Source organism: Halomonas faecis (genome assembly GCF_010993975.1).
GTDB classification, from domain to species: domain Bacteria; phylum Pseudomonadota; class Gammaproteobacteria; order Pseudomonadales; family Halomonadaceae; genus Halomonas; species Halomonas faecis.
In genome coordinates this window covers 1-198,394 of sequence record NZ_JAACZO010000059.1, presented here as the reverse complement: position 1 = coordinate 198,394, position 198,394 = coordinate 1, and the positions used below count along the sequence as shown (strand labels likewise).

Genomic DNA, 198,394 nt, shown 5'->3' with positions numbered 1-198,394 from the left:
GCTCAAGGGTCAAACGTCTCGTTGACGAGTCGCTTGCCTTGATGATCAGTGACTGCTCACTGCCTCATCGACAAGCGCCCACATGAATTACCTGATCGATTGTTAAAGAGCGGCTCCGGGCTCTTGTGAAGAGGGGAGCGTCCCGCTGCTGCCGTCGGCCGTGCCGCCAGCGCCTAGCGAGGAAGGCGTATTCTACGTGATCGGCGCCGGCTGTCAAGAGCGATCGCCTCGCTCAGCGGCCTATCCACGTCAGTGACGAACGCCGCGCCATGCCGGCAAAAAACTCCGCCGCATCAAGCGCTTCCGTCACTCTCCACCGCTGGCAACGTGACCCGTCGCCGGCAGCGGATGCGTACTTTACGGCCTCGATGACGGCAACGCAAGGCCCTTTGTAAAATTCTTTCAGGCTAGGGCGTGCCTCAGCCTCGACCCACCTATCCACAGGCCAGGCGCGCTTCCCGCCTGTGGATACTCCAGCCGCTCTCATGGGTGCTGGAGCGGCTGGCTGGCCCGCTCTAGCAACGAAAGAATCGAGCGATAGGATATACCACCATGCTGGGTCAGCCCGATCTCGCAGGTTCGCGAATTGGAATAGCCGGCATCACAACCCGCCACCTGCTCGGCCAGACCATGGAGCGCCGAAGCGTTGAGTTCCGGCGTCACCAGCCCCTTGTCGCCCGCAAAGCCACAGCAGGAGATTTCCGCCGGCACCACCACGTCACGGGCGCAGGCACGAGCCAAAGCGACCATACGCTCGCCGAGCCCCATGTGGGTGCTGGAACAGGTGACGTGCACCGCTACGCGCTCATCCAGCGGCGTGATCCGGAGACGCGACAGCAAGTGGTCATGCGCGAAGCCGACCGGCTCCTGCACCGACAAGCGCTCATCCAGGCGCGACTGCAGGTGCAGCATGCAGGGACTGGTGTCGCTCACGATCGGGTAGCGACCGTTCTCGCTGGCCACCAGCAGCTCATGGTTGAGTTCGCCAGCCTTGCGCTTCGCCTCATCGAACTGCCCCTTGGAGTGGAAAGCCATGCCGCAGCACAGGCGGCTGACTTGTGCCGGCACGATGACATCGAAGCCGGCCCGCTCCAGTAGAGTCAGCGTGACCTCCATGATCGAGCGCGTCTCGCTGTCGCCATGGCTCGCTCCGAATACGCGCGTGGCACAGGAAGGCAAGTAGACGACCTTGTCCCGCGACTCACCTCGGGTTGGGAATGGGCGCTGCAGCACTCGCACCGGCGCTGCTTTGGGGACGCTAGGCACCCACTGCGGAACCCGTTGCCCACTGAGGCGCGTCGCCGTGCGGCTCACCCCGGCGAGCCCGCGCTCGCCCAACATGGCACGACCGACGCCGGCCAAGCGCAATACGCCCCGCGCAGAACGCGTGACGGCAGAGAAATGTCGCCCTACGCGAGCTGCCAGCCCGGCAGCATGAGCGAGCCGTTCATGGCGCATGTCGCGGATCAGTTCGCCGGTATTGATGCCGACCGGACATTGGGTCGCGCAAAGCCCGTCGACGGCACACGTCTCGTCACCCGCGTAGCGGTAACCCTTACGCAGCCGCTGGAGACGTTCGGCCTCTTCACTGTCGAGGCTTTCACCCAGCGCCTCGAGTCGAGCCATCTCGCGCGCGATGACGATGCGCTGGCGCGGTGTCAGGGTCAGGTCTTTCGAGGGACAGACGTGTTCGCAGAAACCGCACTCGATGCATTTGTCGACGATGGGATCGGCAGACGGCAGCGGCTTGAGGTTCTCCAGATGCAGCGTGGGGTTGCGGCTCAGGATCACCTCGGGATTGAGCAGGCTCTCCGGGTCGAAGAGTGTCTTGATCCGCCACATCAGAGCGTAGGCCTCGGGCCCCCACTCGAGCTCCACGTAGGGAGCCATGTTGCGTCCGGTACCGTGCTCGGCCTTGAGCGAGCCGCCGTACTCCACGCCCACCAGCCGGGCCACCTCATCCATCAATGCCTGGTAGCGCTCGACCTCACCAGGCTTCTCGAAACCCTGGGGGAAGACGAAGTGCAGATTGCCCTCCAAGGCGTGACCGAAGAGGATGGCGTCGTGGTAGCCGTGACGGTGAAAGATGTCGGTGAGCGCCAGCACGCCCTCGTCGAGTCGCTCAATGGGAAAGGCGACATCCTCGATGATCACCGTGGTACCGACCTCGCGCACCGCACCCACGGCGGGGAACAGCCCCTTGCGGATCTTCCAGTAGAGCGCGTAGGTGGCAGGGTCGCGAGTGAAGGCGACGGGCTCGAGGGTCTCGATGTCGGCCAGCGTCGTCTGCACCGCCTCGAGCCGGGCGGCGAGGTCGCCTTCGTCATTGCCGCGCACGTCGACGAGCAGTGCCGCCGCTCCGTCCGGCAGGGTGCCAAGCACCTCGGGCATGCCCGCCTCACCGGCTACCGAGCGCAGGGCGGCGCGGTCCATCAGCTCCACTGCCGATACCGGTGCCCGCTTGAGGGCAATAGTGGCGCGGCAGGTGGCCGCCATGTCGGGGAAGAAGGCCAGCGCCGCAGCCTTCTCCGGTTCATCGACCACGGTCTCGTAGGTGATGGTGCTGATGAAGCCCAGCGTGCCCTCGGAGCCGATCATCAGGTGTTTGAGAATCTCGATGCCATCATCGAAGTCCACCAGGCTGTTCAGCGCGTAGCCAGTAGTGTTCTTGAGCCGGTACTTGTGGCGAATCTTGTCGGCCAACGCCGCGTTGGCGCGAGTCTCGGCGGCGAGCTCCTCGAGCCCTTCGACGAGGTCGACATGGCTGCGGCGGAAGGCCTCGCGGCTCGACGGATCGGCGGTATCCAGCCGTGTGCCGTCGGCGAGAATCACGCGCATGTCGCGCACCGTGCGATAGCTGTTCTGGGCCGTGCCGCAGCACATGCCCGAGGCGTTGTTGGCGGCGATGCCACCCACCATGCAGCTATTGATCGATGCCGGATCGGGACCGATCTTGCGACCATGAGGCGCCAGAAGCTGGTTGGCGCGTGCGCCGATCACTCCGGGCTGCAGGCGGATGGCCCGGCCGCCGTCGAGGATCTCGTGACCGCGCCAGCCGCGCCCCAGTTGAATCAACACCGAGTCGGTCACCGCCTGGCCCGAGAGCGAGGTGCCTGCCGCACGGAAGGTAACCGGGAGGCGGCGATCTCGACACTCGGCGAGCACGCGAGACAGTTCGTCCTCATTGGCCGGGCGCACTACCAACTGGGGAATCAGCCGATAGAAGCTGGCATCGGTGCCATAAGCCAGGGTACGCAGGGGGTCGTCGATCAGCCGCTCGGCGGGGAGCGTGTCGCGCAACGTTTCGAGCAGTGCCTTGTAAGGAGCTTTCATGACGGCTCTCGGTCAGCGAAAGGATCAGAGCGGGCGTGGCCAGGCATTCAGTCGACGCCGTGGCTGGCGCCCGACACCAGCGAATCCGAGCCGAGGTCGGCAATGGTGCGCGCCCCGGTGAGCGTCATCGCCACCCGCATCTCCTTTTCGAATAGCTCGAGCAAATGGGAAACGCCCGCCTCCCCGGCAGTAGCGAGTGCGTAGATGAAAGCCCGCCCAAGCAATACGGTATCGGCACCCATGGCAATCATCCGCACCACATCGAGCCCGTTGCGCACGCCGGAATCGGCCAGAATGGCCAGATCGCCCTTGACCGCATCGGCGATGGCAGGCAAGGCATGTGCGGTAGAAGGAACACCATCGAGTTGTCGCCCGCCATGGTTGGAAACGACGATGCCATCCGCACCGAAGCGGACTGCATCACGGGCGTCTTCAGGGTCGAGTATCCCCTTGATGATCATCGGACCGTCCCAGAATTCGCGAATCCACTCCAGGTCCTTCCAGGAAATTGAGGGATCGAAGTTGTCGCCGAGCCAGGCGATGTAGTCCTCGAGCTCCGTCGGATGACCGCGATATTCCGAGACGTTGCCCAAGTCATGAGGGCGGCCATGAATGCCCACGTCCCAGGCCCAGAAAGGATGCGTCGCCGCCTGCAGCATACGCCGAATCCCGCCATGCTTGCCGCTCATGCCGGAGTGCGCATCGCGGTAACGCGCCCCCGGCACCGGCATGTCGACCGTGAAGACCAGCGTCTTGACGCCGGCGGCCTTGGCGCGTTCCAGGACATGCTTCATGAAGCCCCTATCCTTCAGCACGTAGAGCTGAAACCAGATGGGACGGTCGACCGCCGAGGCCACCTCGTCGATGGGGCATACCGACACCGTCGACAACGTGAACGGTATGCCTTTGCTGGTAGCTGCTCGTGCTGCCTGCACCTCACCGCGCCGGGCGTACATACCTGCCAACCCCACGGGTGCCAAGGCAACGGGCATGGCTAGAGACTCACCGAACAGCTCGGTCTCCAGCGATAACGTAGACATGTCCTTCAGCACGCGCTGACGCAACGCAATACCGGCAAGATCCTCGACATTACGCCGCAGCGTATGCTCGGCGTAGGCCCCACCGTCGGCGTAGTGAAAAAGGAAGGGAGGAATCCGGCGCTTGGCGGCTTGGCGGTAGTCCGTGGATGCTGAAATGATCATGGCGAGCCCTGTGCAGATGATGCGCTATGCATGAGTGGCCATCGAAGACATCATGTCGAGCGCTCAGAGGGGATTGACGGGATAGGCGAACGAAGGCGATCATTATTGTGGTAAATTGGTAAAACCAATTTACCTCCAAGAGTGAGTGAACCTTAGGGGGCGGCCCTCACCCTGTCAAACCAACTGCCACCTCCAACCCCTAGACTTTGGTATCAAGCCTGATTCAATAAGCGTCAGGCGTTTGACGTGCATCGGCTTTCCGCACCGCTTCCAGGATTGCATGCCCCCCGCCAATACAGGCACTATTGGTTTGACCAATTTGGCATACTTCGGGAATCGCGCATGACCTACCAAGCCCTCCGCCAGCCACGGCTGGCCGATGTCATTACCGAACGCCTCGAAGCCATGATCCTCGAAGGCAGTCTCAAGCCGGGGCAGCGCTTGCCCCCCGAGCGCGAGCTGGCGGAACGCTTCGGAGTCTCGCGCCCTTCGCTTCGCGAAGCGATTCAGAAACTCGCCGCCCGCGGCCTGCTGAGCAGCCGCCAGGGGGGCGGCACCTTCGTCACCCAGGAACTCAACAGCGGCTACAGCGACCCACTGCTGGACATGCTCTCGCGGCACCAGGAGTTTCACCTCGATCTGCTGGAATTCCGCGATGCCATGGAGGGCCTCTCCGCCTACTACGCTGCGTTGCGCTCCACCCCTGCCGACAAAGCGATGTTGATCAAGCGCTACGAGGAACTCGAAGCCAGCTTTGCCGGCCGCGACCCCGAACTCGAAGCCGGCGCCGACGCCGCCTTTCACCTGGCCATCGCCGAGGCGGCTCACAACGTGCTGCTGCTGCACACCATTCGCGGCATCTTCCATCTGCTCGAACGCAGCATCGTGGACAACCTAGCGCATCTGTTCGAGAAACCCCAGTCGCGCCCCCTGTTGATGAAACAGCACCGGGCACTGCTCGACGCCATTCTCGAAGGGCGCGCCGAAGACGCTCGTGCACGCTCCCACGAACACTTGGTGTTCGTGGAAGAAGGCCTGCTGGAGATGGAACGCGCCGAGACCCGTGCCCAGCGGGCACTGCGCCGCGCCCAGGCGCTGCCCGAGCAAGAACTCTAGGGTAGCGCCATGAACCGCGCTCCACACCGCCCGTCACGCATGCCGCGCACCTTGCGGCGCACCCTTCTGGTACTGCTGCCACTGGGACTGGCAGTCAGCGTCTGGCAGGCTGCGGAGATCGCCCGCGAGCAGGCTCTGGCGAGCCTGGCCCGTGAAGCCGAGAACGAGCTGCGCCTCTCAGCCACCGGCCTCGAAGGGCACCTCACCCGGCACGACTATCTGCCGCAGCTGCTCGCCTCACGCGAAATGGTCCAACGCTTTCTGGCCAAGCGTGGCCGTCAGGACCCCATGCCGCTCAACCTGCTGCTCGATCGTTTCCGCGCCACCGCGGACGTTTCCGACGTTTACCTGATCGACCGTAACGGCGACACCCTGGCGGCGAGCAACTGGCACCGCCCCAACACCTTCATCGGCCAGAACTACGCCTTTCGCAGCTACTTTCAGGATGCCATCGCCGGTCAACGCGGCCGTTTCTACGGCCTGGGCGTGCAGTCCATGGAGCGTGGCTATTACTTCTCCGCCCCGGTATGGCTGGACGAAACCGCCCCCAACGCCCGCCCCGACGGCGTCATGGTGATCAAGGTACTGCTCGACGATGTCGAAGCCAGCTGGGCTGACCAGGATGCCGAACTGCTGGTCACCGACCGCGACGACATCATCTTCATGGCCAGCCAACCGGAGTTGCGGCTGGCCGCCCTGCATCCACTCTCTGAAGACGAACGCCAGGCCCTGCTGGCCACCCGTCGCTATGCCGACGAGCCCCTCTCGCCCTCGGGTATCGAGGTGCTGGAAACGCGCGGCGATCGTAGCGAGCTGGTGCGTTTCGCCGACGGCCCACTCGAGGAAGGCAGCTACCTTCGCCTGTCGCGCGCCATGCCGGCCTTCGACTGGGAAATGCACATCCTCAAACCGCTGGCCCCGGTCCACCGCGCGCAGTGGCTGGCCGCCCTGCTGGCTGGCGGTCTCTACAGCGTGGTGGTCCTGGCCGGCGGCGTAGGCTGGCAGCGCCTGCGCCTGCGCCGTGAGCGCGAGCAGTTCGCCGAGCGCGAGCGGGACACGCTGGCCCATGCCCGCGACGAGCTGGAACGCAACGTCGAACGGCGCACCCGCGACCTGGTGGAGACCAACCGTCGGCTCTCCGGCGAGATCGAGGAGCGCCGTCGTGCCGAGGAGAATCTACGGCGCACCCAGGACGAACTGGTACAGGCCGCGAAGCTCGCCGTGCTTGGACAGCTGGCTGCCGGCATCAATCACGAGCTCAACCAGCCACTGGCAGCGATTCGTGCTTACACCGAGAATGCCCGCGCCTTCCTCGAGCGCCAGCGGCTCGAGGCCGCCGACGCCAACCTTGCCCAGGTCATCGAGCTCACCGGACGCATGGCCGAGATCAGTGCCCAGTTGCGTCAGTTCTCGCGCAAGAGCGGCGACAGCCTAACGGCCATCTCGGTACCTGCCTGCTTCGAGTATGCCCTGCGCCTCTACCAGGCTCGGCTGCGCAGCGCTCAGGTCGAGGTCGAGCGCCAGTGGCCGGTAGAGACGACGTGGGTAGTGGCCGACCTGGTGCGTCTCGAACAGGTTCTGGTCAACCTGATCGGCAACGCCCTGCAGGCCATGAGCGACACTCTCCAGCCTCGACTGATACTGAGCATCGAACCCGGTGAATCCGAGGTTGCCATCGGGGTGGCCGATACCGGCCCCGGCATCGCCGAAGAGCACCTCGGGCGCATCTTCGAACCCTTCTTCACCACCAAGGCGCCGGGCAGCGGTCTGGGGCTAGGCCTGTCGATCTCGTCGCGCATCGTCGACGACCTGGGCGGCCACCTCACTGCCGCCAACCGGCCTGGCGGCGGCGCCCACTTCACCGTGACCTTGCCTCGCGCCACCACCCCTACGAGCCCATCATCCACTCAGGAGCCGTCCACCCATGCATGACCCGGTCGACACGCCGGTGCTGGTCATCGACGACGAACCCCACCTACGCATCACTGCCGGCCAGACTCTGGAGCTCGCCGGCTACCGGCCCGAACCCTTCGACCGCGCGGAACGCGCCCTGGCCGCGCTCCCGACGGATTTTCCCGGCGTGATCGTCAGCGACATCCGCATGCCGGGCATGGATGGCATGGCGCTGCTGCGCGAAGTGAGAAACCGCGACCCCGACTTGCCGGTCATCCTGATTACCGGCCACGGTGACATTTCGACGGCCGTGGAGGCGATGCGCGAGGGAGCCTGGGACTTCCTGGAGAAGCCTTTCGCTGGAGAACGCCTGGTCGAGATGGTGCGTCGCGGCGTGGAAAAGCGGCGACTGAGCCTGGAGAACCGCCAGCTCAAGGCCGAGCTCGAGGCACAGCAGGCCGCCCCTGGACCACGCCTGGTCGGCCGTACCGCGGCGATCCAGCGTCTCGCCTCCATGGTCCAGCGCATCAGCCAGGTCGAGACTGACGTGCTGCTGTTCGGCGAGACCGGTACCGGCAAGGATCTGGTGGCACGAGCCATCCACGAGCGCAGCCCGCGCGGCGGCCACCCCTTCGTGGCCATCAACTGTGGCGCCGTGCCCGAAAGCATCATCGAGTCGGAACTGTTCGGCCACGAGAAGGGAGCCTTCACCGGCGCCCTCGATCGGCGCATCGGCAAGTTCGAACACGCCGATGGCGGCAGCGTGTTCCTCGACGAGATCGAATCGATGCCGCTGGCGCTGCAGGTCAAGCTGCTGCGGGTACTCCAGGAGCGCTGCGTGGAGCGCCTGGGCGCCAACGAGCCGGTGGGTCTCGACATTCGGGTGATCGCCGCCACCAAGATCGACCTCAAGGCCGCCGCCGAAGCGGGCCGCTTTCGTGAGGATCTCTACTACCGGCTCAACGTCGTCACCCTACCCATTCCGCCACTCCGCGAACGGCTCGAGGACATCCCGCTGCTCTTCCAGCACTTCGCCGTGGTCGCTGCCAACCGCAGCGGGCTGGAGGCACCGCCGCTCGACACCGGCGGCACCTCCGCGCTGATGGCTCATGATTGGCCAGGCAACGTGCGCGAGCTGCGCAATCTCGCCGAACGCTACGTGTTGCTCGGCTCGGCCTTCGACTACCGTCTCGATGCACTGCTCGAGGGTGTAGACACCGACACCACCGACGTTGCCCTGCCCCAGCAGGTGGAACTCTTCGAAAAGAGCCTGATCGCCCAGTCGCTGGCCAGTCACCACGGACGCATCTCGGAGGTATGCGAGCACCTGGGCCTGCCGCGCAAGACACTCTACGACAAGCTCAGGAAATACGGTCTCAAGGCCGAGGACTACCGTCACAATACTGCAAGCTGAGGAACGCACCTCAGGGGGCGGCCAGGTACTCATCCTTGAGCTTCACATAGTTGCCCGCGGTGTAGGGGAAAAAGGCGCGCTCGCTCTCCTTGAGTGGCCGCAGCGCCTTGGCCGGATTGCCCGCATAGACATGGCCGCTTTCCAGACGCTTGCCGGGCGGCACCACGGCGCCGGCCGCAATGATCACCTCATCCTCGACGACGGCGCCATCCATGACGATGGCCCCCATGCCCACCAGGATACGGCTGCCCAGGGTAGCCCCATGGAGAATCGCCTTGTGACCGATGGTGACGTCGTCGCCCACGGTGAGCGGAAAGCCCTCGGGGTTGAAGTCGCTGGCATGGGTGATATGCAGTACGCTGCCATCCTGCACGCTCACTCGCGCGCCGATGCGGATGCGGTGCATGTCTCCACGTACCACCGCCATGGGCCACACCGAGCAGTCGTCGCCCAGTTCCACGTCGCCCAGCACCACGCTGGCCGCATCCACGTAGACCCGCTTGCCCAGCCGAGGGGTGATGCCGCGCCAGGGACGCAGCGCCCCTGCACGGGCCGTCGCTCGTTCGTTCATGGCTCTCCTCCAGAGGTCAGATCAGGCCGGCACCCAATACTACCAGCGTCAGCGGAATCGACACCCAGCGCACCACGCCCTGCCACAGCCGGAAACCCGACTCGCCCACGCCCAGCGCTTCGTTAGCGGTGTCGTTCGCCATCACCCAGGCGGCAAATATCGCTATCGCCAGTCCGCCCAACGGCAGGAAGATTTCGGTGGGCACGCTGGTCACCAGATCGAAAAACGTCTTGCCCGCCACCGGATGCCACTCGGCCAGCGTCGAGAACGACAGTACCGAGAGCAATCCCACCAGCCACACCGCCACGCCGATGAGCGCTGCCGCCCGGCCGCGACGCACACCGAGCCCCTGAAGGGTAGCGACCATCGGCTCGGCCAGGTTGATCGACGAGGTCCAGGTGGCGAGCAACAGCAGCAGGAAGAACAGCGACAGCCATAGCGCCCCCCAGGGCAGTTCGGCGAAGGCGATGGGCAGGGTGACGAACATCAGCCCCGGACCTTCGGCGGGATCCATGCCCTGGGTGAACACCACCGAGAAGATGGCAATGCCGGCCAGCAGCGCCACCGTGACGTCGAGCGCCGCCACCGCGCCGGCCGCCCTCGGCAGGCTCTGCCGGTCGGGCATGTAGGCGCCGTACGCCATCAGCGCGCAGGCACCCACCGCCAGAGTGAAGAAGGCATGTCCCATGGCGTGCAGCACCACCAGCGGGGTGATGGCCGAGGGGTCGGGCTGGAACAACCAGGCCAGCGCCGGACCGAAGCCCGTGGTAGTGGCCGCGAAGCCGGCCAGCAGTACCAGCAGCAGGTAGAGAAGCGGCATCAGCAGGTTGTTGAGCCGCTCCAGACCCTTGGAGACCCCGGCGGCGACCACCGTCATGGTCAGCAACAGGAAGAGTGTGTGATTGAAGGTCATGCGCGCCGGGTCGGCGAGGAAGGCATCGAAGCCGGCGCCGATCTCCGCCGGGCCGGCGCCGACGAAGTCGCCGTTGATCGCGGTCACCAGGAATTCGATGGACCAGCCCGAAACCACCGAGTAGAAGGACAGGATGCAGAACACCGTGACGGCCCCGAACACCCCCAGCAGCCGCCAGTGACGACTGGCTCCCGCCTGCGCCGCCAGGTGGCCGAGCGAGGCCACCGGCGAGCGCCTGCCGGCCCGGCCAATGAGGATCTCGGCCATCATCACCGGCAGCCCCAGCAGCAACACGAAAGCCACGTAGAGCACCAGGAAGGCGGCTCCCCCATTCTCGCCGGTGATATAGGGAAAGCGCCAGATATTGCCCAGCCCCACGGCAGCCCCGGTCACCGCCAGGATAAAGGCGCGTCGGGAGCTCCAGCGCTCCAGGGTTGCCTGCATGCCAGTGCCCTCTCGTTGGAAAGGCGCAAAGCCTATCAGGCCGGCGCGATGCCACCAAACCCTTTGTCGGCGTTGAAACCCGGCCTCATCGGCCGCATCTAAGCCAGGCACGTTCTTTTCGTCCCCTTCACCGTCGCCGAGGTGCGCATGACCCGCAACCCCCTGCTCGAGTCCCATGAGCTGCCTCCCTTCGAGGCCATCCAGCCGGAACACGTGGTGCCCGCCATCGACACCCTGCTGGCCGAGAACCGCGCCGCCATCGACGACCTGGTCGCGCGCGCCGAGCGGGAACCCCCCACCTGGCAGAGCCTCGCTGCCCCGCTGGAGGCATTCAACGACCGCCTGTCGCGAGCCTGGTCGCCGGTTTCGCACCTCAACGGCACCATGAACAGCCCCGAACTGCGCGAGGCCTACCAGGCGTGCCTAGCCAAGCTCTCCGACTACAGCACCTGGCTCGGCCAGCACGAGGGACTGTTCCGCGCCTGGCGGGCCCTGAAGGAGGGGCCCGCCTGGGTCGGACTGGACGCAGCGCAGCGCCGCACGGTAGACAACACCCTGCGCGACTTCCGTCTGGCCGGCGTCGACCTGCCCGCCGAGCAGAAGCGCCGCTACGGCGAGATCAAGGCACGCCTCTCGGAGCTGGCCAACACCTTCTCCAACCAGCTGCTCGATGCCACCCAGGCATGGCACAAGGACATCGTCGACGACGCCCGGCTCGCCGGCCTACCGGAAAGCGCCCTAGCAACGCTCGCCGCCAATGCCGAAGCCAAGGGGGTGAAGGGCTACCGTATCACCCTGGACTTTCCCAGTTTCTATCCGGTGCTCACCTTCGCCGACGACCGCGAGCTGCGCCGCGAGATCTACACGGCCTTCATCACCCGTGCCTCCGACCAGGGCCCCAATGCCGGCGAGTACGACAACGCCCCGATCATCGAGGAAACCCTGCGCCTGCGCCACGAGCTCGCCGGGCTGCTGGGGTTTGCCAGCTATGCCGAGCTGTCGCTTCAGACCAAGATGGCCGAGTCGCCCTGCCAGGTGCTCGATTTCCTCGACGACCTGGCCCGGCGTGCCGTGCCGCAGGCGCGCGAGGAGTTTGCCGAACTCGCCGCCTACGCCCGCGATACGCTGGGCCTGGCCGACCTCGAGCCCTGGGACGTGGGCTATGCCAGCGAGAAGCTGCGGGAAGCGCGTCATGCCATCTCCCAGGAGCAGCTACGCCCTTACTTTCCTGCTCCTCAAGTGGTCGACGGGCTGTTCCGGGTGGTCGAGCGCCTCTACGGCGTCACCTTCGTAGAAGACGCGAACGCTCCGCGATACCATCCGGACGTGCGCTACTTCCGCATACTGGAAGGGGCAAAACCCATTGCCGGCTTCTATCTCGATCTCTATGCCCGCGAAGGCAAGCGGGGCGGCGCCTGGATGGACGAATGCCGGGTACGCCGCCAGGAGGGCGACACCCTACAATTGCCGGTTGCCTATCTGACCTGCAACTTCACCCGCCCGGTGGGCGACAAACCGGCGCTACTGACCCACGATGAGGTCACCACCCTATTCCACGAGTTCGGCCACGGCCTGCACCATATGCTGACCCGTCAGACGATCGCCGATATCTCGGGCATCAACGGCGTGGCCTGGGATGCCGTGGAGCTGCCCAGCCAGTTCATGGAGAATTTCTGCTGGGAACGCGAAGGACTCGATCTGATCGCCAGCCATGTCGACACCGGCGAACCGCTACCCGCCGAGCTGCTGGAGAAGTTGCAGGCGGCACGCAACTTCCAGTCGGCCATGGGCATGGTACGCCAACTCGAATTCTCGCTGTTCGACCTGCGTCTGCATCACGAACTCACGGCACCTTCGGCGGCGGAGGTCCAGTCTCTGCTCGACACGGTACGCAATGCCGTCTCGGTGGTGCCACGCGCCTCGTTCAATCGCTTCCAGAACGGCTTCGGTCATATCTTCGCCGGCGGCTACGCAGCGGGCTACTACAGCTACAAGTGGGCCGAAGTGTTGTCCGCCGACGCCTGGAGCGCCTTCGAGGAAGCGGGTATTTTTGATACCGAGACCGGCCGGCGCTTCCGCCGTGAGATTCTCGAGCCGGGCGGCTCGCGCGATGCTGCCGAGCTGTTTCGCGCCTTCCGCGGCCGCGAACCGAGCGTCGAGCCACTACTTCGCCACAGCGGCATTCGCGCCGCCTGACACCGACCATCGACCATCGCCGCCGGACGCATCCCGCCCCGGCGGCCATTCCGGGAGGCCCCATGGCCGTTCAGAAACGCTTCATCGCCGGTGCCATCTGCCCCCGCTGCGCCGCAATGGATCGCATCCGCACCTGGGAGCAGAACGGCGTGCGCTACCGCGACTGCATCAACTGCGACTTCTTCGAGCAGCTGCCCATCGAAGACGGCAACGCTGCGGAACTCGAGACCCGCGTGAACCGCCACCGAGAAGAGCGGCGTCAGGACGACTTGCAGCCGGTGAAGATCCTCGATCCCAGGAGCCGTTGAAGCCAGAACGCCAGAATTTGCCCACAATCCGTGCGGATATCCGCACACCAGAAATGGCGTGACGTGCGGATATCCAGCCCCATTCAAGCCAAGCATACTCGACCTTGGTCGCAATCAACTTCAACAACTATTTGATATAAAAAAATAAATATTAAACTGGCAGGTAACCTGCTTACTCTCCCATGAACATTGCTCACCATTGACAGGGTCAGGGCAGCAATGGCCCGTCTTTGCCATACTGCTTGGCGAAGTGCCTGTCACTCGTTCGCATGACACGTTCACCATGGGCGTGACATGCCGACGCACAACCACAATCGCAACAGGAGAGACGCCATGCGCATCACAATGAGCCAGGTCCTCACCGGCACCCTGACCGGCGCCCTGCTGGTCGCAGGTAGCGCCCAGGCCGACCGTTCCGACTGGCCGGACAACTTCACCGTGGGCACCGCCAGCCAGGGCGGCACCTACTTCGTCTACGGCTCCGGCTGGGCCAACCTGATCGCCGACGAGCTGGACGTTTCCGGCGGCGGCGAGGTCACCGGTGGTCCCAACCAGAACCTCGCGCTGGTGCATACCGGCGAGCTGGCCCTGGGCCTGACCACCATGGGCCCGGCCGCCGAGGCACTGGCCGGCGAGAGCCCGCTGGCTCCCGGCGTTCCGATGGACAACGTCTGCGCGCTGTTCCCGATGTACGAAACGCCCTTCTCGATCACTACCCTCGCAGACAGCGGCATCGAGTCGATCTCCGACATCCCTGATGGCGCGCGCATCGGCTTCGGCCCGGCGGCTTCCACCTCCGACACCTACTTCCCGGCCATGCTCGAGGAGCTGGGCGTCGACTTCGAGCGCCGCAACGGCGGCTGGACGGACCTGGGCGGCCAGCTGCAGGACGGTCTCATCGATGTCATCGCCTTCGCTGCCGGCATCCCGATTCCGGCCGTCAGCCAGCTCGAGGTGCAGACCGACGTCAACATCGTCGAGTTCAGCGAGGAGGAGCAAGCCCAAGTGCTCGAGGCGTTCCCCGTCTCACCCTTCCAGATTCCGGCCAGCACCTACGAAACCCTCGAAGAGGATGCTCGCGCCGTCTCCATGTGGAACTTCACCATCGCCGGCTGCGACGTATCGGAAGATTTCGTCTACGAAATCACCAAGCTGAGCATGGAAAACAACGACCGGATGCGTGATATCCACCGCAGCGCTGCCACCAGCGTTCCGGAGAACATCCAGTACAACACCGTGCTGCCCTTCCATCCGGGTGCCGTGCGCTGGTACGAGGAGAACGGCTACGAAATCCCCGAAGAGCGCAAGCTGAACTGAGGCAAGCCTCGCTCCCATGTGTCATGCCCCGCGCCGGCCCACGGCCGGGGCATGATTGGCATTCCACCGTCCCACACCCGAGGGTGACCTACCCATGAGTCATACACCCGACACCCATCCCGAGCGTGACAACGAGGCCCGCGACAACGGCCCCGACCACGTCGTCGAGGGCGTCGACGAGGAGGTTGTCGAGTCCAACCGACGCCTCTACAAGGGGTGGCAGCTGATCCTGTTCGCCGTCCTGGCCATCGTCTACTCCGCTTTCCACCTGGTGTCGCTGAACGTCTACCCGATGGAAACCTGGTCATTTCGTATCGTCCACATCGCCGGTGCGTTGATCCTCGGCTACGGCCTCTACGCCGGCACGCGTTTCGCCGACGACAGCCGAGGCCCCGCTTCCCCATGGCTGACCTGGGTCAGCTATGCTCTGCTGCTGCCTGCCCTGTACGCACTCGTGCAGGTCTTCCTGATGCAGCGCGACATCGCCGGCGGCGCCATGCGCATCGCCCCTCACGTCGAGGCCTGGCACTACGGCTACCCGCTGATCCTGGCCACCTCGGCCGCCATCATGCTCTCCTGGGGCTATCGCCAGGTGCGCCAGAAGCTGTCGCCGCCCGACCTGGTGCTGATGGCATGTACCGCCGCCGTGGCCGGCTATTTGCTGGTGATCTTCAACACGCCGCTGCGCGCCTCGACCGGCACCTCGTTCGCACCCATGGGCATCTCCTACGCCGCCATCGCCGGGTCGTTGCTGATCCTTGAGCTGACGCGTCGCGTTGCCGGTCTCGCTCTGGTGGTCATCTCGGTCGTGTTCCTGCTCTACGTCTTCGCCGGCCCCTACCTCCCCGGTTTTCTCGGCTACCCTGGGCTCTCGGTGGGTCGCTTCTTCAGCCAGGTCTACACCGATGCCGGCATTCTCGGGCCGACCACCGCCGTGTCGTCCACCTACATCATCCTGTTCATCATCTTCGCGGCCTTCCTGCAGGCCTCCAAGGTCGGCGACTACTTCGTCAACTTCGCTTTCGCCGCCGCTGGCCGCGCGCGTGGCGGCCCCGCCAAGGTGGCGATCTTCGCCTCCGGCCTGATGGGCATGATCAACGGCACCAGTGCCGGCAACGTCGTCTCCACCGGCTCGCTGACCATCCCGCTGATGAAGAAGGTGGGCTATCCCGGCCGCAGCGCCGGTGCCATCGAGGCCGCCGCCTCCACCGGCGGACAGATCATGCCGCCAATCATGGGCGCCGGGGCCTTCATCATGGCCGAAATCACCGGCATCCCCTATACCGAGATCGCCGTAGCGGCATTGATCCCGGCCATCCTCTACTTCGTGTCGATCTATTTCATGGTCGACCTGGAAGCGGCCCGCAAAGGCATGCGCGGCATGCGCAAGGAGGAGATTCCGCTCTTCTCCAAGCTGGCCAAGCAGGTGTATCTGTTTGCCCCGATCATCATCCTGATCGCCGCGCTCTTCATGGGCTACTCGGTGATCCGCGCCGGCACCCTGGCCACCGCCTCTGCCGCCGTGGTGAGCTGGATCTCGCCTCACAAGATGGGCATCCGCTCTATCCTGCGTGCCCTGCAGCTGGCCGGCACCATGTCGATTCAGATCATCGCCGTATGCGCCTGTGCCGGACTGATCGTCGGCGTCATCTCGTTGACCGGCGTCGGCGCACGCTTCTCGTCGCTGCTGCTGGGCCTGGCCGGCGTCAGCCAGCTGCTGGCGCTATTCTTTGCCATGTGCATCTCTATCCTGCTGGGAATGGGCATGCCCACCACGGCCGCCTATGCCGTGGCCGCCTCAGTGGTGGCACCCGGCCTGATCAACATCGGCATTCAGCCACTGGTGGCGCACTTCTTCGTGTTCTACTTCGCGGTGGTTTCGGCGATCACGCCGCCGGTGGCGCTGGCCTCCTACGCCGCCGCAGGCATCTCCGGCGACAACGCCATGGGCACCTCGGTCGCCTCCTTCAAGGTGGGCCTGGCCGCCTTCATCGTGCCCTTCATGTTCTTCTACAGCCCGGCCATGCTGCTGGAAGGATCCTGGATGCAAATCCTGCGCGTCGGCGTTACCGCCACGCTGGGCATCATCCTGCTCGCCTCCGCCGTGCAGGCCTGGTTCTTCGGGCCGGTGAAGGCGTGGATGCGCGTGCTGATGCTGGTCGGCGCCCTGTGCATGATCTACGGCGGCATCTACACCGACATCGCCGGCCTGGCGATCGGCGGGCTGCTGTTCCTGCTGCAGCGCGGCCGCCACGGCGGCGGTGCCCAGCCAGCTGCCTCTTCGGGCTGAACGCACCGTTGGGTCATCCCATCAGCACAAGGGCCCCGCCATGGCGGGGCCCTTTCTCGTTGTGGGTGACGACGCTATGCGACGCTCTTCGCGGCGGAGTCAGACGGTGATGTTATCGAGGATCGCCAGCGTCGGTTCGGCCTGATTCAACGTATAGAAGTGCAGTCCCGGCGCCCCGCCATCGAGCAGCCGCTGGCAGAGACGCGATACCACCTCCTCGCCGAAGGCGGCGATCGCCTCGCTGTCATCGCCATAGGCCTCGAGCTGCTTGCGGATCCAGCGCGGGATCTCGGCGCCGCAGGCATCGGAGAAACGCGCCAGCTTGGTGTAGTTGGTGATGGGCATGATGCCCGGCACGATGGGGGCTTCCACGCCCAGGGCACGAGCCCGCTCGACGAAGTGGAAGTAGGCCTCGGCGGTGAAGAAGTATTGGGTGATGGCGAGATTCGCACCTGCGTGCATCTTGCGTGCGAAGTTCTCGAGATCCCGCTCGAAACTCGGCGCCTGGGGATGCGACTCCGGGTAGGCGGCCACGGCGATCTCGAAGTGGTCGCCGGTTTCGGCACGGATGAACTCGACCAGTTCGTTGGCGTAGCGCAACTCGCCGACACCGCCCATCCCGGAAGGCAGGTCGCCACGCAGCGCCACCAGGCTGTCGATGCCTTCTTCACGGTATTGCTGCAGCAGATCACGCAACTGGGCCTTTTCACTGCCGATGCACGACAGATGCGGCGCTGTGGTGATCCCCGCTTCGCGCACCTGGCGTACCACCTGGCGAGTGCGCGCCTGGGTGGAACCCCCTGCACCATAGGTCACCGAGAAGAAACGCGGACAGCGCTCAGCCAGAGCATCGCGTGCCCGTATCAGCTTGTCGCGCCCCGCCTCGGTGCCCGGGGGAAAGAACTCGAAGCTGATCCCCAACGGGTGTGCCTGCGTACTCATCGATTCACCTCATGTCCCTTTCATCGTTGACGCCATTCTGCCCAGGCCCGGCCCGCACGGCCAATGAAAGTTCCGCAGCGCACTATCGATGCCGTTCATGATGGTGCCTGACAGCCGACCCATCGACAGGCATGATGGCGGTTTTGACAAGGATGAACGGTATCCGATGATCGATCCTGCGACCTTGATGGGCCCGCTATGGACGCTGCTGGTCTTCGTGGCCCTGGGCTGGCTGGCAGCTCGCCGCCTGGCAGTGGACCCACGCCCCATCGCCACCCTGCTGATCTACCTGATCGCACCGCTGACTTTCTTTCGCGGGCTGATCCTGGGAGGCCCCACTCCCGACTATCTGCTGCTCACCACCGCGTTGTTCGCCACCGCCAGCCTGCTCGCTCTGCTGGTGAACCGGCTAGCCCGCGGCCTGCTTCCGTCGATGGAGAGCGCCCTGCTGGCGTTTTCCGCCGGCACCGGCAACACTGGCTACTTCGGCCTGCCGGTGGCCATGGTCCTGCTGCCACCGGAGGGTGTGACGCTCTATCTGTTCTGCATTCTCGGCGTGACGCTCTACGAGTTCACGGTAGGCTTCTACCTGAGCGCCCGAGGCCAGTTTTCGGTACGTGACAGCCTCGTCAAGATCCTTCGCTTGCCGCTGATCTATGCGTTCCTGGCCGCCCTCCTGGTGAGTGGGCTAGGCGTCGACATGCCGGCACCGGTCATGGAAGGGCTCGAGGCCTTTCCGGCCACCTACACCTTGCTGGGCATGATGATCATCGGCATGACGCTGGGGCGAGTCTCGCTGCGCGAGTTCGATGCCCGTTTCATCGCGGCTTGCGTGGCGGTGCGTTTCATCCTCTGGCCACTGCTGTCGCTCGCCGTGGCGGTCGGCCTGCAACCGCTGCTGTCGGCGGACATGGCCATGGTCATTCTGCTGCTGGGAGTGGTGCCCATGGCCGCCAACGTGGTGGTGGTGGCCATGGAACTGGGCATTCGCCCGGAGAAAGGTGCCCTGGCGGTACTCATCACCACCCTGGCCGCGCCGCTGTTGATTCCGCTCTACCTCACGGGCATGGCGCACTTGGCCGGGCTAGGCTGACCCCCCATGGGTCTTGCACCCTAGCGTCGGCGAACTAGCCTGAAAGAATATCCCCCGGGAGACGTAAGCCATGCGACGGCGACTCTTTCTGCTGACACTCCTGCTCGGCACACTACTGCCCCTTGCCCCGGCGGCGGCGCATCACGGCTGGACCGGCGGCGAGACCATCGAGCTCACCGGCACCATCGCTGCGCTGCGGCTGGGCAACCCGCACGGCGAGCTGACCCTGGACGTCGAGGGCGAAAGCTGGACGGTGGAAGTCGGTCAGCCGTGGCGCAACGACCGTGCCGGCCTCGAGGAGGGCGACCTGGCCGAAGGCGTCGAGATCCGCGTCTCCGGCGAACGCTCCGGCGAGCGCCTGATGAAAGCCGAGCAGTTGTGGATCGGCGAGCGCCACTACGTGCTCTATTCCGACCGCATCTGAAACGGCCGATGGCTGAGCTGCTGGACTGGCTGGCCGCAACGCCGCTGGCAGAGTGGATGCGCCTATCGCGCTGGGGCTACGCGGCCGTCAACGCCCTGCACGTACTGGGTATCGCCCTGCTGGTGGGGGCCATCGCTGCCCTCGACTTGCGCCTGCTGGGCTGGCGCCGCCGGCTACCTCTGACGCAAGCCGCCCGGCTGCTGCAACCGATCGCCGCCACCGGGCTACTACTCGCCCTGGGCGCCGGCTGCCTGCTGTTCCTTGCCGATCCTGCCGACTACGCAGCCATGCCCCTTTTCCAAATCAAGCTATCGCTGATCGCCCTGGCGCTGGCCAATGCGCTCGCCCTCAATCTGAGGCCGGGCATCGCCAGCGCCACGCCCCGACGACTTCGGCTATCCGCAGCACTGTCGCTGCTACTGTGGCTGGCCATTCTGGTCAGCGGCCGTTTTCTCGCCTTCGTCTAGTAGCGGTAGCTATCGGGCTTGAAGGGGCCGTCGGCCGGCACGCCGGTATACTCGGCCTGAGCTTCGGTCATGCGGGTGATCACCCCGCCGAAGCCAGCCACCATGTAGCGTGCCACCTCCTCGTCGAGATGCCGGGGCAGCACCGTCACTGCCAGCGCCTCGCGCCGCTGCTCAGCTGGCAGCTCGGCGAAACACCGCTCGAAGAGGTGCATCTGAGCCAGCACCTGGTTGGCGAAGGAGCCGTCCATCACTCGCGAGGGGTGGCCGGTGGCGTTACCCAGGTTAACCAGGCGCCCCTCGGAAAGCAGGATGAGGTAGTCGCGGCTGTCGGGATCGAATTCGCCCGGCGTGCCGTCACGATGCACCTTGTGCACCTGCGGCTTGATCTCCTCCCAGTGCCAGTGACGGCGCATGTGGGCGGTGTCGATCTCGCTGTCGAAGTGGCCGATGTTGCACACCACCGCACCGGGCTTGAGCGCCTCGAGCATGGCGGCATCGCAGGCGTCGATGTTGCCGGTGGCGGTGACCACCAGGTCGATGCGTGCCAGCAGGTCGCGGTCGATGCTATCGGCACCGCGGTTGATGCCGTCGCGGTAAGGCGAGACGACCTCGAAGCCGTCCATGCACGCCTGCATGGCGCACAGCGGGTCGATCTCGGCCACCTTGACGATCATGCCTTCCTGACGCAACGAGGCGGCCGAGCCCTTGCCCACGTCGCCATAGCCCACCACCAGTGCCTGCTTGCCGGCCAGCAGGTGGTCGGTGGCACGCTTGATGGCATCGTTGAGCGAGTGTCGGCAGCCGTACTTGTTGTCGTTCTTCGACTTGGTCACGGCATCGTTGACGTTGATCGCCGGCACCTTGAGCGTGCCGTCGCGCAGCATCTCCTGCAGGCGATGCACGCCGGTGGTGGTCTCCTCGCTGATGCCGTGGACGGCGTCGAGCAGCTCGGGGCGCCGCTCATGGAGCAACGCCGTGAGGTCGCCGCCATCGTCGAGCACCATGTTGGGCGTCCAGCCACCGGGGCCCTCCACGGTCTGCTCGATGCACCACCAGAATTCCTCCTCCGTCTCGCCCTTCCAGGCGAACACCGGGATGCCGGCTGCCGCAATCGCGGCAGCGGCATGATCCTGGGTGGAAAAGATGTTGCACGACGACCAGCGTACCGAAGCTCCCAGATCGATCAGCGTCTCGATCAGCACCGCCGTCTGGATGGTCATGTGGATGCAGCCGGCAATGCGTGCCCCGGCCAGCGGTTGCTGGGCACGGTACTTGTCACGGATGGTCATCAGCGCCGGCATTTCCGTCTCGGCAATGCGGATCTCGCTGCGTCCCCAGTCGGCCAGGCCGATATCGGCGACCCGGTAATCCTGAGCATTCAGAGCGGACACGGCGGGTTCGTTCATGCGTTACCTCCTCCACGGATCGATCAATGCCTTCCACTATAGGCAGGGGAGGACGCGGCAAACAACCGCTGGCAACCTTCAAAAATCCACGATGCCTTCCGCGCGCAGACGACTGGCCAGTTTCTGCACTGCCTCGTGAGCAAAGAAGGCGTGAAGGTCGGCGGCACGCACCTCACCCACGCCCGGTCGGGCCTGCCAGCTTGCCTTGCTGCGACTCGCCAAGGTCGGCCAGTCGTCACCGGGAGCCGGCTCGACACCCGGCGGCACTCCCAGCGCAGCCAGCCAGGCGGCAAAAGGACGCTGACGTGCGGCACTGAAACGAGCCTGGAGAGCGTCGGCCCGCGCCTTGCCGATACCTGGCGCCGCGGCCAACTGGTCGGCATCCAGAAACAGCCAGTCGAGCAGACCGTTCAACAGCCCCGCCTCCAGCAGTGCTCGCCAGGTACCCGGCCCCACGCCGACGAGGTCGAGGCCCTGGTCTCCACCCAGCCATTCGAGCCGCGCCAGGAACTGCTCCTCGCAGCCGGCGACGGGGCGAAAGCAGCTCAGTGCATGATACTCGCTCTCGTCGGGTGGCGAGACGGCCGGTCGCTCACTGGCACGCCATACCACGCCCTCGAGACGCGGAATGGTCAGCCCGCCCAGGGCAACGGCAACCTGGTCGCCAGTGCGAACGTCCAGCGTCTGCCAGCGCGCGAGCGACCCCAGGCTGACCCGGCGTATGGTGCGTCCGTCGAGTTCGATTGGCCGCAGGTGCAATAGCGGCGTGATACGCCCGGTCCGGCCAATGCGAAATTCGACACCTCGCACTTCGGCCAACGCCTCGCGTGGTAGGTGCTTCCAGGCCGCCGCCCAGTCGGGCGGCTCCGCTCGCCAGGCCGTGCCGGGGGGCCGCCCCGCCTGACGCAGCACGATGCCGTCGGTAGCGAAAGGTAGCGCGCCGCGATACCAGCGATCGCGCCAGCGGGCGGCATCTTCGACCCCGGACACCGGGTGAGTCATGGCAGCGCTCTCGGTCAGGCCCAGCGCCGCCAGCCCCTCCAAGCGTGCCGCCAGCGTCGCCGGGCCGTTCGGCCAGTCCCAGACGAACAGGCCGATCCGTAAGCCGGTCGCGTCGTCCAGCCGCTCACGGGCCAGCAGCCCGGCCACACGACTGCGCGCCCCGGCGCCGCCCGCCTCGGCCTGAACATGATCGTCGAGGCGCAGATAGAGTTCGCCCTGCAGCACGGCGTCCAGGGGCTCGGTCAACCGCTCGGGCACCGCTGGCAGGCGGCGAACGCGCGTGGTCCAGTCCTGCCCGGTGCGCCCGTCGCCACGGCTGATCGCTCGCTCCAGGCGACCTTCGGCGTAGACCAGAGTCACCGCCACGCCATCGACCTTGGGCTGCACCCAGACGTCATCACGCCGTGCCAGCCAGGTACGCACGGCGGCTTTCCCGTCGAGCTTGACCAGCCCCGTCTGGGGCACCGGATGAACCACTTCACCGGCGGGCAGTGCCACTGCCTCGGCCGAACCTGCCGCCTCGGGAAAGCAGCGCCGCCACTCGGCAAGCCGCGCCCTAGCCTGATCGTAGATGGTATCGCTGACCGGCGACTGACCGCGCCGATGATAGGCGTCGTCCCACGCTGCCAAACGCTCCGTGAGTGCGGCCAGCTCGCGTTCGGCGCGTGCACCGCTCCAGTCGGGGCAGTCGACGGCAAAGACAGGACTGGCCAGCAGCAGAAAAACGAGGGCGGCGAATCGGGGCATGACGGATTCCCGGCGGACATGTCCGAGAATCCTAATAAAGCGCCCCGCGCGATTCTGCCGGCGGGGCGCTTCGTGTCATGTAAGCGATGGATTAAGAAGCGTTAGAGCCCGGCCGCCTGACGCAGCGCATGTGCCCGGTCGGTCTTCTCCCAGGGGAAGGCCAAAAAGCGCTCAGTGTGTTCCTGTCCCTGGTCGTCCTTCCAGGTGTAGCTGGTCTCGAAGGGCTCGCGACCGAAGTGACCGTAGGCCGCGGTGAGCTGATACATGGGATGCAGCAGGTCGAGCATGCGGGTGATGGCGTAGGGACGCAGGTCGAAATGCTCGCGGACCAGCTCGATGATGCGTGCATCGTCGATCTTGCCGGTACCGAAGGTGTTGATCGCCACCGAGGTCGGCTCGGCCACGCCGATGGCATACGAGACCTGAATCTCGCACTTGTCGGCCAGGCCGGCGGCGACGATGTTCTTGGCCACGTAGCGGCCGGCGTAGGCGGCGCTGCGGTCGACCTTGGAGGGATCCTTGCCGGAGAAGGCGCCGCCGCCGTGGCGCGCCATGCCGCCATAGGTATCGACGATGATCTTGCGCCCGGTCAGCCCGCAGTCGCCCACCGGGCCGCCGATCACGAACTTGCCGGTGGGATTGATGTGGTAACGGGTCGCGGCTGAGAGCCACGCCTCGGGAATCACCTCTGCGATGATCTCGCGGCGCACCATCTCGCGCAGCTCCTCCTGGTCGATGCCCGGGTCGTGCTGTGTGGACAGCACCACGGCTTCCACAGCACTGGGCTTACCGTCGGCGTCATAACGGAAAGTGACCTGACTCTTGGCATCGGGACGCAGCCAGGGCAACAGGCCATGGCGGCGCAGCTCGGCCTGGCGCTCCACCAGACGGTGGGCGTAGTGCACCGGCGCCGGCATGTAGGAGTCGGTCTCGTTGGTGGCATAGCCGAACATCAACCCCTGGTCGCCGGCGCCCTGGTCATCTGGCTTGGTGCGATCGACCCCTTGGGCGATGTCCACGCTCTGCTTGCCGATCAGGTTGAGTACGCCGCAGGTCTCGCCGTCGAAGCCCACTTCCGAGGAGGTATAGCCAATGCGCGTGATGACTTCGCGCACCAGCGCCTCGAGATCGACCCAGGCGGTGGTGCTGATCTCGCCCGCCACGATGGCCACGCCGGTCTTGACCAGCGTCTCGCAGGCTACGCGAGCCTGCTTGTCGCGAGCGATGATGGCATCCAGCACCGCATCGGATATTTGATCGGCGATCTTATCGGGGTGCCCCTCGGACACGGACTCGGAGGTAAACAGGGAGTATTCGCTCATGGCGTCCTCGACCCTTGGTGGTACGGCAAGGTGCTCAAGCGCAGCCCGGCTGGCCACGCGGCCTGCCGGCGCGGGTAGGCCCGATACGGGCCGGATACGCCAGCGACCGGTTCGAGAACCCGAGTTTACACGCTGGTCGGCACCCTGACATCCGTCATTTGATGCCGGCCATCAAGTCGGCGACAATAGCGACCGATTCTGGCCGCACTACCTGCGGCCTCCCCAGCCAGAAGGCAACGCCCGGCCGCCCCACCCGCGGCGCCGTCGGAACGCTGCCCCATTCTGCCGCAGGCGAGGAGCTCAACCCCATGCCGTCTCGATTCGAACTGGCCAACGCCATTCGTGCCCTATCAATGGATGCCGTCCAGAAGGCCAAGTCCGGCCACCCCGGTGCCCCCATGGGTATGGCCGACATTGCCGAGGTGCTGTGGAACGACCATCTGAAGCACAACCCCAACGATCCCCAGTGGCCCGACCGGGATCGTTTCGTGCTCTCCAACGGCCACGGCTCCATGCTGCTCTATTCCCTGCTGCACCTGACCGGCTACGAGCTGAGCCTGGAAGAGCTGCAGAACTTCCGCCAGCTGCACGCCAAGACCGCCGGCCACCCCGAGTACGGCTACGCGCCGGGCGTCGAGACCACCACTGGCCCGCTCGGTCAGGGGCTGGCCAATGCCGTGGGCATGGCGCTGGCCGAGAAGACGCTCGCCGCCCAGTTCAACCGCCCCGGCCACACCATCGTCGACCATCACACCTACTGCTTCGTCGGCGACGGCTGCCTGATGGAGGGCATCTCCCACGAGGTCGGCTCGCTGGCCGGTACCCAGCAGCTCGGCAAGCTGGTCGCCTTCTACGACGACAACGGCATTTCCATCGACGGCGAGGTGAAGGGCTGGTTCACCGACGACACCGCCAAGCGCTTCGAGGCCTATGGCTGGCACGTGGTACCCAAGGTCGACGGCCACCAGCCCGAGGAGGTTCAGGCCGCCATCGAGCTGGCCAAGAGCCACGACGACAAACCGAGCTTGATCATCTGCCAGACCATCATCGGTTTCGGCGCGCCCAACAAGCAGGGCAAGGAAGAGTGCCATGGCGCCGCCCTGGGGGAGGACGAGGTCGCCGCGGCACGCAAGCAGCTCGACTGGCCCCACGCTCCCTTCCATGTGCCGGAGCCGGTCTATCAGGGCTGGGATGCCCGCGAGGCGGGTCAGGCGCGCCAGGATGACTGGCAGGCGCGCTTTGCCCGCTACCAGGAAGCGTTCCCGGAGCTGGCCCGCGAATTCCAGCGCCGCGTGCAGTGCAAGCTGCCCACCGAGCTGACCAGCGAGGCCCAGATCCAGCGTGCCCAGGAGCGGGCGGAGTCCATTCCCTCGCGCAAGGCGTCGCTGGCCTGCCTCAACGAGCTCGGCCCGCAGCTGCCCGAGCTGCTCGGCGGCAGTGCCGATCTGGCGCCCTCCAACCTCACCTTCTGGGACGGTGCCAAGGCCATCACTCCCGACACCCCCGACGGCAACTACCTGCACTACGGGGTGCGCGAGTTCGGCATGGGCGCCATCGTCAACGGCATCGTGCTGCACGGCGGCTTCATTCCCTATGGCGCGACCTTCCTGATCTTCATGGAGTACATGCGCAACTCGCTGCGCATGGCGGCGCTGATGGGCAAGCGGGCGATCTACGTGTTCACCCACGACTCCATCGGCCTGGGCGAGGACGGCCCCACCCACCAGCCGGTGGAGCAGTTGACCAACCTGCGCACCACGCCCAACCTGGCCACCTGGCGCCCCTGCGATGCCGTGGAGACGGCGGCAGCCTGGGATGCCGCACTCAAGCGCAATGCTGGCCCCACGGCGCTAGTGCTGTCACGCCAGAACCTGCCCCACCAGGAGCGCACCAAGCAGCAGCTCGCCGAGATTCAGCGCGGCGGCTACATCCTCAAGGACAGCGACGGCACGCCCGAGCTGATCCTCATCGCCACCGGCTCCGAGGTCGGCCTGGCCATGGACGCCGCCGCCGAGCTCGAGGCACAGGGCCGCGCCGTGCGCGTGGTCTCCATGCCCTCGACCTATCGCTTCGACGGCCAGGAGGCCGAGTATCGCGAACGCGTGCTGCCCAGGGCCGTGACCCAGCGTCTCGCCATCGAGGCCGGCCATCCCGACTACTGGAGCAAGTACGTGGGGCTCGACGGCCGCGTGATCGGCATGCGCACCTTCGGCGAATCGGCCCCGGCGGGCGACCTGTTCAAGCACTTCGGCTTCACCGTCGACAACGTGGTGGGCCAGGCGCGCGAACTGCTCGACGCCTGATACCGACCGGGCAACCACGACGAAAAGGGCGCGGCCAGTCGGCCGCGCCCTTTTTGGTTCCACCTCCTCATGTCGCGAGACGCCATCGGCATCTGGCGCCCGTCCGGTGGCATACGTAGAATAGAGCGCGGCCATACATGGCCACTGTTCTCAGGGCGGGGTGAAAGTCCCCACCGGCGGTGATGGCACCCTTCCATTCAGTGAAAGAGAAGGCGCGCACAAGCCCGCGAGCGCCCGGCATCGGTACTACGGCCGGGGACAGCAGATTCGGTGAGATACCGAAGCCGACGGTGATAGTCCGGATGAAAGAGAACGGCACCTTAGACGGGCCGGACGTGCGCCCGCGGTTCATGCCGCCTGCCCCGGCTTGCCCGACGACGGGTCCCGCATGCCCTGATTCTGGTAACTTTATCGAGGAAGACCATGAATCAGTCGAATACCGATCACGCCCCCCGCATCGCCTTCATCCAGGCCAGTTGGCACAGCGACATCGTCGACCAGGCCCGAGAGGCATTCACCGCCACCCTCGCCGAGCAGCACGGCATCGAGCGCGAGCGCGTCGAGGTCTTCAGCGTTGCAGGCGCCTACGAGATCCCCTTGCAAGCCAAGCTGCTGGCCAGAAGCGGCCGCTACGCAGCCATCATCGGCGCCGGTTTCGTGGTCGATGGCGGCATCTATCGTCACGACTTCGTCGCCCAGGCGGTCATCGACGGCATGATGCGAGTGCAGTTGGACACCGAAGTCCCCGTTCTCTCGGTAGTGCTGACACCCCATCACTTCCACGAGCACGCCCCCCACACGGCGTTCTACCATGAGCATTTCTTGACCAAGGGCCGTGAAGCCGCGGACGCCTGCGCCCTGACCCTGGAGAACCTGAGTCAGGCACGCAAGCTGATCGAGGCCTGACAAGGCCCATCGTCAAAACGCCGCCAGGAAACCCTGGCGGCGCTTGAGGCTCGACATGCCGGAAGCGGATGCTCCGCCATGGCAATTGCCTGCATTACTGCTCGAGCACGAAGGGATCGGTGTACTGATCCAAGTTCTCGGCCGTGACCAGCATGCAGTCGAAGAGCTTCTTCTCGTCTTCGATGCCGGTCTCGCCGGTGCGAATGTACTCGTCTGCCATGCGCACCGCCTCTTCGGCGAAGATCGCTACTGGCTGCAGCACCGTGTAGGCCATCTCGCCGGCCCTGACCGCTTCCACGGCATCCGGCGAACCATCGAAGCCACCGACCACCACGTCGTCCAGCTTGCCGGCCTCCTTGAGTGCCGCGATAGCGCCCAGCGCCATTTCATCGTTGCCGCTGATCACGCCGTCGACATCGGGGTTGGCCTGCAGCATGCTCTGCATCTTGTTGTAGCCCTGAGTACGGTCCCAGTTGGCCACGTCCGAACCGACACGCTCAAGGCTCGGATACTGGCTGAGCACGGTTTCATAGCCGTTGGAACGGGTCGCGGCGTTGTTGTCGGAAGGGGCTCCCTTCAGCTCGACATACTCCGCCTCGTCACCAACGCTCTGCACCCATTGCTGGGCACCAAGTGCCGCCCCCTGGGCATTGTTGGACACCAGCTGTGCCTTGGCCAGGCCCTGCTGGTTGATCTCGGCGTTGACGATGAACACCGGAATGCCGGCATCGACCGCCTTGCGCACCGCACCGATCGAACCATCCGCATTGGCGGGATCGAGAATGATCGCCTCGGCCTGATTGGTGATTGCCGTGTCGACCTGGTTGCTTTCGGTATTGGTATCCCCCTTGTGGGAGCTGACGTTGGCTTCGTAACCGAGTTCCTCGGCGGTGGCCTCGGCGATCTTGCCTTCGGTGAACCAGTAGGGGTTCGACGTATCATTGACGATGATCGAGATGAGCCCCTTGTCCTGGGCCGCAGCGGCACTCGCCACGAGCGGGACCGTCACGGCGAGGGCTGCAATCAGCAGGCGTTTTCCTTTCATGAGCATAATGGTCACCCTTGGGTCTTATGATTGTGATGCCGGGTTCACGGCAGTACTTTCCGCGGCGGGCTCCGCCCCGCGGGACTTGACCTCTCGTTGCGGAGAGGAGACTTCGCCGCCGGAAGACGTCGAGCGCTGCTTCTTCCGACCGCTGTACTGAATGCTGTTGAGCAGCACGGCGAGAACGATGACGGCGCCGGTGAACACGGTCTGCCAGTAGGACGAGACGCCGATGATCACCAGGCCATCGGACAGAAAGCCGATCACGAAGGCCCCGAGCAGGGTGCCCCGCACATTGCCGCGCCCACCGGTCAGCGCCGCGCCGCCGATGACCACCCCGGCGATGGCGGTCAACTCATAGGTGGTCCCGGCCGTCGGCCCGGCGGAAGTCAGCTGCGACGACAGCACCAGGCCGGCGATGGCAGCGCAGATGCCCGACAGCACATAGACGGATACCTGTACACGCTTGACCGGGACCCCCGACAGTTCTGCCGCCCGGGCATTGCCACCGGTCGAGTAGACCCAGCGCCCGAACGGCGTCCGGGTCAGGGCCAGCAGGGCGACGATCGCCACGGCCGCCAGAACCAGCACGCCGATGGGAACGCCGAACAAGCGGTTGAAGCCCAGCCAGTCGAAGCCGGTATTACCGAGCTCCGGACTGCCACCGAGGTTGTTGTAGGTGAGGCCATCGGTCATCAACAGGGCAACGCCGCGGGCCACATAGAGCATGCCCAGGGTCGCGACGAAGGCCGGCACCTTGAAGTAGGCGATGAGCACGCCATTGATCGCCCCGACGAAGGCCCCCATGGCACAGGTCAGGACGACCACCGCCCACACTGGCGGATAGACCACCACGCCGAAGAGCTCGAACGACACTCCCTGCATCAGAAAGCCGGCGAAGACGCCCGCGAAGCCCAGCGTCGAGCCTACGGAGAGATCGATGCCACCCGTCAGAATGACCAGCAGCATGCCGATGGACAGCAGACCGAAGATCGCCACGTGGGACGACATGGTCAGGAAATTGTCCACCGAGAAGTAGACCGGCGACAGAATCGAGAAGATGATGATGATCGCAATCAGGGCGAAGAAGGCGCGGCCCTCGAGCAGCAGGCGCCCCAGGTCGAGTCCGCCATTGCGGGAACCGGCGGCTTGGCTGGTATCGGTCATTGTTGTGCACTCCGCTATTCGTATGATTCAGGCAGCCACGGCTTCGCCCGAAGCGGCCATGATCTCTTCTTTGCTGACGCCGGCACCGAACTCCGCCACGATCCGTCCCCGGCTCATCACCACGACCCGATGCGCGATGCTCAGGCACTCGCCGACCTCGGAAGTCGAAAAGACAACGGCGAGCCCCTGCCGGGCACCTTCACTGAGCAGCCCGAAGACCTCGGCCTTGGCGCCGATATCGATGCCTCTGCTGGGTTCGTCGAGCAGCACGACCCTGGGATGCGTGGCCAGCATCTTGCCGATGACGACCTTCTGCTGATTCCCACCCGACAGCGATCCGATGCCGGCCTCGCCGCCATCGGTCTTGATATGCACATTGCGGATGGACGACGTCACGACATCCTGCTCCCGCCGTCGCGAGGTGAAGAGACCGCGCGTAAAGGCACCGATGCTGGCCAGCGACAAGTTCTCGCCCACCGACATCGTCTGTACCAGACCGTCGCGCTGCCGATCCTCGGGCACCAGCACCAGGCCATGCTCGATGCGCTCGGCGATGCTCAGATGCGAGACATCATGGCCTTCGAGCACGACCTCGCCTTGCGCCGACGAGATGCGACCGGCGACGCTCTCGAGCAGTTCGGTGCGCCCCGCCCCCATCAAGCCGTAGATGCAGACGATCTCGCCCGCGCGCACATCGAGGGACAGGCGATCGACCGCCGAGCGCCCCGGCACCGTGGCATCCGGCACCGACATCTCACGCAGCGAAAGGGCGACTTCGCCCATCTCGTAACCCGTGGGAGGCGAGCCAAGGTCGAAGCCCTCGCCGACCATGTGGCGCACGATCCACTCCAGATCGATGTCCCGACGCGGGGCATAGGCCGTCATGACGCCATCACGCAGCACCACCGCATGATCGGTGATCGTGAGCGCTTCCTCGAGATGGTGGGAGATGTAGACGATGGAGACTCCGCGCTGCTTGAGGTCACGGATGACCCGGAACAGCACCTCAACCTCCGTGGCGGAGAGCGCCGAGGTCGGCTCGTCCATGATCAGGATGCGTGAATTCGCCGACAGCGCCCGAGCGATCTCGACGACCTGCTGCTGCCCCAGCCGCAGCTCCTCCACCGGTGTCAGCGGATCGATGGGCTCGTCGAGTTCCTCCATCAGCAAGCGAGTCTGGCGCTCCTCCTCGGCATAGTCGACACCGGTCGCTCCGCCCAGCTCGCGCCCCATGAAGATGTTGTCGCGCACGCTCAAGTTGGGCGCCAGGCTCAACTCCTGGTGAATGATCGAGATACCCAGCCGCTGTGCCTCGCTGGTCGAGGCGAAACTCACCGCCCGCCCCTCGAGCAGAATCTCGCCGGAGGTGGGACGGACCACGCCCGACAGGATCTTCATCAGCGTCGACTTGCCGGCGCCGTTCTCGCCGAACAGCGTCGTGACTTGTCCGCGATGTACATCGAAGTTCACCGCTTTCAGGGCGTGGACGTTGCCGAAGGACTTGGCGACATGACGCGCCGAGAGAATGACCTCGCCGGAAGCCTCCTCCGGGGACAGCTTATCGTTGTGGCTCATGGCAGGTTCGTCCGTCATGGATGGGCTCGCTCACTGCACGCGCAGGCTGACGGGCGTCACGAGCCAGTTGTTTGGATTGATCAACTTGAAGACGCCGGTGACAGCGATGGTCTCGCCGCTCAGGTCGTCGGTGTCGATCCCCGACAGCACCTGCTCCTTCATCCCGTCGTTGATCGCCGCGCCGGCGTTCTGGTATTCGATCTGGTTGGTGAACTGACCGAACTCGATGTCGCCAGTGGCGTCCCGAAGATCGGTACCATTGATGGCCGGGCCGGTCTGCACGCGAATCGTCAGATCCTCTGGAACGCCCTCGACGTCGACCGCATAGATGCCGGCCTTGCCCTCTCCGACCACACCGGAGAAAGTCACGGGGACCACCGGGCCGATGCCGGCCGCTACGCCATAGCGCTCCCCGGCCGCGGCCTTGTCCTCGGCGACGGCGGCCGCCAGTTCACTGGCCTCCACGGCACGCTTCTCGACGCTGTCGCGCACGATGGGAAAGTGTTCCGCGCCGTAGCGCTCGGCGGAAAACCCTTCTTCCTGCTGCGCACCGATCGGCACCACGGTGGTATCCAGTGCCATGGCCGCCAGCACGACGACCGCAACGGCCATGACCGCGACACGTCCTCGCCTCTTTCCGGCGCGAGACACCGGCCCGGCATCGACTCGTGAACTCATGATGAAACGACCTCTTGTTGTTCACTTTCGCCCCGACTCCATCGGCGCCAGGGAACGCGTCTCACCCGCCCGGGATCAGGACGACCTTGAGGGCCTGCTTGTCGTGTCTCATCAACTCGATGCCATCGTGGAAACGCGCCAGTGGCAGTGTGTGAGTCACCACACCCTGGGTCGGGCAATCGCCGCTCTCGATGCCTTCGATGACCAGCGGATAGCAGTAAGGCCCCAGGTGAGCCCCCAGCACATCGAGCTCCTTGCGGTCGCTGATGATGCTCCAGTCCACTGTCACCGGCTCCTTGAAGACGCTGAATTCCACGAACCGCCCGAGCTTGCGCAGCATCGACAGGCCCTGTTCCACCGATTTGGGCGCGCCGGTGGCCTCAATGTAGATGTCGCAGCCGTAGCCGCCGGTCATCTCCTTGACGATCGACACCACATCGTCCTCGGCGGGATTGAGCGCTACATCGGCCCCGAACCGTTTCGCCAGTTTCAGCCGCTCGGGATTCAGGTCCAGCACCACCAGCTTGGCGGGGCCGGACTTCTTGATCGGGCCGATCATGCCGAGCCCCAGGGTGCCGGCACCGGATAGCACGACGACGTCACCCAGTTCGATCTGGGCACGTTTGACGGCGTGCATGGAACAGGCATATGGCTCGGCGAGCACGGCTTTCTCCATGGGCAGGTCATCCGGGAGCCTATGATTGACTGCCTCGGCGGGGAACTTCATGTACTCGGCCATGCCGCCATTGACGTTGTGCTGGAAGCCATAGACATCATGCCGTTCGCACATCCAGTACTGGCCGCGGTTGCAGAAGCGGCAGTCCCAGCACGGCACGATCTGTTCGGAGATGATGCGATCACCGACCTCGAAGCCCTGGGCCCCGGGCCCCATCTTGACCACATGCCCGATGAACTCGTGCCCGGGAATCATCGGCGCCTTGATATAGGCCGGCTGCTCCGCGTCACCCCAGAAACTGGGCGCGCCTTCGAAGGCCTTGAGGTCGCCGGCGCAGATCCCGCAGGCCTCTACCTTGATCAGGATTTCCTTCTCGCCGATTTCCGGCACTGCCACCTGCTCCAGGCGATAGTCTCCCGGGGCATAGGCCACGATGGCATCCATGGTGTCGGGGATGGTGACATCCGCGGTCGCGGATTGGGTGAGGGTATCGTTCATGAGGGCCTCCACTGAGCTCGCGCTGGCTTATCATTTGATCTTGTATTGCTCAAATGAATTAACGCTTTTCAGTATAGCCGGGTCAATGAACTCGTTGGGATTTTTGCCTAATACTTTAGGATCAATTTATAATTAATTGTTTATAAAGAGGTTTTTATGACGCCCCATCACGGGAGTGCCAAAAGGGGTCAAGAGACGGCCAGGAATAGCACTGCTCACCGCGAAGCATCAATGAACATATGATCAGCCAGCTTCGGCGGCAGGCGTCGCCTCATCGAGGCGCAGGATGGTATGCGCGTTGGTGACGCTGGTCGCCAGAGTGTCGATCACGCCGGTTCGCAGCGCCCCGAGGATGCCGGCGGCCTTGGTGTTCTCGCTGGCAATGGCGACGACATCGGGAATTCGCGCCAGATCCCCAATGGTCAGGCCGATCACCCGCCCCTGCATCGGCGTCCGCGCAGGCTGCCCGTGCAGGTCGATGAAGTCATAGCCCATCATGTCGCCCACCGTGCCCGACAGCCGGGCCTCGGCGATTTCCTGGGGCGAGAACCACCCCATGCGCACCATGTTGCTGTCCTCGCTGAGATCCCCCACCCCAATCAGGGCAGTGTCGGCCCGCCGCGCACGATCCAGCGTCTGTCGCACGGTGGAATTCTCGTACATGGCATCGCGCAACTCGGGGTTCTGCACCAGGGCCGGCGCATAGAGCGTCTCGCTGTCGCCACCGAACTTCATTGCCAGGCGTCGACAGATATGGTCGGGGTTCATGTACTCGCCGGCGCGCAGCGAGCCGCCAATGGCACACACGAACGAGCACTTGCGCTCGCCCTGCTCGAAGACGTTGTCCGCCACAGCGCCGACATTGCGCCCCATTCCCACGGCGACGATAGAACCATCGTGCAGGGTGCGCGACAGATGATCGGCAACCAGGCTGGCCACACCGGAACGCTGCACATCCGGATCCGCATGGTCGAGCGCCACCAGGGCACGCTTGATGCCGAAGCGACGTATCAACTCCTGCTCGATCTCGGCACTCACCGAAGGGTGCTGACGCACCCGCACATCGACGATGCCTTCCGCATGCGCCCGCTTGAGCAGGCGTCCCGCCTTGACCCGAGAGATTCCCAGGCGATTGGCGATGACTTCCTGCGTCTCGCCCTCCACGTAATAGAGGGTGGCGATCTCGGTCATCAAGTCGATGTCGGCGTTCTCGACGCGCTCGCTCATGGAGGTGGCCTCATACGATCCGTGACTGGCGACCGGCACAAGATACCACAGCGATCAACCGAACCCTCAGTGATCAAGCGCTCGGCGAGCCGCGCGAAAACTCCTGCTCGTAATCGGCGATACGCGCCACCTTCTCGCTGGAGGCTCCACCACCGAAATCGGCGCCGAGAAAGGCGGTAACGATGCTCTTGGCCAGCTCCACTCCAACGACCCGAGCCCCCAGGGCCACTATCTGGGCATCATTGCTCGAGCGCGCCTTGATCGCCGAGTAGGTGTCATGTGCCTGAGCCGCACGAATGCCCGGCACCTTGTTGGCCGAGATCGCGACCCCGATGCCGGTACCGCACACCAGCACCCCGCGCTCGACCTCCCCCGCCGCGACGGCCCGCGCCACGCGCACCGCGATATCGGGATAGAGTACCGGCTCGGCATTGTAGGTACCGAAATCCACCGCCTCGAAGCCCAGGGACCGCACATGCTCGATCAATGCTTCCTTGAGCTCGAAGGCCGCCTCATCTCCTCCCAGGGCGATGCGAACTGCCGCTCGCGCGGCCATGGTTGAATCAGACATGGATAGCACTCCTGGTTACCGGCCATCGACCCTGCGCCAACGGCCTCGTGTTCAAAGTATCACCTATCGATCATTTGTAAACCCGGAATCCCACCTGAACACATCTCCGATGAACAAAGGAAGTGCTTTCGCGATTCCCGAAAAAACCGAGAATCACACTAAAAATCAAACAAGTATAGAGAATTTTGGGCGGAAGAAAGAAAAGGAAGCGACCAAAGTCTCACCTTCTCTCGGCATGACGGCCTTGACATGTCTCGACGGCAAGCCTAAACATTTGATCACATATCGAACATTTATGGCGCTGACCAGCCGTCACTCGGCTTCCGGCCAGGCCAATACGACGACGACAACCCACAACTTGAGGAACACGCCATGCAGCGCATCATCAACGACCCCGATAACGTGGTGGATGACGCGGTCCGCGGCTACCTGCGAGCGTCCCCCTCGCTCTACGCCGCCACCGACCACCCCCGGGTTCTCAAGTACGCCGGCGAGACACCCGACAAGGTCGGTGTGGTCACCGGCGGCGGTTCCGGGCACGAGCCCGCCTTCTTGGGCTATGTCGGCGAAGGGCTGTGCGATGCCGTGGCGATCGGCGAGATCTTCTCGTCGCCCACCGCGGATGCCTTCCTCGATGCCTTTCGGGCCGCCGATCGGGGGCGTGGCGTGGCCTGCCTGTACGGCAACTACGCCGGCGACAACATGAACGTGAAAATGGCGCGCCAGATGGCGGAGATGGAAGGCATCGACGTCAAGACGGTGATCGCCCGGGACGATGTCGCCTCCGCCCCGGCCGACCAGCGTGACCAGCGACGAGGCGTCGCCGGCGAGATCATGATGTGGAAGGTGGGCGGTGCCGCCGCTGCACGCGGCGACGACCTGTCCGAGGTGATCCGCCTGGCCCAGAAGGCCGTCGACGCCTGCTCGAGCATCGGCATCGGCTTGAGCAGTTGCACCATCCCCGCCAATGGCAAGCCCAACTTCTCGATCGAGCCCGGCCACATGGAGCTCGGCATCGGCCACCATGGCGAACCAGGAATCGAGGTGGCTCCCCTGACCGATGCCGCCTCGATGGCCAGATCGATGTGCGATCCGGTTCTCGCCGACCAGGATTTCACAGGCGGCGAGGTGGCGGTACTGGTCTCGGGGCTCGGCGCCACGCCGAACATGGAACTCAACCTGCTGTACGCCCACATCGCCGACCGCCTCGAGGCCGAGAGCATCACCGTGCACCGTGCCGATATCGGCAACTACTTCACGTCACTGGAGATGATGGGGGCGACCCTGACGGTGATGAAGCTCGACGATGAGCTCAAGCCCCTCATCGACGCGCCGGCCCGCTCGCTGGCCATCACCCGCTGACTGCCTTCACATTCGGGAGCCCCCATGCAATATCTGAACACCACTCACGGTACCGACATTCTCGAGGCGCTGGTCGATGTCATCGTCGAAAACCGCAACCACCTCAGCGAAGTCGACGGCGCTATCGGCGACGGCGACCACGGCATCAACATGGCCAAGGGGTTTCGCTTGTGCAGCGAGTCGATCCAGGGCCAGTCACTGGGCCTCTCCAAGGCGCTGGGCACTCTCGCCACGACCTTGATGGGCTCCATCGGCGGCTCCATGGGCCCACTCTACGGCAGCCTTTTTTTCGGCATGAGCAACGCCATCAAGCAATGCGAGACTCTCGATGCCAGGGCCTTCGGCGACATGCTGACCGGCGGCCTGAACGCTCTCCAGGGCATCAGCGACGCGCAGGTCGGCGACAAGTGCCTGCTCGACACCTTGGTGCCGGCAGTCGACCACTATCGTCGCGCGGCGGACAACGGAGAGGATTTTCCCGCCGCTCTGGACGCCCTTCGCCAGGGTGCCGAACGCGGCTGCGAATCGACCCGGGAGCTGGAAGCCCGTATCGGTCGCGCCGCCAGGCTGGGCGAACGCTCCAGAGGCCATCTCGACGCCGGCGCCGTCTCCTGCCGGCTGCTGCTGGTGACGCTCGCCGACAGCACCGAGCGTCACCTGGAGAAAGCTGCCGCCTGACGCGACGCGAGCGGCCTTCCAGATTCTTCGCCCGGATGGTGCTCGACACTGTCCGGGCCCCCTCGCCCATTGTTCCAGTGGAGATAGCCATGGCTTCACGACTCGATGCTCTCAAGCAACACTCCCTGGTGGTCGCCGACACCGGCGACCTGAACGCCATCCGGCGCTACCGCCCCCAGGACGCCACCACCAACCCCTCGCTGATCCTCAAGGCCTTCGAACTCCCCGATTACCAGCCGCTGATCGAACGGGAACTGGCCGCTCTCCCCGCCCAGGGTGACAAACAGGAGCGCGCCGCCCGGGCCGTCGATCACCTGGCCGTGGCCATGGGCAGCGAGATCGCCGGCGTGGTCCCCGGGCGCGTCTCCACCGAAGTGGCCGCCCGACTGTCCTTCGATACCCAGGCCAGCATCCGCAAGGCCCATGAGCTGATCGAGCTCTACGCACAGCGCGGCATCGGCCGCGACCGGGTATTGATCAAGCTGGCCTCGACCTGGGAGGGCATCCGTGCCGCCGAGGTACTGGAGAAGGAAGGCATCAACTGCAACCTGACGCTGCTGTTCAGCGATGCCCAGGCCCAGGCCTGCTTCGATGCCGGCGTCTTTCTGGTCTCGCCCTTCGTCGGCCGGGTCACCGACTGGTACAAGCAGGCGACCGGTCAGGACTTTGCCCCCGAGCACGACCCCGGCGTACAGTTCGTGCGCGGCGTCTGCCAGCGCGTCAGCCAGGGCGGCTATGACACCGTGGTCATGGGGGCCAGTTTCCGCACCGCCGACCAGGTCCTGGCACTCGCTGGCTGCCCGCGGCTGACCATCTCGCCGGCACTGCTCGAGGAGCTGGCCGCCGAACACGGAGAGGTGACGCCGGCCGTCTCGCTGCCCGATCCTCAGTCATCGCGTCCCGCCCCGCTCGACGAGCCCGGCTTCCGCTGGGAGCACAATCAGGATGCCATGGCCAACGACAAGCTGGCCGAAGGCATCCGTCGTTTCGACGAAGACCAGTCACGCCTCGAGCAACGCATCGCCGACCGCCTTTGATCCAGGAGTCCCCATGCCGACCCGTTTCGAACTGGCCAATGCCATTCGCGCCCTTTCCATGGATGCCGTCCAGAAGGCCAACTCCGGTCACCCCGGCGCCCCCATGGGCATGGCCGACATTGCCGAGGTCCTGTGGAACGATTTCCTCGTTCACAACCCCGTCGATCCGCACTGGCCCGACCGTGACCGCTTCGTGCTCTCCAATGGCCACGGCTCCATGCTCCTCTATTCCCTGTTGCATCTGACCGGCTACGAGCTGAGCCTGGAAGAGCTGCAGAACTTCCGTCAGTTGCACGCCAAGACTGCCGGCCATCCCGAGTACGGCTATGCACCGGGTATCGAGACCACCACCGGCCCGCTGGGCCAGGGCCTGGCCAACGCCGTCGGCATGGCCATCGCCGAGCGCACCTTGGCTGCCCAGTTCAACCGCCCCGGCCACACCATCGTCGATCATCACACCTACTGCTTCGTCGGCGACGGCTGCCTGATGGAAGGCATCTCCCATGAGGTCGCCTCCCTGGCCGGCACCCAGCAGCTCGGCAAGCTGGTCGCCTTCTACGACGACAACGGCATCTCCATCGACGGCGAGGTCGCCGGCTGGTTCACCGACGACACCGCCAAGCGCTTCGAGGCCTACGGCTGGCACGTGGTGCCCAACGTCGACGGTCACCAGCCCGAGCAGGTCAAGGCGGCCATCGAGCTGGCCCGCCAGCACAGCGACAAGCCCAGCCTGATCGTCTGCAAGACGGTGATCGGCTTCGGTGCGCCCAACAAGCAGGGCAAGGAATCCTGCCACGGCGCCGCCCTGGGCGAGGACGAGGTCACCGCCGCCCGCGAGCAGCTCGACTGGCCGCATGCGCCCTTCCATGTGCCGGAGGAGATCTACCAGGGCTGGGACGCCAGCGAGGCCGGCCGCACCCGCCAGGCCGACTGGCAGGCACGGTTCGAGCGCTACGCCGAGGCCTATCCCGAGCTGGCCCGCGAGTTCCTGCGCCGCCAGAAGGGCGAGCTGCCCGCCGAGTTGACCAGCGAAGCGCTGATCGAACAGGCCCAGGACAAGGCCGAGACCACCGCCTCGCGCAAGGCGTCGCTGGCTTGCCTCAACGAGCTCGGCCCGCAGCTGCCCGAGCTGCTCGGCGGCAGCGCCGACCTGGCGCCCTCCAACCTGACGGTCTGGAACGGTGCCCGGGTGATCGGCCCCGAGGGCTCGCCTGAGGGCGTTCCCGACGGCAACTACCTGCACTATGGCGTGCGCGAGTTCGGCATGGCTGCCATCGCCAACGGCATCGCCCTGCACGGCGGCTTCGTGCCCTATGGCGCGACCTTCCTGATCTTCATGGAGTACATGCGCAACGCCGTGCGCATGGCCGCGCTGATGGGACTGCGCAGTATCTACGTGTTCACCCACGACTCCATCGGCCTGGGCGAGGACGGCCCCACCCACCAGCCGGTGGAGCAGTTGACCAACCTGCGCTCGACGCCCAACCTCTCCACCTGGCGCCCCTGCGATGCCGTGGAGACCGCCGCGGCCTGGAACGCCGCCCTCAAGCGCCAGTCCGGCCCCACCGCCCTGGTGCTGTCGCGTCAGAACCTGCCGCATCAGGCCCGCGACAAGCAGCAGCTCGCCGAGATTCAGCGCGGCGGCTACATCCTCAAGGACAGCGACGGCACGCCCGAGCTGATCCTCATCGCCACCGGCTCCGAGGTCGGCCTGGCCATGGACGCCGCCGCCGAGCTCGAGGCACAGGGCCGCGCCGTGCGCGTGGTATCCATGCCCTCGACCTATCGCTTCGACGGCCAGGAGGCCGAGTATCGCGAACGCGTGCTGCCCAGGGCCGTGACCCAGCGTCTCGCCATCGAGGCCGGCCATCCCGACTACTGGAGCAAGTACGTGGGGCTCGACGGCCGCGTGATCGGCATGCGCACCTTCGGCGAATCGGCCCCGGCGGGCGACCTGTTCAAGCACTTCGGCTTCACCGTGGAGAACGTGGTCGAGCAGGCGCGCGAACTGCTCGACGCCTGATACCGACCGGGCAGCCACGACGAAAAAGGGCGCGGCCAGTCGGCCGCGCCCTTTCTCTGTTCGGCATGCCCATGCCGCCACTCACTGGCCGCAAGCCGTAACGCGCCGGATCGTGATCGACGCACAACCGGCGGCCCTTCAAGCGACGGTGACCGACTCGTCCAGGTAGACGTCCTGAATGGCATGGAGCAGCTCGATGCCCTCGCTGACCGGCTTCTGGAACGCCTTGCGCCCCGAGATCAAGCCCATGCCACCGGCACGCTTGTTGATCACCGCGGTGCGCACCGCCTCGCCGAGGTCGGAGTGTCCCTTGGCGCCACCGCCGGAGTTGATCAGCCCGGCCCGCCCCTGGTAGCAGCAGGCTACCTGGTAGCGCGCCAGGTCGATGGGGTGCTCGGAGGTCAGCTCGCCGTAGACCTTGGGGTGGGTATGGCCGAAGCCGATGTCCCGGTAGCCACCGTTGGTCTCCGGCAGCTTCTGCTTGACGATGTCGGCCTTGAGGGTCGCTGCCAGGTGGTTGGCCTGGCCGGAGAGATCGGCCGCCACGTGGTAGTCGGTGCCCTCCTGCTTGAAGGCCGGATTGCGCAGGTAGGCCCACAGTACCGTGGCCATGCCGAGCTGATGGGCGCGCTCGAAGGCCTCGCTGATCTCCATGATCTGGCGCCGACTCTCGGGCGACCCGAAGTAGATGGTCGCCCCCACGGCCACGCAGCCCATGGCATGGGCCTGCTCCACCTCGGCGAACAGGGTCTGATCGTACTGGACGGGCAGACTCAGCGTCTCGTTGTGGTTGAGCTTGAGAATCATGGGAATCTTGTGGGCGTAGCGCCTCGCCACTGCTGCGAGCACCCCGAGGGTGGAAGCGACGCCGTTGCAGCCGCCTTCGATGGCCAGTTCGACGATGTTGGCCGGATCGAAGTAGCGCGGATTGGGCGCGAACGATGCCCCCGCCGAATGCTCGACGCCCTGATCCACCGGCAGCAGGCTGAGATAGCCCGTACCGCCCAGCCGGCCGTGGTCGAACAACGCCTGTAGGCTGCGCAATACGGCGGGGCTGCGGTCGCTGTCTGCCACCACGCGGTCGACGAAATCCGCTCCCGGCAGGTGGAGTTGCTCGCGGGGAAAGCCGCGACAGCGGTGGTCGAGCAGGGATTCGGCCTCGTCCCCCAGGAGCTTGGCGATATCGGTCATGTCGTTCCTCTCCCTGGTGCTGGGTCAGATGCTGGGTTGGCACTTCCCAGCGTAGTGAATGACGGTAGCGAGCGAGCGGTGGTGTTGTAAATGACGACGCCCTCCCACCAGGGAGGGCGTCTGGCCGATCGGCGAGCGCTCAGGCCGCCTGGACCTCGATGCGCCGCGGCTTGAGCTCTTCGCGCTTGGGCAGGTGGATCTCCACCACGCCGTTGCGGCAGTGTGCCTCGGCACGATCGGCATCCAGACCATCGGGCAGCGCCACGGTGCGGATGAACTCGCCATTGCCGCGCTCGCGGCGAAAATGGGCTTGCTCGCCACTCTCGGCTTCGAATAGGGGCGTCGTCGCACTTTTCGAGCGGCCAGGACGCCCCGGCGAATCTGCGCTAGAATGGCCGGCTCCTGACAGCCCCACCGAGGAGATTCCGGCACCGCCATGGCCTTTCGCATCGCCATCAACGGTTACGGCCGCATCGGACAGTGCGTGCTGCGCGCCCTGGTCGAACGCCGCAGCGAGTTCACCGGACCGGACACGGCAGCGCCGCTCCTGGAAGTGGTGGCCATCAACGAGCTCTCCGACCTGGCCACCATCGCTTACCTGACCCGCTACGACACCACCCACGGCCGATTCCCCGGGACAGTGGTCGCGGACAACGATCGCCTGGTGATCGACGGCCACCCCATCCGCGTGCTCTCCGAGCCCGACCCGGCAAACCTGCCCTGGAGCGAACTGGACATCGACCTGGTGCTGGAGTGTTCGGGCAGTTTCAAGGATCGCGCCACCGCCGAGCGCCACCTGAGTGCCGGCGCCAATCGGCTGCTGTTCTCGCAACCCGCGGAGAGCGACGTGGACGCCACCATCGTCGCCGGCATCAACGACCGGGCACTGACCGCCGAGCATCGCATCGTCTCAGCCGCGTCGTGCACCACCAACTGCCTGGTGCCGATGCTCACCGTGCTCGACGAAGCGCTGGGCATCGAACACGGCGTCACCACCACCATCCACTCGGCGATGAACGACCAGCCGGTGATCGACGCCTACCACCAGACCGACCTGCGCCTCACCCGCTCGGCGATGCACTCCATCGTGCCGGTGGATACCGGGCTGGCCCGCGGCATCCACCGCCTGATGCCGCACCTGGCCGGGCGCTTCGAATGCCTGCACGTGCGCGTGCCCACCATCAACGTCTCGGCCATGGACCTGGCGATCACGGTGCGCCGCGACACCAGTGCCGCCGAAGTCAACGCGCTGCTGCGCCACGCCAGCGAACACCGCCTGAACGGCCTGCTCGGCTACACCGAGGAGGCGCTGGCCTCGGTCGACTTCAACCACGATCCGCGCTCGGGTATCGTGGACGCCACTCAGACCCGGGTGGCCGGCAGTCGCCTGATCAAGCTGCTGTGCTGGTTCGACAACGAGTGGGGCTTTGCCAACCGCATGCTCGACGTGAGCCGGCAGTTGGCTCGGCTCGGCCCCCTTCCTGCCACTCTTCGGCCTTCCCAAGAGGATGATCCTGCATGAACGTGCGCAAGATGACCGACCTCGACCTCCGCGGCCAGCGCGTGCTGGTCCGCGAAGATCTCAACGTGCCCGTCAAGCACGGCAAGGTGACCAGCGACGCGCGCCTGCGCGCCGCCCTGCCGACCATTCGGGCAGCCATGGACGCCGGTGGCAAGGTGATGCTGATGAGCCACCTCGGCCGTCCCACCGAGGGCGAACCCGCCGAGGAGTTCTCGCTCGCTCCGGTGGCCAACCGCCTGGGCGAGCTGCTGGGACGCCCGGTGCGCCTGATCGAGGAGTACCTGGGGGCCAGCCTGGACCTGGCCGACGGCGAGGTGGTGCTGCTCGAGAACGTGCGCTTCAACGCGGGAGAAAAGAAAGACGACGAGGCATTGGCGAGGCAGTACGCCGCCCTGTGCGACATCTACGTGATGGACGCCTTCGGCACCGCCCACCGCGCCCAGGCCTCCACTCACGGCGTGGCGCGCTTTGCCCCCGCCGCCTGCGCCGGGCCGCTGCTGGCCGCGGAGCTCGACGCCCTGGAGAAGGCCCTGGCCACACCCCAGCGCCCCATGGTCGCCATCGTCGGCGGCTCCAAGGTCTCCACCAAGCTCGAGGTGCTCAACGCCCTCTCCGACAAATGCGACCAGTTGATCGTCGGCGGCGGGATCGCCAACACCTTCATCGCCGCAGCGGGCCACAACGTCGGCAAGTCGCTCCATGAAGTCGACCGGGTCGCGGCGGCCAAGGCGCTAATGGAAAAGGTCGAGATCCCCCTGCCGACCGACGTGGTGGTGGCCACCGAGTTCTCCGAAGCCGCCCAGGCGGTGGTCAAGCCGGTCGACCAGGTGGCCGACGACGAGATGATCCTCGACATCGGTCCCGACACCGCGGGCCGGCTGGCCGGCCTGCTCGAGCACGCCGGCACCATCCTGTGGAACGGCCCGGTCGGCGTGTTCGAGATCGACCAGTTCGGTGAAGGCACCGCGGCGCTGGCCAAGGCGATCGCCGCGAGCGGCGGCTTCTCCATCGCCGGCGGCGGCGACACCCTGGCGGCCATCGACAAGTACGGCATCGCCGACCGGGTTTCCTACATCTCCACTGGGGGCGGCGCCTTCCTCGAATACGTGGAAGGCAAGACCCTACCGGCGGTGGCCGCCCTGGAGGCCGCCGCCACCCAGGCCTGATAGACTAGCGCGACCCAGTAACGACGACTATGCGGCGGCGACCTCGAAGCGCCGCCGCCATCACGATGACAGGTGACAACATGGCACTGATCAGCATGCGCCAGCTGCTGGACCACGCCGCCGAGCACGGTTACGGCGTGCCGGCCTTCAACGTCAACAACCTCGAGCAGATGCGCGCCATCATGGAAGCCGCCGACGCCACCGACTCCCCGGTGATCGTCCAGGCCTCCGCCGGTGCCCGCAAATACGCCGGTGCGCCCTTCCTGCGCCACCTGATCCTGGCCGCCGTCGAAGAGTTCCCGCACATTCCCGTGGTCATGCATCAGGATCATGGCACCAGCCCCGCCGTATGCCAGCGCTCCATCCAGCTCGGCTTTTCCTCGGTGATGATGGACGGCTCGCTGGGCGAGGACGGCAAGACCCCCACCAGCTACGACTACAACGTCGACGTGACCCGCCGCACCGTCGAGATGGCCCACGCTTGCGGCGTTTCGGTGGAGGGTGAGCTAGGCTGCCTGGGTAGCCTGGAGACCGGCATGGCCGGCGAGGAGGACGGCATTGGCGCCGAAGGCAAGCTGGACAGGGAGCAACTGCTCACTGACCCGGAGGAGGCGGCCGAGTTCGTCAAGGCCACCCAGGTCGACGCCCTGGCCATCGCCATCGGCACCAGCCATGGCGCCTACAAGTTCACCCAGCCGCCCACCGGCGACACCCTCTCCATCCAGCGCATCAAGGAGATTCACGCCCGCATCCCCGACACCCACCTGGTGATGCACGGCTCCTCTTCGGTGCCCCAGGAATGGCTCGCCATCATCAACGAGTTCGGCGGCGAGATTCCCGAAACCTACGGCGTGCCGGTGGAAGAGATCGTCGAGGGCATCAAGCACGGCGTGCGCAAGGTCAACGTCGACACCGACTTGCGCCTGGCCTCCACCGGTGCGGTACGCCGCTTCCTGGCCCAGAACCCCAGCGAGTTCGATCCGCGCAAGTTCCTCAAGGCCACCGTGGCGGCCATGAAGGAGATCTGCATCGCGCGCTACGAGGCCTTCGGCACCGCCGGCAATGCCAGCAAGATCCAGCCGATCAGCCTCGAGGCCATGGTCGGCCGCTACGACAGCGGCGAACTGGCGCCCAAGGTGCGCTGACGCCGACGCATACGAAACGATCGCCCTCGGCATTGCCGGGGGCGATCGAAGCGGTGGGAGAGCGGACCCACCTCAGGGAGAAACGTACGCTCGACGGTGCCGCCCGTCTCGGGCGGCACTACTGGCGATCACCAGGTATCCTCTTCGTCATCCTCCTCGGTCTCTTCCCACTCTTCCTCTTCATCTTCCTCCTCGTATTCGAACGACTCGGTCTCCTCTTCCTCGTTCTCGTACTCGGTCGTCTCGGCACCGTTGCCGGTCTCGCTGTTACCGCTGCTATCCGGCAGGGTCTGCTCCTCCTCCTGCGGCTCCTCTTCCTCATGGAAGTCGGCATAGGTCAGCGGGCTGGCCAGCAGGCCGAAAGCGACACCAAAAACGCCGAGCTTGTTGAGGGTTTCCTTGGACAACATATTCGCACCTCCATCAGGGTGTGGACTTGCGAGATCAATGGGAAGCCGAATGGCTTCGATTATCGGGTCGGCCGCGTTTGCCGAATCGGCGGTCAGCTCCGACCTCGATGCTCATCCTGAAGGAAGCAGGTAGCATGCCACTACTGGAAAGAATTCCTTAAAATCGTTATTGATCAACAAATTATTTAAATCCCCAATACCCCGTAAGGGCGCTAGGAGTCCCGCCAGCCCTGGTGATATCTGACACATGAGCCCTGAGCGCACAAAGGTCATCCGGGTACCCGCGCTGCCCGCGAAACGGGAAAACGCCACCCTCCCCTGGACCTCCGAACGTTCAGGAGCCGATAGGGGATCTCTCGACCCACTGCCGCCGGCTCGATTGCGTTGCGGGTGGCACTCTCGCTGCTGATGACGGCCATCCTGCTGGTGGGCATGCTCCACCGACAGCGCCAGGCGCCGGCGCACATCGGCTTCGAGAGCGTGGGCATCATCGGTTGCTACCCGACCGGGGCACTGGTGCTGCTGGTGGCCTCCTGAGCGGAAGGACGTTTGCCCGCGCTGAAGATTGGAACTAGAGTGGGAACGTTCCCATTTCGATTGCTCGGCCATGAACCAGAATCCCCAACGCTCCACCCTCGTCGAGGTCGCCCATGCCGCCGGCACTTCCAAGACCAGCGTGTCGCGTTTCTTCGGTGACGAACGCCAGCGCCTCTCGCAAGAGCTCCAGGAGCGCATCGCCACGGCTGCCAAGCGGTTGGGCTATCACCCCAATCAGATGGCGCGCGGCCTCAAGGGTGGGCGCTCGCGGCTGATCGGGATGCTGGTGGCCGACATTCGCAACCCCTACTCCGTCGCGGTGATGCACGGTATCGAAAGCGTCTGCCAGGCGCACGGCTACTCGCTCATGGTCGCCAACACCAACAACGACCCCGCCCAGGAGCGCCGCCACCTGGAACTTCTGACCGCCTACCGAGTGGAGGGGCTGGTGGTCAACGCTGCCGGCAGCCCCGACCGTGAGCTGGCCAGACTCGCCAAGCAAGGTACGCCGCTGGTGCTCGTCGACCGCGAGCTTGGCGAAGCCCCTGCCGACATGATCGGTCTCGACGATGCCCGCGCCATCGACCAGGCCCTGGATCACCTCCAGGCGGCGGGCTATGGCGAACTGCTCTATGTGAGCAAGCCGACGAGCCGGGTGAGCTCACGCCGTGTAAGGCTCGAACGCTTCCAGCATGGCATCGCCGAACGTGGCCTCGTCGGCGATGCGCACTGTCTCACGCTCGATGCCGACGCAGCCGAGCTCGATGACGCCATCGGGGCCTTCCTTGCCCGGCCGGGTACGGCGCCCAAAGCACTGCTGTGCGCCAACGGCCAGGTCACCCTGGCTGTCACTCGGGTGCTGCAGCAGCGCAACGTCACGCTCGGCAGCGTGGGCCTGATGGGCATCGACGAACTGGAGTGGTGTGCGCTGGTCGGCCCCGGCATCACCACCCTGGCCCAGCCCACCGATGCCATCGGCCGCGCCGCCGTCGAGAATCTGCTACAACGCCTGGACAGTTCCCAGCGTACGTCGCCGCCTCGCCGCACCCACTATCAAGCGCAGCTGATCCCTCGCGGGTCGACGCGCCTGCCATTCCATCACGCCCGCTCCCAGGAGTCGCCATGACTGCTCCCGACAGTGCCCCGACCCTTCTCACCTTCGGCGAAGCGATGACGATGTTCGTCGCCGCATCGAGCGGAGAACTCGCCGACGTCGCGCACTTCCAGCGCCGCATCGCCGGCGCCGACACCAACGTGGCCATCGGCCTGGCCCGCCTGGGCTTTCCCGTGGGCTGGATGAGCCGCGTGGGCCGCGACAGCTTCGGCACCTACCTTCGCCGCACCCTGGAGGCCGAAGGGCTGGACTGCCGCCATCTCGTCGACGACCCCGACCATCCCACCGGGCTGGTGTTCAAGGCGCGTGCCGAGGGCGGCGCCGACCCCCATGTCGAGTACTTCCGCCGCGGCAGCGCCGCCAGCCACCTCTCCCCCGCCGATGCCGCCGCTGTCGACTTCGCGGCGCTGCGCCACCTGCATGCCACCGGCATCCCCCCGGCGCTGTCGGCCAGCGCCCGTGCGCTCGCCGAGCACGTGCTGGAGCGAGCCCGCGACGCTGGCGCCAGCATCTCCTTCGATCCCAACCTGCGCCCCGGTCTATGGGCAAGCGAGCATGAGATGTGCACCACGATCAACGCCCTGGCGGCACGGGCCGACTGGGTGCTGCCGGGGCTCGCCGAGGGGCGCCGCCTGACCGGCCTCGACACGCCCCACGACATCGCCGATTTCTACCTCGAGCGTGGCGCCCAGGCGGTGTTCATCAAGCTCGGTCCGGAAGGCAGCTACTATCGGGGTAGCCTCGGCGGTCGCGAGGAGAGCTTCACCGTACCCGGCTTCGACGTCGCCGAGGTCGTCGATACCGTGGGCGCCGGCGACGGCTTCGCCGTGGGCGCGATCAGCGCCCTGCTCGACGGCCGCTCGCCGCGCGAGGCGGTGCGCCGCGGCAATCTTATCGGCGCCCAGGCGGTGCAGGTGATCGGCGACATGGAGGGCCTGCCCCACCGAACGCGCCTCGTGGAACTGGAAGCCAACCTAGCGTGAGGAGACGACAACCATGAAAAAACGCATTCTGGCCTACGGCCGCCTCAACGACGCCCAACTCGCCGAACTCTCGCGGGACTTCGAGGTGGAGGTCTTCCAGGGCCTGGAGTCCGGCGACGACCCGGCCTTCCGTGCTGCCCTGGCCGACGCCCACGGCCTGATCGGATCGAGCGTGTCAATCACCCCCGAACTGCTCGATGCCGCGCCGCAGCTCGAGGCCATCGCCACCATCTCGGTGGGCTACGACAACTACCCCGTGGACGAGCTGACCCGGCGCGGCATCCTGCTGTGCAACACCCCGGACGTGCTCACCGAGACCACCGCCGACACCGGCTTCGCACTGATCATGGCCACCTGCCGCCGGGTGGTGGAGCTCGCCGACTTCGTGAGACGCGGCGACTGGCAGGCAAGCATCGGCCCCGAACACTTCGGCACCGACGTGCACGGCAAGACGCTGGGCATGATCGGCCTCGGTCGCATCGGCGCCGCCGTGGCGAGGCGCGGGGCCCTCGGCTTCGGCATGCCGGTGCGCTACGCACTATCCTCCCCCAAGCCGGCACTGGAGGCCGAGCTGGGCGCCGAGCGCCGCGAGCTCGACGCACTGCTCGCCGAGGCCGACATCGTCTGCGTCACCGTGCCGCTCACCGCCGAGACCACCCACCTGATCGACGCCCATGCCTTCGCCCAGATGAAACCCTCGGCGATCTTCGTCAACATCGCCCGCGGCAAGGTGGTCGACGAGTCGGCGCTCATCGAGGCCCTGGAGATGGGCCGCATCCGCGCCGCCGGCCTCGACGTCTTCGAGCAGGAGCCGCTCTCGCCGGAGTCGCCGCTGCCGTACATGAGCAACGTGGTGGCGCTGCCGCACATCGGCTCGGCGACCTTTGAAACGCGCACCGCCATGGCCCAGCGGGCCGTGGACAACCTCACCCGTGCGCTGAACGGCGAGCGGCCCATCAGCCTGGTCAACGAGGCCGCCTGGACGGCACGGCACGGCTGAGCCACCCGCCGGCGCCCGCGACTAAGACGAAAGGAGAATAGGTCCGGATCGGAGACGTCTTCTACGATTTGGATCAATCCAAAAACAAAACGCCACCACAGCCGAGAACTCATGAGCCAGGATACGCCTCGCCCCGACAGCCGCGCCTCGCGCAGCACCAGCGTCACCCTGCAGGACATCGCCGCCCACGCCGGGGTGTCCCGCTCCACGGTGTCGCTGGTGCTGCGCGAGAGCCCACTGGTCGCCGAGGGCACCCGGCGCCGGGTGCAGCGCTCCATCAAGGTGCTGGGCTACGTCTACAATCGCGGCGCCGCGGCGCTACGCGGACAACGCACCGCCACCCTCGGGGTGGTGGTCTACGACATCGCCAACCCCTTCTTCGGGGCCATGGTGGCAGGTATCGACGCCGCTCTGAACCGCGAGGGCTATGTCTCCTTCCTGGCCAATAGCGAGGACTCGCCCGCGCGCCAGCAGCGCTTCCTCGAGCGCATGCGCGAGCATCGCGTCGACGGCATTCTGCTGTGCCCGGCGGAAGGCACCGCTCCCGACCTGATCGACACCCTCACCAGCTGGCAGATGCCGTGCGTACAGGTCCTGCGCCATGTCGGCGAGCCGCCCTTCGACTACGCCGGCACCGACTTTCGCCGTGGCGTGGGCCTGGCCATCGACCACCTGGTGGCGCAGGGCCATGAGCGCATCGCCTTTCTCGGCGGCCATATCGGTCACTCGGCCACTCGCGAACGCTGGCAGGGCTATCGTGAGGCACTGGCCCGCCACGGCCTCGCCTACCAACGCCTGCTGCGCTCGGACGTGACACGCCGCGCCGGCTTCGAGCTCATCCCGGCGCTGATGGCCGAGTCCCCGGCCCCCACCGCCGTGGTCTGCCACAATGATCTCGTGGCCTTCGGCGCCATGCTGGGCCTCAAGCGCCTGGGGCGGGTGCCGGGACGCGACTGTGCGGTGATCGGCACCGACGATCTCGAGGAGGCGGCGCTGGGCGACCCGGCGCTGACCAGCATCGCCACTCATCCCCATGCCGTGGGCGAGGAAGCCGCCCGCCTCGCCCTACGGCGCATCGGCAACCCCGACGGGGCGCGGGAACAGGTCGTGCTATCGCCCCGACTGCAGGTGCGCGACTCCTGCGGCGCCCTTTCCACGCCGCTCGAGAGTCCCGCCACGACAATCTGATGCGGCGCACCGCATCGACGCCAGCCGCCATGCCCGAAGGCATGGTGCCAACAACAACAGGTGCTTTTATGACTCGCCAATGGATCGATCCAACCCCGCTGACCCAACACCACGCCGGCGCCCGGCGCCTGATCGGCACCGCCGTGATGGCCGCGTCCCTGGGCCTGGCCGGCGCCGCTCAGGCCGTGGAGCTGCGCTTCGGCCACGGCGGCACCGAGGACACCGCTTATCACCTGGGCGCCCAGCACTTCCAGGAACTGATCGCCGAGAAGAGCGATGGCGGCATCAGCGTCGAGATCCTCGGCAACTCGGTTCTCGGCCACGAGACCGAGATGTTCGAGCAGCAGATGGCCGGTGCCCTGGACATCTCGATCATCAACCCCGGGCTGATCACCGACTTCTCGCCCACTGCCAACGTTTTCTCGATCCCCTTCCTGTACCGCGACGAGGACCATTGGCGCACCGTGCTCGACGGCGAGGTGGGACGCGAGATCGCCGATCAGATCACCGCGGAGACCGATGTCCGCGTACTCGCCTTCTACGGCGGCGGAAAACGCCAGATCGTCAGCAGCCAGCCACTGGAGAGCCTCGACGACCTGGAGGGCCTGAAGATCCGCACCAATCCCACACGGCCTTTGATCACCGCCTGGGAAGCCCTGGGTGCCGATCCCACGGTCATGGAGTGGAGCGAGATCTACACCGGACTGCAACTGGGGGCCATCGACGGCCTGCTCAACGAGGCGGAGTGGATCCACCGCATGCGCTTCCACGAGGTGGCACCGCATATCGGGCTCTCCGAGCACGACATCACGGTGCGCCTGCTGACCCTCTCCGAAGCCACCTGGGAGCGTCTCGACGAGACTCAGCGCGAGCAGGTCATGGAGGCCGCCGCGGAGTCCGCCAGTTACGCCCGCGATGTGCAGCTCGAGCAGGACGCCGAGGCGCTCGACCTGTTGGTCGAGGAGGGCGCCACCCTGCACGAGATGGACCGCGAGACCATGATGGAGACCGTCGAGGGCCCCCTCGAGGGCGTGATCGCCGACATGGGCCTGACCGAGTACCACCAGATGATCGTCAACGCGGAATGACCCGCCCGGCGCCGGCCCGTCCGGGCCGGCGCCTCGCTTGCCACAGGTAATCGCCATGTCCCGACTGCTCGCCGGCCTGGCACGGCTCAACCGGGTCCTGGAGCGTGTGCTCCACTGGATTCTGCTGTCGTTGGTGCTGGGCTTCATCCTGCTGGTCATCTACCAGGTGATCAGCCGCAACCTGGCCTTCATGCCAAGCCTCTACTGGACCGAGGAGTTCAGCCGCTTCGCCTTCCAGTGGATGGTGATGCTGGGCGCCGCCGTCGGCGTGCTGCACGCCGACCACTTCGTGCTCGAGGCCTTTCCCCGCGGCTCGCGGGCCGATCTTGCCACCCGGGTGGTCCGTGACCTGGCCTGCCTGGCCATCGGCGTCATCTTCGTCTTTTACGGCCACGAATTCGCCCTCTCCGGTCTGCGCCGCCACGCCACCGCCTCGGGGCTATCGATGATCTATGTCTACTCCACCTTCATGGTCAGCGGCGCGTTCATCATGCTGTTCAGCGTGCAACGCCTGCTGCATAGCCTGCTTCACGGCCTGGATGCCATGGAAGCGGCATTCAATACGCCGAGCGAGATGGAGACGCTGGACGTCAGCGAAGCCAATCACAGCGTGGAAGGCCTCGGATCGCCCCTCGATAGCCGCGGCAATTCAGGAGAGGGAGGGCCCCGCCCATGATGCCCGCCGACGGGATGTTCCTGCTGCCCTGGCTGCTTTTCGGCCTGCTCGCCGTGCTCATCGTGGTGGGCGTTCCCATCGCCATGGCGCTGATCCTCACCTCCTTCAGCCTGATCCTGCTCGACCCGCGGCTGACCGCCTGGGTACTCTTCCAGCGCATGTACAACGGCATGGATTCCTTCGTGCTGCTCGCCGTGCCGCTCTTCCTGCTCGCCGGCAACCTGATGAACGCGGCGCGCATCACCGACCGCCTGATCACCCTGTGCATGCTGCTGGTGGGCCACCTCAAGGGCGCCCTCGCCCACGTCAACGTCATGGTGAGCATGCTCTTCGCCGGGGTCTCCGGCTCCTCCACCGCCGACAGCGCCGGCGTGGGCACGGTGCTGATCCCGGCCATGAAGCGCGAGGGCTACCCCACCCACTTCGCCGTGGCGGTCACTGCCGCCTCCTCGGTGATGGGCATCATCATCCCGCCCTCGATCAACATGATCGTGTGGGGCGCGCTGACCAACACCTCCATCGCCGGCCTCTTCCTCGGCGGCATCTTGCCCGGCCTGATGATCGGCGTGGCCCAGCTCGCGCTCAACCTGGGCTACGTGCGCCGCTACAGCGTGCCGGTGCGTCCGCGCGCCACCTTCCGCGAGCTGCTGCACTCCGGCAAGGACGGCTTGATGGCCGCCGGCATCCCGGTGGTGATCATCGGCGGCATCACCCTGGGGATCGTCACTCCCACCGAGGCGGCGATGATCGCCGTTCTCTACGCCCTGGCACTGGGCTTTCTCGTCTATCGCGAGCTGCGCTTCGGCGACGTGCTCGACGCCTCCACCGCTACGGTGCGGCTCTGCTCGCTGTCGTTGTTCAGCCTGGTGGGAGCGGCGATCTTCGGCTATCTGATCAGCTTCTATCAGATCCCGCCCAAGCTGATGGCCGGGGTCAACATCACCGACCCCGTGGTGCTGCTGCTGGTGATGACCGGGGTGATGCTGCTCATCGGCACCTTCATGGATTCGCTACCGGCCATGGCCATCATGGCACCGATCTTCCAGCCGCTGGCCCTGCAGGCCGGCATCCATCCGGTGCAATTCGGCGTGATCGGCGTGATGGCGCTGGGCCTGGGGCTGATCACGCCGCCCTACGGGCTGTGCCTGATGATCTCGGCCAAGATCGGCGGCATCCCGCTGCTCAAGGCGCTGGCCACCACCCTGCTCTACCTGGCGGTGATGCTGGCGGTGATCCTGCTGCTGATCCTCTACCCCCAACTGATCCTGGCGATCCCCCGCACCCTGGTGCCGGACTTCGTCTGACGCGCATGCGCACCGCTCTGGTACCCTGAACGGTGCGCTCCCCCACCCCCTCGAGAGGTCCGAATGTCCACACCCTACTGCCTGCTCTTCGACTCCGACGGCACCCTGGTCGACAGCGAGATCCTGCTCGCCCAGGTGATGGCAGAAACGCTGCCACAATACGGTCTGCCCTTCACCGCCGAGCAATACATGGCGGAGTTTCGCGGGGTGCGTTTCCTGACCATCGTGCTCGAGCTCGAAGCGCTTCACGGCGGTCTGGACGACGACCGGCGCCAGCGTCTGGAAGCGCAGATGCGCGAGCGCATGGAGACGCGCATGCGCGCCGAGCTCGAACCCATCGCCGGCATGCCCGAAGCGCTCCTCGAGCTCGCCCATCACCCCAAGGCAGTGGTCTCCAACGGCCCCGAACGCAAGATCCGCTGTGCCATGGAGAGCGCCGGGCTAGCCCAGCACTTCGGCGACAACCTGTTCAGCGCCTATACCCTGGGGGTGTGGAAGCCCAACCCGGCACTCTACCGCCAGGCCGCCGAGGCCATGGGCCAGGCCCCTGAACGCTGCGTGGTGATCGACGATGCCGATGTCGGCGTGGTCGCCGGCCTCGAGGCAGGCATGCCGGTCATTCACCTGAACCACTTCCCCGAACGCGAAGCGACACCGCCAGGCGCCATCGCCATTCACCACGCCCGCGAGCTGCCGGCGGCCATCGCCCGGCTCGACCTGGCAACATGAACCCTGGCTAGGAGACAGCGATGAGTGCGTTTTCCCTCACCGGCAAGGTGGCCCTGGTCACCGGTTGCAACAAGGGCCTCGGCCAGGCCATGGCCGTGGCGTTGGCCGAGGCCGGCGCCGATGTGGTCGGCGTCAATCGCCGCGCTGCCGAGGCGACCCGCGAACGCATCGAGGCACTAGGGCGGCGTTTCCACGCCGTGGAGGCAGAGCTCGGCCACGACAGCGCGGAATCGATCGTCGAGCGCGCCGTGGAACGGGCCGGCCAGCTCGACATTCTGGTCAACAATGCCGGCACCATCCGCCGCGCACCGGCGCTCGAGTTCAGCGAAGCGGACTGGGACGCCGTGGTCGACGTCAACCTCAAGACGGCCTTCTTCCTCGCCCAGCAGGTGGCGCGCCACCTGGTCGCACGCGACGCTCCGGGCAAGATCGTCAACGTCGCCTCGGTGCTCTCCTTCCAGGGCGGCATCCGCGTGCCTTCCTACACCGCCAGCAAGAGCGGACTGCTGGGGCTCACGCGGCTGATGGCCAACGAATGGGCGAGCCACGGCATCAACGTCAACGCCATCGCCCCGGGCTACATGGCCACCGACAACACCCAGGCGCTGCGCGACGACCCCGACCGCCGCGCCGAGCTACTCGGGCGGATTCCCGCCGAGCGCTTCGGCGAGCCGGAAGATCTGGCCGGCGCCGTGGTCTTCCTATGTTCGGACGCCGCTCGCTACGTGCACGGTCACGCGCTGGTGGTGGACGGCGGCTGGCTGGCACGCTGAGCCGGACGCCTCAAGTGCGCCACGCCGGCTCCGCGAGGCCCGCCACGGGCGCCGGCAGGCTGAACAGACTGCCGGCCAGCGGCCAGCGGCGCTTCCCCTCGGCGTCCAGGTGCTGGGTGGCCGTGGTGATGTAGAGCGTGCGCAGGTCGGCCCCGCCGAACGCCACCATGGTGGGGTGCGGGCACGGCACCTCGTGCTCCGCCATCAGCTCACCGTCCGGGGAGAAGCGTACGACGCGGCCGCCGTCGTAGAGCGCGCTCCAGTAGCATCCCTCGCCGTCCACCGCCGCACCGTCGGGCACGCCGGGCAGTCCCAGCGTTTGCAGGTCGACCCAGGTTTCACCCGCCCCCAGCGTGCCGCTGGCGAGATCGAAGGGGTAGCGCAAGATGCGCCGGGTCAGCGAGTCGGTGTGATAGAGCCAGCGCCCATCGGGGCTGAAGGCGAGCCCGTTGGAAATGCCGATGTCGGTCAGGCACGGTGTCAGCTCGCCGTCGTCGAAACGGTAGAGTGCCGCCGTGGGGTTCGTCTCGTCGGCATCGATGGTCCCCACCCATAAACGGCCGGCCGCGTCACAGCGGCCATCGTTGAAGCGGTTGCCGCCGCCCTCTCCTCGCCACTCCGGGTTGGCCGCCAAGCGCTGCGGCGTGCCGCCGAAAGGCAGCCGCACGATACCCGACGCCATCGCTGCCAGAAGCCCGCCTTCGCAGAACGCAATGCAGCCGACCTTTTCCTCCAGCGCGATGGTTTCGGGCGGCGCTCCCGCTTCGGGGCGCCAGGCGTGGATCTTGCCACGGTTGATGTCCACCCAGTGGAGCGTCCGGCGCGCCACCGACCATACCGGACTCTCGCCCAGGCTCATGTCCAGCTCGACCGCCACCTCGATGTCGCTAGCTTGCACGATGTGACTCCGTACGTCCGAGACCTGCGTTCATGTTCAGTGGTTGTCCCGCGGCGGGCTGCGCCGCGCCACGTCGCGATATCGCGTAGCGCCTTCCAGGGTCATGCCACGGTCCAGCGGCTCGACCAGGGTGCGCTGGATCTCCTGCCACGGCGTCTGGTGGTCGGGGTAGCGATAGCCGCCCTGCCGCTCCAGCGTCTGCCGACGCGCTTCGAGCTCGGCATCGTCGATCAGCAGCCGCACCTCGCCGCGGCGTAGATCGACGCGCAGCCGGTCGCCGTCCTCGAGCAGTGCCAGACCGCCCCCGCTGGCCGCCTCCGGGGCGGCATTGAGAATCGACGGCGACCCCGAAGTGCCCGACTGGCGCCCATCGCCCAGGCACGGCAGCGACTCGACCCCCGCTCGAATCAAGGCCTCGGGAGGCTGCATGTTGACCACCTCGGCGCCGCCGGGGTGACCCACCGGGCCGGCGCCACGCATCACCAGGATGGTGCGCTCGTCGATGCCGAGCGCCGGATCGTCGATGCGCGCGTGGTAGTCCTCGGAGCCGTCGAACACCGCCACCTTGCCTTCGAAGGCATCGGGATCGTCCGGGTCGCTCAGGAAACGCTCACGAAAGTCCGTCGCGATCACGCTGGTCTTCATCAGCGCCGAGTCGAACAGGTTGCCCTTGAGGTTGAGAAAGCCGGCATGCTCGACGAGCGGATCGCCGTAGCGGCGGATCACCTCGGTGTCCCGGGTCTCGAGGCCCTCGAGGTTGTCCGCCAGCGGACGGCCGTTGACGGTGAGCACCTCGCCGTGGAGCCGGCCGGCGCCCAGCAGCTCGTGCATCACCGCCGGCACGCCGCCGGCGCGGTGGAACTCCTCGCCCAGGAAGGCCCCGGCCGGCATGACGTTGGCCAGCAGCGGGATCTCGTGGCCCAGGCGCTGCCAGTCGTCATTGTCGAGTTCGACCCCGGCATGGCGGGCGATGGCGTTGACGTGGATGGGGGCGTTGGAAGAGCCGCCCAGCGCCGAGCAGGTGACGATGGCGTTCTCGAAGGCCTCGCGGGTCAGGACGTCGGAGGGTCTCAGGTCCTCCCACACCATGTCGACGATCCGCGCGCCGGTCGCGTAGGCGACCAGGCCGCGCTCCTTGTAGGGGCCGGGGATCATCGCCGAACCGGGCAGGCTCATGCCCAGCGCCTCGGCCATGGAGTTCATGGTGGAGGCGGTGCCCATGGTGTTGCAGTGGCCCACCGAGGGGGCGGATTCGGTGATCCGCGACAGGAATTCGGCGTAGTCGATGTCGCCCGCCGCGAGCCGCTTGCGCATCTCCCACACGATGGTGCCCGAGCCCACCCGTTCGGCGCCGTGCCAGCCGTTGAGCATGGGGCCACCGGAAAGCACGATGGCCGGGATGTTGACGGTGGCCGCGGCCATCAGCGCCGCCGGAGTGGTCTTGTCGCAGCCGGTGGTCAGCACCACGCCGTCCAGCGGGTAGCCGTGCAGCACCTCAACCAGGCCCAGATAGGCCAGGTTGCGGTCGAGCGCCGCGGTGGGCCGGCGCACGTTCTCGTGGATGGGGTGCATGGGGAACTCGAAGGGCACGCCGCCGGCAGCACGGATACCGTCCTTGACGCGTTGGGCGAGGTCCACGTGATGGCGGTTGCAGGGCGTCAGATCGGAACCCGACTGGCAGATGCCGATGATCGGCCTGCCGCCGGTGAGCTCTTCCAGGGTGATGCCCTGGTTCATGTAGCGCTCGATGCACAGCGCCGTGGTCCCCGGATGGTCGGGATTGTCGAACCACCAGCGCGAGCGCAGCTGGTCGGGGGTGATCTTGCGGTCGGTCATCGTCTCTTCCTAGGTCGAGATTGACTTGCCGTCGCTGCCATCGAACCAGCCAATCGCTTCACGTCTCGCGCCGGCCGTGCCGTCAGGCCCATCGGCGCGGGGCGAGGCAGGTGAAACGCCACGCCTGGCTCAGCGTCCCTCCCGGCAGCAACTCGACCAGCCCGTGGGCGAGCGGATCGGCGAAGTGGTGGGCGTTCACGTCGTGGGAGACCGGCTCGAAGCAGAAGAAGTCGGCATCTGCCCCGGGAGAGTAGACCAGGTAGCGCGCTCCGGCCGGGTCGCTCTCCACCGCCAGCGCCACGCCCCGCGACGGCCAGGTGACATGCGCCAGGCCGGTCCACCCGGTGAACAGATTGTCGATGCGCCCGGCGGGCAATCCGCGCCCCGCGGCGAAACACCAGGGGTCGGCCTCGTCGAGGGCTCGCCAGCGGGTCGGCAACTGGGCGTCGTCCACCTCCCAGACGCCCTCGGCCGGAGCCTCGAGCCGAGTATCGGGCATACGCGGCAGCCAGGGATGCAGGCCCACCCCGTAGGGCACCGGAGCGTCTCCCAAGTGAGTCACTGCCAGCGCGATGCACAGGCTCTCTCCCTCCAGGCGATAGTCGAGCTCGGCACGGTAGTCGAACGGCGGCTGCCAGGCCGAGCGCAGCGTGAGCCGCAGCGCGTCCTGGGTGACGCGCGCCACGTCCCACGGCTGCTGCCAGCCGTCACCGTGAATCGGCAGCGGCTCCCCGGCCAGGTTGGACGTCAGTGGGTACTGGTCTCCCCTCCAGCTAAAGCCGCCACTGGCGATGCGGTTGGACCAGGGTAACAGGGGATAGAGCCCCATGTCGTTCGGATCGCGGGACGCGCGCTTGCCGGGCCGGAACAGCGGCTTTGGCCCATCCGGCATCAGCGCATCGAAGCGCACCACGCACCCGCCCAACTCGGGCAGCACCTCCAGGCACAGCCGGTCGTTGTTCAACCGCACGCTCATCGTCGCCCCTCAGAAGCTCACCCAGGCACCATCCGCCCGCGAGGACTCCAGCGCCCGGGTGATGAACCGCACGCCGTCGACGCCATCGTCCACCCCGGGGATGTCGCGCTGGTGGGTGGCGACCTCGGTACCGCCACGTCGCGCCCGCAGGTGGGCGGCGAAGTCGCTGTAGAGCTGAGCGAAGGCCTCCAGGTAGCCCTCCGGGTGGCCGGGCGGGATGCGCACCGCGGCCATGGCTGCCTCACCCAGGCCGGGGCCGTGGCGGGTCAGGCGCCGCGGCGGCTCGCCCTGAGGCGTGAACAGCAGCTCGTTGGGCTCCTCCTGACGCCACTCCAGGCCGCCGCCGCTGCCGTAGACGCGCAGCTTGAGGCCGTTCTCGTTGCCCGGCGCCACCTGGCTTGACCACAGCATGCCGCGCGCACCGCCCTTGAAACGCAGCATCAGGTGCACGTTGTCGTCCAGCGCACGGCCGTCCACGAAGGTGTGCAGGTCGGCGGCCAGCGATTCGACCTCCAGGCCGGTGACGAAACGCACCAGATGATAGGCGTGGGTGCCGATGTCGCCCAGGCAGCCGGCCGGACCGCTGCGCTTGGGGTCGGTGCGCCACTCGGCCTGCTTGACGCCCTCGGCCTCGACACGGGTGGCCAACCAATCCTGAGGGTACTCGACCTGCACCACGCGCAATTCGCCGAGCTCGCCGGCAGCGACCATGTCACGGGCCTGGCGGATCAGCGAATAGCCGCTGTAGTTGTGGGTCAGGCCGAAGAAGCGCCCGCTGGACTCGACCAGCCGCTGGAGTTCCCGAGCTTCGCCCAGGTCGGTGGTCATGGGCTTGTCGCAGATGACGTCGATGCCCGCCTCGAGGAAGGTCCTGGCCACCTCGAAGTGCAGGTGGTTGGGGGTGACGATGGCGACCACGTCGATGCCGTCGTCGCGATCCCGCTCGGCCTCGGCCATGCTGCGGTAGTCGGGATAGGCGCGCTCGTCGGCGACGTGAAGGGCCGCCGCCGAGGTCCGGCTGCGCTCGGGGTCCGAGGCGAAGGCCCCGGCCACCAGCTCGTAGTGGTCGTCCAGGCGCGCGGCGATGCGATGCACGCCGCCGATGAAGGCGCCCTGGCCGCCGCCGACCATGCCCAGGCGCAGGCGGCGCTGGCTGTGGTGTTGGGACATGTCTCTCGCTCCTTTTTTTCAGTCGAGTCCCAGAATGCGCCGGTTGGCGGCCTCGTCGGTGCCCGAGTCGGCGAAGTCGTCGAAAGCGCGCTCGGTGACTTCGATGATGTGGTCGCGGATGAAGGCAGCGCCTTCCCGGGCCCCTGCCTCGGGGTGCTTGAGACAGCACTCCCACTCGAGCACCGCCCAGCCATGGTAGTCGTTGGCCGCCATCCACGAAAAAATGTGCTTGAAGTCCACCTGACCGTCGCCCAGCGAGCGAAAACGCCCGGCACGCTGAGTCCAGCCCTGGTAGCCGGAGTAGACGCCCTGTTTGGGGCTGGGATTGAACTCGGCATCCTTGACGTGAAACATCTGGATGCGCTCGCGGTAGACGTCCAGAAAGCCCCGGTAGTCGAGCTGCTGCAGGATCAGGTGGCTGGGGTCGTAGAGGATATGGCAGCGCGGATGATGCCCGACGCGCTCCAGGAACATCTCGAAGGTGATGCCGTCGTGCAGATCCTCGCCGGGGTGGATTTCGTAGCAGAGATTCACTCCGGCTTCGTCGAAGGCATCGAGGATCGGCCGCCAGCGCCTGGCCAGCTCGTCGAAGGCGCTGTCGATCAGCCCCGCCGGGCGCTGCGGCCAGGGGTAGACGAAGGGCCAGGCCAGGGCGCCGGAGAAGGTGCCGTGGTCGGTCAGCCCCAGGTTGCGCGAGGCGCGAGCCGCCAGGTGCAGTTGTTCCACCGCCCAGGCCTGCCTGGCCTGGGGATTGCCGCGCACCTCGGGCACTGCGAAGCCGTCGAACATCTCGTCGTAGACGGGATGCACGGCCACCAGTTGGCCCTGCAAATGGGTGGAGAGTTCGGTCAGCGCCAGGCCGTGCTCGGCCAGGGTGCCCTTGATTTCATCACAGTAAGCCGGGCTCTCGGCCGCCTTCTTCAGGTCGATCAGGCGCGCATCCCAGCTGGGCAGCTGTACGCCCTCGTAGCCCAGACCCGCCGCCCAGGCCGCAATGCGTTCCAGGCTGTTGAACGGCGCCTCGTCGCCGGCGAACTGCGCCAGGAAGAGTGCCGGTCCCTTGATGGTCTTCATGTCTCACCTCTCTTGCCGGTGTCACGAACGTCGCGAGCGCGGCGACACCCCGGGGTGCCGCCGCGCCGTTCAGAACGGAGAGTCTGGGTAGTAGTACTGTTCGGCGTTCTCCGGGGTGATCAGCGGCGAGCCGAGGATGTATTCACCGACCACCGGGCCATTGGACGTGAAGTGTTGCACGGTGAGATCCATGGCGGTGGCGATCATCGCCGGCGGATAGAGCACGTCCACGGGTACCAGGTCGTCGCCCTCCATCACCCGCTCGATGATGTCCTTCATGCCGGCGCCGCCGACGATGAACAGCTCGTCCTCGCGCTCGGCCTGGCGCACCGCCTCGATCACCCCCAGGGCGATGTCATCGTCCTGGGCCCAAACGGCATCGATGTCGTCGAAGCGAGCCAGGAAGTCCTGCATCACCTCGAAGCCGTCGTCGCGGTTCCAGTTGGCGTGCTGCATGTCGAGGATCTCGATGCCGCTGCCCTCGATGGCCTCCTGGAAGCCCTGCACCCGCTCGTCGTCGATGACCGTGGGGATGCCGCGCAGCACCACGATCTCGCCTTCGCCATCGAGACGCTCGCGGATGTACTCGCCGGAGACGCGCCCCAGCTCGTGGTTGTTGCCGGCCACGTAAAGGTCTTCGATACCCTCCTGGTCGAGGCCGCGATCGACCACGGTGACGAAGACGCCTTCCTCCTTGACCCGCCGCACCGGGTCGGTGAGCGGCCCCGACTCGAACGGCAGCACCACCAGGGCGTCGATGTCGCGCTGCGACACCAGGTCCTCGAGATCGTTGGCCTGCTCGCCGGGATTGCTGGCGGTGGAGATGGTGATCTCGATGTCGGGATAGAGCGACTCGAGGCGCTCCTTGGCCTGCTCGGCATGGAAATTGACGCCGCCAGTCCAGCCATGAGTCGCTGCGGGAATCGAGACCCCGATGGTGACCTCCTGTGCCGTGGCGGCGGTCGGCACGCCGACGGCCGCCGAGACGGCCAGGGCGAGTAGTGTCTTCTTGATGTGTGGCATGCTCTTGCTCCTCGTACTTGTGCTTGTTGTCGCTGCCAGTGCTGACGGGATCAGGGTCCCGCCTTCCTCCACGATGCGCGCTGCAGGTAGACCGCCACGATGATGATGATCCCCTGCACCGTACCGTTGAGATAGTTGGAGATGGCGTCGGTGAGGTTGAGGATGTTGCCGATCATGGTCAGCATGATGGCGCCCACCACCGTCCCCCAGATGCGGCCATGGCCGCCCTTGAGCACGGTACCCCCGATGATCACCGCGGCGATCGCCTCGAGCTCCCAGAGCACCCCGGTGGCCCCCGAAGCCGAGCCCAACCGCGGTACGTAGATGATGGTCGCCACGGCGACGCAGACACCCTGCAATACATAGGTCAGGGTCTTGATGCGATCGACTCGAATCGCGCTGTACTCCGCCACTTTCTCGTTGGAGCCGATGGCGAAACAGTAGCGCCCGAAGCGGGTGTGGTTGAGCAGCACGTAGCCGGCGAGCGCCACCCCCAGAAACACCAGCACCGGGATGGGCACGCCCAGCAGGCTGTCGTAGTAGACCGGGCGGTAGACGTCGCGCACGTCCCAGTCCAAGGTCAGGGTGCCGCCGTCGGCCAGGTAGGTGACCAGCGAACGGTAGATACCCATGGTGCCCAGGGTGACGATGAACGCCTCGATCTTGCCCTTGGTGGTGACGATGCCGTTGATGAAGCCGGCACCGACGCCCAGGATCAGCGAGGCACCGACGCCCAACAGCACCGTGGTCAGGCCAGGCCCGAACTGCTCCACCAGGCCATTCATCAGGATGATCATCACCCCGGCGATGAAAGCCGCCATGGAGCCCACCGAGAGGTCCAGGCCGCCGGCGGTGATGACGAAGGTGGCTCCCACGGCGATGATGCCGATGAAGGCGCTGCGGGTGAGCATGTTCGAAAGGTTGTCCAGCCCCAGAAAGGCGGGATTGATCAGCACCCCCAGCAACGCCAGAGCGAGCAGAGCGATGAACGGCCCCCAGGTCTTGAGATCCAGAGAGAAGCCGCCACCGCTGGACGGTTGCGCTTTGCGCTCAGGCACGACGTCGTTCATCCGCTTCTCCCCCCTTGATGCCGGATGCGTACTGCATGATTTCTTGTTCATTGATCTGCTCGCCCTCGAGGATGCCGGTCAGCTCGCCGGCACACATCACTGCGACCCGGTGTGCCAGGCCGATCAGCTCGGGCATCTCCGATGAGATGAGAATCACCGACCGCCCGGCGTCGGTGAGCTCGCGGATGAAGCGATAGATCTCCTGCTTGGTGCCCACGTCGATCCCCCGGGTCGGCTCGTTGATGATGACGATCTCGGGATCGATGGACATGACCTTGGCCAGCAACAGCTTCTGCTGATTGCCGCCGGAGAGTTCGCCGGCGCTGCGCACCGCGGTACGCAGGCGGATGTCGAAGCGCTCGACGGCCTCCTGGAAGGCCTGCGCTTCGCGGCGACGATCGATCAGCGGCCGACAGTAGGCGCGCAGGTTGAGCAGGGTGAAGTTGGGGCGCAGGCCCATATTGAGCACCAACCCCTTGCCCTTGCGGTCCTCGGTGAGGTAGGCGATACGCTCGCGCACGGCGTCGCGCAGATGGCGAAGGCGCACGGGCCGTCCGTTGCGACGCACCTCGCCGCCGGTGCGGGGCCGCAGGCCGAGCAGCGACTCGAGCAGCGCCGTACGCCCGGCACCCACCACCCCACCGAAGCCCAGCACCTCACCGCGACGCAGGGTGAAGCTGGCCCGACGCACCGCCCCGGGCACCACGATGTCGTAGGCCTCCAGCACGAGCGGCGCATCATCGGCAGCCGGCGTACGCTCGGGATACATCTCGGTGATTTCACGTCCCACCATCATCCGCGCCATGTCTTCCTTGCTGCGCCCCGCCACCGGGCCGGTATCGATGCGGTGGCCATCGCGCAGCACGGTGACGCGATCGGCGATGCGTTCGATTTCACGCAGCTTGTGGGAGATGTAGAGAATCGCCACGCCACGCTGGCGCAGCCGGTCGACCAGCGCGAAGAGTACCTCGACCTCGTGCTCGGTCAGGCTGGCGGTGGGCTCGTCCATGATCAGCACGCGCACGTCGCGAGTCACCGCTTTGGCGATCTCCACCATCTGCTGGTCGGACGTCGACAGCTCCTTGACCCGGGCCCGGGGATCGACGCGGGTTTCCAGCTCGGCCAGAGCCTCGCGGCAGCGCTCGCGCATCGCCCGGCGGTCGAGAAAAGGGCCGCGGCGGAGTTCGCGGCCCAGGAAGATGTTCTCCTCCACCGTCAGCTGCTCGGCCAACGCCAGTTCCTGGTGGATCATCACGATGCCCTCGGCTTCGGCCTCGCCGCTGCCGCGAAAGCGCCTCGGCTCGCCATCGACGCGCACTTCCCCGCCGCTGGGCGGCAGATAGCCGGCCAGAATCTTGACCAGGGTCGACTTGCCGGCGCCGTTCTCGCCCAGCAAGGCGTGCACTTCGCCGGGCTGCAACGCCATGTCGACGCCGAACAGCACCTGGTTGCCCCCGAAGGCGCGGTCGATGCCACGCGCCTCGAGTACGGTAGAGCGTTCCTGACTCATCAGCCCCACCCTCCGTCGACCGGGATGGCGGCACCGGTCAACTGGGCGCTGTCGTCGGCAGCCAAAAACAGCACCGTGGGCGCCACGTGCTCGGGCAACAAGCGCACCTTGAGACACTGGTGCTCCTGAATTCGCGCCTCGTCCTCCGGGCCTATCCAGCGTTCGAGCTGACGTGAGGTAAGGATGCAGCCGGGCACCACGGTGTTGACGCGAATGTTCCGGGTGCCGAGATCGCGGGCCAGGCTGCGGGTCAGGCCATGCACCGCCGCCTTGGCGGTGACGTAGGCGGAGAGATTACCGATGGCGTTCTGTACGCTGATCGAGCCGAAGTTGATGATCGAGCCGCCACCGGCCGCCGCCATGCGCTCGGCCACGGCCTGAATGGCAAAGAACATGGGGCGCAGATTGACCGACATGCGCTCGTCCCAGTCGTCGACACTGAGTTCGCGCCAGTCGTGGCGCTCATCGTTGGCAGCGTTGTTGACCAGGGTGCCGACCGGCCCCAGCGCCTCGTGCACCTCATCCAGCACCGCCAGCAATGCGGGGATGTCGCGGATGTCGCAGTGGCGATAGAGTGGTGCGCGACCGCTCTCCTGGTCGAGCTCTCGGCATAAGCGACGGCTGGACGCATCGTCGATGTCGACGAACGCGACTCTCGCCCCCTGCCGGTGAAAGGCGCGCACCAGGGCGGCACCGATGCCGCTACCGCCGCCAGTGACGAAGACCACGCGGGCATCCAGGCTGGGGTAGCGGGCGGAAGGGTCTGACATGAGCATCACCGTTTGTTGTTGTAGGCATGGCTGAGCCGGCTCACGATTTACTTTAGGCATAAAAATAAATGACTGCAGACTCAACTTTGGTCGCATGCCAGTCACGGGGAGACGGGGCCCACATGCTGGCATCTCGTCAGGAATCGCCTTTTCTGGCAGAAACCACGATCGTCGACTGGAATTCTCAGCGGTTTTACGCTGATATAATTCAGCACTCAAAATAATCTGGAAGCGACGTCACCATGACCAACCTAGTGCCCGATCCCACCAGGAGAGACAACACGCTCGCCATCGTCGACACCCTGCGCAATCAGGGCCCCATGGCTCGCATCGACCTGGGTACGGCAAACGGCATCAGCTCGGCCACGGTGACGGCGATCACCACCGAGTTGCTGCGCCACGGCCTGGTCAGCGAGCTGCCTGCCGAACCTCACCGCCAGGGCGGAAGGGGCAGGCCCAAGACACTGATTCGCCTCGAGCCCGAAGCAGCACGAGTGGCCTGCGTCAAGCTGTCGCTCAACGAGGTGCAGGTGGTAGTGGGAGACTTCGCCGGCCAGGTGCGCCATGCCGAAACCCACTCGCTGACCACGGCGACACTGACACCTGACACACTGTGCGACGTCCTGGAGGAGCGCATCCAGGCGGTGAGCGCCGCTCTGCCGGGTGGGCCGCGTCGCCTCGACGGTATCTGCCTAGCCATCCAGGGGGTGGTATCGCCGGCCAGCGGCATGCTCATCTGGTCGCCGGCGCTACGCTTCCGCAATACCCCGCTGACTGGCCCACTGGCCGAACGCCTCGGCTGTCCGGTGATGCTCGAGAACGACACCAACTGCATCGCCAGCATCCTGGCTCGCCAGCCAGCCTACGCCGACACTCCCAACCTGGCGGTGATCATGCTGGGTTACGGCATCGGCATGTCGGTGCTGATCGATGGCAGGCCGCTTCTCGGTGCCAATGGATCGGCCGCCGAGATCGGCCATAGCAAGTTCGAGCCCGGAGGCGCCCTGTGTGCCTGCGGCCGACGCGGCTGTATCGAAGCCTATGCCAGCGACTATGCCCTCTACCGTGAAGCGCACGCCCTGCTGTCACTGCCACCGGGCGATAGCGCCCATCCTTCGGAGGCGCAGATGCAGGCCCTGGTACGTCTTGCCGAGCAAGGCGATCCGGTGGCGCGACAGATCTACCACAAGGCGGGGCGAGCCCTGGGCTACGGCATCGCCAACGTGCTGGCGCTGTTCAATCCGGATTTGGTACTGGTCACCGGCTCCGGCGTGCGCGGCTACGCGGCCATGCAACCGGCATTGGAAGCGGCCATCGACGAGGCCCTGGTTCCCGAGCTGGTCGGCGCGAGCCGGCTCGCCACCCACCCCTGGGATCGCGACATGACCTGCCTGGGGGGCATCGGGCTGATTCTGGAGGCCACCGACCCCATACGGCTGACCGACCTGTCCAGCTAACGCCACCAGGCGCCGGTCCTAACCGAGCAATGGCCATGTACCGCCCGCTGCCGCGACGTTACGACCTAGGCCGCCTTGTTCGTATGTTGAACATATGGCAGGTTATGGGGCAGATCATCGACATGAGCCGCCATGACCGCGACACCGCCCAAGCGCCCCGTCAAGCCTGCCCGTCCCAGCGTGGTCGAGTTCCTCGCCGAAGCCATCTTCTCCGGGCGCTATCAGCCCGGCGATTTCGTTCCCAGGGAGATCGACCTGTGCGAGCAGTTCGCCATCAACCGCTCGGCGGTGAGAAGCGACCTGCGACAGCTGGTCGACGTCGGCATCATCGCGCGGATTTCCGGACATGGCTCCAAGATTCGCGACTACGAGGAGTGGAACATCCTCGATCCATCGGTGACCGAGTGGATGACCCGCTACGCCTCGCCCAACCCGCGCATCCAGCGTGAGATCCTGGCCTTCCGCCTGGACGTCGAACCCTACGTGGCGATGACGGCAGCTCGGCACGCCAAGGCGCTCGACCTGGTGGCCATCGAGGAGGCTCTGGAGGGCATGAACCGCCACCTGCATGCCGACAGTGCCGAAGAGAAGCAGCGCTACAGCGACCACGATGTCGCCTTCCACGTGGCCATCTTCAAGGCCAGTCATAACATCGTCTGGGCGCAGCTCTCGCATATCCTGCGCCCCTCGATTCATTTATTGGTGGAAACGTCCAACGACAGTACCGCCGACCCCGAGGCCAGCTTCGAGCGTCATCGCCAGGTGATGGAGGCGATTCGCGCTCGCCGGCCCCGCGACGCCTTCCTGGCTGCCCGCGAGGTACTGCAGGGAACGGCCGAGGCGCTGGGCATCGAGCCCGGCAACGGCACTCTGGGCAGCTGGCCGGAACCGGCCTAGCGCTGAGCTGGCACGTTACGCGAAACCGCGAATGCCGGTGATGCCAGGCCTCGAAACCCAGGCGCGACGCGGAACAGACCGCCCGCCAGGGCTTCCTGGTCGCGGCCGTCGGCCGCGGTGGTGATGTAGAGCTGGTCGAGCTCGGGGCCGCCGAAGGTGCAGGACGTCACCCGCGAGGCGGGCAGGATCAGGGTCTCGTCCAGCGACCCGTCGGGCAGGAAACGACTGACGCGCCCACCGCCCCAGTGGGCGATCCACAGGCCGCCCTCGACATCGCAGGTCATGCCGTCCGGATGGCCCTGGGAGCCGGAAAAGCGCAGATGCTCACGCTTGCCGGAAAGCCCTCCCTCGGCCGACAGGTCGAAGGCATAGACGATGCCTGCCGCCGTATCGCTGTGATAGAGCGTCGTGCCATCGGGGCTCACGGCAGGACCGTTGGCGATGCCGTAGCCGCGGTCGAGCCGGCGCAGCCCCACGCCGTCGAGGCAATACAAGGCCCCGCGTCCCGGCTCGCCACTCTCTTTTTCGTTCTCGCTCATCGAACCGAACCACAGTCGCCCACGGTCGTCCACCGTCGCGTCGTTAAAGCGATTGCCCGCCGGTTCGTCGGGAGTCATCCAGTCGCCGACGATGCACGGCCCGTCCTCAGCGAGACGCAGGTGGACCAGGCGCGAGGCGAGCCCGGCGATGAAACCGTCGCCATCGGCCCGCGGCACCAGCCAGCAGCAGGCCTCGTCGAGCGACCAGCGGCGGGTTCTGCCGCTGGCATGGTCATGGACATGCAGCATTCGCCCCAGAATGTCGACGAACAGCAGCTGGCCGGCTTTCCCTTGCCCGGGACGCCACAGCGGACCTTCGCCCAATCGTGCCCGGCCCTGCCATACGCATTCGACCTTGGCACCATCGACCATCGCCGGCCCCCGCTCCATGCCGCTCAATGGGAATGTCGCGGGACGTCGGCGCCGCGCGACCCACGCAGGAAGTCGAAGTCGCAGCCCTCGTCGGCCTGCAGCACGCGCTCGATGTAGAGCTGGCGATAGCCGCCGTCGCTGGCGATCCGGCTCGACTGAGCGGTGGGGTCGCTTTCGGCCAGGCGCGCCTCGAGTTCGGCGTCGTCGATCTCCAGATGCAGCTTGCCGGCATCGCAGTCGAGCTCGATCCAGTCGCCGTCGCGCACCGCAGCGAGCGGCCCCCCAGCGGCGGCCTCGGGGGCCACGTGCAGCACCACGGTGCCGTAGGCGGTACCGCTCATGCGCGCGTCCGAGATGCGCACCATGTCGGTCACGCCCTGCTCGAGCAACTTCGCCGGCAGGCCCATGTTGCCGACCTCGGCCATGCCGTGATAACCGCGCGGCCCGCAGTTCTTCATCACCAGTACGCTGTCGGCATCGACCTCGAGGTCGGGGTCGTTGATGCGCGCTTTGTAGTCGTCGAAGTCCTCGAACACCACCGCGCGTCCGCGGTGGGTCATCAACTCGGGGCTCGCCGCCGAGGGTTTCAAGACCGCCCCGTTGGGGGCGAGGTTGCCGCGTAGCACGCACATGCCGCCATCCTCGCGCAGCGGCCTCTCCAGCGGGCGGATCACCTCGTCGTCGTAGAGCGGGGCGTCCTTGACGTTGTCCCACAGCGTCCTGCCGTTGACCGTCAGCGCCCCCTTGTGCGGCAGGCGGTCGGCCTCGCCCAGCCGGCGCAGCACCGCGGGAAGCCCGCCGGCATAGTAGAACTCTTCCATCAGGAAGCGCCCGGAAGGCTGCAGATCGACGATGGTCGGCGTGCCGCGCCCGACGCGACTCCAGTCGTCGAGACCGAGGTCGACACCCATGCGCCCGGCGATCGCCTTGAGGTGAATCACCGCGTTGGTCGACCCACCGATGGCGGCGTTGGTGCGGATGGCGTTCTCGAAAGCCTCCTTGGTGAGCACCTTGGACAGACGCAGATCCTCTTCGACCATCTCGACGACGCGATTGCCGGAGAGATGCGCCAGTACGTAGCGACGCGAATCGACCGCGGGAATCGCCGCATTGTGGGGCAGCGAGGTGCCCAGCGACTCGGCCATGCAGGCCATGGTCGAGGCCGTGCCCATGGTGTTGCAGGTACCCGCCGAGCGCGACATGCCGGCCTCGGCGGCCATGAAGTCGTGAATCGATATCTGGCCCGCCTTGACCTGCTCGGAGAGCTGCCAAACCACGGTCCCCGAACCGATGTCCTTGCCCTCGTGCTTGCCGTTGAGCATCGGCCCGCCGGTCACCACGATGGTGGGAATGTCGCAGCTCGCCGCCCCCATCAGCAGCGCCGGGGTGGTCTTGTCGCAGCCCACCAGCAGCACCACCGCATCCAGCGGGTTGCCGCGGATCGACTCCTCCACGTCCATGCTCGCCAGGTTGCGGGTGAACATCGCCGTGGGCCTCAGCAGCGATTCGCCGTTGGAGAACACCGGAAACTCCACCGGATAGCCCCCCGCTTCCAGCACGCCCTGCTTGACGTGCTCGGCCAGTTTGCGGAAGTGCGCATTGCAGGGCGTGAGCTCCGACCAGGTGTTGCAGATGCCGATGATCGGCTTGCCGTCGAACTCATGGTCGGGGATGCCCTGGTTCTTCATCCAGCTGCGGTACATGAAGCCATTCTTGTCGGCGGTACCGAACCACTGAGCGCTGCGCAAGGGACGCTTGCGGTGGGTCATACGAGGTCTCCTGAAACCGAAGGGTCATGCACGCTGGCGTCGGGTCTGCTTCCAGCGGTCGAACATCACCGCCAACAGCAAGATCGCGCCACGCACCAGGTATTGATAGAAAGTGGGAACGTTGAGCAGGCCCATGGCGTTCTGCACGCAGCCCATGATCAGCACCCCCACCAGCACGCCGGTGATGGTGGCCACACCGCCGGAGAGGGCCACGCCACCGAGCACGCAGGCCGAGATCACCGCCAGCTCCAACCCCATGGAGGTGTTGGGGTCGCCCAGCCCCATGCGCGAGGCCAACAGCACGCCGGCGATGCCGGCCACCACGCCCTGCAGGCCGAAGACGATGACCTTGAGACGGCGCACGTTGACCCCAGCCAGTGCCGCCGCCTCGGCATTGCCGCCGGTGGCCAGCACGTTGCGCCCGAACGCGGTCATGTTGAGCAGCACGCCGAAGATCACGAAGCAGGCGATCATGGTCCACACGGGCAGGGTCAGGCCGAGAAAGGACGCGCTGCCGAGGTCGAAAAAGGCTGGGACGGTGATCATCACCGCATCGCCGCCGGACGTGATGTAGGCCAGGCCGCGCACGAACTCCATGGCGGCGAGCGTGGCGATCAACGAATTGATGCCGAACTTCGCCACCACGAAACCGTTGAAGGCCCCCACGGCACCACCGGCGAGCACCCCGCCGAGCACGCCGATCGTCACGCTGCCCGACGCCGAGGTGACCACGGCGGCGACGACACCGGCAAAGGCGACGATGGAGGCGACCGAGAGATCGACCTCGCCCAACGCCAACACCATCATCATGGTGGTGGCAATGGTGCCGATCAGGGTGACGGAAAGCAGCAGTCCCACCATGTTGCGCCCGGTGAGAAAGCCGGGGATGAAAACGGCCAGCGCCACGAACAGAACAACGAAAATGGCGATCAGTCCGGAGGTGTCGAGCAGGGTACGCAGGGGCTTCGGGAGTCCCCGGCGCGGGGGCACCGCAGCCACACTGCCGTCTCCCCCAGCGAGTTTGTGGGTTGTCATCGGATATCCCTCGGATGGCTCATGTCGAAATGGATCAGGCGGGCAGCGCCAGTCCCAGCAGACGCTCCTGGGAGGCCTCCCGGCGTGGCACGATGTCGATGAGCTCGCCATCGCGCATCACGCCGATGCGGTCGCAGATGGAGCTCACCTCGGCCAGATCGCTGGAAATCACCACGACGCTCTTGCCCTGCTCGGCCAGGTCGTAGAGCAGGGTATAGATGTCGCGACGCGCACCGACGTCGATGCCACGCGTCGGCTCGTCGACCACGATGAGATCGATCTTCTCGGCCAGCCAGCGCGCCAGGATCACCTTCTGCTGATTGCCGCCGGAGAGCGTGCCGATGGGCGTGCGCGGCCCCGGCGTCTTGATGCTCAGCTGCCGGATGAACGCCTCCGCGTTGGCACGCTCGCGTCGCGGGTTGCGCAACACGCCCCAGCGCTTGAAGAAGCGCCGGCAGCTGATGTTGAGATTGTCGGCCACACTGGCGACCGGAAAGATGCCCTGCGATTTACGATCTTCGGGACACATGGCGATGCCCTGGCGAATGGCCTCGCGGGGGCTGGCGAAGCGCCGCGCCACGCCCCGAAAGCGTACCTCGCCCGCCCTGGCGGTTTCGGCGCCGCACACCAGCCGCATCAGCTCGCTGCGCCCGGCGCCGACCAGGCCGAACAGGCCGAAGACCTCACCGCGCTTCACCGCGAAACTCACGGGCGCCCGCAACCCCTTGCCCTCGAGCGCCTCGATCTCGAGCATCACTTCGCCCGGCTCACGCTCGCGGTAGCCGTAGACGTCGTCGATGTCGCGGCCGACCATCTCGCTGACCAGGGTGTCGTGATCCAGCGATTCGAGGTTCTCGTGGGTATGGATGTGCTGGCCGTCGCGGAACACGGTGACCGCATCGCACATCTCGAAAACCTCCTCCATGCGATGGGTCACGTAGAGCACCACGCGGCCCTCGTCGCGCAGCCGCGCGACGATGCGCTCGAGCTGCCGCGTCTCCTGCACCGACAGGCTGCTGGTGGGCTCGTCGAAGGCGATGATGCGGGCGTCGCGCAACAGCGCCCGGCCGATCTCGATCATCTGTTGCTGGCCGATGGAGAGGTCGCGCACCTTGGTCGAGGGGTGGATGTCGCCCTCACCGAGATCCTCGAGAATGCGCATCGCCCGCTCACGCAACCGCCGTCGGTCGATGAAGCCGCGGCTGACCGGCAACTGGCCGAGAAGCAGGTTCTCGGCCACCGACAGATTGGGTGCCAGCGTCAGCTCCTGATAGATGATGGCGATACCTTGGCCGAGCGCCTGGCGGGCGTTGGCGAACACATGGCGCTCACCGTCGATCCACAGGGCGCCTTCGCTGACACGGTTGACCCCGCTGAGCACCTTGAGCAGCGTCGACTTGCCGGCGCCGTTCTCGCCCATCAGGGCATGCACCTGACCGGCGCGGGCACCGAAGCTGACCTTGTCGAGCGCCCGCACCCCGGGAAAGACCACGCTGATGCCGTCGAATCGCAGATAGGGTTCCGTCATGTCGCTCTCCCGATCACCGTGAGCCGCCACCGTCACAGCCCCAGTTGGTCGCGCACGTCCTGCCAGTTGTCGCGCGTCATCAAGGTGCCGGAGGTCTCGGTGTTGGCCGGCGGCTTTTCGCCTTCGGTGATCCAGCGATACAGGTTCTCCGCCGTCTCGCGGCCATGCTTGGTGGAACTGACGGCCACGGTGCCGTGGAACCCCGTCGGGTTTTCGCGCGAGAACTCGGCGAAGGCGGCACCGGAACCGTTGATGCCCACGCCGATCACGTCCTCGGCCTCGAGGCCGTACTGCTCGGTGGCGCGCACGCCGCCTAGCACGCTCTCTTCGTTGAGTGCGTAGATGATCCAGTGATCGAACTCCTCGTGCTGAGAGATGACCGGCGAGGCCGCCGAGAAGGCACTGCTGGTATCGGTGTTCTGCTGCGGCGCATCGAAGACGTTCTCTTCCGGGAAGCCCAACTCGAGCAACACGTCGGTGGCGCCGTCGGTGCGCGCCTTGGCGGTGGGTAGTTCATTGTTGGTGATGCGCAGTGCCGCGACTTCCTGCGGATCCCAGCCGCGCGCGCCCATTTCGGCGACGAGCGCTTCACCGACCTGCTGGCCGATCTTGTAGCCCGACATGCCCAGATGCGGTACCTCTTCCATGGGCTCGCCGTCGCCGCCCACGAAACGGTCGTCCACCGTGACCACTTTCATGCCGTACTCGTTGGCGCGGTTCATGATGGCCGGCCCCAGACGCACGTCCGGCGGACAGATGACGAAGCCCTGGGCTCCCTGAGAGTTGAGATTGTCGATGGCGCTGAGCACCTCCTGGCCATCCTCGCCGCCCAGCCGAACGACGCTGAAGCCCAGTTCTTCGCCAACCTGGGTGGCGGCATCCTGCTCGTTGATGAACCAGGCCTGTTCCGGCTTCTTGACGATGAAACCCATCTTGACGTCCTCGTCGGCGGCCTGTGCCGCGCCGACGGTGCCGAGTGCCAAGCTGGCGCTGAGCGCCATTCGCGTGAAAGTCGTTGTCATGGACATATCGTACTCCTGAAGTCTCGAAGGGGTTGTTGTTGGTATCGGGCTACTGGGTCACGAGCCCGGGGTTTCCTGTGCGGAAAAGCGGTAGATCGTCCGTGAGCGGTAGGTGTCTCCCGGCTCGAGAATCGTCGAGGGAAAATCGGCTTGATTGGGCGAGTCGGGGAAGTGTTGGGTCTCCAACGCGAAGCCGGAGCGGTGCGCGTAGGCTTCCCCTCGTTTGCCCGTCAGATCGCCAGCGAGGAAATTGCCCGAATAGAACTGGATGCCGGGCTCGGTGGTGGCGATCTCCAGCAAGCGCCCGCTATCGGGCTCCCATACTCTGGCGGCCAAGGCAGGGTCGTCGACGGACGCGCCATCGTTGGCGAGTACGAAGTTGTGGTCGTAGCCCTTGCCGAACGTCAGTTGCCGATTGCCCTGCTCGATGCGCTCGCCGATCGGCGTCGGCTGGGTAAAGTCGAACGGCGTGCCTTCGACAGAGCGGATTTCGCCGGTGGGAATCAGCCCTTCATCCACCGGGGTAAAGGCGTCGGCATCGATCGTCAGGTGGTGATCGAGAATGCTGCCGCTGCCTTCGCCTTCGAGATTGAAGTAACTGTGCTGGGTGAGATTGACCGGCGTCGCCTTGTCGGTCGTCGCCCGGTAATCGACGATCAGCTCGTCGGCATCGGTGAGGGTATAGGTCACCTCCGTTTCCAGGTTGCCCGGATAGCCTTCCTCGCCATCCTCGCTGGTATAGCGCAGGACCAAGCCGACTCCTGCGTCGTTCTCGAACGGTTCGACCTGCCACAGCACTCGGTCGAACCCCCGCTGGCCGCCATGCAGATGATTGTCACCATCGTTGGTCGCCAGGGAATGGGTTTCTCCATCGAGGGAGAACCGGCCGCCGGCGATGCGATTGCCGTAGCGACCGATCAGGGCGCCGAAGTAGGGATTGGCCTGGCGGTAGGCATCGGAGAGATAGGCGTCCAGCGAATCGAAGCCCAGTACGATATCGTCGAATTCGCCCTGAACATCGGGCGCCTTCAGCGAAAGGATGATGCCGCCATAGCCGATGACGCGCATCTCGATGCCATTGGCGTTGGCAAGACGATACACGTCGACCTGGCGGCCGTCGGGCAACTGGCCGAACGCCGACCGATCGACGCTTCGCTCGGCCGCGCCGTCGGACGCCGTTGCGGTGTCGCCATGGGCGCCAGCCACGCCGAACATCAGCATGGCGGCGCCCATGCTGAGCCACAGGGGCGTTCCGGCACTGCGCATCGAGGCGTACGTGAGTGGCATGATCGATCTCCTTGATCCTGGCATTGTTGTTATCGGTACGACGCATTCGTCGCGAATACAGCCGCTACAGTAGACAGCCACGACATAACCAACCAATATGCATCGGGCTATCAACCGATACACAAAACGATATCGAGAACAAAAACAGCGAGGCGACATGCACACGCTGGGTGACGATTGGTTCCTCCAGGCACGACTAAAGTTGCGCCACCTTCAGCTCTTTCTGGCCCTCGACGAACAGCGCAACCTGCATCGTGCGGCTGCACAGCTGGGCATCAGCCAGCCGGCTGCCTCGAAGCTGCTGGGGGATGTCGAAGCCCAACTGGGCGTCAGGCTGTTCGACCGCCATTCACGCGGTCTCGTCCCGAACTGGTATGGGGAGGTCATGGTGCGGCATGCTCAGGCCGTGCTCTCGGAGCTGCACAACACCGGTGAAGAACTCAACGCCTTGTTCGAAGGCAATGCTGGCAAGGTGGCCATCGGCACGGTGATGGCGCCCGCGGTAACCCTGTTGGCCAGCGCCATCGAGCGGGTGCACCGCACCCACCCCAGGCTCAAGATCAGCGTCGAGGTCGACGTCAGCAAGCGGCTGGTACCGAGGCTGCTGGAAGGAGAGCTCGATTTCGCCATCACCCGAATACCGGAGGGGTTCTCCAGCGATCCGTTCGTTTTCGAGGAGATCGGCGAGGAGGAAATCTGTTTCGTGTGCCGGGAGGGACACCCGCTGTCGGGAGCCGATCCGTTGACGTTGGAAGCCATGGCCGCCTACCCGTGGGCGCTACAGCCCCAAGGAGCACTGATGCGCCAGCGGGTCGACGCACTGTTTCTCTATCACGGCATAGCGCACCCGGCGCAGATCGTCGACACCACCGACATCCTGGTGGCGCTGGCACTGATCGATCGCTCGGACACGATCACGGCCACCACCCGCCAGGTTGCCGACCTGCTGTGCGCCCCGGCACGCTTTCGCATCCTGCCCTTCCATCAACGGCTCAGCGTGCAGCCGTTCGGGCTGGTCAGCTTGCGGCGGCGCCGACCCTCTCCAGGAGCGGCGACGCTCATGAGCATGCTGCGAGAACGGGTGACCCGCCAGCGACAGCGAGGACTCTCCTGACTCATTCGGCGAAGGGCTCCGTCGGCTCGCGCCTGGCTGCCAAACTGGCATCCGCCACATGCCGCAGAGGCGCCAGGTCCACCTCGCTGCGCCCGTCCCGGACCAGTTCGGCGAACCGGGCATAGAGCCCCGGATACTCACGCTCTTCGGCATCGAGCAGACACCGGCCGTCCATCTCCAGCCGACAGCCTCCCCGTAGCAGGCTGAGCCGTCCCGCCTCGGTCTCGACATGAATGTTCCAGATCGGCGGGTCCGGCTGACGAAAATCGAAGTCGGCCACGACCGGCGTACCCTCGGTATCGCTGAAGGTCAGCGCCGCGGCGATGGGCGCCTGGCAATTGCTGGGCACCCATAGCCGCGCATCGCGCAGGAAAAAAGCGCGCGGCAGGATCTCGGTGGCGATCGACAGCGCATTGATGCCGGGGTCGAACACGCCCATGCCGGCGGGCTCCCAGATCCACGCCTGGCCGGGGTGCCAGACCCGCACGTCCTCCCGCCAGTCGATCTCGACACGCCGAATGCGCTTATCCTCGAGCCAGTCGCGGGCCTGAGCCACGGCCGGGGCGAAGCGCGAATGCCAGGCCGCGAACAGGGCACCGCCCTGGCGCTCGGCGAGCTCGACCAGGTCCTCGACCTCACTCAAGGTCGCGCCCGGCGGCTTCTCCAACAGCACGCTCTTGCCCTGCTCGAGGGCGATACGCGCCTGCGAGTAGCGCAGGTGCGTCGGCGTGCAGATGGCCACCGCTTCCAGCTCGGGATGCGCCTCGAGCATGTCGCCCAAAGCGGCGTAACCGGGTACCGCGTCGTGCCGAGCGTTAGGGTCCGCCGTCGCCAGCAGGTGGAAATCGGGGCTTTCGGCCAGAGCCGGCAGGTGCTGATCGCGGACGATCTTGCCCACCCCGACCAAACCGATGTGAATGCGCTGCATTGCCAAGTCCTTCGTTGCATGCGGCGAGACGTTATGCCTCGCCGATAAGAGTGGCACGACCAAAGTCTATGTTGAACATGGCGTGCATATGTTCAACATATAAACGACAAACCCCACAAAGCAACCCTTAGAGAGGCGGCTCAGGCTCGCATCCGGTAAACACGCAGGACTCGTTGCTGAAGTCTTTCATCTCAAGAGCGTGGTGTCATGCGGGGTCGGTCACTCGAGCCTCCGCTTTTCGGCCTTACCGTACATGCTCGATACGCTCTGCATGCCGGCGGCGCTGCTCTAGGCGTTGTCTGAAAAGTCGGCGAGCGAAGGCCAGACAAGGCAAAAATCGGCGAAAAGACGGAGTTTACGCACTGTAAATGAGTACTTTGAGCCGATTTTTAACGCCGTATGGTCGAGCGCAGCCAGTTTTCGGACAAAGCCTAGTGCCACTGACGATATGGCCACTCTGACAACGCCCAATACGAGGAACCCCGCCATGCGATTGATACAATGCGAGCATCAGGGCCGGATCCATGCCGCCCTGGTCGAGCGCGTCGACCAGGTCCGCCTGCTCGACGCCGACACCTACACGCTGGCCCGCCGGGCCATCGCCGCTGGGCAATCCCTGGCACAGGCAGTGGAAGCAGCCCTGACCGAGACCCGCCTCGACTATCAGGCGCTGATCGATGAAAAACGCCTCTTGCTGCCACTGACCCACCCCGATCCGGCCCACTGCCGGGTCACCGGCACCGGCCTGACCCACCTGGGCAGCGCCGACACGCGCTCGGCCATGCACGCCAAGACCCAGGTCGATGAGGCCGAACTGACCGACTCCATGCGCATGTTCAAGCTGGGCGTCGAGGGCGGCAAGCCAGCCCCGGGCGAGGTGGGCGCCCAACCGGAGTGGTTCTACAAGGGCGATGGCAGCTGCGTCGTCGCGCCCGAGGCCGAGATTCCCGTGCCCCATTTCGCCGAGGATGCCGGCGAGGAGCCGGAACTCGCGGGCCTCTACGTGATCGGTGACGACGGCCAGCCGTGGCGTGTCGGTCATGCCATCGGCAACGAGTTTTCCGACCACGTGACCGAGCGCTTCAACTACCTGTGGCTGGCCCATTCCAAGCTGCGTGCCTGCAGCTTCGGCCCGGAGTTGCTGGTGGGCGAGCTGCCCGACCATCTGGAAGGGACAAGCCGCATCGTCCGGGATGGAGAGACGCTGTGGGAGAAGCCATTCCTCACCGGCGAGGCCAACATGGCACACAGCCTGGCCAATCTGGAACACCATCACTTCAAGTACCCAGGTTTCCGGCGGCCCGGCGACGTGCACGTACACTTCTTCGGCACGGCAACGTTGAGTTTCGCCGACGGCGTCCAGACGCGCGATGACGACCGTTTCGAAATCGACCTTCCCGAGTTCGGCCGCCCGCTACGCAATCCACTACGCTTCGAGGTGGATAACCCCGACATCGCCGTCAAATCGCTCTGACAGCAAGCAAGGAGTTCGTTATGTCCCTGGAAGGCAAGATGCTGATCGGCCGCGAAGCCGTCAGCGGCAGCTCCCAGCCCATCAACGCCGTCGACCCCGCCACCGGCGAGACCCTAGAGCCCACCTACGTGGGCGGCACCCGCGCCGAGGTCGAGCGCGCCTGCGAACTCGCCGAAACGGCTTTTGCCAGCTACCGGGAGTCCACGCTGGAAGAACGCGCGACCTTCCTCGAAACCGTGGCCAGCGAGATCGAGGCCCTGGGCGATGCCCTGGTCGAGCGTGCCATGGCCGAGACCGGCCTGCCCCAGGCACGCATCCAGGGCGAGCGCGGCCGTACCTGCGGCCAGCTGCGCCTGTTCGCCTCCGTGGTGCGCGCCGGCGAATGGCTCGACGTGCGCCTCGATCCGGCGCTGCCCGAGCGCGAACCCATGCCTAGAGTCGACCTGCGCCAGCGTCATGTTCCACTCGGCCCCGTCGCCGTCTTCGGCGCTTCCAACTTTCCGCTCGCCTTCAGCGTGGCCGGCGGCGACACCGCCTCGGCGCTGGCCGCCGGCTGTCCGGTGATCGTCAAGGCCCACTCCGCCCATCCCGGCACCTCGGAGCTGGTGGGGCGTGCCGTGCAATCGGCGGTGGCCAAGTGCAACCTGCCCGAAGGCGTGTTCTCGCTGCTGTTCGGTTCCGGACGCGAGATCGGCCAGGCGCTGGTCGCCGACCCGCGCATCCAGGCGGTGGGCTTCACCGGCTCGCGCTCGGGCGGTCTGGCACTGCAGCGGACGGCGCAGGCGCGTCCCCAGCCGATCCCGGTCTACGCCGAGATGAGCTCCATCAATCCGGTGTTCCTGCTTCCCGAGGCGCTGCAGGCGCGTGGGAAGGCGATCGCCGATGGGTTCGTCGGCTCGCTGACCATGGGTGCGGGGCAGTTCTGCACCAATCCCGGCCTGGTGATCGGCGTCAAGGGCGAGGCACTGGACGCCTTCCTGGCCGCCGCCGCTGAGGGGGTCCAGGGCAGCGCCGCCCAGACCATGCTCACCCCGGGCATCCACGCCGCCTACCAGGAGGGCGTCCAGTCGCTGGCTGCCAACGCCAAGGTGCGCGAGATCGCCCGTGGCCAGGCGGGTAGTGGCCCGCACGAGTGCCAGACGGCACTGTTCGCCGCCAGCGCCAGCGACTTCCTGAGCGACACGGCACTGCAGGCCGAGGTGTTCGGCGCCAGCGGCCTGGTGGTGGAGTGTGCCGACGCCGACGAGATGCGCCGCGTGGCCGAGGCCCTGGAAGGCCAGCTCACCGCCACCCTGCAGATGGACGACGGCGACACGCCAACGGCCACGTCGCTGCTGCCGATCCTCGAGCGCAAGGCAGGGCGAATTCTCGCCAACGGCTGGCCCACCGGCGTCGAGGTGTGTCACGCCATGGTCCATGGCGGGCCCTACCCGGCCACGTCAGACTCACGCACCACCTCGGTGGGCAGCGCGGCGATCCACCGCTTCCTGCGCCCGGTGTGCTATCAGGCGCTGCCGGAGGGGCTGCTGCCCGAGGCACTTCAGGACGGCAACCCGCTGGGTGTGAGTCGGCTGGTGGATGGCAAGCGTGAGAGCTGACACACACTGCCACGGTCTCAGTTACGACACCCTACGTACGCAAGGCGACCCACCGGGTCGCCTCGCTTTCTTTCTTTGAAGCGTCCCCAGCTCCATGCCCGCCCTGACGTGCTATCACAACCGTCGCAACGAGCGTGACGCTTCAATGAAGCACATGAGCCACTGCAAGGGAATGAATTTCAGTTAGGCAATCTTCTGCCCAGCGGGCAAGGAATTGCCGGCCTCGGGCAACCTGTTGCCTAAGAAAATTTCATGACCGCACCCAAAAAAACTTCCACCCTATTGATATATAAAACTTTCCCCATGACTGGCATGCGGCCTGCTGCCTCAAAGGCGTCCACCGGACATCATCAATCACCGTCAAGGAGCAGACACATGCCCACACCGTGTTATATCAGCATCGAAGGCCAGACCCAGGGCAACATCACCGCCGGTGCCTTCACCCCCGAGTCCGTCGGCAACATCTATGTCGAGGGCCATGAAGACGAGATGCTGGTGCAGGAGTTCAAGCACATCGTCACCGTGCCGACCGACCCGCAGTCCGGTCAGCCCTCCGGCCAGCGTGCCCACAAGCCGTTCATCTTCACCGTGGCCCTGAACAAAGCCGTGCCGCTGCTGTACAACGCCCTGGCCTCCGGCGAGATGCTGCCCAACGTCGAGCTGAAGTGGTACCGCACCTCCGTCGAGGGCAAGCAGGAGCACTTCTTCACCACCTCGCTGACCGACGCCACCATCGTCGACATCAACCTGCGCATGCCCCATGCCCAGGATGCCAACAGCGCTGAGTTTACCCAACTGATGGACGTCTCCCTGGCGTACCGCAAGATCGATTGGGAGCACACCGTTGCCGGCACCTCCGGCTCCGACGACTGGCGCGCCCCGATCGAGGGCTGAGGCCTCACGCACCGACGGTGCCCTAGCCAATGCTCGCGCCGGCGGTCACCGTCTTCGTCGCCAGGGCCCCTGCCCGGACAGCGAGACGCGTCAGTATTTTCCTGGCGGTTTTGTAGGCGATCGCTGACACATACCGCCGATCACTTGCCTCAGCAAGGCACTCACGTAACCTATCCCCGCCGTCGGTCAGTCACTCCCGGCGGGCCATGGAACGGACACCGCCTCCAGGAAGGAAGCCATGACCGACCGTAGCGGACTGCAGTTCACCCTGAGCCTCGCCGGGGCCGGCGAGGTCGACCTGGCGGTGATCGACTTCACCCATGACGAGGCGCTGTCGGCGCCGTTCCACCTGCGGGTGCGTTTCGCCAGCCGCGCCGCCGATCTTTCGCCGGAAGCGCTGCTCGACCGACCGGCGAGCCTCACCCTGTGGCAGGACGGCGTGGCCCAGCGGCGGGTCCACGGCATCGTCGCCGAGTTCGGCCGCGGCGACCGCGGCCATCGGCGCAGCCACTACGAGGTCGTGATCCGCCCCTCGCTGTGGCGCCTCTCGCTGCGCCACAACTCGCGGATCTTCCAGCGCGTCTCGCCGCTGGCCATCCTCAACACCCTGTGCGAGGAGCGCGGCCTGAGCGACGTGGCCTTCGCGGTGACCCGCGAGCCCGCCGAGCGCGAGTACTGCGTGCAGTACCGCGAGACGGATCTCGCCTTCCTCGAGCGCCTGGCTGCCGAGGAGGGGCTGTTCTACTTCCATGAGTTCGAGGACGCCGATCTCGGCGCCCACCGGCTGGTGTTCGCCGACGCCCCCCAGGTGCTCGCCGCCCTCGGCGAGCGGAGCTATCACCATCGTGCTGGCGGCACCGCGCCGCAGCGCCACCTGCGCCGGCTGACCCAGACCGCCCGGGTGCGCCCGGCCCGCGCCCAGCTCAAGGACTATTCGTTCAAGCAGCCGGCCTACGACCAGTTGCACGAGAGGGAAGCGCCGGGGCTGGAGACTCACGCCCAGAAGGCGGACTACGCGCACTACGACTACCCGGGGCGCTACAAGGCCGACGCCTCGGGCCAGGCCTTCACCCGCCACCGCCTGGAGCACCTGCGCCACGATGCCCTGACGCTGGCCGGCGAGAGCGACCTGCCCGAGCTGGCCCCGGGCGCGCGCTTCACCCTGGTCGACCACGACGTCGGCGCGTTCAATCGCGGTTGGCAGGTCATCCAGGTGGTCCACCAGGGCGAACAGCCCCAGGCGCTGGAAGAAGATGCGGTTGGCATCACGGCCAGTGATCAATCGGGCATGACCCGCTACCACAACACCCTGACGCTGACCCCGGACGACACCGCCTGGCGGCCCGAACCCGAGCCCAAACCCCGCGTCGACGGTCCCCAGGTGGCCTTCGTGGTGGGGCCGGAGGGCGAAGAGATCTACTGCGACGAACACGGCCGGGTCAAGGTGCAGTTCCCCTGGGACCGCTACGCCGAGCCCAACGAGACCGCCAGTTGCTGGGTGCGGGTGGCCCAGGGCTGGGCCGGCGGTGGCTACGGCATGATGGCGATCCCGCGGATCGGCCATGAGGTGATCGTCTCCTTCCTGGAGGGCGATCCGGACCAGCCGCTGATTACCGGGCGCACCTACCACGCGGTGAATACCCCGCCCTACGAGCTACCGGCGCACAAAACCCGTACGGTGATCCGTACCCAGAGCCATCAATCGGCCGGCTTTAACGAACTGCGCTTCGAGGATGCCACCGGGGACGAGCAGATCTGGCTGCATGCCCAGAAAGACCTGGAACTGCTGACCCTGAACGACCGCACCGAGGAGATCCGCCGGGACAGCCACCTCAAGCTGCACCGCAACCGGCTCAGTGAGATCCACAACGACGATCACCTCACCGTACACGGCCAGCGCTACACCCAGATCAAGGGCGATGACCACCTCCAGGTCGATCAAACCCGCCATGAGGTCTACGGCGCGTCCCAACTGGTGGAGACCGGCCGCGAGCTGCACCACAAGGCGGGCAGCCAGATCGTGTTGGAGGCCGGTAGCGAGATCACCCTGAAAGCCGGCGGTAGCTTTATCAAGCTCGACCCGGGCGGGGTGACCCTTGTCGGCCCCCAGGTCAAGATCAACTCCGGCGGTAGCCCCGGGCGCGGCCAAGGCCACGCCATGGTACTGCCCCGCTTACCCGGAGACGCCGAGCCCGAGGAGAGCGAGGACGTTACCCTCGCCCCGCACCAGACCCCGCTGCTCAGCAGCGATATCGCCGCCGCCACGCCACTGGACCTCAGCGACCCCGCCATTCAAGACGGCCTGGCCGATGACTGCAGCGCCTGCGAACCCGCGGTGGGCAGCCCGGTCAACCCGCTGCTGGGCGCCAAGCTGCTGCCCGCGGAGACCGACTTTGCGCTACCGGCGCCACGGCCCTTCGTGTTTAGCCGTGGCTACCTCTCCAGTAACGACGAGGTCGGGGCTCTGGGGCAGGGCTGGTCGCTCCCCGGCGAGTCCCTGGCCATCAGCCTCAACGACGACGCCTGCATTGTTCACGATGCTCAGGGGCGTCAAATTACCTTTGGTGCACTGGCCCCCGGCCAGACGCGCTTCTCGCCCACCGAGCAGCTGTGGATCCGTCGTGGGGGGAGCGCGAGCGTCAGCGCCGCTGAACAAGATAACGCCCCGCGCGACGATAGCCGCTGGCAAGCCCTGGATGAGACATTGCGCAATGATCCTGAGCGTATCGTGCTTAGCGATGCCAGCGGGCTTGACTATGTGTTTGCTACCCCAGACGAGAGTTCTGCAGACAATAGCGCCCGCTGGCCCTTGATCGAAGAGCGCGACCGCAACGGCTACACCACCCAGTACCGCTGGGAAGGCGGTCTGCTGGTGCGGGTCATCGACAGCGCCCAGCGCCACTACCAGCTGGTTTACGATGGCTTGCTTCCCGCCATGCCGGGCGATACCGGCCAGCGCCTGACCGGTGTCAAGCTGGTGCAGGAACACGACGGTAAGCCAGCGGACGAGTGGTTGGTACGCTACTCCTATAGCCCCGCCGGGGATTTGATTGCAGTACGCCACCGCCACGGCGAAGTGGTGCGCGAGTTCGAGTGGCAGGACCATATGCTGATTGCCCACCGGGTACCCGGTGGGATGGAGGCGCACTATACCTGGGATCGCCATGCCCCGGATGGCCGGGTGGTGGGCCAGCAGGAAGCCGGTGGCTTGGCGCGTTCTTATACCTATCACGTGGATCATACGCGGGTCACCGACAGCCTGGGCCGGGAGGAGCGCTACCACTTCGTGGGCAGCGGCCCCGGCCGCCGCTGGACGGCCCATACCCGCGCCGACGGCTCGCGGATCGAGTTCCGCTATGATCGTGCGGGTCTCAAGGTCGCGACGGTGGATCCGTTGGGTCATGAGACGCTGATCGAGCGCGACGACCACGGCCAGGTGATTGCGCAGACCGGCCCGGACGGCACCCGCTGGGCCATCGAGCGGGATGCGCTCGGTCAGCCGGTGAGCATCGAAGGCCCCGACGATCAGCGCTGGCAGATCACGCGCAACGAACGGGGGCTTCCAGTGGAAGTCACGGGGCCGGAAGGCACTACCGCCTTCGCCTACGAGAATGAACAGCTACCCGACCGCCCTACCACCGTCACCGATGCAGGCGGCGCCACCCACCAGCGCGAGTGGAACGCCCTGGGCCAGGTCACCGCCCAGATCGACTGCTCCCAGCAGCGCACAACTTATAGCTATGACCGAAACGGCTATCTGGCCAGCGTCACCAATGCCCTGAACGAGACCACCCGCACCCAGCACGACAAGATGGGGCGGCGCATCGCCACCCAGCTTCCCGACGGGCTCTACTGGCACCACCATATGGACGCTCTTGGGCGACTGGTGGAGCTGGAAGGCCCCCAAGGCTTTCGGCAGCAGTTCTTCTTCGATGACCACGGCCGCCCGGTGCAGCGCATCGAGGCCGACGGCAGCCAACAGTTCATCGCTTACGACGACATTGGCCGCTTGAGCGAGCTGACCCTGGGCAACGGCGCCGTCTACCGCTTTGCTTATGACGACATGGATCGCCTCGCCCGCGAGACCGGCCCCGACGGCCGCGAGCAGCAGTACCGCTACGATGACGCCGGACGCCTGATCGAACGCACTGAAACCAACCGAACAGGCCCCGACGGCCAGCCGCTGGCCACCCGTTACGCCTATGATGAAGTCGGTCGGCTGACTGCCCGCCACCTGCCCGCCACGGAACACGCCCCGGCCAGCACGGAGCAGTACCAGTGGGGCAGCAATGGGCAACTGGTCAGCGTCACCAACGATCATGGCGAGGTCACGTTCCGCTACGATGACGCCCAGCGATTGATCGGCGAACAGCAGCAACATACCGGATTAGAAGGCGGCAACGGTTGGAGCTGGCAACACCAGCATAGCCTCACCGCCACCGGCGCACCCCAGGCCAGTCAGTTCGGTGACCTCCCGGCGCTGAACTGGCACACCTACGGCAGCGGCCACCTGCACGGCCTAAGTGCCCCCGGCCTGGATCTGGAAATCGCTCTGGAACCCGACGCCCTGCACCGGGAGACCCAGCGCCGCCTCAGCACCGGTGCCAATGACCATAACCAGCCCTTAATGTTGGAGCGGGGTTACACCCACCTTGGCCAGTTGGATCACCTCACCCTACGCAGCCCAGGCACCACCAGTCAGCAGCGCTATCAATACGACGCCCTGGGCCGGATGAGCTTTCGCAGCCTGGAAGGTGATCCCGCTTCCAAAGTGATCGCCTACAACTACGACGCCGCCGGGCGCCTGATCGGCAGTCAGCACGGCGACCACGCCCACCGCTATCGCGTGGATGCGGTGGGTAATCGGTTAGAGCAACAGCAAGACAAGCAGCAAGGGCTGACGGATAACCGCCTCACTCAGCTCAACGGCACCCGCTACCGTTACGACGGCGCCGGCAACCTGATCGAACGCCAACAGCCCAACGGCGAACGTTTAACCCTGGGCTACGACGGCGCCAATCGCTTGGTGCACCTGATCCACGCCAGTGAGCTGGGCTACACCCGCGAAGCCACTTACCGTTACGACGGCCTGGGAAGACGCATCAGCAAAACCGTGCGCGATACCAACGGCACCACGACCACCACCCATTACGGCTGGGATGGCGATCGCATCGTGCGGGAAGAAACCGACAACCAGCGCACCACCGTGGTGTATGAGCCGGGCAGTTTTGTGCCCATGCTGCGCATCGACGACACCCAACAAGGCCAAATCCTCAGCGCTTACATCACCGACGCCCTGGGCACGCCGATGCAGTTGGTCGCCCCCAACGGCCAACCCCGCTGGTTGGCCGAACCCGACGACTGGGCCGCCGTGAAAAACCAACGCGCCGTGCGCCACCTCACCCAGCCGATCCGCTTCCAGGGGCAATGGCACGACGAAGAAAGCGGCCTCTACTACAACCGCCACCGGTACTACGACCCGCAGCAGGGGCGGTATATCAGTCAGGATCCGATTGGGTTGCAGGGTGGGACGAATTTGTATGGGTATGTGACCAACCCGACGGGGATGGTGGATCCGCTGGGGTTGTTTGGGAGTAAGCGGACTTATGGGCTAGGTGGAGGACCTTACAGTCAATCGAATATGGTTCGAAAAGCAGGAAACGAGCTGGAGGCATCTCTTTCGGGTGGCTTGACGGGCCAAGCTTTCGGGGGAATAACAGGAGTCTCAACTTCCCGCAATAAAATAATGGCACCAAACGGGACTTTCAACTCTACTACTGTCTGTTGGCAACTAGGTGTAGGGGTTTATGCTGGAGGTGGCGGAGCAGGTACTTTAAATCTTTCATCAGACCCTGTTTCCCCCGGCGTGTCTAATAGCTTAGGAGCTTTTTTTAGTGGCGGCTCTGGCCCCTTAGGAGGGGGTGGAAATGTTGACTTATCCTCTAACTCTCTAAGCACCGCCAAAGCATTCCTTGGGCCCGGTGTCGGGGCCGCCGGTGGGCTTCAGTTTTGCAGAACTTGGGTGCATGAAAGGGAGGGGGAATGAAGTGGCTACTTGTTATTGATATCTCTTTTATCATAATTGGAGGTATTTTTTTGGTCTTCGCAGACACTTTCCCTAAATCAAACATGGTTTCCAACATAGGAGTTGCTCTCTTGATGGTTAGTTTTTTTGGCAGAGCCATATTTATGATTTTTTTTAAAGGAAAGGGTAAGAAGAGTGATAATTAGGAAGACGCTCAACAATCCTCATATTCTTGCATTCCTGAGTTCAACGATGCTTCTCCATTCACTATTCGCCAAGTAAGGTGCGTACCATTCCCCTTGGCGGTAGCGTAGCATTAAACGCCTTTCATTATGACTCATATCAAACTTAGGCATATCGTCGCCAGCGGCCAAGCGATCGCACAGACTGGCCCAGACGGCACCCGCTGGGCCATTGAGCGGGATGCGCTCGGTCAGCCGGTGAGCATCGAGGGCCCTGACGATCAAACGTGGCAGATCACGCGCAACGAGCGCGGCCATCCGCTGGCGGTCACCGGGCCCGAGGGTACCACCGCCTTCGCCTACGAGAATGAACAGCTACCCGACCGCCCCACGACCATGACCGATGCGGGCGGGGCCACCCACCAGCGCGAGTGGAACGCCCTGGGCCAGGTCACCGCCCAGATCGACTGCTCCCAGCAGCGTACCGAGTACGCCTATGACCGAAACGGCTACCTGGCCAGCGTCACCAATGCGCTGGGTGAGACCACCCGCACCCAGCACGACGAGATGGGCCGACGCGTCGCCACCCAGCTTCCCGACGGGCTCTACTGGCACCACCATATGGACGCTCTTGGGCGGCTGGTGGAGCTGGAAGGCCCCCAAGGCTTCCGCCAGCAGGTCTTCTTCGATGACCACGGCCGTCCGGCTTACCTTTGGTCGGTGTGCCGAGAAGGGTGCCGGTGTTGGCCTCCTGCCTCCCCGTGGCGTCCAAAGTGCTGCGGTAATTCTACAAATCCAGGAGATACGGCTATCGTGGCCAACGATGCTGCTGACGGCCTCGGCCTGATTTGACATCTCGCCATCACGTCAACTGCCGCACCGCCAGCTCGACACCGCGCAGCTCGGCGAGCCCCTTGAGACGGCCGTAGAGCGGGTAACCCGGCGCGGTGGCGCGGTGCTGGTCGTCGAGGATATGGTGGCCATGGTCGGGCCGTAGCGGCAGGCGCGGCCCACCCTCGCGCTCACGACGCCGCTCTTCCGCCACTAGCTCGGCAATCACGGCCACCATGTCGACATCGCCATCGAGGTGCGGCGCCTCATGAAAGGAGTGCGGGTCCGGTGACTCGCGCTTCGTCGAACGCAGGTGGGCGAAGTGGATCTTGGGACCGAAGCGCCGGGCCATGGCGGCCAGGTCGATGTCGGCACGCACCCCGTAGGATCCGGTGCACAGGGTCAGGCCGTTGGCGAGGCTCGGCACGGCGTCGAGCAGCCACTGGGCGTCCTCGGGGGTGGAAACCACCCGCGGCAGCCCCAGCAACGGCCGCGGCGGGTCGTCGGGATGAATCGCCAGCCGGATGCCCTCCGCCTCGGCCACCGGCACCACCGCTGCCAGGAAATAGCGAAGATTCTCGCGCAGCCGCGCGGCATCGATGCCATCGTAGGCGGCCAGGGCCTGGCGGAATTGCGCCAGCGTATAGTGCTCCTCCGCTCCCGGCAGGCCGGCGATCAGAGTGTCGACCAGGGCGTCGCGACCGGCCGCGTCGAGGCCGTCGAGATAGGCTCGGGCCGCGGCCTGCTCGGCCTCGCTGTATTCGGCCGCGGCGTCGGGCCGGGCAAGCAGGTAGAGGTCGAAGGCGGCGAAGGCGGTCTGGTCGAAGCGCAGCGCCAGCCCGCCCTCGGGCAGACGCCAGGCCAGGTCGGTGCGCGTCCAGTCGAGTACCGGCATGAAGTTGTAGCAGACGGTGTCGATGTCGCAGGCCGCCAGATTACGCAAGGTCTGGCAGTAGGTGTCGATCAAGCCGTCGCGCTCGGGGCGGCCCTGCTTGACCGCCTCGGGCACCGGCACGCTCTCCACGACCGACCAGCGGAGCCCGGCCGCCTCGATGAGCGCCTTGCGTTCGGCGATGGCCGCTACGGACCAGGCCCGGTCGTTGGCCTCCTCGTGCAGCGCGGTGACGATGCCGGTGGCCCCGGTCTGACGGATCTCGTCGAGTCGAATGGGGTCGGCGGGCCCGAACCAGCGCCAGGTGTGTTCCATGCAAAGGCTCCTCTATCAGGCCCGCACCGCCGCCGCCACGGCGGCGTCGAGCCCCTCTTCGATCAGAGTACGATAGGCCTCGGTCACCGCCGCTGCAAAACCCGGGGCCGTCGACAGCGCCGGTGGCACGATGTCGTCCATGCCCAGGAAGGCGCCGACCAGCGCCGGGCCGTCGCCGTGGTGACGCTCGTGAAGCTGAGCGAAGCGTCTGGCCAGGGGGTCGTCCACTGGGTAGGCTTGGCCCTGGCGGTCACGGCCGGCGGTGTAGCGAATCCAGGCCGCCGTGCCCAGGGCCACGCAGGGCGCGGCCTCGCCCAGCCGGTAGCAGTGGCGAGCGCCCTCGAACCAGCGCTGCGGCAGCTTCTGGCTGCCATCCATGGCGATCTGGTGCAGGCGATGCTTGAGACTATCGTTGGAGAAACGCACCAGCAGCGACTCGGCGTAGGCAGCGACATCGGTACCCTCGGGCATGGCCAGCGTCGGCACCGCTTCCTCCAGCATGTAGCGGTGCAGCAGAGCCCTCAGGTCGGGGCGACTCACGGCGTCGACCACCGTCTCGATGCCCTCCGGCGCTCCCAGATAGGCAAGCAGCGAGTGGCTACCGTTGAGCAAACGCAGCTTCATGGTCTCGAAGGGCGCCACGTCGTCGACCATTTCCACGCCGACCGTCTCCCAGTCGGGGCGGCCCTGGGGGAAGTCGTCCTCCACCACCCACTGGGCGAAGGTTTCGCACACCACCGCACTGGGGTCGTCGACCCCGAGTTCGGCCAGCCGCGCGAAATCCGCCTCGGTCATGGCCGGCACGATGCGGTCGACCATGCTGCACGGAAAGGCCACCGTGCGGGCGATCCAGTCGGCGAGCGCAGCATCGCGGTGCTTCGCCAGTTGCACCACGGCGGCCCGGGTGCGCTGGCCGTTGTTGGGCATGTTGTCGCAGGAGAGCACCGTGAAGGGTGCCAAGCCGAGGGCGCGACGCCGCGCCAGCGCCTCGACCAGGATGCCCGGCGCGGTGCACGGCGCCTGAGGCGTGGCGATGTCCGCAGCGACCATCGGATCCTCGCCGAGCAGCGAGCCGGTCGCCGGGTTGAGAAAATAGCCCTTCTCGGTGACGGTGAGGGTCACCAGGCGCACGTCCGTCGAAGTCAGGCGCACGAGTAGCGCTTCGCGGTCGCGCCCCCAGCTCCCCTCGGTGTCGCTGCCGGCGTTGTTGTCTTGCCCCGTGAAGTGCGTCTCCTCGATCGCCCCGATCTCGCGCAGGGTCAGGTGCTCACGGTCGCGATACTCGGCCACGTGGTAGCGATGGCCGGCCTCGCGCAGGGCGTCGACCAGTGCCACCCCGCCGCGCAGGTTGGCAGCACTCACCCCCCAGGCACTGTCACCGCTGAGCTGGCGATAGCGCTCCAGGTAGACCGCCTGGTGAGCGCGGTGAAAAGCGCCCAGCCCCAGGTGGACGATGCCGATGCGGCCAGCGGGCTCGGCGGCCGGCACGCGCTGAACGTCACTCATTGCAGACTCCTCGTTCTTGTCGCTTGCAGGCCGACTTGAGTCATTGCCCCATGATCAGGTTAGGCAACCACAGCGAAATCGCCGGCACATAGGCCACCAACAGCAGAACGGCCAGGTTGCACGCCAGAAACGGCAGGATGGCGCGGGCCACGGTGAGCATCGGCAGGTTGCCGATGCCCGAAACCACGAACAGGCACACGCCCACTGGTGGCGTGGTGAGACCAATCATCAGGTTGAGCACCGCCATCACCGCGAAATGCACCGGGTCCATACCCACCCCGGTCGCCACTCCGAGCAGCGCCGGAAACAGGATGATCAGCGCGGCGATGGTCTCCATGAACGCGCCCACGAACAGCAGGATCAGGTTGAGGATCAGGATCACCACGATGGGGTTATCGCTGATCGTCAGGATGACGTCAGCCACCATCTGTGGAATCTGTTGGCTGGTGAGAATCCAGCCGAACAGGTTGGCCAGGCCGACCAGCAGCAGCAGCGCCGAGGAGGTGAGTACGGTGTCGCTGAGGATGCCCGGCAGCTTGCGCCAGGTGAGTCCCTTGTAGACGTACATGCCCACCACCAGCGCATAGAGGCTGGCCACGATGGAGGCCTCGGTGGGGGTGAAGAAGCCGCCGATGATGCCGTAGAGGATGATGCCCGTCATCAGCAGCGCCCAGAAGGCGGTGCGCGCTTCGCGTAGCAACTGCAGCAGGGGGACCCGCTCGCCCTTGGGGTAGCGGCGGCGCACGGCGATCAAATAGGCAGTGATCATCAGCGCCACGCCGAGCAGCAACCCGGGCACGGCGCCGGCGAGGAACATCCGCCCCACCGAGACCCCGGTCAACGAGCCGGCGATGATCATCGGCACGCTGGGGGGAATGATCGGCCCGATGGTCGACGAGGCGGCCGTCACTGCTGCGGCGAACGGCTTGTCGTAGCCCGATTTGGCCATCCCCGGGATCATTACCGAACCGATGCTTGCGGCATCCGCCACTGCGGTACCCGAAATGCCGCCGAAGATCATCGAGCCGCCCACGTTGGCCAAGCCCAACCCGCCGCGGATATGGCCCATCAGGGCGTTGCAGAACCGCACGATGTGCTCGGTGATGTTGCCGACGTTCATCAGATTGCCGGCCAGCACGAAGCCGGGAATGCACAGCAGCACGAAGGTGTCGATGCCGGCATACATGCGTTGCGGCACGATGGTCAACGAGATGCCTTCCAGCAGCAGATAGGCCAGCGAGGCGATGCCCAGCGAAAAGGCGATGGGAACTCCGACGAGCAGCAGCACCAGGAAGGTCATGAAGAGCAGGGTCACTTCCATGCGGAGGGCTCCCTATCGGCAGCCGGGGGCTTGCACCACAGGGCGGCGAGCCCCTCGACGAATCCGATGGCGCTGTAGACCAGAACCAGGGCGAACAGCACCACCGTGGAGAAGAAGATGTACAACATCGACACTTTCAGAGTGGGCGAGGTCTGCCAGCCGCCGTTCTCGGCGTACACCCAGGCATAGGGCAGCACGATGGCGGCAAAAGCGCCGACCAGCAGACACACCAGGGCCTGGTAGAGCGCCCGGCCGCGGGGCCCCAGCCAATGATGGAAGAGTTCGACGTTGACGTGACGGTTCCTGTGAATGACCGCCCCGGAGGACAGCGCCACCATGTAGATGAAGAGGTAACGCGACAGCTCTTCGGTCCAGGCCGGCGAAAAGGGCAGAAAGAGCCGCCCGGCAATCTGCAACAGCACGGCCGCGGCGATGCCCAGCAGAGCCAGCACGGCCAGGCCGATGAACAGGCGGTCGGCCCAGCCGATCAGCCGTCCGGGCACCCCTCCCAACTGGGGCACCTTCGAGAGGGTGTCGAGCTCCTCGATGACCTGGCGCTCGATATCCGCTTCGTGCTCGGGAGACGACATAGCGCTACCTCAGGCGGCACGCGGCCGCGGATGAATAAGGTGTCGGGCGGGCATTGCCCGCCCGGAACGCGGATCACAGATCCTGGATGGCGTCGAGCAGCTCACGCTGCTCCTCGTTGAGCGACTCGCGCACGGCGGGCAGTGCCTTCTCGACGAACGCCTCGGTATCGACCTCGACGAACTCCATGCCGCGCTCGGCGAGGTCGTCGCGCAAGCGCTGCTCGTCCTCGGCGAAGAGCTCGGCCTCGTAGTCCTGCATGGTCTTGGCGGCGTCGAAGATCACCTCCTGGAGCTCCTCGGGCATCTCCTCGAGCTGGTTCTTGCCGATCACCACGTAGATCCAGCTGCGCACATGGCCGGTGAGGTTCACGTAGTCCTGCACCTCGTAGAAACTGGCGCTCTCGATCAGGCTCAGCGGGTTCTCCTGGCCCTCGATGGTATTCTGCTGCAGGGCGGTGAACACCTCGCTGAACGCCATGGGAGTGGGCCGCGCGCCCAGCGCCTCCCAGGTATCCACGAACAGCGGCACATTGGGCACGCGCAGACGCAGTCCATCGAGGTCGTCGGGATGCTCGACCGGGCGGTTGGAGGTCAGGTGGCGCGGGCCACGCTCGAACCAAGCCAGCGGCACCAGGTTGGCGCTCTCGGTGATCTGCGCCTCGATCTCCTCGCCGATCTCGCCGCTCACCGCGGCGTGCAGATGCTCCGAGTCGCGGAAGGCATAGGGCACCGCCATCATCGCCGCTTTGGGCGCCCAGTTCTGCAGGCTCTCGCCGGTGATGGTCATGTCGGCGGTGCCCAGTTGGATGCTGTTGATGACGTCCATCTCCGCGCCGAGCTGCTCGTTAGGGAAGACCTCCACCTCGATGCGCCCGTCGGAATTGGCCTCGACCTCTTCCTTGAACTTCTCGGCGGCCAAGTGCCAGATGTTCTCCGTGTTGGCGAGGTGGCCGAACTGCAGGGTGTAATCGGCAGCCAGCAGCGACTGGCTAGCGAACAGGGTTGCCCCGAGGGCGGTCGCGGTAATGAGCTGTTTGAACATGTGAGTGCTCCTGACTTGGCTTGTTATGGATTGTTGCAGCTGGCATGACAGGCGCTTCAGGTACCTATACGAATCAGTACCTTGCGCGCCTTTTCAGGGTGGTGGTCGAGCATGTCGATGGCACCGGGCATCTCGTCCAGCGGCAACCGGTGACTCACCAGCGCCAGCGGGTCGAGGCGGCCGGACGCCATTAGCTCGAGCACTTCCGGAAACTTGCGGTTGTTGAGTCGCGAGCCGACCAGGGTCAGCTCCTTCTTGATCACCTCCAGTTGCGCCAGATCGCTGGGTGTGGGACTGAAGCCGAGCAGCCCGATGCGCCCGGCCGGCGAGGCGATGCGCAACATCGACGGCAGCAGCGCCGGCACGCAGGCGGCATCGGCGATCAGCGGCACGCCTTCGCCACCGGTGAGCTCGGCCATTTGCGCTTCGAGGTCCGCTTCGGCGCCATTGACGGTGCGCGTGGCACCGAGTTCGCGGGCCGTTGCCAGGCGGGCATCGATCACGTCGCTGACGGTGATGTCCTCGATACCCAGAGCGCGCGCCATCTGCAGAATCGTCAGGCCGATCACCCCGGCGCCGAAGATCAGCAGCCGATCGCCAGGGTGGGGCTGCATGCGATCGAGCACGTTGGCCGCGATGGAATAGGGCTCGACCAGCGCCGCCGCGTCCAGGCCCAGACCATCGGGCAGGCGGTGCACGTTGCCCGCCGGTACGCTGACGCGTTCTTCGAAGCCGCCGTTGCGATGCACGCCGATCACCTCCAGAGCGGTACAGACGTTGGGGCGACCGATACGACAGGGGTAACACTCACCGCAGCTGATCACCGGGTCGATGCACACGGCATCGCCTACCGCGACGCCCTCGGCGCCTTCGCCCACCGCCTCGACGATGCCGGCGAACTCATGGCCGGTGATGCGCGGAAAGCGCACGAAGGCGTTGTCGCCGTGGATGATGTGCATGTCCGAACCGCAGATGCCGGCGAAGGCCACGCGTACCAGGACGTCGCCAGCGGTGGCCCGGGGCATCTCGATCTCGGTGATGCGATAGTCCTGCGGAGCGCGGACTTCAAAGGCTTTCATGGAGTGTCCTCGTTACCAGTGCCACAGCGTGCCGTCTTCCAGCCGGTTGACCGGCAGGCTGGCGCGTTCGTAGGGATACTGCTCGGCCAGCGCCTCGTCGATGTCGACGCCGTGCCCCGGCGCCTCGCCGACCAGGAAGTGACCCTCCTCGAAGCGATAGTCGTGGGGGAAGACCGCATCGGTCTCGGCGGCATGCGGCATGTGCTCCTGGATGCCGAAGTTGGGCACCCAGGTGTCGAAGTGAATCGCCGCGCCCAGGCACACCGGAGAGAGGTCGGTGGGGCCGTGGAAGCCGGTGCGCACGTGATAGAGCCCGGCCAGATCGGCAATGCGCCGCAGGTGAGTGATGCCGCCGCCATGGGAGAGCGGCGTGCGGATGTAGTCGATCCACTGGTTCTCGAGCAGTTCGCGGTAGTCGTGGATCGAGTTGAACACCTCCCCGACCGCCAGGGGCGTGGTGGTGTGCTGGCGAATCAGGCGGAAACTCTCCTGATTCTCGGCCGGCACGCAGTCCTCCAGCCAGAACAGGTGGTAGGGCTCCACCGCCTTGCCCAGACGTGCCGCTTCGATGGGCGTCAGACGGTGGTGGACGTCATGCAGCACGTGGAGGTCGTCGCCGAAGCGTTCGCGCACCGCAGCGAACAGCTTGGGCACGTGATTGAGATACTTCTCGGTGCTCCACACGTGCTCGGCGGGAAGCGCCGAATCCGCCGGCTCGTAGCGTTCGCCCTCGCGCTTGGCCACACCGTAGATGGTCGGGATGCCCGGCACGCCGGCCTGCACGCGCACCGCCCGATAGCCCATGTCGACGTGTTTCTCGACCTCGTCGAGGCAGGCGTCGATGTCGCGCCCGGTGCAGTGGGCGTAGGCCATCACCCGCTCACGACTCTTGCCGCCCAGCAACTGGTAGAGCGGCATGCCCGCCGCCTTGGCCTTGATGTCCCACAGCGCCAGATCCACCGCCGCGATCGCACACATGGTCACCGGCCCCCGTCGCCAGTAAGCACCGCGATAGAGATAGTGCCAGATGTCCTCGATGCGGCTGGCATCGCGGCCGATCAGCGCCGGAATCACATGCTCCTCGAGATAGGCCACCACGGCCAACTCGCGACCGTTCAGGGTGGCGTCACCGATGCCGTAGGTGCCCGACTCGGTGACGATCTTCAGGGTGACGAAGTTGCGTCCCGGTGAGGTGACGATGACATAGGCCTGCTCGATCCTCATGAGGCGACCTCCTCCCGGCCGCCAGCGGCCACCGGCACGTTCTCGAACATCTCGGGGAAACGACTCACCAAGTCGGGCAGCGACTGGAAGATTTCGCGGTGGTGGACGCGCATGGCCTGCTCCGCCGCCTCGGGGCTGCGCTGCTCGATCGCCGCCACGATCGCGGCGTGCTGCTCGATCAGCCGCTCGAGGGGAGTTGCATCAGGAATGCTCAGGTAGCGCACCCGGTCGAACTGCGCCTTGACCTCCTCGACCACCTTCCATGCCGCCTGCTGGCCCAGACCCAGTGACAAGGTGCGATGGAAGGCCTCGTCGAACTGGTAGAAACGGTCGTAGTCGTGGGGCTCGATACAACGCCGCTGGCGCTCGAGGAGCTCATGGAGCTCGGCCAACACCCGCGGCGCCAGTCCTTGCTCCGCCGCTGCCCGGGCCACGGCCACCTCCACCGCCTCGCGCACGAATCGCGCCTCGAGCACGGCCTGCTGCGAGATCTTCACCACGTAGGTGCCGCGCTGCGGACGTACCTCGACGAGCCCCGCTTCCGAAAGGCGAATGAATGCCTCGCGGACCGGCTGCCGGCTCACCGCAAAGGTGTCGGCGATCTCCTTTTCGGAGAGCGCCTGTCCCGGCGCCAGCACCATGCGAATGATGGACTGACGCAGCACCTGGTACAGCCGCTGACGCACGGAGGTGTGGCTGTCTTCCTCTCGCCAAAGGCTCTGCAAGGTAGTGTTCATGACGCGACTCCCGTATCGCAACTGACGGCTAACGCCGGCTAACTGATATGACTAGTATGGTAGTATGGCAAAAACAGATCAGCGTTTAGACTTTGGTCGTGACCTACCAAGGGCTCGCTGCACACCCAACATCGAGGGCCTGACCGAAAGCCTTGCCGTGGGCTGCGACGACCACCGGAAGCCAATGTTGGCAATCCCGCAGAACTGATCCATACTCGTGCATATCGTCAGGCTAGTATCCTGTCATACCAGTAACGCGTCACGGCTCCACCACAACAATCCGCCATAACGTCAGGAAGCCCGCACCATGCGTTTGAAGAACAAGACGGCCCTGATCACCGCTGCCGGCCAGGGCATCGGGCGCGCCGCCGCCCTGCACTTCGCCGCCGAAGGCGCGCGGGTCATCGCCACCGATATCGACGACGAGAAGCTGCAGGATCTCGGTGACGCCAAGGGCATCGAGACCCGCCGCCTGGACGTTCTCGACGCCCCGGCGGTGGAGGCCCTGGCCAGCGAGCTGCCACCGCTCGACGTGCTCTTCAACTGTGCCGGCTTCGTGGCCGGCGGCTCGCTGCTCACCGGCTCGGATGCCGACTGGGAGCTGTCGCTGGCGCTCAACGTCACGGCCATGGCGCGCCTGACCCGCGCCCTGCTGCCGGCCATGATCGAGCACGGCGGTGGCAGCATCATCAACATGGCTTCGGTGGCCTCGAGCCTGAAGGGCGTGCCCAACCGCTGCGCCTACGGCACCACCAAGGCGGCGGTTATCGGCCTGACCAAGTCGATCGCCGCCGACTTCATCGACCGCGGCATCCGCTGCAATGCCATCTGCCCCGGCACCGTGGACTCCCCTTCGCTGCGCCAGCGCATCCGCGACCAGGCCCACCAGCAGGGGCGCGCCGAGGACGAGGTGCGCGCCGAATTCCTGGCCCGCCAGCCGCTGGGACGGCTCGGCACGCCGGAAGAGATCGCCGCCCTGGCCACTTACCTGGCCGCCGATGAGTCCGCCTACACTACCGGCACCGCCCAGGTCATCGACGGCGGCTGGCTGACCTGAACCGCAAGGAGATCCCATGAAACTGTTGCGCTTCGGCCCCAAGGGGCACGAGAAACCCGGTCTGCTCGACGCCGATGGCGTGATCCGCGACCTTTCCACCCACCTCGACGACCTGGCCGGCTCCCACCTGAACCGCGAGTCGCTGACCCAGTTGTCCGGGCTCGATCCTTCACGCCTCCCAGAGGCGCCGGCCGACACCCGTCTCGGCCCCTGCGTGGGTCGCGTCGGCAAGTTCATCTGCATCGGCCTGAACTACTCCGACCATGCCGCCGAAACCGGCGCCCAGGTGCCGCCCGAGCCGGTGGTCTTCAACAAGTGGACCAGTGCCATCTGCGGGCCGAACGACGACGTCATCATCCCCCGCGACTCCTCCAGCACCGACTGGGAAGTGGAACTCGGCGTGGTGATCGGCAAGGAGGCGCGCTATGTGAGCGAGGCCGAAGCCATGGAACACGTGGCCGGCTACTGCGTGGTCAACGACGTCTCCGAGCGGGAATTTCAGCTCCATCGCAGCGGCACCTGGGACAAGGGCAAGGGCTGCGACACCTTCGGCCCCCTGGGCCCCTGGCTGGTGACGCCTGACGAGGTCGCCGCCCCCCATGCCCTCGACCTATGGCTGGAGGTGGATGGCCAGCGCTACCAGGATGGCAACACCCGCACCATGGTCTATCGGGTGCCCTTCCTGATCAGCTACCTGAGCCGCTTCATGAGTCTGCAGCCGGGCGACGTCATCTCTACTGGCACCCCGCCCGGGGTCGGCATGGGCCAGCAGCCGCCGACCTATCTGAAGCCCGGCCAGCGCATGCGCCTGGGCATCGAGGGGCTCGGCGAACAGCAGCAGGATGTCGTCGCCGAACCCGACCGCTGACCGGAGATCGTCATGAGCAAGGCAACGATCCAACTCGTTTCCCCTGGACACGCTCTCCCGGAGGCCGCCCATGCCCCATACGATCGCCAGTGACAGCGCCCGGCTGGCCAGCCTCCACGTGCACGCCGCCGACAACGTGCGCGTGGCCCTCAAGGACCTGCCCGCCGGCAGCGAGATCGACGACAGCGGCCGCCGCTTGCGCCTGGTCGAAACGATCCGCCACAAGCACAAGTTCGCTCTCCACGACCTGGCGGCCGGCGAGGCGGTAGTCATGTACGGCGTCACCGTGGGGCGAGCCATCCGGCCCATCGCCGCGGGCGCGGCCATCACTACCGAGAACACCGAACACGACACCGCCAGCACGGCCCCTCAGGCGCGGCGCGGGCAGTGGCAAGCTCCCGACGTCGCCGCCTTCCAGGACGCCACCTTCGACGGCTATCACCGCCCCGACGGCAGCGTCGGCACCGCCAACGTCTGGCTGGTGGTGCCGCTGGTATTCTGCGAGAACCGCAACATCGAGGTGCTGCGCCAGTGCGTAGCCGACGCCCTGGGCGAGGATCCCTACCGCGACTACAAGCGCATGGCCCGCGAACTGTTGCACGGCGCGGCCGGCAAGATGCCCCCCGCCCCCCCTGCCGAGCGGCTCTTCCCCAACGTCGACGGGGTACGCTTCCTGAGCCACACCCTGGGCTGCGGCGGCACCGACGACGACGCCGAAGCGCTGTGTCGGCTGCTGGCCGGCTACATCGGCCATCCCAACGTGGCCGGCGCCACGGTACTCAGCCTGGGCTGTCAGAAGGCACAAATCGACATGCTGCGCGAGGCGGTGGCCGAGCGCGATCCCCAAGGGCTGCGCCCGGTACACTACCTGGAGCAGCAGGCCAGCACGAGCGAGACGGCGCTGATTCGCGAGGCGCTGACCACCATCTTCGACGGCCTGGCCGAGGCCAACCGGGTAGAGCGTGCCCCCGCGCCGCTCTCGGCGTTGACGCTGGGCGTGGAGTGTGGCGGCTCCGACGGCTTCTCCGGGCTCTCCGCCAACCCCCTGGTGGGCGGCGTGGTCGACCGCCTGGTGGCCTTGGGCGGTAGCGGCATTCTGAGCGAATTCCCCGAACTGTGCGGCGTGGAGCACGAGTTGATCGCGCGCTGCCGCGACGACGCCGTGGCCGGGCGTTTCCAGGCCCTGATGGAAGCCTACCAGCAGCATGCCGCCCGCGTGGGTGCGGACTTCTCCATGAATCCCTCCCCCGGCAACGTCCGCGACGGCCTGATCACCGACGCCATGAAGTCCGCCGGTGCCGCCAAGAAGGGCGGCGACAGCCCGGTGGTGGACGTTCTCGACTACACCGAACCCGCCGTACGCAAGGGGCTGAACCTGCTCTGCACGCCGGGCAACGACGTGGAGTCGACCACGGCACTGGCCGGCTCCGGCGCCAACCTGATCCTGTTCACCACGGGACTGGGCACGCCCACCGGCAACCCGGTCGCCCCGGTGCTCAAGATCGCCAGCAATAGCGAGCTGGCGGGGCGCATGCGTGACGTCATCGACTTCGACGCCGGCCCCATCATCCGCGGCGAAACGAGCATCGACGAACTGGCCAAGCGGCTGCTGACGCTGTGCATCGACACCGCCTCGGGTCGCTATCGCCCCCGCGCAGTGGCGCTGGCGCAGTACGACTTCATTCCCTGGAAGCGCGGGGTCTCCCTGTAGCGCCGTTCCACCACAACGAAGAAGGCCCGCTGCCTCTGCCAGCGGGCCTTCTTCCCTCTTCCTTCGCTCGAGGTCGTCGCCGGTCAGCCGTCGGCAGTGAGGCGCTTCTTGAGCTGCATGTAGGTGCCGTAGTGGCGATCGAGGTGACGACGCATGGCCGCCTCGGCGGCATCCGGGTCGCGGGATTCGATGGCCTCGACGATCTCGACGTGGGCCTTGAGCGCGGCTTTGTCCTCGTCCTTCTGCTGCAGTACCTGGGCACGGCGGTCGTCGAGCCATTCGGAGAGCGCCACATGGATGGCATCGAAGATGGGATTGCGGGCGATACTCGCCAAGGCGCCGTGGAAATCATTGTCGGAGCGCTTGAAGCGCGCCTCGTCACCCATGGCATCGCGGTTGTCCTGCACCGCCTGGCGTAGCCGCGCCAGATCCTCGTCGCTGGCATGGCGCGCGGCATAGCGGGCCAGGGATATCTCGAACAGCGCCCGGGCCTCCTGGAAGTACTGTTGCCCATCGGGCTTGGCGAGCAGTTGGCGCGTCACCCCGGAGAGCCGGGCCATCACCGCCTCGGCGGTGGGCCGAATCACCCGTGCCCGGGTACCGCTGTTGATGGCGATCAAGCCGAGCTGCTGCAGGTAGAAGAGCGCCTCGCGCACCGCCGGGCGGCCGACGCCGAACTGTTCCATCAACTCGCGCTCGGAGGGCAGTTGATCGTTCTCGCCGAGTCGCCCATCGAGGATGTCCGCCTCGAGCTGCTCGGCCACCTGCTCGGAGAGCGTCTTGCGCTCGATCCGGTATCGGGACATGGGGTGGTTCTCCTGGTTGCCCGGTATCTGGCCGCCATCTTACTGCATTAGAGCCCCTTCTCGCTCAATCCAGCGGCTGCAACGCCGGGACGCCGAGGCTTTCGGCCAACTCGGCATAGGCCACCTGATTGGCGCTGTCCAGCGGGATGCCCTCGGCATCGCGGCGCGCCCGGCAGGCCCACTCGCGGTCCCCGGGCGCCATGAGCCGCGCACCGTCGCGGCCGGGCTGAGCTCGCAGGTCGTCCAGGTACTGCCGAAGGCACTCGGGAAAGGGATTGCCCGGTGCGAAGGCATCGGGGCGCAGCGCCAGGAAGAAATGCCCCACCCCGCGCGGTGTCGACATGTCGGGCCCGCCCATGGGCAGCAGACGAAAGCCATGGAGCATGCCGGAAAGGGTGGAACTGAGCACCTCCACCATGCCACCCAACCCCGCCCCCTTGAAGCCGAAGTCGCTGCCGCCAAGCGGCAGCAACGCCGCCACCTCCGCCGGGGTACGGGTCACATCGCCCGCCGCATCGGCGGCCACCTGGTCGGGCAGCTCGCGGGCGATGGCGCCATACTGCTGCACCCGGTTCCAGGGAATCGAACTGGTGGCCATGTCGAGCAGATAGGGGTTCCCTCCTGCCACCGGAGCGGCAAAGGCGATGGGATTGGTGCCGTGGAAAGGACGGCTGCCACGGTGCAGCAGCACGAACGGATCGGAGTTGCACACTGCCAAGCCGATCAGGCCGCGCTGAGCAGCAGCCAGCGCGTAGCAGCCCGCCGCCCCGAAGTGGGAGGAGTTGCCCACCGCCACGGCGCCCACACCCACCTCGTCGGCCATGGTCGCGGCGTGGTCCATGGCGGTGTAGCCGGCTAGGTGCCCGAAGCCGTCGCCGGCATCCAGGTAGCCGGTGGCCGGCAAGCGGCGCTCGAAGCGCATCCTGGGCGCACCGCGGACGCGCCCCCCCTGCAGGGCACGAACGTAGTGCGGCAACAGACGCAGGCCGTGGCTGTCGGTGCCCATCCGCGAGGCGGTCACCAGCGCCCGGCTCACCGCCTCCGCGGAAGCGGCATCGGCCCCGGCACGGGCCAGCGCCGCCAGCATGAAGCGTTCCAGCTCGCTGCGCTCGACGCGGAAGTCCTGGCAGGCGTCACTCATCGCTCGGTATTCCTCATGCTCAGCGGTAGATCAGGGTCGGCAGCCACATCGAGACGGCCGGGATGAAGGTCACCATCAGCAGGGCGATCACCAGCGGTACCAGAAACGGCAGAGTGCCACGCATGCACTTCTCGAAGGAGATGTTCGACACCCGCGAGAGCACGTAGAGCACCATGCCCACCGGCGGCGTCAACAGCCCGATCATCAGGTTGAGGACCATGATCACCCCGAAATGCACCGGATCGACCCCGGCACCCACCGCCAGCGGCAGCAGCACCGGCACCAGGATGGTGATGGCGGCGATGGTTTCCATGAAGCAGCCGACGACGATCAGCACGACGTTGATGATGATCAGGGTGGCGACCGGATTGTCGGCGAAGGGCCCGAGCAGCTCGACCACGAGCTGGGTGACCTGATTGCTGGTCAGTATCCAGGCGAAGATCGAGGCGCCGGCAACGATCAGCAGGATCACCGCGGTGGTCTCGATGGTCTCCATGCTGACCTTGAGCAGGCGCCGCCAGGTCAGGCTGCGGTAGACCACGCCGCCGAGGAAGAGCGCATAAACCACGGCGGCGATGGCCGCCTCGGTGGGCGTGAAGGCACCGCTCATGATGCCGCCGACGATGATCACCGGGGTGAGCAGCGACAGGAAGGCGCGTTTGAAGGTATGTCCCAGCACCGACAGGGCAAAGGAGGCATCGCGAGGATAGCCGCGGCGACGCGCCAGCCAGGTGATCATCGCCATCAGCACGACGCCCATCAGCAGCCCCGGTATCAGCCCGGCCACGAACAGCTGGCCCACCGACACCGAAGCCATGACGCCATAGATCACCATGGGCAGGCTGGGCGGGATGATGGGGCCGATGGTGGACGACGCCGCAGTGATACCCACCGCGAACTCCTGGTCGTAACCGGCATCGCGCATCGCCTTGATCTCGATGGTGCCCAGCCCGCCGGCGTCGGCGACGGCGGCGCCGGACATGCCGGAGAAGACGATGCTGGCGCCGACGTTGACATGGCCCAGGCCGCCACGCATCCAACCCATCAGGGCCTTGGCGAAATCGAAGATACGCGTGGTGATGCCGCCGTTGTTCATCAGGTTGCCGGCGAGAATGAAGAACGGAATCGCCAGCAGCGGGAAACTGTCGACGCCGTTGATCATGCGGTGCACGACCACCACGTCGGGCACGCGCCCGGTCAACAGCACGTAGATCAAACAGGAGCCCGCCAGGGCAATCGCGATGGGCACGCCGAGCACCAGCAGGGTGAACAGCGCGGCGAACAAGAACGAAAGGTACTGCTCGGTGACTGCCAGGGCGAGGCAGCCGAGAATGGCAAGGGCCGCGATGACCGGCGGCACCAGGGCACCGCGCCGTCGCAGGATCAGGCTATTGGGCATGGACAGGCTCTCCCGGTCATCGTCACTGTGATCCCATCAGCTCGCTGGTGCCGCTGCGCCAATGGCGGATCGCCGCCTGGACGGCGCGTGCCAGCATCAGCACAAAGCCCAGCATCACGATGTAGTAGAGGTAGCTCTTGGGAATATCCACCGACGCCATCAGCGACGTCGTGCGTCCCGCCAGCTTGAAGGTGATCCACACCATGGCGGCGAAAAAGACGATGTTGCCCAAATCCACCAACGTCGAGGCCGTGCGGGCCATCCAGAACGGCATGTAGCGATAGAAGAACTCCACGGCAATATGCGAGCCCTTGCGCACCGCCATGGTGCCGCCCAGAAAACCGACCATCACCAGCAGATAGCGGGCCATCTCCTCGGTCCAGGCAATGGAATTGCCCAGCACGTAGCGGGTGAAGAATTGCAGGAAGACGTCCAGCGCCAGCAGCCAGAAGACCCCCAGTGTCAGGTAATCCTCGAGGCCATAATCGCGCGCGTCGAAGTCGTCTTCTTCGAGGAAGTCGAAAACTGGCGCCTCGTCTCGGTCAGGCTGATTCATGTCAGGCTCCCGCACACCACCCCCGTCTCCGGGGGTGGTGCAGCGTCCGCAATGGAGGGAGGGTTTACTGGCCGATGGCCTGGAGGCGGTCGTAGGTCTCCTGGTCCCAGGTGGCCGCTTCGCTGTTGTGGGCGGGCAGCGTGGCCTCGCGGAAGGGCTCGATATCCACCTCGTTCACCGTGGTGCCCTGCTCCTCGAACCAGGCCACCAGATCCTCCTCGGATTGCAGGATGTCCTCGGTGATGCGCTCGCCGGCCTCGGCGTAGACCTCGCGGAAGATCTCGCGGTCCTCTTCGGAAAGGCGGTTCCACAACGGACCGCCGGCGATGGTGATCAGCGAATCGGTGATGTGACCGGTCAGGTTGATGGTGTCCTGCACCTCATGGAAGGCCTTGGCCTTGATGGTGGGCAGTGGGTTCTCCTGGGCATCGACCACGCCCTGCTGCAACGCCAGGTAGACCTCGGCGAAGGCAATGGGGGTGGGATTGGCCCCGACCGCTTCGGGGAACATCATGTACATGGGCGCATTGGGCGTGCGGATCTTCAGCCCCTCCATGTCCTCGGGGGTGTCGATCGGCTCGTTGGAGGTGACGTGGCGGCGGCCGTAGTAGTTCATGGCCAGCGGCACGTTGCCCGTCTCGTCGCGATACCCCTGGGCGATCTCCTCGAAGAGGTCGCTGTCGGCGTAGGCCTGCCAGTGGTCGAAGTCGCGGAACATGTAGGGCGCGCCAGCGATGCCGATGGGCCCGTAAAAGCGCCCGGCGAACTGGTTGCCGGTGTAGATCAGATCGACAGTACCCAGTTGCAGGCCTTCATTGATGTCGGCCTCCTTGCCCAGCGAGGAGGCCGGATGCACGGTAATCGAGTAGCGCCCATCGGTGCGCTCCTCGATCTGCTCCGCCGCCCACAGGGCCCACTCGTGGTAGGGCTCAGAGGTCTCGTAGACGTGGGCGAAGTTCAACTCCTCGCCGTGGGCGGCTCCGGCCACGCTGACGCCGCCGGCAATCAGCAGGGCGGTCATCATCCGAGACAGCGGGAACTGGCGTTGAGGCTTGTCGCTCATCTTGTACTCCTCACAACCGTTGGGTTTGTTGTATTTGTGGCAAGTCGGGTGGCACGACATGATCGGTTCGATGGCACTCGCTAACTGAGCTGAGCGTCTGACTGTATACGTATCATACCACCAGTTTCAAGCTAGTCTCTCCCATCTCGTGGCGCAACCGACACCTCGCCTTGCGACGTTCGCCTTTAGTTGAAACCGCAGTGCAGCCGCTGCAACAGATCGGGTGCCCCGAAGCCACCGGCCTTGGTCATCACCAGGCGACGCGAATCGCCATCCAGCCACCCCAAGGCCACGCCCGGTGCCCACTCGGCCTCGACCCGGATGAAGCCGGCACCCAGCCGATCCAGGGCCGCCATGGCGGTATCGCCGCCGGTGAGGAATAGCAGTCCCCGCGCCTCCGGTGGCCAGCTCGCCACCGCTTCAGCCACCCCCTGCCCCATGGCGCGAGCCACCGCCGCCGGATCGTGCTCCTCCCCCTCGCCGCCGGGCACCAGCAGTCGAGCCGGCGCCACGCTGTCCAGCGGATGAGCGGCGAGAGCCTGGCATACCGGCAGCGACGGTTCCGCGACCAGCAACTGCGCGCGCTGCTCCAGCGCCCTCGGGCTGCGCGAGCCCACCGCATAGAGGCGGTGAGTCACCCGCCGCAGCGGCAGCTCAGCGGCGCCGAGCCGTCCAAAGCAGCGCTGCGCGATGGCAGTGGCCAGTCCCGCGGCGCCCACCATCAGCCAGGCATCCCGTTGGCTCAGGGCGGCATCGTAGAGGCGAGCCAGATCCTGGGCACTCTCGGCGTCGGCCACGCAATCGCGATCGGGCAGGCCATCGTCCCCGGGACGGTAGCGTGACAGGGCGACTCCCGCAGCGGCGAAAGCACGGTCCAGCGGGCCGCTCAACGGCGCCGCGCGGGCATCGCCGGCATAGGCGCTCGCGGCCAGTGGCACCTCATCCACCCACACCTCGGCATCACGCACCACCCGCCCCTGGGCCGGCACCGCTGGCGCCACCAACAGATGGCGTCCAGTCGTCTCGCGCATCGCCAGGCTTTCGACCACCACTCGGCCGCGCAGGGTCGAGTCGACCTTCTTGAACCACACACCGGGAGCCACTCCGGCCAGCCGTTGCGTCGCCTCGGCAACCCGGGCGGCGGCCGCGTGGGCCCCCAGGTGGCGAGACTCGGTATTCACGGCGAGGATCTGCGGACAATCGCTCCCCCAGGTCGCCAGGCACTCTTCCAGCCGTTCCAGGGCAACCACCACCCGGGCATCGGCGCCACGGGCGGCGAACGGCGCGGCGGCATCCAGGGCTCCGGTGAGGTCGTCGGCGACGATGGCCACCCGGCAGCGGCTCAAGATCCACCACCTCCCGCCAGGCGCCGGGCATAGGCGATGGCCGCACCCAGGTTGGTGGCATCCGCCCTGCCCTGCCAGGCGATGTCGAAGGCGGTACCATGATCCACCGAGGTACGCTGTACCGGCAGGCCCAGGCTGACGTTCACCGTGGTGTCGAAGGCGATCAGCTTGACCGGGATATGCCCCTGGTCGTGGTACTGGGCCACCACCAGGTCGAACTCGCCCCGGCTGGCCCGGTAGAAGACGGTGTCCGCGGAGATCGGCCCCTGGACGTCGAAACCTCGACGGCACAATGCCCTGACCGCTGGGGCGATGATGCGCTCGTCCTCGTCACCGAAGATGCCGCCTTCGCCGCAGTGGGGATTGAGCCCCGCCACGGCGATGCGCGGCGCCTCGATGCCCATCGACACCAGGTGGGCATGCCCCGCCGCCACCGTTTCGGCGATGCGCCGCTCGGTGACCCGCTCGATGGCTCCGCGCAGCGACACATGGGTAGAGACGTGCAGGGTCGAGAGACGCTCCGAGGCCAGCAGCATGAAGGAGGACGGCGCCCCGGTGAGCGCCGCCAGCATGCCTGTGTGGCCGTCGTAGTGGTGGCCCGCGGCGTGCAGCGCCGCCTTGTTGAGCGGCGCGGTGACGATCACCCGGGCACGGCCGGTCTGAACCAGCTCGACGGCTCGCTTCACGCAGCGAAACGCCAGGTCACCCGCCGCGGCGCCGATGCGGCCGTCGGGAACTTCGCCCTCGGCTGCTACCTCGGCCACCGCCACTCGCCCGTCACCGGGTGTCGCCATTTCCAGCGGCACGAACTCCAGCTCGGCCTCGATCATCTCGGCCGCACGACGATAGATCGCCGGGTCGCCCACCGCCAGGCTGCGGCCACGCTCGGCCGGCGACATCGCGGCCAGGGCCCGGCAGACGATCTCCGGGCCGATGCCGGCCGGGTCACCCATGGTGATGGCGATCTCGTAGCCGCCCCCCTCGAACTGGGATTGCGCTTCCGTCATGGCATCAGCTGTCCGCCGTTGACCTCGATCACCTGGCCGGTGACATAGCCGCTCAAGGCATCGCTGCCTAGAAAGACATAGGCGCCAACGCAGTCCTCTGCGCTGCCTAGCCGGCCCATGGGAATGCTGGCACGCGCCGCTTCCATCTGGGCGTCGTTGGAGTGACGTTCATGGAAATCGGTGGCGATCACACCAGGTGCCACGGCATTGACGCGGATGTCGTCCCCGGCGAGTTCCTTGGCCATGTTACGGGTCAGGGTAGTGACGAAGCCCTTGGCCGACGCATAGAGCCCGGCGCCCGTTCCTCCGCCATTGCGCGCCGCGATCGAGCCCGTATGGATGATGTTTCCGCGCCCGGCACGCCGGAAGTGGGGGAGTGCCGCACGGCTGGCCATGACCACCGAACGGGCATTGAGGTCCATCACCCGGTCGTACCGGTCGTCGTCGATGTCGTCGAGGGCCACTCGTCCGAGCATGTCCCCGGCATTGTTGATCAGCAGATCGAGACCGCCCAGGCCCTCGGCGGCCTCGTCGACCACCCGGGTCGCCTCGGTCGAGCGGCTCACGTCGCCCTTCACCGTGATGGCCTTGCCGCCGGCCGTACGGACCTCTTCCGCTACCGCCTCGGCGCCCGCGGCACTGGCATGGTAGTGCACCGCCACATGGGCCCCCAGCGCTCCCAGCTGCCTGGCCACCGCAGCCCCGATGCCTCGGCTGGCACCGGTCACCAGAACCCGCTTGCCCTTCCATTCGTCCAGCATCAACCTCTCCCGCTATGATTACCGAAATGAGTGTGAGGCTTCCCTCATCGACACAAGGTCGGCGTAGATAGCCCCACCGCTCGGGCCGATCCGTCGCTGTCGGCAGCGCAAAAGTCTTGCCAACGACAGCCATCTGTCGACCCAACGTCATGCCTTGCGCTAGAGTGAAGTCATTGGCATACCTGTCATACAAAACGACATCAATAACAGGATAGGCGAAAGCTGGCGAGACGCCAGCACCCTGACCAGGAGGCACCATGCATTCCCTTTCCCCGAGCGGCCCCCAGCCCCGAGACTGCCTTCCCGAAGATCTGGAGCGCGCCCTGCTGGTGGGCCGGGCCTGGTGCGAATCGCCCCGGCCCGGCCCGGTACTGTTCGTGGTTCGTGACGGCCAGGCCCTCGATATCACCCACCTCGGCCCGACCATGGCCGACCTGCTGGAGCGCGACGACCCGGCTGCCGCCCTGCGCGACGCCCAGGGCCCCTCCCTCGGCCCGGTCGAGTCGCTGATCGAGAACGCTCTGGCCGAGCCCCAGCGCGCCCCCCACCTGCTGGCACCCTGCGACGTTCAGGCGGTCAAGGCCTGCGGCGTCACCTTTGCGGTGAGTCTGCTGGAGCGGGTGATCGAAGAGCAGGCCGGTGGCGACCCCGGCCGGGCGGCCACGCTGCGCGAGGAACTCCAGACGCTGATCGGTGGTGACTTGTCGCGCATCGTACCGGGCTCGGAGGAGGCCATGGCGCTCAAGCGCGAACTCCAGGCCCGCGGCGGCTGGTCACAGTACATGGAGGTGGGCATCGGCACCGATGCCGAGGTGTTCACCAAGGCTCAGCCGCTCTCCTCGGTAGGCCTGGGTGCCACCGTGGGCCTGCACCCGGCCTCGCAGTGGAACAACCCGGAGCCGGAGATCGTGCTGGCCGTGGATAGCCGCGGCAGCGTCAAGGGGGCGACGCTCGGCAACGACGTCAACCTGCGCGACATCGAGGGCCGCAGCGCCCTGCTGCTGGGCAAGGCCAAGGACAACAACGCCTCCAGCGCCATCGGCCCGTTCATCCGCCTCTTCGACGACGCCTTCGGCATCGACGACGTGCGCCGCGCCCATGTCACGCTGCGCATCGAAGGCGAGGACGACGGCTTCCTGCTGCAAGGCGAGAGCGACATGGCCGAGATCAGTCGCGACCCGCTGGACCTGGTACGCCAGACCCTGGGCGCCCATCACCAGTATCCCGACGGCGTCATGCTCTATCTCGGCACCATGTTCTCGCCGATCCAGGACCGCGACGGCGAAGGCCAGGGCTTCACCCACCACCTCGGCGACCGGGTGACCATCGCCACCCCGAGCCTGGGTGCGCTGGTCAACCGCGTCGGGCGCAGCGATGAACTCCCGCCCTGGACCTACGGCATCCGCGCGCTGATGCGCGATCTGGCGGATCGCTGAACCACCCCTTCCCCACTCTGGAGCCACCGATGACCACCATCACCCGCCTCGAGGTGCAGGACGTTCGCTTCCCCACCTCACGCTCCCTGGACGGCTCGGACGCCATGAACGCCGCCCCGGACTACTCCGCCACCTACGTCATTCTGCACGTCGACGATGGCGGGGCCGAGGGTCACGGACTCACCTTCACCATCGGCCGCGGCAACGAGATCGTGGTCACTGCGGTGCGATCGCTGGCCCCGCTCATCGAGGGGCGGTCACTCGACGCCATCACCGCCAACATGGGCGCCTTCTGGCGCGAGATCACCGGCGACAGCCAGCTGCGCTGGATCGGCCCCGACAAGGGCGCCATCCACTTGGCCACCGCGGCCATCGTCAACGCCGTTTGGGACCTGTGGGCCAAGCGCGAGGGCAAGCCGGTGTGGAAGCTCCTCGCAGACATGAGCCCCGAGCAACTGGTGCGCTGCCTCGACTTCCGCTTCGTCACCGACGCCCTCACCCCGGAAGAGGCGATCGCGCTGCTTCGCAAGCGGGAGGCCGGAAAGGCCGAACGCGAAGCCGAGATGCGGCGCGACGGCTACCCCGGCTACACCACTTCGGCCGGCTGGCTCGGCTACAGCGACGACAAGGTGCGCCACCTGGCCCAGGAGGCCCTGGCCGAGGGCTGGACCCACTTCAAGCAGAAGATCGGTGGCAACCTCGACGAGGACGCCCGCCGCGCCGCCCTGCTGCGCGAAGAGATCGGCTGGGACAACGTGCTGATGATGGACGCCAACCAGGTGTGGGAGGTGGACGAAACGGTGGCCAAGATGCGCCGGCTGGCCGAATTCGATCCGCTGTGGATCGAAGAGCCCACCAGCCCCGACGACATCCTCGGCCACGCCGAGATCCGCCATCGCGTTGCCCCGATCGGCGTGGCCACCGGCGAGCACTGCCACAACAAAGTGATGTTCAAGCAGTTCCTCCAGGCCGACGCCATCGACTACTGCCAGCTCGACGCGGCCCGCCTCGGCGGGCTCAACGAAGTGATCCTGGTGACCCTGCTGGCCGCCAAGTTCGGCGTACCGATCTGCCCCCACGGCGGCGGCGTGGGGCTGTGCGAGTACACCCAGCACATCTCGCTGTTCGACTACATCGCCGTTTCCGGCAGTCTCGAGGGGCGAGTGCTGGAGTACGTCGACCACCTGCACGAGCACTTCGTCGACCCGGTGGTGATCGAACGCGGCCACTACCGGGTACCCGAGGCACCGGGCTACAGCATCGCCATGCATCCCGAGTCCCTGGCCCGGCACCGCTACCCTGAGGGAGCCGCCTGGCAGGAGGAGGCCTGAGATGAACGCTCCGTCCCATCGCCGAGCCTTGCTCGAAGCCTTGGCCGAACGCCTGGGCGAGCGTGGCCTGCTGCGCGAGCCGGAGGCCATGGCCCGCTACGTGGCCGACTGGGCCGGCGACCGCCTGGGCGAGCCGCTGGCCGTGGCACGCCCCGCCACCACCGCCGAGGTGGCGGAGACGGTGCGCCTGTGTCACGAGTACGGCGTGGCCATGTCGCCCCAGGGTGGCCACAGCGGCCTGGTGGCCGGCGCCCTGCCCGCCGCCGACGGCGGCGAGCTGGTGATCAGCCTGGAGCGCCTGGATCGGGTGCGCGACATCGACCCTGTCAACTTCACCATGACCGTGGATGCCGGCTGCATCCTCGAGAGCGTCAAGCAGGCCGCTGCCGAGCACGACTGCGACTTCCCCCTGTCGCTGGGCGCCCAGGGTAGCTGCCAGATCGGCGGCAACATCGCCACCAACGCTGGCGGGCTCAACGTGCTGCGCCACGGCATGATGCGCCAGCTGGTGCTGGGCCTCGAGGTGGTGCTGCCCGACGGCCGCCTCTGGGACGACCTCTCCGCTCTCCACAAGGACAATCGCGGTGTCGACCTCAAGCAGCTGTTCCTGGGCAGCGAGGGCACCCTGGGCATCGTCACCGGCGCCGTGCTCAAGCTCGCGCCGCGGCCCACCCAGAGCCGCACCGCGCTGCTCGGCCTGCCCTCGGTGACGGCGGTGGTCGACCTCTACGGACTGGCCCGACGCGACTGCAGCGACCTGCTCAACGCTTTCGAGCTGATTCCGCGGCGTTGCATGGAGCTGGCCATGGAGGCCACCCCCGATCTCGGCGACCCGCTAGACGACGCTCACCCCTGGTACGTGCTGATGGAGGTGGCCGCCAGCGGCCCACTGGACCTCGACGCCATGCTCGAACACCTGCTGGAAAGGGGCATGGAGCGCGACCTGGTGCAGGACGGTGCCCTGGCGGCGAGCGAGGCACAGGCAAGCCGGCTGTGGCAGTTCCGAGAGAGCATGCTGGAAGGCCAGCGGCGGCGGGGCGAACACCTGCGCACCGACATCTCGGTACCCATCTCGGCAATTCCGGCCTTCGTCGAGCGCGCCAGCGAGGCGGTGATGGCCGCCTCTCCCGACTGCGATGTCATCGCCTATGGCCATGTGGGCGACGGCAACCTGCACTTCAACATCCTGCCGCCTCCTGACATGGCCGAGGCCGACAAGCGCGATCATCTGCATGCCCTGGAAGAGCGGCTCTTCACGGTGCTCGACGCCTTCGACGGCAGCATCAGTGCCGAGCACGGCATCGGGCGTACCAAGCAGGCCGCCTACCTGGCGCGGCTCTCGCCGGTGCAGCGCGAGCTGGCGGAGGGGATCAAGGCGCTGTTCGACCCCGACGGGCTGATGAACCCGGGGCGCATCCTGCCGACCCGCCAGCTCGGCTGGAAACCGAATCCTGCCGGCCATTCGACACCAATCGTCGGCAATCGCCGCCATTCGCCGGGCAGCTCTTGAAAAACACTGTTCACAAATACGCGAAGTGGACTTACACTGGAAGTGACGATGTAATCTGGCCACACCCGCGAGGTTCGTGATGCCACGCCCTCTCTGCTTGCTCTTCGATTGTGACGGTACCCTGGTCGACAGCGAGCCGCTGCTCGCCGACGAGATGGCCGACAGTTTGACCCGCCTCGGTCTCCCTTTCGCGACCAGCGACTATGCCGGCGAATTTCGCGGCGCCCGTTTCCGAAACATCGTCGCCGTTCTCGAAAGCCGTTACGGCCCCATCGATCCGCAACGTCTCGCCGACACCGAAACCGCGATGCGTACCAACCTCAACCGCCGCCTGGCGGACGAGCTCACCCCCATCGACGGCGCCCTGGAGGCCCTGGCCCAGCTCGCCCAATATCCCTGCGGTCTGGTTTCCAACGGCCCCGAGAACAAGATACGGACGTCGCTGGCCGCCGTCGGCCTCACCGGACACTTCGCCGACAATCTGTTCAGCGGCTACAGCGCCCAGTGCTGGAAGCCCGACCCCGGACTCTATCTGCATGCCGCCCGCCAGATGGGTTACCCGCCCGAGGCGTGCGTGGCCATCGACGACGGCCTGGTCGGCGTGCAGGCCGCCCTGGCCGCCGGCATGACGGTAATCCATCTCAACCGTTTCCCCGACGCCGAGGAAACCCCGGAAGGTGCCCTGACGATCACCAGCATGCACCAGCTGCCCACGGTGGTCGGCCAGCTGGCCCGGTTGCAGGCACTGGAGGCGCGCCAGGTGGTACAGGGACGCTGAGTCAGGCAGTATCGGCTTCCCCACGACGTCACAGGACAGGAGCCCCCTATGGCCTCTCTCCAGGACCAGCTGCGCGGTCTGGTCTACTCCACCGAACACGGCGAGACCTGCCCCGCCTGCCGCCAGCCGCTCGCCGAATGCCGATGCGACGAACGGGCCGAACAGGAACGCCTCGCCGCCCTCGACGGCATCGTGCGCATCCGCCGCGAAACCAGCGGCCGCAAGGGCAAGGGCGTGACCACGATCAGCGGCGTGCCGCTGCCAGAGAAGGAGCTCAAAGCACTGGCCAAGGCGCTCAAGCAGCGCTGCGGCACCGGCGGGGCGGTGAAGTCGGGCGTCATCGAGATCCAGGGTGACCAGCGCGAAGCGCTCAAGATCGAGCTGGAAGGGCGCGGTTACACGGTCAAGCTGGCGGGCGGCTGATGCCGGACAACTCGCTGGCGGACGTCCCGACCAGAGCTTCGCCCAGCGCCACCAGCGTCTCGCCTGCCGCCGCCTCGATCTTCAGCGCGTAGAGTTCGTCGGCACGGGTCCGCCCCTGGTTCACGCAGGCAATGGGCCTGCCCAGGCGCACCGCTTCGCGGGCGAAGCGAAAGCCCGAATAAACCATCAACGAAGACCCCACCACCAGCAGCGCATCGGCCTCGTGCAGGCAGGCCATGGCCTCCTCCACCCGCTCACGCGGTACGCTGTCACCGAAGAAGACCACGTCGGGCTTGTAGATGCCATCGCCGCAGCGCGTGCAATCCGGCACCTCGAAAGCGGAAAAATCCGCCTCCAGATCGGCGTCGCCATCGGGCCCGGCGTCGGCTCGGGCCTCCCGCCAGGAAGGGTTGCGCCGGGCCAGCTCGGCATGGAGGTCGTGACGCATGCGCCGCGCTCCACAAGCCATGCAGCGCACTACGTCGGCACGCCCGTGCAGGTCGATGACCTGCCGTGAGCCGGCCCGCTGGTGCAACCCGTCGACGTTCTGGGTGATCAGTCCCGCCACATGCCCCCGCGCCTCGAGCTGTGCCAAGGCGTGATGCGCGGCATTGGGACGCGCCGCCTGCAGGGTGCGAAACCCCAGCAGCGCCCGCGCCCAATACCGCTGGCGAGCGGCATGGCTGGCCATGAAGACACCGTGCTCCATGGGCGGCGGCCGCTTCCAGGCACCGCCCCCGTCGCGGTAATCGGGAATGCCGCTCGCCGTGCTCACCCCGGCTCCGGTCAGCACCGCCAGCCGCGGATGACTCGCCACGAAGGCCACCAGAGCCTCGCGGCTGGCGTCGTCTCGGGAAATGAGCGACTCTGTCATGCGTCTCCTCTCATGGGTGGCGGCAGCGTGCCGCTGAACCAACCATGGCCCCGATGGGCCGAGGTTGTCTAGAATGAGCACTCATGCGCGCGCCTCAGGCAAGGAACCCCAATGGCCTGGCTGGAATACCTGCTTCCCTTGATCTTCCTGTTTCCTCTGGGGGCGACGGGCGTGATCGTACTCGCCCTGCGCAACCTGCACGATGCCCAGGTACGCTCTCCCTTCGATGCCTGCCCGCTGCGCGAACCGGGCCAGGTACAGCGCGACCACCTCGACCGCGCCTTTGCCAGCCTGTTTCTCAATGGCGCCCTGGGCCCCATCGTCACCCTGGCTCCACTGGTCTACGGCATGGGGCGCATGCTGTTCGCCAGCCACCAGAACTGGCTGGAGTGGGCGCTCTACGGTGCCCTCAGCACCCTGCTGGTGCTGGCGTTCTGCTTGCGCCTGATTCGGGATTTCCAGCAGATTCGCCGCATCAAGCTCAGCCTGGCCAGTAAACTGGCGGTTGGCCAGGAGCTCGAGCGGCTCATCCATCCCGAGGCGCATCCCTTCTACGTCTTTCACGACGTGCCCACCGATACCGACGTCATCGACCATGTGGCCGTGACCCCTCACGGCGTCTTCGTGGTCGAGACCCGCGGCCGCACCCAACCCTTTACGCCGGATTGCCGCGAGATCGGCGTGGTCAGCGTGGAATCCGAACGCCTGCGCTTTCCCGGCTGGCACGAGCGCCGCCCCCTGGAGAAGACCCGCCGCGCCACCAACTGGCTCTCACGCTGGCTCCAGCAGCGTTGCGGCGAACCGGTACCGGTTCACGGCATCCTGGCGCTTCCGGGCTGGGAAATCCTCTGCGAGGCCGCCCCGACCGGCGTCACGGTGGTCAGCGGAGACAGCCTCGCCCGGCAAGTGGCCGACATGCGGCTGGGCAACCTCGACGCCGCGTTGCACGACAAACTGATCGCCGCCCTGATGGAGCGTGCCGCCTGACAGGCTCCGATCAGTCGAGTACGGCAATGACCACCCGGGTGGCGCAACGTCCGCGCGCCTGGGAAACCAGGCTCTCGGCAGCCGGGAAGTCAGCCAACCGCCGGGCATCGATGGCGATACGCACCTCGCTCAGGGTACGATTGCCGCGCCCTCGGCATTCCAACCGCAACGCTCGCCCCGTGCCCTCTCCGAACGCCGCCTCGAAAGCGTCGATTAGCTCGTTGCGCGCTACCGTTCCCCCTTGGTTGAGGGTCACGAACGCACCGAAGGCGCTGTCATTGACCGCCTCCTGGAGCTCGAGCGCTGCCGTGAAGTACGCGTCAGGCTCGATGGCAAAACAGGCCGCATGCTTGGCGAACTGATAGCGATCGAGGCAACTGGCGCGCCCTGGCATGGCCTCGTCCAACACCTCGGCGAGCGCTGCGTCTAGGCCGAACGGCGGGTGGGCCCGGCAGAAGCTGCCATCGCCACGCGGCTGCTCGAGAAAGCAGCCCTTTTGCCACCAGCGGCGCCGGTCGATGCCCTCTTCGGCAAAGCGCTCGGGCAGCGATGGCCACAGGCCGTGCAGCACGAAACCCTGCGATGCACCCTCGTGCAGCGTCGGCTCTCGGCACTCCCGCGGCGGACTCGACTGGGTGGTACAAAAGCCGGCGTGCCAGGTCAGCGCCAGGGTGTAGTGGCCGAAGTCGTCGCGCTCCAGACGCGTCAGCGCACTCTCGCCAGCGGCAACCGGCGGCAGCAGCCAGGCCGCCAGCAGCAACATGACGATTTTGTGCCACCCGGCCATGGCTCAGTCCCCCCTCAATCGCCCGCCCATCTCCTGGGCGAGGTCCACGGCGTAGTGGTCGGTCATGCCGCCGATGAAGTCGAGCATGCGCCGGTAGCTGGCGTAGAGGCTCCAGGAGGGGCGCGGGGTATTCTCGCCGATCAGCGCCAGCACGCGCTGATGCTTGAAGGTGGAGTGACCGGTGTGATGCAGCTCATGAGCCGCGCCGATGAAGGCCTCCAGCAGTATCCCCAGCGTCGTGTAGGCGCCGATTTCCAGCTTGGCCTTGCGCTCGTTCTGGAAGATGCGCTCGCGAGCCAGCTGCTTGGCCGCCTTGACCCCCCAGCCCAGGTCGGGGTGACACAACTCCAGCAGGTCATCGCTGAGAGTACCGTTCAGCAGCGCGGCTTCGTGCTCGACGAAGACCGCGCCCACGTCATTGACCGCCCGCTCCATGGCGGCCCCGCGCAGCGCCGCGATGCGCCGCCGCTGCGACACGCCCTCGCGCTGCATGGTGGCGTAGTCCGGCGGCGCATCGCCGGCGATCTGCAACAGCACATCGGCCACCTCGTCGAAACGCAGGATGCCCATCTCCAGGCCATCCTCCAGGTCGAGCAGGGCGTAGCAGATGTCGTCGGCCGCCTCCACCAGCCAGGCCAGCGGATGGCGGCACCAGCGCCCGTCACCACGCGGTATCAGACCCAGTTGACCCGCCACCTCGGCCAGCATCGGTCGTTCGGACTGATAGCAGCCGAACTTGCCGGCACTGCCGCCGTGGGCCACGGTCCAGGGATACTTGAGCAGGGTGCCGAGCGTGGCTGCGGTGAGGCGCATGCCGCCGCGGAACTGGTTGTACTCGATCTGAGTGACGATGCGAAAACCCTGGGCATTGCCCTCATAGGTGAGCAGGTCGTCGCGCTCGGCGGAGGACAGACCCTCGAGCAGGCCGCTGCCGTCGGCCTCGGCACGCTTGAACCAGTCGCGGATGGCGTACTCGCCGGCATGCCCGAATGGCGGGTTGCCGATGTCGTGACCCAGGCAGGCGGCCTGGACGATGACGCCGAGGTCGGCCGGCGTGATCCAGCCGGGCAGGCGCTCCCGCAGCCCTTCGCCGACGATCATGCCCAGCGAGCGCCCCACGCAGCCCACTTCCAGAGAGTGGGTCAGGCGGGTGTGTATATGGTCGTTGTCGGTGAGCGGGTGTACCTGGGTCTTGCGCCCCAGTCGCCGAAAGGAGCCGGCGAAAACGATGCGGTCATGGTCCTTGTGGAAGGGGCTGCGGCCGATCTCCTCGCGACCGTTACCGCTGCCGTGCAGCCGCGACGGATCGAGCAAGCGCGGCCAGGTCATCTGCGTCATGGGCGTCTCTCCTTGAGAGACCCATTCTGGCAGCCCCCGCCCCCTGAGCCCAGCCCCGTGAGCCTACTGCAGACGCCCCCGGACCAGCCAGGAGTAGACCAGCCCGGCAACGATCAGAGTGACGGCAAACAGGTAGATGCTCACCGAGATGCCACTGCTCCACAGAATGCTCCAGTCGCCGCCGGAGATCGACATGGCGCGGCGCAGATTGAACTCCATCTGGCCACCCAGCAGCAGCCCCAGCACCACCGGCACCGTGGGGATCTCCAGCTTGCGCAGCGCATAGCCCAACACCCCGAAGCCCAGCATCATGTAGAGGTCGAAGGCACTGTTGTTGAGCGAGTAGACGCCGACGAAGGCCACCATCACCACCATGGGCATCAGGAACCAGCCCGGCGCCTGCAGCACCTTGGCGAACAGGCTCACCAGCGGCACGTTGAGCACCAGCAGCACGAAATTGCCGATCACCAGCGCCGCCACCAGCCCCCATACCATCTCCGGCTGCTGCTCGAAGAGCAGCGGCCCCGGGGTGATGTTCATCGATAGCAGCAGCGCCAGCAGGATCGCCGTGGTACCGCTGCCGGGAATGCCCAGCGACAGCATGGGAATCAGCGCACCGCCGGCGGCGGCGTTATTGCCCGCCTCGGGGGCCGCCACGCCACGCGGATCGCCCTGGCCGAATCGGCCACTGCGACCCACCCAGCGCTTCTCGAGCATGTAGGAGAGGAAGCTGCCCAAGGCTGCGCCGGCCCCGGGCAGCACTCCGGCGACGAAGCCGATCAGCGAGCCACGGGCGATGGTCGGCGCACAGCGTCCGGCAGAGCGCACGCCGGGAATCGCCGAGCCGAGCTTCAGGGTCGGGCGGCTGGTACCGCGGATGTCCTCCAGGTAGATCAGGCACTCGGAGATGGCGAACAGTCCCACCAGGGCGACGATGAAATCGATGCCGTCGTAGAGCTCGTAGAGCCCGAAGGTGTAGCGCGGCACCCCACTGACCGCATCGATGCCGACGCTGCCCAGCAGCAGCCCCAGAAAGGCGGCGAGAAAACTCTTGATCAGGCTGCCGCCGGTCACCCCACCGATGGTGGCGAAGGCCAGCACGAAGAGCGCGAAGTACTCCGCCGGGCCGAAGCGGATGGCGAACTGGACCAGCAGCGGCGCGAACAGGGCCAGCCCCAGGGTGGCCACCCCGGCACCGACGAAGGAAGCCACGGCGGAGACGCCCAGCGCCTCGCCCCCGCGCCCTTGCAGAGCCATGGGATAGCCATCCAGAGTGGTCATCATGGCCGGCTCGTCGCCGGGGATGTTGAGCACGATGGAGCTGATGCGTCCGCCATACATGCAGCCGTAGTAGACGCTGACCAGAAGGATCAGCGCCCCGGTGGCCGGCAGGCCGAAGTTGAAGGAGAGCGGGATCATCAGCGCCACGCCATTGACCGGCCCCAGCCCCGGCAGGGCCCCGATCAACGTGCCGATGACGCAGCCGATGAGCGCCAGGAAGAGGTTCTGAGGCTCCAGCGCCACGGCGAAGCCCTGAGCGAGAAAGGCGAGGATTTCCATGTCGCGGGGTTACCAGTCCAGGCCGGGAATGTTCGGCAGCGGCATGCCGAGGACGAATTCGAACAGGACATAGAGAGCCAGGGTGAGCACGGCGCCACTGACCAGCGCGGACTTCCAAGCCGCCCCGAACAGCCGGATGAGCAGTATCACCGCGGCCAGGGAAGCGGGCAGGAACCCGAGCGGCTTGACCAGACCCGCATAGCAGGCCAGCACCAGCAGGGTCTGCGCCTGACGCACCAGCGCAGCGCGCCCCGGCCAGCGCTGATTGAAGCCCGGCTTCAGGATCAGCAGCAGAGACAGCGCTGCCAGCGGCAGGCTGATCAGACGCGGATACTCGCCCGGCCCGATGGGCTGCATGAAGCCCGACTCCAGGTCGTGGGAGAGCCACCAGGCGCCCACTGCCAGCGCCAGCAACATGGCACCGGCTATGCGATCGCCGATGACGCCGGGCACTCGCCCGGCGTCCTCCTGGCTGGCATCGCTCACTGGATGACTCCGATCTCCCGCGAGATCGTCTCGACCTCGTCGATGGACTCGCGAACGAAGGCGTCGAACTCTTCGCCGCCACGCCACAGCGGCACCAGACCGTTCTGCTGGGCGACCTCCTTCCACTCGTCGCTGTCGTAGAGTGTCTGGAGGTCCCCCACCATGGCGGCATAGTCCTCATCGGAGACCTCGCCGCCGGTATAGAAGCCACGCCAGTTGTAGCCCGCCACGTCATAGCCCTGGGAGGCGGCGGTGGGAAGCTCGGCGAAGGGCTCGGGCAGCGGATCCTCGGAAAGCACCGCCAGCACGCGCACGTCGCCGGACTCGATGAAGCCCGCGATCTCGCCCAGATCCGTCGAGACCACGTCCACATGGCCGCCCATCATCTGGGTCACGGCCGGGCCGCCGCCATCGAACTGCACCCAGCGCAGGCTGCCGATCTGGTCATCCGGCATGCCCGCCTCCTTGGCCAGCATCAACGCCCGAATGTGGTCCCAGCCACCGGCACCGCTGGAACCGGCGACGGACAGGGCGCCGGGATCTTCGACCATGGTGTCGAGCAGCTGCTCGAGGCTTTCGTACTCGCTGTCGTCATCCACCAGGATCACGCCCACATCGGTACCCAGCATGCCCAGCCAGCGCATGGTATCGGCGCCACCGGGATACTTGCCCTGAGCGATCTGCGTCACCCCCACGGTGCTGGTGGCGACGATCAGGTCGCTGTCGTCGGCGCGGTTGCTCTCGACGTTGGCGAACGCCACGGCGCCCACCCCGCCCGGCATGTTGGTGACCTGCACCGGGCTGTCGACCAGTTCCAGGTCGAGCAGCAGTTTGCCCACCGAACGGCAGGTGAAGTCCCAGCCGCCGCCGGGGTCGGCGGGTGCGATGCACTCGCTGATGGGTAGCGCCTGGCTCGGTGCACTGAAAGCCAGGCCGGCACCCAGCACGGCGGTGGCGGCGATGCCGGACAGTCTTGGGTTGAGGGATTTCATTGGCGTATTCCTCCGCATTGTTGTTGTGGAGCGTCATGGTGGTGCACGGCAGGGCCTGGCACCAGGGTCATCGGCAGCCCGGACGGCGGCCGTTGTCAGGGTAGTTCAGATGACACCGCGCGCGGCCAGGTCGTCAAGTTCCCGTTCGGCCAGGCCCAGTTCGCCGAGCAACTGACGAGTGTGCTCGCCGAGACGCGGCACCGGATGGCAGAGCATCGCCGGCGCCTCGCGCAGCTTGACGGGAAACCCCGTCACGGGGACCGTGCCGGAGTCCTGCTCCAGCTCCAGGCGCATCTCCTGAGCACGCACCTGCGGGTCGGCGAACGTCTCGCGCAGGTCGTGCACACGCCCGCACGGCACACCGGCCCGATTGAGGTGCTCGATCCAGTCGTCCACTCGGCGCGTCTGGATGATGCCATTAAGAATCTCACGCAACGCATCGCGGTTGGCCATGCGCCGCGCGTTGTCGGCAAAACGCGCATCGTCGAGCAGATCCAGCCTGCCCAGGGCGCCGAGAAAGCGCTCCACCATGGTGTCGTTGCTGGGGGCGATGGCCACTTCGCCGTCGCTGGCCTTGAACAGGCCATAGGGATAGAGCATGGGGTGGTCGTTGCCGGTACGCGCCGGCAGGCGATCGGTGGCGAAGAACTCGGCGGCCAGGTAGCCCAGCATGGCGATCAGGCCATTGGTGAGCGCCGTTTCGACGATGTCGCCCTGGCCCGTGCGCTCGCGGCGCACCAGGGCCGCGCAGATGCCGAAGGCGAGGTTCTGGCTGGCGACCATGTCGCTGATCGGCGGGGCGGCGCGCATCGGCTCACCGTCGGCCGGACCGTTGACCCCCATGAAGCCGCTCATGGCCTGGGCGATGAAGTCGTAGGCCGGGCGGTCGCGATAGGGCCCGGTGGAGCCGAAGCCATTGATGCGCCCCACCACCAGTTGCGGGTAGCGCTCGCGCAGGGTGTCGTCGTCGAGGCCCATCCTGGCCAGCACCCCGGGGCGGAAGTTCTCCACCAGCACGTCGGCTTCGGCCAGCAGCCGGTGCAGGATCGCCCTGCCCTCGTCGCTGCGCAGGTCCAGGGTCAGCGAGCGCTTGTTGCGGTTGAACTGGGCGAAGTACCAGCTCTCGCCGTTGATCATGTTGCCCTGGCCGCGCACCACGTCGCCCTTGCCGGGCGACTCGACCTTGACCACGTCGGCGCCGTGGTCGCCGAGTATCTGGGTGCAGAAGGGGCCGGAGATCACCCGCGTCAGGTCGATGACGCGAATGCCCGCCAGGCTGCCGTAGGGCTGCGAGTCCGTCATCTGCGAGCTACCCCCTGGCCGCCAGCGTTCGGTCGGCATCGTGCGTGGCCAGCCGCGGGCCCGCCTTGGAAACCTGGGCGGGCAACTCGCGCCCCATCGAGCGGGACGCCAGCCGGGCAGCCTCGATCATGCCCTCCAGATCGATGCCCGTCTCGAGGCCCAGCTCGTCGAGCAGGTAGATCAGATCCTCGCTGGCGATGTTGCCCGACGCCCCCGGCGCGAACGGGCAGCCACCCAGCCCGCCGATGGCGCTCTCGTAGCGGTCGACGCCCAGCGCGAGCCCCTGCAGCACGTTGACCAGACCGATGCCGCGCGTATTGTGGAAGTGCAGGGTGGGCGAGACGGTCGGCGCCACCTGGCGCAGGTGTTCGATGCGCTCGGTCACCAGCGGCGGCGTGGCCATGCCGGTGGTATCGCCCAGCGACACGAAGCGAGCACCGAGGTCGGCGAAGTGGCGGGCGATGCGCCCCACCGCCTCGACCGACACCTCGCCCTCGAAGGGGCAGCCGAAGCTAGTGGCGATGGCGCCACGCAGAGCGACTCCGCTACCCTCCAGTTCACGGGCGATACGCTCGAAACCGGCCAGGGAGTCGGCCACACTGCGGTTGACGTTCTTGGCGTTGTGGCTCTCGGAGGCCGAGACGAACAGCACCACCGAGTCGACGCCAGCAGCGAGGGCCCGCTCGGCACCACGCTCGTTGGGCACCAGCGCGGAGAGGTGCAGGCCGTCGATCCGACGCACCTCGGCGACTAGCTCGGCAGCATCGGCCAGGGCCGGCACCGCCCGCGGGCTGACGAAGGAGGTGAGCTCGAACTCACGCACCCCCGCATCGACCAGCGCCTGCACCAACGCCACCTTGTCGGCGGTGGGCAGCGTCAGCGGCTCGTTCTGCAGGCCATCGCGCGGCCCCACCTCGGTGACGTGGACATGCCGCAACGAAGCGGGAAGCATGCGAGCATCAGCGGGCATCGAAGCTGTCCTATAGCATGATAGGTGAGAAGCCTCGACGCTACGGCAGGGCCGCCATCTCCAACAATGCGCCTTTCGTTGTAGACGCCCCGCCGCTCAGTCGGTATCCGCCAGCGACGGCAGCAGCGTCTTGAGCTTGCGGGTCAGGGTGTTGCGCCCCCAACCGAGCAACTCGGCGGCCTCACCCTTGCGCCCGCCGGTGTGCTTGAGCGCGGTCTCGATGAGGATGCGTTCGAAATCCGGGACCGCTTCTTCCAGCAGGTGGGTATGACCCGCCGCCAGCGCACGGTCGGCCCAGTCGCGAAAGGCCGCCCGCCAGTCGCCCACGCTGCCCTCGGCGGCGCCGGGTTGCAGCAGCTCCGGCGGCAGGTCTTCCACCAGCACTTCGCGCCCCGAGGCCATCACCGTCAGCCAGCGGCAGGTGTTCTCCAGCTGGCGCACGTTCCCCGGCCAGGCCAGGCGCATCAGGTGGGCTTCGGCCTCCTTGGTCAACACCTTGGTGTCGGTGGCCAGCTCCTTGGCCGCCTCGGCCAGGAAATGGCGCGCCAGACGCGGGATGTCCTCGCGCCGCTCGGCCAGCTTGGGCAGGTGCACGCGGATGACGTTGAGGCGATGGAAGAGATCCTCGCGGAAGCGCCCATCGTCCACCAGAGTCTCCAGGTTCTGGTGGGTGGCGGCGATGATGCGCACATCCACCTTCACCGGCGTGTGGCCACCCACCCGATAGAACTCGCCGTCGGCCAGCACGCGCAGCAGGCGAGTCTGGGTCTCGGCGGGCATGTCGCCGATCTCGTCGAGAAACAGGGTGCCGCCATTGGCCTGCTCGAAACGCCCCTGGCGCTGCGCGGTGGCCCCGGTGAAGGCGCCCTTTTCGTGACCGAACAGCTCCGACTCGATCAGATCGCGGGGGATCGCCGCCATGTTGAGCGCGATGAACGGCTGACCGGCCCGTGGACTGTGCTGGTGCAGGGCGCACGCTACGCGCTCCTTGCCGGTGCCCGACTCGCCGTTGATCAGCACCGTGATGTGCGACTGCGAGAGCCGGCCAATGGCACGGAACACCTCCTGCATGGCCGGCGCCTCGCCGATGATCTCGGCATGCAGGCCCTCCGGCGGCGTCACCGGGCGTTTGCGCTCACGGGCGTGGGCCACGGCCCGGCGCACCAGCGCCAGCGCCTCGTCGACGTCGAACGGCTTGGGCAGGTACTCGAAGGCGCCGCCCTGGTAGGAGGCCACCGCACTGTCCAGGTCAGAATGGGCGGTCATCACGATCACCGGCAGCTCGGGATGCGCCTCGCGCAGGCGCGACATCAGATCGAGCCCGTCGATGCCCGGCATGCGTATGTCGGTCACCAGCACGTCGGGCGGGTCGTCGAGCAGACGTCCCAGCGCCTTGTCGGCACGGTCGATGCTTTCGACCGCGATGTCGGGCTGGGCCAGGGCGCGCTCCAGCACCCAACGAATGGCGCGATCGTCATCGACGATCACGACGCGTGCGACGTCAGTCATGGTGCCTCTCCAAGGGAATCAGCAAACGAAATTCGGTGTGTCCGGGACGGGAGTCGCATTCGATCAGCCCCTGGTGCTGGTGCAGAATGCCCTGGGCGATGGAGAGCCCCAAGCCACTGCCATCGGCGCGCCCCGACACCATCGGGTAGAAGAGCGTTTCCTGCAGGCTCTCGGGAATGCCGGGGCCGTTATCGATCAGCGCCACCTCGCACACCAGGCGATGACGCTCGGCCCCCAGGGTGAACTGGCGCCGTGCGCGGGTGCGCATCAACAGCTGTGGCGATTCGGTGCCGGCCTCACGCATCGCCTCCACGGCGTTGCGCGCCACGTTGAGCACGGCCTGGATCATCTGTGCCTCGTCGCCGGGAAAATCCGGCAGACTGGGGTCGTAGTCGCGCTCGATGCACACGTCGGGCGTCTCGGCCACCAGCAGCGCACGCACCCGTTCCAGCACCTTGTGGACGTTGAGCGGTGCATGCTGGTCGATCCGGTTGGGTCCCAGCATGGTGTCCACCAGGTCGCGCAGACGGTCCACTTCCTCGACGATGACGTGAGTGAACTCCTTGAGAGCCGGATCCGCGAGGTCGCGCTCGAGCAGTTGGGCCGCTCCGCGTATGCCGCCGAGCGGATTCTTGACCTCATGAGCCAGCCCGCGCGACAGCACCTTGATTGCCTCCTGGCGGTTGAGCAGCGCTTCTTCGCGGGAAATGCGCAGCAGCCGGTCACGTGGCTCCATCTCCACCAGCAGCTCCTCGGCAGAGAGCGGCGTGACGGTATAGTCGATGGTCAAGGTCGCGCCGCCCAGCAATGCCAGACGCACCTCGCGCTGGGTGAACGGGTGGCCGTCGTCACGGGCCTTGGCCAGCACCTCGTGCATGCCATCATCCACGGGCAGCAGGGCTGGCAACGGCGTGCCGGTGACGCGCCCCAGGCTCACCGCCAGCAACGCCTCGGCGGCGGGGTTCATCCAGCGCACGGCAAGCCGCTCGTCCAAGAGCAGCACCGCCGTGGTGAGGTGTTCCAGCAGGCGTCGATACATGGGTCCTTCCTCGCTGAGCGGCTGCACCTGCGGCGAGCAGGCGCGCCGACATGGCGCAGCCGCAGGCTGTCATGGAGGGATTTGCAAGAAGTGCGCCAACTCCGCAAGGCCGCCATGACGGCCTTGCGGAGGAACAGCACGACACACGATGCACCAACATGGTGCATCAGCGAAAGACCGGTCGGCCACACCTGGCCGATACGGTGCGCGGGTCAGTCACTGTTAGCGGGGTTATTGGGATTCTGCGGCAGGTTGACGCTGGCACGCTGAACATAGAGGGTCACCGGATCACTGCGATGGCGCACGTCACCGTTCGCATCCAGCAGCTCGGCCTGCAGTACGTGTTCGCCGCGGGGCAAGTCGTTGAGCAGGAAGGCGTCGGTATGCAGGGCACTCTGGCTGATCTCGCCATCCACCAGCAGGCGCACGCGATGATCCTCGCGCAGCGGCGGCTCGATGGCGAGCTCCACCGCCACCTTGCCTGCGGCCCCGGTGGGCAGGGTTTCCTCGTTCGCCGGTGCGGCGATGCCGAAACGGTCGTAGGGCATGAACGGCGACGATTCGCTCGCCGCCTGCCGCTCTCCCTCGGATTCGACCGGGGCCGACGAGGCCTCATCGCGCTGTACCTCGCCTCGTGCCGGCACCACGGTGAGCGGCTTCAGCTCCACCTTCTCGCCGCCACGCTCGGGGTTGTCGGTGAACACCACGTTGCCTTGTTCGTCGGTGGTGCGGTAGACGGTGGTCGCGCCAGCCGGAGCGGCCAGGATCAGGCCCAGAACGATCGACAACAGCGTCTTGATCATCGGTATTTCCTCGCAGTGTGGCGGGCTCGTCGCAGAGTGCCACGCCGGCGGCCAGGCATGCCAGACCCCGTATTGACGGCAACCAGACACGACAGAGGCCCCGCCGCGGCGGGGCCTCTCTGCCGGCGCCACCAGTGGGCGGCGCCGCAACGGCGAACCGGCTGGTTCAGCAGCTGTAGTACATGTCGAACTCGACCGGATGGGTGGTCATGCGCAGGCGCTCGACGTCTTCTTCCTTGAGCTCGATGTAGGCATCGATCATCTCGTCGGTGAACACGCCACCTTCGGTGAGGAAGGCACGATCGGCATCCAGCGCTTCCAGGGCCTGGTCGAGGCTCTCGGCCACGGTCGGGATGGCCTTGCCCTCTTCCGGCGGCAGGTCATAGAGGTTCTTGTCCATGGCGTCGCCGGGATGGACCTTGTTCTTGATGCCGTCGATACCGGCCATCAGCATCGCCGCGAAGCACAGGTAGGGGTTGGCGGTCGGGTCGGGGAAACGCAACTCGACGCGCTTGCCCTTGGGGCTCGCGGTGTAGGGAATGCGGATGGAAGCGGAGCGGTTGCGAGCGCTATAGGCCAGCATGACCGGCGCCTCGAAGCCCGGCACCAGACGCTTGTACGAGTTGGTGGAAGCGTTGGCGAAGGCGTTCAGGGCACGGGCGTGCTTGATGATACCGCCGATGTAGTAGAGGGCCATCTCGGAAAGCCCCGCATACTCGTCACCGGCGAACTGGTTATCGCCACCCTTCCAGAACGACTGGTGCACGTGCATGCCGCTACCGTTGTCGCCGACCAGCGGCTTGGGCATGAAGGTGGCGGTCTTGCCGTAGGCGTGGGCCACGTTATGCACCACGTACTTCATCTCCTGCAGCTCGTCGGCCTTCTTCACCAGTGTATTGAACTTGACGCCGATCTCGTTCTGACCCGCGTTGGACACCTCGTGGTGATGAACCTCGACGGTCTGGCCGATGGCTTCCAGGGTGTTGCACATGGCACCGCGGATATCGTGGAAGCTGTCCACCGGGGGCACGGGGAAATAGCCGCCCTTGACGCGCGGACGGTGGCCCAGATTGCCGCCTTCGAGCTGGCTGTCGGTGGCCCAGGCACCCTCCTCGGAGGTGATCTTGTACATGGCGCCTTCGATGTCGGCCTTCCAGTGCACTTCGTCGAAGATGAAGAACTCCGGCTCCGGGCCGAAGAAGGCCGTGTCGCCCAGACCGCTGGATTTCAGATAGGCTTCGGCACGCTTGGCGATGGAGCGCGGGTCGCGGTCATAGCCCTGCATGGTGGCCGGCTCGATGATATCGCAGCGCAGTACCAGGGTGGCATCTTCGGTGAAGGGGTCGAGGAAGCCCGTGCCATCCTCCGGACGCAGGATCATGTCGGATTCGTTGATGCCCTTCCAGCCGGAAATGGAGGAGCCATCGAACATCTGGCCGTTCTCGAAGAACTCCTCGTCCACGTCCCGTGCCGGGATGGTGACGTGCTGTTCCTTGCCTTTGGTATCGGTGAAGCGCAGATCGACCCACTGAATGTCGTGTTCTTCGATCAGGGCGAGCGTCTTGGCAGACATGATGTCCTCCGTTTGAGCGATGGTTCGAGCGTCGGTCGCTTTCGATGATCCGTGGCGCTGATGAAAACCAGCGTCGGTTGTATCACGCCATGAGCTTCCCGCCCACGGCTGCCATGCACGATCATGGCGCTGACCATTACAATGCAGGCAACGTGCCAATCTTGCACCGCCTTGACGAAGCCAAACCTATCCCACTGAAATAATACGGCTTTTCAAAGCGCTCTAAAGGTGCCTTGCCTATCGTTCCGTCATTCTAGCGTCCGTCGCGGTCTACTGAAGGGAAAAACCGCACCATGAAGGCGCAGAACCGGATGAGCCGGCACCAATATAGTGCAATGCGACGACAGAAAGACTCACCGTGCGGCTAGGCGCCGCCTCTTCGATATGCCACTCGCCCCCTCTGCGAATAAAAGACGTGCCCACCATCGCACCAGTTGCAACTTTTCATGACTGAACACTACACTTCATTACAGAGCAGGCATGTCCCGCTCCGTCTTCGTGCCCGCCGGATGATCGTCGACATGTGGAGCCTGTCCTGCCATGACCCTCAGCTTGATTCTCGATGTGCGAATGATGGGTCATCGACTCCCTCGGCAGCTCCATGCCCTCCAGCGCCTGGCGCACAGCCAGGCCGAGCCCTTCGAGTTGCTGGTGGCCGACGACACCGGCGATGCGCGACTGCCGCGCCTGGCGGAACGCTATGGCGCCCGGCTGCTTCCCTGTGAAGGCACCCCGCTTGGCGATCGTCTGAATGCCGCCGTGGCACACAGCCAGGGCAACATCCTGATCTTCCCGGCTGCGGATGCCCGGCTGACCCCCGACTGGCTGGCCCAGGTGACCGAGCGCATCGAGCGCCAGCAGGACGACGTCGCAGTCTTCACCGCGCGCCCGCTCGGCCGTCTCGCCCGCCTGCATCGACGCCTGCGGGGCCAGCTCCCTGCCGAGACGCTGTGCATGGCGCGTAGCTGGTTCGAACGCATCGGTGGCTTCGACCCGGCGCTGGACCAGGAAGCGCTGCCCAATCTCCTGGAACGCCTTTACGCCTGTCAGGCACGCATCGACCGCTCATCGGCGTGACCACCTTTTCGCTATTCCCCCTCCCTGCTTGTCTGTACAATGCGCCACCACTCAATCTCCCCTCACCGCGCCCAGGGCACGCCTCACCGGTGTACAAGCGGTGCGAACCGATCTACGAGCGACACCTATGAGCACCCAAGCCAGCGGCTTTCGCATCGAAAGCCTCCGCAACATCGCCATCATCGCCCACGTCGACCACGGCAAGACGACCCTGGTCGACAAGCTGCTGAGCCAGTCCGGCACCCTCGACCGCAAGGCCGAAGGGCAGGAGCGCATCATGGACTCCAACGACCAGGAAAAGGAACGCGGCATCACCATCCTGGCCAAGAACACGGCGATCCGCTGGCAGGCACCCGACGGCGAGGACTACCACATCAACATCGTCGACACGCCCGGACACGCCGACTTCGGCGGCGAGGTGGAGCGCGTGATGTCGATGGTCGACTCGGTACTGTTGCTGGTCGACGCCGTGGACGGCCCCATGCCGCAGACCCGCTTCGTCACCCAGAAGGCCTTCGACCAGGGACTCAAGCCCATCGTGGTGGTCAACAAGATCGACCGCCCCGGCGCCCGCCCCGACTGGGTCATCGACCAGATCTTCGATCTCTTCGACAACCTGGGCGCCAGCGACGAGCAGCTCGACTTCCCGATCATCTACTGCTCGGCACTCAATGGCATCGCCGGCCCCGAGCCGGAGGAGCTGGCCGACGACATGACGCCGATGTTCCAGGCCATCGTCGACATCGTCGAACCGCCCAAGGTCGAGATCGACGGCCCCTTGCAGATGCAGATCTCGGCGCTGGACTACTCCAGCTACGTGGGCGTCATCGGCCTGGGCCGCATCACCCGCGGCGCCGTGAGGCCCAACCAGCAGGTCGTGGTGGTCAGCAAGGAGGGCCTGGAGCGCCGCGGCAAGGTCGGTCAAGTGATGACCCACCTGGGCCTGGAGCGCGTGCAGACCGACCAGGCCACCGCCGGCGACATCATCTGCATCACCGGCATCGACTCGCTGGCCATTTCCGACACCCTGTGCGACCCGAACGTCGTGGAGTCCCTGCCGCCGCTCTCCGTGGACGAACCCACCGTCTCCATGACCTTCCAGGTCAACGACTCGCCCTTCGCCGGGCGCGACGGCAAGTACATCACCAGCCGCAACATCAAGGATCGCCTCGACCAGGAACTGATCCACAACGTGGCATTGCGCGTCGAGCAGGGCGATTCGCCGGAGAAGTTCAAGGTCTCCGGCCGCGGCGAGCTGCACCTCTCGGTGCTGATCGAGACCATGCGGCGCGAAGGCTTCGAACTGGCCGTGGGCCGCCCCGAAGTGATCATCAAGGAGATCGACGGGATCAAGCAGGAACCCTACGAAGAGGTGATCATCGACTGCGAGGAGCAGCACCAGGGCGCCATCATGGAAGAGCTCGGCTACCGCAAGGGCGAGCTGACCAACATGAACCCCGATGGCAAGGGCCGCGTGCGCCTCGACTTCATCATCCCGGCGCGCGGGCTGATCGGCTTCCGCGGCCAGTTCCTCACCCTCACCTCGGGTACCGGCATCCTCACCAGCCGCTTCGACCACTACGGGCCGCTCAAGCCCGATGCCGCCATCGAGCGCCGCAACGGCGTGCTGGTGTCCATGGTCGACGGCAAGGCGCTGGCCTACGCGCTGTATGCCCTGCAAGAGCGCGGCAAGCTGATCATCGATCACGGCACCGAGGTCTACGAAGGCATGCTGGTGGGCATCCACAACCGCGCCAACGACCTGGTGGTCAACCCCACCAAGGGCAAGAAGCTCGACAACATGCGCGCCTCGGGGAACGACGAGAACATCGTGCTGACGCCGCCGGTGAAGTTCACCCTGGAGCAGGCCATCGAATTCCTCGACGACGACGAGCTGGTAGAGGTGACCCCCAATCACATCCGCCTGCGCAAGAAGCACCTCAAGGAGCACGAGCGCAAGCGTGCCAGCAAGAAGTAAGCCTCCAGCGCCCGCCCTCGGCGGGCGCTGTCGTAGGCGGAGCAACCCGACGCTGGGCGTGGCGCACCGAGCGGGCTACCCTTGAGCTGCCACGCCCTTTGCCGAAGAGGAAACCGTCATGCACCGCCACGTGGAGTGGGACGACCCCGGCGCCGACAGCGTATTGCGCCATTTCGAACACGACCCCACCGGCTACTCCGAGCCCGGGCCGGGCGACATTCTCTCGGCACGCTATTGCGGCCGGGTGGTACGCATTCGCGTCGAGGCCTATGTGGATGCCACCAGCATCGGCGAGGTGGTGGCGATCATCGACCCGTCCAGCGGCGAGCGCCGGGAAAGCGTGGACAAGCTGCACCGGGGCGATACCGTACGCCTGCCGGACGACCGCCGCGCCTTCGAGCCCAGTCCGACGGATGGCCGGGCGACCGACGAAGACTCATGATCGCTGCCCGGCGTCACCTGGCCTAGCCCAACGCACCCTTAACGCTTGACCGCTGGCAAAGACGGACGTTTCTGGCACAGTTAAGCTCGTTTACCCAAACGCGATGTTCCACCGGCCCACAAGGCCGCTACCGACCGCTGGACCCTCAATGAGCACGCACAACGTCTGGACACACAAGGGCACCTTCCTGCTGGCCGCCGTCGGCTCCGCGGTGGGCCTGGGCAATCTGTGGCGCTTTCCCTATCTGGCCGGCGAGAACGGCGGCGGCGCCTTCATTCTCATCTACGCCCTGACCATCTTCGCCGTGGGCATTCCGATCCTGATCGCCGAGATCATGCTGGGGCGCGCCAGCCGACAAAGCCCCATCATGGGCATGCGCCACCTGACCAAGACGCACGATACCTCACGCGCCTGGGAAACCATCGGCTGGCTGGGGGCCGCTTCGGCCTTCCTGATCCTGAGCTTCTATTCGGTGATCGCCGGCTGGGCGATCCACTACACCTGGCAGATGCTCACCGGCTCGCTGGCCGGCGCCGACGCCGAGACCATCGGCGCCGGCTTCGACGCCCTGCTCGCCTCGCCGGGGCTGCTCACGCTCTATCACACCCTGTTCATCATCGCCTCGGGGCTGATCGTCGGCCTGGGCATCCACAGGGGCATCGAAAGCAGCCTGCGCATTTTGATGCCGGCACTGTTCGCGATCCTGCTGGTGGTGTTGGCCTATGGTATCGCCAACGGCGACTTCGCCGCCGCGGCCAGTTTCCTGTTCACCTTCAACATCGCCGATCTGAGCCTCGAGGGCTGGCTGGAGGCCATGGGCCAGTCGTTCTTCACCCTAAGCCTCGGCATGGGGGCGATCATGGCCTACGGCGCCTACATGTCCGGCGAGGCCTCGCTGACCCGCACCGCCTTCGCCATCGCCGTGGTCGACACCGCGGTGGCCATGATCGCCGGCCTGGCCATCTTTTCGCTGGTGTTCGGCGCCGGGCTGGATGCCGGCCAGGGTCCCGGGCTGATGTTCGTCACCCTGCCGCTGGCCTTCGCCGAGATGCCCTTCGGCGCACTGATCGGCGGCGTCTTCTTCATCCTGGTGCTGGGGGCGGCCATCAGCTCGTCGATCTCGCTGATCGAGCCGGTGGCGGCCTACCTGGTCGAGCGCTTCGACCTCACCCGCCCCCAGGCAGTCACCCTCATGGTGGTGGCCAGCTGGGCGTTGGGGCTGCTCACCGTGGTCAGCTTCAACCTGTGGGCCGAGGGTACCGTTTTCCACGCCCTGTTCGGCCGCAGCGCCTTCGGCTTCATCGAACTGCTCACCAACATCTTCATGCCGCTGGGCGGCCTGATGATCGCCCTGTTCGCGGGCTGGGCGTTGACCCATTCCGAGGTGATGAAGGAAATGCGCACCAGCGAAGGCTGGTTCGCCACCTGGCGTTTTCTGGTGCGCTTCGTGGCGCCGGCCGCGGTGGCCTTCGTCTTCCTGCGCAGCATTCCCCAGGTAGAGGGCTACCTGATTCCGGCCATCGGCGCGGTGGTGATCGTCGGCGCCTTCGCCGCCGGACGCACCTTCCTGGCCGACGCCAGCCAGGAGCGGTGACGCCGAACCGGCCAAGACACCGAACCGAGGCGCCACACATCCAGCGACGGCGCCAAACGACAACAACAGTGACAAGCAGGGGGCGTACCCCAGATGGCAGCCATCATCGACGTCAGACACGTCAACAAGGCCTTCGGTGGCCTCAAGGTCATCGACGACTGCTCGATCCAGGTGGAGCAGGGCTCCATCACCGGGCTGATCGGCCCCAACGGCGCCGGCAAGTCGACGCTGTTCAACATCATCGCCGGCGCCTTGCCGCTGGACAGCGGCCAGGTCCTGCTCGACGGCGAGGACATCACCAACCGTCCCGCCAACGAACTCTTCCACAAGGGACTGCTGCGCACCTTCCAGATCGCCCACGAGTTCTCCCACATGACGGCGCTGGAAAACCTGATGGTGGTGCCGCCCAACCAGGCCGGCGAGAACCTGTTCGATGCCTGGCTGAAGCCGGGAATGGTTCGGTTGCAGGAAGCCGAGGTACGCCGCCGCGCTCTGGAAGTGATCGACTTCATCGGCCTGCACCACGTGCGCAATGAACTGGCCGGCAACCTCTCCGGGGGGCAGAAAAAGCTGCTCGAGCTCGGCCGCACCATGATGACCGACGCCCGCGTGGTCCTGCTCGACGAGATCGCCGCCGGGGTCAACCGCACCCTGCTGGGCGATCTGGTGAGCAACATCGAGCGCCTCAACCGCGAGATGGGCTACACCTTCCTGGTCATCGAGCACGACATGGACATGATCGCCCGGCTCTGCGACCCGGTGATCGTGCTCGCTCAGGGCAGCGTGATGGTGCAGGGCACCATCGAAGAGATTCAGAACGATCCGCAGGTGATCGAGGCCTACTTCGGCTCCAACGTCGCCTGAGGCCGCCCTCGCGGGCCGGCCCGGCAACAACAACACCACAACGATCCTTACGCTGGGACATCACAATGCCATTACTCGACGCACGCGACGTGCACGGCGGCTATGGCGGCATGAACATCCTCAACGGGGTGAACATGGCCATCGAAGCCGACGAGATCGGGGTGATCGTCGGCCCCAACGGCGCCGGCAAATCCACCATGCTCAAGGCCATCTTCGGCCTTCTCGCCGTCAACCAGGGCGAGATCCTGCTGCGCGGCGAACCCATCCACAACCTGCCGGCCAACAAGCTGGTGCAGAAAGGCATGGGATTCATTCCCCAGGAGAAAAACATCTTTCCCAGCCTCACGGTGAAGGAAAACCTGGAGATGGGCGCCTTTCTCAAGCCGCACAACACGCGACGCATGCTCAAGAGAATCTACGAATTCTTTCCGCCGCTCTACGACAAGCGCCACCAGCCCTCCGGCGAACTCTCCGGCGGCCAGCGCCAGATGGTCGCCATGGGCCGCGCGCTGATGGCCGAGCCGGACCTGCTGCTGCTCGACGAACCCACTGCCGGTCTCTCGCCGCTCTACATGAACGAGATCTTCGAACGGGTGAAGGAAATCAACGCCGCCGGCGTGGGCATCCTGATGGTGGAGCAGAACGCCAAGCAGGCGTTGGCCATCGCCGACAAGGGCTTCGTGCTGGCCGCCGGCCAGAACCGCTTCACCGATACCGGCGAGGCCCTGCTGGCCGATCCGGAAGTCGCCAAGAGTTTCCTGGGCGGCTGAGCCCGGGGCCGAATTCTGGAGAGAACGTCGTGAACGAACTCGTCTTTTTCATCAACAACGTGGTGATCGCCGGCAGCGTCAGCGGTTCGATCTACGCGATCGGCGCGGTGGGCGTCACACTGGTATTCAGCATCATGCGCTTCGCCCACTTCGCCCACGCCGACATGATGACCTTCGGCGCCTTCATGGTACTGCTGCTGACCACGTTGTTCCCTACCGCGGGCAGCGCCGTGGGACTGCCCACCGCCGTGGTGATGCTGCCCCTGGCCATGGCCCTCACCGCCGCGCTCGCCGTGGGCATCGACCGCAGCTTCTACAAGCCGCTGCGCGCTCACGGCGTGAAGCCCATCGTCATGGTGATCGGCTCGCTGGGCGTGACGCTGATGCTGCAGGGCCTGATCCGCCTGTTCGCCGGCACCAGCGGGCAGAGCCTCTACGTGGATGACCGCAAGGAGATATTCCGCCTCGCCCTGCCCTTCGAAGGGGCGCGAGCGCCCATCGTCATCACCGAGCCGCAGATCATTCTGTTCGTGCTGACCATCGCCGCCGTGGTGGGGCTGCACGTCTTTCTCACCCGCTCGCGACTGGGCAAGGCGATGCGCGCCATGTCCGACAACCCCGACCTGGCCCAGGCTTCCGGCATCAACACCAACCTGATCGTGGCCGTCACCTGGGTGATCGCCGGGGGGCTGGCCGCCATTGCCGGCACCCTGCTGTCGCTGGACGTGACCTTCAAGCCGGATCTCAGTTTCTTCATCCTGCTACCGATCTTCGCTGCGGCCATCGTCGGCGGCGTGGGGCACCCCTTTGGCGCCATCGCCGGGGGCTTCATGGTCGGCTTTGCCGAAACCCTCGCCGTCTTCAACTGGTCGGTGCTGCTGCGCCCCTTCGGTGACAGTCTCCCCGAGTGGCTCGCCCAGAGCGGCAACCTCGCCTTCGTCGGCACCGAATACAAGATCGTGGTGCCCTTCTTCATCCTGGTGGCCATCCTGGTATGGCGGCCCACCGGCATCTTCAAGGGGAAGGTGATCTGATGAGCACGCAACGCGAACAACGATCCGACCTCGTGGCCACCCGGTCGCGCCTACCCAAGCGCGAACTGACACTGTTCGTTGCCCTGCTGGTGGCCGTGCTGGGCGTCTATGCCGCGATGGGCACGGCCTACAGCACCCGCATGCTGGTGGAAGCGGCCTGCTACGCCATCCTGGCGCTGGGGCTGACCATCCAGTGGGGCTATGCCGGCCAGTTCAACGCCGGGGTGATGGGTTTCGTCGCTCTGGGCGGCTTCTCGGCCATGTTCTTCAGCGTCCCCGTCAACGAGGCCTTCTGGTCTAGCGAGCTACCCGGCGAACTCGGCCTTGGGCTGCTCTACCTGGCATTGGCCATACTCGCTGTCTTCGCAACGAGCCGGCTCGACCGTCTCGGCGTACCCCGCAAACTGCGCACGCTGATCACCATTGCATTGGCCGTGGTGCTCTACCTGGTCGTCATGAGCGAGCTGCGTGTCGTCACCGAAGAGATTCATAGCCGAGTCGACTTCATCGGCGGCCTTGGACTGCCAGCCTGGACGGGCTGGATCGTCGGCGGCGCGCTGGCCGGCGGCATAGGCTACTTCATCGGCAAGGTCTGCCTGGGGCTGCGCAGCGACTATCTGGCCATCGCCACCCTGGGCATCGCCGAGATCATCAAGGCCTTCCTCAAGAATTCCGAGTGGCTGACCCGCGGCACCGCCACCGTCTCACCGCTACCCTGGCCCACGCCGGGGCCAGCAGAAGTCGGCTTCACCCTGGCTCGGGCGCTCTATCTGTCGCTCACCGCGGTGCTCATTGCCGCCATCTTCTTCCTGCTGCACCGCGCCTACCACGCTCCCTGGGGGCGCATGATCCGCGCCATTCGCGACAACGAGACATCCGCCGCCGCCATGGGCAAGGACATCAACCGCCGGCGCCTGGAGATCTTCGTACTGGGCTGCATCCTGATGGGTATCGGCGGTGGCGTGCTCGGCTCGTTCAACAGCCTGTTCGACCCGCAGGGCTACCTGCCGCTCAACCACACCTTCCTGGTGCTGGTGATGGTCATCCTCGGCGGCCCCGGCAACAACCTGGGGACGATCTTCGGTGCCGTGGCGGTGTACATCATCTGGATCATGTCCGAGCCCCTGGCGCTGTTCCTGATGCACTCCGCGGTGGACATCGGCCAGGCCATGTTCGGCTGGGATGCGCCCGGCAACCTGGACAGTCGGGCGCTACAGGCGCGAGTCTTCGTCATCGGACTGCTGATCACCCTGGTGCTGCGCTTCGCGCCCAAGGGGCTGCTGCCCGAGAAGGTCAAGCACCACGACTGAATGCGAGCGGCCCGGAGCGCAAACCCCGGGCCGCTCGCCTCAGAAGGTCTCCCACTCGGGTTCTTCCGCTCTCTCGGCCGCCTGTCGTTCGGCCTGGCGCGGCCGGGGTTCCGGCTTGGGGTCGCGCTGCGCCTCTGCCGGGGCCGGCAGACCGGGCGCTGGCTCTGACTCGCGCGGTGCCGCATTCGGCCCTTCCGAGGCATCCCCCAGCACGAAGCCGCTGATCAGCTCGTTGAGCTGCTCGGCCTGGCGGCGCATCTGCGCCGCGGTGCCCGAGCTCTGCTCGACCATGGAGGCATTCTGCTGAGTCATGGTGTCGAGCTGGCTGACCGCCGTGTTGACTTCGCCGATTCCGACGCTCTGCTCCCGCGAACCGGCGCTGATCTCGGAAATCACCGCGGTGACCTGATTCACGCTGTCGAAAATCTCGCGCATGGTTTCGCCAGCGCGCTGCACGATGCGCGACCCATCCTGCGCCTGGGATACCGACGACTCGATCAGTTCCTTGATGTCGCGGGCCGCATCCGCCGAACGTTGGGCCAGCTTGCGAACCTCCTGAGCCACCACCGCAAAGCCGCGACCGTGTTCGCCGGCACGCGCCGCCTCCACCGAGGCATTGAGCGCCAGTATGTTGGTCTGGAAGGCGATGGAGTCGATCATCGACACGATGTCGCCGATCTTGGCCGAAGACTGGTTGATGTCATCCATGGTTCGTTCCACCTCCTGCATCGCCGACTGCCCCTGCTGGGCCACGTCGGCGGTGGAGGCGACCAGCTGATCCGCCTGCTGCGCCTGGGTCGAGGTATTCTCCACGGTGGAGGTGATCTCCTCCATGGCCGATGAGGTTTCCTGCAGGTTGGCTGCCGCCTGGTCGGTACGGGTGGCCAGCTCCTCGCTGCCCTGGGCGATGTCGTTGGCCGCGTAGTACACCGAAGTGGCACTGTTGCGGACATCGCCGAGCATCGCCTGCATGCGCGCCAGGAAGGCGTTGAACTGCTCGCCCAACTCGCCGATCTCGTCGCGGCTACGCACCGCCAGGCGCCGGGTCAGATCGCCCTTGCCGGCCGCGACTTCGCTGGCGATTTCCTTGATGGTCGATGCCGTGTAGCGCACCTGGTTGACGGTGCGCCGTGCCAGCCACATGGCCAGCCCCGCGATGATCAGGTTGGCCACCGTGCCCACGGCCCACAGCCGAATGAGAGAGGTCACGAGCTGATCCATGGCCGCCTCTTCGATCTCGACCATCGCCGCTTCGATGTCGGTGACGTAGACGCCGGCGCCGATCACCCAGTCCCACGCCTCGACGCGATCCGCGTAGGAGTGCTTGGGCTCGGGCTCGCCGGTGCCGGGATGCGGCCACTCGTACTGGTAGTAACCGCCGCCCTGGGCGGCGAGCTCCGCCATGTCGCGGATCATCCGCTTGCCGTTGGCATCGGTGGCATCGAGCATATTGGTGCCCACGCTATCGGGGGCGGCCGGCTGAACCAGCATCTCGCCGTCCGCCCGGTAGGCAAAGACGTAGTTGTCGTTCTCGAAACGCAGGCTCTCGAGCAGCTCGATGGCGCGCTGCTGGGCCTCTTCGGTATCGGGCACCGTGGCGGCAATCCGTTCGACCATGGAGACGGCCAGCTCGACGTTGCTGCGCACGCCACGCTGGCGCGCCTCGAGCAACAGGTCGCGCTGCTGTTCGACCTGGGCTTCGTTCGCCTGGACGCGTTCGTACCCCTCGACCAGCAGCAGGCAAGAAGAAGACACGATCAACGGCATGAGAACGAGCAGCAGGATCTTGACCTGCAGGTTGGCTGTGACGAAGTGGAGACGGCGTGAAATCATGGGTATCGTTCCTTGTTCGAATTGGAGGCTCGGGTCTGCGCCCGATGACCGGTCACACCGTCAGGGGAAGCCGTTTTATCGTTATTCACTAGGCGCCTTGTAACCTACAGCACCGCACAGCAGATTCAAGCGCCTCATCGCCGGGCCATGACATCAGACAAGAAAACCCCGGTGGGGCGGACCCACCGGGGTTCGATTTGGTGCACTGCGGCAGCGTGACGCTTACAAATCCAGCTGCCCCTTGCGCACGAACTCGCCGCCTTCCACGGCCATTTCGACCACCACGCCGGGCACGTCGCCATTCTCGTCGAACTCGTGGCGACCGGAGGCCCCTTCGTAGTTGATCTCCTCGCCATCGGCGATCAGCTGCACGGCCTTCTCCCACTCACCGGGCAGAATGACCTCACCGGGCTCGCTGGCCACGCTGCGCAGCGCCTCGGAGAGCCCTTCGCGCTCGGCATTGCCGTTCTGCTCGATGGCCAGGGCCAGCAGGAAGGCCGCATCGTAAGCCTGGGCGGCGAACACCGCTTCGGGATCGATCTCGGCGGCACGTGCCTGCTCTTCGAACAACGGCGTGCCGGGCAGATCGGGGCTGCCGGGCCGCGTGGCGATCATGCCTTCGAGCACGTCGTCGCCCACGGCGCCCACCAGGCTGTCGCCGACCATGCCGTCGGCCCCCACGTACTGGGTGAACATGCCGCTCTCGTAGGCCTGGCGCAGCACGGTCTGGCCAGACGTATCGGCATAAGCCAGCACCACCAAGGTCTCGGCGCCGGTGGCCGAGAGGGAACCCAGCTCGGAACGGTAGTCGGCGCGATTGTCCTCATGGGCCAGGTTCTCGGCGACGGTGCCCCCTTCGGCTTCGTAGGTGGCGACGAAGGAATCCGCCAGGCCGCGGCCATAATCATTGTTGACGTAGGTCACCGCCACCGTGTCGATGCCCTTTTCGATCAGCAGTTTGGCCAGCATCTCGCCCTGGAAGGCATCGGAGGGCACGGTACGGAAGACGAGGTCGTTGTCCTCCAGCTCGGACACCGCCGGCGCCGTGGAGGCCGGCGACACCATCACCACGCCGCCGGGAATCGCCGCGTTGTTCGCCGCGGCGATGGTCGCCCCGGTACACAGGGCGCCCACGATGGCCGTCACCTGCTCGGAGTTGACCATGCGGTCCGCCGCGTTCGAAGCCGCCGAGGCATCGCCGCAAGTGGTATCGCCGCTGGGCATCACCAGTTCCTGGCCACCCAGAATGCCCCCTTGCTCGTTGACCTGGGAAACGGCCAGCTTGGCCCCGTCGAAGATGGGCGGCGTGAGACTCTCGATGCCGCCGGTGAAACCGCCCAGGAAACCCACCTTCACTTCTGCCTGCACGGCGCCGGCAAACGCCACGCTGGACGCTGCCACCGCCATCGCCAATACGCTCTTTTTCATGTTGTTCCGCTCACTGTTGGCTCATGTAAGGGTTGCCCCCTTAATCTGGAAGGCAAGACGTCAAAATACAAGCCGGCCTCACCAACGCTTGCCTTGCCCCTCGCCCCCTCTGCCTATACTGGGGGTTCGGACCAGCCACTAGAATCGACCGCTACGAGGAGCCCAACATGCGCCCGCTGACAACCTCACTCACTCTGCTCTGCGCTCTCGGCCTAGCCACCGGCGCCCACGCCTTCGAACCCGCCGGCGAGGACATCGCCTACGAGATCGGCGACGACACCTTCGAGGGTTACTTCGCTTCGGGCGGCGACATGGCCCGCGGCACGGTGCTGATCGTTCACGACTGGAACGGCCTGGACGACTACGAACGCCAACGCGCCGACATGCTCTCTGAACTCGGCTATGACGCCTTCGCCGTGGACCTCTTCGGCCAGGGCAACCGCCCCGAGACCACCGAGGCGCGCCAGGAAGCCACCAACGCGCTCTACAGCGACCGCGAGCGCATGCGCGAGCTGACGCTGGGCGGGCTCGCCGAGGCCCGCGACCGGGGCGCCGCGCCCACCACCCTGGTGATGGGCTACTGCTTCGGCGGCACCGTGGCCCTGGAGATCGCCCGCTCCGGCCTGGCGGACGACGTGGTCGGCTATACCAGCTTTCACGGCGGCCTGGGCACGCCCGAGGACCAGTCGTGGCCGGAAGACACGCCGCCCCTACTGATCGCCCACGGCGGCGCCGACACCGCCGTGCCGATGGCCGACGTGGCCACTCTCGTGGAAGAACTGGAAGACGCCGAGCTGACCTACACCGTCGAAATCTACTCCGGTGCCCCGCACGCCTTCAGCGTGTTCGACACCGAGCGCTACCAGGAGCGCGCCGACAAGGCTTCCTGGGCCGCCTTCACCGACTTCCTGGAGGAGATTCTCTAATCCATGCAACTCACCGAACTCAGCGGTAGCCGCCACGCGGTTGGCCTGGCCCACGGCCGAGCCCACGCGTCACGCATCCAAGGCAGCGTGGCGGTCTACGACCGCCTGTTCCACGACTTCGTGGGGCTGCGCTGGCAGGCCGCTCGCCGCGAGGCCGAACGCTTCGCGACGATGATCGAGCGCGGCTTTCCCGCCATTCTCGACGAAATGCACGGCATTGCCGACGGCGCCGGGCTCGACTGGCAAGACATCCTGACGCTGAACTGCCGCAGCGAAATCTCGCTGACCCAGGCCAGCGGCGGCTGCTCGGCCTTCGCCCTGCAACGCCATGGAGACCAATGGCTGGCTCAGAACTGGGACTGGCGCGCCGACCAGCTCGACAACGTGGTGGCACTGAAGATCGCCCTCGACGACGCGCCCCCGCTGGTGAGCGTCGGTGAGGCCGGCATGGTGGCCAAGATCGGGCTCAACGCCGCCGGCATCGGCATTTGCCTCAACGCCATTCGCTCGCAAACCTGCGGCACCGGCCTGCCGATCCATATCGCCCTGCGCAAGATCCTCGAGAGCCCCGACTTCGACAGCGCCCTGCGCGTGGCCACCCACGACCGCGTCTGCTCCCCCGCGCATTTCCTGCTGGCCAGCGACGGCGGCCACGCGGCCGGCCTCGAGGTGCATCCCGGCGAGCCCGGACATCTCACGCCCCGCGACGGCATCGTCACCCACACCAATCACTTCGTCGAGCCCAGCGTGACTGGGCAGGTGGAGGACTTCCCCCGGCCCGACTCTCACCCGCGCCTGGCCAGGCTGGACACCTTGCTGCAAGCGCTTCCCGACACGACCGAGACCGGCGAAGACGACCTCTTCGGCGTGCTCAGCGATCACCACGGGGAGCCACAGTCGATCTGCCGCCACGAGGACCTCGACCAGCCCCCCGACGAGCGCATGGAGACGCTGTTCAGCGTGGTCATGAACCTCGACGAAAGGCGCCTCACCCTGCGCCATGGCAAACCCTGCGAAACGACCGAGGGGTTGAACGTCAGCCTGAATTGAAACGAAGCCGTTAGCGGACTGTCACCGCACTGCCAAACCGCCGTCACGCAACCCGCGCAGAGTCTCCAAGGCCCCCACCCAATGAGGAGCCGAACATGACCCTGACGCGTCGCGACATCCTGAAACTGGGCCTGGCCGGCGGCACCTGCCTCGCCGCCCCCGCCATCGTGCTCGCCGAAAGCCGCCGTCCCGTCATCACCTCCGGCGTGATGAGCGGCGACATGCTCACCGACCGAGCCATGTTGTGGTCGCGGGTCGACCGCCCCGCCCGAATGCGGGTCGAGCTGGCCGACAACCCGGCATTCCGCGGTGCCCGCCAACTGCTCGGCCCCGAAACCCTACCGACCAGCGGCCTGACCGCCAAGCTGGATGCCACCGGCCTGGGCGGCATGGACGAAGTGCACTACCGCGTACGCTTCGCGGCCCTGGGCGATCACCGCGCCGTCAGCGAGCCCGTCACCGGCCGGCTGCGCCTGCCACCGCAGACCCCGCGCAACGTGCGCTTCCTATGGTCCGGGGACACCGCCGGCCAGGGCTGGGGCATCGACGAATCCCGCGGCGGCATGACCACCTATGCCACCATGCTCGACCAGCACCCCGACTTCTTCATCCACTCTGGGGATACCGTCTATGCCGACGGCCCCCTCGAGGAGAGGGTCGAGCTGGCCAACGGCGAGACTTGGCGCAACCTGGTCACGCCCGAGAAGCGCAAGGTCGCCGAAACGCTAGACGAATTCCGCGGGCAGCACGCCTACAACCTGCTCGACGCCAACGTGCGCCGCTTCAACGCCGACGTTCCCCTGCTCGTCCAATGGGACGACCATGAGACCGTCAACAACTGGTATCCCGGTGAATGGCTGGATGACGACCGCTACACCGAGAAGAACGTGTCGCTGCTCGCCGCCCGCGCCCGCCGGGCCTTCCTCGAATACACGCCACTGCGCCAACGACCGGAATCGCCCGGACGCATCCACCGTCGCTTCGCTTACGGCCCCAGCCTGGAGGTGTTCATGCTCGACATGCGGACCTACCGGTCGGCCAACAGCCGCAATCGCCAGACGGGCGGCGACGAGACCACCTTCCTCGGCCGCTCGCAGCTGGACTGGCTGCTGGAGAGCCTGCGCCACTCCACGGCAACCTGGAAGATCATCGCTTCGGACATGCCGATCGGACTGATCGTGCGCGACGGAGATCACTTCGAAGCCGTGGCCAACGACGACCCGGGCGAGCCGCTGGGCCGTGAACGGGAGATTGCCCGGCTCCTCCAGGCGCTGCGCGACGAACGCATCCACAACGTGGTGTGGCTCACCGCCGACGTGCACTACACGGCCGCCCACCACTACTCGCCAGAGCGCGCCAGCTTCAAGGCGTTCGACCCCTTCTGGGAGTTCGTCAGCGGCCCCCTCCATGCCGGCACGTTCGGCCCCGGTGAACTCGACGCCACGTTCGGCCCCCAAGTCGTCTTCCACAAGGCCCCGCCGGAAGGCCAGGCCAACCTGCCGCCCTCCGAGGGCTACCAGTTCTTCGGCCAGGTCGATCTGGACGGCGAGAGCGAGACCTTGACGGTCACCCTCAAGGATGCCGCCGGCCAGACCCTGCATCGCCAGGTGCTCGACCCCGTCATGGCTTGACCGGCCCCCGCTGCCGGGTAGGAGCTACCCGGCCAGCGCCTCCTCCACCAGCGCACGCGCCTCGTCGCTCATGGGTAGCCCCAGGGCCAGCTCATGGGCACGCGGCGACATCTTCTTCCAGGTCATCTGCACGATGCGAATCAGGTGGTCGTGGTCCACCTGCTTCGAGAAATCGGCAAAATAGTTCTCCAGGAACACCAGGCAGGCACAGTCCTCCACCGCCTGGGTACCCGCATCGCGCCCCAGGCCCTGCTTGCGGATCATCCGCGACACCGCCTGGGCCGATTCGGCATCGTAGCCCGCCTCCTGCATCAGCCGCGCCGTGGTCTCGGCCGCCCGCTGGCCCTGGTCGCGGCGCCAGGTGAGATAGCCCACCCGCCCCTCCGGGTAATCGCTGCGCGGCACCTGCCAACGCTGCAAGTGCTGGCCACGCACCGCCAGGTGTATCAGCTCATCGGACGAGGCCTGCAAGCGCTCCAGCCAATCGCTCATGCGACCGGCATGCCACAGCTCCTGGGGCTGGGGCTCGCCCGCCACGGTGACCTGGCGCGGGTCTTCGGCGTGCAGCGCATCCAGCGCCGCCATCGCTTTCTCGAACGGGGTCGTTTCGGTCATGGGACGCTCCTGCCGGGATGATGGCCCACAGCATAACAAGGCCACGACGCCCCGGCTCGTCCATCGCCGCAGCGGCGACACCAAGGCAACAGATGTCGCCTTTCGCAACCGGCACGACTCGCCGAGCGGACCGGCTAGTCAATCCCCCGCCCGGTGATTCGCGCCATGATCGCCGGGTCGCCAGAGTGGCGATGCCACAGCGCCATGCCCACATGGCCGACCACCAGCGCCAGCAACACCCAGCCGAACAGGCCATGGAAGTTGCTGCCGATGGCGGTCATCCACTCGATCTCCCCCTCGAACCCGCTCATCAGCGGAATGCCGAATGGCTCGAAGGCGCGCCCCGAACCGTACTGGCGAATCAACGCCACGGCGGGAACGGCGATCATCAGAAGATACAGCGCCAAATGCCCCAAACCGGCCCAGGCATTGATCGCCGACGGCCGATGGCCGCGATCGAGAACGCCCCAAGCGACCCGCACGATGGCAAGCAGCATTAGCAGCAAGCCCAACGGCTTGTGGCTCGCCCATAGAAATGCCTCCACGGCCGTGTCTTCCAGCCAGGCATGCGCCCCAGCCGAAGCGAACTGCCACGCGAACAGCGCCGCCATGGCCCAGTGCAAGTAGCGCGTCAAGCGTCCGTAGTGCATCGCTTCTGTGCTCATGTGAACCTCCCTCTCTGGTTGTGGCCCGCAAGCAGACTAGCGGCGAAACACGCACCCAATATGGAAGCAGTAAGGCACAATGCTACGAGTTGATTTATATCAACTTCTGCGTGGCGTGAGATTGAGGGGAAGGTTCAAGAGCGCCATTGCCGCGCACTACTTCGGCTGTGCCGGTTGAGCCCCGCGCCTGCGGGGATCAGGGTGGGTGCCTTGCGAGCTGCCTCAACCTAAGCGGTTGAGCCCCGCGCCTGCGGGGATCAGATGCCGCGGCGTGCGCCCCACTTGTGCACCTGCGGTTGAGCCCCGCGCCTGCGGGGATCAGATGATGAACAGGACAACCAGAATAGCGGTCTTCGGTTGAGCCCCGCGCCTGCGGGGATCAGCATCACGATCCGGTCAAAGATATTGGGATGACCGGTTGAGCCCCGCGCCTGCGGGGATCAGTTCAAGGATGTGATCGGCACCGCCTTCACCGACGGTTGAGCCCCGCGCCTGCGGGGATCAGGCGCGAGCCTGATTGGCAGCGTTGGTGATCGCCGGTTGAGCCCCGCGCCTGCGGGGATCAGGAACAGGCGGATTTCTCGGCGTTCTTCAATGGCGGTTGAGCCCCGCGCCTGCGGGGATCAGCGTGGTGGGCTTAGCACTGGCACCGCCGGGGGAGGTTGAGCCCCGCGCCTGCGGGGATCAGATTACCGCCAATAGCGATACCGTCCGGTGAGTCGGTTGAGCCCCGCGCCTGCGGGGATCAGCTGAGGTCCATATCCGCCAGCTGGGCCTCGATCGGTTGAGCCCCGCGCCTGCGGGGATCAGGTATCGATCACCACCCCGCACTTCACGCGCCACGGTTGAGCCCCGCGCCTGCGGGGATCAGTTTCGCGCCCAGGTGAGCGGAAGCCGTGACCGCGGTTGAGCCCCGCGCCTGCGGGGATCAGGCCACTTGTCGTGCTCACTCACTGACCGCCTCCGGTTGAGCCCCGCGCCTGCGGGGATCAGATGTTTCTCCGTTTCGATGCGCTGTGAATGCACGGTTGAGCCCCGCGCCTGCGGGGATCAGGCGTCACAGGCGAACTCGAAGGGCCGGATGCGCGGTTGAGCCCCGCGCCTGCGGGGATCAGTAGGTCACGCGCACCTGAAAGGCTTTGACGGGCGGTTGAGCCCCGCGCCTGCGGGGATCAGAGCGCGGCCAGCCAGTCGGTTCTGTCGACGCCCGGTTGAGCCCCGCGCCTGCGGGGATCAGGTGCGGTCGAGCTGGGCGTAGAGCTGGTCGAGCGGTTGAGCCCCGCGCCTGCGGGGATCAGGTCTGTTTTCTCCACTGACGCTCGTCTGCCCACGGTTGAGCCCCGCGCCTGCGGGGATCAGATGTTTTCACCGCTGGCGCGTAGCTCCACGACCGGTTGAGCCCCGCGCCTGCGGGGATCAGCCGGTTGGGTTCTGAGATGAGGGGAAAGGGGACGGTTGAGCCCCGCGCCTGCGGGGATCAGTTGCGGGCCAGCGTGAACACGCGCGTAATTTCCGGTTGAGCCCCGCGCCTGCGGGGATCAGTGCCGTCCAGTAGCAACATGCGATTGATTGACTGGTTGAGCCCCGCGCCTGCGGGGATCAGAGCAGCGGCGACGTCGATAGCATGATGGAGCTCGGTTGAGCCCCGCGCCTGCGGGGATCAGGCCTTCCTGCATGCTTAAAACGCCTCACGGGGCGGTTGAGCCCCGCGCCTGCGGGGATCAGATCGCCCAGGGTGACGCCCTCTGCCTCGGCGGCGGTTGAGCCCCGCGCCTGCGGGGATCAGGAAGCCGCCGCCACGCCCCAAGCGCTTTTGCGCGGTTGAGCCCCGCGCCTGCGGGGATCAGTGGATGCGCGAGAACCGCGACGAGGTGAAGGCCGGTTGAGCCCCGCGCCTGCGGGGATCAGGATCCGGCCCGGCATGTCAGGGCATCGGGCGACGGTTGAGCCCCGCGCCTGCGGGGATCAGCAGATCGGGTAGCCCTCGTCGCCGTACTCCGTCGGTTGAGCCCCGCGCCTGCGGGGATCAGCAGATCGGGTAGCCCTCGTCGCCGTACTCCGTCGGTTGAGCCCCGCGCCTGCGGGGATCAGACGATGAAGTCGTCGGCCTGATAATCGGCGCGCGGTTGAGCCCCGCGCCTGCGGGGATCAGGTGTTTTGGCAGAAGCTGCGCACCGATAACCACGGTTGAGCCCCGCGCCTGCGGGGATCAGATCCCCGCTGATCGGTGCCCGCTGGCGTCCTGCGGTTGAGCCCCGCGCCTGCGGGGATCAGACGGTCAGGTGGTGGCGACGTTGCTTGATGAACGGTTGAGCCCCGCGCCTGCGGGGATCAGCCTCGAACGTCAGGCGCGCGGCGCCCATCTCGCGGTTGAGCCCCGCGCCTGCGGGGATCAGAACATCGAAAACCGCAGCGTCCGGCCGTCGGGCGGTTGAGCCCCGCGCCTGCGGGGATCAGTCCCACTCGCGGAACTTGGCGATGGCCTCGGCCGGTTGAGCCCCGCGCCTGCGGGGATCAGTCCCACGCCGTTTCCCCGGGCTGCACGGCGAACGGTTGAGCCCCGCGCCTGCGGGGATCAGGTTAGGGCGCCTTCCGATGCCAGCGGCATCACCGGTTGAGCCCCGCGCCTGCGGGGATCAGGCCCTGGCCAGGCCCTGGTTGGTTTCGTCGAGCGGTTGAGCCCCGCGCCTGCGGGGATCAGATCCTCAAGGCCAGGCAGCTCGGTTTCACCACCGGTTGAGCCCCGCGCCTGCGGGGATCAGACAGAAAATGGCGCGAGCGGCGGAAGATCCTACGGTTGAGCCCCGCGCCTGCGGGGATCAGATAAGCCAGTGCAGCGCAGACACGCCGACCTCCGGTTGAGCCCCGCGCCTGCGGGGATCAGAACGCCGCCACTCGCCTGGAGAAGGCCGAGGACGGTTGAGCCCCGCGCCTGCGGGGATCAGACGAGCTACAGGGTCACCGCCTGCTCAGCGCCCGGTTGAGCCCCGCGCCTGCGGGGATCAGACCTTGGAGGGGCTGTTGATGCCCAGCTTCTCCGGTTGAGCCCCGCGCCTGCGGGGATCAGTCGGTGAGCGCCGGGGCTTCGATGAGCCTGACCGGTTGAGCCCCGCGCCTGCGGGGATCAGGTTCAGGCTCTGCTGGTCGCCACCGTCTTTACCGGTTGAGCCCCGCGCCTGCGGGGATCAGTTCGAAGGTGGACAGTCTGTCATTGCCGATTTCGGTTGAGCCCCGCGCCTGCGGGGATCAGATGTCTTCACCGCTGGCGCGTAGCTCCACGACCGGTTGAGCCCCGCGCCTGCGGGGATCAGTGTTTGTGCCAAAGCCGCTTGGCGTTGGCGTGCGGTTGAGCCCCGCGCCTGCGGGGATCAGGCTACCCAGGCGCTTGAACTCAGCAACCAGGACGGTTGAGCCCCGCGCCTGCGGGGATCAGGAACATTGACATCACTGAGGTCATTCCATGAGCGGTTGAGCCCCGCGCCTGCGGGGATCAGTGGGCGAGCTGCTGGCGCTGCGGGGCAAGTTCCGGTTGAGCCCCGCGCCTGCGGGGATCAGGTATGCAGCGGTCACTGGCCGAACTACAAAGACGGTTGAGCCCCGCGCCTGCGGGGATCAGGGCGAAGTAGTCCTTGGTGGCGAGGTCGGGGGCGGTTGAGCCCCGCGCCTGCGGGGATCAGGCGGCATAACTGGTGGTCAGGTAGACGCGATCCGGTTGAGCCCCGCGCCTGCGGGGATCAGTCGGGATGAGGCTTGTGAAGACAGATCTTCTGCGGTTGAGCCCCGCGCCTGCGGGGATCAGAGCGCGTCTTCGAACTTTTCCCGTGCCGTGTCCGGTTGAGCCCCGCGCCTGCGGGGATCAGGGGGGCCGTCATGGGCACAGCCTTACTTCCGCCGGTTGAGCCCCGCGCCTGCGGGGATCAGACAGAAAATGGCGCGAGCGGCGGAAGATCCTACGGTTGAGCCCCGCGCCTGCGGGGATCAGATAAGCCAGTGCAGCGCAGACACGCCGACCTCCGGTTGAGCCCCGCGCCTGCGGGGATCAGAACGCCGCCACTCGCCTGGAGAAGGCCGAGGACGGTTGAGCCCCGCGCCTGCGGGGATCAGACGAGCTACAGGGTCACCGCCTGCTCAGCGCCCGGTTGAGCCCCGCGCCTGCGGGGATCAGACCTTGGAGGGGCTGTTGATGCCCAGCTTCTCCGGTTGAGCCCCGCGCCTGCGGGGATCAGTCGGTGAGCGCCGGGGCTTCGATGAGCCTGACCGGTTGAGCCCCGCGCCTGCGGGGATCAGGTTCAGGCTCTGCTGGTCGCCACCGTCTTTACCGGTTGAGCCCCGCGCCTGCGGGGATCAGTCGCCCGCAAGCTCGGCATCGACCTCGCCCGCCGGTTGAGCCCCGCGCCTGCGGGGATCAGGTGACGGCGCCGGCGGTGTTGCCAATGGCATCCGGTTGAGCCCCGCGCCTGCGGGGATCAGTGGGACTTTCGGCCGGACAGCTCCGGCAGCCACGGTTGAGCCCCGCGCCTGCGGGGATCAGGCTGGATACCGGCACGAGCAGCGACAGCGTGACGGTTGAGCCCCGCGCCTGCGGGGATCAGTCCAGCGCCGCCTCCCGTTCGTCTTCAGCGAGCGGTTGAGCCCCGCGCCTGCGGGGATCAGTTGTGGGGCGTGCCCGGATACTGGGCCACCCGCGGTTGAGCCCCGCGCCTGCGGGGATCAGAGTAAGCGGCGCGTAAACACGAGTTAAGGAGACGGTTGAGCCCCGCGCCTGCGGGGATCAGTCTTCTTCCTTCACCTTGAAGCGATAGCGGTTCGGTTGAGCCCCGCGCCTGCGGGGATCAGCACATCAACCCATACCAACCCACATTAACCCGCGGTTGAGCCCCGCGCCTGCGGGGATCAGATTCGCCTGTCCCTGGAGCAGATTGCCGACAGCGGTTGAGCCCCGCGCCTGCGGGGATCAGGCGCTGTAGTCGGGTTCATCGCGGTTCATGAACGGTTGAGCCCCGCGCCTGCGGGGATCAGTCAAAGATCGTGCCAAGGAGCTTGAAAACCAGCGGTTGAGCCCCGCGCCTGCGGGGATCAGTTCCCCGGCGGCGGCGCCCCGGTGAAGAACACCGGTTGAGCCCCGCGCCTGCGGGGATCAGGAGCTGATCGGCGTAGCCCAGTCGCTGCGCGCCGGTTGAGCCCCGCGCCTGCGGGGATCAGACCGTAGACGTGCAGGGCGGCAAGGATCGGCGCGGTTGAGCCCCGCGCCTGCGGGGATCAGCTCTCGCCAGTTCTTCAGGGCCGACAGGATCTCCGGTTGAGCCCCGCGCCTGCGGGGATCAGGCACACGCCCCGCCCAGGAGGTGTTCATGGAACGGTTGAGCCCCGCGCCTGCGGGGATCAGGCTCGCCGCACGATCTTCCGAGCCTTCTCCGGCGGTTGAGCCCCGCGCCTGCGGGGATCAGGCGCCAGGCCCGCGGCGGCTGGCACGGGCTCTAGGTTGAGCCCCGCGCCTGCGGGGATCAGCGCGCAAAAATCGGCGATATTACCGATATTACCGGTTGAGCCCCGCGCCTGCGGGGATCAGCCATGATGTAGCGGAGGTAGCATGGGCAAGATCGGTTGAGCCCCGCGCCTGCGGGGATCAGTTCACTCGTGTTTTTCCGTAGACTGAGGCGCGCGGTTGAGCCCCGCGCCTGCGGGGATCAGTCGCGCTGCCGGGTCTTGTAGAGGCCTCCGCGCGGTTGAGCCCCGCGCCTGCGGGGATCAGCGCGGCCAACTGGCGTATTCCCTCAACACCGCCGGTTGAGCCCCGCGCCTGCGGGGATCAGCAACGACGCCACCCTGCTGCAGGCCTACGCCGCGGTTGAGCCCCGCGCCTGCGGGGATCAGACGCCGCTGGAGCTCGAGCTGTGGCAGCTGTTCGGTTGAGCCCCGCGCCTGCGGGGATCAGGACTGCGCGGTGACCAGCTCGAGCGCGAGATGCGGTTGAGCCCCGCGCCTGCGGGGATCAGATCGCTGGGCTGCGGTGGCCGCTGCCTTCCTGCGGTTGAGCCCCGCGCCTGCGGGGATCAGCGGCGGACGTGCTCCAGTTCGAGGCGGCGCTGCGGTTGAGCCCCGCGCCTGCGGGGATCAGCCAGAGTGGAAGGGGCTGCTAGCGTTCAATGACGGTTGAGCCCCGCGCCTGCGGGGATCAGCGGTGGCTGGCGTGCCGTTGTATTGGGTAGAACGGTTGAGCCCCGCGCCTGCGGGGATCAGGCGTTTAGCTGGAAACCACCAGTGATGCTAGCCGGTTGAGCCCCGCGCCTGCGGGGATCAGGCCATAGGGGCCGACCGATAGCCAAAAGAGGGCGGTTGAGCCCCGCGCCTGCGGGGATCAGACCCGCTTGCGCCGGTTGCGCGGATGCGGGGCCGGTTGAGCCCCGCGCCTGCGGGGATCAGGGCCGATGCGTAAGGGCCGAACGCCACACAGTCGGTTGAGCCCCGCGCCTGCGGGGATCAGGGCCTCGAACAGTTTGGCCTGCGCATCGATCGCGGTTGAGCCCCGCGCCTGCGGGGATCAGCCCGAGCTGCCCGGCATCGCGGTGATGTACGGCGGTTGAGCCCCGCGCCTGCGGGGATCAGATGGGTCATTCCTCCAGGTCGGATTAAGCGGACGGTTGAGCCCCGCGCCTGCGGGGATCAGCGAGGCTTCTGCGTGACCGTCTCGGGCGGAACCGGTTGAGCCCCGCGCCTGCGGGGATCAGGACCGCGCGCAACGCGAGGTTCTGCCCCTCAACGGTTGAGCCCCGCGCCTGCGGGGATCAGACGCCCTGACCTTCGTCGGTTGTCGCCCCTGCCGGTTGAGCCCCGCGCCTGCGGGGATCAGCGCAACCTGCCCGATGCCCTGGAGCAAGCCGACGGTTGAGCCCCGCGCCTGCGGGGATCAGGGACGACAGTCAGCACGAGGAGATGCTCGAGGCGGTTGAGCCCCGCGCCTGCGGGGATCAGTTTCTCGACTGCTGTGATTGCTGCGGTAGATCCGGTTGAGCCCCGCGCCTGCGGGGATCAGTCCACGCGCATCGTCTTCCCAGTGATCATGTGCGGTTGAGCCCCGCGCCTGCGGGGATCAGAGATTGGCATTGTAGCCCAGCGACAATTGCCGCGGTTGAGCCCCGCGCCTGCGGGGATCAGGTGAACTCCGACTTCACCTTCGAGATCGAGGGCGGTTGAGCCCCGCGCCTGCGGGGATCAGCTGCGCGTCGGCACCCCGACCCGTGACGGGGGCGGTTGAGCCCCGCGCCTGCGGGGATCAGGGCGTGCGGCCGCGCCTGGTCATCGCCCCCGACGGTTGAGCCCCGCGCCTGCGGGGATCAGTCGAAGACCATCAAGTCGTAAGCGTCGGCGACCGGTTGAGCCCCGCGCCTGCGGGGATCAGTGGGGCTGTCGTTCATGGACGCCAACAACCAGCGGTTGAGCCCCGCGCCTGCGGGGATCAGCGAAGATCGGTCGCCGCCATGCTCAAGTGGAACGGTTGAGCCCCGCGCCTGCGGGGATCAGCTCACCAGTCGCGCCGCCGAAATGGCCGGCGGCGGTTGAGCCCCGCGCCTGCGGGGATCAGAGCAGGTGGCGGTGTTCAGTCATCGCCGCTCCCGGTTGAGCCCCGCGCCTGCGGGGATCAGCGGCGTTGGGCGTAGCGGTCTTCGCCACGTACCGGTTGAGCCCCGCGCCTGCGGGGATCAGAAGCGCTACCCGGACTACCACGAGTTCCTCGCCGGTTGAGCCCCGCGCCTGCGGGGATCAGTCCATCATCGGCGCTACAGCGAACAATCGAGCCGGTTGAGCCCCGCGCCTGCGGGGATCAGCACCACCCCAGATACCGACCCTGAAGAATGAACGGTTGAGCCCCGCGCCTGCGGGGATCAGAGCCGCTCACCCGCCACGTCACCGGGCTGGATCGGTTGAGCCCCGCGCCTGCGGGGATCAGCGCGGCCTGCGCGACAACACGCACGCCTACGTCGGTTGAGCCCCGCGCCTGCGGGGATCAGTAAAAATGACCCAAAAGACCGGATTTCCCGGTCGGTTGAGCCCCGCGCCTGCGGGGATCAGTGTTTTCCGCTTTTGCCGCTTACGCTCAAGCGCCGGTTGAGCCCCGCGCCTGCGGGGATCAGAGGCGCCCCCACGGCTTGCGCCACGGCACGCGCGGTTGAGCCCCGCGCCTGCGGGGATCAGGCTTCTTGGAGGCATGTCGTGGCACTCCAGGACGGTTGAGCCCCGCGCCTGCGGGGATCAGGTTGAGAAGCTCTATGACATCCTGCGGGTTGCCGGTTGAGCCCCGCGCCTGCGGGGATCAGACCGATCAGGAGGGGTCAGTGTTCTCGTAGAGCGGTTGAGCCCCGCGCCTGCGGGGATCAGAGACGCCAAAGGAGCTTCCGATGATTCGACACCGGTTGAGCCCCGCGCCTGCGGGGATCAGCGCCATTGGCTGCGCAGGTGCCATGCTGCGTTCGGTTGAGCCCCGCGCCTGCGGGGATCAGAACACTCGGCCGATCAACGGCGCCGGCTGGCGCGGTTGAGCCCCGCGCCTGCGGGGATCAGCGCCGAGCCCCGGGTATGGGTACTCATTGTAGCGGTTGAGCCCCGCGCCTGCGGGGATCAGCAGGTCGCCAACGCGCTCGAGCCAGGCGAAGGCGGTTGAGCCCCGCGCCTGCGGGGATCAGATTTATCCCGCCGCACGTACTCGACAGCCTCGCGGTTGAGCCCCGCGCCTGCGGGGATCAGAGCCGGCCGAACGAGCGACTCGTCATGATCTGCGGTTGAGCCCCGCGCCTGCGGGGATCAGGCCTGGTTGTAGTGGCCGGTCAGCAGGCTATCCGGTTGAGCCCCGCGCCTGCGGGGATCAGCCTGGCCTGTGCTGCCAGGCGTGAGCTCTCGGCGGTTGAGCCCCGCGCCTGCGGGGATCAGTGGAGTCTGCTGCGCGATGTATGCAACGGAACCGGTTGAGCCCCGCGCCTGCGGGGATCAGTCGATCGACTCTTTCTCTGGCCAGTATGACCACGGTTGAGCCCCGCGCCTGCGGGGATCAGGGTCAGCGCTGTCTTCCCAGCACCAGTTGGCGCGGTTGAGCCCCGCGCCTGCGGGGATCAGTCCTTGTCGCGGGCCAGGGTGTAACGCTTGATCGGTTGAGCCCCGCGCCTGCGGGGATCAGCGCACCGTCACCGCCTGGCCGAAGGGCGGCAGCGGTTGAGCCCCGCGCCTGCGGGGATCAGTGCGCCGCAACCTGAGCGGCGACGTCCAGACGCGGTTGAGCCCCGCGCCTGCGGGGATCAGTCCGTGACCGTCTTGGTTTGCCTGACGGATTGCGGTTGAGCCCCGCGCCTGCGGGGATCAGGAATTTCACCTGTTTACGAATGGCTCGCCCGGCGGTTGAGCCCCGCGCCTGCGGGGATCAGGGCGACCACCGTGCCCTGGTATGAGAGCCACACGGTTGAGCCCCGCGCCTGCGGGGATCAGCGGGGCACGTTCAGCACCCGCTCCATCGAGGACGGTTGAGCCCCGCGCCTGCGGGGATCAGCGGGCGAAGATGCCCTTCAGGCGGTCCACGTCCGGTTGAGCCCCGCGCCTGCGGGGATCAGTTTGCCGCGGCCGCCGCCCTACCTTCCTGGGCCGGTTGAGCCCCGCGCCTGCGGGGATCAGAATCCGGTGCAGCCACTCCAGCCGCGACTCGGCGGTTGAGCCCCGCGCCTGCGGGGATCAGGGGCCGCGTCGTTCATGCGTTCGTGGCGGTCTCGGTTGAGCCCCGCGCCTGCGGGGATCAGACTGGTGCCATTGGCGCCTCAGTCTTCGAGTTCGGTTGAGCCCCGCGCCTGCGGGGATCAGTTGGAGCGGCAAATCGCCTTCTCCACCCGAGCCGGTTGAGCCCCGCGCCTGCGGGGATCAGCCAGGCCGGCACGTCGAGGCTGTAGCCGCTCTCGGTTGAGCCCCGCGCCTGCGGGGATCAGGGCTCGCTGACCCTCACCTACGACCAGCGCCACGGTTGAGCCCCGCGCCTGCGGGGATCAGGCATCGCTCATCGGCTGCTTTTTGAAACCGCGCGGTTGAGCCCCGCGCCTGCGGGGATCAGAAAACCTAGTCATATCATGCCCTAGCTGCAACCGGTTGAGCCCCGCGCCTGCGGGGATCAGCGCCAGCAGGCGGAAACCCGCGCCGTTGCGGGCGGTTGAGCCCCGCGCCTGCGGGGATCAGCCGGTCATGTCCGTGACCATGTCGTAAATGCCCGGTTGAGCCCCGCGCCTGCGGGGATCAGGGGGTAGTCCTCGCCGACCAGGGTCACCTGGCCGGTTGAGCCCCGCGCCTGCGGGGATCAGTAATGCGACAAGCAAACGCTTACCTACGGGAACGGTTGAGCCCCGCGCCTGCGGGGATCAGCGCCGGCAGGTCGTCGCCACCATTGGCGAGCACGGTTGAGCCCCGCGCCTGCGGGGATCAGGGGCGTACCAAGGGAACACGGTGTAACTGTCGCGGTTGAGCCCCGCGCCTGCGGGGATCAGGGTGGAGCGGGGCGTCTGGCGCCTGTCGGCGTCGGTTGAGCCCCGCGCCTGCGGGGATCAGGCGGGATCGTGACGGGGCGCTGATAGCCGTAGCGGTTGAGCCCCGCGCCTGCGGGGATCAGTTCTACGCCGAAGTCGTTGACGAACAGAAAATCGGTTGAGCCCCGCGCCTGCGGGGATCAGCTCCCGGTCGGCGTTGGCTCTCCGCCGCAGGGCGGTTGAGCCCCGCGCCTGCGGGGATCAGCGGAGATGAGGGCGTGGCAGCAGGCCGGGGGACGGTTGAGCCCCGCGCCTGCGGGGATCAGAAATGGGCCGGCTGTTCAGCAGCCAGGAGGCACGGTTGAGCCCCGCGCCTGCGGGGATCAGTTGGCCAGTGCGTCCATGTAGCGGTAGGTCACCGGTTGAGCCCCGCGCCTGCGGGGATCAGCCAAGGCGGGGGTGTTGTGATGGCGGCCCGCGCGGTTGAGCCCCGCGCCTGCGGGGATCAGAGCGAGGCTGCTATCCGTGCTGCAATAGCACGCGGTTGAGCCCCGCGCCTGCGGGGATCAGGCATCACCCCCTTCAACCAATCGCCTGTCACCCGGTTGAGCCCCGCGCCTGCGGGGATCAGATGAGTCGCCTGTGGGGCTGGGTCGCCGCGGCCGGTTGAGCCCCGCGCCTGCGGGGATCAGCGATTCGTCGAGGAGTACCTCGCCAGCACTGACGGTTGAGCCCCGCGCCTGCGGGGATCAGTAGGCCGCGCTCTCCCGCTGCTGATCGATGTACGGTTGAGCCCCGCGCCTGCGGGGATCAGGGCTGCCGATATAGTCCGGCACCCCGTAGATGCGGTTGAGCCCCGCGCCTGCGGGGATCAGATGAAGACCGCCGGCACGTCCAGCAGCAGGCGCGGTTGAGCCCCGCGCCTGCGGGGATCAGGCGCAGAACATCAACGAAACCACCACCATGGACGGTTGAGCCCCGCGCCTGCGGGGATCAGAATACGGCAACTAATGAGGTAATAAGCATACGCGGTTGAGCCCCGCGCCTGCGGGGATCAGCCTGTCAAAGCATTACGGCATAGATCTCGCGGCGGTTGAGCCCCGCGCCTGCGGGGATCAGGCCGCCAGCTACGCCCATCACTCCGCCTCATGCGGTTGAGCCCCGCGCCTGCGGGGATCAGGGGCGGGGTTAGTCGGTGCGAGAAGAATCCGGCGGTTGAGCCCCGCGCCTGCGGGGATCAGCTGGCCGAGGGCGAGGACGTCAGCAACAGCGACGGTTGAGCCCCGCGCCTGCGGGGATCAGGCCTTCTACGAGCCGATCAACGGCATCACCGACGGTTGAGCCCCGCGCCTGCGGGGATCAGTACGGAAAGGCCCCGCTCGCGCAGGGCCTCCTCGGTTGAGCCCCGCGCCTGCGGGGATCAGACCTCGATGGCCAACCTGGGCAAGGTCTTCGACGGTTGAGCCCCGCGCCTGCGGGGATCAGGAACTGGCCGAGGCCTACCGGCTCAAGGAGGACGGTTGAGCCCCGCGCCTGCGGGGATCAGCTTGCCGCCATGCCAGTCACGCGGGTGTGCACCGGTTGAGCCCCGCGCCTGCGGGGATCAGGGACGAGGAAATCGAGAAGTACAAAGCGGAAACGGTTGAGCCCCGCGCCTGCGGGGATCAGGCCGGTTGTGCCCTTATGCGGGCCGTCGATCACGGTTGAGCCCCGCGCCTGCGGGGATCAGGGACACGGCGGTTTTGTTAACCATCGCCCCGACGGTTGAGCCCCGCGCCTGCGGGGATCAGACCCCGCGCTCTACGGTCACTGATTCCGGTATCGGTTGAGCCCCGCGCCTGCGGGGATCAGGCCCGGTTTTGAGATTGAGATTGACGGCCAGACGGTTGAGCCCCGCGCCTGCGGGGATCAGCAAGCCTTTGCGTTGTATAACATCAACGTTAGCGGTTGAGCCCCGCGCCTGCGGGGATCAGTGCTTCGGCAAACTGCACGTCATGTAATTCACCGGTTGAGCCCCGCGCCTGCGGGGATCAGGTATTTGCACAGCAGGTAGGTCGAGCAAAGCGCGGTTGAGCCCCGCGCCTGCGGGGATCAGAACGCCTGAAACGTTAAGCCGCTTTTCTTCAGCGGTTGAGCCCCGCGCCTGCGGGGATCAGGTAGGGGCCATCAACTTCAATGCGCGCTACGACGGTTGAGCCCCGCGCCTGCGGGGATCAGGCGGAACTGAAAGTCGCTGCCCTGGGCCTCGCCGGTTGAGCCCCGCGCCTGCGGGGATCAGAACTTGCCCTGCTCTTCGGGGAACAACGAGAGCGGTTGAGCCCCGCGCCTGCGGGGATCAGGCGCGCTTCATCGGTAAAATCCACGTCTACTACGGTTGAGCCCCGCGCCTGCGGGGATCAGCTGAACATCATCCCAGCGGGCGGTTAGGTAATCGGTTGAGCCCCGCGCCTGCGGGGATCAGGGCCACCCGGACATCCGCGAGATCTTCGACGGCGGTTGAGCCCCGCGCCTGCGGGGATCAGTCGTCATCATAGGGAGCGGGCGCATTCGGCAGCGGTTGAGCCCCGCGCCTGCGGGGATCAGTAGCCGCCGCGGCGGGAGCCGCGCGCCGTCACCGGTTGAGCCCCGCGCCTGCGGGGATCAGCATTTCCTTCTCCAGCACCGGCGGTTCGAACTCGGTTGAGCCCCGCGCCTGCGGGGATCAGGAGCGGCTGGTCGACGGCGAATATCGCCCCTACGGTTGAGCCCCGCGCCTGCGGGGATCAGACTAATTGTAGACACTTGTTTACAAAGAAGAAAATCGCCAGCGGAAATTCCACCAGCGATTTTGCTTACTTTTTAACCAGACTGGATTGTTAAAGATCTTTTGAAATCAGTTGCTTGGCTCAGGCGGAAGAAAGCGCACCAGACGTAGACCGTCATGATCGACCGGCTCGCGCCGGTTGGCGCCATACGTCTGGAATTCGAAGCCGGACTCGTGGTTGCTGGCCCAGGCCATGGCGACATTGCCCTCCTCAGCCAACGCATTGATCTGTTCCCAGATCATTTCGCGTACACGTTTGGTGACATCCCCAACGTAAACACCGGCCCGAACCTCCAATAACCAGACGGCAAGCCGACCTCGAAGACGCGGCGGCACCGCTTCGGTCACCACGACCAACATCGCCATCGCTATTTGCTCCGATGTCCTTGGTCGCCGACAGTGTTCGGCTCGGGGATGGCCGGCGGCATGGCCTCAGGTGCCGGGGGCGGTGGGTCGATCTCACCGGCTGCCAACACCTCCTCGATCATTGGGATCAAACGCTGCAACAACTTCGTCTGCTTGAAGGCGTCTCGACAGGCGATACGCACCTCACGCTCAGGTACTGTAGAACCTCGCGCCGCGACACGGAAAGCCGCGGGCACCACCGTCTCGAATTTCACGATGTCCGCGATATCGTAGACGAAACTCTGTGGCTTGCCGGTATGCAGAAACCCGATGGCCGGTGCATAACCTGCCGCGAGGATCGCCGCCTCAGTAATGCCATACAGGCAGGCCGTCGCTGCAGAAAGGCATTGATTGGCTACGTCCGAAGCATCCCACTGAGTCGGGTCATAGCGCCGCCCCTGCCATTTGACACCGTACTGCTTGGCGAGCAGTTGATAGGTTTTGCGGACACGGGCACCTTCCATGCCACGGAGCTGGTCGACGCTGCGCCGCGAAGGCGGCGGCTCCCCAAAGCGCAACTCGAACATCTTGCGCACGACCTTCAAGCGTAGTTGGTCATCCAACGCTAATTGCGCCTGATAGAGCAGCTTGTCGGAGCGCGCCCCGCCGGGCTGGCCAGCGCTGTAGAGGCGAACCCCGGCATCGCCGACCCAAATCAGCAGAGTACCGACCACCGAGGCGAGCTTAACGGCAGCATGCGAGATCCGCGTACCCGGCTCCAGCAGCAGGCAAGCCACGGAACCGACGGGTATATGCATGCGCTCACCGTTGACCTCGTCGATGACGACGAAAGCCCCGTCACGCACGTCGATCTGCCCCATGCCAACGAAGATCATCGACATGCGGTCCTTCTCCGGGATGGGCTTGAGCGGAACGAACCCCATCTTGGCCTCCTTGCCCGGTAACGATCAGGGGCGACGCAGCAGCAACAAGCCGCAGCCGAAGGCCTTGGCACGACCAACGCCCTGCGCAAGCGTTTCAATCAAACGTCCCGGGTCGGAAACCTCGAGCAAGCCTTCATAGTCGACACTGGAAAAACGAATGGGCCTTCCCTCGTTCTTTGGCAAGGCGTGCTGTCGATAGGCTCCGACTTCGGGGTCTACTGGCAAACGGAATCCCCAGGACTCAGCACGCTCGGTCAACCACCCACGCGCAGCTTCATTCATCGCCTCGGTACAGGCCTGGCTTTTTCTCGCTCCACCAGCCTCGAAGGGGTACTTGGCCGCCATCAAGACATCGGCGCGCCGCCCCCTCTTTCCCGCCACTGACTTGGCCACGGTAGGATTGGCCCGAAGACGAAATGCAAGCCGATCCCCAGCTTCCAGCACCGGAGAAAACGGCTTGCACTGCACCTCGAGCAGGCCAGAAACAGGCATCGGTTCGCGGTCGGACAACAGGTAGAACAACGGTAGCCCCCTAGGTGCGCCTCCCCCCTCGGGGTCATCCATCTCCTGGCGAAATAAGAAGGGCCTCTGGCCTTGATGATCCGGGAACATTTGCCACAGCAGTTGGTGGGCAGCGTACGCCCCACCGCCCATGATCTCGAACAGGGCTCCCCGGGAGAGACCGTTGAGATCGACACGTACACGCGACAGATACATCAGCCGTCCTCCCTTGCCTGCACGATGCGCCGGTATTCGGCACGCGGCCCGAACTGCCAGCGACGGCGATTGAGCGGCACATCCCAAACCTCGCTGGACTCCACGCCATGACCGTTACCATCCAGGGCCTTGGCATCACCTTCCCAGGCGTAGACCACGCTGTCCGGCAGTCTCAGTGCCCTGCGCTCCTCGTCCTGATTCCTTCCGCATAGCGGAGGAAATTCGACGTCCAAGGCATCTCGTAATTGGGCAAACGCCTCCCGGCGCGGCGCCAACGGCGCCGCCGGCGGGCACGCCTTGCGCCCAAGGTAGAGCGTGAAGTATGGCGTCTTGAGCGCCTTCTCCAGGTCCCCAAGCGTCAACTCCGCCTCGGGCGTCAACCAGACAGCAACGGTCCAGAGCCCATCGCAGCGGTAGTCACGGCTGGAAAGAATGGTGTTGATGACCTTGCGTGGGGCACTCAATTCATCTCGTCGGGTGCGGTACGTTACTTTGGATTGCGATGCTGGCACCTGCACGGTGTGATAGTCGCGCATCAGGCTGCCGGGAGAGCGTTGCTTGATGGCGATGCCGACGCTATCGCGCAGCTGGCGCTGCCTCTCATCGTCGTCCCGACGCACGCCCAACGCCGCACCGAGCAACCCGATGATGGCGCCACGCCCGGGATAGGTGGCGGTGGGGCGCGACTCGCCCACCGCCGCCTCGCCCCAACTCGCAAACGGCGCATAGAGCCGAAAGACCAGATATTCCATCATGCCGACTCCCTACTTATCGCTGGTCAGGAAGTCGAATAGCGAGGTCAAGCCGCCTTGCACGACAGGGCCTTCTAGCCTTGGCTTCTCATAATCCACCTCAGCTGCAACCACGAAACGCTGCTCCGCACCAGGACCATAGACCTCGTCAAATTTATTGACTTGGCGTTCGAGCCTAGAAATCGCCTCAATGGCTTGATTATCACCCTGAACCGGGCGAAGGAAAGCGACGGACAGTGAACGCGGCTGCTGGCTACCTTGCTCGGCCAGCACATAACTGGCGTGAGCTCGCGAGCCGAAGCTGTTCTGTTTACCCTTGGGCGAGGTCTTCACGGCGGCTTCCACCAGGGCCGCAATGGCCCGATCGGCCAATGCTTCGTCGCCGTCGAGGTTCTCGATCAGTTGCTGGCGATCGATGCACACATAGCCGTAGAACAGGCCCGCACCGAACCCGGCTTCGCCGACGTGCGCCGCCCCACGATGCTCGTCGCCGGTATTCAGGTCATCCACCGCCGTGAAATAGTCGTCCTCGACCTCGGCGGCATGCACGGTGATGGCATGGGCGACCTGACAGGCGGCCTCGACGTTGAAGGCCGGAGACGCCGCCAGCATACGACCGAACAGCGCGATATCCACGGCTGATGGTTTGTGACGCAGCAGATCGAGATCCTCCTTCTCCGGCGCGCGATACTCGTCGGCCAGCTTCTCGACCAGGGCATCGACCGCTGCCTGCTCCTCTGGGCCAATGTGAACCAGTTGGCTGGTTTCCAGCTCCCCTTTGGCCACATCGCCGAAGATCTTGGCGATCTCCGTGGCCCAGGCTTGGGCGTCTTTCTCTTTTACCCCCTTTTCCTGCAGGCGCTTGGCGGCCTGGATCCCAACTTGCTTGGTGCGCATGCCGCGATGCTGGCCCACGGCTTCTTCGAACAGCGCCGAGGTCCGCCAGGTGCGCTTGAGGCTCTGCGACGACACGCGCAATCGCTTGGCGCCACCCATGATGGCGGTCTTGGGGCGCCCCAGGTCGTCGCGATTGAGGTTGGCAGGCGGATAGGCGGTCAGCAGGTGCAGCTGGATGAAATGGCTCATGTTCTTGGCTCCCTGTCGTAGTTGACGAGTTACTCGTTGTCTTGCCGATAGCCGGCCACGGCGCCGAAATAGTCGTTGGCCCACACGAACCCGAGGCGCCGAGTGGGTTGCGATGAAGCCTCGCCTTGGTATTCGCGCCACCACAACGCAATGTTGTCAGCCAGGTGAACGACACTGACGTTTCGCTTGTCGACAAGCGCCAGGGCACGACGCAGTCGCTGCACCAGCTCTTCCGGCGTGCGAGACGTCATCATCTGTTGAAAACGCAGTTCGCTCATATAGGGCTTGCCGGTTTCACGCTTCTGCTGACCAAGGCGCGCCCCCAACGGCATACTGGGCAGTTCTTCCCGAAGCTCGGCTGCTACCAGCGCGATACAGGCCCAGGTCTGCAACCGCTGGTCTCGCTGTCTTTCCGTCTGATCCTCCTTCGCAGGTAGCAAGCTCCAAAGGTGGCGGAAGGCCTCCGTCAGCATTGCCGCTTCGATGGTGTCGCAGCGTCGCAGTGTCGCCCGCATGCCCTTGGGCCAGGGCGGGGCCTCGGTATGGACCTTCAACGCTTCCGCAGACAACGTCAGGCGCTGCCACCAACGCCGCAGGGCATCGGCTTCCCTACGCTCGATGGCATAGGGTCGCTCGGATACACGCGGCGAGGCCTCCGCTGCGGGTGCGGGTTCCGTTTCACTCATGACACGCCCTCTTCGGTGGTTGCCGGCTCGGCGACCAAGGCAAAGCCGCCGGTCTCGGCAAATTGACGAATGGCCTTGCTACCCTTGCTGCGCCCGGCCAGGAAACTCTGCAACTGACGCCGAGCCGCCGTCGCACGCTGTAGGTCCACGGCCTCCAGTGCACCGCTCAAGGCCCGCTCTTCGAACAGTGCCAACGCTTCACGCTTCAGAGTGCGATACCACGCTTCTGCCACTTCGGACGGCAGCCGTTGAGTACCATCGGCCTCCATCAGCGTTTTCTGGAAGTCGAATAAGGCGTTAAAGAAGGCACCGCGAGTGACGTCATAGAAGGCCAGATCGATATGGCTCATATCGCCCTTGGCATCGGAAGGACGGGCGAACCAGGCATTCTTGACCTGGGTGCGCACCATCCAGGCGATCTGGCGAGCCAGTTCGATATACTGTTGCACCCAGCTACGCAGTCTTTCCTGCTTCGCGGGAGGCACGGCCACCAGCGGCATCTCGGCGCTGTACCAGCCGCGGGGCTTCATGTTGTCCATGTCATAGCCGAAGGCCCACAGTCGGGCATGCTTGAGCAGCGCGGCGATCTCCTCACCGAAACGGCGCTCCTCGTCGACGGCCCGCACCTTTTCCGAGACATAGTCCTGCACTACCAGGGCGGGCAGCGCGCCGCTGGTGTCGGCATCCTGCAGTACCAGATTCGACCAGTGCTGGTAGCCCAGCCCTCCTGGCTGCCCCTTGGTGGACAGCGGTGGCTCATTGGGCTTTTTGGGGTCGCGGCGATAAGGCGTCAGTGGGTGCAACCAGGGTCCGTCGTAGTTGGCACCTTGCTTCTTGGCACGGATACGACGCACGACGCGAGAAGCTTCCCGTCCACAGATATCGCAACGACACGGCTCGTCGTCGAACAGCAGCCGGAAACGGCGCGGCATCGACCAGTAGGGGTGCAGCGGATGCATGCCCTCAGGCAGGACCTCGGTCCCCTTCCTGTCACTGACCCGGGTCGGCGCCACCCACAGGAACAGGGTTTCGCCATCGGTACGAGGTGCCTGCCACGCCTGCCCGGACCGCGTCAGCGCCCTGGACGTCACAACGTTCAGCCACAGCCGGGACCATAGGCTGGCATCGGGCGATTCGGGCAGCACCAGGGTGGTCAGTGGCCCGCCGCCTCGCAGGCCGACGCGAATGCCAGCCCCACCGGCGGGCGCATTGATCTGCATGGTGAACAGGGCCAGGGCGGCGCAATCCTCGCACATCGCCTCGACACGCCCACGCTTGACAAAGAAGTCGGTGTTGTTCTTGATGCCGTTAGCACCTGGCGCATCGATCAGCAGGCCGCTGACCGTGCCGTCCTTGACGTCGTCGAGCGGGTCGAGGTCCTGCATGAAGCGCGGACCGTCACCATCCAGCTCGAAGGCATCGGCAAGGGGCGCGAAGGCGGCCTCCAGCTCTTCAATGCTGGGCGGCTCAATAAAGCGGTCCAGCCAGTCGCCGTGACCCTGCGGCGGCAGCGCGGTCTGCAGCAGTCCGATTAGAAACTGATAGGCGGCGCCCTGGAAGTCGGCTCGAGGCAGGGCAAGATCGACGATCTCGGGATCGGCCATCGCCGTGGGCGGCCGGTAGACGACGCTTCCTTCCCTGGTGCGGAAAGGAAACCAAGGGGCATTAAGCAGGTTCACTGGCTCTATTCCTCTATGTCAAAGCGCCAAAGCTGAAGTAAAGCTAGAAGGCAATAAAGGGAACGTCAAGTTATTTGCTCAAACGACATAATGGACGACAACCGCGATGTAGTGGGATGATCGCTGGCGCTCCTCATCTGCATGGGGATGAACCGTTATTGGCTCAGACGCCAACACGTTCCCCGCGTCAGCGGGGATTTTCCCACTCTTTTGAAAACCTCACCCCCCACTGGGCGTCATAGGCGCAATCGCTATCGGCCTCGACCAGCCAGGGGCGGGTGAAACGCAACGCCTTGTAGCGTTCCTGAAGTGCCTCCCACTGAGCCTGATGGTCGACCGGGAGGTCCGCCAGCTTCTCCGCCTGGCTCTGCCGCAGCTTGACCTGGCTAAGCATGGCGGCATGGCGCTCGCCCTCGGCCCACAGCGCCAGTTCGCCATCGGCTGTGCACTTGAGCAGTACGACGTTGAGCGTCGGTTCGTCGACCAGTCGAGTGCCGATCTCCAGCTCTTCCTGCCACTGATCGAGCTCGGGATGACGAAGATAGCCCTGCTCGAGTGACAGGGCGTTGAAGTTGGCCATCGAGACGGCCACGCGTTTCATGCCGTACTGCTCGATACGCGCATCCTGAAGATCATCGGGCACCAGGTCGGCGACCTGGCCGTAAACGCTCTCGATCAGGGTCCGCGCCTCATCGGGCATACGGATCGCGCCGAGTTCACGCAGCACGCGCTGGGTCAGCCATAGCAGAGAGGTATCGCGATACACCGCCTGGGTACCCGGCAGAGCGCGCTTCAGCCACTGGGCATCCGGTGTGTCACTCCACTTCGGCGCTAGTACGGCGAGAATAGGGTCACGACGCTGGCCTCTTACATGGCGCTGCAGGCGCCCAGCACGCTGAATCAGAAGATCGATGGGGGCAAGATCGCTGATCATGAGGTCCACGTCGCAGTCCAGGGATTCCTGGAAGACCTGGGTACTGATCAGCACCTGGCCACGGCGTTGACCAGGGGTGGAAGCCTTGCCCAGCCGCTCGATGACGTCCGACTCGATACGCTGGCGATCCACCATAGCGAAGCGGCTATGGAACAGCAGGCAGCGCTCGGGATCAGGATGGCGCAGGCGTAGCTGTTCATAGGCGCGAATGGCATCGTCCACGGTATTGCGCACCCAGGCGACGCACTCCCCTGCCTCTACCGCCGCCATCACGGTGTCGAGCGCCTGCTCCTCCGCGGTCAGCCAGTCGATGCCCACCTCTCGAACGACTTCGGGGCGTGTCGCCAGAGGGGTTTCTCGCTCTAGGTCATGACCAACCTGGGTCAACAGCGGGAACGCCTCTTCCTGCAGCGCGGCCGGTGTCTGCCCCAACCCCTCGCGCCATGCCACGGCCAGGGCCTCCCGCATGCCATGCGGCAAGGTCGCGGTCAGCAGGATGGCACTGCCGCCCTGGCGCGCGTGATACGCCAGCTGCTGATGGAGCAGGGTCTGCATGTAGTGATCGTAAGCATGCACCTCATCGACGATCAGGACCTTGCGCGCCAGGCCGTACAGACGCAGCGACTGATGCCGAAACGGCAGCAGCCCCATCAGCGCCTGGTCGATGGTGCCCACCCCCACATCGGCCAGCAGGGACTTTTTGCGAGAGTCGGCCAGCCAGCGGTTACAGCGCGTAGTGGCCGTCATGTCATCGGCGGCGTAGTCCCAGTCTTCTGGCTGCTCCGCGGCCACGGCCTTCACGAAGGTATCATTCAGTTCGCGAGCGCCATGGGCCAGCACGAAGGAAGGACGAGACGACGCAGCATAGAAACGTTGATGCAGATCTCCCAACCGCTCATACATGGCGTTAGAGGTCGCCATGGTCGGCAAGGCGAAGTACAGTCCCTCGCCATGCCCCACGGCCAGCAGCCGCTGGGCAAGGATGCAAGCCGCCTCGGTCTTGCCGGCGCCAGTCACGTCCTCGAGGACAAACAGTTGGGGACCATCGCCGATGGGGAGGGCCTCGGCCTCCCGCTGCAGCGGGGTCGGTGTGACCGGCTGGCCATCGAACCAGCTGGCAAGGCCAGCATAAGGCACCGGTTCGGGAGGGTGCGCGAATCCGCTCTCCTGCAGTGCCAGTTCGGCCCGTTCGAGTGCGATGGGCCAGTAATCGGCCAGCGGCATTGGTTTCTGGCAGTAAGTGAAATGGTCGCGATTCGACCCCAGCCAATCGCTGAGGGTCGCCCAGCCGGCGACCGTCCAGCTCAGGGGCAGGAAAGCCTCTCGCCATTCCGGAGAGACCAGCTTGTCGCACTGCCAGTCGATATCGATCAGGCCGGCCCAGTCTGCGATGAACTGACGCGCCGCTTCGATATCTGAGGCACTATCGTCGTGTCCGAAGAATTCCATCGGCTCGAGCCGACCGGCTTCCACCGGCTGACCATGATGGCCAAACATCGGGGCCAGGATGACCCGCAACGTCTCGCTGAGCTGTCGACGCGCCTTGCGGTCGAGGCCTCGATCGGGCCAGCGCAACGCGCCGTCCTGCAGCCACTCGATCCAGCATGACTGCCACAGCAAGGCCCCCAGCCGGTCATGGCGCTCGGTATAGGCCAATCGCTCGATCGGGGGAACCAGCTTAACGCCCTCCGGCCGAGCCAATCCCTGAAAGGCACGCGCGAACTTGCCGAGATCGTGCAGCCCCAGCAGAAAGACGAAAAAACGGCGCAACGCTTCCGGTGGCATGTCCAACTGACCAGCCAACCGCTTCGTCAAAGGCCGCTCCGGCGCCAGCAAATACCAACCTACGGCAGCGACATCCAGACTGTGATAAGGCAAAAGATGGCAGCTATCGCCCACGTCCGCCGGTTTCGCCTTGCCCCAGTAAAGGTAATACGACATCCCTGTCTCTCCGAATGGCAACCACGCTCTTCATACAAGCACCCCTAACACTTCCTCGCCACCCACTGGTCATACGACCAGCGTATTCTTCAACCCGACTCTGACTTGAGTCATGCTGGCCTTCCACCATGGACGGAAGGAGTCTCCCCATGCCAGATACCCCGGCAATCGGCTGGGATACCCTGGCCCGCTATCGGCTGATCGAGACCCTGGCGTTGTGGGAAGGGCGCGTGGTGGCCCATCAAGTCGGTGAGGCGTTCGGCATCGGCCGCCAGCAGTCGCAGAAGGTACTGCGTCAGTACCGCGCCGTGGCGCCGGGCAACCTCGTCTACGATGAGTCGCGCAAGGGCTTTCTCCCCACCGACTCCTTTGCGCCCCGATTCATCCAGGGCCGGGTTGAAGAGTACCTACATCTGATGGGTTCCGATCAGGCGCCGGAGTCGCCCTTTGCCGGGCTGAGCCTGGGGCCGGCGACCACGGAGTCGTTGCCGCTGCCCAGCCGCAAGGTCTCGCCGCAGGTGGTGCGCGAAATCGTCAAGGCCGCGCGCGACGGGCAGCGCCTGGAAGTCACTTACGCGTCGTTCACCAGCCCGGGCGGCGAAGAACGCATCATCGTGCCCCATACCCTGGTGTTGGCCGCAGGCCGTTGGCACGTGCGGGCCTTCTGCGAGAAGCACCGCAACTATCGCGACTTCGTGCTCAGCCGTTTCCAGGGCGTGCCGGAACCGTGCGGCGACATGCTGGGCGATCACGGCATCGCCGAAGACTCGGCCTGGCGTACCCAGGTGGAGGTGCGCCTGATTCCCGACCGACGACTACCGTCGGAGGAGCAGGCACTGATTGCGGCCGACTACGGCATGACGGATGGCGAACTGACTCTGGCGTGCCGCGGCCCCCTGGTGCTGTATGCGTTGCGCGAGCTGGGGATCAACCCCCATCACGTCGAGACCGAGCCGCGGGCCCAGCAGATCGAGATTGCCAATCGCCCAGCCATCGTCGAGTGGATCGGCTGGTCTTGAGCGCATAAAAAGCAGCGGCGCAGTCCTTCGGGAGATAGCACGAACTGCGCCGCCGACAACTCACCCTTCGCCCTCGAGGCCTCCTGGCGCCAGGCTGGGGTCCACCTCGCTCATGTCCGGCAGCTTGTGCGCGATGCCCTTGTGGCAGCTAATGCAGGTGTCGCCCTGCTCTTCGGCCTGCTGGTGGCGGCGCAGGGCGCGGTCCGTCTGGTCCATGTAATCCATGGACTCGAAGTCGTGGCAGTTGCGGCACTCGCGCGAGTCGGTGCGCTCCATGGTGTCCCACACGCGCTGGGCGAGTTCGAGGCGCTTGGCCTCGAATTTCTCGGGTGTGTCGATGCTGCCCAGCGCCTTGTGCCACAGCTCGCGGCTGGCGACGATCTTGCGCACCATCTTGGGTCCCCAGGCGTCGGGCACGTGGCAGTCGGAGCAGGTGGCCCGCACGCCGGTGCGGTTGGCGTAGTGGCCGGTCTGCTTGTATTCGGGATAGACGTTGTCGCCCATCTCGTGGCACGACACGCAGAAGGCTTCCGTGTTGGTGGCTTCCACCACCGTGTGAAAGCCGCCCCACAGCACGATGCCGGCCACGAGGCCCACGGCCAGCAAACCGCCCAGCGAGTAGCGCGCACTGGGCCGCCGCAGCGCCGCCCACCAGCGGCGCGGCCCCCGCTTCGGCGTCGTATCCTTGTCTCTTTGGTCCTTGGACATAGCAATCTCCCCCTTTTGCCCGGATGCCACTGGTCATGGTTCGTCACGCTCGGCAGCGGTGACCCTCACTCGGCGCGCAGCGTCTGCAGCGGCTGGAACAGGTTGTCGATCAGCGGCTTGGCATCCGCCTGCGGTACGTGGCACTGGTTGCAGAAGTAGTAGCGTGAGGAGATGTTGGACTGGTCGTTGCCGTCGCGGTCCTGGAAATGGGTGCGGCTGACCTTGGGTGCCAGCTCGCGACGATGATTCGCCCAGCTGTGGCACGACAGGCAGCGGTTGGCGCGGGTATCGATCTGGTAGCGCTCCACCTCGTGGGGCACCAGCGGTGGTTGCTGCACGTAGTTGCGCGAAAAGCGTTCTCCCTCTTCGAAGCGATGTACCTGCGGCGGCAGGTCGCCGGCGTCCAGCGGCTTGGCGCCGCGCAGTGATTCCATCTCTTCTCCCCAGGCGAGCGATGCCATCAGCGAGACGATGACGAGCAGCAGGCCGGGCCAGCACGCCCGGACGTTCATGCGGGTGCGGTTCATGGAGCTATCTCCCTCTTGTGACGATCACGGGTAGGCTCGGTAGCGACGAAGCGGCTGCCGAAGGCGAAGACATCCTGGCTGCACACATCGATGCAGCGGGCGCAATTGGTGCACTGTGCGGAGCGGATCACCACGCTGGCGCTCTCGTCGCGGGGCTTGAGTGCGGGCGAGATCACCTGTGGCTCGGGGCAGACGGCGTAGCAATCCATGCAGTCGTCGCAGCGCTCGCGGCCGGCGGCGTTGACGCGCAGCAGCGCAAGCTGCCCCGGCAGGCTGTAGAAGGCACCCATGGGGCACAGGTGGCTGCACCAGCCGCGCCGGGCGACCAGCAGGTCGAACAGGAAGATCGCCACCACCACGCCCCATGCCAGGCCGACGCCGAATACCAGGCTGCGAAACACGATGGAAACGGGGTTTACCCACTCCCAGGCCAGGCTGCCCGTCATCAGGGCCATCGCCAGCGTGGCGCCGAGCAACCAGTAGCGCGTGGCGCGCGAGAATTTGGCCGTGTGGGTGATGCCCAGGCGCCGCCGCAGCCAGGCTGCCGTATCGGTGACGATGTTGATCGGGCACACCCAGGCGCAGTACACCCGCCCGCCGAGCAGCAGGTAGATACCGAGCACGATCAGCGCCCCGACCCAGGCGGTCAGGCCCATCACATGCCCGGCTGCCAGCGACTGCAGCAGCAGGTAGGGGTCGCTGAGCGGTAGCACACCCAGGGTCAGGCTGGAAGCCAGGTTGCCCTTGACGATCCACAACCCGGCCAGGGGACCGAGCAGGAACAGGCCCAGCACGCCGGCCTGAGTGAGCCGCCGCAACACCAGGAAGCGGTGGGCCGGCCACCAGCCTCGCTCGCGGGCCATACGCCGGCCGGGGCGTTCTTGTCTAGCCATCGCCACTCTCCAGTCCTCGGTTCAAGGTATCGAGCGCGTCGTCGCCAAAGGGCTCGGCAGGCGGTTCCCCTCCGGGCATCAGGCCACCGTCGTCGAGCTGGTAGTCCACGCCCTCGGGCAGGTGGTAGCGGTGCTGCTCGTCCGGGGCGAGCAGGCTCTCGCCGGCACGCTCCTTCTCGTCGAGCCCGAAACGGTAGTGCTCCCCCAGGCCGCCCTTGGCCAGCGAGAGCGGCAGCACCTTGATGGCCGCCTCTTCGGTGATGCAGGCGTGTTCGCACTTGCCGCAGCCGGTGCAGGCCGTCGAATGCACCACCGGCACGAACTGCGAGTGCTGCCCGGTACGCAGGTTGTGCCGTTGCTCCAGGGTGATCGCTTCGCCCCGTACCGGGCAGACGTTGAAGCACACCTCGCAGCGCAGGCCCTGAAAGGCGAGACAGGTCTCCTCGTCCACCACCACCGCCAGGCCCATGCGCGCCGCGTCGATGTCGGTGAGGGCCGGGTCCAGGGCGTCGGTGGGGCAGGCCTCCACGCAGTAGATCGGGTCGCACATCTCGCAGGGAATCTCACGCGCCACGAAATAGGGCGTGCCCGTCGGTGCGGCCGGATCGCCCAGCTCGGCCAGGCGCAGGGTGTCGAAGGGGCAGTCGCGTACGCACAGCCCGCAGCGTACGCAGGCCGAGAGAAAGTCCGCTTCGGCCAGTGCCCCGGGGGGCCGCAGGGCATGCGGCGCCAGCGGCGCCGCGCTGCGCGAGTAGAGGCCCACGCCCATGCCCACCAGCGCCGCACCGCAGGCGGTGCCCGCCATTTTGGCGAGAAACCGGCGCCGGGCGGGTGCCGCCGGCGCGTGCCGGGCCTCACCCTTGCTGCCCGATGGCTCTGGCTTGCGCGCTGTCATCGCTTTCCCTCCCACTCTCACGGCCGGTGGCACCGCCGTGCGCTCGCCGGGGCAAGCCCGGCAGGGCCACCGGCACGACTCACACGGCCACCACCTTCGCGGCGCACTTCTTGAAGTCGGTCTCCTTGGAGAGCGGGCAAGTGGCGTCCAGAGTCAGCTTGTTGACCAGGCGCCCCTCATCGAAGAAGGCGATGAACACCAGCCCTTCGGGCACCTTGTTGCGGCCGCGCGTCTCTACCGTGGCCGTCACCTCGCCGCGCCGGGTCTGTATCTTGGCGGCCATGCCGCGGCGCAGGTCGCGCTTCCGGGCATCGGCTTCGTGCATGTAGAGCAGGGCGTTGGGCTGGGCGCGGTGCAGCTCGGGCACCCGGCGGGTCATGCTGCCGGTATGCCAGTGCTCCAGCACGCGGCCGGTGCACAGCCACAGGTCGTACTCGTCGTCCGGCACTTCGGCCGGCGGCTCGTAGGGGGCGGAGATGATGCGCGCCCGCCCGTCGGGATTGCCGTAGAACTGCACCCCGGCGCCTTCGGGCACATGCGGATCGTAGCCCTCGCGGTAGCGCCACAGCGTCTCCTTGCCATCGATGACCGGCCAACGCAGGCCGCGCACGCGGTGGTAGTGATCGAAATCGCCCAACTCGTGACCCGGCTTGGGCCCCTCCAGCGAGAAGCGCCGATACTCTTCGTAGAGCCCCTTTTGCAGATAGAAGCCGAAGTGCTCCATTTCGTCGTTGCCGTACTGATTGCCGGTTTCGTCGACCACTACCTGCTTGGGGAAGGCGTCCACCTGGCCATTGGCGAACAGGATCTCGTAGAGCGTCTTGCCGCGCAGTTCGGGGGCCTGCTCGAGCAGCTCTGCAGGCCACACCTCCTCGGTGCGGAAGCGTTTGGAGAACTCGACGATCTGCCACAGGTCGGAGCGCGCCTGACCCGGCGCCCTGACCTGCTGACGCCAGAACTGGCCGCGCCGCTCGGCGTTGCCGTAGGCGCCTTCCTTCTCCACCCACATGGCGGTGGGCAGTACCAGGTCCGCCGACATGGCGCTGGCCGTGGGATAGGGGTCGGAGACCACCACGAAGTTCTCGGGATTGCGCCACCCCGGGAGGATCTCGTCGTTGATGTTGGGCCCCGCCTGCATGTTGTTGGTACACAGGGCCCAGTAGCAGTTGAGCTTGCCGTCGTTGAGCATGCGGCTCTGCAGCACGGCATGATAGCCGGGCTTATCGGGAATGGTGCCCTCGGGCAGCTTCCACACCTTCTCGGCGAAATCGCGGTGCGCCTCGTTCATCACCACCAGATCGGCGGGCAGGCGATGGGCGAAGGTGCCTACCTCGCGGGCCGTGCCGCAGGCGGAGGGCTGGCCGGTGAGCGAGAAGGGGCTATTGCCCGGTTCCGAGATCTTGCCCATCAGCAGATGGACGTTGTAGACGAGCCCGTTCACCCAGGAACCGCGGGTATGCTGGTTCATCCCCATGGTCCACAGCGACATCACCTTGCGGTTGGGGTCGGCATAGGCCTGAGCCAGGCGCTCGAGTTGACGCTTGGGCACGCCGGAGAGCTCATGGGCGCGCTCCAGGGTGTACTCGCTGACCGATTCGGCATACTCCTCGAAGCTGATCTCGGTGAGCGCTCCCGAACCCGCGTTGGCGGCATTCTCTTCGCGTGGATCCTCGGGGCGCAGGCCGTAGCCGATGTCGGTGGCGGTACGATGGAAGGTGACATGGGCGTCGATGAAGTCGCGATCGTAGGCCTCGTTCTCGATGATGTAGTTGGCGATATAGTTGAGAATGGCCAGGTCGGTCTGCGGCTTGAAGATGATGCCTTCGTCGGCCAGCTCGAAGCTGCGATGCTGATAGGTCGACAGCACCATCACTTCCGTGCCTGGCTTGGTGAGGCGGGTATCGGAGAGGCGCGACCACAGGATGGGGTGCATCTCGGCCATGTTGGAGCCCCACAGCACGAAGGTGTCGGCATGCTCCAGGTCGTCGTAGACACCCATAGGCTCGTCGGAGCCGAAGGCGCGCATGAAGGCCACCACCGCCGAGGCCATGCAATGGCGGGCATTGGGATCGATGTTGTTGGAGCGCAGCCCTGCCTTCATCAGCTTGACCGCGGCGTAGCCCTCCCACACCGTCCACTGCCCAGAGCCGAACATGCCGACCGAGGTGGGGCCTTTCTCCTTCAAGGCTGCCTTCCACTTCTCGGCCATGATGTCGAAGGCTTCGTCCCAGCTCACCGGGGTGAATTCACCCTCCTTGTCGTAGCGCCCGTTGCGCTTGCGCAGCAGCGGCTGCTGCAGGCGGTCGGCGCCATAGAGGATCTTGGCGAGGAAATACCCCTTGATGCAGTTGAGGCCGCGATTGACCGGCGCATCCGGATCGCCCTGCACGGCCACCACCCGGCCATCCTGGGTGCCCACCAGCTCGCTGCAGCCGGTGCCGCAATAGCGACACGGCGCCTTGTCCCAGCGGATCTCGTCACGGCTACCCGCCACCGCCTGGCTCATGCCGGGCAGCGTCACGCCGGCGGCCGATGCCGTGGCGGCAATGGCACTGGTCTTGATGAACTCTCGTCGCGTCTGTTCCATGTCACGCCTCCTCAACGGGATCACGATAGTGGTAAACCAGGGCCGCACACTGGACGTGTTCCAGCCGCTCGAGGCTGCCAAGCGCCTCCTGAGTCTGTTCGTCGGTCTCCGCTTCCAGCGTGACCACCAGTTGGCCGGCCGGTGTCTGCGCATGCACTTCCACGCCGGTCAGCGTTTCGAGACGCTGCTGCAAGTGGACAGAACGCCCCGGCGATGCCGTTACCAGAACCCCTGAAATGTTCATTTCCCCTCCACGCTTGGTATCGCGCGATCGCGCCATGTCGGGCGCTGTCGTTGCCGGTTCGAAAAGCATGGCGATACGGATTTTTCTCCACTCTTTCCCACGGATAATTTCCGCAATTCGGCTGTCGATGAACTACCCGAATTCTCCTATCCCTTTCGCCACTAAACGCCAAAACCGACATGTCGTATCGAGTTTTCACTGCCCTCATGCGTCATTCATGGCGCTAATGAACACTGTAAAGGGGCCAAGGCATCCCAGCCCCTTGACCACGATCAAGAGCGTTAGATGGAAATGGCATTTGCAAAACATTGACAGGCATCAACACACGATAAAAACCCGACTATTTTCATCGGGTTAAAGAAAGAATGGATTAGATTAAAACAAACGATCTCAGCCGGTTATAAAATCAGTACTTCCATAGGTAGTAGCCTAAAATGACGCTCTAACCCTTTAGAGGTACCTCCAATTATCCGGCTTGAAAAAACCAAAGGGACACTGGATTCGTCGCTCGTATTTTTTCGCTGGTTGAACCTCGATATTCCAAACGATGCCCTACCAAAATACTCGGAAAAATCACCATGAAGAGACGCATCGAGATGACATTCATTCGCCCGCGACTTGCGGCCCCCTGGCCCCCCTCGGCATGATGGCCTGGAACTCCGCTCCCCTGACGAGGCCCCAATGACAACGCTATTCACCCGCCTACAGGAAGTCGCCTCTCCCCGCATCGGCCTGGGCGCCATGAACCTCTCCCACGGCTACGGTCAGCCGGTGCCGGAGGCCGAGGCGGTGCGCGCCTTGCACGAAGCCTTCGAGATGGGCTACCGCCACTTCGATACCGCCACCCTCTACGGTGCCACCGCCAACGAACGGGTGGTGGGCAAGGCGCTCGCCGCCAGGCGCAGCGAGATCCTGCTGGCCAGCAAATGCGGCCTGTTCAGCGACCCGCAAACCGGCCGTCGCACCATCGACGGCCGCCCCGAGACGCTGCGCCGGCAGTGCGAGGAAAGCCTCGAACGCCTGCGCACCGACCATATCGATCTCTATTACCTGCACCGCTGGGACAAGGGCGTGCCCATCGAAGAGAGCGTCGGCGCACTGGCACGCCTGGTGGAGGAAGGCAAGATAGGAGCGGTGGGGCTTTCCGAGGTATCGGCGGCCACCCTGCGCCGGGCGCGAACCGAGCACCCCATTGCCGCGGTGCAGTCGGAGTATTCGCTGTGGACCCGCAACCCGGAGATTGCGGTGATCGAGGCGTGCCGTGAGGCGGGCACGGCGCTGGTGGCTTTCAGCCCGCTGGGCCGTGGATTTCTGGCCGGAGCCATCCAGGATCCGCAACGCCTGGCGGAAAACGACATGCGCCGCAGCATGCCGCGCTTCAGCACCGACAACTATCCGCGCAATCTGCGCTTGCTGGCCGAGCTCGAAGCCGTGGCGAGAGAGCTCGATGTCACCAGCGGGCAACTCTCGCTGGCCTGGCTACTAGCCAAGGGCGACGACATCCTGCCGATCCCGGGGTCACGCTCCATCGACCACATGCGCGAGAATCTAGCGGCGGAAAGGCTGCGGCTGGATACGGCCACCGTCGCCCGGCTGGACGCCATCATGACGCCTGAACGGATCGTGGGCGAACGCTACGGCGAAGAGCAGTTGGCCCAGGTCGACACCGAAGCGTTCGGGTAGGCCGCCTCGCACGTCGGGGTACGTGGTCAGCCGCCATAGACATTCTTTCGGTGGGCCGCCCGCACCACTAGCACGACCAACCGATCATCGTTCAACTGGCAGATGATGCGGTAATCGCCAACGCGATACCGCCATAGCTGGGCAAGCTCGCCCTTGAGTGGCTTGCCAAGCTGCCTGGGGTCCGGCAACGACAATACACGCTCTTCGAGATAGGCGCGTATGCGCCGACGCTGCTGCGGATCGAGCTTCCTGAAGCTCTTGCGAGCCGATGCGAGATACTCAATGCTCCAGGTCACGCCAGAATTCCTCGGCGCTCACGACGCGATCCCGTCCCTGACGCAGCTGTTCCAACGCATGCTCGGCCAGATAGGCATCCTCGATGTCTTCGAGATGCTCCTCGATGAGCTTGCGTAGGTAGAACGTCTTCGACCTGCCGGTTACCTGTGCCAGGTGCGCAAGCCGCGACTCGGTCTCGGGATCCAGGCGAAGGCTGATGGGCATGAGAAGGACCTCTTGGGATACATGTATCGATTGTATCGCAAATGAAGCCGCGGTACATGACAGCCTTCGGCAGCCAGCTGCGATGAACGAAGAGACCATGAGCGAGGGACCTCAACCGTTCAGCCACCAGACGCCGGCATTGAGGTAGGCAGCAAGGCTGACCCACGCCAGATACGGCGCCAGCAGCCAGGCGGCGAGCGGCGAAACGCCGGCAAAGCGGCGAATGGTCAGCACGATCAGCGCCCACAGCAGCAGCAGATCCGCAAGCGCCAGCCCCATCCAGTGCAGGCCGAAGAACAGCGGCGACCACAGGGCGTTGGCCGCCAGCTGAGCGACGAAGGGCCACAGCACCGTAACCCGCTGCCCCGGCGGCGCGACCAGTGTGGCCCGCCAGGCGGCCAGTGCCATCAGCAGATAGAGCAGGCTCCAGGCAATGGGAAAAGCCAGGTTCGGCGGGGTGAACGGCGGTTTGGCGAGGCTGGCATACCACTCGCCGGGAGGGGTGGCGATGCCCGTCAATGCGGCGAGACCAACCAGCAACAGCCAGGCAAGCAGTAACCCCAGGGAACGCATGGGGGCCATGGTGTCTCCTCGAAGATGAAAGGCCGCACCCCGAAGGGTACGGCCTTTTCCTGGAGCCGCCTAGAAGGCTGGCTCAGTCGCCGATGGCTGCCGTGTAGGCGTCGGGCGTTTCGCGCTCGACCCACAACGGGTTGCTCCAGGCGGTGTCGCCGTCCCGGTCGTCGACTTCCACGGCGACCCAGCCTTCGGTTTCCTCGCCCAGCGGCAGCGTCAGCTCGGCTTGGCGCCCATCCAGCTCGACGCTTTCCAGCACCTCGCCGCCAGGGCCGATCAGCCGCGCCTCGGCCAGGCCGTCCACGGCCTCTGCGTCGAGCTTCCAATCAAAGGTTTCGCCCTCGGTCAGGCGCAGGGTGTCGCCGAACAGGCCGTTGCGCGGATAGAGCAGCGGCCCCTGGGTGGCGTAGCCGTGGCCATCCTTGATCGCCCGGGCGAAGGCGCGTGGCGTCAGCTCGCCAGGCACCCGGGCCATCATACGGATTCGACCGGTGAGGTCGTTCCAGGCATCGTGGGTGTCGGTGCCGGCAGTAAAGTAGATCCGCGTCCCCTGGTCCCAGAGGTTATGGGCCGTGGCACGGGTCGGCGCGTTGTCGACCTCGGCGTTGAGCTCGAGCAGGTCGAAGCCTGCCGTGAAACCGCCGGGCACGCTGTCGCCGGCCAAGTTACGCAGGTAGCCGTAGTCGTTGAACGGGTGGTTCAAGGGGATGACCTCGGCGTTGAGACGCCGGGCATCGGCGAGAATCTCCTGCACGCTGTCGGTACCCGGATCCACCTCGAGTTCGCCGCCCAGATCGATGGGGAAGGGGTTGATGTGACCCCAGGAGGGCGAAACCTCGACGGAGGGAATGAAGGGCACGCCGCGCCGCTCGGAAAGCGCCTGGAACTCCGCGTGATTGACCGTGGAGTCGTGATCGCTGATGAAAGTCAGGTCGAGGTCGGTGGCTAGCTGGGCACGTACCACCATCTCCGGTGGCGTGGTGCCCTCCAGAATGTTGGCGTGGTGGTGCAGGTCGCCGCCGTACCAGTCGTGATCGTTGGGCTCGGCGAGCCGCTCGATCTCCAGGCTTTCTTCCACCGTCTCGCCGGAGGCCAGGCTCACCTCGAATTCCTGTTGCTCGGCGGTGAAGCCGGCACCGGCATCGACACTGAGCCGATAGTCACCGGGCGCCAGCGCCAGTTCGGCACGGCCCACCGGTTCCAGCTCGGTGAAGAAGGTCTGCTTGCCGAGAAACTCCACCGGCGGCTGCTGGCCCTCGAGGATCGCCAGACGGGCATCGCGCGGCTCACCGCTGCCGGCCTCGCGTACCTTCAGGCTGAGCGTACCGGGGCCCTGCAGGCCGTCGAAGTCGAGTGTCCGTTCGTCGTCCGCTCCGACTTCCAGGCTTACCGGCTCGCTATTGGCGTGGCCCAGAGCCGTGGCATAGGCGTCGTATTCACCCGCAGGCAGCTCGATGGCGAACTCGCCCTCCTCGGCCAGTGTCCAGGCGTAGGGGTGGCCCTCCTTCTCGATCATCACCAGGCCATCCGGCGGCGCCTCGCCCCGGTCGTTGCTCAGGCTGCCAACGACCCGGCCGGTGGCCTCGCTCTTGCGCTCGGCCTCGGCGGCCACCACTGGGGCCAGGTCGCCATCCGGCACCACCTGCAACCAGCCCTCGAAGGTCCGCGACTCACCCGGGGCCAGGTCGTGCTCGCGATACATGTCCTGGCCTTCGTAGTTGACGCGGTCGAAGTAGGGAGCGTGCAGGGCGAACACCCAGTCGCGGTCGTAGGCCACCATGCGATCGCTGAGCGCGTCTTCGGCGATGGTTTCCTTGGCATCGCCGAGACCGGGAATGCCGAACAGGTAGCCGGTATCCGGCCACAGAGTGAAGCCGGAGCGAATCGCGTCCAACGACTCGTCGCCGGCGTTCTCGAGCTCGGTCTCGAGATGGATGCGGTCGCTGCCGGCTTCCAGGGTGTAGGTGGTGGTCACCCAGGCATCGGCCCAGTTGCGGCGGATTCGCACCACGGCTCGCTCGGGCGAATCCTCGACCACCTCCACTTCCTTGCCCTCGTTGGGCCAGGAAGACCAGTTGTTGGGAATGAAATCGGCGAAGGCGATGCGATCCAGGTCGACCTCGCCCTCCTTCACGGCGGCCAGGTCCACCAGGGTGCCGCGCGGCACGCCCCAGGGCGGACGCGACTCCACGGCAATGGCGAAAGCCAGCCGGTCGTTGGCAACAGTCAGATCCGCCTCGGCCAGCGCCTCGCCATCGGGAATGTCGGTGGCGCCGCGAGTGATGCTGACATCAGCCTGGGCAGCGGAACTGCCTGCCAAAAGGCCGGCCAGTACCAGGCGATGAAATCGCTGGTTCATCAGGGCTCTCCTTTTTATGTTGGGCGTCATGAAAATGTCACCTTTCCAGCATGATTTATTTTGAATGAACATTCAAATAAGTACCTAAAGCCCGTGGGAGAGCGCTGGCCAGCGTCTGGACTGTTATGTTATAACCTCCTGCGCAGATTGATGGAGGTCAGCATGGCGCACCAACGACATCGGCACCGCCAGGAAGGGCCGTGTCACTTTTCCTTGATGTCGCTCTCCGCGACGCGACGACTGCTGCTGGTCGCTGCCCCGCTGGCCGGCCTGTGGCTGGCGGTCGGTTGGGCTGCGGGATGGTGGAGCTGATGGCTACTGCCCACGGCCCGCGCCTGCAGTTGGACGACCTGCAGCTCGCCCAGGGCAATCGCACCGTGCTGGAGCACGTCGACGGCGCTTTTCGCGACGGCGCCATCACCGCCCTGGTGGGCGCCAACGGCACGGGCAAGAGCACTCTGATACAGGGCATCATGGGCCTCCTCAAGCCGGTCGCCGGCCGCGTGCGCTGCCGCGTGCCCAAGGAGCGGCGGGCCTGGCTACCCCAGCAGCTGGCACTCGACCTCACCTTCCCGATGAGCGTGGAGGAGCTGGTGATGACCGGCAGCTGGCCGAGCCACGGCGCCCTCAAGGGTTACTGCGCCGCCCATTACCGGCGCGGGCGCGAGGTCATGGCACGCTTGGGCATCTCGCATCTGGCACACCGGCCGCTGGGCGAACTCTCCGGCGGGCAGCGCCAGCGCGCGCTGATCGGCCGTACCCTGATGCAGGAAGCCGAGCTGCTGCTGCTCGACGAACCCTTCGCCAACGTGGATGCCGAGACTGTCGACGTACTGACCACGGTGCTGCGCGACATGGCCGACAGCGGCGCGACCCTCATCGTGGTGCTCCACGACACCGAACAGCTCGCCCGTCTCGCCGACGAGGTGGTGGTACTGACTCACGGCCATGCCCACTGGACCTCTACCGAAGCGGTACTCAAGGGGCACGGGGCGGCGTCCCCGGTGGCCCCCATATCGCTGGGCCTGTCGGGAGTGAGCGCATGCTAGCCCTGCTCGATGCCTGGCTTCTGGCTCCCTTCGATTACGGCTTCATGCGTCGCGCCCTGGTCGCCGGCTTGGCACTGTCGCTGGCCGCCCCGCCGCTGGGCGTCTTCCTGATGCTGCGCGGCATGAGCCTGATCGGCGACGCCATGGCTCATGCCATCCTGCCCGGCGTGGCGCTGGGCTTTCTGCTCGCCGGTTTCTCGCTGCCGGCGATGAGTCTCGGCGGCGTGCTCTCGGGCCTGCTGGTGGCGATGCTCGCCGGCGGCGTGTCGCAGATGACCGGCCACCGCGAAGACTCCGCCATGGCCAGCTTCTTTCTGATCTCGCTGGCCGCCGGAGTGATGCTCGTTTCGCTGGGCGGCAGCAGCGTCGACCTCACCCACGTGCTGTTCGGCTCGGTGCTGGCGGTCGATTCCACCGCCCTGCTGCTGATCGCTGCCATCAGCAGCGTGATCGTGGTCACGCTGGCCACGATCTTCCGCGCCCTGGTGGTGGAGAGCCTCGACCCGCTCTTCCTGCGCGGTCAGGGAGTGCACGCCAGCCTGGTTCACGGCATCTTCCTCGGCCTGCTGGTGCTCAACCTCACCGCCGGTTTCCAGACCCTGGGCACGCTGATGGCAGTGGGCCTGATGATGCTGCCGGCCACCACGGCACGCTTCTGGAGCCAGCGTCTGGAGGGCCTGATCGGCATCGGCATCGCCATCGCCATGGCAGCGAACGTCTGCGGTCTGCTGCTCTCCTATCACCTGAGCATCCCCTCCGGCCCGGCGATCATCCTGTTCGCCGGCGTCGGCTACCTGGCCTCGGCCCTGTTCGGCCGGCACCACAGCCTCACCGCTCGCCTGCGCCGCCGTGCGGCACCGCTGGGCGCCCCGGAACCCCACTGACGATCTCTGCAAGGAATCCACGCATGCGCACTGTCACCCTCGCCGCCCTGGCCTTCGGCGCCTCGACGCTGCTGGCGCTGCCCAGCGCCCTGGCCGAAGAACGCCTCCAGGTGGTCACCAGCTTCAGCATTCTCGGCGACATGGTCGAGCAGGTCGGCGGCGAGCGAGTCAGCGTGACCTCGCTGGTCGGCCCCGACAGCGACACCCATGTCTACTCGCCCAGCCCCCGCGACGCACGCGCCCTGGCCGAGGCCGACCTGGTGGTGTTCAACGGCCTGCGTTTCGAGGGCTGGATGGAGCGGCTGACCGACTCCAGCGACTACGCCGGTCCTCTGGTGACCGCTACTGACGGCATCGAGCCACTTGGTTATGCCGGCCATGAGGATCATGACCACGATGAGCACGACCACGGTCATGATCATGACGATCACTCCCATGACGCTCAGGACACGCATGACGGCCACGAGCATGGCGACCAGGATCCCCACGGCTGGCAGGACCTGAGCCAAGGCGTCGTCTACGTGAGCAACATCCGCGATGGCCTGATCGAGGCCGACCCAGCGAACGAAGCCCACTACCGCGATAACGCCAAGCGCTATATCGGCGAGCTCGAGGCCACCGACGCCGAGATTCGCGAGTGGCTGGCCGAGATCCCCACCGGCACCAGCGTGATCACCGGCCATGACTCCTTCGGCTACTTCGCCAGCGCCTACGGCCTGCGCTTCCTGTCGCCGGTGGGACTCTCCAGCGAGGCCGAGCCCAGCGCTGCCGACATGGCGCGGCTGATCGACGTGATCCGCGAAGAGAACGTGCGCGCGCTGTTCCACGAGAACATGACCAGCCCCGCGATCATCGAGCAGCTTGCCGAGGAAACCGACCTCTCCATCGCCGGCACGCTGTATGCCGACGCCCTGGCCGCCGAGGGCGAGGCGAGCACTTACCTCGGTATGATGCGCCACAACGCCCGAACCCTGCACGACGCCCTGGCCGAGCCGGGGCATGACGGCCGCGATGACGATCATAGCCACGACCATGGTGATGGGCATAGCCACTGAGCGTTGCATCGAGCATGAAAAAAACGGCTGAACATTGGTTATGATTCAACGCGCTACACCAGGATCAACCGCTTCAGCCGCATACCGAAATGCTTGCGGGCTGGCCATCGACAGATCAGCCGACACGACCTATAGTCGTTTTAGGTATTACCTTTTGCTACGGAGGTCGGTATGACCAAACCAACATCCATCAAACTCGACGACGACCTGAAAGGACGGGTCCAGCATCTGGCCGACGCCCGCCAGCGCTCGGCACACTGGCTCATGCGTGAGGCCATTGAGCAGTATGTGGAGCGAGAGGAAAGACGAGAGGCGTTCCGGCAGGACACGCTCAACGCGTGGGAGGATTACCAAGCGACTGGCTTGCATGCGACCGCTGATGAAGTGGAGCAGTGGCTGGTCAGCTGGGGGAAGGATGATGAGGTGTCGGCCCCGACATGTCGCAAGTGATCTTTGCCCCAGCCGCAGTCCAGGATCTGGAGCGACTGCGTGAGTTCCTACGGCCGAAGAATCCAGCAGCAGCCGAGAGAGCTGCCAAGGCGATCATCCAGGGCATCCAGGAGCTTGGAAAATTCCCACATATCGGCCGCCCGATTGATGATCTACCCGAAGAATACCGCGACTGGCTGATCGATTTTGGTAATAGCGGTTACATTGCACGGTACCGTCTTGATGGAGACATCGTGGTGGTACTGGCCATCCGTCACCAGAGTGAAGCCGGCTTCTGACCGAGAGTGAGCTGATCTAATTGGAGTTGGATGCGGCGAGAACCATCGCTACGTCAGAGTATGTACGGAGCCAGGTCCCAGCAAAGAAGCCAGCGGCACCTCGGCATCGACGACCCGGGAAAACCGTGTAAACGTCTCGTCGACCGTCTGCTTGATCCGCTCGACCTGCTCGGGACCGTAGTGATCGGCACGGTAGCTCATCATCACTCGGACATCGTTCTCGCCCTCGACCACCTCTTCCAGCACCTCGAACTGCAACCCCAGCAGGGATTCGTCCTTTTCCGGATCGATCTGGCGGAACTCGAGGCGCTTGCCGTCCTGCAGCGTGAAGGCACCGTTCAGCTTGTTCTTCGCATGCAGCTGGATGAAGACCTCGAACATGCGATCCCGCCCGCGCTCCGTCCCGGTAGCCAACGCTTCCTCGACCAGGTCGATGGGGATGTCGGCACGCGGCATGGATTCGTTGATGGTGTGCTTTACTTGCTTGATCAAGCCAGCCAAGGTCATGGTTTCGGGAAAGCCAATGCGATGCGCCACCACCGTGGTGAAATAGCCGATGGTGTCGAAGAAGTCCGCATCGGTCCGGCCCGACGCCGAGGTGCCGATGACGATCTCGTCCAAAACCCCCAGCTGCTGGAGCGAAGCGGCAATCGCCGCATAGACCACGTTGAACAGCGAGGCGCCGTTGCGCTTGGCCAACCCATAGAGGCCAGCGGCGACATCGCGTTCCAGCTTGAATTCCACCCAGCCCCCCGCGCTGGACGCCGGTGCGCCCTCCGTTCCCGCAGCTACCGAGTCCGCCAGCAGCGCCCGGCCCGGCGGAGCACCACGCAACCTCTCCGTCCAGTAATCGAGATGTGCCTGGTTCACCCCGGCAGCGTGCTGCCTTAACGCGAATTCGTGGAACGGCAGGGGCTGGTGCCGCCACGCTGGCTGGTTGCCCGCCACCCGATCACGGTAGGCCTGCTCCAGTTCCTCCATCATGAGATTGACCGACCACTCATCCAGCACGATGTGATGGAAGAGCAGCGAGACGATCTGCTCGCCCGTGTCTTCATCGATCATGAAACGAATGCGCAAGGGCAGCTCACGGGTTAGGTCGAAGCGATGCGATGCCTCTTCCTTCAGTGGCATCCCGCAGGATTCATGGGAATACCTGAACCACTCGTAGCGCGACACCGCATCGAATGGCACCACCTCCTGCCAGACCTGCCCATCGTGCTGGTGAAACAGGGTACGCAACCCGGGGTGGCGTTCCAGCAGGTCGAGAAACGCCTGCTTGAAGGCCGCCTCGTCCACGCAATCCAGGAAGCGGAGCGCAAAGGGGATGTTGAAGATCTGGTTGAAGCCGAAGGCCTCGTAGACCTTCCACAGCGACCGCTGCGCCAGTGACAGCGGCACCCGATGCATCTCGCTGCGGACGACCTCCCCACCCGGCTCTTGCTCTTCGGTACGCGACAAGTGCCGTGCATGCTCGGCCAAGGCCGCTGCCGTCGGGTGACTGAACAGGTCATTGAGGTGCACTTCGATGCCATGCTCGCTCAACAGCCGTCCGATGATGCGCGTCGCGATCAGCGAATGCCCCCCGTGATCGAAGAAGTCGTCATCGGCAGTCATCTCCGGAGAATCCAACGCCTGGCGGAACGCCTCCAGCAGCAGATCGAGAATCCGATTGCCGTTCTTCGCCGTGTCTCGTTCCGCCTCCTGGCGCACCATCACGGCATCCGGTTCGGTCTCTCGTCGCTCCAGCCCCCCAGCAGCCTCACCGAGTCGCCCAGGTGCCACGCCTTCCCCCTGCACGAAATTGGCCAACCGTTGGAGCCACGCCGCGGATGTCGTCATGTCGATGACCCGGTGTACGATCAGGCCGAGAATCGCCGCCTCCGGCGTCAGCAGCAAGCAGCAGCGCAGCGGGGCTTCCTCGGCGAGATCCCAGGGTCTCTCCTGCCGCTGCACCAACGTCTCCATGGCCTCTTGCATCGACGCGACGCTCATGCAGGTCAGGCTCGGCCCGCCTGCCGACCCCTCGGCACTCAGCCGGCGCAACACGCCGTCTTCGCCGAAACGATATCGAACGTTGAGTTCGGGAGCCCTCAGCGCCTCCTGTAAGCCAGCGCTCAATGGGTCGACGTCGGGCCACCCCACGAGCCGATAGGTCAGGGCATGGGCGTGTACCATTTCTGGATACTGCTGTTGGAGCAGCCACATGCGCTGCTCGTGCTCACCAGCCGGCCGGCCAGGTTCTCGCGACCCTGTCGCATCGAGCGACTCATCGACGTCATCCATCCTTCCACTCCTCGTCCACCGGCCGACGAACGACCAGTTCGATTCCACATTCACGCCGGCCGCACCACCGAACGGTGCACCGGTTCACAGGCACCCCAGCGATGTCGACAGGCCGCCTGCCGCCACGGCCCGAGACAGGAAGGCCGGCAGTTCACGTCGATGCCGGCCGAAGGCCACTTGGTCGATCGCGGCGGGGTCAGCATCGAGGCTGAGGAGCAGCGACGTACCGTCACTGCACCCACGATAGGTGAGGTCGAAGCCATCCCCCGGGCCGCTGGCAAGAATCTGCCGTGCAACGCGGCAACCCTCGATGGTCGGCGGATCGAAAGGCAGCACGTTGATCAGCGGTGAGAACAGGAACCGGGTTCCCTTGGCCAGTCCTCGGTCCGCGGCGATCTGCTCGATGCGATACCGTCCGTGGCGCCGCTGCTGACGCAGAACGCGTGCCACCCTCTGCAAGAAGTCTCCCAGGGGCTCATCGCTCACTGAGGTCAGGTGGAGCGGCAAGATATTTACCGCCAGCGAGGGAACATGGGCGGCGACGCTCCCCCAACGGCTCATGAAGGGAAGCCACACCGGCAACGAACCCGTCTCACCCATCGCCAGCGCATACTGCAGGAGGTAGGCCCCCGACAGCATGACCAGGAGATCCGGCCAGCCGATCCCGGTCACGTCCGACAGCTCTCTCAAACGGTGGGCAAATTCTCTGGGGAGCGCCACCTCGGCATGCCGTTGCTCCGCCGCGTCGGCCTCCGCCCCCTTGTGCAGCACGGGAAGCGTGGGACAAGCCTCGAGATAGGCCTGCCAGTAGCGCCGGTCTTCGTCGAACCGCCGGCTGCGGCGATAGGCTGTCTCCTCGTCGAGGAAACTGGCGAACGGTCGCAACGGCTCTCCGGCTTCCCCATACCCCAGCAGATGGGCGTACAGCTGCGCACAGCGCCGCTCGATCAGCACCATGCCGTATCCGTCGAGGATGATATGGTGCCCGCGGCTGTACCAGAGGTAACGGCGCTCGCCCACACGCAACAGCCACTGTGCGGATAACGGCTGCCGCATCAGGTCGAGCTGCGCCCCCAGGTCTTCTTGCATGAGCCGTTGCGCGGCCTGCAGCGGATCCGGTTGCCCGCGAAGGTCGTGCAGCTCCAACATGGGGGCCTGCACCGTGTCGCAGCGCTGCAGCGGTTCGTCTCCACGCGACTGCAGACGAAAGCGCACCGACAGAATGTCGGCCTCATGAACCGTCCGAGTGATGGCCTCGACCAGCGCCGGCTGATCGACCGCCCCCTCGATATCGAGGCAGTGCGCGACCGTGGAGACCGACTGATCCGGATGCAGCGCGTACTCCTCCCAGAAGTCCAGCTGTGCCAGCGTGAGCGGCATCCAGCCCCGGCTCTCACATGAGCGCTTTTCCTGCTCCATCGGCTCCCTCCTCAACCATCGACGGACAGACGTTGGGCCGATTGCGCCTCCGGGGCGCCGCCAGCCGGGCGTGGCAGCAGACGCTGCAACAATTGGGCGACTTCCTCCGCCGTCCGGCAACGCATTAGCGCCTTGATCGGCGGACGCACACCGAACGCCTCGTCCAGACGGGAGGCGATCGCCTGCAGGTGCGAAGGCAACAGCCCCATGGCCAGGAAGTCCGAGCGCTCGTGGCAACGCTCCTGGCTGGGCTTGCCGATGACATCACGGTAGATGGCCGACACCCGGTCGGCGGGCGACGGGTCGGCACCCCGGCTTGGAGAAGACGTGTCGCCGGCCGTCGCCAGGAGGCGTCTCGCCTCCTGGCGATCCGGCTTGCCGTTGCCCGACAAGGGCAAGGCGGCAACGCGCAGATAGCGGCCGGGCACGTGGGATTCGGGCAGATGACGCCGCGCAAAGCGCCTCAGCTCGGACGCGGAAATCTCGTCGTCGCCTGCGGCGACGTACAGGGCCCCCAGGGCCGTCTCGCCCGACTGCGCCTCGTGGTCCACGACCAGCACCTGCCGCACACCGGGATGTCCGGACAGCTCGCTCTCGATGTCCGACAGCGACACGCGAACCCCGCGCACCTTCACGTAGCCGCTGACCCGCCCGGCGAAGAGCAGGGTGCCATCCCGGCGATAGCGGCCCAGGTCGCCGGTTCTGAACGCCCGAACCGGCCGACCACGCTCGTCGGACAACGTGACGAAGTCGTTCTGCTGGATTTCGCCGTTCTTCAGGTAGCCGAGTGCCAGGTTGATCCCGGCGGTGTAGATCCTGCCCACGACCGATGGGGGACAGTGCGTCTGCGCCTCGTTGCAGACGAAATAGCGGTTGCCCGGCAGCGGTCGGCCGTAGGGAACGACGTCCACGTCGTCCCGGGCGATTTCGTGCCAGATGCTCCAGATGGTGGTTTCGGTGGGCCCGCCCAGCGAGAACAGCCTGACATTCGGTAGCAGCCGGCGCAGCGTCGCGATGGTAGCCGGCTTGATGTAGTCGCCGCCCTGCGCGATCAGTCGCAGCGAGCGCAGCGAATCGTTCCTGTGGCAGGCCAGCAGCATCTCGAGGATCGTCGGCACCGAGCACCACACGCTGACGCCGTGCTCGCGCACGAGACGATTCCAGTGAATGGCGTCCTTCTCCTCTTCGGCGGTAGGCAGCACCAGGGTCGCCCCCGCACTCAGCGAGCCGAAGACATCGAACACGGACATGTCATGGTGCAGCGGCGTTGCCGAGAGGAACACGTCCTCGGCCCCGATCCGCCAGGCCGCTTGAGTGTGGCCGATGACGTTGGCGGTCGCCCGGTTCGACAGCACCACGCACTTCGGCTTTCCGGTGGTGCCGGACGTGTAGAGGTAATAGGCCGGAGCATCGGCACTGCTGCGTTCGGTCAGAATCTCGAAGCTCGGGCGCTGGGCCGGAGCAGCCTCGAGCAGTTGCTCAGGCGTCGTCGCCCGGAACCCCTCGACTGGCCCCGAGGCCACCACCAGGTCGGGGTGACAGTTCGCCAGCAGAAAGCGTCTGCGCTCATCGGGCGCACCGGCCTCTACCGGTACCCAGATCACGCCCTGCATGGCGCAGGCGAGGGTCAGCATCAGGTGTTCGGGTCCGCGTGGCAGGCAGATCGCCACCACGTCGCCCGCACCCAGCTCGTGCTGCTGCAACCCCGACATGACCCGCAACACGGCGACCCCGAGCTCACCATAGGTGATGCGGCGATCGCCGTGGATCAGTGCCGCCTTGCCGCCATCGCTGCCGAACAGGCGCTGAGCGGTACGCGCCAGAAAGTGCGAGCACTCGCTGTCCCCCTCTGCGCCATTCCAACGGCACGGGGCAGGGTCGAGACAGTCGCCCTCCGTCAACACCAGCTCTCCGCGACGAATGACGGCCCTGATCGCACGCTCGATGGCCTCGAGCACGTCGCGCACCAGCTCAGTGTCCAGCGCCTGTTCCGCGTGATCGATACTCAACACGAGGTTGCGCTGCTCATCCAGCGTCAGGCGAATGTCCATCGCCGTCTGGGGCGTCTGAGTCAGGCCGCCATGGCAGCGAACCGGGGCGTCCGGCGCCAGCGTCTCCCATGACAGGCCGTTGGTGACGGCCACCGGCAGGGCCACGCCGCTTGCGTTGCGGCGGAGCAGTAGCCGGTTGATATCGACACCGGAGAAAGCCAGGTGCTCGAGCCCCTGCAACACGTCGGCCTGGAGCCTGCGTGCGCGCTCGAGCAGCGTGCCCTTCTTGGCATCGTAGCGCAGGGCAATGAAGGTTGAAGCGTTCGCCACGCGCCCGTCACGCACCGGTAACGCCACCGGCACTGCGACACAGGGTTCGGCATCGCTCGTCCAGCGCGCCAGGACGTCGAGCACGATGGCCGTCAGCACGCTGTTGCGCAGCAGGGCATACGACGCCCCCAGCCGGGAGAGGCTGGCCAGGTCGGCGCGGGGCAGAGTCAGGCTCTCGCGTCGATAGCGGGACACGCCGAGGGTTTCCAGCGGCCGCTTCCAGGGCAGTTGCGGTGGGCCGGTAACGCTTCGCAGCGTCGCCGCCCAGTAGGCGGCGGCTTCGTCCCTGGGGCGCTGCGGCATGGGGGGAGCCGCGTCGAGGTTGGCCGCTCCTCCCTCGACGACAAGTGTGGACTCCTGGGACTCGAACAGGCTCACCATCAGGTGGGCGATCGCCCGGCCGTCCACGATCAAGGCATCGAAGCGAACGAAGATCACGCAGTTGTCCGCCGTCGGGTCTTCCGGCTCGGGCAGCCGAAACAGCAGCAGATGCCAGGGTGGACGCGACGGGTCGAACAGGCGATGCGCATAGTCGCCGCGCATGGCCGCGATGCGCTCCCACGCTTGGGTACGCGAGATCTCGCGCAGATCCAGTTCATCCAGATGGAGCACGGCCTCATCCGCGACGCGCTGCGTCAGCGACTCGACGTCGACCCAGGCCCTGAGGGCATCGTGGTGGCGCACCAGTTGGGCCAATCGCTGGCGAAGTACCGCGGGATCGAGACGCCCCCGATACTCCCGAAACTCCTGCATGGCTACGCCCCCGAGTGGCAACCGCTCGCTTCTGCCCAGCAGGTAGGCCTGCTGCAGGGGCGTCAGAGGGCGCCCAGCGGTTGCCGTCTCGCGATGCGCTCCCGATCGGTCAACCCCTGGATCGCCCTCGAAATCGATGGCCTGGCACATGACCTCGGGCGAGCGTGCGAGCCGCTCGACCCGTTCCACATAGGCATCGAACGTCGACCTCACCCAGGGCTCGGGGAGGGCGTCGAGGCGAACGTCCCAGTTGATCAGCAAACCGCCATACGCCGATGCGACCTGCGCATCCAGCGCCACCATGGGACCTTGCGACACGACCCACGTCAGTTTGCCGACGTTGCGGGTCACCCGCTGCGAAAAGAGTTCGCCGCCAGGAACATCCAGGCCGGCGGTGAAGACCACGGGCGATACCTGCGTGCTGCCATGGTGGCGCGACAGGTCGCGCATGACGCTGACGCCGGAATAGGCGGAGTGCGACAGGAGCTGAGCCATCTCGGCGGCAAGGCGTTCGCCGAGCGTTGCCAACGACGCCTCCGGGGTCAGTTCCACTCCCAGAACGAGGAGATTGGAGAAATCCCCCACCAGCTTCTCCACCCCCTCACACAGGGGATGGCGGTAGAACATGGGCACGTTCAGGCGAAACCGCCTCGCGTCAACGGCCGTTCCCAGGACGTCGGCAAAAAGGGCCAGCATAAGCGTCGATAGCGTCAGGCGATGGCGCCGCGCCGTGGCCTCCAGCGACCGCCGCTCCTCCGCTCCCAGTAGGGCCGAAAAGCGCTCGCTGTGCACCGGCCCGGTGGCATCGCGCCACGGCAGGGGTGGCGCCGGCGGAATCTGCGCGAGGCGCCCACGCCACCATCGCCGGTCGCGCTCCCGCTGTTGCGCAAGCTCGCGGGCGCCCCGCCAGCATGCCAGATAGTCGTGGTAGGAAGCGGACGGCATGACCAATCGAGCGTCGGGCGCTTCGTAGCATCGGGCCAGATCCTCCATCAACACGAGAAAGCTCGCGGGGTCGGCAGCGATCATGTCGACGTCCACATGCAAGCGCCAGCGCCCTTCGGGAAGTACGCTCACGCTAATGTCGGCCACGCGTCCTCGATCCGGTGCCAGCCGCTGATGCGACTTGCGCTGGCGCTTGTCCGCCAGGGAAGCCTCCAGCGTCGGCGAATCGATATCCCGCATGTCGTCGACCGTCAGATCGTGCATGGCATCCAACGCCACCACCGACTGATGCCCTTCATCGGTGACCTGCAGGCGCAGCATCGGGTGAGCCGCATGGAGTCGCCTGACCGCCTGGCGAAGCCGTCCGATGTCCAGCGGTGCATCGCTGTCGAACTCGGCATACAGATGAGCGGCAACGCCCCCCAGCCACTCCATGTTCTTCCGCCCCACCCAGTAGGCGGCCTGAATCTCGTTCAGTTCAGCCATCGCCCATTTACCTCTTGACAACTCCTGCCGAATATACTCCATTAGATATTACAGTCAACGATTCTCATTAAGATTCTCATTAGGAGAAGTTGCATGGGAAGCTCCGAAGCAAAGGATTCGCTGGAGACTGAAACGATACCCACATCGGAAGAAGACGAACGGCAACTGCTGTTCGCGTCCACGTATCGTGAACTGAAAGCGTTCGCGCCGTTGAAACCACTCACACTGCCGCCCCACGCAGGCGACAAGACGGACAGTGCGTTCCAGCTTGGAATTCGAGAGGCCCTCGAGGAGGCAAGACGGGCGGGGCAAGCCAACCCCATCGTCGTGGGAGCCATCCCCTTCGATGAATACGCCCCCTCGTGCTTGTACGTTCCCCACCGTTACGAATGGCGGGCTCGCGACGTCCCCAAACGTCGAGCGGGCACGGCAAAGGCGCTGCCTCGACTGCTGGATCAGCGCAGCCTTCCCGACGAGCGAGGCTTCAAGAGGGCGGTCGAACAGGCCATCGTCAATTTCGGTTTCGGCGACATTCGCAAGGCGGTCCTGTCGGTGATGCACGAGTTGCATTTCTCCGCGCCGCTGGACGTCGACCGGCTACTGGAGGGTCTCGGCGCGCATAACCCGGAGGGCTATCGTTTTCGGATTCCGCTGGCCGACGGTGCCGACCTGATCGGCGTCAGCCCGGAATTGCTGCTCGGAAAGGAAGCCGAACGGGTCGTGTCGAACCCGCTGGCCGGGACGGCCAGACGTCTGTCCAGCCCGGTCCTCGACCGGGAAGCGGCCGAACGATTACTGCAATCGACCAAGGATCGCTACGAGCACCGCCTGGTGGTCGATGACGTGCTGCAGGCCCTGGAACCGCACTGCACTGAGCTGACCGGCCCCGAGCGGCCGTCCTTGCTCGCCACCACTGCGCTTTGGCATCTCTCTACGCGGATCGAGGGGCAACTGCGCGATCCTGACGTCACGTCGCTCCAGCTGGCCTGCCGCCTCCATCCCACGCCAGCCGTATGCGGCTACCCCACCCAGGGCGCCCGCCGCCTGATCGGCCTCATCGAACCCTTCGAGCGGGGCCTGTTCACCGGCATGGTCGGCTGGTGCGACATGGCAGGAAACGGGGAATGGGTGGTGACCATCCGCTGCGGCACCGTGAAACAAAACGTCGTCCGGCTGTTTGCCGGTGCCGGCATCGTCGAAGGGTCGCAGCCCGACGCCGAATGGGCGGAGGTTCAGGCCAAGTTGGGAACCATGCTCCGGGTATGCGGCATCCCCGCCGAGGAGCGCAGCCCGCATATCGCGACGGAGATACCATCATGATGCTGGAACATACACCCTGGCCCCTCGAACTGGCCCAACGCTACCGAGACCATGGCTATTGGCTCGATGAACCCCTGACCCGCGGTCTCGATCATCAGGTGCGGCATCGCCCCGAAGCGACAGCCTTGCTCTGCGGCAACCGCCGGTTCAGCTATGCCGAGGTCGATGCCCTATCCACCAACCTGGCAACACACCTGGCCTCACGTGGCCTGGGACACGGTGATACGGCCCTGGTCCAGTTGCCCAATGTCGCCGAGTTCTATCTGGTCTTCTTCGCCCTACTCAAACTGGGCGTGGCACCGGTCAACGCCCTACCCAGCCACCGGCAGCTGGAGTTGAGGGGCTATGCACATCAGCTTCAACCTCGCCTGCTGATCGCCACCAGGCAACACGAACCGTTCACCGGCGATGCCTTCATCGACGAGCTGGCGAGCATCTCGCCCCGGCTAACGCAGGCCCTGCTCCTCGGCGAGGACGACCCCTCGCGCAGCCTGGAGCACTGGCTCGCCTCACCGCCCGATCACTCCGTGCAGCTTGCCCCCACTCCGGCCGATCAGATCGCCTTCTTTCAGCTGTCGGGGGGCAGTACCGGTGTGCCCAAGCTGATCCCTCGAACGCACAACGATTACGACTACAGCGTCCGGGCCAGTGCCGATATCTGCCAGCTCGGCCCCCACACCCGGTTTCTGTGCGCCCTGCCGGCGGCGCACAACTTTCCCTTGAGTTCGCCCGGGGCACTGGGCGTCTTCCATGCCGGGGGCTGCGTGGTGATGGCGACGACCCCGGAGCCCCAGTCGTGCTTCCGGTTGATCGAGCGTCACGCCGTGACCATGGCGGCGCTAGTGCCACCCGCGGTGATGCTCTGGATGCAGGCTGCCGAACGCCAGCCGGGCGATTCCCTGCGCTCTCTGCGCTTGTTGCAAGTGGGAGGCGCCAGCTTTGCCGAATCGCTGGCCAGGCGTGTCCCAAGCACCCTGGGATGCTCGCTCCAGCAGGTCTTCGGCATGGCCGAGGGGCTGGTGAACTACACCCGCCTGGACGACGGGGAAAAGCGAATCTTCACTACCCAGGGCCGTCCGATCAGCCCCGATGACGACGTCAAGGTCGTCGATAAAGAGGGAAACGAGGTAGCGGATGGCCAAACGGGCATGCTGGCCACACGCGGTCCGTATACCTTCCGCGGCTACTACAGGAGTCCCGAGCAGAACGCTCGGGTGTTCGACGCAGCGGGTTTTTATTATTCCGGCGATCTGGTGCAACGCACCGCCGACGGCTATCTCCGGGTAGTGGGGCGAGTCAAGGACCAGATCAACCGCGGCGGCGAAAAGATCGCTGCCGAGGAAATCGAGAACCTACTACTGCAGCACCCAGAAGTGACTCACGCCGCCCTGGTCGCCATCGACGATCCCATGATGGGCGAGAAAAGCTGCGCCTTCCTCGTCGCCCGGAAGCGTGACCTTCGCCCTGCCAGCCTGCGCCAACACCTGCTCGAGCTCGGCGTGGCCGCTTACAAGCTACCCGACCGCTTCCGCTTCGTCGACGCCATGCCCCTCACCGCCGTCGGCAAGATCGACAAGCGACAGCTGCGCGACCAGCTGGCATCACCCTCTGCTTCACTCACTAATCCCTGCGAGACCCACTCATGAGCATTCCTTCTCTCGACGAGTATCCCATGCCGTCGCAAGACGCCTTGCCCGATAACCGTGTTGCCTGGCAGGTCAGCCCGGCACGAGCCGCTCTGCTGATTCACGACATGCAACGCTATTTCTTGCGTTTCTATGGGGAAGATAACGCGCTGGTGAAACGCCTCATCGACAACCTCGCGCGCTTGCGACTCTGGTGCAAGGCGCAAGGCATTCCGGTGATCTACACCACCCAGCCCCACGAGCAATCACCCTTCGATCGCGGGCTCCTCAATGACATGTGGGGACCGGGCCTCACCCAGGCCGATCCAAAGCTCCAGCAGATAGTGGAGTCACTGGCACCCGAACAAGACGATCATGTCCTGGTCAAGTGGCGCTACAGCGCCTTCCAGCGCACAGAGCTGGCCGACCTGCTGAGCGAGCTTGGGCGCGATCAGCTGCTGATCGGTGGCGTGTATACGCATATTGGCTGTCTGGCCACGGCGCTGGAGGCCTTCATGCAGGATATCCAGGCCTTTCTCGTGGCAGATGCTACGGCCGATTTCTCCGAGGCCGAGCACCTGATGGCACTGCGCTATGTGGCCACCCGCTGCGGTAGCGTCACCAGTACGGCCGGCCTGGTCGACAACCAATCCCTGGGCATCACTCGCGAATGGCTCGAAATGCGTGTCCGTCAGTTGATCGACGATGACGATGGGCTGGACCCCGCCGAGAACCTCATCCATTACGGCCTCGATTCGATTCAGGTCATGACGCTGGCCGCAGAACTCAAGAAACGCGGCATCGCCCTGAGCTTCGAAGAACTGGTGGGGACACCGACCGTCGATGCCTGGTGGTCCCTCATCGAACGGCAACGCACCGCTACCCGAGAAGCCGTCGAATGACAGCTCGTGCAATGACATATGAGGATCTGGCCGGCAAGCGGGTGTTGGTCGCTGGAGCCGCCAGCGGCATCGGCCGCTGCGTGGCCGAACGCTTCGTGGAACAGGGCGCAGACGTAGTGGGTTTCGACCGCAACGTGGACGGGCGGGAGGTGCCGTTTCGGTTGCTGCCCGTGGACATTGGCGTGCATGCGCAGGTGGCAGAGGCATGCACCCACCTTCAAGACGAATCACCGCATCTCGACGTGCTGGTCAATGCGGCCGGTATCCTGCGCCTTGGCCGCACCGAAGAACTAACCCTGGAAGACTGGCACGCCTGCCTGGACGTCAACGCGAGCGGCGCCTTCTACCTGCTTCGCCAGTGGCTTCCGCTCTTCAAGCGGCAGCGCCGCGGCGCAGTGATCCACGTCGCCTCCAATGCTGCCCACGTGCCGCGCATCGGCATGGCGGCCTACTGTGCTTCCAAGGCGGCCCTGGCAAGTCTCAGCCACTGTGTGGGGCTGGAGCTGGCGCCGTACGGCATTCGCTGCAATCTCGTCTCTCCGGGCTCCACCGACACGCCGATGCTGCACGGCATGTGCCCCACCCCGGCCGACCGTCAGCGCCTACTCCTGGGCCAGGCCGAGCGATACAAGCTGGGCATCCCCTTAGGCAAGTTGGCCACGCCCGACGATATCGCCGATGCCATCGTTTTCCTGGCCTCAGAACGAGCCGGCCACATCACGCTGCAGGACCTGGTGATCGATGGCGGCGCCACGCTTGGAGCCTGAGGTGACCATGATCAACGCTCCTATCCACCCCGGCGACCTTCCCCACGAAGCGGCCCCAGCAGCCGCCGGCCTCCCCGTCACTCCCCTGTGCCACGCACCCCAGGCTTGGCTGCCCGAGGACTTCGTGCCTTCGGCCTGCCAGCTCGCGGCAGCACATTTCGCTCTGGGTACGGACTGTCAGGGTGGTGCGGACATTCCGCTGCCGGCCGAGCTCGAACAGGCCTCTCGGCAACGCCGGGCAGAGTTCGCTGCCGGGCGACGCTGCGCTCGTACGGCGTTGCTCAGCCTCACGGGGCGACCCGACTACCCAGCAATGGGTCCAGAGCGTGCGCCGCTCTGGCCGACTGGGGTGGTCGGCTCCATCAGCCATTGCCGAGGCCATGCCATCGCACTGGTCGGGGCGACGGATCGCTATCGGGGGCTGGGCATCGACCTCGAGCAGCCATTCAGCACCACGCAGAGCGAGGATCTCGGCCCACTCGTGCTTGCCCGTGGCGAAAGCGCTCCCTGGGACGCCGCATTGCACCCATTCCTCGTCGGCCTGAGCTTCTCCGCCAAGGAGAGCCTGTTCAAGGCGCTCTTTCCCCTGGTGCGGCGCCGCTTCGACTTCGCCGCCGCGGAGCTGATCGAGTGGGACCTGCAGGGACACGCCGTGTTGAGGCTGCGCATCAGTCTGGGGGGCGAATGGCAACCCGGGCTCCGTTTTCCCGTTCGCCATTGCCGCTTCCAGGGCCTCCTGCTGACACGGATCGCCATTTCCGCATCGCCGGTTTCTGCTCGAGGAAGCGTCGCATGACATCCAGCCCGCCGGCGAGCGCCTTACCACGTTGAATATCGGCGCAACGTCACTCTACTGCCGGTACCCCCGTGCATCCACGGCCTTGGCAAACTCCGAGTAGGACGCCAGTCCGAATTCTGACTCCATCGTTTCACGCCACCGTGCATCGAAAGCTGCGCGTAAGTCCTTAGGCAGCGACACAGTATCATCAACCGTGCGACCGCCATCCGCAACTTTGCTCGCAGCACCCCCGAAAGGCAGGCCGCAGGCAGCGTCTCGGCGCGTGCGGACGAGGTGATCGTCGAACTGTCGCTCAAAACGTTTCATGAAATCGAAGCTCGCCTGCTTCGTGGCAATCTCACGCACCTCGGCGCCGAACCTCGGATCGATGAAATCCGCCACCTGATCTACCACGCTTGGTAGGTCGGCTTTCATCTGTTCAAACGTCACCATTAGCACGTCCGATCGTTCCCGCTGCCGCCACCACGAGGCAGCGTGGCCCCACCAGCCCGGCCCCTGCGATAGAACGTACCGTGCGTACTCTGCAAGCGTAATGCTGCCGGCTTCGAAGAACCACCCTTCCAAGAAACGATGCATTGAACTCAATGCATCTAGGGGATTACGGAACACCACGATGTAGCGTCCACCCTTTGGAACGAGGTCCCAAGGAAGGTGTGTCTTGAAGGCTCGCGGGTGAGAGACCTGCGGCGCGTCGAGATCCGCTCCCATGTCGTGGGCGAGTTCAATCCAGGGGGCGACCTCCAGGATCTCGTCGAAGTCCATCGAGCCGGCCGTACGAAGGCCGTGAACGACCTGCTGCATCCAGGTGGTCCCGCACTTGACATAGGGCGCAATCAAAATGTCCGTCATGTCGGGGTGGAAGTTCAAGCCACTCTGGAACCCCTCCTTGGTGAAGAGGCGGCTAAAGGCGACCTTCATCTCATCTATGCTACGAGGGCGCGCTGTCCAAGCCGCAGCCTCGCCGCCAGAAAGTGTTCTGGTCAAGTCAGAGCGGACACATTTTCAAGCCGCAGCTGCCAGTTCAATCTCCCTCGGCGTCTGGTAGCCCAGGGTCGAGTGGAGCCGGCAGCTGTTGTACTCCATCTCGATGTACTCGATC

Annotated in this window: 158 protein-coding genes, 1 pseudogene, 1 CRISPR repeat array and 1 riboswitch; of the genes and pseudogenes, 71 read left to right on the top strand and 88 right to left on the bottom strand. The window is 66.0% G+C overall.

Annotated features, from left to right (window positions below):
- Positions 1-483 precede the first annotated feature (483 nt).
- Entirely contained in the window at positions 484-3,333 is a 2,850-nt protein-coding gene (locus GFD32_RS19755; protein ID WP_163578289.1) for an FAD-binding and (Fe-S)-binding domain-containing protein, read from the bottom strand.
- A gap of 47 nt (positions 3,334-3,380) precedes the next feature.
- Positions 3,381-4,535: an FMN-dependent L-lactate dehydrogenase LldD gene (gene lldD / locus GFD32_RS19750; protein ID WP_163578288.1), complete on the bottom strand. Its 1,155-nt coding sequence runs from the start codon at positions 4,533-4,535 to the stop codon at positions 3,381-3,383.
- A gap of 342 nt (positions 4,536-4,877) precedes the next feature.
- Between lldD and GFD32_RS19745 the strand changes: the two genes are divergently transcribed.
- The 3 genes from GFD32_RS19745 to GFD32_RS19735 are packed head-to-tail and all read left to right on the top strand — an operon-like array spanning position 4,878 to position 8,958.
- Positions 4,878-5,651 (top strand): GntR family transcriptional regulator, encoded by a 774-nt coding sequence (locus GFD32_RS19745; RefSeq protein WP_163578287.1) that lies wholly within the window; start codon positions 4,878-4,880, stop codon positions 5,649-5,651.
- A gap of 9 nt (positions 5,652-5,660) precedes the next feature.
- A complete protein-coding gene (locus GFD32_RS19740; protein WP_163578286.1) occupies positions 5,661-7,583 on the top strand; it encodes a sensor histidine kinase in 1,923 nt (640 codons plus the stop codon).
- The gene (locus GFD32_RS19735) at positions 7,576-8,958 is read left to right on the top strand and encodes a sigma-54-dependent transcriptional regulator (RefSeq protein WP_163578285.1); all 1,383 of its coding nucleotides are present in this window, start codon (positions 7,576-7,578) and stop codon (positions 8,956-8,958) included. Before GFD32_RS19740 ends, GFD32_RS19735 begins: the two co-directional genes overlap by 8 nt.
- 10 nt (positions 8,959-8,968) lie before the next feature.
- Here GFD32_RS19735 and GFD32_RS19730 read toward each other — a convergent pair whose 3' ends face one another.
- Positions 8,969-9,529 carry a gamma carbonic anhydrase family protein gene (locus GFD32_RS19730; RefSeq protein ID WP_163578284.1) on the bottom strand — a complete coding sequence of 187 codons (561 nt, stop codon included), beginning with the start codon at positions 9,527-9,529 and terminating at the stop codon, positions 8,969-8,971.
- Between the two features lie 16 nt (positions 9,530-9,545).
- Positions 9,546-10,886 carry a sodium-dependent transporter gene (locus GFD32_RS19725; RefSeq protein ID WP_163578283.1) on the bottom strand — a complete coding sequence of 447 codons (1,341 nt, stop codon included), beginning with the start codon at positions 10,884-10,886 and terminating at the stop codon, positions 9,546-9,548.
- A 147-nt stretch (positions 10,887-11,033) separates the two neighbouring features.
- On the opposite strand from GFD32_RS19725, the gene prlC reads away from it, so the two are divergent.
- The 4 genes from prlC (at position 11,034) to GFD32_RS19705 (ending at position 16,997) form a co-directional block, all read left to right on the top strand.
- Entirely contained in the window at positions 11,034-13,082 is a 2,049-nt protein-coding gene (prlC, locus tag GFD32_RS19720; RefSeq protein ID WP_163578282.1) for an oligopeptidase A, read from the top strand.
- 62 nt (positions 13,083-13,144) lie between these two features.
- A complete protein-coding gene (locus tag GFD32_RS19715; RefSeq protein ID WP_163578281.1) occupies positions 13,145-13,390 on the top strand; it encodes a YheV family putative zinc ribbon protein in 246 nt (81 codons plus the stop codon).
- Between the two features lie 333 nt (positions 13,391-13,723).
- The gene (locus GFD32_RS19710; RefSeq protein ID WP_163578280.1) at positions 13,724-14,707 is read left to right on the top strand and encodes a TAXI family TRAP transporter solute-binding subunit; all 984 of its coding nucleotides are present in this window, start codon (positions 13,724-13,726) and stop codon (positions 14,705-14,707) included.
- A 94-nt stretch (positions 14,708-14,801) separates the two neighbouring features.
- Positions 14,802-16,997: a TRAP transporter permease gene (locus tag GFD32_RS19705; protein WP_163578279.1), complete on the top strand. Its 2,196-nt coding sequence runs from the start codon at positions 14,802-14,804 to the stop codon at positions 16,995-16,997.
- A 99-nt stretch (positions 16,998-17,096) separates the two neighbouring features.
- Here GFD32_RS19705 and metF read toward each other — a convergent pair whose 3' ends face one another.
- Positions 17,097-17,939: a methylenetetrahydrofolate reductase [NAD(P)H] gene (metF, locus tag GFD32_RS19700; RefSeq protein ID WP_163578278.1), complete on the bottom strand. Its 843-nt coding sequence runs from the start codon at positions 17,937-17,939 to the stop codon at positions 17,097-17,099.
- A 166-nt stretch (positions 17,940-18,105) separates the two neighbouring features.
- Between metF and GFD32_RS19695 the strand changes: the two genes are divergently transcribed.
- The 3 genes from GFD32_RS19695 (at position 18,106) to GFD32_RS19685 (ending at position 19,923) form a co-directional block, all read left to right on the top strand.
- Positions 18,106-19,032, top strand: a complete 927-nt coding sequence (locus GFD32_RS19695; protein ID WP_163578277.1) for an AEC family transporter — start codon at positions 18,106-18,108, stop codon at positions 19,030-19,032.
- Between the two features lie 70 nt (positions 19,033-19,102).
- Positions 19,103-19,456, top strand: a complete 354-nt coding sequence (locus tag GFD32_RS19690) for a DUF6152 family protein (protein WP_163578276.1) — start codon at positions 19,103-19,105, stop codon at positions 19,454-19,456.
- An 8-nt stretch (positions 19,457-19,464) separates the two neighbouring features.
- Entirely contained in the window at positions 19,465-19,923 is a 459-nt protein-coding gene (locus GFD32_RS19685; RefSeq protein ID WP_163578275.1) for a hypothetical protein, read from the top strand.
- On the opposite strand, the gene ahcY is transcribed toward GFD32_RS19685, so the two are convergent.
- The 3 genes from ahcY to metK form a co-directional block, all read right to left on the bottom strand.
- Positions 19,920-21,329: an adenosylhomocysteinase gene (gene ahcY / locus GFD32_RS19680; RefSeq protein WP_205599173.1), complete on the bottom strand. Its 1,410-nt coding sequence runs from the start codon at positions 21,327-21,329 to the stop codon at positions 19,920-19,922. The two genes, GFD32_RS19685 and ahcY, sit on opposite strands and share 4 nt — an antisense overlap.
- A gap of 78 nt (positions 21,330-21,407) precedes the next feature.
- Positions 21,408-23,078 carry an NAD-dependent DNA ligase LigB gene (gene ligB, locus GFD32_RS19675; RefSeq protein ID WP_163578274.1) on the bottom strand — a complete coding sequence of 557 codons (1,671 nt, stop codon included), beginning with the start codon at positions 23,076-23,078 and terminating at the stop codon, positions 21,408-21,410.
- 101 nt (positions 23,079-23,179) lie between these two features.
- Positions 23,180-24,400 carry a methionine adenosyltransferase gene (gene metK, locus GFD32_RS19670; protein WP_163578273.1) on the bottom strand — a complete coding sequence of 407 codons (1,221 nt, stop codon included), beginning with the start codon at positions 24,398-24,400 and terminating at the stop codon, positions 23,180-23,182.
- 308 nt (positions 24,401-24,708) lie between these two features.
- On the opposite strand from metK, the gene tkt (GFD32_RS19665) reads away from it, so the two are divergent.
- Together tkt (GFD32_RS19665) and GFD32_RS19660 are read left to right on the top strand one after the other, a co-directional pair.
- Positions 24,709-26,703, top strand: coding sequence for a transketolase (tkt, locus tag GFD32_RS19665; protein WP_163578272.1), 1,995 nt, complete (start codon positions 24,709-24,711; stop codon positions 26,701-26,703).
- 142 nt (positions 26,704-26,845) lie between these two features.
- Positions 26,846-27,021: riboswitch (FMN riboswitch) on the top strand.
- Between the two features lie 105 nt (positions 27,022-27,126).
- Positions 27,127-27,609, top strand: a complete 483-nt coding sequence (locus GFD32_RS19660; protein WP_163578271.1) for a 6,7-dimethyl-8-ribityllumazine synthase — start codon at positions 27,127-27,129, stop codon at positions 27,607-27,609.
- Positions 27,610-27,703: 94 nt separating this feature from the next.
- On the opposite strand, the gene GFD32_RS19655 is transcribed toward GFD32_RS19660, so the two are convergent.
- The 7 genes from GFD32_RS19655 to rpiB all read right to left on the bottom strand — a co-directional run bounded on the left by GFD32_RS19655 (position 27,704) and on the right by rpiB (position 35,046).
- Positions 27,704-28,654, bottom strand: a complete 951-nt coding sequence (locus tag GFD32_RS19655; RefSeq protein ID WP_240455717.1) for a D-ribose ABC transporter substrate-binding protein — start codon at positions 28,652-28,654, stop codon at positions 27,704-27,706.
- Between the two features lie 24 nt (positions 28,655-28,678).
- A complete protein-coding gene (locus GFD32_RS19650; RefSeq protein ID WP_163578269.1) occupies positions 28,679-29,821 on the bottom strand; it encodes an ABC transporter permease in 1,143 nt (380 codons plus the stop codon).
- Between the two features lie 27 nt (positions 29,822-29,848).
- Positions 29,849-31,396 (bottom strand): sugar ABC transporter ATP-binding protein, encoded by a 1,548-nt coding sequence (locus GFD32_RS19645; protein ID WP_163578268.1) that lies wholly within the window; start codon positions 31,394-31,396, stop codon positions 29,849-29,851.
- A 30-nt stretch (positions 31,397-31,426) separates the two neighbouring features.
- A complete protein-coding gene (locus GFD32_RS19640) occupies positions 31,427-32,008 on the bottom strand; it encodes a DUF2291 domain-containing protein (protein WP_240455716.1) in 582 nt (193 codons plus the stop codon).
- Between the two features lie 127 nt (positions 32,009-32,135).
- The gene (locus tag GFD32_RS19635; protein ID WP_163578266.1) at positions 32,136-33,248 is read right to left on the bottom strand and encodes an MDR/zinc-dependent alcohol dehydrogenase-like family protein; all 1,113 of its coding nucleotides are present in this window, start codon (positions 33,246-33,248) and stop codon (positions 32,136-32,138) included.
- Between the two features lie 243 nt (positions 33,249-33,491).
- A complete protein-coding gene (locus GFD32_RS19630) occupies positions 33,492-34,475 on the bottom strand; it encodes a sugar-binding transcriptional regulator (RefSeq protein ID WP_163578265.1) in 984 nt (327 codons plus the stop codon).
- Positions 34,476-34,548: 73 nt separating this feature from the next.
- The gene (gene rpiB, locus GFD32_RS19625; RefSeq protein WP_163578264.1) at positions 34,549-35,046 is read right to left on the bottom strand and encodes a ribose 5-phosphate isomerase B; all 498 of its coding nucleotides are present in this window, start codon (positions 35,044-35,046) and stop codon (positions 34,549-34,551) included.
- 372 nt (positions 35,047-35,418) lie between these two features.
- Between rpiB and GFD32_RS19620 the strand changes: the two genes are divergently transcribed.
- From GFD32_RS19620 to tkt (GFD32_RS19605), 4 genes are all read left to right on the top strand, one after another.
- Positions 35,419-36,408 (top strand): dihydroxyacetone kinase subunit DhaK, encoded by a 990-nt coding sequence (locus GFD32_RS19620; protein WP_163578263.1) that lies wholly within the window; start codon positions 35,419-35,421, stop codon positions 36,406-36,408.
- A gap of 24 nt (positions 36,409-36,432) precedes the next feature.
- Positions 36,433-37,086 carry a dihydroxyacetone kinase subunit DhaL gene (gene dhaL, locus GFD32_RS19615; RefSeq protein ID WP_163578262.1) on the top strand — a complete coding sequence of 218 codons (654 nt, stop codon included), beginning with the start codon at positions 36,433-36,435 and terminating at the stop codon, positions 37,084-37,086.
- 89 nt (positions 37,087-37,175) lie between these two features.
- Entirely contained in the window at positions 37,176-38,123 is a 948-nt protein-coding gene (tal, locus tag GFD32_RS19610; protein ID WP_163578261.1) for a transaldolase, read from the top strand.
- Positions 38,124-38,136: 13 nt separating this feature from the next.
- The gene (gene tkt / locus GFD32_RS19605; protein ID WP_163578260.1) at positions 38,137-40,146 is read left to right on the top strand and encodes a transketolase; all 2,010 of its coding nucleotides are present in this window, start codon (positions 38,137-38,139) and stop codon (positions 40,144-40,146) included.
- Between the two features lie 138 nt (positions 40,147-40,284).
- Here tkt (GFD32_RS19605) and GFD32_RS19600 read toward each other — a convergent pair whose 3' ends face one another.
- Both GFD32_RS19600 and GFD32_RS19595 read right to left on the bottom strand, forming a co-directional pair.
- Positions 40,285-41,337 (bottom strand): class I fructose-bisphosphate aldolase, encoded by a 1,053-nt coding sequence (locus GFD32_RS19600; protein ID WP_163578259.1) that lies wholly within the window; start codon positions 41,335-41,337, stop codon positions 40,285-40,287.
- Between the two features lie 139 nt (positions 41,338-41,476).
- Complete coding sequence (locus GFD32_RS19595; protein ID WP_240455715.1) at positions 41,477-41,752, bottom strand: Hsp20/alpha crystallin family protein; 276 nt, start codon at positions 41,750-41,752, stop codon at positions 41,477-41,479.
- A 21-nt stretch (positions 41,753-41,773) separates the two neighbouring features.
- Here GFD32_RS19595 and GFD32_RS19590 point away from each other — a divergent pair, with 21 nt between their 5' ends.
- The 3 genes from GFD32_RS19590 (at position 41,774) to fba (ending at position 45,170) form a co-directional block, all read left to right on the top strand.
- Positions 41,774-42,859, top strand: coding sequence for a type I glyceraldehyde-3-phosphate dehydrogenase (locus GFD32_RS19590; RefSeq protein WP_163578258.1), 1,086 nt, complete (start codon positions 41,774-41,776; stop codon positions 42,857-42,859).
- The gene (locus tag GFD32_RS19585) at positions 42,856-44,025 is read left to right on the top strand and encodes a phosphoglycerate kinase (protein ID WP_163578257.1); all 1,170 of its coding nucleotides are present in this window, start codon (positions 42,856-42,858) and stop codon (positions 44,023-44,025) included. Before GFD32_RS19590 ends, GFD32_RS19585 begins: the two co-directional genes overlap by 4 nt.
- Before the next feature lie 80 nt (positions 44,026-44,105).
- Positions 44,106-45,170, top strand: coding sequence for a class II fructose-bisphosphate aldolase (gene fba, locus GFD32_RS19580; protein WP_163578256.1), 1,065 nt, complete (start codon positions 44,106-44,108; stop codon positions 45,168-45,170).
- A gap of 128 nt (positions 45,171-45,298) precedes the next feature.
- On the opposite strand, the gene GFD32_RS19575 is transcribed toward fba, so the two are convergent.
- Positions 45,299-45,580 (bottom strand): hypothetical protein, encoded by a 282-nt coding sequence (locus GFD32_RS19575; protein WP_163578255.1) that lies wholly within the window; start codon positions 45,578-45,580, stop codon positions 45,299-45,301.
- A gap of 390 nt (positions 45,581-45,970) precedes the next feature.
- Between GFD32_RS19575 and GFD32_RS19570 the strand changes: the two genes are divergently transcribed.
- The 10 genes from GFD32_RS19570 to kduD all read left to right on the top strand — a co-directional run bounded on the left by GFD32_RS19570 (position 45,971) and on the right by kduD (position 54,972).
- On the top strand, positions 45,971-46,117 hold the full coding sequence (locus GFD32_RS19570) for a hypothetical protein (RefSeq protein ID WP_163578254.1): 147 nt from the start codon (positions 45,971-45,973) through the stop codon (positions 46,115-46,117).
- Between the two features lie 70 nt (positions 46,118-46,187).
- On the top strand, positions 46,188-47,243 hold the full coding sequence (locus GFD32_RS19565; RefSeq protein ID WP_163578253.1) for a LacI family DNA-binding transcriptional regulator: 1,056 nt from the start codon (positions 46,188-46,190) through the stop codon (positions 47,241-47,243).
- Positions 47,240-48,214, top strand: a complete 975-nt coding sequence (locus tag GFD32_RS19560) for a sugar kinase (protein ID WP_163578252.1) — start codon at positions 47,240-47,242, stop codon at positions 48,212-48,214. Before GFD32_RS19565 ends, GFD32_RS19560 begins: the two co-directional genes overlap by 4 nt.
- A 13-nt stretch (positions 48,215-48,227) precedes the next feature.
- Complete coding sequence (locus GFD32_RS19555) at positions 48,228-49,214, top strand: 2-hydroxyacid dehydrogenase (protein WP_163578251.1); 987 nt, start codon at positions 48,228-48,230, stop codon at positions 49,212-49,214.
- Positions 49,215-49,325: 111 nt separating this feature from the next.
- Positions 49,326-50,402, top strand: coding sequence for a LacI family DNA-binding transcriptional regulator (locus GFD32_RS19550; protein WP_163578250.1), 1,077 nt, complete (start codon positions 49,326-49,328; stop codon positions 50,400-50,402).
- Positions 50,403-50,470: 68 nt separating this feature from the next.
- Positions 50,471-51,490, top strand: coding sequence for a TRAP transporter substrate-binding protein (locus GFD32_RS19545; protein WP_163578249.1), 1,020 nt, complete (start codon positions 50,471-50,473; stop codon positions 51,488-51,490).
- 55 nt (positions 51,491-51,545) lie between these two features.
- A complete protein-coding gene (locus GFD32_RS19540; RefSeq protein WP_163578248.1) occupies positions 51,546-52,166 on the top strand; it encodes a TRAP transporter small permease in 621 nt (206 codons plus the stop codon).
- Positions 52,163-53,470, top strand: coding sequence for a TRAP transporter large permease (locus tag GFD32_RS19535; protein WP_163578247.1), 1,308 nt, complete (start codon positions 52,163-52,165; stop codon positions 53,468-53,470). The genes GFD32_RS19540 and GFD32_RS19535 overlap by 4 nt, the downstream gene beginning before the upstream one ends.
- Positions 53,471-53,533: 63 nt before the next feature.
- A complete protein-coding gene (locus tag GFD32_RS19530; RefSeq protein ID WP_163578246.1) occupies positions 53,534-54,199 on the top strand; it encodes an HAD-IA family hydrolase in 666 nt (221 codons plus the stop codon).
- 20 nt (positions 54,200-54,219) lie between these two features.
- Positions 54,220-54,972 (top strand): 2-dehydro-3-deoxy-D-gluconate 5-dehydrogenase KduD, encoded by a 753-nt coding sequence (gene kduD, locus GFD32_RS19525; RefSeq protein ID WP_163578245.1) that lies wholly within the window; start codon positions 54,220-54,222, stop codon positions 54,970-54,972.
- A gap of 10 nt (positions 54,973-54,982) precedes the next feature.
- Here the strand turns inward: kduD and GFD32_RS19520 are convergent, their stop codons facing one another.
- The 9 genes from GFD32_RS19520 to GFD32_RS19480 all read right to left on the bottom strand — a co-directional run bounded on the left by GFD32_RS19520 (position 54,983) and on the right by GFD32_RS19480 (position 65,299).
- Positions 54,983-55,870 (bottom strand): SMP-30/gluconolactonase/LRE family protein, encoded by an 888-nt coding sequence (locus GFD32_RS19520; protein ID WP_240455714.1) that lies wholly within the window; start codon positions 55,868-55,870, stop codon positions 54,983-54,985.
- Positions 55,871-55,906: 36 nt separating this feature from the next.
- The gene (locus GFD32_RS19515) at positions 55,907-57,706 is read right to left on the bottom strand and encodes an IlvD/Edd family dehydratase (protein WP_163578244.1); all 1,800 of its coding nucleotides are present in this window, start codon (positions 57,704-57,706) and stop codon (positions 55,907-55,909) included.
- 82 nt (positions 57,707-57,788) lie between these two features.
- Positions 57,789-58,682, bottom strand: a complete 894-nt coding sequence (locus tag GFD32_RS19510; protein ID WP_163578243.1) for an aldose 1-epimerase — start codon at positions 58,680-58,682, stop codon at positions 57,789-57,791.
- Between the two features lie 9 nt (positions 58,683-58,691).
- Positions 58,692-59,852, bottom strand: a complete 1,161-nt coding sequence (locus GFD32_RS19505; RefSeq protein WP_240455713.1) for a Gfo/Idh/MocA family protein — start codon at positions 59,850-59,852, stop codon at positions 58,692-58,694.
- Between the two features lie 18 nt (positions 59,853-59,870).
- Positions 59,871-60,926: a sugar phosphate isomerase/epimerase family protein gene (locus GFD32_RS19500; RefSeq protein WP_163578242.1), complete on the bottom strand. Its 1,056-nt coding sequence runs from the start codon at positions 60,924-60,926 to the stop codon at positions 59,871-59,873.
- 69 nt (positions 60,927-60,995) lie between these two features.
- Positions 60,996-61,949, bottom strand: a complete 954-nt coding sequence (locus GFD32_RS19495; protein WP_163578241.1) for an ABC transporter substrate-binding protein — start codon at positions 61,947-61,949, stop codon at positions 60,996-60,998.
- 50 nt (positions 61,950-61,999) lie between these two features.
- On the bottom strand, positions 62,000-63,019 hold the full coding sequence (locus tag GFD32_RS19490; RefSeq protein ID WP_089688667.1) for an ABC transporter permease: 1,020 nt from the start codon (positions 63,017-63,019) through the stop codon (positions 62,000-62,002).
- Complete coding sequence (locus GFD32_RS19485; RefSeq protein ID WP_163578240.1) at positions 63,000-64,529, bottom strand: sugar ABC transporter ATP-binding protein; 1,530 nt, start codon at positions 64,527-64,529, stop codon at positions 63,000-63,002. The genes GFD32_RS19490 and GFD32_RS19485 overlap by 20 nt, the downstream gene beginning before the upstream one ends.
- Entirely contained in the window at positions 64,529-65,299 is a 771-nt protein-coding gene (locus GFD32_RS19480; protein ID WP_089688702.1) for an SDR family NAD(P)-dependent oxidoreductase, read from the bottom strand. Before GFD32_RS19480 ends, GFD32_RS19485 begins: the two co-directional genes overlap by 1 nt.
- Before the next feature lie 242 nt (positions 65,300-65,541).
- Here GFD32_RS19480 and GFD32_RS19475 point away from each other — a divergent pair, with 242 nt between their 5' ends.
- Together GFD32_RS19475 and GFD32_RS19470 are read left to right on the top strand one after the other, a co-directional pair.
- Positions 65,542-66,756: an ROK family transcriptional regulator gene (locus GFD32_RS19475; protein WP_163578239.1), complete on the top strand. Its 1,215-nt coding sequence runs from the start codon at positions 65,542-65,544 to the stop codon at positions 66,754-66,756.
- A 132-nt stretch (positions 66,757-66,888) separates the two neighbouring features.
- Entirely contained in the window at positions 66,889-67,653 is a 765-nt protein-coding gene (locus GFD32_RS19470) for a FadR/GntR family transcriptional regulator (RefSeq protein WP_163578238.1), read from the top strand.
- On the opposite strand, the gene GFD32_RS19465 is transcribed toward GFD32_RS19470, so the two are convergent.
- From GFD32_RS19465 to GFD32_RS19440, 6 genes are read right to left on the bottom strand one after another with little or no spacing between them, the layout of a single operon-like run.
- Entirely contained in the window at positions 67,650-68,564 is a 915-nt protein-coding gene (locus GFD32_RS19465) for an SMP-30/gluconolactonase/LRE family protein (RefSeq protein WP_163578237.1), read from the bottom strand. The genes GFD32_RS19470 and GFD32_RS19465 overlap by 4 nt on opposite strands.
- Positions 68,565-68,587: 23 nt before the next feature.
- Entirely contained in the window at positions 68,588-70,333 is a 1,746-nt protein-coding gene (locus tag GFD32_RS19460) for an IlvD/Edd family dehydratase (RefSeq protein WP_163578236.1), read from the bottom strand.
- A gap of 24 nt (positions 70,334-70,357) precedes the next feature.
- Positions 70,358-71,368 (bottom strand): L-arabinose ABC transporter permease AraH, encoded by a 1,011-nt coding sequence (gene araH / locus GFD32_RS19455; protein ID WP_089688679.1) that lies wholly within the window; start codon positions 71,366-71,368, stop codon positions 70,358-70,360.
- Between the two features lie 34 nt (positions 71,369-71,402).
- Positions 71,403-72,896: an L-arabinose ABC transporter ATP-binding protein AraG gene (gene araG / locus GFD32_RS19450; protein ID WP_163578235.1), complete on the bottom strand. Its 1,494-nt coding sequence runs from the start codon at positions 72,894-72,896 to the stop codon at positions 71,403-71,405.
- 32 nt (positions 72,897-72,928) lie between these two features.
- The gene (locus GFD32_RS19445; RefSeq protein WP_163578234.1) at positions 72,929-73,924 is read right to left on the bottom strand and encodes an arabinose ABC transporter substrate-binding protein; all 996 of its coding nucleotides are present in this window, start codon (positions 73,922-73,924) and stop codon (positions 72,929-72,931) included.
- 51 nt (positions 73,925-73,975) lie between these two features.
- Positions 73,976-75,205, bottom strand: coding sequence for an aldose epimerase family protein (locus GFD32_RS19440; protein ID WP_205599171.1), 1,230 nt, complete (start codon positions 75,203-75,205; stop codon positions 73,976-73,978).
- A gap of 157 nt (positions 75,206-75,362) precedes the next feature.
- On the opposite strand from GFD32_RS19440, the gene GFD32_RS19435 reads away from it, so the two are divergent.
- Positions 75,363-76,319: a LysR family transcriptional regulator gene (locus GFD32_RS19435; RefSeq protein WP_163578233.1), complete on the top strand. Its 957-nt coding sequence runs from the start codon at positions 75,363-75,365 to the stop codon at positions 76,317-76,319.
- A 1-nt stretch (position 76,320) separates the two neighbouring features.
- Here GFD32_RS19435 and GFD32_RS19430 read toward each other — a convergent pair whose 3' ends face one another.
- Positions 76,321-77,247, bottom strand: a complete 927-nt coding sequence (locus GFD32_RS19430; protein ID WP_163578232.1) for a Gfo/Idh/MocA family protein — start codon at positions 77,245-77,247, stop codon at positions 76,321-76,323.
- A gap of 487 nt (positions 77,248-77,734) precedes the next feature.
- Here GFD32_RS19430 and araD1 point away from each other — a divergent pair, with 487 nt between their 5' ends.
- From araD1 to GFD32_RS19405, 6 genes and pseudogenes are all read left to right on the top strand, one after another.
- Positions 77,735-78,721 carry an AraD1 family protein gene (gene araD1 / locus GFD32_RS19425; protein ID WP_163578231.1) on the top strand — a complete coding sequence of 329 codons (987 nt, stop codon included), beginning with the start codon at positions 77,735-77,737 and terminating at the stop codon, positions 78,719-78,721.
- A 20-nt stretch (positions 78,722-78,741) separates the two neighbouring features.
- Positions 78,742-80,319 carry an aldehyde dehydrogenase (NADP(+)) gene (locus tag GFD32_RS19420; RefSeq protein ID WP_163578230.1) on the top strand — a complete coding sequence of 526 codons (1,578 nt, stop codon included), beginning with the start codon at positions 78,742-78,744 and terminating at the stop codon, positions 80,317-80,319.
- Positions 80,320-80,694: 375 nt separating this feature from the next.
- Positions 80,695-81,213 (top strand): Hcp family type VI secretion system effector, encoded by a 519-nt coding sequence (locus GFD32_RS19415; protein WP_163578229.1) that lies wholly within the window; start codon positions 80,695-80,697, stop codon positions 81,211-81,213.
- A 238-nt stretch (positions 81,214-81,451) separates the two neighbouring features.
- Positions 81,452-83,452, top strand: a pseudogene (locus GFD32_RS20030) (type VI secretion system Vgr family protein); the annotation flags it as partial.
- Between the two features lie 96 nt (positions 83,453-83,548).
- On the top strand, positions 83,549-87,259 hold the full coding sequence (locus tag GFD32_RS20025) for an RHS repeat-associated core domain-containing protein (protein WP_240455719.1): 3,711 nt from the start codon (positions 83,549-83,551) through the stop codon (positions 87,257-87,259).
- Between the two features lie 311 nt (positions 87,260-87,570).
- On the top strand, positions 87,571-88,272 hold the full coding sequence (locus tag GFD32_RS19405; protein WP_163578227.1) for an RHS repeat domain-containing protein: 702 nt from the start codon (positions 87,571-87,573) through the stop codon (positions 88,270-88,272).
- A gap of 10 nt (positions 88,273-88,282) precedes the next feature.
- Here GFD32_RS19405 and uxuA read toward each other — a convergent pair whose 3' ends face one another.
- The 8 genes from uxuA to GFD32_RS19365 form a co-directional block, all read right to left on the bottom strand.
- Positions 88,283-89,458, bottom strand: a complete 1,176-nt coding sequence (gene uxuA, locus GFD32_RS19400) for a mannonate dehydratase (protein WP_163578226.1) — start codon at positions 89,456-89,458, stop codon at positions 88,283-88,285.
- 15 nt (positions 89,459-89,473) lie between these two features.
- A complete protein-coding gene (locus GFD32_RS19395) occupies positions 89,474-90,964 on the bottom strand; it encodes a mannitol dehydrogenase family protein (protein WP_163578225.1) in 1,491 nt (496 codons plus the stop codon).
- A 40-nt stretch (positions 90,965-91,004) separates the two neighbouring features.
- The gene (locus GFD32_RS19390; RefSeq protein ID WP_163578224.1) at positions 91,005-92,285 is read right to left on the bottom strand and encodes a TRAP transporter large permease; all 1,281 of its coding nucleotides are present in this window, start codon (positions 92,283-92,285) and stop codon (positions 91,005-91,007) included.
- Entirely contained in the window at positions 92,276-92,875 is a 600-nt protein-coding gene (locus GFD32_RS19385; protein ID WP_163578223.1) for a TRAP transporter small permease, read from the bottom strand. The genes GFD32_RS19390 and GFD32_RS19385 overlap by 10 nt, the downstream gene beginning before the upstream one ends.
- Before the next feature lie 73 nt (positions 92,876-92,948).
- Complete coding sequence (locus GFD32_RS19380; RefSeq protein WP_163578222.1) at positions 92,949-93,917, bottom strand: TRAP transporter substrate-binding protein; 969 nt, start codon at positions 93,915-93,917, stop codon at positions 92,949-92,951.
- Positions 93,918-93,973: 56 nt separating this feature from the next.
- Positions 93,974-94,996, bottom strand: coding sequence for a zinc-binding alcohol dehydrogenase family protein (locus GFD32_RS19375; RefSeq protein WP_163578221.1), 1,023 nt, complete (start codon positions 94,994-94,996; stop codon positions 93,974-93,976).
- Positions 94,997-95,008: 12 nt separating this feature from the next.
- Positions 95,009-96,220, bottom strand: coding sequence for a D-mannonate dehydratase ManD (manD, locus tag GFD32_RS19370; RefSeq protein WP_163578220.1), 1,212 nt, complete (start codon positions 96,218-96,220; stop codon positions 95,009-95,011).
- A complete protein-coding gene (locus GFD32_RS19365; RefSeq protein WP_163578219.1) occupies positions 96,217-96,957 on the bottom strand; it encodes a GntR family transcriptional regulator in 741 nt (246 codons plus the stop codon). Before GFD32_RS19365 ends, manD begins: the two co-directional genes overlap by 4 nt.
- Before the next feature lie 307 nt (positions 96,958-97,264).
- Between GFD32_RS19365 and GFD32_RS19360 the strand changes: the two genes are divergently transcribed.
- The 3 genes from GFD32_RS19360 to GFD32_RS19350 all read left to right on the top strand — a co-directional run bounded on the left by GFD32_RS19360 (position 97,265) and on the right by GFD32_RS19350 (position 100,593).
- Positions 97,265-98,014 (top strand): SDR family oxidoreductase, encoded by a 750-nt coding sequence (locus GFD32_RS19360; protein WP_163578218.1) that lies wholly within the window; start codon positions 97,265-97,267, stop codon positions 98,012-98,014.
- A gap of 16 nt (positions 98,015-98,030) precedes the next feature.
- Positions 98,031-98,882, top strand: coding sequence for a fumarylacetoacetate hydrolase family protein (locus GFD32_RS19355; RefSeq protein ID WP_163578217.1), 852 nt, complete (start codon positions 98,031-98,033; stop codon positions 98,880-98,882).
- 70 nt (positions 98,883-98,952) lie between these two features.
- Positions 98,953-100,593 carry a UxaA family hydrolase gene (locus GFD32_RS19350; protein WP_163578216.1) on the top strand — a complete coding sequence of 547 codons (1,641 nt, stop codon included), beginning with the start codon at positions 98,953-98,955 and terminating at the stop codon, positions 100,591-100,593.
- Positions 100,594-100,676: 83 nt separating this feature from the next.
- Here GFD32_RS19350 and nanR read toward each other — a convergent pair whose 3' ends face one another.
- The 8 genes from nanR to GFD32_RS19310 all read right to left on the bottom strand — a co-directional run bounded on the left by nanR (position 100,677) and on the right by GFD32_RS19310 (position 108,672).
- A complete protein-coding gene (gene nanR / locus GFD32_RS19345) occupies positions 100,677-101,399 on the bottom strand; it encodes a transcriptional regulator NanR (protein ID WP_163578215.1) in 723 nt (240 codons plus the stop codon).
- A gap of 64 nt (positions 101,400-101,463) precedes the next feature.
- Positions 101,464-102,540: an Ldh family oxidoreductase gene (locus GFD32_RS19340; RefSeq protein WP_163578214.1), complete on the bottom strand. Its 1,077-nt coding sequence runs from the start codon at positions 102,538-102,540 to the stop codon at positions 101,464-101,466.
- Positions 102,541-102,559: 19 nt separating this feature from the next.
- Positions 102,560-103,939 carry a TRAP transporter large permease gene (locus GFD32_RS19335; RefSeq protein WP_163578213.1) on the bottom strand — a complete coding sequence of 460 codons (1,380 nt, stop codon included), beginning with the start codon at positions 103,937-103,939 and terminating at the stop codon, positions 102,560-102,562.
- Positions 103,940-103,961: 22 nt separating this feature from the next.
- A complete protein-coding gene (locus tag GFD32_RS19330) occupies positions 103,962-104,495 on the bottom strand; it encodes a TRAP transporter small permease (RefSeq protein WP_163578212.1) in 534 nt (177 codons plus the stop codon).
- 64 nt (positions 104,496-104,559) lie between these two features.
- Entirely contained in the window at positions 104,560-105,558 is a 999-nt protein-coding gene (locus tag GFD32_RS19325; protein WP_163578211.1) for a sialic acid TRAP transporter substrate-binding protein SiaP, read from the bottom strand.
- Positions 105,559-105,743: 185 nt separating this feature from the next.
- Entirely contained in the window at positions 105,744-106,904 is a 1,161-nt protein-coding gene (locus GFD32_RS19320) for a four-carbon acid sugar kinase family protein (RefSeq protein WP_163578210.1), read from the bottom strand.
- Positions 106,901-107,911 (bottom strand): 4-hydroxythreonine-4-phosphate dehydrogenase PdxA, encoded by a 1,011-nt coding sequence (pdxA, locus tag GFD32_RS19315; protein WP_163578209.1) that lies wholly within the window; start codon positions 107,909-107,911, stop codon positions 106,901-106,903. Before pdxA ends, GFD32_RS19320 begins: the two co-directional genes overlap by 4 nt.
- Positions 107,908-108,672: an SDR family NAD(P)-dependent oxidoreductase gene (locus tag GFD32_RS19310; protein ID WP_163578208.1), complete on the bottom strand. Its 765-nt coding sequence runs from the start codon at positions 108,670-108,672 to the stop codon at positions 107,908-107,910. The genes pdxA and GFD32_RS19310 overlap by 4 nt, the downstream gene beginning before the upstream one ends.
- A 257-nt stretch (positions 108,673-108,929) precedes the next feature.
- On the opposite strand from GFD32_RS19310, the gene GFD32_RS19305 reads away from it, so the two are divergent.
- The 5 genes from GFD32_RS19305 (at position 108,930) to GFD32_RS19285 (ending at position 114,150) form a co-directional block, all read left to right on the top strand.
- Positions 108,930-110,108: a fumarylacetoacetate hydrolase family protein gene (locus tag GFD32_RS19305; protein ID WP_163578207.1), complete on the top strand. Its 1,179-nt coding sequence runs from the start codon at positions 108,930-108,932 to the stop codon at positions 110,106-110,108.
- 29 nt (positions 110,109-110,137) lie between these two features.
- Positions 110,138-111,439 (top strand): L-fuconate dehydratase, encoded by a 1,302-nt coding sequence (locus GFD32_RS19300; protein WP_163578206.1) that lies wholly within the window; start codon positions 110,138-110,140, stop codon positions 111,437-111,439.
- 1 nt (position 111,440) lies between these two features.
- Positions 111,441-112,949 carry an FAD-binding oxidoreductase gene (locus GFD32_RS19295; protein ID WP_163578205.1) on the top strand — a complete coding sequence of 503 codons (1,509 nt, stop codon included), beginning with the start codon at positions 111,441-111,443 and terminating at the stop codon, positions 112,947-112,949.
- 79 nt (positions 112,950-113,028) lie between these two features.
- Complete coding sequence (locus GFD32_RS19290) at positions 113,029-113,727, top strand: HAD family hydrolase (protein ID WP_163578204.1); 699 nt, start codon at positions 113,029-113,031, stop codon at positions 113,725-113,727.
- Between the two features lie 48 nt (positions 113,728-113,775).
- A complete protein-coding gene (locus GFD32_RS19285) occupies positions 113,776-114,150 on the top strand; it encodes a translation initiation factor Sui1 (RefSeq protein ID WP_163578203.1) in 375 nt (124 codons plus the stop codon).
- Here GFD32_RS19285 and GFD32_RS19280 read toward each other — a convergent pair.
- On the bottom strand, positions 114,131-115,024 hold the full coding sequence (locus GFD32_RS19280) for an NAD-dependent protein deacetylase (protein ID WP_163578202.1): 894 nt from the start codon (positions 115,022-115,024) through the stop codon (positions 114,131-114,133). The two genes, GFD32_RS19285 and GFD32_RS19280, sit on opposite strands and share 20 nt — an antisense overlap.
- Positions 115,025-115,135: 111 nt before the next feature.
- On the opposite strand from GFD32_RS19280, the gene GFD32_RS19275 reads away from it, so the two are divergent.
- Entirely contained in the window at positions 115,136-116,011 is an 876-nt protein-coding gene (locus GFD32_RS19275) for a nuclease-related domain-containing protein (protein WP_163578201.1), read from the top strand.
- Positions 116,012-116,021: 10 nt separating this feature from the next.
- On the opposite strand, the gene GFD32_RS19270 is transcribed toward GFD32_RS19275, so the two are convergent.
- The 11 genes from GFD32_RS19270 to glnA all read right to left on the bottom strand — a co-directional run bounded on the left by GFD32_RS19270 (position 116,022) and on the right by glnA (position 128,370).
- Positions 116,022-116,798 carry a ribonuclease T2 family protein gene (locus GFD32_RS19270; RefSeq protein WP_163578200.1) on the bottom strand — a complete coding sequence of 259 codons (777 nt, stop codon included), beginning with the start codon at positions 116,796-116,798 and terminating at the stop codon, positions 116,022-116,024.
- Between the two features lie 3 nt (positions 116,799-116,801).
- Complete coding sequence (locus tag GFD32_RS19265; protein WP_163578199.1) at positions 116,802-118,136, bottom strand: deoxyguanosinetriphosphate triphosphohydrolase; 1,335 nt, start codon at positions 118,134-118,136, stop codon at positions 116,802-116,804.
- A gap of 63 nt (positions 118,137-118,199) precedes the next feature.
- Positions 118,200-119,696 (bottom strand): tripartite tricarboxylate transporter permease, encoded by a 1,497-nt coding sequence (locus tag GFD32_RS19260; RefSeq protein WP_163578198.1) that lies wholly within the window; start codon positions 119,694-119,696, stop codon positions 118,200-118,202.
- 9 nt (positions 119,697-119,705) lie between these two features.
- Positions 119,706-120,182, bottom strand: coding sequence for a tripartite tricarboxylate transporter TctB family protein (locus GFD32_RS19255; RefSeq protein ID WP_163578197.1), 477 nt, complete (start codon positions 120,180-120,182; stop codon positions 119,706-119,708).
- Positions 120,179-121,174 (bottom strand): Bug family tripartite tricarboxylate transporter substrate binding protein, encoded by a 996-nt coding sequence (locus GFD32_RS19250; RefSeq protein ID WP_163578196.1) that lies wholly within the window; start codon positions 121,172-121,174, stop codon positions 120,179-120,181. The genes GFD32_RS19255 and GFD32_RS19250 overlap by 4 nt, the downstream gene beginning before the upstream one ends.
- Positions 121,175-121,279: 105 nt before the next feature.
- Positions 121,280-122,476, bottom strand: a complete 1,197-nt coding sequence (locus GFD32_RS19245) for a CaiB/BaiF CoA transferase family protein (RefSeq protein ID WP_163578195.1) — start codon at positions 122,474-122,476, stop codon at positions 121,280-121,282.
- Positions 122,477-122,483: 7 nt separating this feature from the next.
- Positions 122,484-123,446 (bottom strand): hydroxymethylglutaryl-CoA lyase, encoded by a 963-nt coding sequence (locus GFD32_RS19240; RefSeq protein ID WP_163578194.1) that lies wholly within the window; start codon positions 123,444-123,446, stop codon positions 122,484-122,486.
- A 96-nt stretch (positions 123,447-123,542) separates the two neighbouring features.
- Entirely contained in the window at positions 123,543-124,955 is a 1,413-nt protein-coding gene (gene ntrC, locus GFD32_RS19235; protein ID WP_163578193.1) for a nitrogen regulation protein NR(I), read from the bottom strand.
- Complete coding sequence (gene glnL, locus GFD32_RS19230) at positions 124,948-125,994, bottom strand: nitrogen regulation protein NR(II) (protein ID WP_163578192.1); 1,047 nt, start codon at positions 125,992-125,994, stop codon at positions 124,948-124,950. The genes ntrC and glnL overlap by 8 nt, the downstream gene beginning before the upstream one ends.
- A gap of 212 nt (positions 125,995-126,206) precedes the next feature.
- On the bottom strand, positions 126,207-126,797 hold the full coding sequence (locus GFD32_RS19225; protein WP_163578191.1) for a DUF4124 domain-containing protein: 591 nt from the start codon (positions 126,795-126,797) through the stop codon (positions 126,207-126,209).
- Positions 126,798-126,963: 166 nt separating this feature from the next.
- Entirely contained in the window at positions 126,964-128,370 is a 1,407-nt protein-coding gene (gene glnA / locus GFD32_RS19220; protein WP_163578190.1) for a glutamate--ammonia ligase, read from the bottom strand.
- A gap of 540 nt (positions 128,371-128,910) precedes the next feature.
- Here glnA and GFD32_RS19215 point away from each other — a divergent pair.
- From GFD32_RS19215 to GFD32_RS19180, 8 genes are all read left to right on the top strand, one after another.
- Positions 128,911-129,447, top strand: a complete 537-nt coding sequence (locus GFD32_RS19215; protein ID WP_163578189.1) for a glycosyltransferase family A protein — start codon at positions 128,911-128,913, stop codon at positions 129,445-129,447.
- A 127-nt stretch (positions 129,448-129,574) separates the two neighbouring features.
- The gene (typA, locus tag GFD32_RS19210) at positions 129,575-131,425 is read left to right on the top strand and encodes a translational GTPase TypA (RefSeq protein WP_163578188.1); all 1,851 of its coding nucleotides are present in this window, start codon (positions 129,575-129,577) and stop codon (positions 131,423-131,425) included.
- Positions 131,426-131,543: 118 nt separating this feature from the next.
- Positions 131,544-131,867, top strand: a complete 324-nt coding sequence (locus GFD32_RS19205; RefSeq protein ID WP_163578187.1) for a hypothetical protein — start codon at positions 131,544-131,546, stop codon at positions 131,865-131,867.
- Positions 131,868-132,015: 148 nt separating this feature from the next.
- Positions 132,016-133,461, top strand: a complete 1,446-nt coding sequence (locus GFD32_RS19200) for a sodium-dependent transporter (RefSeq protein ID WP_163578186.1) — start codon at positions 132,016-132,018, stop codon at positions 133,459-133,461.
- A gap of 93 nt (positions 133,462-133,554) precedes the next feature.
- Complete coding sequence (locus GFD32_RS19195; protein WP_163578185.1) at positions 133,555-134,325, top strand: ABC transporter ATP-binding protein; 771 nt, start codon at positions 133,555-133,557, stop codon at positions 134,323-134,325.
- Between the two features lie 65 nt (positions 134,326-134,390).
- On the top strand, positions 134,391-135,095 hold the full coding sequence (locus GFD32_RS19190) for an ABC transporter ATP-binding protein (protein ID WP_163578184.1): 705 nt from the start codon (positions 134,391-134,393) through the stop codon (positions 135,093-135,095).
- 29 nt (positions 135,096-135,124) lie between these two features.
- Positions 135,125-136,129 carry a branched-chain amino acid ABC transporter permease gene (locus tag GFD32_RS19185; RefSeq protein ID WP_163578183.1) on the top strand — a complete coding sequence of 335 codons (1,005 nt, stop codon included), beginning with the start codon at positions 135,125-135,127 and terminating at the stop codon, positions 136,127-136,129.
- Positions 136,129-137,439, top strand: a complete 1,311-nt coding sequence (locus tag GFD32_RS19180) for a branched-chain amino acid ABC transporter permease (protein ID WP_163578182.1) — start codon at positions 136,129-136,131, stop codon at positions 137,437-137,439. Before GFD32_RS19185 ends, GFD32_RS19180 begins: the two co-directional genes overlap by 1 nt.
- A gap of 39 nt (positions 137,440-137,478) precedes the next feature.
- On the opposite strand, the gene GFD32_RS19175 is transcribed toward GFD32_RS19180, so the two are convergent.
- Positions 137,479-139,272, bottom strand: coding sequence for a methyl-accepting chemotaxis protein (locus tag GFD32_RS19175; RefSeq protein ID WP_163578181.1), 1,794 nt, complete (start codon positions 139,270-139,272; stop codon positions 137,479-137,481).
- Between the two features lie 222 nt (positions 139,273-139,494).
- Complete coding sequence (locus tag GFD32_RS19170) at positions 139,495-140,700, bottom strand: ABC transporter substrate-binding protein (protein WP_163578180.1); 1,206 nt, start codon at positions 140,698-140,700, stop codon at positions 139,495-139,497.
- A gap of 167 nt (positions 140,701-140,867) precedes the next feature.
- On the opposite strand from GFD32_RS19170, the gene GFD32_RS19165 reads away from it, so the two are divergent.
- The 3 genes from GFD32_RS19165 (at position 140,868) to GFD32_RS19155 (ending at position 144,307) form a co-directional block, all read left to right on the top strand.
- The gene (locus GFD32_RS19165) at positions 140,868-141,626 is read left to right on the top strand and encodes a dienelactone hydrolase family protein (RefSeq protein WP_163578179.1); all 759 of its coding nucleotides are present in this window, start codon (positions 140,868-140,870) and stop codon (positions 141,624-141,626) included.
- A gap of 3 nt (positions 141,627-141,629) precedes the next feature.
- Positions 141,630-142,676, top strand: coding sequence for a C45 family autoproteolytic acyltransferase/hydolase (locus GFD32_RS19160; protein ID WP_163578178.1), 1,047 nt, complete (start codon positions 141,630-141,632; stop codon positions 142,674-142,676).
- Positions 142,677-142,771: 95 nt separating this feature from the next.
- Positions 142,772-144,307, top strand: a complete 1,536-nt coding sequence (locus GFD32_RS19155) for an alkaline phosphatase D family protein (protein ID WP_163578177.1) — start codon at positions 142,772-142,774, stop codon at positions 144,305-144,307.
- A 24-nt stretch (positions 144,308-144,331) separates the two neighbouring features.
- Here GFD32_RS19155 and GFD32_RS19150 read toward each other — a convergent pair whose 3' ends face one another.
- The 10 genes from GFD32_RS19150 to cas3 all read right to left on the bottom strand — a co-directional run bounded on the left by GFD32_RS19150 (position 144,332) and on the right by cas3 (position 167,964).
- Positions 144,332-144,922 carry a DUF4202 domain-containing protein gene (locus GFD32_RS19150; protein ID WP_163578176.1) on the bottom strand — a complete coding sequence of 197 codons (591 nt, stop codon included), beginning with the start codon at positions 144,920-144,922 and terminating at the stop codon, positions 144,332-144,334.
- Positions 144,923-145,056: 134 nt separating this feature from the next.
- Positions 145,057-145,587, bottom strand: coding sequence for a cytochrome b (locus GFD32_RS19145; protein ID WP_163578175.1), 531 nt, complete (start codon positions 145,585-145,587; stop codon positions 145,057-145,059).
- 171 nt (positions 145,588-145,758) lie between these two features.
- Positions 145,759-158,843: direct repeats of the CRISPR family, unit length 29 nt; unit sequence CGGTTGAGCCCCGCGCCTGCGGGGATCAG.
- Positions 158,844-158,949: 106 nt separating this feature from the next.
- The gene (cas2e, locus tag GFD32_RS19140; RefSeq protein ID WP_163578174.1) at positions 158,950-159,246 is read right to left on the bottom strand and encodes a type I-E CRISPR-associated endoribonuclease Cas2e; all 297 of its coding nucleotides are present in this window, start codon (positions 159,244-159,246) and stop codon (positions 158,950-158,952) included.
- A 2-nt stretch (positions 159,247-159,248) separates the two neighbouring features.
- Positions 159,249-160,169, bottom strand: a complete 921-nt coding sequence (cas1e, locus tag GFD32_RS19135) for a type I-E CRISPR-associated endonuclease Cas1e (protein WP_163578173.1) — start codon at positions 160,167-160,169, stop codon at positions 159,249-159,251.
- Between the two features lie 24 nt (positions 160,170-160,193).
- On the bottom strand, positions 160,194-160,886 hold the full coding sequence (gene cas6e, locus GFD32_RS19130) for a type I-E CRISPR-associated protein Cas6/Cse3/CasE (RefSeq protein ID WP_163578172.1): 693 nt from the start codon (positions 160,884-160,886) through the stop codon (positions 160,194-160,196).
- A complete protein-coding gene (cas5e, locus tag GFD32_RS19125) occupies positions 160,886-161,641 on the bottom strand; it encodes a type I-E CRISPR-associated protein Cas5/CasD (RefSeq protein ID WP_205599170.1) in 756 nt (251 codons plus the stop codon). Before cas5e ends, cas6e begins: the two co-directional genes overlap by 1 nt.
- Before the next feature lie 9 nt (positions 161,642-161,650).
- Positions 161,651-162,724, bottom strand: a complete 1,074-nt coding sequence (cas7e, locus tag GFD32_RS19120) for a type I-E CRISPR-associated protein Cas7/Cse4/CasC (protein WP_163578171.1) — start codon at positions 162,722-162,724, stop codon at positions 161,651-161,653.
- 29 nt (positions 162,725-162,753) lie between these two features.
- Positions 162,754-163,410, bottom strand: a complete 657-nt coding sequence (casB, locus tag GFD32_RS19115) for a type I-E CRISPR-associated protein Cse2/CasB (protein ID WP_163578170.1) — start codon at positions 163,408-163,410, stop codon at positions 162,754-162,756.
- Positions 163,407-165,089: a type I-E CRISPR-associated protein Cse1/CasA gene (gene casA, locus GFD32_RS19110; protein WP_163578169.1), complete on the bottom strand. Its 1,683-nt coding sequence runs from the start codon at positions 165,087-165,089 to the stop codon at positions 163,407-163,409. Before casA ends, casB begins: the two co-directional genes overlap by 4 nt.
- Before the next feature lie 187 nt (positions 165,090-165,276).
- Positions 165,277-167,964: a CRISPR-associated helicase Cas3' gene (gene cas3, locus GFD32_RS19105; protein ID WP_163578168.1), complete on the bottom strand. Its 2,688-nt coding sequence runs from the start codon at positions 167,962-167,964 to the stop codon at positions 165,277-165,279.
- Between the two features lie 149 nt (positions 167,965-168,113).
- Between cas3 and GFD32_RS19100 the strand changes: the two genes are divergently transcribed.
- The gene (locus tag GFD32_RS19100) at positions 168,114-168,983 is read left to right on the top strand and encodes a WYL domain-containing protein (protein WP_163578167.1); all 870 of its coding nucleotides are present in this window, start codon (positions 168,114-168,116) and stop codon (positions 168,981-168,983) included.
- A 60-nt stretch (positions 168,984-169,043) separates the two neighbouring features.
- Here GFD32_RS19100 and GFD32_RS19095 read toward each other — a convergent pair whose 3' ends face one another.
- The 6 genes from GFD32_RS19095 to GFD32_RS19070 form a co-directional block, all read right to left on the bottom strand.
- On the bottom strand, positions 169,044-169,691 hold the full coding sequence (locus GFD32_RS19095; protein ID WP_163578166.1) for a NapC/NirT family cytochrome c: 648 nt from the start codon (positions 169,689-169,691) through the stop codon (positions 169,044-169,046).
- Positions 169,692-169,756: 65 nt separating this feature from the next.
- Positions 169,757-170,218, bottom strand: coding sequence for a nitrate reductase cytochrome c-type subunit (locus tag GFD32_RS19090; protein ID WP_205599169.1), 462 nt, complete (start codon positions 170,216-170,218; stop codon positions 169,757-169,759).
- Entirely contained in the window at positions 170,215-171,111 is an 897-nt protein-coding gene (napH, locus tag GFD32_RS19085) for a quinol dehydrogenase ferredoxin subunit NapH (RefSeq protein WP_163578165.1), read from the bottom strand. Before napH ends, GFD32_RS19090 begins: the two co-directional genes overlap by 4 nt.
- On the bottom strand, positions 171,104-172,006 hold the full coding sequence (gene napG, locus GFD32_RS19080) for a ferredoxin-type protein NapG (protein ID WP_163578164.1): 903 nt from the start codon (positions 172,004-172,006) through the stop codon (positions 171,104-171,106). Before napG ends, napH begins: the two co-directional genes overlap by 8 nt.
- Positions 172,007-172,085: 79 nt before the next feature.
- Positions 172,086-174,593, bottom strand: coding sequence for a nitrate reductase catalytic subunit NapA (napA, locus tag GFD32_RS19075; RefSeq protein ID WP_163578163.1), 2,508 nt, complete (start codon positions 174,591-174,593; stop codon positions 172,086-172,088).
- A 1-nt stretch (position 174,594) separates the two neighbouring features.
- Positions 174,595-174,837: a chaperone NapD gene (locus GFD32_RS19070; protein ID WP_089683168.1), complete on the bottom strand. Its 243-nt coding sequence runs from the start codon at positions 174,835-174,837 to the stop codon at positions 174,595-174,597.
- Positions 174,838-175,518: 681 nt separating this feature from the next.
- Between GFD32_RS19070 and GFD32_RS19065 the strand changes: the two genes are divergently transcribed.
- Positions 175,519-176,520 (top strand): aldo/keto reductase, encoded by a 1,002-nt coding sequence (locus GFD32_RS19065; protein WP_163578162.1) that lies wholly within the window; start codon positions 175,519-175,521, stop codon positions 176,518-176,520.
- A gap of 26 nt (positions 176,521-176,546) precedes the next feature.
- Here GFD32_RS19065 and GFD32_RS19060 read toward each other — a convergent pair whose 3' ends face one another.
- From GFD32_RS19060 to GFD32_RS19045, 4 genes are all read right to left on the bottom strand, one after another.
- Positions 176,547-176,816 (bottom strand): type II toxin-antitoxin system RelE family toxin, encoded by a 270-nt coding sequence (locus tag GFD32_RS19060; RefSeq protein WP_163578161.1) that lies wholly within the window; start codon positions 176,814-176,816, stop codon positions 176,547-176,549.
- The gene (relB, locus tag GFD32_RS19055) at positions 176,800-177,021 is read right to left on the bottom strand and encodes a type II toxin-antitoxin system RelB family antitoxin (protein WP_163578160.1); all 222 of its coding nucleotides are present in this window, start codon (positions 177,019-177,021) and stop codon (positions 176,800-176,802) included. Before relB ends, GFD32_RS19060 begins: the two co-directional genes overlap by 17 nt.
- A 111-nt stretch (positions 177,022-177,132) precedes the next feature.
- Entirely contained in the window at positions 177,133-177,603 is a 471-nt protein-coding gene (locus GFD32_RS19050) for a TspO/MBR family protein (protein WP_240455712.1), read from the bottom strand.
- A gap of 73 nt (positions 177,604-177,676) precedes the next feature.
- A complete protein-coding gene (locus tag GFD32_RS19045) occupies positions 177,677-179,956 on the bottom strand; it encodes a CehA/McbA family metallohydrolase (RefSeq protein ID WP_163578159.1) in 2,280 nt (759 codons plus the stop codon).
- A gap of 162 nt (positions 179,957-180,118) precedes the next feature.
- On the opposite strand from GFD32_RS19045, the gene GFD32_RS19040 reads away from it, so the two are divergent.
- From GFD32_RS19040 to GFD32_RS19015, 6 genes are all read left to right on the top strand, one after another.
- Entirely contained in the window at positions 180,119-180,268 is a 150-nt protein-coding gene (locus GFD32_RS19040) for a hypothetical protein (RefSeq protein WP_163578158.1), read from the top strand.
- On the top strand, positions 180,268-181,005 hold the full coding sequence (locus GFD32_RS19035; RefSeq protein WP_163578157.1) for a metal ABC transporter ATP-binding protein: 738 nt from the start codon (positions 180,268-180,270) through the stop codon (positions 181,003-181,005). The genes GFD32_RS19040 and GFD32_RS19035 overlap by 1 nt, the downstream gene beginning before the upstream one ends.
- Positions 180,999-181,889, top strand: coding sequence for a metal ABC transporter permease (locus GFD32_RS19030; RefSeq protein WP_163578156.1), 891 nt, complete (start codon positions 180,999-181,001; stop codon positions 181,887-181,889). The genes GFD32_RS19035 and GFD32_RS19030 overlap by 7 nt, the downstream gene beginning before the upstream one ends.
- A gap of 23 nt (positions 181,890-181,912) precedes the next feature.
- Positions 181,913-182,944: a metal ABC transporter solute-binding protein, Zn/Mn family gene (locus tag GFD32_RS19025; RefSeq protein WP_163578155.1), complete on the top strand. Its 1,032-nt coding sequence runs from the start codon at positions 181,913-181,915 to the stop codon at positions 182,942-182,944.
- Positions 182,945-183,115: 171 nt separating this feature from the next.
- On the top strand, positions 183,116-183,394 hold the full coding sequence (locus tag GFD32_RS19020) for a CopG family ribbon-helix-helix protein (protein WP_163578154.1): 279 nt from the start codon (positions 183,116-183,118) through the stop codon (positions 183,392-183,394).
- Positions 183,382-183,672: a type II toxin-antitoxin system RelE/ParE family toxin gene (locus GFD32_RS19015; RefSeq protein WP_163578153.1), complete on the top strand. Its 291-nt coding sequence runs from the start codon at positions 183,382-183,384 to the stop codon at positions 183,670-183,672. Before GFD32_RS19020 ends, GFD32_RS19015 begins: the two co-directional genes overlap by 13 nt.
- A gap of 48 nt (positions 183,673-183,720) precedes the next feature.
- On the opposite strand, the gene GFD32_RS19010 is transcribed toward GFD32_RS19015, so the two are convergent.
- The 3 genes from GFD32_RS19010 to GFD32_RS19000 all read right to left on the bottom strand — a co-directional run bounded on the left by GFD32_RS19010 (position 183,721) and on the right by GFD32_RS19000 (position 191,882).
- Positions 183,721-185,958, bottom strand: a complete 2,238-nt coding sequence (locus GFD32_RS19010) for a condensation domain-containing protein (protein ID WP_163578152.1) — start codon at positions 185,956-185,958, stop codon at positions 183,721-183,723.
- An 84-nt stretch (positions 185,959-186,042) separates the two neighbouring features.
- A complete protein-coding gene (locus GFD32_RS19005) occupies positions 186,043-187,377 on the bottom strand; it encodes a condensation domain-containing protein (protein WP_163578151.1) in 1,335 nt (444 codons plus the stop codon).
- Between the two features lie 11 nt (positions 187,378-187,388).
- On the bottom strand, positions 187,389-191,882 hold the full coding sequence (locus tag GFD32_RS19000; RefSeq protein WP_205599168.1) for an amino acid adenylation domain-containing protein: 4,494 nt from the start codon (positions 191,880-191,882) through the stop codon (positions 187,389-187,391).
- A 93-nt stretch (positions 191,883-191,975) separates the two neighbouring features.
- Here GFD32_RS19000 and GFD32_RS18995 point away from each other — a divergent pair, with 93 nt between their 5' ends.
- The 5 genes from GFD32_RS18995 to GFD32_RS18975 are packed head-to-tail and all read left to right on the top strand — an operon-like array spanning position 191,976 to position 197,292.
- Complete coding sequence (locus tag GFD32_RS18995) at positions 191,976-193,202, top strand: isochorismate synthase (protein WP_163578150.1); 1,227 nt, start codon at positions 191,976-191,978, stop codon at positions 193,200-193,202.
- Positions 193,199-194,848 (top strand): (2,3-dihydroxybenzoyl)adenylate synthase, encoded by a 1,650-nt coding sequence (locus tag GFD32_RS18990; protein ID WP_163578149.1) that lies wholly within the window; start codon positions 193,199-193,201, stop codon positions 194,846-194,848. Before GFD32_RS18995 ends, GFD32_RS18990 begins: the two co-directional genes overlap by 4 nt.
- Positions 194,845-195,729, top strand: a complete 885-nt coding sequence (locus GFD32_RS18985) for an isochorismatase family protein (protein WP_163578148.1) — start codon at positions 194,845-194,847, stop codon at positions 195,727-195,729. Before GFD32_RS18990 ends, GFD32_RS18985 begins: the two co-directional genes overlap by 4 nt.
- An 11-nt stretch (positions 195,730-195,740) precedes the next feature.
- A complete protein-coding gene (dhbA, locus tag GFD32_RS18980) occupies positions 195,741-196,496 on the top strand; it encodes a 2,3-dihydro-2,3-dihydroxybenzoate dehydrogenase (protein ID WP_163578147.1) in 756 nt (251 codons plus the stop codon).
- A 7-nt stretch (positions 196,497-196,503) separates the two neighbouring features.
- Positions 196,504-197,292 (top strand): 4'-phosphopantetheinyl transferase family protein, encoded by a 789-nt coding sequence (locus GFD32_RS18975; protein ID WP_163578146.1) that lies wholly within the window; start codon positions 196,504-196,506, stop codon positions 197,290-197,292.
- Between the two features lie 54 nt (positions 197,293-197,346).
- On the opposite strand, the gene GFD32_RS18970 is transcribed toward GFD32_RS18975, so the two are convergent.
- A complete protein-coding gene (locus GFD32_RS18970; RefSeq protein ID WP_163578145.1) occupies positions 197,347-198,213 on the bottom strand; it encodes a sulfotransferase domain-containing protein in 867 nt (288 codons plus the stop codon).
- Positions 198,214-198,394: the final 181 nt, after the last annotated feature.

Excerpts from the sequence above, each read along its gene's own strand:
- GFD32_RS19260 (WP_163578198.1), bottom strand. The coding sequence starts at position 119,696 with ATGGAAATCCTCGCCTTTCTCGCTCAGGGCTTCGCCGTGGCGCTGGAG.
- GFD32_RS19435 (WP_163578233.1), top strand. The coding sequence starts at position 75,363 with ATGCACACGCTGGGTGACGATTGGTTCCTCCAGGCACGACTAAAGTTG.
- GFD32_RS19180 (WP_163578182.1), top strand. The coding sequence starts at position 136,129 with ATGAGCACGCAACGCGAACAACGATCCGACCTCGTGGCCACCCGGTCG.
- GFD32_RS19735 (WP_163578285.1), top strand. The coding sequence starts at position 7,576 with ATGCATGACCCGGTCGACACGCCGGTGCTGGTCATCGACGACGAACCC.
- manD (WP_163578220.1), bottom strand. The coding sequence starts at position 96,220 with ATGAGGATCGAGCAGGCCTATGTCATCGTCACCTCACCGGGACGCAAC.
- GFD32_RS19630 (WP_163578265.1), bottom strand. The coding sequence starts at position 34,475 with ATGAGCGAGCGCGTCGAGAACGCCGACATCGACTTGATGACCGAGATC.
- GFD32_RS19395 (WP_163578225.1), bottom strand. The coding sequence starts at position 90,964 with ATGAGTGACGTTCAGCGCGTGCCGGCCGCCGAGCCCGCTGGCCGCATC.
- GFD32_RS19420 (WP_163578230.1), top strand. The coding sequence starts at position 78,742 with ATGTCCCTGGAAGGCAAGATGCTGATCGGCCGCGAAGCCGTCAGCGGC.
- GFD32_RS19500 (WP_163578242.1), bottom strand. The coding sequence starts at position 60,926 with ATGAAGACCATCAAGGGACCGGCACTCTTCCTGGCGCAGTTCGCCGGC.
- GFD32_RS19340 (WP_163578214.1), bottom strand. The coding sequence starts at position 102,540 with ATGAGTGACGCCTGCCAGGACTTCCGCGTCGAGCGCAGCGAGCTGGAA.
- cas3 (WP_163578168.1), bottom strand. The coding sequence starts at position 167,964 with ATGTCGTATTACCTTTACTGGGGCAAGGCGAAACCGGCGGACGTGGGC.
- GFD32_RS19035 (WP_163578157.1), top strand. The coding sequence starts at position 180,268 with ATGGCTACTGCCCACGGCCCGCGCCTGCAGTTGGACGACCTGCAGCTC.
- glnA (WP_163578190.1), bottom strand. The coding sequence starts at position 128,370 with ATGTCTGCCAAGACGCTCGCCCTGATCGAAGAACACGACATTCAGTGG.
- GFD32_RS19650 (WP_163578269.1), bottom strand. The coding sequence starts at position 29,821 with ATGACCGATACCAGCCAAGCCGCCGGTTCCCGCAATGGCGGACTCGAC.
- GFD32_RS19000 (WP_205599168.1), bottom strand. The coding sequence starts at position 191,882 with ATGGCTGAACTGAACGAGATTCAGGCCGCCTACTGGGTGGGGCGGAAG.
- tal (WP_163578261.1), top strand. The coding sequence starts at position 37,176 with ATGGCTTCACGACTCGATGCTCTCAAGCAACACTCCCTGGTGGTCGCC.
- GFD32_RS19560 (WP_163578252.1), top strand. The coding sequence starts at position 47,240 with ATGACTGCTCCCGACAGTGCCCCGACCCTTCTCACCTTCGGCGAAGCG.
- GFD32_RS19495 (WP_163578241.1), bottom strand. The coding sequence starts at position 61,949 with ATGCCACACATCAAGAAGACACTACTCGCCCTGGCCGTCTCGGCGGCC.
- GFD32_RS19445 (WP_163578234.1), bottom strand. The coding sequence starts at position 73,924 with ATGTCCATGACAACGACTTTCACGCGAATGGCGCTCAGCGCCAGCTTG.
- GFD32_RS18985 (WP_163578148.1), top strand. The coding sequence starts at position 194,845 with ATGAGCATTCCTTCTCTCGACGAGTATCCCATGCCGTCGCAAGACGCC.
- GFD32_RS19145 (WP_163578175.1), bottom strand. The coding sequence starts at position 145,587 with ATGAGCACAGAAGCGATGCACTACGGACGCTTGACGCGCTACTTGCAC.
- cas2e (WP_163578174.1), bottom strand. The coding sequence starts at position 159,246 with ATGGCGATGTTGGTCGTGGTGACCGAAGCGGTGCCGCCGCGTCTTCGA.
- GFD32_RS19405 (WP_163578227.1), top strand. The coding sequence starts at position 87,571 with ATGACTCATATCAAACTTAGGCATATCGTCGCCAGCGGCCAAGCGATC.
- GFD32_RS19310 (WP_163578208.1), bottom strand. The coding sequence starts at position 108,672 with ATGCTGGACGAATGGAAGGGCAAGCGGGTTCTGGTGACCGGTGCCAGC.
- dhbA (WP_163578147.1), top strand. The coding sequence starts at position 195,741 with ATGACATATGAGGATCTGGCCGGCAAGCGGGTGTTGGTCGCTGGAGCC.
- GFD32_RS19300 (WP_163578206.1), top strand. The coding sequence starts at position 110,138 with ATGACCACCATCACCCGCCTCGAGGTGCAGGACGTTCGCTTCCCCACC.
- GFD32_RS19470 (WP_163578238.1), top strand. The coding sequence starts at position 66,889 with ATGACCGCGACACCGCCCAAGCGCCCCGTCAAGCCTGCCCGTCCCAGC.
- GFD32_RS19480 (WP_089688702.1), bottom strand. The coding sequence starts at position 65,299 with ATGTCAGACCCTTCCGCCCGCTACCCCAGCCTGGATGCCCGCGTGGTC.
- GFD32_RS19380 (WP_163578222.1), bottom strand. The coding sequence starts at position 93,917 with ATGTTCAAACAGCTCATTACCGCGACCGCCCTCGGGGCAACCCTGTTC.
- GFD32_RS19515 (WP_163578244.1), bottom strand. The coding sequence starts at position 57,706 with ATGACCGACCGCAAGATCACCCCCGACCAGCTGCGCTCGCGCTGGTGG.
- GFD32_RS19575 (WP_163578255.1), bottom strand. The coding sequence starts at position 45,580 with ATGTTGTCCAAGGAAACCCTCAACAAGCTCGGCGTTTTTGGTGTCGCT.
- GFD32_RS18970 (WP_163578145.1), bottom strand. The coding sequence starts at position 198,213 with ATGAAGGTCGCCTTTAGCCGCCTCTTCACCAAGGAGGGGTTCCAGAGT.
- GFD32_RS18995 (WP_163578150.1), top strand. The coding sequence starts at position 191,976 with ATGGGAAGCTCCGAAGCAAAGGATTCGCTGGAGACTGAAACGATACCC.
- GFD32_RS19510 (WP_163578243.1), bottom strand. The coding sequence starts at position 58,682 with ATGAGCGTGCGGTTGAACAACGACCGGCTGTGCCTGGAGGTGCTGCCC.
- GFD32_RS19050 (WP_240455712.1), bottom strand. The coding sequence starts at position 177,603 with ATGGCCCCCATGCGTTCCCTGGGGTTACTGCTTGCCTGGCTGTTGCTG.
- GFD32_RS19390 (WP_163578224.1), bottom strand. The coding sequence starts at position 92,285 with ATGGAAGTGACCCTGCTCTTCATGACCTTCCTGGTGCTGCTGCTCGTC.
- GFD32_RS19585 (WP_163578257.1), top strand. The coding sequence starts at position 42,856 with ATGAACGTGCGCAAGATGACCGACCTCGACCTCCGCGGCCAGCGCGTG.
- fba (WP_163578256.1), top strand. The coding sequence starts at position 44,106 with ATGGCACTGATCAGCATGCGCCAGCTGCTGGACCACGCCGCCGAGCAC.
- ntrC (WP_163578193.1), bottom strand. The coding sequence starts at position 124,955 with ATGACTGACGTCGCACGCGTCGTGATCGTCGATGACGATCGCGCCATT.
- GFD32_RS19265 (WP_163578199.1), bottom strand. The coding sequence starts at position 118,136 with ATGACGCAGATGACCTGGCCGCGCTTGCTCGATCCGTCGCGGCTGCAC.
- GFD32_RS19335 (WP_163578213.1), bottom strand. The coding sequence starts at position 103,939 with ATGCCCAATAGCCTGATCCTGCGACGGCGCGGTGCCCTGGTGCCGCCG.
- GFD32_RS19290 (WP_163578204.1), top strand. The coding sequence starts at position 113,029 with ATGCCACGCCCTCTCTGCTTGCTCTTCGATTGTGACGGTACCCTGGTC.
- uxuA (WP_163578226.1), bottom strand. The coding sequence starts at position 89,458 with ATGGAACACACCTGGCGCTGGTTCGGGCCCGCCGACCCCATTCGACTC.
- GFD32_RS19020 (WP_163578154.1), top strand. The coding sequence starts at position 183,116 with ATGACCAAACCAACATCCATCAAACTCGACGACGACCTGAAAGGACGG.
- GFD32_RS19070 (WP_089683168.1), bottom strand. The coding sequence starts at position 174,837 with ATGAACATTTCAGGGGTTCTGGTAACGGCATCGCCGGGGCGTTCTGTC.
- GFD32_RS19485 (WP_163578240.1), bottom strand. The coding sequence starts at position 64,529 with ATGAGTCAGGAACGCTCTACCGTACTCGAGGCGCGTGGCATCGACCGC.
- GFD32_RS19005 (WP_163578151.1), bottom strand. The coding sequence starts at position 187,377 with ATGGAGCAGGAAAAGCGCTCATGTGAGAGCCGGGGCTGGATGCCGCTC.
- GFD32_RS19205 (WP_163578187.1), top strand. The coding sequence starts at position 131,544 with ATGCACCGCCACGTGGAGTGGGACGACCCCGGCGCCGACAGCGTATTG.
- GFD32_RS19430 (WP_163578232.1), bottom strand. The coding sequence starts at position 77,247 with ATGCAGCGCATTCACATCGGTTTGGTCGGGGTGGGCAAGATCGTCCGC.
- lldD (WP_163578288.1), bottom strand. The coding sequence starts at position 4,535 with ATGATCATTTCAGCATCCACGGACTACCGCCAAGCCGCCAAGCGCCGG.
- cas5e (WP_205599170.1), bottom strand. The coding sequence starts at position 161,641 with ATGATGGAATATCTGGTCTTTCGGCTCTATGCGCCGTTTGCGAGTTGG.
- GFD32_RS19555 (WP_163578251.1), top strand. The coding sequence starts at position 48,228 with ATGAAAAAACGCATTCTGGCCTACGGCCGCCTCAACGACGCCCAACTC.
- relB (WP_163578160.1), bottom strand. The coding sequence starts at position 177,021 with ATGCCCATCAGCCTTCGCCTGGATCCCGAGACCGAGTCGCGGCTTGCG.
- GFD32_RS19740 (WP_163578286.1), top strand. The coding sequence starts at position 5,661 with ATGAACCGCGCTCCACACCGCCCGTCACGCATGCCGCGCACCTTGCGG.
- GFD32_RS19725 (WP_163578283.1), bottom strand. The coding sequence starts at position 10,886 with ATGCAGGCAACCCTGGAGCGCTGGAGCTCCCGACGCGCCTTTATCCTG.
- GFD32_RS19010 (WP_163578152.1), bottom strand. The coding sequence starts at position 185,958 with ATGGATGACGTCGATGAGTCGCTCGATGCGACAGGGTCGCGAGAACCT.
- GFD32_RS19160 (WP_163578178.1), top strand. The coding sequence starts at position 141,630 with ATGCAACTCACCGAACTCAGCGGTAGCCGCCACGCGGTTGGCCTGGCC.
- GFD32_RS18990 (WP_163578149.1), top strand. The coding sequence starts at position 193,199 with ATGATGCTGGAACATACACCCTGGCCCCTCGAACTGGCCCAACGCTAC.
- GFD32_RS19705 (WP_163578279.1), top strand. The coding sequence starts at position 14,802 with ATGAGTCATACACCCGACACCCATCCCGAGCGTGACAACGAGGCCCGC.
- GFD32_RS19635 (WP_163578266.1), bottom strand. The coding sequence starts at position 33,248 with ATGAACGATACCCTCACCCAATCCGCGACCGCGGATGTCACCATCCCC.
- GFD32_RS19690 (WP_163578276.1), top strand. The coding sequence starts at position 19,103 with ATGCGACGGCGACTCTTTCTGCTGACACTCCTGCTCGGCACACTACTG.
- GFD32_RS19045 (WP_163578159.1), bottom strand. The coding sequence starts at position 179,956 with ATGAACCAGCGATTTCATCGCCTGGTACTGGCCGGCCTTTTGGCAGGC.
- dhaL (WP_163578262.1), top strand. The coding sequence starts at position 36,433 with ATGCAATATCTGAACACCACTCACGGTACCGACATTCTCGAGGCGCTG.
- GFD32_RS19175 (WP_163578181.1), bottom strand. The coding sequence starts at position 139,272 with ATGATTTCACGCCGTCTCCACTTCGTCACAGCCAACCTGCAGGTCAAG.
- napA (WP_163578163.1), bottom strand. The coding sequence starts at position 174,593 with ATGGAACAGACGCGACGAGAGTTCATCAAGACCAGTGCCATTGCCGCC.
- GFD32_RS19040 (WP_163578158.1), top strand. The coding sequence starts at position 180,119 with ATGGCGCACCAACGACATCGGCACCGCCAGGAAGGGCCGTGTCACTTT.
- GFD32_RS19545 (WP_163578249.1), top strand. The coding sequence starts at position 50,471 with ATGACTCGCCAATGGATCGATCCAACCCCGCTGACCCAACACCACGCC.
- GFD32_RS19215 (WP_163578189.1), top strand. The coding sequence starts at position 128,911 with ATGACCCTCAGCTTGATTCTCGATGTGCGAATGATGGGTCATCGACTC.
- GFD32_RS19095 (WP_163578166.1), bottom strand. The coding sequence starts at position 169,691 with ATGTCCAAGGACCAAAGAGACAAGGATACGACGCCGAAGCGGGGGCCG.
- araD1 (WP_163578231.1), top strand. The coding sequence starts at position 77,735 with ATGCGATTGATACAATGCGAGCATCAGGGCCGGATCCATGCCGCCCTG.
- GFD32_RS19640 (WP_240455716.1), bottom strand. The coding sequence starts at position 32,008 with ATGGCCGTTGCGGTCGTCGTGCTGGCGGCCATGGCACTGGATACCACC.
- GFD32_RS19250 (WP_163578196.1), bottom strand. The coding sequence starts at position 121,174 with ATGAAATCCCTCAACCCAAGACTGTCCGGCATCGCCGCCACCGCCGTG.
- glnL (WP_163578192.1), bottom strand. The coding sequence starts at position 125,994 with ATGTATCGACGCCTGCTGGAACACCTCACCACGGCGGTGCTGCTCTTG.
- GFD32_RS19285 (WP_163578203.1), top strand. The coding sequence starts at position 113,776 with ATGGCCTCTCTCCAGGACCAGCTGCGCGGTCTGGTCTACTCCACCGAA.
- GFD32_RS19360 (WP_163578218.1), top strand. The coding sequence starts at position 97,265 with ATGCGTTTGAAGAACAAGACGGCCCTGATCACCGCTGCCGGCCAGGGC.
- GFD32_RS19155 (WP_163578177.1), top strand. The coding sequence starts at position 142,772 with ATGACCCTGACGCGTCGCGACATCCTGAAACTGGGCCTGGCCGGCGGC.
- GFD32_RS19200 (WP_163578186.1), top strand. The coding sequence starts at position 132,016 with ATGAGCACGCACAACGTCTGGACACACAAGGGCACCTTCCTGCTGGCC.
- GFD32_RS19305 (WP_163578207.1), top strand. The coding sequence starts at position 108,930 with ATGCATTCCCTTTCCCCGAGCGGCCCCCAGCCCCGAGACTGCCTTCCC.
- GFD32_RS19490 (WP_089688667.1), bottom strand. The coding sequence starts at position 63,019 with ATGAACGACGTCGTGCCTGAGCGCAAAGCGCAACCGTCCAGCGGTGGC.
- metF (WP_163578278.1), bottom strand. The coding sequence starts at position 17,939 with ATGAGTACGCAGGCACACCCGTTGGGGATCAGCTTCGAGTTCTTTCCC.
- GFD32_RS19600 (WP_163578259.1), bottom strand. The coding sequence starts at position 41,337 with ATGACCGATATCGCCAAGCTCCTGGGGGACGAGGCCGAATCCCTGCTC.
- GFD32_RS19655 (WP_240455717.1), bottom strand. The coding sequence starts at position 28,654 with ATGAAAGGAAAACGCCTGCTGATTGCAGCCCTCGCCGTGACGGTCCCG.
- typA (WP_163578188.1), top strand. The coding sequence starts at position 129,575 with ATGAGCACCCAAGCCAGCGGCTTTCGCATCGAAAGCCTCCGCAACATC.
- GFD32_RS19440 (WP_205599171.1), bottom strand. The coding sequence starts at position 75,205 with ATGCCACTCACGTACGCCTCGATGCGCAGTGCCGGAACGCCCCTGTGG.
- GFD32_RS19030 (WP_163578156.1), top strand. The coding sequence starts at position 180,999 with ATGCTAGCCCTGCTCGATGCCTGGCTTCTGGCTCCCTTCGATTACGGC.
- GFD32_RS19100 (WP_163578167.1), top strand. The coding sequence starts at position 168,114 with ATGCCAGATACCCCGGCAATCGGCTGGGATACCCTGGCCCGCTATCGG.
- GFD32_RS19715 (WP_163578281.1), top strand. The coding sequence starts at position 13,145 with ATGGCCGTTCAGAAACGCTTCATCGCCGGTGCCATCTGCCCCCGCTGC.
- GFD32_RS19355 (WP_163578217.1), top strand. The coding sequence starts at position 98,031 with ATGAAACTGTTGCGCTTCGGCCCCAAGGGGCACGAGAAACCCGGTCTG.
- GFD32_RS19090 (WP_205599169.1), bottom strand. The coding sequence starts at position 170,218 with ATGAACCGCACCCGCATGAACGTCCGGGCGTGCTGGCCCGGCCTGCTG.
- GFD32_RS19280 (WP_163578202.1), bottom strand. The coding sequence starts at position 115,024 with ATGACAGAGTCGCTCATTTCCCGAGACGACGCCAGCCGCGAGGCTCTG.
- GFD32_RS19645 (WP_163578268.1), bottom strand. The coding sequence starts at position 31,396 with ATGAGCCACAACGATAAGCTGTCCCCGGAGGAGGCTTCCGGCGAGGTC.
- GFD32_RS19195 (WP_163578185.1), top strand. The coding sequence starts at position 133,555 with ATGGCAGCCATCATCGACGTCAGACACGTCAACAAGGCCTTCGGTGGC.
- GFD32_RS19350 (WP_163578216.1), top strand. The coding sequence starts at position 98,953 with ATGCCCCATACGATCGCCAGTGACAGCGCCCGGCTGGCCAGCCTCCAC.
- napH (WP_163578165.1), bottom strand. The coding sequence starts at position 171,111 with ATGGCTAGACAAGAACGCCCCGGCCGGCGTATGGCCCGCGAGCGAGGC.
- GFD32_RS19015 (WP_163578153.1), top strand. The coding sequence starts at position 183,382 with ATGTCGCAAGTGATCTTTGCCCCAGCCGCAGTCCAGGATCTGGAGCGA.
- GFD32_RS19535 (WP_163578247.1), top strand. The coding sequence starts at position 52,163 with ATGATGCCCGCCGACGGGATGTTCCTGCTGCCCTGGCTGCTTTTCGGC.
- GFD32_RS19565 (WP_163578253.1), top strand. The coding sequence starts at position 46,188 with ATGAACCAGAATCCCCAACGCTCCACCCTCGTCGAGGTCGCCCATGCC.
- GFD32_RS19550 (WP_163578250.1), top strand. The coding sequence starts at position 49,326 with ATGAGCCAGGATACGCCTCGCCCCGACAGCCGCGCCTCGCGCAGCACC.
- GFD32_RS19225 (WP_163578191.1), bottom strand. The coding sequence starts at position 126,797 with ATGATCAAGACGCTGTTGTCGATCGTTCTGGGCCTGATCCTGGCCGCT.
- GFD32_RS19190 (WP_163578184.1), top strand. The coding sequence starts at position 134,391 with ATGCCATTACTCGACGCACGCGACGTGCACGGCGGCTATGGCGGCATG.
- GFD32_RS19325 (WP_163578211.1), bottom strand. The coding sequence starts at position 105,558 with ATGAGCGACAAGCCTCAACGCCAGTTCCCGCTGTCTCGGATGATGACC.
- GFD32_RS19540 (WP_163578248.1), top strand. The coding sequence starts at position 51,546 with ATGTCCCGACTGCTCGCCGGCCTGGCACGGCTCAACCGGGTCCTGGAG.
- GFD32_RS19505 (WP_240455713.1), bottom strand. The coding sequence starts at position 59,852 with ATGTCCCAACACCACAGCCAGCGCCGCCTGCGCCTGGGCATGGTCGGC.
- cas1e (WP_163578173.1), bottom strand. The coding sequence starts at position 160,169 with ATGGGGTTCGTTCCGCTCAAGCCCATCCCGGAGAAGGACCGCATGTCG.
- GFD32_RS19745 (WP_163578287.1), top strand. The coding sequence starts at position 4,878 with ATGACCTACCAAGCCCTCCGCCAGCCACGGCTGGCCGATGTCATTACC.
- GFD32_RS19275 (WP_163578201.1), top strand. The coding sequence starts at position 115,136 with ATGGCCTGGCTGGAATACCTGCTTCCCTTGATCTTCCTGTTTCCTCTG.
- pdxA (WP_163578209.1), bottom strand. The coding sequence starts at position 107,911 with ATGACGGAAGCGCAATCCCAGTTCGAGGGGGGCGGCTACGAGATCGCC.
- napG (WP_163578164.1), bottom strand. The coding sequence starts at position 172,006 with ATGACAGCGCGCAAGCCAGAGCCATCGGGCAGCAAGGGTGAGGCCCGG.
- kduD (WP_163578245.1), top strand. The coding sequence starts at position 54,220 with ATGAGTGCGTTTTCCCTCACCGGCAAGGTGGCCCTGGTCACCGGTTGC.
- GFD32_RS18975 (WP_163578146.1), top strand. The coding sequence starts at position 196,504 with ATGATCAACGCTCCTATCCACCCCGGCGACCTTCCCCACGAAGCGGCC.
- GFD32_RS19695 (WP_163578277.1), top strand. The coding sequence starts at position 18,106 with ATGATCGATCCTGCGACCTTGATGGGCCCGCTATGGACGCTGCTGGTC.
- GFD32_RS19530 (WP_163578246.1), top strand. The coding sequence starts at position 53,534 with ATGTCCACACCCTACTGCCTGCTCTTCGACTCCGACGGCACCCTGGTC.
- GFD32_RS19460 (WP_163578236.1), bottom strand. The coding sequence starts at position 70,333 with ATGACCCACCGCAAGCGTCCCTTGCGCAGCGCTCAGTGGTTCGGTACC.
- GFD32_RS19590 (WP_163578258.1), top strand. The coding sequence starts at position 41,774 with ATGGCCTTTCGCATCGCCATCAACGGTTACGGCCGCATCGGACAGTGC.
- tkt (WP_163578260.1), top strand. The coding sequence starts at position 38,137 with ATGCCGACCCGTTTCGAACTGGCCAATGCCATTCGCGCCCTTTCCATG.
- GFD32_RS19245 (WP_163578195.1), bottom strand. The coding sequence starts at position 122,476 with ATGACGGACTCGCAGCCCTACGGCAGCCTGGCGGGCATTCGCGTCATC.
- prlC (WP_163578282.1), top strand. The coding sequence starts at position 11,034 with ATGACCCGCAACCCCCTGCTCGAGTCCCATGAGCTGCCTCCCTTCGAG.
- GFD32_RS19465 (WP_163578237.1), bottom strand. The coding sequence starts at position 68,564 with ATGGTCGATGGTGCCAAGGTCGAATGCGTATGGCAGGGCCGGGCACGA.
- GFD32_RS19685 (WP_163578275.1), top strand. The coding sequence starts at position 19,465 with ATGGCTGAGCTGCTGGACTGGCTGGCCGCAACGCCGCTGGCAGAGTGG.
- ligB (WP_163578274.1), bottom strand. The coding sequence starts at position 23,078 with ATGCCCCGATTCGCCGCCCTCGTTTTTCTGCTGCTGGCCAGTCCTGTC.
- GFD32_RS19330 (WP_163578212.1), bottom strand. The coding sequence starts at position 104,495 with ATGAATCAGCCTGACCGAGACGAGGCGCCAGTTTTCGACTTCCTCGAA.
- GFD32_RS19295 (WP_163578205.1), top strand. The coding sequence starts at position 111,441 with ATGAACGCTCCGTCCCATCGCCGAGCCTTGCTCGAAGCCTTGGCCGAA.
- tkt (WP_163578272.1), top strand. The coding sequence starts at position 24,709 with ATGCCGTCTCGATTCGAACTGGCCAACGCCATTCGTGCCCTATCAATG.
- GFD32_RS19170 (WP_163578180.1), bottom strand. The coding sequence starts at position 140,700 with ATGAAAAAGAGCGTATTGGCGATGGCGGTGGCAGCGTCCAGCGTGGCG.
- GFD32_RS19710 (WP_163578280.1), top strand. The coding sequence starts at position 13,724 with ATGCGCATCACAATGAGCCAGGTCCTCACCGGCACCCTGACCGGCGCC.
- nanR (WP_163578215.1), bottom strand. The coding sequence starts at position 101,399 with ATGTCCCGATACCGGATCGAGCGCAAGACGCTCTCCGAGCAGGTGGCC.
- GFD32_RS19375 (WP_163578221.1), bottom strand. The coding sequence starts at position 94,996 with ATGAAAGCCTTTGAAGTCCGCGCTCCGCAGGACTATCGCATCACCGAG.
- GFD32_RS19025 (WP_163578155.1), top strand. The coding sequence starts at position 181,913 with ATGCGCACTGTCACCCTCGCCGCCCTGGCCTTCGGCGCCTCGACGCTG.
- cas6e (WP_163578172.1), bottom strand. The coding sequence starts at position 160,886 with ATGTATCTGTCGCGTGTACGTGTCGATCTCAACGGTCTCTCCCGGGGA.
- ahcY (WP_205599173.1), bottom strand. The coding sequence starts at position 21,329 with ATGAACGAACCCGCCGTGTCCGCTCTGAATGCTCAGGATTACCGGGTC.
- cas7e (WP_163578171.1), bottom strand. The coding sequence starts at position 162,724 with ATGAGCCATTTCATCCAGCTGCACCTGCTGACCGCCTATCCGCCTGCC.
- araG (WP_163578235.1), bottom strand. The coding sequence starts at position 72,896 with ATGACGGAACCCTATCTGCGATTCGACGGCATCAGCGTGGTCTTTCCC.
- GFD32_RS19475 (WP_163578239.1), top strand. The coding sequence starts at position 65,542 with ATGACCAACCTAGTGCCCGATCCCACCAGGAGAGACAACACGCTCGCC.
- GFD32_RS19660 (WP_163578271.1), top strand. The coding sequence starts at position 27,127 with ATGAATCAGTCGAATACCGATCACGCCCCCCGCATCGCCTTCATCCAG.
- rpiB (WP_163578264.1), bottom strand. The coding sequence starts at position 35,046 with ATGTCTGATTCAACCATGGCCGCGCGAGCGGCAGTTCGCATCGCCCTG.
- GFD32_RS19240 (WP_163578194.1), bottom strand. The coding sequence starts at position 123,446 with ATGCCCGCTGATGCTCGCATGCTTCCCGCTTCGTTGCGGCATGTCCAC.
- GFD32_RS19415 (WP_163578229.1), top strand. The coding sequence starts at position 80,695 with ATGCCCACACCGTGTTATATCAGCATCGAAGGCCAGACCCAGGGCAAC.
- GFD32_RS19620 (WP_163578263.1), top strand. The coding sequence starts at position 35,419 with ATGCAGCGCATCATCAACGACCCCGATAACGTGGTGGATGACGCGGTC.
- GFD32_RS19730 (WP_163578284.1), bottom strand. The coding sequence starts at position 9,529 with ATGAACGAACGAGCGACGGCCCGTGCAGGGGCGCTGCGTCCCTGGCGC.
- GFD32_RS19755 (WP_163578289.1), bottom strand. The coding sequence starts at position 3,333 with ATGAAAGCTCCTTACAAGGCACTGCTCGAAACGTTGCGCGACACGCTC.
- araH (WP_089688679.1), bottom strand. The coding sequence starts at position 71,368 with ATGACAACCCACAAACTCGCTGGGGGAGACGGCAGTGTGGCTGCGGTG.
- GFD32_RS19065 (WP_163578162.1), top strand. The coding sequence starts at position 175,519 with ATGACAACGCTATTCACCCGCCTACAGGAAGTCGCCTCTCCCCGCATC.
- GFD32_RS19270 (WP_163578200.1), bottom strand. The coding sequence starts at position 116,798 with ATGGCCGGGTGGCACAAAATCGTCATGTTGCTGCTGGCGGCCTGGCTG.
- GFD32_RS19165 (WP_163578179.1), top strand. The coding sequence starts at position 140,868 with ATGCGCCCGCTGACAACCTCACTCACTCTGCTCTGCGCTCTCGGCCTA.
- GFD32_RS19385 (WP_163578223.1), bottom strand. The coding sequence starts at position 92,875 with ATGTCGTCTCCCGAGCACGAAGCGGATATCGAGCGCCAGGTCATCGAG.
- GFD32_RS19365 (WP_163578219.1), bottom strand. The coding sequence starts at position 96,957 with ATGAACACTACCTTGCAGAGCCTTTGGCGAGAGGAAGACAGCCACACC.
- GFD32_RS19150 (WP_163578176.1), bottom strand. The coding sequence starts at position 144,922 with ATGACCGAAACGACCCCGTTCGAGAAAGCGATGGCGGCGCTGGATGCG.
- casB (WP_163578170.1), bottom strand. The coding sequence starts at position 163,410 with ATGAGTGAAACGGAACCCGCACCCGCAGCGGAGGCCTCGCCGCGTGTA.
- metK (WP_163578273.1), bottom strand. The coding sequence starts at position 24,400 with ATGAGCGAATACTCCCTGTTTACCTCCGAGTCCGTGTCCGAGGGGCAC.